Origin of the sequence: Halobacterium noricense (assembly GCF_021233435.1) — an archaeon.
Lineage (GTDB): Archaea > Halobacteriota > Halobacteria > Halobacteriales > Halobacteriaceae > Halobacterium > Halobacterium noricense.
Window position 1 is genome coordinate 2,103,851 of the sequence record NZ_CP089468.1, and the last position, 220,404, is coordinate 2,324,254.

Genomic DNA, 220,404 nt, shown 5'->3' on the forward strand with positions numbered 1-220,404 from the left:
ACGGCCATCACAGCGGGATGTTGCCGTGTTTCTTGTCGGGCGACTCCTCGCGCTTGCTCGCCAGCATCTCCAGGTCCTGAATCAGGCGTGGGCGCGTCTCCGTCGGCTCGATGACGGCGTCGAGGTAGCCGCGGTCCGCAGCCGTATACGGATTGGCGAACTCCTCGCGGTACTCGTCGATGAGCTGGTCGCGGAGCTCGTCGGGGTTCTCGGCGTCGTCGAGCTCCTCGCGGTAGAGGACGTTCACCGCGCCCTTCGGCCCCATCACGGCGATTTCGGCGGTCGGCCACGCGTAGTTGACGTCCGCGCCGAGGTGCTTGGAGGCCATCACGTCGTACGCGCCGCCGTAGGCCTTCCGCGTGATGACCGTCAGCAGCGGGACGCTGGCCTCCGAGTACGCGTAGAGGAGTTTCGCGCCGTGGCGGATGATGCCGTTGTGCTCCTGGTCGGTCCCGGGCATGAAGCCGGGGACGTCCACGAACGTGACGATGGGGACGTTGAACGAGTCACAGAACCGGACGAACCGGCTGGCCTTCTCGGAGGCCTCGATGTCGAGGGTGCCCGCGCTCACGCGGGGCTGGTTGGCGACCACGCCGACGGAGCGGCCGTCGAGGCGCGCGAACCCGACGACCATGTTCTTCGCGTAGTTCTCCTGGACCTCGAAGAAGGAGTTCTCGTCGACGACGCTCCCGATGACGTCGGTCATGTCGTAGGGCTTGCGGGGTTCGTCGGGGACGATGGTTTCGAGGGCGTCGTCGCGGCGCTCGGGGTCGTCGTAGGGCTCGACCCTGGGTGGGTCCTCGACGTTGTTCTGGGGGAGATAGGAGAGCAGGCGCTTGATGTTGTCGAGAGCTTCCTCCTCGCTGTCGCAGGCGAAGTGCGCGACGCCGGACTCCGAGGAGTGGGTGGTCGCGCCGCCGAGTTCCTCGAAGCCGACCTGTTCGCCGGTGACCGTCTCGATGACGTCGGGGCCGGTGATGAACATGTGGCTGGTGTCTTTCACCATGAAGATGAAGTCCGTAATCGCGGGACTGTAGACCGCGCCGCCCGCGCACGGCCCCATGATGGCCGAAATCTGGGGGACGACACCCGACGCCTTCTCGTTTCGCGTGAAGATTTCCGCGAACCCGCCGAGGGCGTCGACGCCCTCCTGGATGCGAGCGCCCGCGGAGTCGTTGAGCCCGATGACGGGCGCGCCGACCTCCACGGCCTTGTCCATGACCTTCGTGACCTTCTCGGCGAACACCTCGCCGAGGCTGCCGCCGAAGACGGTGAAGTCGTGGGCGAACACGAAGACGGTGCGGCCGTTCACCTCGCCGTAGCCCGTGACCACGCCGTCCCCGGGGAGCTGTTTCTCCTCCATCCCGAAGTTGTGGCTGCGGTGGGTGCGCAGCTGGTCGAACTCGTTGAACGTGCCGTCGTCGAGGAAGTAGTCGATGCGCTCCCGGGCGGTCATCTTCCCCTTCTCGTGTTGGGACTCGATTCGGTCCTCGCCGCCGCCGAGGAGTGCGCGCTCGGTCTTCTCGCGCAGTTCCTCGATGCGCTCTTCCATCGTCATCTGATTGTGCCTTCGTTTCCCCACCGGCGGCAAAAGGATTCCGAGACGACCGCAACCCGAAACGGCGGCGCTAGCTCACAGAACCGAGCGGGAACGCCGCAGCCCGAGGAACGACGCGGCGGCGACTGCCGCGGTGACCACCAGGAACACGCGCGTCTGGTCGAAGGTGACCCCGAGCAGCGAGAGCGGGCCGACAGCGACACCGAGCGCGCCCGCGAGCCCGGAGACGAACGTGAAGATGAGGAACACGGGGATGACGACGCCGACCGCGTACAGCCACGGTGTCGCCAGCGACCGCGTGAGCGACCCAGCGCCGCGCTGGAGTTCGTCGACGGCGTCCGTGCCGAGCACCCAGCCCGCGAACAGCAGGAAGCCGACGAGCCCGCCGGTCAACAGGAGGTCGACGACCGGGCCGGCGACCACGCCGAATATCTCGGCGTCGAGCGCGCAGATACTCCCGGTGACGGCGAACAGGCCGGCGAGCCCGGCGACGGCGCGACGCCGCGAGACGCCGTACTCGTCGACGAGGAACGAGACCGGAATCTCTAGCATCGAGATCGAGGAGGAGAGCGCGGCCAGCAGCACGACGCCGAAGAACACGACGCCGACGACCTGTCCGTAAGGAAGCGCGGCGAACGCGCCCGCGAGGCTGACGAACAGCGCGCCCGGGCCACCGCCGCCCGCGCCGGCACCGAGCGCGAACAGGATGGGGAAGACGACGACGCCCGCGAGCACGCCGACGACCGTGTTGAGCACGGCGATGGCGGTGCCGTCGGTGACCAGCGAGCGGTCCTCGCCGATGTAGGAGGCGTACGTCAGCATCGTCCCGGCACCCAGCGAGAGCGTGAACAGCGCCTGGCCGGCGGCCTGCGGGAGGATGTCGAAGAAGTTCGCGCGCAGGAAGGCGACGTCCGGCGAGAGGAAGAAGGCGACGCCTTCGGCCGCGCCGTCGAGGGTGACGCCCCACGCCGCGAGCGCGACGAGCAACACGACGATGGCGGGCATCATCAGTTTCGTCGCCTTCTCGATGCCCCGTCGGACGCCGCGGAGCACGACGAGCGCGGTGATACCGAGGAAAAGAAGGTGGAACGCCACAGCTTCGACCCCGTAGCTGATTGCGCCGAAGTGCGCGCCGGGATCGGCGAAGTACGCGCCCGTGAAGCTCTCCGCGAAGTAGCGCAGAATCCACCCGCCGACGACGCTGTAGAACGAGAGGAGGACGACGCCGGTGACGACGAAGACGTGCCCGAACGCAGACCAGTACTTCGAGTCGGAGAGTTCGGAGAGCGCGCCGACGGGGTTGCGCCGGGAGCGGCGGCCGATGACGAACTCCGCGAGCAACCCGGGGACGCCGACGAGCAGGACGATGCCGAGGTAGACGAGGAGGAACGCCGCGCCGCCGTTCTCGCTGGTCATCCACGGGAACCGCCAGAGGTTCCCGAGCCCCACGGCCGACCCGACGGCCGCGAGGATGAACCCGATTCGTGTCTGCCAGGACTCGCGTGTCATTAGGTACGCCGTAGCAACCCCCCGCATTTGAGGGTTGCGACTGACGAACCGCCAAACCGTAGAAAACACCGCGGAAAGACGCTAAAAAACCGTTATAGAACTATGGGTCCGCGCCAAAACCGCCACGGCGGTGACGGTTCCTAGAGGCTCGGAATCGGCGGCGCGGCGTAGATGTCCGTGACGCCCAGATAGAGGGTCACGAACACGCCCACGAGCACGTACGTCCGAATCGACCAGAGCCACGCGGTGGCGAACGTCTCGCCGCCGCTGGTCCCCTTCTTGATTTCGTCGACAGCTTCGGGGCCGTACACCCAGCCCACGAAGATGACGCCGAGCAGTACCGACAGCGGGAGCAACACGCTGTACGCGAGCGTGTCGAACCAGCCGAGCCACGCGGTGTTCCACGCGGAGAGTGTGCCGAGGACGAACAGGCCGCCGGCGAACGCGAACGCGGTTCCGGGGCGGCTGTAGCCGTAGTTGTCCACGACGTAGGAGGTGACGACCTCCAGCAGACTGATTGCCGAGGAGAGCGCGGCGATGAGCACGACAAGGAAGAACACCGCGCCGAGCGCCTGCCCCGCGGCGCCGAGGTCGGCGAACACCTGCGCGACGGCGACGAACAGCGCGCCGGGGCCGCCGCCGGCCGCGGCGTCCGGCACGCCGCCGAACTGCACGAACAGCAGCGGGATGACGACGAGGCCGGCGAGCAGGCCGACCGCGGTGTTCAGCACGACGACGAGGCTGCCGTCCGCGGGGAGGCTGTCGTCGTCACCGAGATAGGACGCGTACGTAATCATCGCGCCCATCCCCAGGGACAGCGAGAAGAACGCCTGGCTCACCGCGAACGGGACGACGCTGCCGAGGTTGTTCGCGAGGTAGTCGAAGTCCGGGGAGAGGTAGTAGCTGTACGCCGCCGCGGAGCCGTCGAGGGTGAACGCGTAGACGGCGAGCGCGACGAGCATGACGACGATGGACGGCACCATCAGCTTCGTCGCCTTCTCGATGCCGTCCTCGACGCCGAACGCGACGATGCCCGCGGTGATGGCCATGAAGACGGCGTGGAAGGCGATGGCCTCCCAACCCGCGGAGACGGACGCGAAGTAGCCGGCGGCGTCACCGAAGTACGCGCCGGTTGCGCTCCCGAAGACGTACCGGATAACCCAGCCACCGACGACGCTGTAGTAGGAGAGAATCCACAGGCCCGTGAGCAGGCCGATTGCGCCCACGACCGTCCACGCGGGGTGTTTCAGTCGGTCGAACGCTTCGACGGCGTTGATGTTCGCGCGCCGCCCGACGACGAACTCCCCGAGGATGGCGGGGAGCCCGATGAGCAGGGCGGCGAGCAGGTAGACGAAGACGAACGCCGCGCCGCCGTTCGTCCCCGTCTTGAACGGGAACTGCCAGATGTTTCCGAGGCCGACCGCCGACCCGACGGCCGCGAGGATGAAGCCGAGTCTCGTGGCCCAGGTTTCTCGTTCTGTCATGGTGTACCACGCCGTATCCGCGCCGCCAGTTAAAAAGCGTACGGTTTGCGAGCGAAGCCCACGCCACAGCCCCGCGAACGAGCGTCAGGCCTCGTGGGTGGCCGCGCGGTACGTCAGGTCGGCCATCGCGACGAAGAGGAGCGTGCCCGCGACGAACGCCAGCGAGTGCAGCGGCGGCATCGAGAGCCCTTCCGCGGCGACGACGCTCCCCGGGACGACCCACTGCCCGACGACGTAGAACCACTGGACGAGCGAGCGCTCCCGACCTTGCAGGTCGTAGTGGTCGACGGCGAACCCGACGACGACCGCGAGGATGGAGAGCACGCCGAGGTGGGCGTGCGCGCCGACCATCCACCCCGGAAGGTTCGGCCCGCCGGGCATGACGAGGTAGGCGTTCTGCATCCCGTACAGCATCTGGACTGCGAGGCCGAGGAATCCCGACGTCTTCAGCACGCGTGTCATGAGCGTTGCATTTCAGGTAAGACAGATTAACGTTTCTATCCGTTGTCACTGGTGGCACAGAACGGCCGCGAGCGCGGCGCGCCAGTTCGAGCGGAAGATTTCACGTACGCGCGCTGGTTCGCCCGTCGCTCCCACGCCCGCAATCGCGGTCGTGTCGTCCGGCTGCTCGTTTTCTCTGTCCCAACGTCGGGACTAACGCAGCCCCCCGAAACCGTACGACTACAGCAGGGTCGAATCGCCTCTGCGACCCGACCGCCCGAAAGCGGCAGGGGTGAGTGAGAAGGGTTGGCTTTATGCGAGCCCGCGACAGCCTTTCGAGTGCAAAATGAAGCTCCACGAGTATCAGGCGAAGCAGGTCTTCGCCGAGGCGGGCATCCCGACTCCCGGGTCGACGCTCGCCACGTCCGTCGACGAGGTCGTCGAGGCCGCGAGTGACCTCGGCTACCCCGTCGCGGTGAAGGCCCAGGTACACGTCGGCGGCCGCGGCAAGGCCGGCGGCATCAAGCTCGCCGAGAACGAAACCGAAGCCCGCGAGGCCGCCGAGTCCATCCTCGGCATGGACCTCAAGGGGTACACGGTCGACAAAGTTCTCGTCGAGGAAGCGGTCGACTTCACGAACGAACTGTACGTCGGCGTCACCATGGACCGCGGCGAGGGCAAGCCCGTCGTGATGGTCTCCGAGAAGGGTGGCGTCAACATCGAGGAAGTCGCGGAGGAAGACCCCGAGGCCATCGCCCGGGAGCACGTCGACCCCGCGTTCGGCCTCCATCCCTTCCAGGCACGGAAGGTCGTCTACGACGCCGGTATCCCCCGCGAGGTCGCGGGCGACGTCGCGTCCATCCTGACGACCCTCTACGAACTCTACGAGGACCGCGACGGCAGCGACGTCGAGGTCAACCCCCTGATGGTCACCAGCGACGACGAAGTCATCGCGGCCGACGCCGTGATGAACATCGACGAGGACGCGCTGTTCCGGCAGCCGGAACTCGCGGAGATGGAGGACGAGGCCGCCGAGGACGAACTCGAAGCCAAGGCCAACGAGTACGGCTTCGACTACGTGCGCCTCGACGGCAACGTCGGCATCATCGGCAACGGCGCCGGGCTCGTGATGACGACGCTGGACCTCGTGGACTACTACGGCGGCGAGCCCGCGAACTTCCTGGACATCGGCGGCGGCGCGAAAGCCGAACGCGTCGCGAACGCCCTCGACATGGTGTTCAGCGACGAGAACGTCGACAGCGTCGTGTTCAACATCTTCGGCGGCATCACGCGCGGCGACGAGGTCGCGAAGGGCATCAACACCGCGCTCGAACAGTTCGACGAGATTCCCAAGCGCGTCGTGGTGCGCCTCGCCGGCACGAACGCCGAGGAGGGCCGCGAGATTCTCAACGACGAGCTGGTGACCGTCGAGGAAACGCTCGAAGGCGCCGTGCAGCGCGCCGTCGAATACGCTGACACGGAGGCAGGACAATGAGCATTCTAGTCGACGACGACACCCGCGTCGTGGTACAGGGCATCACCGGCGGGGAAGGGAAGTTCCACGCCGAACAGATGATTGACTACGGCACGAACGTCGTCGCGGGCGCGGTGCCGGGCAAGGGCGGCCAGGAGGTCGCCGGCGTCCCGGTGTACGACACTGTCCACGACGCCGTCGACGAGGAGAACGCCGACGCCTCGGTCATCTTCGTGCCGCCGGCGTTCGCCGCGGACGCCATCTTCGAGGCGCTGGATACGGACCTCGACCTCGCCGTCGCCATCACCGAAGGCATCCCCACGCAGGACATGGCGAAGGTGAACAAGCGCCTGCAGGAGACCGACACCCGCCTGCAGGGGCCGAACTGCCCGGGCATCATCACGCCCGGCGAGGCGAAACTCGGCATCCTCCCCGGGAACATCTTCTCGGAGGGGAAGGTCGGGCTCGTCTCCCGCTCCGGCACGCTGACCTACCAGGTCGTGGACTCGCTCACCCAGCGCGGCATCGGCCAGACCACCGCCATCGGCATCGGGGGCGACCCCATCATCGGGACGGACTTCATCGACGCCCTCGAACTGTTCGAGGCCGACGAGGAGACCGAAGCGGTCGTGATGTGTGGCGAAATCGGCGGCGAGGACGAGGAGGAGGCCGCCGAGTACATCGCGCAGAACATGGACACGCCGGTCGCCGGCTTCATCGCGGGCCGCACCGCGCCGCCGGGCAAGCGCATGGGCCACGCGGGTGCCATCGTCTCCGGCAGCGGCACCGGCACCGCCGAGTCCAAAATCAACGCGCTCAACGAGGCGGGCGTCCCCGTCGGCGACACCCCCGAGGAAGTTGCGGACGACATCGAAGACCTGCTGTAGTCGGCACGCGCCGCTCTTCTTTCGGAGACGGACCGAGGGAGCAGCCGAGAGCGGTGGCTGTGCGGTGAGAAACGTGAGGACGGAGCGCCGGTCGCTGCGCGCTCGGACACCCCTGGCCGAGCCACGCCACCGGCGTGTGAACGCACACCACGCTGGTGGTTAGGTCCGACGGCCGCGGCCAGCAGTTCTGGTTCTCCACAGCGTCGCAGCAGCTCGTAAACCGTCGTTAATTCGGTTTAACCGTCCTAAAACGGCGACCACGGTATCCCCGGTTTATACTCTAGCCGATTGACTGGTCGGACACGATGACCACCACCGCCCCCGACTCGCACCTCCGGGAGTTCTGCCAGGACTGCGACCGAGCGACCCGCCACGCGGTCCGCATCGAGCTCCGCGTGGAGAACCACGCCGTGGACAACCCCGGCTGCTCGCGGGAGCCCTACCGCGTGAGCCGGTGTCTGGTCTGCGACGCCACCGACGCGCGCCGCATGAGCGACGCCTGACGCCAGCGAAACGCCTACGTGTCGGCGTGCGGACGACTGAGTGAATGGAGACCACCCACCGCGTCCACGTCGGCGATGCCCGCGACCTCCCGCTCGCCGACGACTCCGTGGACCTCGTGGTCACGTCGCCGCCGTATCCGATGATAGAGATGTGGGACGACGTCTTCGCCGCCCTCGACCCCGCCGTCGGCGACGCGCTCGACGCCGGCGACGGCGACCGCGCCCACGACCTGATGCTCTCCGTGCTCGACGACGCGTGGGCGGAACTCGCGCGCGTGCTCGCCCCGGGCGGCATCGCCGTCGTCAACGTCGGCGACGCCACGCGCAACCTCGGCCGGTTCCGCGTCTACGACAACCACGCGCGCGTCACCGACGCCTTCCAGTCGCTGGGCTTCGACCCGCTCCCGGGCGTGCTCTGGCGCAAACCCGCCAACTCCGCCGCGAAGTTCATGGGCAGCGGGATGGTGCCGCCGAACGCGTACGTCACGCTCGAACGCGAGCACGTCCTCGTCTTCCGGAACGGCCAGCGCCGCGAGTTCGAGCCGCGCGCCGACCGCCGCTACGAGGCCGCCTACTTCTGGGAGGAGCGCAACCGCTGGTTCTCGGACGTCTGGGACGACCTCAACGGCGAACACCAGACGCTCGCCGACCCCGAGTTGCGCGAGCGCTCGGCGGCGTTCCCGCTGGAACTCCCCTACCGCCTCGTGAACATGTACTCCGTCTACGGCGACACCATCCTCGACCCGTTCTGGGGGACCGGCACCACGAGCCTCGCCGCTGCAATCGCCGGTCGTCACTCCGTCGGCGTCGAACGCGACGACGGCCTCGCCGACGCCTTCGACGACCGCATCCGCGACGCTCCCGCGCTCTCTCGGGAGTTCGCCGCCAGCCGCCTCGACGACCACCGCGCGTTCGTCGACGCCTCGGGCGACGACTTCGAGTACGCCGCCGACCACTACGACACGCGCGTCCGAACGAAACAAGAGCAAGCGATTCGCCTCTACGGAGTCACGGACGTCGAACCGACGCTCGACGGCTGGGAAGCGACGCACGAACCGTACGAGGGGTAGATTGGGCGGGGGAGCACGCATTTCGCTCGTCGAAGTAGTCCGCGTGGATTTGAATCGCCACTAGAAGCTCGGTTCGCTCACCAGCCTGCTCGGGGACAGTATCTTGTAAGACTGGGTTGCCCAGGTCGCTTGGACGCCCCAAACACCCACTTATGTCGGGTCGGCTACAGCGTCGCCTGAAACGAGTCCGCCCACTGCTTCGGTACCGGAAGGTTCGACAGAACTCGTGACTGCAGCCGATAGTAGCCGTTATTTGCTCTCTGGCAGTTCGCTTTCATCCACATGCGTGCGTCTGCCGAATTCAAGTGCTCGACGAGCTCGTTTACCGAGACGCCGTCCTTCGGCACAGCGTAGTACACCGAGTGTTTCGGCACGACTGTGCCTCGCTCTTCTATCCAGAAATTCGGTTCCTGGACGAGGTCACGGAACACGATTTTCGGTTGCAGAATGTCTTCCATCGGGGGAGTTTCGTGCCACGCGTACCACGTCTTCCCGCTTTTGACACACGAGCGGTCCTCCAGTCGTTCACGGTGATCTTCGAGCCACGAGAAGAACTCGCCCAGCTCTTCCTCATCAGCGAGCGTTCCGTCATCCCTGTACGGGCACAAAAACACGCTATCCGTGTACGGTCCGTCGAACTCCCGTAACTGACTCCCGCTCACCGTGGGACGGACCCACTTCTCCTCGATTTGTTCCGGAACCTGATCGGCTTTCGTCACGAACACGTTGTCCGCTCCAGTCGCTAACCCGGGGCTAATCCGCTCAGTGACGTCACTCAGCGTCGCGCCGGTTTGCATGTCTTGCAGGTCGGCATTTCTGATTTGGCTCGCCCAACTACTCCCGTCGCTGGGCAGAACAGCCGTGTGAGACGTCCCGTCTCGAAGTGTCACTCGCGTCTCACGCGAGTCCGCGTTGTTTCCTGCACGCCGAACTGTGGTGATGCACGGAAATGTCACGAGATCCGTAAACGCATCTTCGTCGATGTGGTGTATTTCCTCGACGTACACGTCACCGGTCATCAATAGCCGACGGAGTGGTTCGGCCGTATCGACGTACTCGAACTTCTCCGGCGTCACGAACGATAGCGTTCCGTCCGGTGCGAGTGACTCTCGTGACCGTTCAAAAAAGAGCAAGTACAGGTCGAAGCGCCCGACTGCCGTGCGGAACTTGGACTTGTACCGTTCTTTTTCCTCCTCAGATAGGCCTTCTATCGGGACGTACGGCGGATTCCCGACGATGTACGTAAACGGCCCGTAATCACGCATCTCGTCGGCGAGATAGTCCTGCTGCTCAAACTCGACGTGACGCAAACCACGAGCACGTGCCTTTTCGAGGTGTTCTGGGTTCGTTTCGACGCCCAATCCTTCCGGGTACGTCCAGCCTTCCGCATCGCATACGCGTTCGACCGCAGCAGCGAACGGCGCACTCCCACAGCCAGGGTACAGGATACGTGCGTCGCTCGTCGGCGGGACGTCTCGGAACAACCGCCTGACTATTTGCTCGGCCAAATCATCGGGCGTAGGGACATGCCCTTTCATTCAGTACCCCGGATTATCGCTCCGTAGTACTTGTACGTACGTAAACTCACTCACTCGCTCCATCCCCGTCCGTGTCGAGGTCTCGTTGAATATCGATGTGCCCGCGGACGTGCGATGCGAGAGACCGAGCGAAACGTCTGAATTTGAGTTCCTCGTTTGGCTCCCAGTACTCGCCGTTCATTCCCCGTTCCTCGTCACTCAAGACGAATGCGGCGTCGTTGACCACTCGTTGTCGAACCATCCGCTTACAGAATAGTTCCATTCTATCGACGTACGTCGCGTCTTCGAACTCGTCGTCGACAGAGAAGTTCACCTCCCGCACGTCTGGTACGTTTCTCGACTCCTCGTTGTCAGCCATGAGCATCAAATACCCAATAAATGGCTGTGGTGACGGTTCAAACACGCCGTCTTCGTACGCCTGGATGAGGTCGGTGAAGCTCCCGATCCCTTCCTCGACTCTATTGTTCAGATTGTTTCCGAAACTGGAAGCTTGGCTTTTGTACTCAACGACTGCGAGTAACTCGCCGTCGTGTACGACTGCGGTATCCCACCCCTTTTCGTGTCGATAGTAGCCCGGGAGCGTCGCGTAGTAATCGTGTTTCACCGAGGACTCCGGCACACCTGCCTCGATTAGGATGTCCTGGACGAGACCGGCGAATGAATCCATCTGCTTCCCGCCGAGGACTTCCGCGCGTTTCCCGCGTGTCGAGTCTTCCGAGTCGCGTTGGTCTTCGGCCTGCCCCGACCGAGTTTCCCAGTACCACTGCACCGCATCGCCAACTTCGGACTCGAAGTCGTCTATCATGCTTGGCACTGACTAGGGAAACACTGTATGCATGCCGATTCAGAGTGATAATCGGAAATCTTAGCATCCAAGCTAGTAGTTGTTATACTCACACTCCTTGGAGCGGGAGGCGGATCCAGCGACGAATAGGACCCCTGTTCGACGGATATCCTGGGTGATGTCCTTCTGCTTGGAGGTCACCGTTCACGACGCGGAGGCAGTACAGTTAGATGTCGACCGTTCGAATCCACGCCTCGCCACTGCGCGTTTTCGCTTCACTTCGTTCCGCGAAAATGCTCATGGGTCGGGGCGGATTCGAACCGCCGACCTGCTCCGTGTGAAGGAGCCGTCATAACCGGACTAGACCACCGACCCGCGCACCAGTTAGTACCCGTAGGCCGCCATTAAGGCTTGCGTTTAGTCGACGCGCGAAGCGATGCACCGAACCACGTCCCGATGCCCGCCACCGATAGATTTTAGTCGTTTTGGGCAAACCTAAAACTCGTGCGGCGGACGCCGCCGGCCGTCCGTCCGCGTCTGTCCCAGCCTGTCACCCGTCGGCACCAACCGCGTCCCACACGGGACGAAGGCATCATCTCGTCCGCGCGCCGTCAGTACGACGGCGACTCCTCGCGGACACCCGCTTGTAGGTTCGCCAGCCGCGCGAACACGAAGAGGGCGTCGGAGAGCCGGTTCAGGTACGCGATTGCGGTCTCGTTGACTTCCTCCTCGTGGTCGGCGAGCGCGACCGCGCGGCGCTCGGCGCGCCGGCAGACTGCTCGCGCGTGGTGGAGGCTCGCGCCCGACTCGTCGCCGCCCGGTAGAATGAACGACTCCAGCGGCTCCAGTTGTTCCTCGCAGGCGTCGATCCACACCTCGACCTGGTCCACGTGCTCCTCCGTGACGACCGGGGCGCCCTCCTCGGGTTCGGGGTTGGCGAGGTCGGCCTGCACGACGTGGAGGTGGTTTTGCGCGGCCTCCAGGTACTCGTCGAGTTCGTCGACGCCGGTCGGGCGCACCGTCCCGAGCAAGGCGTTCACCTCGTCGACGGTGCCGTACGCTTCGATGCGCGGGCTGGTCTTCGACACCCGCGTCATGTCCCGGAGGTCCGTCTTCCCGGTGTCGCCGCGGCGCGTGTAGATTTTCATGCGAGGGTGCGTTCGACGTACGTCAGGATGTTCTCGCTCTCGGCCATCGTCACGCCGTGGTCGTCGTCCACGAGCACGGGGACGCCGCGCTGCCCGCTCACGCGCTTGACCTCGTTGCGCTCGGAGTGCATCGCGTCCACCCACACCGTCTCGTAGTCGACGCCCGCGTCGTCGAGCGCGTCCGCGGCCTTCTCGCAGTACGGGCAGCCGTCCAGTTCGTAGAGTGTCAGACCCATACCGTCCCTTGGCGGGGCGGCGGCAAAGTAGTTGGTCCCGAACCGTTTTGCCCCCGCACTCCGTCGCCTCGGGCGTGCCATCGAACCGCTTCGAGACGACGTTCGCCGTCGGCGAAGTCGTCGCCGCGGAACCGTTCCCGGAAGCCCGCAAACCCGAACTCGCGAAACTCGAAGTCGACCTCGGAGACGAGGTCGTCCAGTCGGCCGCCCAGACCGGCTACAACTACGACCCCGACGGCCTCGTCGGTCGGCAGGTGTTGTGTGCGACGAACCTCGGCACCGTCAACATCGCGGGCTACGAGTCGGAAGTGCTCACCGTCGGCGTCCCGGACGAAGACGGCAACCCCGTGCTCGTCGGCCCGGACGAGGACGTGCCGCCGGGCGGCGAACTCTACTAGTCACTGGTCGCCGGCTTCGACGACCTCGTAGCCGACGTTGCGCTCGCGCAACGGGTCGGTGTGCTCGGAGAGCCGGTCGGTCGTCGCCACGAGCAGCACGGACAGTCCCTTGCTGGCGGCCTCCGGGACGGCCTCGGCAGTCCCGAAGCGGATGTCGGGTTCGACGCCAGCGTCCCGCACGGCGACGAGTGCTTCGACGCCCGCAGCGGCGACGCGGTCGTGTTCCGCGAGCCGGTCTTCGACGACGTCCTCGGCGAGCGCGCGACTCCCACCCTCTCGAACAGTAGGAACCGAGAGCACGGTGACCTCGCCGGGCTGGTAGTCGAGCATCCCCTCGAACTCCGCGGCACCCACGTCCTGACCGGGTTCGGCCGACGTGACCGCGACGGCTGTGGCGCTGCCGACGTCGCCGGGCGTGGCGTGCATCACGCCGTCCTGCATCGCGAGCGTGACGCGCTGGCCCTCCTGAATTTCGGCGGTTGCGATGGCGGTGTCGACCTCGACCTCCTCGATGACGTTCTCGGAGACGTACTCCACGAACGACCGGAGGTCGTCGGTCTGGGAGATGAGCCAGTCGACGCCCTCCTTGGTGACCTCGTAGCGGCCGCGGCCGTGCTTGCGCACGTGGCCGTCCTCCACGAGGTCGCCGAGGTAGTCGCTGACCGCTTGCGCGGTGACGCCGATGGCTTCCGCGATTTCGCGCTGGCTGACCGCGGGCTGGCGTTCGGCGATTTCGACGAGTATCTGGTAGCGTGTGGCGTTGCGCTTGCTCCGGAGAACCCCCAGCTCCCCGACGGTGCTCGAATCGCTCATTACCGCTACCTGACGCGTCCCTAATTCAAGTATCTTTGTGCAAACTGCGTCCACGGTTGCGCTACTGGCCGTTTCGCCGGCCGTAACAAAAGTAAACTTTTCCTAATTCAACCAAAATTGTTTTAGGCGCTACTGCTGTTGTGTTCGGTGATGGCTCAGACCCGACTCCCCCACGACGCCAAAGCCGGACCGACCAAATCTGAGGTGCGAGCGGTCCTCCGGGCCAAGCTCGCGCTCGGCCCCGACGACCACTTCGCCGAAGTCGGCTCCTGCACGGGCGCAGTCACGGCGGACGCCGCCCGCGACGCCGGCCGCGTCACCGCCGTCGAGCGCAAGCGCGAGCGCGTCGAGACCACCGAACGGAACCTCGCGGCGAACGACCTCTCGGACGCCGTCGACGTCCGCCACGCCGAAGCCCCCGACGGACTCCCCGAAGCCGCCGACGCGCTGTTCCTCGGCGGTAGCCGGAACTACGAGGCCGTCCTCGACTACGCCGTCGACGCGGGCGTCGACCGCGTCGTGATGAACGTCTCCCGGCTGGAGGTCGCGGGCGCTGCCACCGAGGCGTTCCGCGAGCGCGACCTCCTGGAGGAGGTCGTCCAGTTTCAGGTGAGCCACGGCTACGAGCTCGCAGGCGCGACCTCCTTCGACTCCCAGAACCCCGTCTACATGCTCGTCGGGAGCGCCAGCGACACGGCGGCAGACGCGGAGGGCGACCGATGACCCTCTACGGCGTCGGCCTCGGCCCCGGCGAAGCCGACCTCGTGACCGTGCGCGGGAAGCGCGTGCTCGAAACCGCGGATGTCGTCTACTCACCCGGCCGGCTCTCGCGGACGGTCGCCACTGAACACGTCCCCGAGTCGCGCATCGGCGACCTCGACTTCCCGATGACGCGGGACCCACAGGAACTCCGCGACGCGTGGCGGGACGCCGCCGCAGAGGTCGCGCCCTGCGCCCGCGACGGGAACGCCGCGTTCGTGACGCTCGGCGACCCGAACGTCTACTCGACGTTCGGCCACCTCCGCCGCACGCTCGACGCCTTCCACCCCGACGTGGACGTGGACGTCGTCCCGGGCGTCAGCGCGGTCACCGCGTTCGCCACCGCGCTCGGCATCGAAATCGACGCGGGCGCGGGGCTCGCGCTCCGCGAGGCCGCGCAGGGAAAATCCCCGACTGGCCCGGATCGGATGGTCCTGTTCAAGGTCACGGACGCGCCCGCGACCCACGACGGCCTCGTGGACGCTGGCTACGACGTCACGTACGGCCGCCGGCTGTTCATGGAGCAGGGCGACGAGCGCGTGACGAGCGACCCCACCGAACTCGACGAGCGGGACTACTACACGCTCGCGTACGCCGAACGCGCGGACTTACAGAAGGACCGCCCGACGGCCTTCGAGGACGTTCGCGACGGCGCGGACGGTCCTAATGGAGTGGTCGGTGGTGACTGACGCGACCGACCCGCAGGCTGCCATCGACGCCGCCAGCGAGCAGCGCGAACGCGGCCGCGACCCCCGCGTCTACGAGCACACCGCCGGCGACGTGCAAGAGGGCATCCCGTTCATCGGCGCCGGCCCCGGCGACCCCGGCCTGCTCACGGTGACCGGGAAGGAGCTCGTCGAGGACGCGGACCTCGTCGTGCACGCCGGCTCGCTCGTGAACAGCGAACTCCTGGACGAGTACTGCGCCGACGCCGAGACCGTCTCCTCCGTGGGGAAGGACCTCGAAGAGCTGATTCCGCTGATGCGGGACGCCCACGAGGACGGCCGGACCGCCGTCCGCCTGCACAGCGGCGACCCCGCCATCTACGGCGCGGCCTTAGAGCAGATGGACGCCCTCGAACAGGAAGGCGTCCCGACCTACATCGTCCCCGGCGTCACGTCGGCGTTCGCCGCATCGGCGACGCTGCGCACGCAACTCACGCTGAACGGCACCGCGAACCACGTCGCGTTCACGCGCCCGCAGGGCCGCACGCTCGACCCCGAGGACGACCACGTCTCCGAGTTCGTCGAGATGGGCGACGTGACGACCTGCATCTACCTCGGCACCCACGCCATCCCGGACGTGATGGACCGGCTCCGCGACGACGGTCACGACCCCGACACCCCCGTCACTGTCGTCTACCACGCGTCGTGGCCGGACGAAGACGTCATCGAGGGTACCGTCGAAACCATCGGCGAGAAGGTCGAGAATGCTGGCTACCGTGCGTCCGCGCTCGTCGTCATCGGCGACGCTGGCGCGGGCGCGAACTACGACCGCTCGTACCTCTACGGCGACTGGGCGAACCGCAGCGGCAGCGAGAGCGAGGCGGACGACTAACCATGAGCACCGACAGCAACGACAGCGACGGTTCTGGAGCGCACTGTTCGACGCCCGACTCCGACGGCGAGGTCGCCGAAGACATCGCCATCGTGGCGTTCGAGCGGAAGATGAGCACTGCGGAGGAAATCGTGGCGGGCATCGGCGACCGCTACGACTCCATCGAGATTCTGGAGTACCACGGCGACGTGTTCGCCGAGCACTGGGGCGAGTACGACTGCTTCGTCGGCCTGATGGCCTCCGGCATCGCGATGCGCAAGACCGCGGGGCTGCTCGACGACAAGTGGGACGACCCAGCGGTCGTCGTGGTCGACGAGGAACTGACGTGGGCGATTCCCCTCACGGGCGGCCACCACGGCGCGAACCAGGTCGCCGACGACCTCGCGTCGATGGGCGCGGTGCCGGCCGTGACCACGGCCAGCGAGGCCGCGGGCAAGCAGGGCGTCGAGGAGCGCGCGCGAGCCCTCGACGCGCACGTCGTCAACGGCGACTCCACAGTCGCGACGAACCTCGCGGTCCTCGACGAGAATCTCGGCCCAGTCGCGCGCCTCGACGGCCCCGCGGCCGTGCTCGCTGACGACGACGTCACCGTCCTCAAGCGCAACAGTAATGACGGCGTCGTCCTCGGGACAGGCAGCGTCTCCGGCGCGAAGAAACAGCAGTTCCTCGACGCGTGGGCGGCCAGCCTCGAACCCACGGACTACGACCTCGACGACGTGGAGTTCGTCGCCACGGGCATTCGAAAAGCGGACGAAGACGGACTGCTCGCCGCCGCGGAGGAACTCGACGTGGGCGTCGTTTCCTTCGAGAAGGAGACCCTCGAAGACCACGAGGGTCCGACGCCCTCCCGGTCGAAGGAACTCATCGGCTGGCCCGGCATCGCAGAGGCGTCCGCAATCGCGGGCGGCCGCGACCACGACCTGCTCGTCGAGAAGGAGCGCTACGACGAGGCGGTAACGGTGGCGGTCGGCAAATGAGCGGCGAGGCCGAGCGCAACGAGGCCGCGGAATCAGCGAGTAGCGAGGGACAGGGTCCCTCGGACCGTTCGAGCGGGCGGAGCCCGCGAGAAGACGGGGAGGAACGACCCGCGAGCAGCGACGCCGCCACTGCTACCGACACCAGCGACTACGGCACGCTGTACGTCGTCGGCATCGGCCCCGGCCTCCCCGGCGGGATGACTCAGCGCGCGAAGGACGTGGTTCGGACGGCGGACTGCGTGGTCGCGTCGAACCTCTACCAGGAGTTCCTGCGGCGCGACGGCACGCTCCCGCCAGAGGACGCCGGCGAGCGTCCCGAGCAGGAAATCGTGCGTTCGACGATGGGGCGGCAGGTCGAACTCGCGCGCGAGGCGTTCGAGCGCGTCCGCGACGGCGAGGACGTCGCGCACGTCTCCGGCGGCGACCCGAACGTCTACGGGAAGTCAGATTTGGTCTACCTGATGGCCGAGGAGGACGAAGCATACGACGTCCCTATCGAAATCGTGCCGGGCGTGACGGCGGCGCTGGGCGGCGCGGCGAACCTCGGCGCGCCGCTGTCGAACGACTTCTGCACCATCTCCCTCTCGGAGAAGTGGCGCGGCTGGGAGGAAATCGAGGAGAAACTCCGCGCGGCCGCCATCAGCGGGTTCGTCGTCGTTCTCTACAACTGCTGGCGGGATTACGAGCGCGCCGTCCAGGTACTCCGCGAGGAGCGCGCGGACGACGTGCCCGTCGCCATCATCAACGACGCGGGGCGGGGCGACGCCGGCCGGAACACCGAGGGCGAGACGCACACCGTGACGACGCTCGGGGAGGTCGCCGACCACGACGAGAAGGTCGGCGGCATGGGCACCTCGGTTCTCGTCGGGAACCACGAGACGGAGGTATGGACCAACGACCACCGCGAACACCTCGTCACCCCGCGCGGCGGGCGTGACGTCGAGGACTTCTGATGAGCACTGACGACACCACCACCGAGACCGACGCATCGACTTCCAACTGTGGCGCGAGCACGACGGAGACGTCCAGCGAGTCGAAGTGCGGCGCGTCCAGCAGCACCGACTCGTCCTCGTCGTGTGGCGCGTCCGAGAGCACCGAGGAGAAGGTCGGCTCGACTGTCGACGACTTCGACGCCGACCCCGGCAAACTCACCGCAGTGGGCCTCGGCCCCGGTCAGCCCGAGGGGATGACCGAGCGCGCGAAGGCCGCGCTCGGGGACGCCGAGCACATCGTCGGGTACACGACGTACATCGACCTCGTCCCGGACGACATCACCGACGACGCGGAGGCCATCTACGACACGCCGATGTGCGGCGAAGTCTCCCGCACGGAGGAGGCCATCGACCGCGCGCTCGCGGGCAACGACGTCGCCATCGTCGGGAGCGGCGACCCGAACGTCTACGCGCTGGCGGGGCTGGCACTCGAAATCGTGGAGTCGAAGGGCGCGACCGCGTCGACGCTGGACTTCGAGGTCGTACCGGGCGTCCCCGCGGCGCAGTCCTGTGGGGCGCGGCTCGGCGCACCCCTCGTGAACGACTCCGTGAGCGTCTCGCTGTCCGACCACCTGACACCGATGCCGGAAATCGAGTCGCGGCTGCACGCCGTCGCCGGCGAGAAGTTCACCATCTCCATCTACAACCCGTGGAGCCGCAAGCGCCGCGAGAACTTCCAGAAGGCCTGCGAGATTCTGCTCGCGCACCGCGACGCGGACACTCCCGTGGGTATCGTCCACGGAGCGGGCCGCGAGGACGAGGAAGTCGAACTCACGACGCTGGGCGAGCTGGAGTCGTACGGAGAGACCGACCTCGTGGACATGACCACGACCGTCGTCGTCGGCAACGAGGACACGTACGTCTTCGACGACCGGATGGTCACCCCGCGCGGCTACGAGACGAAGTACGACTACTGATGTACCGAGTGACAATCGACCGCGACGCCTGCGACGGCGTGTTCGCGTGCCTGACGCGGGACCCGCGGTTCGTCGAGGACGCCGACGGCATCGCCACGCTTGACCCTGACGCGGACCCCGCGCCGCCCGACGACAGCGACGACGGCACCATCGAGCGAGACGACGACACAGTAGTCGGAACGTTCGACGACGAGCGCGTCGCCGACGCGGAGGACGCCGCGGCGGCGTGCCCGTTCGACGCCATCACCGTCGAAGACGTGGAGGGCGAGCCGTGAGTACCGACGAGTCCGACGTGGCCGTGCCGGCGTCCGCGCTCGCCGCGCACCCCGAGACCGCGTACTTCTGGGGGTACGTCGCGGGCGCGGGCGAACTCGGCGACGCCTGCGTGACCGTCGAGACGAGTGACGAGGCCGTCGCCGACAAGCTCGCGGCAATCGCGGGCGGCGAGCGCACCGGCCATCGCGTGGACGAACGCGAGTACGCCCACGACACGTCGATTACGCGCCGCGAGGACGAGTACACGGTGCAGGTGTTCGGCGGGCTCGCGGCCCGCGCGGCCGCCGCGTTCGGCCTGCCCATCTCGGGCGACGCGGGCGGCTACCGGCTGGACGCGCTCGCCGACCACGACCGCCAGCTCCTCCGCGGGCTCGTGGAAGCCTGCGGCACGGTCTGCTTCAAGTCCTCGTCGGGCACCGTGGGACTCTCGTTCGTCCACGACGACCGCGCGCTCCTCGACACCGTTCAGTCGCTCCTCGACGACGCGCCCGTGGACGCGCCGTACGGCGAAGTGGCCGACGCCTCCTCGGGCTACTACTTCAGCGTCGAGGACGACGCCGTCCCCGAACTCGGCGCGTGGCTGTACGAGGGCAGCGAGGCGTCTGGGCTGTTCGCGCCGTCGCGCTGCCGGAAGCTCCGGCGGAGCCTCGAACAGGCCGAGAACGTCGACGTCTCGCTGGAGGTGGGGCCGTGAGCCGCACCGACGAGGCGACGGCCAGCCTGAACGACGAGGCCGTCCTGCTGGTCGGCCACGGCTCGCGCCGCGAGGAGTCCAACGAGCAAGTGCGCACGCTCGCTGCGGACCTCGAAGCGCGGCTGGGCGTGCCCGTGGACGCGGGGTTCCTCGAACTCGCGGAGCCGTCGATTGCGGACGCCATCGACGCGCTCGCGCCCGCCGTCTCCAGCATCTCCGTGGTCCACCTGTCGCTGTTCGCTGCCAGCCACGTCAAGAACGACGTTCCCGCGGCGCTCCGGCAGGCACGCGCCGACCACCCCGACGTGGCCTTCGACAACGGCTCGCACCTCGGCGTCCACCCGGCCATCGTCGACCTGCTGGACGACCGCGCGGCCAGCGTCGAGGCCGACCTCGGTGTCGACCGGGCGAGCGACGACGTGGCTGTCGTGCTGTGCGCTCGCGGGTCTAGCGACCCGGACGCGAACGCCGACGTTCACAAACTCGCGCGCCTACTCTACGAGGGGCGGGAGTTCTCCCGCGTGGACGCGACGTTCATCGGTGTCACGGAGCCGACGCTCGCCGACACGCTCCACGACGTCGCCAAGCACCGCCCGGACGCCGTGGTCGTCCTGCCCTACATGCTCGGCGACGGCGTGCTCACCGGCCGCATCCGGGACGGCACGGCCGATTTTGACGCCGAATACCCCTACGTCGAGGCGGCCTGTGGCGACCCACTTGGCACGGACCCCCGGCTGCTGGACGTGCTCGGCGACCGCTGGCAGGAAGCCCGCACGGGCAGCGTCGAGATGTCCTGTGACACCTGCAAGTACAAGGTCGAATTGGACGGCTACGAGGAGGACGTCGGCGGCGCGAAGGCGATGCTGCGCGCGCTCGACCACCGCGAAGCCCACGCCGACCGCGAGAACGTCGCCGACGACCCCCACGCCCACGACGCGCCGGACAAGCACGTCGCCGTCTGCACGAACCAGACGTGCGCGGCGGACGGCGCGCCGGCGGTCCTCGAACGCCTCCGGCAGGCCGCCCGGGACGCCGACGGCGGGAGCGTGCGCGTTACGCGCTCGTCGTGTCTCGGCCAGTGCGGTGACGGCCCGAACGTCGCCGTCTACCCGGACGGCGTCTGGTACCAGCGCGTCGCCCCCGACGACGCCGACCGCATCGTCACCTCGCACCTCGACCGCGAGCGCGTCGTCGCCGACCTCGACGCCCAACTGCTATGACTTGCCACGAACTCGAAGCCCTACGACTCGGCCTCATGAACGTCCTCGGTACCGACGACCGGAGCGCCCGCGAGCACGCCGAGAAGGAACTAGAGGGACACCTCGACGGCCCCATCGAGGGGCTGGCCAACGCCGACTCGCTGTCGGCGCTCCAGCGCCACCTCGACGCCGCGCTCGTCGACCTCGAAGAGCAGGTCGCCGCGACCGACGAGGACGACCAAGAGTACGACTACCTCCGCGGCCGCCTCGTCGCGGTGCGGGACGCCGAGCGCTCGCTGGCGCGCCTCGCCGACCACGGCGACTCGCTGCTCGCGGACCTCGGCGAGACCCACCACTCGCTGCACGACGCGTTCCCCGCAGAAGACTAATTCCTTCTTTTCAGGCCAGTAACTGCACAGCGAATGCGAGCACGACGACGCTCGCGCAGAGTTCGACCGCAGCGTGGGCGTGCTGGCCGCGCTCGCGCGCTGCCGTGAACACGCCGCCGAGGCCGGTGCCGACGCCGACCATCGTGACGGTGAGCGCGACGGCGTAGACGCCGACGCTGGCGGCTGTCGCGGGGAGCCCGGCGGTCGGCAGGACGGCGGAGACGAGCGCGAGCATGCTCACCGGCGGCGACAGCGCAAACAGCGAACCCACGACACCCGTACGGAGGTAGTCGCGGCGGGTCTCGTGGCTGTGACTGTGGAGGTGGGCGTGCGCCCGTGCCAGGACGCGGCCGACCAGATTCGAGGCGTCCTCGGGCGACGGCCGCGCGGAGCGTCCGCGGAGCCGGCGCGCGCCGGTGACGGCGAGCAGCGCGGCGACGGCGACGAGAATCCCGCCCGCGACCAGCGTCCCGAACTCGTCGACGACCGCGGGCACGGTGCTGGCGGCGGTGCCGAGCAGCGTGAGCACGGCGACCCACGCGACCACGACGAGGACGTGCCCGACGGCGAAACTCCCGCCGACGAACGCGGCGTGCGTCCACCGGTCCGTGTCGCTGGTGAGCGCGGAGATGCCGGCCGCGTGGTCGGGTTCGAGCGCGTGCGTCACGCCCAGCACGGCCGCCGCGCCGAGCACGCCGAGGCCGGCACCAGCGCCGAGGCCGGCCATCAGCGCTCACCCCCCGCAGTGCGGACGGCCCCGTCGATTCGCTCGGGCGTCAGCGCGTCCAAGGGCACGCGCTCGCCGCCAGCAGCCCGTACCACGTCGTCCACGAGGCTCACGCGACCGCCGTCCCCGGCGTCCACGACGAGCACTTCCGCGCCGCGGTCGGCAAACGCGCTCGCGGCCTTCCGGGTGTCCGCGGTCGGCGCGTCCGTGCCGGCGTTCGCCCGGCCGTCCGTGACGACGACTACGACCGCGGCGTCCGGGTTCGCACGCGCCAGCACGTCGTCGGCGGCGCGCAAGCCCGCGGGCAGCGGCGTGCGGTCGCCGGTCGGCAGCGACTTGAGGTGGCGCGCCGCCAGCGTCACGCTGTCCGTCGGCGGCAGGACGACGTTCGCGTCCTCGCCTGCAAACGTCACGACGGCGACCTCGTCGCGGCGCTCGTAGGCGTCCCACAGCACGTCCAACGCGACGCCCTTCGCGGCGCGCATCGGCCCGCGCATCGACGCGCTGGCGTCCACCGCGAACACGACGAGCGCGGACGCCGACCCCGCTCGCACGGACTGCCGGAGGTCCCGCCGTTCGACCCCCTCCGCGCCGCGCGCCGCGGCCGCTCGCACCGACGCCGCGGCGTCCACGCTATTCGTCCCGGACGCCCGCTCGGTGCGCACGCGCGGCCCACGACCGTCCGTGCTCGGTGTCGCGGTCGCCCCGCCAGTTCCGGCGGGTCGCTCCGCGCTCGCTGCCGCCGTCTCCGGCGCGGCACCCGCACCCGGCTCGGCCGTCTCCGAGCGCGACTGCCCGGGAACGAGCGGCGCGGCGTCCTCGGTGTCGTCGCCCTCGCTGCCCGATTCGTTCTCGGCCTGTTCGGCCTCGCCGACGTTCCCGTCGCCTTCGTGCTCGTCTCCCGAGCCGCTGGAGTCGGGGTTTGACGGGGACTCGTCGCCGTACTCGTCGTCCGGCTCGGGGTCCGCTCCCGAGTCGTCGCCCGTGTCGGCATTTGATTCCTCGCTCTCTCCGTCGTGCTCCGCGTCGTCCGTTCCGTCCTCGAAGTGGTCGTCAACGACGTCCTCGGGGTCGGGCGCGTCCTCGAACGGCCGGGACTGGAGGCGGTGCGGGAGCGCGAACTCCGCGGCGCGCTGGACGTCGGCCTCCGTGACCGTTGGTCGGCCCTCGAGCGCGGCGAACGTGCGCGCGGCGCGAGCGATGGCGACGTCGGCGCGGTGGCCGTCGACGCCCGCGTCCCGGCAGAGTTCGGAAATCTCCCGGACGAGCGATTCCGGGAGGTCCACTTCGGAGAGCATGTCGCGCGCACCGAGCAGGCGCTCGCGGACCTGGTCGGTCTCCTCGCCGTAGTCGCCGTCGAAGCCGTCGAGCGCGCGCGAGACGATTGCCGCGCGGTCGTCGAGGTCGTCGCTGCCCGCGACGCGCACCTGGAGCGCGAAGCGGTCGCGGAACTGCGGGCGGAGCTCGCCCTCCTCGGGGTTCATCGTCCCGATCAGGGTGAACGCCGCGGGGTGGGTGACGCTGACGCCGTCGCGTTCGACGCGGTTGACGCCGGCGGCGGCGGCGTCGAGGAGGACGTCGACGAGGTGGTCGTCGAGGAGGTTCACTTCGTCGACGTAGAGGACGCCGCGGTTCGCCCGCGCGAGTAAACCAGGGTTGAACTCGGCGTCGCCGTCGAGCGCGTCCGGCACGGACAGCGATCCGATGACGCGGTCGCGGGACGCGCCGAGCGGGAGCGTCACGAACGGGACTGGTCGCGTCTCGACGGGTGGGTCGTCTCGTGCCCGGCAGTCCGCGCACTGGCACTTCGGGTCGTCGGGCGGGCAGCCGTAGGGACAGTCGGCGACGGCGCGCTGGTCGGGGAGGAGGTCGGTGAGCGCCCGCGCCGCCGTGGACTTCGCGGTGCCCTTCTCGCCAGCCGCGAGGAGGCCGTCGAGGGCGTCGTTGGCGGCGACCGCGAGGAGCGCGTCCTTGAGGTCGCGCTGGCCGACGACGGCCGGGAACGGCACCGCGGCACGGCTCGCCTGCGACAGCTTTTTGCCGCTTCCTAATTCAACCATAGTTGTAATACCACAACGGAGGTTTAATAGACTTATGCCTAAGATTGCACTCTACACCGCGACCGAGAACGAACTCGGCTCCATCCAGGCGGCCGCCGAGCGCGTCGAGGCTGACCTCCTCGCGCGCTCGGAGAGCGACCTCGACGACGACACCGACGTCGAGGCGTTCGCCGACGCCGCCGCGGACGCCGACGCCGCCGTGTTCTGGCTACACGGTGCCGAGGACAGCATGCCCGGCTACGACCGCGCGACCCGACGGCTCGCCGACGAGGGCGTCCCGCTCGTCGTCAACTCCACGGGCGACGCCTACGCCCTCGAGGATACCACCGTCGCCGCGGAAGACCGCGACGCCGTCTACGAGTACCTCGACCGGGGTGGCACGGCGAACGTCGCCAACTGCCTGCGCTACCTCGTCGACCATTACTCGCCCGCCGACCGCGCGTACGACGACCCCGTCGCGCTCCCCACGGAGGGCGTCTACCACCCCGACTACCCGGGCGTCGCGTACGACGAACTCCGCGCGACCTTCGACCCCGACGCGCCGACCGTCGCGGTCTGGTTCTACGAGTCCCACTGGACCCACGAGAACACCCGCTACGTCGACAGCGTCGTCCGGGCGTTAGAGGCGCAGGGTGCGAACGCGCTCCCCATCTTCTGTAATCCAGCGACGGACAGCGACGAGCAGGAGGACGCCGAGTGGGTGACCGACGAGTGGCTCCTGGAAGACGGTGAGCCCGTCGTCGACGCCGTGCTCTCGTCGTTCATGTTCTCGCTGTCGATGGACGAGCGCGGCCGCTCGGCCGACGACGAGGGCGACTCCGCGGAGGACGTCTTCCTCGACCGCCTCGGCGTCCCGGTGCTCCAGACCGTCACGACGATGCGCTCGCGGTCCCGGTACGAGTCCGCGGACACGGGCGTGATGGGGTTCGAACTCGCGCTCTCGGTCGCGCTCCCGGAGTTCGACGGCAACGTCATCACGCACCCGATTTCGGGGAAGGAGCGCACCGACGACGACGCGGGCATCGGCACCGCGCCGAAACAGCACTTCCCCATCGAGGACCGCGTCGACCACGCCGCCAGCCTCGCGGTGAACTGGGCGCGCCTCCGCCACCTCGACAACGACGAGAAGCACGTCGCCGTCGTGCTCCACAACTACCCGCCCAGCGACGACGGCATCGGCACCGCGTTCGGCCTCGACACGCCCGAGAGCACGGTCAATCTGCTCGACGAACTGGACGCACGCGGGTACGAATTAGGTAGCGAGGCGCTTCGCGCCTCGAAACAGTCGAGCGGGGAGCACAGCGACCCGCGAGACGGAGCGAGCCCACCGGAGGGACAGGCGCTCATCGAGCAGTTGACGAGCCAGCTCACGCTGGACGACCGCTGGGTCGCGCCAGAGGACGTCGCCGAACGGAGCGTCGACGTGGTGTCGACTGACGAGTACGCGGACTGGTGGGCGGACGCGGACCCGGAATTCCGCGAGAACGTGGTCGAAGAGTGGGGCGAGCCGCCCGAGCGCCCGTTCGCGATTCCGGGCGTCGAGTACGGGAACGTGCTCGTGACCGTCCAGCCGCCCCGCGGGTTCAGCATGGACCCACAGAAGGTCTACCACGACAGCGACCTCCAGCCGCCACACGACTACTACGCGTTCTACGCGTGGCTCCGCGAGGACTTCGACGCGGACGCGGTCGTCCACCTCGGCACGCACGGCAGTCTGGAGTGGCTGCCCGGGAAGACCGTCGGCCTCGATTCGGCGAGTGCGCCGGACGCGCTGCTCGGCGACCTGCCGAACGTCTACCCGTACATCGTCAACAACCCCGGCGAGGGCACGCAGGCCAAGCGCCGGTCGTACGCCGCGGTCGTGGACTACCTCACGCCCGTGATGCGCAACGCGGGCACGTACGACGAACTCGCGGAACTCGAAGAACTGGCGTCGCGCTACCGAGAAGCCGGCACTGGCTCGGGCGCCGACAGCGAGGCCCACCTCGCCGAGCGCATCCGCGAGCACGTCGACGACCTCGACCTCGCGGTCGAACTCGGGATCGCGGGCGAGATTTCGGAGAAAGCCGACGTGAGAGGTCCCGAGGAAGCCGGCACGTCGCTCGCAGAAGGCGACGTATCGGGTGACGACGTAGACATCGAGGAACTGGTCGAGCGCGTCCACGAGTACGTGACGGACGTGAAGACGACCCAGATTCGACTGGGGCTCCACACGATGGGTGAACCCCCGGAAGGCGACCGCCTCGTGGAGTACCTCGTGGCGCTCACGCGCCTCGAGAACCCGGGCGCGCCGTCGCTGCGCGAGAGCGTCGCGGGCGTGCTCGGCGTGGACTACGAGACGATGCTGGACTCCCCGGGCGCGTACAGTGAGGAATTGGGGATGACGTACGCCGAGGCCGCCGACGAGGTGTACGAGACGAGCGTCGACCTCGTGGAGACACTCGCCGCCGAGAACTTCGACGTGCCCGCGTCGAACGTCGAAGCAGGCCCCGAAGACGAGGTGAACATGAATCTGCTCGTGGTCGACAGGGAGGCGTCGGAGACGCCTCTTGCAGCCGGCGAAGCCGGCGACGTCGACACGCTCGGCGACGCCCGCGCGAAGTCCGGCGCACACGACGACCTCCGTGACGTTCTCGCATTCATCTGCGAGGAGGCCGCGCCGCGGGTGTTTGGCGCGGAGACCGAGATTCCCCAGACTGCGGACGCGCTGAACGGCGAGTACGTCGAACCGGGCGGGAGCGGCGCGCCGACGCGCGGCGGCGTCGACCTGCTGCCGACGGGCCGGAACTTCTACACGCTGGACCCGCGGAAGGTGCCCGCGAAGACCGCCTGGGACGTGGGGAAGGAAGTCGCAGACGGCATCGCCCAGCGCCACAGAGAAGAGAGTGCGGCGCGAAGCGCCGTGGACCAGTCGAGCGGGGAGCACAGCGACCCGCGAGACGAGGGCGAGTACCCCGATGAGGTCGGGGTCGTCGCGTGGGGGACGCCGACCGTGCGGACGCGTGGGGAGACTATCGCGCAGGTGCTCGGCCTGATGGGCGTCCGGCCGGTGTGGACCGACGCCGGGCGCGTGGACAGCGTGGAGCCGATTCCGCTGGACGAACTCGGCCGCCCCAGAATCGACGTGACGACGCGCGTCTCCGGGCTGTTCCGGGACGCGTTCCCGCAGGCGGCGGGCGTGATTCACGACGCCGTCGACGCTGTCGTCGCCCTCGACGAGTCCCACGACCAGAACTACGTGAAAAAGCACGTCGAGGCGGACGCCGCGGAACTCGAAGCTGAGGGCGTCGAGAACCCCGAGGAGGCAGCCAAGCATCGCGTGTTCACGACGCGCCCGGGCGGCTACGGCGCGGGCACGAACAAGGCCGTCGACGAGGGCGAGTGGGAGGACCGCTCGGACCTCGCGGACGTCTACGTCCAGTGGGGCGGCTACGCGATGGGGTCGCGGGGCCGCGTCTCGGAAGCCCACGACGCCTTCGAGCGCCGCCTCGGGAACGTCGACGCCACCGCGAAAATCGAGGACACGATGGAGCAAGACGAGTTCGACTCCTCGGACTGGTACGCGTTCCACGGTGGGTTCATCACGGCCGTCGCGGAGGAGTCCGGCGAGGAGCCCGCCTCCTACGTGGGGGACTCCAGCGACCCGGACAACGTGGACGTCTACACGAACGAGGAGAAGGTCCGGAAGGCGATGCGCGCCCGCGTGCTCAACCCCGAGTGGCTGGACTCGATGGAGGAGCACGGCTACAAGGGCGGGGGCGACCTCTCGTCGACGGTCGACGTGACGCTCGGCTGGGACGCCACCACGGGCGTCGTCTCCGACCGCCTCTGGGAAGACGTCGCCGAGCAGTACGCCTTCGACGAGGACCGACAGGAATGGCTGCGGGACGTGAACCCGTGGGCGCTGGACTCCATCACGGACACGCTGCTGGAAGCCATCGAGCGCGGGCTCTGGGACGCCGACGACGAGACGGCCGAGCGCCTGCGCGACCTGAACCTCCAGGTGGAGGGCGACCTCGAAGCGAAAGCCAGCGACTCCCCCGCCGCGACTCAGGAGGTGTCCTCGGATGACGACTGACGGCGACTTCGAGTCGTACGCGGACCTCGGCGCGACCACTGAGAACGCGATGGACATCGCGGAGACGAGCATGGACCGCGTGCGCGAGCTCGTCCCCGACGAGACGCTCGCGGACCGCGTGCGGCAGAAGTCCGTACACGCGACCGGCGACCCCGAGTTCCAGCACCTCGTGCGGTTCACGGGCAGCGACGACTCCGAGCCCGTCCGCGCCGGTGCCCGCGCGGTGCTCGACGAGGCACCCATCGTGACGGACATCACGATGGTGAAAGCAGGAATTACGGGCCGCGGCCACGACTGCGCGGTGCACAAGGCCATCGGGAACGGTGCCGAGTTGGCGGCCGAGACCGGGATGACCCGCACGGCCGCCTCCGTGCTCGAACTCGACAGGGAGGGCGTCTACGACGGCGCGATAGCCGTGGTCGGGAACGCGCCGACCGCGGCGCTCGCGCTCGCGGACTGCATCGCGGACGGCACCCGGCCCGCGGTCGTCGTCGCGACGCCCGTCGGCTTCGTGAAGGCCGCGGAGAGCCGCCAGCGCCTCCGCGAAGTCGCGGGCGAGCACGGCGTGCCCGCCATCACGAACGTCGGGCGGCGCGGCGGCAGCGGGCTCGCCGCCGGGCTGACGAACGAACTGGTCCACGTCGCCAGTGACGCCCGTGACGGCGACCTCGACCTCGAACAGTGAGCGACGACTACGACCTCGATTCGGAGCCGGACCCGGCGGCGTTCGCGGCCAGCGAGCCGGAATCAGCCAAGGAGAACGGAGCCGTCGTGCACGCCGTCGGCGTCGGCCCCGGGAACCCCGAGTTCCTGACGCCACGCGGCGAGCGTGCGATACGAGACGCGGACGTCGTCGTTGGATTCGAGACGGTCGTGGAGTTCGTCGCGGACCACACGGAGGCCGACCTGCTGACGTGTGGCTACCGCGACGAGGGCGAGACGCTGGCGGCGTTCGCGGAGCGCGTCGCGGCCGGCGAGCGCGGGACCGCGGTGCTGATGGGCGACCCGAACCACTCGGGCTACCAGTTCCTCGGGAAGGTCGGGTGCGCGGTGGAGCCACCCGTGCGAGTGGTTCCGGGCATCTCGTCGCTCCAGGTGGCAGCGAGTCGGGCGCGCACGCCGATGGAGGACACCGAATTCGTCACGCTCCACAAGAGCGGCGACCTCGCGCCCGACCTCGCACGGCTCCGCGAAGCCGTGGGCGAGCGCCACCTGCTCGTGCTGCCGCGGCCGTTCGACCTGATGCCCGGGGACGTCGCCGCGGACCTACTGGACGCGGGCGCAAGTCCCGACTTGCGGGCGCTCGTACTCGAACGACTCACGCACGACGACGAGACGATTACGCGGACGACGCTCGGCGACCTCGCCGAGCACGCCGGCGAGGAGACGCCGTTCTCTGATTTGTCGGTGCTGGCCGTCCGGCGGGCGTAGCCGTCAGTCTCGGCCGGCAATCGCTTCGAGCGCGGCGAGCAGCCGCCACGCGAAGTAGCCGACGCCGACCACGAGCGCGGGGAGCAAGCCGAGCAGCGGCTGGTGGGCGATTAGCACCGAGTACGCGAACACGGCCACGAGGAAGGCGACGATGACGACGGTCCACGAGCGCGGGAGGGATGGGGGCGAGTAGTCGGACACACGCCGAGTACCACGAGAAGCGACATAGTAGTTGCCGCAAGGAACACGAACGAATCTCGGACAGTACGTAATTCGAGCGCGAACCGACCGCTACCGGCCGTCGCCGTCGGCGGCGAATGCGGCGGCGTCGGCGGTCAGCGACGCCTCGAACGTCGTGCCGGCGTCGTGGCTGGCGAGCACGCGTTGTTGGGCGAGTTGGGCTTCGACGGCGTCCGTCAAGCGCGGGTGAGCACCGAGCGGGTCGGCGTACGCGAGGCCGCCGCGGTCGAGTTCGAGGCGGTCGGGGATGTCGCGGTCGGTGGCGTCGCCGCCGGCGACGAACAGCGGGACGGCGACGGCGTGGTCGGCGTCGAGGTTGTAGCGCAGGCACTCCGCGGCGGGGTTCTGGACGAGGTAGCTGGTGGCGACGTCGTCGTAGTCGCCGTTCGCGCGCAGGCGGGCGGCGTGGTACTCCGCGACCTGTCGGTGGTAGGGCCGGGAGCTCGCGCCGAGCGCGACGAGACCGACCGCGTCCGGGGTGCCGTCGGCAGCGTCGACAGCACGGTCGCGGAGCGCGTCGGTGACCACGGGACTGCGACAGACCGGTTCGCAGTAGTGGACGGCCGCGTCGAGGCGGTCGAGCGCGGAGGGGACGCCGACGGTCGTTTCGCGGCCGTGCGCGGCCGTCATCGGGACGGCGAACGCGCGGTCGGCGTCGACGGCCGCGAGCTGGTCGCGGAGGTCCCGCCGCGGCTCGTGGCGGAAGTAGCAGGCGTGGACCGCGTCCGCGACGCCGCGGTCGCGCAGGCGGCTGGCGTGGGTGGCGAGCGTTTCGCGGGCGTGGGGCGTGTCCCGGCCGAGCAGGACGAGAGCGTCGCGTGTCATGGTAATAAAGTTGGATTGTCCTAATCCAACTCGGGTTGCATAACGTCGTGGGCGCGCCCCCCTAATAGCTTGCGCTGGCCGTCCCGAACGAAGCCCTCGCTGACGAACCCGACCGCCGAATTAAAGTTCGCTTGTGTTCTCTCGGGGAACGTGACTGACACGCCCGAGACGCTGTTCGCGCTCGTGGCCGGTGCCACCGAGACGGCGACCATCGACGGCATCAGCGCCGCCGGCGCGGACCCCACACTGATGGCGCACACGCCCAGCGCGGACGGCGAAATTCTCGCGTACGGCCGGCCCGTGCGAGCACCGGTCGTCCCCGTCAGCCCCTCCGGCTGCCCGACGCCCGCGGTCGTCACGCGCGCCGTCCGCGAGCGCGTGGACTTCGAGAGCATCGTTGTCGACGCCGGCCTCGCGGAACCGACTGGCGCGCCCACCGTCGACGTCGGTGCGGCGCGCGGTGGCGACGCACGCGACCCCGAACCCGTCCCCGACGCTGGCTCGATATTCGCGGACGCGCGGCGCTTCGGCGGTGACCTCCCCACGGAACGCCTCGCGCTCGCGGAGACGATTCCCGGCGGCACCACCACCGCGATGGGCGTCCTCGCCGCGCTCGGCGAACGCCGCGCGGTCTCTTCGTCGCTCCCCGAGAACCCCCTCGAACTCAAACGCGAGGTTGTCGACGCGGGCCTCGATGCCAGCGGCCTCGCCCGCGGCGACCTCGCCGGCCAGCCCACGGAGGCCGTCCGGCAGATGGGCGACCCCGTGCTCGCCGCCGTCGCCGGCCTCGCGGTCGGCGCGCTCGAAGCCGACACCGAGGTCGTGCTCGCGGGCGGCACCCAACTCGCCACCGCGGGCGCGCTCGTCCGGCACGCCGGCCTCACGGCCGACCTCGAACTCGCGACCACGTCGTTCGTCGCAAGCGACGACTCCGCGGACGTCCGCGCGCTCGCCGCCGACAACGACCTCGCGCTCACCGTCACCGACCCCGGCTTCGAGCGACGCGACGGCCACCCCGCGATGGCCGCGTACCTCGCCGGCGAAGCCAAAGAGGGCGTCGGGATGGGCGGCGCGCTCGCACTCGCCGACGAGGCGGGTGTCGGAATGGACTCGATTCGGGACGCAATCGCGGCGGTCTACGACCGCGTCACTGAGCGGGAGGCCGCGCCGTGAGGGGCGTCGTCCTCGGCGGCACGGCCTCCGGCGTCGGGAAGACCGTCGCGACGCTGGCGACCCTGCGCGCGCTCGAAACCGCGCGCTACGACCCGCAGCCAGCGAAGGCGGGTCCAGACTTCATCGACCCGAGCCACCACGAGCCAGTCGCGGGCAAGCCCTCGCGCTCGCTGGACCCGTGGCTCTCCGGCGACGAGGGCGTGCGCCGGAACTACTACCGCGGCGACGGCGGCGTCTGCGTCGTCGAGGGGATGATGGGGCTGTACGACGGCAGCGTCGCCAGTACCGCGAACGTCGCCGAGGTCCTCGACCTCCCGGTCGTGTTGGTCGTGGACGCGAGCGCGGGGATGCAGAGCGTCGGCGCGACCGCGCTCGGCTTCCGCGAGTACGCTGCCGAAGCCGGCTACGACGTGGACGTGGTCGGCGTGCTCGCCCAGCGCGCGCACGGCGGCCGCCACGCCGAGGGCATCCGGGACGCGCTCCCAGAGGACCTCGCGTACCTCGGCCGCATTCCGCCGACGGAGAACCTGGACATCCCGGACCGCCACCTCGGCCTCCACATGGGCGACGAAGCGCCCGTCGAGCTGAAGGCCGTCGACGCGGCCGCCGAACACGTCGATGCCGAACAGATTGCCGAACTCGCGCGCGAACCGCCGCGACCCGAGCCCGCGGAGTCGAAGCCCGCGACCGGCAAGCGCGTCGCCGTTGCGTCCGACGCAGCGTTCTGTTTCGAGTACCCGGCGACCCGGGAGCGCCTGCGCGAGCGCGCCGACGTGGTGCCGTTCTCGCCGGTCGCGGGCGACGACCTGCCCGAGTGCGACGGCGTCTACCTACCCGGCGGCTACCCAGAACTCCACGCGAACGCGCTCGCAGACTCGCCCGCGCTCGACGCGCTCTCTGAACGGGCGGCGGACGGCCTGCCCGTGCTCGGCGAGTGCGGCGGCCTGATGGCGCTCGCGGAGTCGCTGACGACGACGGACGGCGAGACGTACGGGATGGCGGGCGTGCTCCCCGCGGACGTGACGATGCAGGAGCGCTACCAGGCGCTCGACCACGTGGAACTGCGGGCTCGCGGCGACGCGCTCACCGCGAGCGCGGGCGAGACGCTACGTGGTCACGAGTTCCACTACTCCGAAGCAGCAGTTGCGAGTGACGCGCGGTTCGCGTTCGACGTCGAGCGCGGGACGGGCATCACCGACGAGCGGGACGGACTGACCGAGTATCAGACGCTGGGCACGTACGCGCACGTCCACGCCGACAGCGGCGCGTTCGACGCATTCATCGAGAACCTATGACCGACGAACCAGATGCGACCGACGAGCAGGCCGACCAGCACGCCCGAACACCCGGTAAGGGGCGGACGCCGACCGCGCGCGACATCACGCCGAGCGCGCCCGAGGAGTTCGGCCTCGTGCAGGTCTGGTGGGGCGACGGCAAGGGCAAGACCACCGCGGCGCTCGGGATGGGGTTCCGGGCGGCCGGCCACGGTCACCGCGTCCACCTCCTCCAGTTCATGAAGGGCGGCACCGCCAGCGTCGAGGACGTCCGCGGCGAGTACAACGCCATCGCCGAGATGCCGGGGTTCACGTACGAGAACTCCGGGCACTACGGCTGGCACGGCTTCCTCGACGGCAGCGACGACGACGAACACGGCGCTCGCGCACGAGGCGGGCTCGCTCGCGCCCGCGAACTCGTCGACGCCGCCCGCGACGCCGACGGCGAACTCCCGCTCGACGCGCCGGCCGACGATGGCGTCCACATGCTGATTCTGGACGAACTCCTGTACGCCGCGAACCGCGGACTCGTCGACCCCGAGGACGTGGTTTCGCTCGTCGAGGACAAACCCGCGAACCTCGAACTCGTGCTCACGGGCGGGCACGACGAACCCGCGTACGCCACCGAGCGCGCGGACCTCGTGACCGAAGTCCGCAAGCAGACCCACCCAATCGACGCGGGCCAGCGCGCCCGCAAGGGCACCGAGTACTGATGGCCGACTGCCGCACGCTGCTCGTCGCGGGGACGGCCTCCCACGTCGGCAAGAGCACCGTCGCCGCCGGGCTCTGCCGCCACCTCGCCGACGCGGGCGTGTCGGTCGCACCGTTCAAGGCCCAGAACATGAGCAACAACGCGCGCGCCGTCCCCGCTTCGGAGGGCACACCCGAGGCCGCGTGGGGCGAAATCGGCGTCTCGCAGTACGTGCAGGCGCGAGCCGCTCGCGTTCCCGCAAACACTGACCACAACCCTGTCCTCCTGAAGCCGCGCGGGGACGCCGAGAGCCAGCTCGTCCTCGACGGGCAAGCCGTCGGCCACTACGCCGCCGGCGACTACTACGACGAGCACTGGGACGAGGCCCGGGAGACCGCAGAAGCAGCCCACGAACGTCTCGCTGCTGAGCACGACATCATCGTCGCGGAGGGCGCGGGCAGCATCGCGGAGGTCAATCTCCACGACCGCGACCTCGCGAACGTCGAAACCGCGCGGTTCGCGGACCGCGTCGCGCCGCAGGCGCGACGAAATGGCCGAGCGGCGGAGCCGGGAGGCGCGGACGTGCTCGTCGTCGTGGACATCGAGCGCGGCGGCGCGTTCGCCAGCCTCTACGGCACGCTCGAACTGCTCCCCGAGGACGTCCGCGAGCGCGTCGTCGGCGCAGTCATCACGAAGTTCCGCGGCGACCCAGCGCTCCTCGACGCTGGCATCGAAGAAATCGAGGAACGGACCGGCGTCCCAATCTTGGGCGTGCTCCCGTACGACGACCCCGGGCTCCCCGAGGAAGACAGTCTCTCGCTCCCCGACAGCGACGAGCGCGCACTGTTGGGTGACGACGAGATTCTCGACGAACACGCCGTCACGGTTGCGGTCCCGCGGCTGCCCCGCATCTCGAACTTCACGGACCTCGAACCGCTCGCGCGCGTCCCCGGCGTCCGCGTCGCGTACGTGCCGTCCGAAACCGGGCTCGACGACGCGGACGCGGTCGTGCTCCCGGGCACGAAGAACACCGTCGACGACCTCCGCGACCTCCGCACAGCCGGGTTCGGCGACGCGCTCGCGCGCTTCGACGGTCCCGTCGTCGGGCTCTGTGGCGGCTACCAGTTGCTCGGCGAGCGCATCGTGAACGCCGGCGTCGAGTCCACCGACGACCTCGATGCTGTCGAGGGGTTCGGGCTGCTCCCCGTCGAGACGACGTTCCGCGAGGACAAGCGCGTGGAAGCAGTCACCCACGAACTGGACGGCGCGGGCCCGCTCGCGGGCGCGACGGGCGAGGTGTCGGGCTACGAGATTCATATGGGCCGGACCGAGGTCCCCGAGTCGCTGCCGAATCCGGTCGGGGCGACGAGCGCCGCGACCGAGCGCGTGCTCGGCACCTACCTCCACGGGCTCTTCAAGAACGAAAACGCGCGAGAGGCGTTCGTAGACGCGGTCTACGAACACGCGGGCCGGGAGCGCCCGGACGCAGCCAGCGACCAGCAGTCGCCGTACGACGCGGCCGCCGACCTCGTGCGGGAGCACGTCGACCTCGACGCGCTGGACCTCCCGCCGTAGTGCCCACCGAGCAATTCAAGTCCACTTGCAGTAAGTAAAGCACAGTGCCAACGACGTTCGACCGCTTCGGGACGCTGATCGCCGCCGAGCGCCCCGACGAAACGCTGCCCGGTTCGATTCCGTCGGAACTGGAGGGCGTAGCGTGGCGCTGACTGCAGTTGCAGCAGTCGCGCTCGCGTTCGTGCTCGAAGTCGTGCTGGCGGAGCCACCCGCGAGCGTCCACCCCGTCGCGTGGCTCGGGCGCACAGTCGCGCCATTCGACCGCGAGTGGGCGCACCCCAAAGTTGTCGGCGCGCTCGTCGCCCTCGTCATCCCGCTGGTGGCCGCCGCTCTCGTCGCCTCGTTGGTCGCGTTGGCGGGGCGCGTCGACCGGCTTCTCGCCGCCGCCATCGCCGGACTCGCGCTGTTCACGACGACCAGTCTGCGGATGCTGCTGGGGGAAGCCCGTGCGGTCGTCGCGGCCACCGATGGCGACCTCGACGCCGCGCGCGAACGCCTCGAGTCGCTGGCCGGGCGGGACGCGAGCGACCTCTCCGCGGGCGAGGTGCGGAGCGCGGCTGTCGAGAGCGCCGCGGAGAATCTCGCGGACGGCCTCGTCGCGCCGCTGCTCGCGTTCGCGGTCGGTGCACTCGTCTCGCTGCCGGTCGCGGCGGGCGCGGCGGCGTGGGTGAAAGGCGTGAACACGCTCGACTCGATGCTCGGCTACCGCTCGAAGCCCGTCGGGACCGCGAGCGCGCGCCTCGACGACGCCGTGATGTGGCTGCCCGCGCGCCTGAGCGCGGTGCTCGTCGCGGTTGCTGGACTGGACCTGAGTGCGCTGACTCGCGCCAGCGAGCACGCCGACGCGCCGCCGTCGCCGAACTCCGGGTGGCCGATGGCGACGCTCGCCGCGGTGCTCGGCGTCCGCCTCGCGAAGCCGGGCGTCTACGACCTGCCGCTCGGCGAAGAGTTCCCGACTGTCGCGGAGAGCGAGCGCGGCGTCCGCGTCGTCGGCGTCGCTGGCGCGCTCTCGTACGCGCTCGCCGCGGGGGTGGTTGCGTGGTCGTGACCGCGCTCCGCGGCGCGCTCGGATTCCTGACGCGGCTCCGCGTCGGCCACAGCGAGCACGCGTGGGCGGCGTTCCGCGAATCTCCGTGGGCGTTCCCGCTGGCCGGCTACGTTGTCGGCGCGTTGCTCGCGGTCCCGTTCGTGTTCGACGTGCTCCCGGCAGGAACCGTCGCGTTCGCGTACCTGGCCGCAATCTTCGTCGTCACGGGCATCAACCACCTCGACGGCGTCGCGGACGTCGGCGACGCGCTCGTCGTCCACGGCGACAGCGGGGAGCGCACGCGCGTACTCAAGGACACGAAAGTCGGCGTCGGGGCAGTCGCAGCGGTCGCGGTCGCAGTCGCCGCGCTCACGCTCGGCGCGCTCGGCGTTGCGGAGCTGCCGACCCGCGCGGCGATTGCGGTCGTCGTCGCCGCGGAAGTCGGCGCGAAACTCGGGATGGCGACGGTGGCCTGTCTCGGCACCGCCGCGCACGAGGGGCTGGGCTCGCAGTTCACGGAACGCGCGAGCCGCCGCGACTTGCTCTCCGTCGTCCTCGTCGCCGTTCCTGCCGCCGTACTCTCGTGGCCGACGCCGGCAGCGGCGGCCACGCTCGTTGGCGCTTCCCTCGCCGGATTGCTCGTACTCTGGCGACTCCAAGGACTACTCGGCGGCGTGAACGGCGACGTCTTCGGCGCGGTCAACGAGGTCGGCCGCGTCGTCGGCCTCCATCTGGGGGTGGTCGCGTGGACGCTCTGCTGATGTGCGGCGGTCGCGGGACGCGCCTCGATAGCGACGTCGAGAAGCCGCTGTTCGTGATTTCGGGCCGGCCGATGGTCGACTACGTCCGCGACGCGCTCGCCGAGAGCCGGGTCGAAACCACGCACGCCGTCGTCTCACCGCACGCGCCGGAGACACGCGCGCATCTCCGCGGTGAGCTTCCAGTTATCGAGACGGCAGGCGAGGGCTACGTCGCGGACTTGACCACCGCACTCGACGCCGTGGAGACGCCCGTGTTGACCGTCGCCGCGGACCTCCCACTGTTGGACGGCGATGTCGTGAACACCGTACTGGATGCCGCGGACGGCTCGACGAGCGTGCGCGTCCCGTCCGCGCTGAAGGACGCGCTCGGCGCGAGCACTGACGAAGAAGGCGAGTGGGTTCCGACGGGCGTGAACGTCGTCGCGGATGACGAGGATTCGGTGTTCCGGAGCGACGACACACGGCTCGCTGTGAACGTGAACCGCCGGTCGGACGCCGCGCTCGCCGAGCGCCTGCTCGCGCCGCGAACCGACGCACCGAAACCCGGTAGGGGCGTGGAGGGAGACGATGGACCCTGACGCCGTCCGCGACGCCAGCCGCGTGCCACACGGCGGCAGCGACGACCCGGACGTGCTGGACTTCTCCGCGAACGTGAACCCCCGGATGCCGCCGGGCGTGCGCGAGGTGTACGAGGCCGCGCTCGACGACGCCGCCCGCTACCCGAACGACGGCTATCCGGAGTTCCGGGCGGCTGCGGCGGAGTACGTCGACTGTACCGCCGAGCGCGTCGTCCCGACGCCGGGCGGGCTCGCGGGTATCCGGCTCGCCATCGAGACGCGCGTCGAACCCGGCGATAGCGTGCTCGTCCCGTACCCGAGCTTCGGCGAGTACGCGCGCGAAGTCGAACTCCAGGGTGCCGACCCCGCGTTCGTTCCGCACGACGAACTCCTCGACGCGGACCCCAACGAGCACGCGATGGCCGTCGTCTGCAACCCGAACAATCCCACGGGTGACCGCTACGACGTCGACGCACTCCGCGAGTTCGCACGGCGATGCCGAGAATCCGACACGGAACTGCTCGTCGACGAGGCGTTCCTCGGCTTCACCGAAGCAGCGTCGCTGGCTGGGACGCCGGGCGTCGTCGTCGCGCGCTCGCTCACCAAACTGTTCGGGCTGCCCGGCATCCGCGCGGGCTTCCTCGTGGCGTCCGGTCATCGACTGGACGACCTCCAGACGGCGCGGCGGGCGTGGAACCTCGGCACGCCCGCCGCAGCCGTCGGCGCACACGCGATGCGCCAGCACGAGTTCGTGTTCGAGACCCGCGAGCGCGTCGCCAGCGAGCGTCAGCGAATGTCACAAGAGCTCGCCGATGGCTTCACTGTCCACGATTCGGACGCGCCGTTCCTGCTGCTGGGTGTCGGTGGCCGCGACGTGGACGACCTCCTGGTCGAGACTGAAGCGCGCGGCGTCGCAATCCGGGACGCCACGACGTTCAGCGGGCTCGACAGCCACGTGCGCGTGGCTGTCTGCACCCCCGAGGAGAACGACCGCCTGCTGGCGGTGCTCGGCGATGTTTGACGCGTCGGAGCGGGACGGCGTGCTCGCGCTCGAACGCGAGCGAACACGCTGGCTCTCCACCGGCTGGGACGGCGGGCTCGTCGACGCCGACCGCGCGTTCAACGTCACCGTCCCCGAAGGCTGGAATCCCGACGACCTCGACGCGTACGTCGATGGGCGGCTCGCGGACGCGGGATTCTCCCGGACCAGCGACGACCCGGTGTTGCTCACGGGCGTCGCGCAGCGCCACGCTCGCGGCGCGCGGTGTGGTCCCGTCGAAGCCGTCGCGACTGTCGGCGTCTCGAACCCGGCGGCGCTCCCGATGGAGCCCGCGGGCGGGACGCTCCCCGAGGAGCCCGAAGTCGTCGCCGGGACGGTGAACGTGTTCGTCGGAACGACGCGCGCGCTCGACGACGCCGCGCTCGCGAACCTCGTCGCCGTCGCCGCCGAAGCGAAGACTGCTACGCTTCTCGATACAGTCGGCTTCCCAGGGACCACGACGGACGCGGTCATCGCGGCCTGCGACCCGACGGGCGATAGTGCGGCGTTCTCCGGGAGTGCCACGCGCGTCGGTGCCGCGGCGCGCGCTTGCGTCCGGGACGCAGTGCGCGCGAGCTACACCAGCCGATACGGCGACGACGAGCCACCGAAATCCGTCGCTGACGCCAGACACGGCGTGCAGACGGACGTCCGGGGCGACGTGTTCGTTCCCGACGATCAGTAGTTTCGTATCTCAGTATAGAGTTTATGAGTTCGATTCGTGGCGTCTCGGTCCCGGAAACCAGTACGTTGAATGGGGTGGCTCGCCGAACGCCGAGTATGGCTCGCGAACTCGACCACGAGTGTCCGAACTGCGGCGAGGAACAGACGTTCTACCGCGCCGCGGCGACCCAGATCCACCTCGGGCAGAAGACGAAGTGGAACTGTCCCGACTGCGGGTACGGGTTCATCCGAATCGACGGCGACATCGACTCCTCGGCCAGCGCCTGACGAGCACCACCGCTTCTAGAGCCCGCTTCTCGACCCGCGAACCCGAGGGTATCACCCGGAGATACCGGTTCGATTCTCCCGTCGTTCGCGTTCCGCATCGTTCTCTTCACGCGCAGGCAGGTGTGACCGGGATCGCTGAGTGAAGCGAGCGCTGCAATCGCCGACCGGCTCGGGCTGCTACGGCGGTCGAAGTCACATCGAGATAGAGTTTACAGTAGGCGATGGAACAGTAACCCCCGCTACCAGCGCGAAGTGCTATTACCCTGCTGTGACGGCCACACGCCGTCAGAACGGGCGACAAGAGTTGAGAGAGGAGAAGTAGGTCAGGAACTCGAGCTGACCGTCGCAGTACCTGCACTCGAGAGCGACTTCGCCCTCCTCGACATGTTTGAACCACTTTGCGGCCTCGTTCTCCGAGACACCCTGTGCCGTGAGGGAGAGGGAATGACCTGTGGGACGGGCGCCGGTGGAGGCGACCACACTGAGGCCTGGTTTAGCGAAGGCTTCCTGGAGAGGTTGCCGTAGCACGGAAGAAGTCGCGCGTGGTGTCCCGGTTCGACGAGCGAAAGGCAGTCGTACCAGGGTCGGATTGTATGGTTCTTGTAGACTGCTTACCGCAGTAACCCTGCTACAAACACCAATACAGGGTGGAACGTGGGCACTCTCCTGGTCCCTATGGTGGGCTTATCTCCCTAATCCGCCCACAGACCCCAAACCGTTATCCACCCACCGCACGACAGTCAGCACAAATGACCGAGGACGTGAAACTCAACGTCGCCGTCCCCGAACACCAGCGTAACGTCTACGACGAGGAGGCCGAACAGATGGGGTTCGCCAGCCGGTCCGCCTACGTCCGAGCGATGGTCAACGCTGGACGGCGGAATTTCGGCCTCGACCCCCAGGGTCCAGGCGGCGAAGACGCCACTCTAGCGGACGTCATCGAGCAGCGTATCGTCACCATCATCGACGACGCCGACGGTGCCAGTCGCGACGCCGTCGTCGAAGAGATCACCGGCGACATCGAGCAGACGGTCACGGATTGCCTCGCTCGCCTCAACGACGCCGGGAAGATCGACTACGACATCCAGCAGGACGGTCTCGTCGTCCGCACGGAGAGTGACTGACCGTGGCCCAGCGCGACACCGCGACTGACTACGACCACGGACCCGTGCAGACGTTCCTCGACGAGATGGAGCTGTACGGCCGGTCTACCAGCACCATCGGGGACTACCGGACGACGCTCCGGCAGCTCCGTGCGTTCCTCACTGCCCACGACACGCCCATCGAGGACGCGACTCGGGGGGACTGCCTCCAGTGGATTCAGTCCCTGCGCGAGGACGACTACGCTCCGGGGTCGATTCGCACGAAGGCCGTCCACGTCAACCGCTTCTACGGGTACATGGTACAGACGGGCGAGTTCGACGAGAATCCGATGGTCGTCGTGATGGAGGAGATGAGCGAACGCGGCGACTCGTCACCGACTCGGCGGCGCATCGCCGTCGAAGAGATGAGGGAGTTCGTCGGCTCGATTCGGAATCCGCTGCACCGCGCCATCGTGCTGGTGCTGGCGAAGACCGGCATCCGCGTCGGGGAGCTGTGCAACCTCGATTTACGAGACGTCAACCTCGCTCACCCCGCGATAGCGGAGTACTACGGCAGCCGGCCGCGAGCAGCCATCAGCGACCGCGAAAACACCCTGTTCGTGACGAGCGACATTAACGTCGACGATACTGTGAACGGCGAGGAGCGCACGGAAGGAAACAAGCGCCACCGCGACACGCGCATCCCCGTCGACGCCGAAGTGGAGCGCGCGATCGTGGAGTGGCTGGCAATCCGTCCGGACGTGGAATCGGCGGCAGAGCCGCTGTTCGTGAACGTTTCCGAGAGCTACGGCGAGCGGCTGACGAGCGAGATGGTGCGGGCGTACGTCACCGGCTTAGCACGGGAGAACGGCTGGTACACGACGGGAGCGGGCGTCGAGGAGAACGTCACGCCGCACTACTTTCGACACTTTTTCACGACAGAGATGCGCCAACGGACGGACGACGGCTACCTCGTGAAGTACCTTCGCGGCGACGTTGGCGACGTGATGGACCGGTACACCCACAACTGGCAGCAGCTGGTCGCCGAGCCCTACACTCAGTCCGTGTACCACCTGACCACTCGTCGGAGACGCAGCTCGTAAACTTCATATCGCTATATCAAAATCCGTCGGTCGGCGGCCGTTTCTGGGAGGAGCCAAACACCTAACTATCCGCCCGTCGTCCCCGAACGTGTATGGCAGAGACCAGTGGTCGTTTTTGCCGACGGTAACGACGCACCGACACCCGACCGGGACAGCTTAGCCGACCTGCCGCCGAGCGCGAAACTCGTGTTCAAGGTTCTGGAGTACGACTCGCCGCTCACGCAGGCGGAGTTGCGCGACCGGACGCGGCTCTCGAAGCGCACGACGCGCCACGGGCTCTCGCTGCTGAAAGAGGCCGACCTCGTCGAGGAGCGCGTCTACATCCCGGACGCGAGAAAACGCATCTACGAGCCGCGGGTGGTCGACTAGCGCTCGGACAGCGGTGTGAAGCCGTCGACGGGAATCACCGAGTAGTCCACCGTGATCGTGTCCTTCGTGGCGCGCACGCGCCCCACGAACTCCGAGATTTCGTCGAGTTTACCTTCGAGGATGAACAGCTCCATGCAGTAGTGGTCGCCGACGTGGTTGTGGACGTTGCTCGTCACGAGGCCCTCGTACTCGTGGCGGAGGTTCATCATGCGCTCCTCGACGGTGGAGTTCTCGTAGCTGAACAGGACGGTGACGACGCCGATGAGCGGGCGGTCCTCCAGTTGTTTGTCCTCGAACTCGCCGAGGAGGTTGCGCGCGGCCTCCCGGACGACCTCGCTGCGGCCGGTGTAGCCGTGGTCCTCGGAGAACTCGTCGAGTCGTTCGAGGAGTTCGTCGGGCATCGAAACGCTGACGACGGTCATGTATTAATCGAGGCGGGTTCGAGTAATAAGGATTGGCTAAATATGCGCGCTCAGAAGACCCGGGTTAGTCGAGGTCGCGCCACGATAGCCGCGGGTTCCGGGCGGCGCTCGTCTGGTCGATGCGCCGAGCCGTAGTCCGGTTGGGCGCGCTCTCGAGCGTCTCCGTATCGTCGGCAGCGACAGCGTTGAACGCGTCGGCGAGGTCGTCGAGGTTGTCCATCGTCTCGACCTCCGTGGGTTCGGTCATCAGCGCTTCGTCGACGAGTTCGGGCCAGTTCGTCGTCGGCGGGTGGACGCCGTAGTCGAGCATGCGCTTGGCGACATCGGCGGCGTCCTGGTCGCCAGCGCTCGCGACGAACTCGTGGTGGAACGGGCCGAGGGGGACGTCGTAGTCCACCTGCTCGGCGAGGTAGTTGGCGTTCAGTACGGCTTTCGCGGATGCGTCGCTGAGGCCGTCGTCGCCGAGGCGGTCGATGTACGCGAACGCCTTAATCAGGACGAGCCAGTTCCCGGCGAAGCCGTGGACCTTCCCGACGGAGTGCGCGGGCGTGTAGCGCTCGTACTTCCCGCCCTCAGTTTGTCGGATATGCGGTTCGGGGAGGAATTCGGCGACCTCCTCGGTGACGCCGACCGGTCCTGCGCCCGGGCCACCGCCGCCGTGGGGCGTCGCGAACGTCTTGTGGACGTTGAAGTGCATGATGTCGAAGCCCATATCGCCGGGGCGAGCGCGGCCGAGCAGGGCGTTGAGATTCGCGCCGTCGTAGTAGAGCAGGCCGCCCGCGTCGTGGACCATGTCCGCGATTCGCTCGATGTCGCGCTCGAAGAGCCCGAGCGTGTTCGGGTTCGTGAGCATCAGTGCGGCCGTGTTCTCGCCGAGCGCGGCGTCGAGGGCGTCGAGGTCGACGCGGCCGTCGTCGCCCGAGGGGAGTTCGACGACGTCGTAGCCGCCCAGCGCCGCCGAGGCGAAGTTCGTGCCGTGCGCGGAGTCCGGAATGAGCACTTCGTCGCGGTGGCCATCGTCGTTGGCCTCGTGGTAGGCGTCCGCGAGCAGGATGCCCGCGAACTCGCCCGCAGCGCCCGCGGGCGGCTGGAGCGTGACGGCGTCCATGCCGCCGATGCGCCCGAGGTAGTCCTGGAGGTCGTACTGGAGTTCGAGCGTTCCCTGGACGCTCTCGGCGGAGCGGTCCGGATGGACGCTCGCGGCGTCGAGCGCGGCGACGTCCTCCGTGAACCGGGGGTTGTACTTCATCGTGCACGAGCCCAGCGGGTACGGGCCGGAATCGACGCCGTAGTTTTGCTGGCTGAGCCGGACGTAGTGGCGCGCGAGCTCGGGTTCGGCGAGGCTCGGCAGTTCGAGTTCGTCCCGCGTCAGCTCGTCGGGCAGCGACGACTCGACTTCCGTGGTCGTCTCGTCTTTCTCGGCGAGCAGCGGCTCGTACTGGTCGTCGGCGGCCTGCTCGTAGGCGGCCTGGTCGTAATGCTCCATCAGTGGGTCACCTCCTCGACCGCGGCGACGAGGCGGTCGACGGCGTGCTCGTTGGCGTCCGTGACGCAGACCTGCAGCCGGTGGTCACCGACGGCGTGGACGGCGAACCCGTCTGCTTCGAGGTCGCTGGCGATGGCGGGCGCGGGCTGGTCGGTGTGCGCGAGGAACTCCCGGAAGTGGTGGCGGTCGTGGACGGGCGCGCGGACGCCCGTGATGTCGTCGATGTCGGCCGCGAGGTCGCGCGGCAGTTCGACCATGCGCTCGGCGAGGTTCACGAGCCCCTCGGAGCCCAGCGACGCGGCGTGGATGGCGGCACGGAGCGCGACCCACGCCTGATTCGTGCAGATGTTCGATGTCGCGCGCTCCTTGCGGATGTGCTGTTCGCGCGTCTGGAGCGTGAGCGTGTACGCGCGATTGTCGTCCGCATCTTCACTTGCGCCGACGAGTCGCCCCGGGACCTGCCGGAGGAAGTCCTCGCGGCACGCGAACACGCCCAGGCCCATCCCGTAGCTCGTGGGGAGGCCGAGGACGCTGGCGTCGCCGACGACGACGTCCGCGCCGACGTCGACGGGCCGCTGGAGGAGCGAGAGCGCGACCGGGTCGGAGCCGAGGCAGAACAGCGCGTCGTGGTCGTCCGCGAGGTCGCCGACAGCGTCGAGGTGCTCCTCGACCGCGCCGGTCGTCGTGGGGTTCTCCGCGTACACCATCACGACGTCGTCGGCGATGGCGTCGGCGAGCGCGTCGGTGTCGACGTTCCCGGCGTCAGTGCCGTAGCGTTCGACGACGACCTCCGCGCCGTTCGTGTAGTTTTCGAGGACGCTGACGTGGCCGTTGCGGACGTACTCGGGGACGAGCACACGGTCGCCGTCCGCGGCGCGCACGCGCTTGGCGAGCAGTGCGGCCTCCGCGAGCGCGGTCGCCTCGTCGTACATCGAACAGTTCGCGACGCCCAGCCCCGTGAGTTCGACGAGCATCGACTGGTACTCGAAGAGCGCTTGCAGGAACCCCTGCGTGACTTCGGGCTGGTACTGCGTGTACGAGGTCAAAAACTCCGAGCGCTGGGCGAGGTGGTCGACCAGCGACGGCACGTAGTGCTCGTAGTGGCCGCGCCCGAGGAACTCCGTCAAGTCGTCGTTGCGCCGCAGACGCTTTTTCGCCTCCACGACGGCTTCCTGCTCGGACTTGGCGTCGATGCCGAACTCGTCGTCGAAGCGCACCGAGTCGGGGATGTCGAACAGGGCTTCGACGTCGTCGACGCCGACGGCGTCCAGCATCGCTTCGGTCTCGGCGTCCGTGTGTGGCGCGTACGGGCTGCCGCTCTCACGCCCGCTCATAGTCGTCCTCCCGGCGACGGACTGCCATCGAATCCAGACATACGCGGGAGTTGCGCAGCGGCCACCAAGATACCCCCGGTTCCGGAACACCACCGACCGGAAAAGTATGCACGGATGTGGTGCGATAGGCGATAAAGAGCGTCTAAATAGTCACGAATAGGGTGGTCGAGCGGCAAGCGTTGCGAGCCTCAATCCTCGCGAAGCACCTCCGCGATGGCTTCGAGGTCCGCCTTCCGGAACGCTCCACCCGCGCTCTCGGGGTCCGCCTCGTCGGCAAGCCCGACGCGCGCCCGGATTTCCGCGCGCATCACGGACTTCGACGGGAGACTCCCCTTCTTGACGTCGTACCCCAGCGCCCCGCAGATGGCCGCCAGCGCCTCCTTGGTGAAGCCGGTAGACTCGACGCGCGTGTACCGCCCGACGGACTCTCGAATCTCGTTGCGCAGGTCGTCGACAGTCGGTGCCATTCGCGAACAGTCGCGCCGGCACGACAAGAACGTTCGGCACGAAACAGCGAGCATCCGTGACCCGAGCGGCGCGAGGCGCGAGGTACGAGCGCCTCGGCCTGCGCGAACGGGGAGCGTAGCGACCCGTGAGCGGGTCGAAGACCCCGGAAGGGTCGCGGTTCACCGAGCGCGAATCGCTCGGGCCGACGAACCCCCGATAGGGGGTGAGGACGGCTTTTAGCGTAGCTTTTGCCAGCGAGAGAGCGAAGCGAACGAGCGCAGCAAAAGGTACCTATGCGATTTGCTCGGCGTACTCGTCGGCGTCCAGCAGGCCGTCGAGCGCCGATTCGTCGAAGTCGAGTTCGACGAGCCAGCCGTCGCCGAAGGGGTCGTCGTTGACGAGTTCGGGCTGGTCTTCGAGGGCGTCGTTGACGTCCGTGACTTCACCCGAGACGGGCGCGTAGATGTCCGAGACGGCTTTGATGGATTCGACGACGCCGAGTTCGTCGTTCCGCTGGAGGTCGTTGCCGACGGCGGGGAGTTCGACGAAGACGACGTCGCCGAGTTCGTCCTGCGCGAAGTCCGAGATGCCGACGCGGCCGGTGTCGGGGTCTATCCATTCGTGCGAGTCGAGGTAGTACAGGTCTTGGGGCACGTCGAAGCTCATGAGTCGATGAAAGGTGTGGGGGTGATGGTTGCTCGTTTGCCGGTGCCGCGGACGACGACCTCGACGCTCGTGCCGTCGTCGGCGTAGTCGGTGTCGACGTAGCCAAGGCCGATGGGCTCGTCGAGTGTCGGGCTCATCGTCCCGCTCGTGACTTCGCCGACAGCGTCGCCGTCCTTCTGGATGTCGTAGCCGTGGCGGGGGACGCCGCGCTCCTCCAGGACGAAGCCGACGAACTCCTCGTCGACGCCAGCCTCTTTCTGGGCGGCGAGGCGGTCGCGACCGACGAACTCGGTGTCGAGGTTGACGACGAAGCCGATGCCAGCCTCGTAGGGCGTGCGCGGGTTCCCCTCGTGGTGGAAGTCCTGTCCGGAGAGTAGGAGGCCGACCTCCAGCCGGAGCGTGTCGCGCGCACCGAGCCCGCAGGGCTGGCAGTCGTTGGCGAACGCGTCCCAGACCGCGCCCGCGCCGTCCGCCGGGAACACGAGTTCGAAGCCGTCCTCGCCCGTGTAGCCGGTGTTGGCGACCCAGCACTCGACGCCCGCGACGTCGGCGTACTCCGCCTCGAAGCGCCCGAGGTCGAGCACCGAGTCGCCGGCGCGCGCCGCGACGAGTTCGGGGGCGTCGGGGCCTTGCACGGCGACCATGCCGTACTCGCCGGTGACGTTGTCGACAGTCGCCGTGAGGTCGTGGTCGTCGCGGTAGTCGGCCCACCGCTCGTACATCTGCTCGTCGTGGCCGGCGTTCGGCACGAACAGGTACTCGGCGTCGTTGCCCTCGGGAAGCCGGTAGACGACGGTGTCGTCGAGCACGACGCCCTCGTCGTCCGTAATCGCCGAATACTGGGCGTTGCCGGGGTCGAGCGCGGCGACGTCGTTGGTCGTGAGCCGTTGCATCAACCGCTCGGCGTCCGGACCGCCGACTTCGATTTCGCCCATATGGGAGACGTCGAAGACGCCGGCCGACTCCCGGACAGCGGCGTGCTCGGTCCGGATGGAGTCGAACTCGACGGGCATCTCCCACCCGCCGAACTCCGTGAACTGCGCGCCGCGGTCGTCGTGGCGACCGTACAGCGGCGGCATTCGGAGTGCCATACTCGTGGCGTCGGCGGCCGGCAAGTAATGTTTTCGTATCCCGGTTAGGCGGGTTCGACGACGATGTCGCCGTCGCGCTTCTTGAAGACGACGAGGTCTCCCTCCTCGACGTCCTCGCCCTGTTCGGCGAACTCCTCGCGGACGGCCTTGATGAGACTGATGCGCCAGCGGTCGGTGACTTTCGTGGTGCCGAGGATGCGGTCGTCGCTCATGGTGGAATCGTCGGCATCGGCACCATTATGCCCTCGTAGCTATTCCGACGATATAGTCACAAATGACTTCGTCGCTGCCGGTGGCGCTCGCCGGTCCGCCCGCCGAGCGCCCGCAACCGAGGGTAACTGTCGCTCACCGTCGCGGCTGCGTGAACACCGGCGACGGGCGTCCGTTTCGATTCGTCGTCCGGTACGTCGTAGACGGCCGGACGAAACTGGTCGTGGACGCCTCGACGGCCGCAGCCGCGGCGCGACGCGGTGCAGCGGTCGTTCGCGCGCACCGGCCGCGTGCCGTCTGGCTGGTAGACGAAACTACCGGGAGCGGGCGCTTTGGGTTCGTCGCGGACGCGTGGCGGATGCTCGCGCGGGCGGCCGACAACGTACGGGCGGCATTCGTCGAGTGGACCGCGAGCGCCGATGGCGTCGGCGCGTGAAACTCACGCGACGTGCGTGCTCTCGCAGGCCGCACACGTCAGCGTCGTCGACCACGACGGCTCGCGGGCGCTCCCGTCAGCGAGGAGGACCGCGCACTCGACGGACAACACGAATCGCGCGTCGTTACCGCAGTTCTGACAGACTACCACATTATCAGCCGGCTGGTGGGTTCTCGACGCCGGCGCGCGGGGTTGGCTCGCTCCCGCACTTGAACGTTCGCGGGCGCTCGCGTGCCGCCTTCCGGCACGCTCTTGTCGGGCCGCCCCCGAACGCGGGTATGCAGCGACTCAGTAGCCTGCTGGACGGGGACGGCGACGCAGCCGTCGCCCTGTTCGTGGACGGGCCGAACGTCCTCCGCGAGGAGTTCGACGTGGACTTGGACGACGTCCGGGAGACGGCAGAAGCCGCCGGCCGGCTGGCCGTGACGCGGCTGTACGTCGACGAGCACGCGACGCCCGAACTGATGCAGGCCGCGGAGGCCCGCGGCTACGACATCCGCGTGACCAGCGGGGACGTGGACGTGAAGCTCGCGGTGGACGCGACCGAACTCGTCGTCGGGGGCAGCGTGGACGTGCTCGCGGTCGCCTCGCGCGACACGGATTTCAAGCCCGTGCTGGAGACCGCGGGGCGGCGCGGCATCCGCACGCTCGCCATCGCACCCGGCGAGCACGGGCGGTCGGACGCGCTCCGGAACGCCGCCGACGACGCGGTCGTGCTCGGCGAGTAGACGAACAGCTTTTCGAGGGCGACGCGCCAACCACGGGCCATGACCGACCTCGGGACGCCCGTACTGGACGACCACCTCCACCTCGACGCCGACAACCGCGGCATCGACGCCGTCGAGGACTTCGTTCACCTCGGCGGAACACACCTGCTCGTCGTGAACAAGCCGTCGTGGCACCACGGTATCGAAGCCGACGAGGGCGCGGACTTCCGGCCTGTCTTCGAGGAGACCATCGACCTCGTCGAGCGAGCCAGCGAGGCCCTGCCGGGCCGGGCGTGGCCCGTGCTCGGCGTCCACCCCGGCCTGATTTCGCGATTGGTTGACGACCGCGGCTTCGCGCCCGAGGAAGCGGGCGAACTGATGCGCGCGGGCATCGACGTCGCGGCGGAGTACGCCAGCGACGGCCACGCGGTCGCACTGAAGTCCGGTCGCCCGCATTACGACGTCAGCGACACAGTGTGGGAGGCCTCGAACGAGGTTATCCGCCACGCCTGCAGGCGCGCCGCCGAGACCGGGGTCGCGCTCCAGCTCCACACCGAAGCGACCGAGGACCTTACGGACGTCGCGGAGTGGGCCGAGGCCGCCGGCCTGCCGCCCGAGCGCGTGGTGAAACACTACGCGGGCGGCGAACTCGACGGCGTCACGAAGAGCGTGATGTGCGACAAAGAGTACCTGGAGACCGCCGTGGAGGTCGGCGAACCGTTCCTGATGGAGACGGATTTCGTGGACGACGCCGACCGCCGGGGCGCAGTAATGGGTCCGAAGACGGTGCCGCGGCGCGTCCGCCGGCTCCAAGAACAGGGCCACGACGACGCCGTCCGGCTCGCGCACGTCGAGACCCCCGAAGCCGTCTACGGCATCGACACTCGCGGGACGCTCGACGAGTAGCACGGAAGCGGTGGGCTCAGGCTGTCACGGACCGTGCGGACGCGTGACTCGCCGCTCCGGTGAAGGAAAGGCCTTTGTCTCGGGCGGCCGGCGTACGGAGTATGAGTGCCCCCGAGGAGGAGTTCTACTCCGAGGAACGCTGGCAGAACTGGCTCGACCGGCTGCGCGACGAGGACATCGACCCGGAGGACGAGGACTCCGCGCGCCTCCTGTTGAACCTCCAGGACGACGTCGCCATCGCGGTCGCGAAAATCCTGAAGGCGTACGACAACGACGCCATCGACGACGAGGAAGCCCTCGAAGAGCTCACCGACATCCGCGAGGTCGTGCTCTCCGAGCCCGACTTCGAGGACGAGGACAAGCTCATGCTCGTCGACGGCGTCCAGACGAGCCTCGTCTGCGTGTTCTACAGCGCCGAGCAGTATATCGCCGACGGCGTCGCCGACGAGACTGACGTCACCGGCTACGTCCAGGCCGCCGTCGAAGCCGAACAGGAAGAGGACCTCGACCGCGCGCTCGGCCTGAGCGCCTGCGCCGGCACGCGCGTCATCGACGGCGACGACCTCGATATGGGCGTCCTCGACGACGTCGAGTACGGCCTCGTCACGGAGTGGGTCAACGGCCTCGACAGCCTCCAGAGCGCGCTCTCGGACCCGGAAGTCATCGAAGACGACGACTGACGACCGCGAGCCAGCCTGCCGCAGGCTACTGTTGGCGACGCCGCAGTAGGCGTCGCGTTTATGCCGCTGCCCGCACGAGTCCACACAACCGTGCGTTTCAGGGACGACAACAGGGCTGTCACGGTCCAGATCGGGGCCGTGTTGCTCTTCGCCACGCTCATCATCGCGCTCTCGCTCTACCAGGCGACAGTCGTCCCCTCGCAGAACGCCGACGTCGAGTACAAGCACAGCCAGACCGTCCAGAACCAGCTGACGGACGTGCGGAACGGACTCCTCCGTTCGGCCGCGACCGGCAACGCACAGCCGGTCTCGGTCACGCTCGGCACCCAGTACCCCTCCCGGGTCTTCCTGATGAACCCGCCGCCAGCGACGGGAACGCTACGGACGGGGAGTTACGACAATAACACGATTCGCGTTTCGAACGTCGACGCGACCAACGAGGAGACCAAAGACTTCCTGGACGGGTCGTGGAACGCGTCCACGAAGTACCTCGAATACGAGCCGAACTACCACGAGTACGACAACGCGCCGGACCTGCTGTACGAATCCTCGATACTTTCGAACTTCTACCCGAACACGAACAACGGTACCGCGATTCCGCTCACCGACCAGGTGGTCGTGGACAACGAGACGCGGACCATCACGCTCGTCACCCTCAACGGCTCGCTGAGCACGACGCGCGCGAGTTCGGTGACCGTGAGCCCGGAAACGCTGAGCGCGCCCTACCAGCGCGTGCAGGTGACGAACAACACCAGCGGTCCGGTGAAGGTCTCCGTGCCGACGCGGCTCTCGGCGAGCCGATTAGAGGACCGAACTGACCTCGGCAGTCATCCCGGCGTCATTAACGTCGTTAATGTGGCTGACGAGGACCGCGTGGTCGTCCAAGTGAACTGGACGGGTCAGTTTATACTCCAGACCGCGCGCGTCGGCGTCGGGAGCGGGACAGAGAATCCACCGGCACATTACCTCACGCTCGTGGAAAACCGCGGCGACCGCGTGACTGTCGAGGCACGAGACCAGTTCAACAACGCGGAGAGCGGCGTGACCGTCAGCGTGAACGGCACGAACCCGTTCTACGAGTCGAGCAAGCAGACCGACGAGAATGGGCAGGCGACCTTCGTGGTCGAGGACAACGGGCGGACTGACGCCACGCTGGAGATTCTGGACGGCGGCGAAGCGCGCGAGCGCGTCGTCCAGCAGACTGGAGGCGGAGGCGGAGGCGGTGGCGGGGGCGGTGGCGGTGGCGGCAGTTCACTGCCGCCGAACACGGTGGCGTTCGACGACGTCGACGGGGACGGAAACTACGAGCCGAGCGACGGCGAACAGTCCTACCGCACGTCTGAGTTCGCCCAACAGGACCTCCCGGGAGTCAACCTCGTCGTGCGCAGAAATGCGGAAGCGTCCTCGTTCGACACGTCGGCGGACCGGATAACCGTCGAATCGGGCGTCAGCTTGGAATCGACGAACGGGCCGGTGACGCTTCGGTCGACATCCGGACCTACGAGCGTCCAAGGAGTCATCGACTCGACGGCGGTGGACGGGAGAGCGATAACTCTGACGGGCCAGAGTGTAGACGCGACGAGCGGAGAACTCTACGCGTCGGGCCCAATCAGCCTCGAGTCTAACACCGGCGACGTTGCCCTGCAGAACGCCCGCCTCGATACGTCTGCGGTGGACGGACAACAGGTCACCATCACGGCGGCGGCCGCCATCGACGTCACCGGTGCGACCGTCCGCTCGACGGACTCGCTGTCGATGACCGCGCAGGGCGGGGAGCTCGTCGCTAGCTCCGCGTCCCTCGACGCGAGCCTCGTGGACGGGATGGACATCTCACTAGAGTCGAACGGCAACATGCGGGTGGACTCCGCCACGCTCCGAATCGGATCCGGCGGCTCCATGAGTGGGGACTTGAATCAGGATGGACGGACGATATTCGTCGACCAAGCGAGGTTCCTCCAAGAGGGCACCGGGACGACCTTCGACTACAGTCCCGACGGAGTGACGAAGGACGGGACGGTGGCCGAGGGGACCGCTCAGTGACACCACAGCTGTTCGACAGCCGTCGAAAACAACCATCGACAAACCCATATGACCGTTTCGCGTAGACGAGGGCATGACTAGCGTCGGCATCGACGCCATCGAAGTGCGAACGGGGCGGCTGAAACTCGACCTCGCGGAGACGTTCGCGCCCGAGCAGGGCGACGACCCCGAGAAGTACACGAAGGGACTGGGCCTGTTCTCGTCGTCGTTCCCGGACGCCTACGAGGACATCGTGACGATGGGTGCGAACGCCGCGCATCGGCTGATGGAGCGCAAGGGCCTCGAACCCGAGGACGTCGGGCGCATCGACGTCGCGACGGAGTCGTCGTTCGACAACTCGAAGCCGGTGTCGACGTACATCGCCGGCTGTCTCGAACAGGTCTACGACGGTGACTTCCACCACGCGAACAAGGGCGAGCGGAAGTTCGCGTGCATCGCGGGCACGCAGAGCCTCGACGACGCGGTGAACTGGATTCTCGCGGGGCGGAACCGCGGGCGCGGCGCGCTCGTCATCGCGACCGACACCGCGCTGTACGCGCGGGACTCCTCCGGCGAGGCGACGCAGGGCGCTGGCGCGGTCGCCATGTACATCACCGAGGACCCGGACCTCGTGGAACTCTCCACGGAGCAGGGATACGGCTCCGCGGACGAGACGGACTTCCTGAAGCCGAACCAGCAGTTCCCGAGCGTGGACGGCAAGCGCTCGGTGCAGGTGTACCTCGCGCGGATGCGCGAAGCGCTGGAGGACTTCGAGCGCGCCGCGGGCGACACCCACCCCGACGACTACGCGTTCATCCCGTTCCACACGCCGTTCCCCGGAATGGTGCGGAAGGCCGCGGTGCTGGGCTACCGGCACATGATTCGCGGGACGGACGTCGAGGACGCGCTCGCCGACGACATCGGCCGGCAGCCGCGCCGCGACGACTTCGACTCCCCCGAGGCGTTCGAGGAGGCCACCCGAGGGTACGTCGACGACCTCAAAGAGACCGACGCGTACCGCGAGTGGTACGGCGAGGCCATCGAGCCCACCCTCGACATCTCCAGTCAGGTCGGGAACTGGTACACGGGCTCGGTCCACATCGCGCGCGTCGGCGCGCTCAAGCGCGCAGCCGAGCAGGGCCGCGACCTCGCCGCGGAGAAGCTCCTCGTGGCGTCGTACGGCTCCGGCGCGCAGGCCGAGATTCACGAGGAGACCGTCCAGCCCGGCTTCGAGGACGAAGTCGCGGCGCTGAACGTCGACGAGCAGGTCGAGCGCCGCTACGACCTCTCCTTTGCGGAGTACGAGCAGATTCACGACCGGCACAACCACGAGAAGTCCGTCGAGCTGGAGCCGTTCACGCGGCCCGACAGCGAGTTCGTCTTCGACGGCTGGGGCCCGATGAACGAGCGCCAGTACACGTACGTCGAGTAGGTAGCGGTCTTCGAGCGCGAGCGCGGACTTTACGCGTGTTCGCGGAGCGCGGCGAGCATCTCCTCGATGTCCATCTCCGTGACCGCCAGCGAGTAGCCGTCGCGCTGGGCGAGCGCGGGCGCGTGCTCCCAGAGGTCGTCCGTGGAGAGGCCGTGGAGGAGCACGGCGTTCGGCGTGGGGTTGACGACGCGCAGCGCGACCAGCGGGCTCTCGCCGCGTGAGACGTTCGTAAAGGAAAGCACGCGGCTCGTGGACTGGCCGTAGAGCCGGTAGAACTCGTCGGCGCGCAGCCGGCGGATGGCTTCGATGGAGTCGATGACGGTGTGGCCGGTGACGGTGTCGCGGTCGCCCTCGACGACTTCGGTGGCGTCGACGGCGTCGTACAGTTCGCCGGCGGGGAGCGCGGTCGGGTACTCCTGGAGGTCGAGGACGACGTCGCTGTCGAAGCCCGCCGAGAGCACGCGGCCGTACTGGCGGATGTGGTCGCCGCCGCGGCGCTCGTCGATGTCCAGCAGCGCCTCGACGACGCGCGTGACGAGCGCGATGCCGGGGCTGGAGCGCCGGCCGCTCTCGTAGTCGGAGACGACAGACGACGAAACGTCGAGCTCGTCTGCGAGGGCGGTCTGGGAGACGTCGAAATCCGTGCGCCACTTCCGGAGCGTGGCTCCAGGGTCGTCGCTGAGCGTGATGTCGCCGGCGATGCGCTCGGCGAGGTCCGCGCGCGGGTCGTCAGTCATGGCCGAAATTCGGGTGTCGCCGGCAAAAAGTCTGCCGGAGAACTTCGACACGTGCCGAAGAGAAAGACCCATTCTCACGTGAGACAGTGACACACGTATACCTTCGACGGTCGTCCACGTGGCGTTCGGCGCGCTGGTCGTATGGGACACGCGCCGCGCGGAGTCGTGGCTCCACGCGAAGTTCGGCCGCGACGGCCCGCACGTCGCGGTCGTGGGCGTCGTCGCGCTCCTGTTCGGCGGCATCCTCCCGGACCTGATGACGAGCGGCGTGAACCTCTTCTTCCCGCTGCACGACCGCTTCTACACGTTCGCGGGGTCGCTGGAACTCTCCAGCACGGAGGGCGTCGTCCAGACGTTCGTCGACCTCGAACGCGGCAGCGACCCCGCGAACGCCGAGCGCGTGTTCCCCGTCGTCTCCTCGGGCTTCCAGTTGGTCGTCGTGCTCACCGCGATTGCGGGCGTCGTCGGGCGGTTCCGGGAGGCCAAACGCTAACGCCGCGACGGTTCAAGCAGAGGTATGGTCAGGTCGTACACGGACGCGGACAGCGACGCCCTCTGGGCGCTGAAGCGCGGGTTCGAGACGGGACTCGGCGAAGGGACGGGCGACGAGGCCAAGCAGGCCGCCTACGAGGCGAAACTCGACGAGGCGTACCGCCGCGACTGGCTGGACTGGGTCGAGCGCTGCGTCCGCGAGAACGAGCGCTGCGTGCAAGTCGTCGAGGACGAGGACCGGCTCGCGGGCTACGTCTTCGTGCTCCCGGCGTCGATGGCGTTCGTCTGGGACGCCGCCGTCCTCAACGAGATTTACGTTGCACCCGAGTTCCGCGGGACGGGCGTCGCGGACGACCTGATGGACGCCGCGCTCGCCGTCGCGCGCGAGCAGTCGCTGCCGCTGGACCGGATGGTGTTAGACGTGGACCGGCAGAACGAGCGCGCGAAGGCGTTCTACGAGCGCTACGGCTTCGAGCACTGGGGCGAGCTGGTCGCCCGGGACCTCTAGGTCGACGTGACGGCACCGAGTGCGCCGCCGATACCGCCGAAGACCGCGGGGTGGACGACGCCGGCGAGCAGCACACCGAGCGCGTACTCGGGATGAATCGCGCTCCCACCCGCGGCGTACTCGAAGACGAACAGGCCGACGACCGCGAGCACGACGTAGCCGAGGACGACGCGAGCGCCGATTTGTGCGCCGCCGGACGCGTCGGTCGCGTTCGCGCGGCGTGCGAGCACGAAGCCAGCGAGCGCGACGACGACCGCGGGTACGAGGTACAGCAGCATCGGCGCGCTCCCGTCCGCGATGAGGTTCCGGGTGGCCTGCCCGCTGCCGAGCGACGGGACGGTGAAGGAGACGCCGTGGGCGTTGTAGAACAGCCAGCCGACGGCCTTCCACGTCGGAATCGGGTCGCCGCCGAGGAGTTCCACGACGGCGTTGTAGCCTTCGAGTCGTTCCTGAACGGACGACCCCTGCCAGAGGTACGTGAGGAGGTAGCCGAGCACGTAGGCGACGGCACCCGCGGCAGCACCGATGCCGAGGTCGGTGCTGCGGGAGTTACTGGGGACTCGTTCGGACATGGTTGTGATGCTCGCCGTGGAGTAAAAAGGCTTTGTGGCGACTGAACCACCTCGAATTCCCGAGCGGCGCGCAGCGTCGCCGAGAGGTGAGCGACGCCCGGTTACGGGTTCAGGCCCGAGAGCCCGGCGCGAACGAACACGAGCACGGGGATGATTTCGAGGCGGCCGACCCACATGTTGAGCGTGAACATCGCTTCCGCGAGCGGCGACATCGTCGGCCCCGTGATGCCCGAGGAGAGCCCGACGTTGCCCTGCGCGCTAGCGACCTCGAAGAGCGCGTCGGCGTACCCGAACTCCGGCCCGACGAGGTTCACGAGGACGATGCTGGTGGCGGCGAGCACGAGCAGCCACAGCAGCGAGACGATGGCCGCCTCGCTGAACTCGCGTTCCATCGACTCGCGGTCGAGCGTCCGGTCGCCGATACGGGCGGTGACGACGGCGTTCTTCGGCAGGAACACGCGGGAGAACTGCCAGATAATGCCGCGGGCAATCGTGTATCCGCGGATGATCTTGATGCCGCCGACGGTCGACCCGGCTGCGCCGCCGAGGACCATCGCGCCGACGACCATCACTTTCGCGCCGGCCAGCCAGCGGCCGATGGGCGCGGACTGGAACCCGGTACAGCTCAGCGCGCTCACCCACTGGAACGTGGAGTCGCGGACGGCGTCCAGTTGCGCCGCGTCGAGCGACGGCACGGAGAACGGGATAAACGACTGCGTCGCGAACGCACCCGACGTGGACGGAACGGACAGCACGTTCTGCGCGGAGAGGACGGCGACCCCGAGCGTCAGCAGGACGAACAGCCAGCGTGTCTGGAGGTCCGAGACGAGTTCGCTGACCTTCCGGTCCCGGAGCACGACGTAGTGGACCGGGAACGCGATGGCCCCGATAATCATAATCGGGAGGAGGACCATCTCGACGAGCGGCGAGTTGTAGGTCGCAATCGAGTTGTCCGTCACGGAGAACCCGCCGGTCGTGAGCCCCGTCATCGCGTGGTTGAGCGCCTGCCACGCGACCGCCCAGAGCTCCAGCGACTGGGCGTACTCGCTGTCGCTGTAGCGAATCGCGCCGAACAGCAGGACGAACGACAGCACGGTGTAGCCGACGACGAGCTTCCAGACCGTGCGGACGGTGGAGACGACGCTCGGGTGGATCTTCTCCTCGCGGGCCTCGCTCTGGTAGAGCGCGTAACTCCCGCTGCCGGGCCGGGAGAGAATCGAGACGGTGAGGACGATGACGCCGACGCCGCCGACCCACTGGATGAACGATCGCCACCACTGAATCGCCCGCGGGAGCGACGGCTCGTGAATCGCCATCGTGAGGCCGCTGCCCGTCCACCCGCTCATGCTCTCGAAGAACGCGTGCAGGGGGTCACGGAAGTACGCGAGACTGGACAGCGTCGTCGTGCCGGCGACGCCGATCGGCTCCCACGTGCTCGTGTCGGTGGCCGCCGGGACGAACGCCTCCATGGCGGCCGGCGGCGTCAGCCACGCCGTCAGGAAGAACGGGAGCGCGCCGAACGCTGCGACCATCAGCCACCCGCCGGCGGCGATGACCATCCCGTGTTTCATCTTCGGGTTCGGCGCGTCCGCGAACGCGCGGTTCGCCGCGCCGCCGACGGCGGCCGTCACGCCCCCCGCGAGGAAGATTGCGAGGGCGGCGTAGTACTCCCGGAATCCGAGCGCGACGAGCGACGTAATCGCCATCAGGCCGGCCTCCATCAACACCAGCGACCCGACGTCGCGGGCGATGATTCGCAGGTCCGTCGGGAGCACGCCGCCGTTCTTCCGGGACATGCTACGAGTGGTCTTCCGTGTGGCCGAAGACGTCGGTTACCTCGGGCGTCGCGCCCTTGCTGGAGTAGACCGTGAGGAGGTCGCCGGCCTCGATGCGGGTGTTCCCGCGGGGCGTTATCGGTTCGCCCTCGCCGTCGCGCTCGATGGCGACGACGAGCAACTCGCCTTCGAGCAGCCCCGCCTCGTCGGCCTCCCGCAGCGTCTTCCCCGTGATCGGGGCGTCCCGTTCGACGGTAATCTCGAACACCTCGGCCTCCTCGCCGATGCGCATGAAGTCGACGATGGACGGCCGCTTGACCGCCCGATAGAGGTACTCCGCGATGAGGTGCTGGGGGTTCTGCATCGTGTTCACGCCGATCTGGCGGAACAGGTTCATGTGCTCGGGGTCGTGGACGACGGAGACGACGTCCGGGACCTCCAGTTCCTGCGCAAGCAGACACACCATCACGTTCGTAGCGTCCTGGTCGGTCGTCGAAATCAGGGCGTCCGCGCGGTCCGCGCCGGCGTCCTCCAGGGTCTCCTTCGACGTCGCGTCGTCGTTGATGACCAGACAGTCGTACTCGCCCGAAATCCGCTCCGCGCGCTCCTCGTCGCGCTCGATGACCACGACCTCGTTGCCACCGTTCGTGGCAATCTCGGTGAGGGGGTCGCCGATGTCACCCGCGCCGACGATGACGATGTACATTAGCGACACGCTTCAGGGCCGACAACTGAAAGGCTGTCGCTCTATCTGACAATCCGGCATACACGCCTCGGCAGCGGTTACGCACTCTCTGGACGGTGCGAGGGCGTGAAAATCCGTCGAGTGCCGTGGTCCGACTTCGGGCGACGCGTCGCGGAGACAGTGGGGCTCGCGGGTCGCTTCGCTCGCGGCTCACGATGTTCGCCGCTCGGCATTCCGCGCTCTCCTCCGTCGAGCGCGCGCTCCCCGCTCGTGGTAACGTGGCTTCCCTTCGGTCAGCCACGCGCTCCGCAACCACTAAACGCGGCTCGCGCCTTCTTCCGGTAATGACCGACTGGACGGAGAAGTACCGCCCGTCGTCGCTGTCGGAGGTCCGCGGGAACAACAAGGCCCGCGACGCGCTCCGGGAGTGGGCGGACACGTGGGAGGACCACCGGGAGGCCGTCATCCTCTACGGGAGTCCGGGCGTCGGCAAGACGTCGGCAGCGCACGCGCTGGCGGCCGACGAGGGCTGGGACGTCGTGGAGTTGAACGCGTCCGACCAGCGAACCGCCTCGGTCGTCGAGCGCGTCGCCGGCGAGGCCGCGAAGTCCGGGACGCTGGCGGGCGGGACGGGGGGCCGCAAGCTCGTCGTGATGGACGAGGCGGACAACCTCCACGGGAACGTCGACCGCGGCGGCTCTGCGGCCATCACGGACCTCGTGAAGGAGTCCACGCAGCCCATCGTGCTCATCGCCAACGAGTACTACGACATGAGCAACACGCTGCGGAACGCCTGTCAGGACATCGAGTTCCGGGACGTCTCCAAGCGCTCCATCGTCCCCGTGCTCCGGGACATCTGCCGGCGCGAGGGCATCGACTACGACGAGGAGGCCCTAGAAGCCATCGCCGAACAGAACTCCGGGGACCTGCGGTCGGCGGTCAACGACCTGCAGGCGCTCGCGGAGACCGGGGAGACGCTCACCACCGACGACGTGGTGATGGGCGAGCGCGACCGCACCGAGGGCATCTTCGACTTCCTCGACGACCTCATCAAACAGCTCGGCGCGCAGGACGCGCTGGAAGCCGCCTACGACGTCGACGAGACGCCCGACGACCTCATCAACTGGGTCGAGGACAACGTGCCCAAGGACTACTACGGGGACGAGCTCGCGGACGCCTACGAGTTCCTCTCGAACGCGGACGTCTGGCTGGGGCGGGTGCGTGCGACGCAGAACTACTCCTACTGGCGGTACGCGACGGACAACATCGCGGCGGGCGTCGCGGCGTCGCGCCAGCACGACCACGGCGGGTGGACGCGCTACGGGCCGCCGTCGTACTGGCGGAAACTCGGGTCTTCGCGGGCGACCCGGAACAAGCGCGACTACGTCGCGCGCAAGGTCGCGGAGGTCAGCGGCTGCAGCATGTCGACGGCGCGCCGCAAAACCGTGCCGTTCCTCGCGACGATGACCCACCACTGCAAGAACCGGGAGTTGACGGTGGCGATGACGGCGGCGTACGACCTCGACGCCGAGCACGTCTCGTTCGTCACGGGCTCCGGGGAGACGACGAACAAGGTCCAGTCCATCGTCGAGGACGCCGAACAACTACGGTCGGAGCGCGCCGTCGAGCACTCCGGCGGGGCTTTCGAGGGCGAGGCGAGCTTCGACGAAGCGGACGAGTCCAGCGAGGAAGCAGCGGCAGACGAGGAAGCCGAGTACGAAGATGAGGACGAGCAGGACGAGGCGGAGAGCGACGACGACCAGGCGGGCCTGGACGACTTCTTCTGACTACTCCGTGGGGGAGCGTCCGCCCGCGGAGCCGCCGACGCCCGGAATCGCGACGCGCTTGCGGACCCACTCCATGGTGGTCGTCGCGGACAGCACGAGCAGGACGTAGACGACCGCCGCGAGCAGGAAGAGGTCGAGGAACCGGTAGTTCTCGTAGGCGGCGGTCTCGGCGGCGTGGTAGAGTTCGCTCACCGTGATGAACGACGCCAGCGAGGAGTACTTCGTGAGGTAGACGAGTTCGTTGGTCCACGACGGAATGGCGAACCGCAACGCCTGCGGGAGGACGACGTGGCGAATCCCCCGGAACTGGGAGAGGCCGATGGCGCGCGCGGCCGTCAACTGGCCGGGGTCGACGCCCTCGATGGACCCCCGGATGTACTCGGCCTGGTAGGCGGCGCTGTTGATGGTGAAGCCGACGACGGCGACCCACACGGCTTGCGCGGGGACGATGCCGCTGCCGACCAGCGGGACGGCGGCAATCCACCGCGAGAGCGGGAGCGCGTAGTACAGCACGAACAGCTGCGCGAGCAGCGGCGTCCCGCGGATGAGTTCGATGAACGCCAGCGCGACCCAGTGGGTGACGCGGCCGTAGACGCGGGCGGCCGCCAGCGGCACCGCCAGCACCAGCCCGAACACGATGCCGAGCGTCGTGAGCACGACGGTGAGCCACGCCCCCGCGGCGAGGTCCGGGAGGTAGACCATCGCGAACGAGACGGAGTCGAGCGCGCTCGCGACCCAGCCGACCGGCACGCCGAGGAGGCCCAGTCGGGCCGCAGTATCGCCGAGCGCGGTCGCGGCGTCGGCGACGGGCTGCGGGTCGAAGAACGGCTGGCCGGCGTCGACGAACACGCCGCCGAACCAGTCGTTGAGCAGGCGCGCACCGAACCACAACCAGAAGGCCGCGAGAATCCCGTCCCGGACGAGTCGCTGCGTGCTCCGGCTCATTGGCCGCCGTGGAGTTGGGTGAGGCGGCTGAGGAACGCCGCGGTGCGGTCCTTCTCGGGGTTCTCGAAGAGCTGTTCGGGCGGCCCCTGTTCGACGAGCTTGCCGCCGTCGAGGAACAACACGTCGGTCGCGGCCTGCTTGGCGAAGCCCATCTCGTGGGTGACCACGAGCATCGTCATCCCCTCCTCGGCGAGGTCGCGCATCACGGACAACACCTCGCCGATGAGTTCGGGGTCGAGCGCGGACGTCGGCTCGTCGAACAGCATCAGCTTGGGGTCCATCGCGAGCGCGCGGGCGATGCCGACGCGCTGCTGCTGCCCGCCCGACAGCTCGGCGGGGTAGGAGTTGGCTTGCTCGCGGAGCCCGACCTGTTCGAGCTGCCACGCGGCCTTCTCGACGGCCCGCCGGTCGCCGTAGTCGAGGACGTGCTTGAGGCCGAGCGTAACGTTTTCGAGGGCGGTGAGGTGCGCGAACAGGTTGAAGTCCTGGAACACCATCCCGACCTGTCGGCGCAGGTCGTCGGCGTCCATGTCGTAAATGGAGTCGCCGTCGAGGCGGATATCGCCCTCGTCGATGTCCGTGAGGCGGTTGACACAGCGGAGCATCGTCGACTTCCCGGAGCCGGAGGGGCCGACGAGCACCTTGACGTCTTGGCGCTCCATATCGAAGGAGATGCCTTCGAGGACGCGTTCCTCACCGTAGCTCTGGTAGACGTCGTCGACGTCGAGTAGTGGGTCAGACATTAGTGGTTACCTCCGGGAATCGCGACGCTGCTGTGGAGCACCTCGATGCCGCGGTTGACGGTGAACGTCAACACGAAGTAGATGAGCGACGCCGCCAGGAACACTTCGAGGGCGGCGGTCGTCTGGATGGAGAAGAGGTCGTAACTGCGCTTCAACAGCTCCGCGACGCCGATGGCGTACGCGATGCTGGTGTCCTTGAGGACGATGGTGAACTCGTTTTGGAAGCCGGGCACCGAGCGCCGCAGCGCCTGCGGCAACACGACGTGCCGGATGGCGTCGAGCTTCGAGAGCCCGACGGCGCGCGCGGCTTCCATCTGCCCGCCCTCGACGCTCTCGATGGCGCCGCGGAAGATTTGGCTCTGGTAGGCGGCCGAGCGCACGCCGAGCGCGAGCGTCGCCGCGAGGAATGCCGGCGAGATGCCGCCCGCGAAGTACGTCAGCGAGATGATGACGAGGATTGGCGTGCCACGGATGGCGACACCGAGCGGACGGACGACGCCCTTCGAGTACGTGCCGCCGTAGGCTTCGACGACGCCCGCGGGGAGGCCGAGCAGGAAGCCCAGCACCATGCTGAAGAACGTCAACTGGACGGCCAGTATCGTCCCGTCGACGAAGAACTGCCGCTGCCGCCAGACGAACTCCCAGTCGCCGAGTTCGGCTTGCAGTACGAGTTGCGTCGGGTCCATCGGCGTTATTCGCTAGCGAACCACTTTGCGGTGAGGTCTGCGTACGTGCCGTTGTCCCGGACGGTCTGCAGGCCCTCGTTGAGTGCGCTCTGGAGGCCGCTGTCGCCCTGGGGGACGCCGAAGCCGTACTGCTCGCCGGTTTCGATGGTGAACGAGACGACGACGTCGCGGTTCGAGACGAACGTCTCCGCGACGGGCGTGTCCACGATGACGGCGTCCGTGTTGCCGTTCGTGAGGTCCTCGACGGCTAGCACGTAGTTCTCGTAGGTGTTGGCCTGCGAGCTACTGATGGTGCCGTTCTCGACGAGAGAGTCCATCTGGGATTTGCCGGTGGTCCCGGACTGCGCGCCGACGGGGTGGTCGGCGAGGTCGGACTTGCTGGACGGGCGGAAGCTCCCGCCTTCGCGGACGAGCACCGCCTGGTTGGCGTCGTAGTAGGGGTCCGTGAAGTCGATGTTCTGGTCGCGCTCGTCGTTGATGGTCATCGCCGCCGCGATGACGTCGATGTTGCCGTTCTGGAGTGCAGTGGTGAGCTGGGTGAACTCCAGGTCTTCCCACTCGCCGAGTTCGTACTCCGTCTGTTCGACGACCGCCGACAGGAGGTCGACGTCGAAGCCCACGAGGTCGCCGGACTCGTTGACGAACTCGAATGGCGGGAAGCCCGACGCCGTGCCGGGGGTGATGGTGTTCGAGTCGCCGTTGCCGCCGGTGAGCTGCGAACAGCCCGCCAGCGACAGTGCGACGCCGGTACCGCCGACGCTCTTCAGGAACGTCCGCCGATTGAATTCAGACATACCAAACCGATGCACGGGGAGGGACTTAAATACAACCGAACCTGCACGACGTCGGCTACGGGGAGGCGGTAGCGCTCGCGCCGGTGGAGCGCACGGCGACGACGAACAGCGCGGCGACGAGCACGGTGAGCGCGTAGTAGATGAGGTGGACGGTCGGGGAGAACTGCACGACGCCGGTCCCGATGAGAATCTGGACGGTGACGGCGGCAATCGTGGCGACCATCGCCTGCGCGGCGCGGCGGTTGTCGCGGCGGCGCGCCCACACGAGCGCGGCGAGCGCGGCGGTGAACACGAGCAGTTCGAGCGCGTGGTGGATCAGTTGGACGCGCGTTCCGTACACCGCGAAGACGGTGTTCCGGGAGAACACCAGCGCGACCGGGAGCACCGCGAGGCCGGCCAGTGAGGCGGTTCGGACGCGCCCGAGGCCGTCGCCGACGAGTTCGCGCATCCGGAGCGTCGTGTAGCCGAGCGTCCCGAAGATGGCGAGCGCGGCGAGGTGGTGGACGGCCTGCGTGATGGGCATGTACCCCCACGGAACGAGGCCGCTGAACGTCACGGTCGTGCCGCCGAGAATCACCTGAATCGGCAGGAGGACCACGGCGAGCACGCCGCCGATTTTGACGTCGCGCTGGTCGAAGTCGCGCCACGCGACGGCACCGGTGCCGAGGATGAAGAAGCCGACGACCATCGCGAACCCGCGGTGGAACTGCTCGACGAAGTCGTGAATCTGGAGGCCCAGCGGGAGGAGTTGGCCGTTGCAGTCGGGCCACTGGAGCCCGCAGGTCGCGCCCGACCCGGAGACGGCGGTGTACTCGCCGACGAGGATGAGCGCGAACGTCAGCACAGTCGTCACGGCCGCGAGCTGGTAGGAGCGGCGGTCCATGGCTCGGATTTTTGGACGAGTGTACGTAGGCGTGTCGTATTGGGCGTGAGCGTGGTCGACCGCAGGGAGACCACGTTATAGCGAGCGGGGAGCGTAGCGACCCGCGAGCAGCGTGGTTCGGAGCGAGCGTGGTCGACCGCAGGGAGACCACGTTATAGCGAGCGGGGAGCGTAGCGACCCGCGAGCAGCGTGGTTCGGAGCGAGCGTGGTCGACCGCAGGGAGACCACGTTATAGCGAGCGGGGAGCGTAGCGACCCGCGAGCAGCGTGGTTCGGAGCGAGCGTGGTCGACCGCAGGGAGACCACGTTATAGCGAGCGGGGAGCGTAGCGACCCGCGAGCAGCGTGGTTCGGAGCGAGCGTGGTCGACCGCAGGGAGACCACGTTATAGCGAGCGGGGAGCGTAGCGACCCGCGAGCAGCGTGGTTCGGAGCGAGCGTGGTCGACCGCAGGGAGACCACGTTATAGCGAGCGGGGAGCGTAGCGACCCGCGAGCAGCGTGGTTCGGAGCGAGCGTGGTCGACCGCAGGGAGACCACGTTATAGCGAGCGGGGAGCGTAGCGACCCGCGAGCAGCGTGGTTCGGAGCGAGCGTGGTCGACCGCAGGGAGACCACGTTATAGCGAGCGGCGTGGCGCGAAACGTTATTTCGAGAGGACTGCGTCCCTGGAAGCCGACTCGTTTCGACGCGTGACGTAACAACATTCGACGCGTTGGGATAGGTTTTTGGCCGTCGGCGCGGCAGACAACGACATGGGATTAGACGAGGACTCTCTGGACTACCACGCCAGCGACCCGCCCGGGAAGATCGAGATTTCGACGACGAAGCCGACGAACACGCAGCGGGACCTCTCGCTGGCGTACTCGCCGGGCGTCGCGGCGCCGTGCCGACACATCGACGAGGACCCCGAGGACGCGTTCAAGTACACCGCGAAGGGGAACATGGTCGGCGTCGTGTCGAACGGCTCCGCGGTGCTCGGGCTCGGCGACATCGGCGCGCAGGCCTCGAAGCCCGTCATGGAGGGGAAGGGCGTGCTATTCAAGCGCTTCGCCGACATCGACGTCTTCGACGTCGAACTCGACCAGGAGAGCGCCGACGACATCATCGAGTCGGTGGCGGCGATGGAGCCGACGTTCGGCGGCATCAACCTCGAGGACATCAAAGCGCCGGAGTGCTTCGAAATCGAGACGCGGCTCCGCGAGGAGATGGACATCCCCGTCTTCCACGACGACCAGCACGGCACCGCCATCATCTCCGGCGCGGCGCTGCTGAACGCCGCGGAAATCGCGGACAAGGACCTCGAAGGCCTCGACGTCGTCTTCTCCGGGGCGGGCGCGTCGGCCATCGCCTCGGCGAAGTTCTACGTCTCGCTGGGCGTCCAGCGCGAGAACATCACGATGTGTGACTCCTCGGGCATCATCACCGAGGACCGCGACGTCAACGAGTTCAAGCAGGAGTTCGCCAGCCCCGGCGAGGGCGGCGACCTCGCGGACGCCATGGAGGGCGCGGACGTGTTCGTCGGCCTCTCCGTCGGCGGCATCGTCAGCCAGGAGATGGTCCAGTCGATGGCGGACAACCCCATCGTGTTCGCGATGGCGAACCCGGACCCCGAAATCGGCTACGAGGACGCCAAGGCCGCCCGCGACGACACAGTCATCATGGCGACCGGGCGCTCGGACTACCCGAACCAGGTGAACAACGTCCTCGGGTTCCCGTTCATCTTCCGCGGCGCGCTCGACGTCCGCGCGACGGACATCAACGAGGAGATGAAGGTCGCGTGCGCGGAAGCGCTCGCGGACCTCGCGAAACAGGACGTGCCCGACGCCGTCGTGAAGGCGTACGGCGACCAGCCGCTCCAGTTCGGCTCCGAGTACATCATCCCGAAGCCGCTGGACCCGCGCGTGCTCTTCGAGGTCGCGCCCACTATCGCGGAGGCCGCCATCGACTCCGGGGTCGCGCGCCGCGACCTCGACTTAGCGGAGTACCGCGAGGAACTGGAAGCCCGCCTCGGGAAGAGCCGGGAGATGATGCGCATCGTCCTCAACAAGGCCAAGAGCGACCCCAAGCGCGTCGCGCTCGGCGAGGGCGACGACGAGAAGATGATTCGCGCGGCCTACCAGATGGCCGAGGAGGGCATCGCCGAACCCGTGCTCATCGGCGACCGCGACACCATCAACGGCGTCGTCTCCGGGCTCGGCCTGGACTTCGACCCCGAAATCGTCGACCCCGACGAGGGCAGCCACGAGGCGTACGCCGAACGCCTCTACGAACTCCGCCAGCGCAAGGGCATCACGCGCAGCGAGGCCGAATCGCTCGTGAAGCGCGACCCGAACTACCTCGGGTCGACGATGGTCGAAGCCGGGGACGCTGACGCGCTCCTCACCGGCCTCACCCACCACTACCCGAGCGCGCTCCGCCCGCCGCTGCAGGTCGTCGGCACCGCGCCGGACGCCGACTACGTCGCCGGCGTCTACATGCTGACGTTCAAGAACCGCGTCATCTTCTGCGCGGACACCACGGTCAACCAGGACCCCGAGGCGGACGTGCTCGCAGAGGTCGCGGAACACACCGCCGAACTCGCGCGCCGGTTCAACGTCGACCCGCGCGTGGCGATGCTGTCGTACTCGAACTTCGGCAGCGTCGACAACGAAGGCACGCGCAAGCCCCGCGAGGCCGCGCGCATGCTCCGCGAGGACGGCGACGTCGAGTTCCCCGTCGACGGCGAGATGCAGGCCGACAGCGCGGTCGTCGAGGACATCCTCGAAGGCACCTACGAGTTCTCCGAACTGAACGACCCCGCGAACGTGCTCATCTTCCCGAACCTCGAAGCCGGGAACATCGGCTACAAGCTCCTCCAGCGCCTCGGCGGCGCGGACGCCATCGGCCCGATGCTGGTCGGGATGGACGAGCCCGTCCACGTCCTCCAGCGGGGCGACGAAGTCAAGGACATCGTGAACCTCGCGGCCGTCGCCGTGGTGGACGCCCAGCAGGAAGACTAAACGCTAGCGTGCTCGGCGGAGCGAAGTGAGCACTCGGGCCGACGACTGAACGGAGTCGTTCGAGAGAGCGAAGCTCTCTCGTGATGACGAGAGGCGCCAGCGGCGTCTCTCGAACCACGCAGCGAAGTGAAGGAGGAGTGCTTTTTCCGCAAGTTTTGCGAGCCGAGCGGGACCGGAGGTCCCGCTGTAAACGGGCGCGCAGCGCCCGTGAGCAGATGAGGCGCGCGGAGCGCGCGCCACGCAGCGCAAAAAGTGCGTTAGTCGCTGGCCCGGCGGTCGCTGCGCGAGGGTGGCGGCACCTGCGAGTCGCCGGTGTCGCGCTCGGGGAGCAGACAGCGCGCGGGCTCGTCGTTGACGTGGCCGTACTGCTCGGGTTCGTTCGCGAGCACGTGCGCGGGGTTGGTGTTGCTGTCCAACTGGGCGGCCCGCACCTCCTCGAAGCCGACGACGCGCGCACGGATGCCACGCCAGTGGTGGTCGGCGGTCGCGGGCGGTGAGAACTCCTTGATGGGGCGGTAGTCGTGGGCGCGCGCCGCGAGCGCCGCGGTGTTGACGTCGCCCGCGAGGTCGTTGTGGTCGACCAGCACGCCGATGCGCGCGTCCCGCGGCGCGCGCGCCGCGAGCACATCCAGCCCGAGGTGGAGCGCGCGGTACTCGGCGACGTTGTTGTTCGGGGCTTCGTCCGGCACCGCGAAGCGGGCGACCCGCTCGCCGTCCCGCGTTTCGACGATGACGCCGAGCCCGCTGCCGTCGCGCGAGTACGAACCGTCGGTCGCGACGTAGAAGTCCCGCCGGTGGGACTGTGGGGGGTGCGCGATGTGCGGCGTCGGCGAGTCGTCGAACAGGTCTCGGAGTTTCGACCGGCCCACGATGGCCATACGCTACGTAGCGAGCGCCACAACTTAAGCGGTCCGCCGGTCGACATCGCGGGCTGGCGTGCCCCCGAGGGGATCTGTCGTGGCAGGGTAGCCACGCCGCGTTTTGTTCACTGTATTGAACAGTTCATTCATGCCTACCGTACGCCGAGTCGCTACCAAACACTCATTCGTGTAGATTCAGAAACACTACTTATGGCAAAAGCTAACGGGACGGTCGAAGGGGGTGATTCCGACGACACGTTCCGACGGGCGACGGAGGCGGTCAAACGCCGGGCCGGCGACGCCCTCCGCATCGTCTTCCGGTACGAGCCCGACTCCGTGGACGTCCGGTACGTCGACGACTGCCGCCTCGACGAAGACCTGCTGCCGCGCCTCCAGCGCCTCCAGGAGCGCGCGCTCGAACTCGGCGACGCCACGGCGAGCACCGAAATCGACGCCCACGGAGAGGTCGAGACCGTTCTCGCCGTCCACGAGGACGCCGTCGTCCTCTACTTGCTCGTCGCGCCCGACGAGGGACTGGTCGCTGTCCACGGCCGAACGGGGGAGCCGCTGGGCGGCGACCTGCTCTGACCGCACCGCATCCAAAGCGATAGGTGGCGTGGTTGCGAGGACTCCCGTATGCAGGCACGCGACCTGATGACCGAAGCCGTCGAGACCGTCCACGAGGACGACGCGGTCAGCGACGTCCTCCAGCAGCTCGCTCGACGCGACTTCACGGGGTTCCCCGTCGTGGACGACGACGACCGGCTCGTCGGCGTCGTCACCCAGCGCGACTTCGTGGAGCTGTTCCAGCCCAAAGACCACACCGTCTGGATTCCCATCGGGCTGCCGCCGTTCCTCGAGACGCTCGACTACGGCATCGACCTCTCGTGGAACGAACTGGAGACCGAACTGGACCTCGCGAAGAACGCCGGCAAGCCGGTCAAGAAGATCATGACGCCGGACGTGCTCACGGTCGGCCCCGACGCCGACGTCGACGACGTGCTCGCCATCCTCGCGGCGGACGAGCGCGACGTCAACCGCGTCCCCGTCGTCGAGGACGACGTCGTGGTCGGTATCGTCACCCGGCAGGACGTGCTGCGCGCGCTCCACGACGAGCGCAACCAGTAGCCGGCGGCGGCAAAACGGGTACGGCTCCGAAAGCGTAAACGTCGCGCCGCTCGGAGAGTCGACGTGACCAACTACCGGAACGCCGGACTGTTTCTCGCGCTCGCAGCGGCCTGGGGGTCGGCGTTCGTCGCCATCAAGGCGGGCCTCGACGCCGGCTTCGAGCCCGTGCTGTTCGCGGCCGTCCGCTACGACGTCGCGGGCGTGCTGATGCTCGCGTACGCGGCGTACGCCGCCGACGACTGGCTCCCACAGTCGCGCGCGGACTGGACCGTCGTCGGCATCGCCGCCGTCTTCCTCATCGCCGCCTACCACGCCTTCCTCTTCGTCGGCGAACAACAGACCACGAGCGCCGTCGCCGCCGTCGTCGTCAGCCTCAGTCCCGTGCTCACGACCGGGTTCGCGCGGGCGTTCCTCCCCTCGGAACGCCTCTCGCTCGGCGGCATCGTCGGCCTGCTGCTCGGACTGGTCGGCGTCGCCGTGCTCTCGAACCCCGACCCGTCGAACCTCCTCGGCGGGAGCACCGTCGGCGTCCTCCTCGTGTTCGCGGCGTCGACGTGCTTCGCGCTCGGGAGCGTGCTCACCCAGCGCGTCGACGACGACCTCGACGTCGAGACGATGGAGGCGTGGGCGATGCTGCTCGGTGCGCTCCTCATGCACGTCGCCAGCCTCGCGCGCGGCGAGACGCAGACGATTCCGCGGAACACGGACGCGCTGTTCGCCATCGCGTACCTCTCGCTGGTCGCCAGCGCCGCCGGGTTCCTCGTCTACTTCGAGCTGCTGGAGCGGCTCGGCCCCATCGAAATCAACCTCGTGAGCTACGTCGCGCCCGTCTTCGCCGCGGTCGTCGGCCTGCTCGTGCTCGCCGAGCCGATTACCCCGCACACGGTCGCCGGCTTCGCCGTCATCTTCGCGGGCTTCTGCCTGCTGAAGCGGCGCGCGCTCGCGGCCGAACTGCGGAGCTTCCGCGCCGCGTGGGGGTAGCTACTTCGCGCGGGCGATGCGGTCGAACTGGTCGGCACTCAGCGTGAGGTCCGCGGCAGCGAGGTTCTCGCGGAGCTGGTCGGGCGTGCGAGCGCCCGTAATCGGCGCGACGACCTGCTCGTGGTGGAGCAGCCACGCCAGCGACACCTGTGCGGGGGTCGCACCGACTTCGTCGGCGACGGCCTCGACTTCTTCGAGCGCGTCGAAATTCTCCGCCGTGAGGTACGAGTCCACGAACTGCTGGTCGGTCGCGCCCCGCGTCCCCTCGGGTGGTGCCTCGCCGCGCGTGTACTTCCCCGTGAGGAAGCCGCCGGCCAGCGGCGACCACGGCACGACGCCGAGGTCGTAGTCCCGGCACATGTCGAGGTAGGTCGCCTCGATTTCGCGGTTGACGGCGTTGTACCGCGGCTGGACGACCGTGAACGGCTCGTACCCCTCCCGGCGTGCGATTTCGTTGGCCTTGGCGACCTTCCACGCGTTCGGCCCGAACGTGGACGCGCCGAGATAGTGGACTTTGCCGTCGCGGACGAACTCGTCGAGCGTGCGCATGAACTCGCGGGCGGGCGTCCGGTCGTCCCAGCGGTGGATGTAGAGGACGTCCAGGTAGTCGGTGTCGAGGCGGTCGAGAATCGCGTCGACGTTGTTCCGGAGGTGTTTGCGGTTGAGTCCGCGCCCGTTTGGCCCCTCGCGGGTGGGCCAGTAGATTTTGGAGGCGACGACGTACTCGTCGCGGTCGCGGCCGGCGAGCCACTCGCCGATGTGCTGTTCGGCGCGGCCGCTGCCGTACATGTCTGCGGTGTCGACGAAACGGCCGCCGGCGTCGGCGTACGCGTCGAGAAGTTCGTGTGCGCGTTCGCGGCCGACTTCGACCTCGCCGGCGTCGTTCTCGCGGCCGAACCGCCACGTCCCGAACGCGACCTCGGAGACGCGGAGGCCGGTGCGGCCGAGCGAAACAGCGTCGAGACCCATGTGGGGACCGAGATTGGGGGCGGTGTTAAGCGGCGCGTCTTCGAGCCGTTAGCTCGTGTTGTGGCGGTGACCGAGCACGAGCGCGACGACGTGGAGGGCGACCATCGCGGCGAGCGCGGTCTGTTGGGCCGTCGTGTCGGGACCAGCGAGCACGAGCGGCGTGTACAGGAACGGGAGAGCGACCGCCGCCCAGAAGCCAGCGACCTCGAAGGGCTTCAGGAGGGTGGCGGACGCGGGCGTGTTCACGGCGTCCGATGCGACCTCGGCCAGTGCGGAGCGGGAGGGGGCAGACATTGGGTCTCACCTCGTCTACTCCACCCTACTGGCGCCGACCCCATATAGGGGGTCGACCGTTGCCCGGATTTCAGTACGTTTCACCGCGAGTCGGGCCGATTTCGGGACGTTTTACGACGGTCTTAGAATCGTCGAAACATTTTATGATTCGTTCTAAGAGTGTTTCGTGAAATCGGTGATTCGGCCGGCCACAACCGTATTGGCGGCGATTCGGCGGCTCCCGAGTCCTCCCGAGAACTCCGGAGTCGTCACTCGAGATTCGGAGGCGTCGCTCGACCGTTGGAGTGGTAGAAAGTGCCCGGGGAGGGTTTTGAACCCTCGATCTCCGCATGTCCCAGGTTCGAGGCTCGGCGGGCCTCGCGGACATGCTGAGCATCCACGTGGCGAGTGGGATGCCGCACCGAAGCTCGGAACCCTATGAGTGCGGCGCTATGACCAGCTAAGCCACCCGGGCTCGACTCCGGCTAGGGGGAGGTCGCTCTTGAAGGTTCTCATCTCAATCGACGCACCCGCCGGGTTTAAGCCGAGGCGGTTGCTTCGGGCGTACATGAACGTACCTGCGCTCGTCCAGTCCTCGCTCGGGGACGAGGACGTCGCCGCGCACGTGCCGCTGAAGGGGGAGGACGCGGTGTTCGTCACGCCGACGCGGACGCTCGTCTACACGGCCGACGGCCTGCTGAGCGACGAGAGCGTCGACGAGTTCCCGCACGACGCCGAGGGCATCGAGGTCAGCGAGGGCCGCCGGAAGGCGAAGGTCACGCTGGACTACGGGCTGGACGGCGAGGAGTCGTTCTCGGTGCCGTCGGGGAAACTCGACGACGTCCTGCACCCGATTATCGCGGGCGTGCTGAACGCCGCCGACGTCACTCAGCCCGGGGAGACGGTCAAGCGCACGTACCGGTTCAGCGAACTCACGCTCGTCGCGACCAGCGACCGCGTCGTGAAACACGTCGGCGCGGCCGTCTGGGGCCCCGACTACGAGCAAATCGGCTACGACTCGGTGACGGGCATCGACGCCGAGGAGGGCAACGTCTCCAGCCAGCTCGTCCTCGAAACGACCGCGCGAACCCAGCGCATCAAGGCACCCAACGAGCAGTTCCGGGACGTCCGCGAGACCGTCGAGGAGGCCGTCTACGCGTTCCACGACGCGGCCAACGCTGCGGAGTTCGAGCGCATGAACGTCGACGAGGACGCGGGCGCAGCCACCGAGGAAGTCTCGTTCGACAGCGGCGTCGAGCCAATCGACACGAGCGGTGTCGGCGAGGACGACGAGGCAGCCGCCGACGAAGCCGAGCCGAGCGCGGAAGCGAGCGCCGCGGGCGCAGGTGCGGAAGCGGGTGACGCGGCGAGCGCGACCGGCGAACCCGCCGAGCGCGCGGACGTGAACGACGACGAGTTCGCGTCCAGCGGCTTCCAGACGGCCGCGTCGAAGGTCGAGCCGCCGGTCGACCCGGAGGAATTGAACGCCGAACTGGACGACCTCGAAGACACCGTCGAGGAACTGGCCGACGCGCTCGCCGAACAGCGTGAGCTCGCCGAACGCCAGCGCGAAGCGCTCGACGCCCAGCAGACCGTCATCGAGGCCCAGCGCGACCGCCTCGCGGCGCTGCGCGACCTCGTCGACGAGGAGTAGCTACTCGCGGCCGGTGACCTTGCGGATGCACGACGAGCCGAACGCGCCCAGTTCGCCGTGCTCGAAGTTGATGAAGTAGCCCGTCTCGATGGACGCGCCGCAGCGCCGACACGAGAACTCATCCTCTTTCGTGACGACGTCGGACTGGAAGGAGACGTAGCTGCCGCCCTGTGGCTGGACCTCGCCGCCCTCGCGTTCGACGACGCCGCGGCGCTCGGCTTCGTCCAGAATCCGCCGAGTGGTCCGCGGGTGCGTGGTGACGGTTTCGAGGCGGTCGATGGAGTCGGCGACGGACAGCGACTCGAATTCGAGGTTCGCGAGCAGCTCCACCCCGAGTTCGACCGGGTCCTCGACGTTCCCGGCGTCGCCGTCGGTCATGTGTCGTGGTGGGGCGAGCGCGCGCTTAACGCTTACGCGACGCGCGAAGGGACAACGCTAAACCCGCCGCTCGGGTAGCAGGCGGCGATGAAACGGTACGCGGCCGGCGTCGCGCTCACGGCGGTGCTCGTGCTCGCCGTCGTGGCGCGGCCGGCTGACGCGCTCGGCGCGCTCCGGGCGGCGCTCGCCAGCCCGTGGTTCCCCGTGCTGCTGGTCGGCCTCTACGCGGTCCGCCCGCTGTTGGGCTGGCCCATCAGCGTGCTGTCCGCGCTCGTGGGCTTCCAGTACGGACTCGTCGTGGGCGTGCCGGTCGCGCTCGCGGGCGCGGTCGTCACGAGCCTCCCGGCGTACGCCGCGGGCCGCTACGCGCCCGCAGACGGCCGGCTGTTCGGCCGGTTCTCGGACGGCAGCCAGCGCTTCTTCGCCGCCACGGGCGACGTCCGCGGCCTCGTCGCCGCGCGGTTCGCCCCCACACCAGCAGAACCGGTTTCGGCCGCGGCGGGCGCAGGCAACGTCAGCCTCCGCTCGTTCACGGCCGGCACGCTCGTCGGTGAACTCCCGTGGGTCGTCGCAACCGTTGCGTTCGGGAGCGGCCTCGACGCGTTCACGATGGCCGCGACCGACGTGAATCCGGTCGTCGTCGCGGGCGGCGTGCTCGCGGCGGCCGTGCTGTTGAGCCCGGTCGCGTATCGCGCGTGGCAACAGCGCGCGTAGTCAGAATTTGAAGGGGTCTGCGCAGTCCGCAATTACGCCGTGCTGCGGGCAGACGTACTTGCAGTGGCGCTTGAACATCGCCGCGTCGCACATCGGACAGCGGCTGCCGCCGCGGCCCGCGCCCGTCGACTGCTCGCTCATACCCGTGGCTGCGTGCGCGACGAGCATAGGCGTGTCCCTCGCGGGCCCTCAGTCCGCGGCGTCGTCGGCGAGTTCGAGGATGTTCCGCCGGCCGACGCGCAGCTTTTGAACGTCGTCGTCCTCGACCATCCGAGAAACGACGCGACTGGTCTTCGACGGCGACCAGTCCAGTTCTTCGGCGACGGCGGCTTGTTCGACGCGGCCACCGCGGTCTGCGAGGAGTTCGCGGACGCGCTCCTCGTCGGTGACCGGCCCGCTCGTGGCCCCGGTGGAAGCGCGTGCGGCTACCGCCGCCGCACTGACTTCGCTAGAGTCGCCGCCTGTCTTGCCTCGCCTGCGGCGATACACGACGACTCCGGCGACCGCGACGACGACAAAGCCCGCGGCGACAGCGAGCCACGGGAACGCGCTCCCGCCGGATTCGGCTCGCGTCGTCGTGGTCGGCGCGGTCTCGGCGGCGGTGTACTCGACGTCGGGGCGTTCGTCGCCGAAGTCCAGTTGCCCGGTCCACCGGAGCGTGCCGTTCTCGAGGGCGTCGGGCTCGGGGGTCACGTTCGCGACGCGGTACTCGGGCGGCGTCGTCAGTTCGAGGAGGTCGTCCGCCGAGAGGTAGTAGCCGCCCTGGAACACGTCGCCGACCGCGACGCTGTCGCCGTTCGTGGCCGCGAACCCGCGCCACGTGAACTCGTAGGTGACGACGCCCCAGCGCCGCGGCAGCTCCTGAATGCTGGTGGACGCCGAGAAGTTCGTCGCCGTCATCTCGCGGCCGGTGGCGTTCGCCGCGCGCTCGACGACCTCCCGGATGCGGTCGCGGTACGGGTCGAGGAACTGCGAGGTGTTCTCCCGGAACCGCTGCTGGAACGCCTCGTAGTCGCTGACGGCCCGGTCGGAGTTCAGCCGCGTCCGCACGGCGACAGTCCACGTCGCGGACCCGTCGGCGGCCACGTCGATTGACGTGACGGTGTTGTCGACTTCCGGCTGGACGCTGGTCGCGTCTTGGGTGCCCGAAGCGCCGCCGACAGCCGGCGCCGCTGCGGCGACCAGAACGGCGACCACGAGCCAGCGCGCGTAACGGCTCCCTTGCATGGTCGTTGGGCGTGGATTGGGAGGCCCCGGGGAAAAGACGTGCGACCGTTGCACGGCTCCGCCGCGGAAACGAGTGCAAGCGGCTGCAAGCGTCCGTGAACGCGCGGAAGTCGATGCGACGGTCTGCCGGATTTATGGCCGAACGGGGCCAAGGCCCAGCCACATGACTCGGACGCGAACCGTCGTCACCGTGCTGGTAGCTGCCGCGTTGCTCGTCGGGACCGCCGCACCAGCGGCAGCCGGCGCGCTCCCCGGCACCGACAGCACGCAGTCGGTAACAGGTACGGTCGACGACACCGGCGCACAGGAGAACAACACCACGCAGAACGGCTCCGTCGACGTCGCCGTCGGCCAGCAGCTGTCGACGGTGGTCTCGGTGACCAGCGACGAGGTGGAGACGGAGGTCGAGGACACCGCCTTCGAGGTGTCCTTCGAGCGCGCCAACGAGAGCGAGCGCGCCGAAGCCGTCGCTCAGCGCGTCGCGGAACTCCGCGAGCGCGCCGGCCAAATCCGGGCGGACTACCGGGACGCCACGGCGGCCTACGAGAGTGGGAACCTCACGAAATCCGCGTACGGCCAGCGGCTCGCGACGCTGAACGCGCGCGCCGACAGCGTCCTGCACAGCCTCTCGGCGGTCCGGGAGCGCGCGACGAACGTTTCCGAGCTGGAGCTGCGCGCCGAGGGCGTGGCGAACAGCACGCTCGAAAACGCCACTGAACCCCTCTCGGCGGTCGCTGGCGCGGGCCCGTCAGCGCTGCTCCAGCGGTACCTCGGCGCGAGCGAGGGCGAAGTCGAACTGGAGACGGCCGACGGGCTCAGCATCGAGGCCGAGAGCGAGAGCGGCGAGCGCTCCCGCGAACTCCAGCGTCCGCAGGACGACAACAACTCGATCACGGTGACTCAGTCGGCGGCGCTGGAAACCGCGCGGGGCGCGCTGTCGACGCCCGAGAACGGGTCGTGGCGCCTGCGGTCGGCGAGCGTCCACGACGACGACGGCTACTACAACTTCGAATTCGCGCTCGCGGGAACGAACAGCACCGGTGAGGCGGAGGTCCGCGTCGACGGCTCCAGCGGCGACGTGTTCCGCCTCGAAGCGGCAGTCGAGGCATCCGAGCGCGACAACGACGAAGACGACCGCGAGACGGACGAACGCGAGGGCGACGAACTCGCGCTCGTGGTTGCCGGCGGAACGCCCGCGGCGAACGAGACGATAACCGTGCGGGCGCTGTCGAACGGCGACCCCGCGGCGAACGCCACGGTGGCGTTGAACGGCGACGTCGTCGGCACGACGGCCGCCGACGGAACGCTGTCGGTGACGCTGCCGGCGTCCGGCGAGGCCGAACTGACCGCAACCCGCGGCGACAGCGAGGGCGAGCTCGGCTTCGAGTTCGGCGACGAGGACGACGAAGTGTACCGCGCGCTCGCCGTCGACGCGTCGGTCGGCGACAACACGACCACCGTCTCGGTGACCTACGACGGTGACAGCGTCGCCGGTGCGTCCGTGTACGCGAACGGCGAGCGCGTCGGACAGACGGGCAGTGACGGCACGGTGACGTTCCGGACGCCCGGCGGCGACGAACTCGAACTCGAGGTCGTGAAAGGGGAGTTCGAAGCCGAACTCTCGTACGAACTTCGGGACGGGACCCTCGTTCAGACGGAGGGACCCCACGAGGGCGACGGTGACAAAGCCGACGGCGAACGCGAGAACGAGAGTGGGGAAGACGAGGGTGACGAGGAAGCCGCGGACGACGAAGCGGAAAACGAGACCGAGGACGGCAGCGACGAACCCGAGGAAACAGAAGCTGAGGGGACGGAAACCGAGGACGAGGAAAGCGGCGACGCGACGGACAGCGACGACGAAACCGAGACCGAAGCGACTGAAACCGAAGACGGCGACGGCGGGGACGACACCGAAACTGAAGCGACTGAAACCGAAGACGGCGACGACGACTAAGTAGCGGCGTCGTCCGAGCCGACTGGTTTTTCACCGCCTCCGTCGAGTGCCCGCGTTCGTGCTCCCGAAAGTGACGTCGTGACCGCGCCGTAGGCGTGGCTCCGGGGACAACGCGTCGAATGAGAGAAAGAGAAAGACCGCAGTGGCGGTAGTCGGTTAGTGGTTCGGAATCAGCACTCGCTCCAGCCACAGGATTCGCAGGTTTTGCAGCCTTCGCTGTAGTACAGCGTCATCGAGCCACAGTCGGGGCATTCGGGGCTCTCGCCCGCGTCGATGAGCGACTGCGTGGCGTCGTCCTGCTGTTGGCCGTCGCCGCCAGCGCCGGAGGGGCCCTGCGGGCCGCCGACAGGGGGCTCGGAGGCAGCGCCGCCGTCAGTCTCGGGCGTGGTGGCGTCGTCGGTCACTTCGCCGAGGCGCTGCTGCTGGGGGTAGGCGGCGCGGTCGACGTCGCCGTCGAGGTAGCGCCGCAGCGCGGTGCCGAACGCGTCCGGGATGGAGTTGACCTGTGCGCCCTTGTCCCACGCGACCTTCGGCGAGCGGATGCCCTGGAGCTTGTCCGCGATTTCCTCGGGGTCGACGCCCGACCGCAGGGCCACGGAGATGGTCTTCGCGAGCGCTTCGGTGAACGAGCCCGTGAAGCCACCGGAGTTTCCGGTGTTGGCGAACAGCTCGAACGGCCGCTCCTGCTCGGGGTCCTCGTTGATGGTGACGTAGAGCTTCCCGTAGCCCGTGTCGATGCGCTGGGTGACGCCGTGGAGGAGGTCGGGGCGAGCCTGCTTCTCGGCGAACTCGCCGTCGAAGGCGTCCTCCTCGCCCGCGAAGATGTCGCGGAGGTCCTCGCCGAACGCGGCCTGAACGTCCTCGTTGTCGAGGAAGCCCTCGATGCCGCCGAACGTCTCCTGGATGGTCTCGACGATGGCCTCGGCGGCCTCGTCCTCGTCCATCTGGGAGAACTCGGTGTTGTCCGCGCGCGTCGTCAGCACCTGCTTGCTGCGGGTGCCGTCGCGGTAGACGGTGACGCCCTTCCCGCCGTTGTCGTAGATGTAGCGGTAAACCTCGTCCATGTCCTCGACCGAGGCGTCGTTCGGGAAGTTACACGTCTTCGAGATGGCGGAGTCGACGCCCTGCTGGCAGGCCGTCTGGACCGCCGCGTGGTCCTTCCCGGAGAGGTCGGAGGTCACGACGAACAGTTCGCCGATGGGGTCCGGAACCGTCTTCAGCCCTTCGACGCCGTCGAACTCGTTGTTCGACATCTGCTCCTGGGCTTCCTTCTTGACGGCCTCGACGTCGATGTCGTTGGCCTCCAGCGTGCGGAGGAAGTAGTCGTCGAACTCCACGAGCATCTCGTCGCCCTGCACGTCGTCGCTGACGTTCTTGTAGTAGGCGACGTTGTAGATGGGCTCACAGCCGCCCGTGGTGTTCCCGACCATCGAGGTCGTGCCGGTCGGCGCGATGGTCGTCGTGTTGTGGTTGCGAATCGGGAAGCCGTCCGCCCAGTCCGCGGGGTCCTCGCCCGTGTGGTGCTCGAACCACTCGGGGTAGTCGGTCGGGTTCGCGTACTTGGACTTGTCCCACTCGTCGAAGCTCCCGCGCTCCGTGGCGAGGTCGTGGGACGCTGCCTTCGACCCGTGGTCGATGTGGCGCATGACCTGCCGGGCGATCTCGTTGCCCTCCTCGCTGCCGTACTTCACGCCGAGCTGGATGTACAGCTGCGCGAGACCCATGACGCCGAGGCCGACCTTCCGCATCTCGGCGACCTTCTCTTCGATCTCCTCGACGGGGAAGTCCGACATGGTGACGACGTTCTCCAGGAAGCGCGTCCCCATCTCGATGCGGTGGTCGAACTCCTCGTTGTCGAGCGCGTCCTCGAGGAAGCGGTCGACACCCGCTTCGAGGGTGTCGAAGTCGTGTTCCTCGCTCCAGACGCGCCAGTCGGGGGCGTCCTGAGCGGCGAGCGTCGAGAGGTTGATGTGGCCGAGGTTACACGCCTCGTACTCCTCGAGGGGCTGTTCGCCGCAGGGGTTCGTCGCGAGGATGCGGTGGTCGGGGTGTTCCTCGACGTCGAAGGAGTGCTGCTTGTTGACGCGTTCGAGGTAGATGACGCCGGGTTCGCCGTTCTCGTGGGCACCCTCGACGATGCGTTCCCAGACCAGTTCCGCGGGCAGCGTGAGCTCCTCGCCGGGCGTGACGTACTCGCCGAGCCCGTACCGGGCGTACATCTCCTTGGTTTCCTCGGTGGCGATGTGGGGTTCCTCGGTGCGCGGGTTCGTGAACGTGTACTCCTCGCCCGCTTCGAGGGCCTCCATGAAGCCGTCCGTGACGCCCACGGAGATGTTGAAGTTCGAGAGGTGGCCCTCCACGGCGTTGCGGAGGTGTTCGGGGACGCGGCCGTCCTCGTCGATGAGTTCGCGGGCCTCTTCGAGGGCTTCCGAGAACTCCGTGTACGTGTAGTCGTCGGGGTCGTTGAGTTTGAGCGTCTGCGCGAGGCTGACGTCCTTGTTCTTCGCGTGGATGAACTCGATGACGTCCGGGTGGCTGATGCGCATCACGGCCATCTGTGCGCCGCGGCGCGCGCCGCCCTGTGCGATGGTCTCGCACATCTGATCGAACGTCTCCATGAACGTCAGCGGGCCGGAGGCGATGCCGCCGGTGGAGCCGACGGTGTCGCCGTACGGCCGGAGCTTCCAGAACGCGTACCCCATGCCGCCGCCGGACTGGAAGACTTCCGCGGCTTCCTTGGCGGTCTGGTGGATGTCGGTGATGTCGTCGTCCGGGGAGTCGACGAAGCACGCCGAGAGCTGCTGGAGCTCGTCGCCGGCGTTCATCAGCGTCGGCGAGTTCGGCATGAACGAGAGGTCCTCCATCAGGTTCTGGAACTCGTCACGCTGGGCTTCGACGTGGCTTCGCACGTCGTCGTCGAGTTCGGGGACGACCGTGTCGTACGCGAATTTGTTGACGTTGCTCTCGGTGAGCTCGACCTCGGCGTCGTCCTCGGGGGAGATGTCGTCGTCGACGGCTTCGCCGTCTGCCTGAGGCGTCTTCGACGCCTCTCTGCCGAAGACCTCAGTGGTGAGTTCGTCGCGGCGCGGGTGGTCGGGCTTGAGCTGGTCGGGCGTGACCGTCACCGGCTCGTCGCTCTCGTAGACGACTTCCGCGAGCGCGATGTTCTTCGCGACGCGCTCGAAGAGGTCCTCCTGTTCTTCGACGTGTTCGCCGTCGGCGTTCTTGCGGAGGTAGCGCGCCGGCAGGATGTTGTGGTAGGCGTTCGCGGTGAGGCGCTCTTCGAGCGAGTCGCCGGTGGTCCGCTTGATGGGCAGGTCGACTTCGTCCGCGGAGACGTTCGGCGTGCTCATTGACACTCACTCCTCAGTACAGTCCGTGTGGTGGGTTGTTGGTGTATCATGTATGGTCTACTTCCGGGTGTCGATGGGGACGACAAGGTACCGGGCACGGGAGGTTAGTAGTTGCGTTTCCGGCCCCCCGTGCTGGCGGTCCCCAAAGCGGCCCGAGTCTGCGTGGCTGAACCGTTGGGCTGGGACCGATATAATGGTACCCAAAGCGCGGTGAAAGTGGCCGACTGTGCCCGACTGAAACCACCGACGTGACCCGGGTTTCAGTTTCGGCCGTCCAGTGGAACCGAAGGGGGCACGCGAGTCCGGCCCGACTGCCCCCTCGCTTAAGTCGGTGGTCTGCGTGGACCCGAGCATGCTCGCTGCACTCGCGCTCGCGCTCGGCGGCCTGACGTCCTCCCCGCTGGGCACGCTGCTGGTCGCGCTCGTCGCCATCACAGTCATCGTCCTGGTCGGTCGCTTCGTGCTCAGCGTCGCGTGGAAACTGCTCGTCGTCGCGACGGTGCTGGTCGGCGCGGCGTGGGTCGTGACGACGCTGCTGTAACTAGACGGACGCGAGGAAATTCTCCACGAGGTCGTGACCGGCAGCCGTGAGCACGCTCTCCGGGTGGAACTGCACGCACGTAATCGGGTGCTCGCGGTGACGGACGGCCATCGCGAGTTCGGTGCCGTCGTGGTCGGTGCGCGCCGAGACCTCGAAGCAGTCCGGAATCTCGCCGCAGGCCAGCGAGTGGTAGCGCGCCGCCGGGAAGCCCTGGTCGATGCCGTCGAAGACGCCGCAACCGTCGTGCTCGACGGGACTGGTCTTCCCGTGCATCGGCTCGGGCGCACGGTCGACCGTCCCGCCGTACTCGTAGACCGCGGCCTCCATCCCGAGACAGACGCCGAGCGTCGGCACCGCCGGACTGACCTCGCGGAGCACGGGCGCGGTGACGCCGACGTCGCGCTCGTTCTTCGGGTGGCCCGGGCCGGGACTGATGACGATTGCGTCCGGGTCCACGTCGCGCACGTCCTCGATGCTCGCGGTGTTCTTCAGGACCGTCGTCTCGGGACGCTCGCCGTCGACGCGCTGCTCGGAGACGTACTCCACGAGGTTGTACGTGAACGAGTCGAAGTTGTCCACGAAGAGGACGTTCATCTCTCCACCTCCGGCGTCTCCGGCTTCTCCTCGGCGTCTTCGCGGATGCGCTCGACGGCCGCGAGCACGCCATCCATCTTCGCCTCCGTCTCGTCGAACTCCGCCGCGGGGTCGCTGTCCGCGACGATGCCCGCGCCGGCGCGCACGCGGAGGGTGTCCTGCTCGCCAGTATGACCGATTGTCGCAGACCGAATCGTGATGGCGAACTCGGCATCGCCGTTCCACGAGAAGTAGCCGACGCCGCCGCCGTAGATACCGCGCGGCGACGCTTCGAGCGCGTGGATGTGCTCCATCGCGCGCACCTTCGGCGCGCCCGACAGCGTGCCGGCGGGGAAGGACGCGCGGGTCGCGTCGAAGGCGTCTTGGTCGTTCTGGAGCGTGCCGGTCACGGTGGACTCGATGTGCTGGACGTGGCTGTACTTGAGCACGCGCATGAACTCGGGGACGCGCACGCTCCCGGGTTCGCTGACGCGGCGCACGTCGTTGCGCGCGAGGTCCACCAGCATCGTGTGCTCGGCGCGCTCCTTCTCGTCGGCGAGCATCTCGCCGGCGAGCCGCCGGTCCTCGACGGGACTCGACCCCCGGGGGCAGGTGCCCGCGATTGGGTTGTTGAGCACCGTGTCGTCGTGGACGGCGACCAGCGTCTCGGGGCTCGCGCCGACGACCGTGCGGTCGTCGTGCGAGAGCAAGAACATGTACGGCGAGGGGTTGACGTCGCGCAGTGCGGCGTAGAGGCCCCGCGGGTCGACGTCGCCGTCGAGTTCGCGCGTGCGGGAGACGACCGCCTGGTACACTTCGCCGTCCAGGACTGCTTCCTTCGCTTTCGCGACGCTGTCCTCGTACTCGTCGCGGGCACCGGCGCGCTCGTCGGTGACGCGGAAGCCACCGAACTCGGGCTCGTCCGCGTCCGCGAGTTCGCGCTGCACGCGCTCGGCTTCGGCAACCAGGGCGTCGTAGACCGCGTCGGGGTCGTCCTCCTCGCTCACGAGCGGCGTGAACACCAGCGAGACGGTGTCGGTCGCGCGGTCGAAGACGAGCGTGCGCGTCGTCAGCACGAACTCGGCGTCGGGCAGCGGCGTGTTCGGCCGCTCGACGCCGACTTCCTCCAACCAGAGGTCGTAGACGGCGTCGTACGCGAGGAAGCCGACGAGCCCGCCGTCGAGCAACTGGCGGTCCTCGTCGGGGAACCCGCGGCGCTCGACGTCCGGGAGCGTGCCGCGGAGCTGGTCGAGCACGTCGCCGTCGCCGGCGTCCAGGAACTCCGTCACGCGGTCGTCGCAGAGCGCCTGCACCTCCGTCCCGTCGGGGTGGGCGGTGACGACGGCAGCGGGGTCGTAGCCGACGAACGAGTAGCGCGCGTGGCGGTCCTCGGTCGCGTCTGACGGCCGGAACGCGCCGTCCGGGTCGCTCGCGGACGTCTTCTCGGCGCTCTCCAGCAGGAAGCCGTACTCTCCTTCCGTGAGCGTGGCGTACGCGGACAGCGGCGAGATGCCGACGTCGAGGCTGGCGGCGACGCGGACGACGGCAGGACCGTCGGCCGCGAGGTCCGCGAACTCGCCGCGGGTGATGTCCAATCGTGCAGAGGTCTCGTCGGCGTCGGTCACGCTTCCACCTCCCGGTGTTCGGTCGCGTTCGCGACGAACCGCCGGACTGCGTCGTGGTCCTTCTCGCCGCCCGTGCGCTCGACGCCGGAGGCGACGTCGACCGCGAACGGCTCGACGGTCGCGGCGGCTTCGGCGACGTTTTCGGGCGTGAGCCCGCCCGCGAGCACGACCGGCGAGTCCACGCTGTCGGCGAACTCGCGGGTCGCGTCCCAGTCGTGCGTGCGGCCGGTGCCGCCCGCGCCCGCTTCGTCCACGGAGTCCACGAGCAGCGCGTCGGCGACGTCGTCGTAGCGCGCGCCCTCGGGGTCGGCGGCGTCGACGGTCTTCAGCACGGCTGCCGCGGGCGTGTTCGCCGCGACGTACGCGACGTCACTCACGGGACCGTCGCCGTGGAGTTGGACCGCGTCCGGATTCACGCGCTCGACGAGCTCGACGGCGCGTTCCGGGGATTCGGGCATCGTCACGAGCACCGTGGTCACGAACGGCGGCGTGGCGGCGACGAGGTCGGCGGCGCGCTCGACGCTCACCTCGCGGGGCGTGTCCACGGGTACGTCGACGATGAACCCGAGCGCGTCCGCGCCGGCGTCGACGGCCGCGCGGCGGTCGCCGTCGTTCGTGAGCCCGCAGATTTTCGCGCGCGTCATCGCGTCGCCATCGAGGGGCCGCGGAGCGTCTCCAGCGTCTCTCCGGCGGCGCCCGAGTCGATGGCTTCGGCGGCGCGCTCCGCGCCTTCTTTCAGCGAGTCAGCCTCGCCGGCGACGTGGATGGCCGCGCCCGCGTTCGCGAGGATGATGTCGCGCTTCGGCCCGGTGACGTCGCCGGTGACGATACCGCGGAGGTCGCGGGCGTTCTCCTCGGGGGTCCCGCCGGAGACCGCTTCGATGGGAGCCCCGTCCAGCCCGAAGTCCGCGGGCGTGACCGTGTACTCCTCGATGTCGCCGTCGTCGAGTTCGGCGACGACGGACTCGCCGTGGAGCGCGAACTCGTCGAGGCCGTCGCCGTGCACGACGAGCGCGTGGTCGACGCCCATGTGCGAGAGCGCGCGAGCGAGCACGGGCACGAGGTCGGGGTCGTAGACACCCACGACCTGCGCGTCCGCGCCCGCCGGGTTCGTGAGGGGGCCGAGCACGTTGAAGATGGTGCGGATGCCGAGCTCGCGGCGCGGCCCGATGACTGCCTTCATCGCGGGGTGGAACGCGGGCGCGTGCATGTAGCCGATGCCGTGGTCCTCGATGGTCTCCTCGACCGCCTCCGGGCTGGCGTCGAGGTCGACGCCCACCTCGTCGAGCACGTCCGAACTCCCCGACGACGAGGAGACGGAGTAGTTGCCGTGTTTCGCGACGGGGACGCCGGCACCGCTGACGACGACCGTCGACGTCGTCGAGACGTTGATGGTGTCGTAGTCGTCGCCGCCCGTCCCACACGTGTCGACGAGCGGTTCGCGGTCCGGGTCGATGGTGTGGGCGGCGTCGCGCATCCCCTGCGCGAACCCCGCGATTTCGGTCTCGGTCTCGCCTTTCGCGCGGAGCGCGGCGAGCAGCGCGCCGATTTCCGCGTCTGTCGCGTCCTCGAACAGTCGGGTGACGGCGTCACGCGCTTCGTCGAGGGAGAGGTCCTCGCCGGCGGTGACGCGCTCGATGTATTCCTCCATTATGGACACCAGTGTACTTCTTCGCGTTATAGTGTACAACTTTGTACAGCGACTTAACTCTGCCGGGGCACACACCCCCACGCGGGTGCCGATTCGAAACCTTCAACTATACCCCCGGACTACGCTGGAATGCGTTCGAAGACCGCCGCGGGTTGGTGGTCTAGTCAGGCTATGACACCTCCTTGACATGGAGGAGGTCGGCGGTTCAAATCCGCCCCAACCCACTACACTCCCTCCGGTCGTGTTAACCGCACGACGGCGGGAACTTTTCCACAACTTTCGGCGCTGAGAACGAGGTATATCGCTCTCAATTCATTCCGCTTCGCAACGCCCCACTACGATGTCCGGTGATTAGGACCTAATTTACAGAATAGCCCTGTTCGGTTGTAAATCTATGGGAGATCCATAACGACGAGAAGGCGCTAGCCGATAGTAGCCCAGTTAGAACAATAATCAATCAGGGGCGGCGTAGAATATGTGTAAGTCACTCAGAAAATTTTGGAGTTTCAGTAGGGTTTCCGGACTGCCGCAATTTTATGATTGGGCGATTATTAGCGTATTACTAGTGTATATATCCAAAAGGATGCCACCAGCCGGATGGTTGCATATCTGAAAAATTGATATGCTTTGAGGGCGGTGTGAGCGGACTTTTTTCAAAAATATGCAGCAAACCCCTTTTGTCCTATTAAATCTTCTTGAGGAGTCTATAAGAGAGGTTAAAATCGATTTTGGTACCATAACAGTCGTCCCATTCGACAAGAAGGGGCGCTCCCGACGTCCCTTTGAATGACTGTATAGGATAGATCTTATGGGATAGACCTTTTAGGATGTCTCAAACTCCGTTTCAATACTGCGGTCACTTCTCGTCGTTAAGGAGTGCTGTAACCAAGTAATTAAACTTCGTTTCAGTAAGAGTTACAATCTAAATGGGGTACTACTGAGGACAATAGTATGTATACAATATATGCTTTGGTAAGAGTTAACACACAGATTAGATAGTTTGAGAAGACAGAATTAAACTATATACAGATATAACTGACTGAATGTAAAAACTGCTGAGCACGGAGTATTCTACTGTAGAACATCAAGGCGCTCCTCGTACTCCTCCTTAGAGATCTCTCCCTCCGCATATTGTTGGCGAAGTGTTTCAATAGCCGAGTTGTCTTTTCCGTTTTCCGCCACATGGTTTGTTTGGTTGTTCCGTAATCGGTTAATTTCCTCCCGTAATTCCTTAAACTCCTCATTATGCAGGAAGTTGAATCCGACTGTGTTTTCGTCATCAAACTGTTCAAAGAATCCGTCTCCACTTTCTTCATGCCCGCTTTCACCGAACTTTATGTGTCCGCCGGAAAAATAAGTGGCCTCCTCAAGGTTAATCCCTGAAATTTCGTTTAGCGGAATAGTTTTAGATGGTGGTTTATGGAAGGGGATGTATTGGCTCAAGAACCATTCATTTGTTATTTTAATTCGGTCTTTGTATAGTGTAACCTGAGCCCCCGCGCCTTTTGCAAACTGAATCTCTTCACTCATTTGTAATTAAACTGGTCTAGTATAATATATTTAAATTTGGTGGTGTTATACACCAATCATTACTACCTAAGGTGCCTACACGTTCTCAAGATATTCTCGTCGCACCTCCGCTTTCTCCTCTTCTGTACGGGAGTCATAGTGCTGTTCCAGCACTTTCCGACTTACATTCATTCGCTCAGAAACCACATCTTTGGGGACGTCTGAGTTTAGGTGTTCAGTTATCGCACTCCGCCGGATCGGATGGGGACTAACAGAAGAGGGGCATTCATAGGATTTCTTAACGCGTTTGCGGGCACTACAGTCCGCTAATTCTTTTTCGTGAGGACATTCACCCGTATACTGACAAGGCTCCGTTAAGTGTTCCGTGTAAAGCCGGAGTGTTTGTGTAGTTGCCCGCCCTTGCCGAGTCGGAAATAGGGGCTTCCTGTCGTACTCGTCTGTCTTATCCAAGCGATTGTGTTTGATATAGTCGGAAAGAGCGCCCTTCAGTCCATCCTGAGAAACGTAGACTGCGCGCTCTCCCTCTTCTCCATTCTTCAACGGTGTACCTTCTTCGGGGCGGTGGCGGACGTGTAGAAGATGTTTGTCGGGCTTCCAGTCATCGACGTCTAATGCACGAATAGACCCAATTCGCATTCCGGAATGATACAGTAGGTAGAAGAGAACGTGATTCCGTGAGGCGTAGTCAAACTGCTGGTAGTATTCTAAGATAGCATTAACTCGTTCCGGGGCGATTGTAGCGTCTCGCACGGGGTTTTCCGGTCGTGGTATATCGAGTTTGTCCGCCAGTCCATCTTCTACAAGTTCCCGTTGTTCACACCACCGGAGCAAAGCCCGGATTGACATTAGGTTGTTATACAGGGTTTGCTCGTTAATTTCAAAATTCTCCCTCCTCCATGTCTTATACTGGTTTACAACGTACCCGTTCAGATCCCCGATATCCTCAATCTCAATTTCTTCAGTCCATTCAACAAACGAGCGGAGGTGGTACTTCTGGTTGACAAGGGTACTTTCCCGAACCTCGTGTTTTCGTTCGTTCTGGAATTGGTCAATAACTGTCTGCGGCGATTCGGTGAATTTCGTCATGGTTGGGTTTGATTGAGCCCGAACCACCGGCATCGATGGACTGCCTGTGTTGTGGAGGAGTCGGCGGTTCAAATCCGCCCCAACCCACTTCTCAGCGAACTAAACCGGCCAGCGACGGCTCTGTCGCTGGCCGTGTGCCGATGTAAGTGGCGTTGGCGGATTTGAACCACGGAAGTCGCGCACGGCGAACGCAGTGAGCGAGCACGTCTTCCGGAGGTCCACAATCCGCCCCAATTCGCTCTTGCCCCTCAATTCACGCCGACGAGCTACAGAAGATTTTCGAGGAGACCTGCCTTGACTAACAACAACTGTCGCCGCCGGGACGCCACGAGCACGCGTCGCCGGTCGTGAGACCGTTCTCGTCGATGTACGACGACAGACACGCGTAGTTGCAGAAGTACGTCGGGGAGCCACAGTCGTCGTCACAGTCGCGAACACAGATTGGGTCGTGGTCGAAGATGCGCGACCCACAGTACGCACACGTCTCGTCGGAGTCGGGCGTCGCGACAGTCGTGGACATACCGGAACTAGACGGCGCGCCACCGAAAGCGTTTCGCAGACCAGCGGTTCGGTCGCAGGACGTCGAATCCACGACTTCGGGTAAGCCTCTTGTTCCCTGCCGGCGATTGCAGCGGTATCGATGTACCTCGTCACCTTCCGCCTCGATCCCGGAGCGTACGACGACGAGTTCCACGAACTCAACGACCGGATACAGGCAGCCGCCGAAGACACGGACGGGTATCGCGGCAAGCGCACGTGGAACGACCCGGAGAACGACGAGGTGCTCGTCGTTTACTACTGGGAGTCGCTCGACGCCCTCGATTCGTTCGGCGCCGTCGACGACCACAAACGAGCGAAACAGCGATGGACGGAGTGGTACGACGCCTACGAAGTCACCGTCACGGAAGTGCTAGATAGGTACGGCAGCGGATTCGGCGACGACGCAGACCCGCCCGCGTAGTTTAATCGTCGCCGGCCGGCCGACGAGGAAACGGATATGAGTCTACCGCCCCAAGAGAATGGTAATGAGCGACGCAGACGGAATCGTCGAGGCAAACGACACCCGCGAGGAGATCATGGAGGCGACGTTCCGGGCACTCAGCGAGCACGGGTACAAGGACCTCCGGGTGCGGGACATCGGCGAGGAGATGGAGCTGTCGCGGCAGGTCATCCACTACCACTTCGACGGGAAGTACGACCTGCTGTCGTCGTTCCTGGCGTACATCATCGACCAGTACGAGGGCAGCGTCGAGGTCGCCGAGGACATGGACCCGCGGTCGGAGTTGGACGCGCGCATCGACCAGTGTCTGTTCGGGCCGGAGTTCGAGGAGTTCACGCACTGGGACCGCATGAAAGTGTACCACGAACTGTACGCGCACGCGCAGAACGACGACGAGCACCGCGAACTCTTCGAGGAGCACTACGCGCGGCTGCGCGGCAGCGTCGTGGCCGTCATCGAGGACGGCATCGAGCAGGGGGTCTTCCGCGAGGTGAACGCCGAACGGATGGGCCAACTCGTCACGGACGTCATTCACGCGGCCCGCGAGCGCCGCATCTCCCTCGGGCACGACGACGCGCCCGAGGAGGCGCGCGCGGCCATCGACGAGTTCGTGCTGGACTCGCTCGAACGCGGCGACTAATCCGCCGACGGCCGCTGCTTCTCTATCGAGCGCCGCGTCCACGAGTGGGACACCCGTCGCTGGGCACTCGCACGAAAAATATCGGGTGAGAATCGGGGCGCGTTACAGTTCGGGGACGTCCGACGGCATGTCGAAGTCGTGGTAGTACTCGCCCTTCTCCTTCGAGAGGATGTCGAGGACGGCGGCCGCGCCGTCACCGACGGCGATGGCGGCCTGCCACTTCGTGTCGCGGCCCATCGCGCCGGTCGCGTAGACGCCGTCGACGGACGTCCGCATGTCGACGTTCACGTCGACGACCTCCTCGTCGGTGAACTCGCAGCCGAGGTCTTCCGCGAGGTCGCGGTTGCCACCGGTCGCGAGCACGACGTAGTCGGCCTCGTACTCGCCGTCCACCGTCGTGAGGACGAAACCATCGCCGGATTGCTCGACGGCGGTGACTTCCTCGTCCTCGTGGAGGTCGGCCCCGCGGGCCTTCGCCTGCTTCTGCGCGATTTCGACGAAGGTCATCCCGTCGATGGAGCGGACGCCCGGGTAGTTGAAGAGGTGGGCCTTGTGCATCCACGTCTCGTCGGTGTCGAAGACGACGGTGTCGAGGTCGTTCTTCGCGGCGAACTGTGCTGCGGACAGGCCGGCGGGACCGCCGCCGACGACTGCTACGTCTACCATGGGCGTGCATGCGTGCTCTCAGAGGAAGTAGTTTACCATCCAGTAAAATCCGGCAAGGGCTGCCGAGTCACCGAACGCGACCCACAGCGACGACGCTACCGCCGTTCAGAGCACAAACGGGCCGCGCTGCTGAATCGGCTCGTCGTGTGGTTGGCCGGCGACGGCGACCACGCGGAGGTCGGACTCGTCGCGGAGTTCGACCGCGGTCTCGTCCGTGACCGTGAAGACGTCGCCCTCGCCGAACTCGCTCCCATCCACGGTCCCCGTGCCGGAGACGCCGTAGACGAAGCCCGTCCAGCCCTCGGGAATCGTCCACTCCCACGCGTCCGACACGCGGACATCCAGATACTCCATCGGCGTGTGGAGAGAGAGCGGCGACCCGTCGCCGACGACCGTCGTCACCGTCGCACCCTCGTGCTCCTCGGTGGGCAGGTCGGCCTGCGTGGCGTCGACGTAGTCGGGGTCTGCGTCCTTCTTCGCGCGCGGGAGGTTCACCCAGAGCTGGAGCCCGTTGCAGCCGCGGCCGCCGGCGGGGAACTCGGAGTGGCGGATGCCGCTCCCGGTCGTGATGCGCATCGCGTCGCCCTCCTCGGCGACGTTGCTGACGCCCAGCGAGTCCTCGTGGTCCATCCCGCCGTCCACCATGTAGGAGACGATTTCGAAGCCGCGGTGGGGGTGCATCGGGAACCCCTGGTCGGGGTCGATGTAGAACCGCTCGAAGAGGACGAACGGGTCGAGGTGCTCGGGGTGGTGGCTCGTCGGGAACGCGCGATTCGAGTTTACGCCCGTCCCGTGTCGGACTCGTTCGCCGGGAACGGGACCATCTGGTAGCTGCTGGCCGTCGTTGGCGTTCATGCCTCCCCTTGTTTACCAAGCAGTAAAACAGGTCCGGTGGGAGCATCGTTCACCCCCTCCGCGCGGACCTGTTCGCTGGCTGTGAATCGGCGGACGTCATTCCACCACCGCCGCTTCGAGCAGTTCCAGCGGGTGGCGGACGTCGTAGCCCGTGCCGTGCTCCATCTGCATCGCGCAGGTCGGGCACTCCGTCATCCCGGTCTCGCCGTCGGCGGCTTCCATGTGGTCGAACATCTCGTCGCCGATTTTCATGGAGGTCTCGTACTTCTCGGCCTTCCAGCCGTACGTCCCGGAGATGCCCGAGCAGGAGTCGCCGACGTCCTCGACGCCCACGCCGTCCAAGTCGCCGAACAGTTCGACCGCCTGCCGGTCCAGACCCTGATTGCGGGCGTGGCAGGGCGCGTGGTACGCGAACTCCGCGGCGAGGTCGTCGCCGACGTCGGCGTCGGCGAGTTCGCCGTCGAGGTCCTCGTGGATGCGGAGGTACTCCACGGACTCGAAGGTGTTCGCGGCGACGTCGTCGATGCCGTCGATGTCGAACAGCTCGGGGTACTCCTGACGAATCGCCATCGAACACGACGTACAGGAGGCGATGGCGTCGTAGCCCTCGTCGACGAGGTCGGCGAACGAGGAGACGTTGACTTCGGCGTCGCGGCGCGCGTCCTCGAGCATGCCGTTGGCGAACATTGGCGTGCCCGAGCAGCCCTGCTCCGGGACGACGATTTCGTAGCCGAAGTGCTCGTAGACGCGCACGAGCGCCTTCGCCACCTCGGGGGTGTTGTACTCGGCGTAGCAGCCGTGGAAGTACGCGACCTGCTTGTCGGCGTCGAACGGTTCGCCGCGGCGCTCGCGGGCCTCGCGGGCGCGTTCTTTCGAGCCGGCAGCCCCGCCCTGCGCGGCCCACCACTCCGTGAACGTCTCCGTCGCGAAGTCGGGGAACTCGCGCTCGCCGGTGACGCCGAGCAGTTTCTCGCCGAGCCAGCGCGCCGGCCCGAAGTTCGCCGCGGCGTTCGCGAGCCGCGGTACTTTGCTCGCGAGCCACGCGGACTTCCGGTAGTTCGCAAGCAAGCGGTTCCGGACGTACTCCACGGAGAGTGTGCTCATCTCCTCGCTGACGTACTCGCCGCGCGCGGTGTTGTGCATCTGGGAGAGCCCCACGCCAGACGGACACGCGTTGTCGCAGCGCATGCAGTTCGAGCAGTCCATCACCGAATCGTCGATTGGGTCGTCGTCCCGGCGTTTGAGTCGCCACTGCTCGGGCCCCTGGAACTTCGGGCCGGGGAAGTCGTCGTCGACCTCCGCGACCGGACAGTTGGTGTCGCAGGTCGAGCACTTGTAACAGGAGTCCGCGCCCGGGCGCAGGTCGAAGTCGTCGCTGTCGTCGAAGACGTCGACGGGCTCGAACTCCTCGCCGGTGTTCGGTGCCACTGGGTCGAAGTCGGTGGATTGGCTGTCACTCATCGTGTCTCCTCCGCGGCGCGCCGGCCGGCCGCGTAGCCCGTCGCAATCGAGACGCCGCCGCCGGACTTCTCGGCGGCGAAGTCGTAGCCGCCGAGCACGCTCCCGGCGGCTCGCAGGTTCTCGAACTCGGTGCTCCCGTCTGCGGCCTCGGGCCGCAGGCTGTCGTCGGCCGCGACGCCGAATTGCGCGAACTGGTGGTCGCCGAACACGTCGTCCGCGAACCAGTCGTAGCGGTCGGCGGCATGGGCAACGTGGCACTCAAAAATCGGCTCGGAGACGCCCTCGCGGTCGGACTCGACGCCTTTCCCGACGAGGCCGCCGGTCGCGAGCACGTACTGGTCGGCGGCGTTCGGGATGCGCGCGCCGTTCTTCTCGACGTACACCTGCTCGATTCGGTCGCCGCCGTCGTAGTCGACGACCGGGTTCCCCGTCTCGATGCTGACGCCCGCTTCGTCGAGGGCGTCGAACAGCGCGTCCTCCAGTCGGAGCCCCGGCAGCGAGGGCGGCCCCATCGGCACCTCGAAGACGGCCACGCCGAGTTCGTCGGCGAGCGCGTCGCGGACGGCCGCCGCGTCGTCGTCGCCGAGAATCGCCGGGAAGCCGACGCGCTCCTCGCCGTCGAGTTCGGTCTTCACGCGGTCCGCGAGCGCTTCCCTGACTTGCCGGTCGTGGCCGTCGACGGTCACCGTGCCGTTCGTGTCGAGGAGTTTCGCGTACCGGGTGAGTTTCGCGTCCGCGCGGAGGTCGCCCGGGAACCGAATCGTCGCGCCGCGCACGTCGAACGGCACGCCGGCGGCGTCGAGGTGCGCAGCCGCCTGCGGCGCGTCGAAGTCGACCATCGCCTCGAAGCCGACGAGGAGGGTGTCGCGGTCGTCGCTGGCGACGCCGGCGCTCGCGCCCGCGGGGTAGCGCGCGGTCGGCTTGACGGTGCCGCCGTGAGTCGGCAGCAGCGCGTTCGCGTCCGTGTGGTCGCCCCGGTAGTGGGGCGCAGCGTCGTCGAACAGCGCCAGCGCTTCGCGGACCGTCTCCACGCCGACAGTCTGGTACGGGTGTGATTCTGGGAGGTCCGGTATCGCGTCGAAGGGGTCGACGAGCGGGCCGTCTCCGTCGGGCGTGTAGCCGAGCACGTCCACGAGCCCCGAGGCGTGCCGGAGCGTGCTCTGCTTGTAGGAGACCAGCCGGGTGTCAGCGCCCGCTCGTGCCGCGGCGAGCGCGCTCGTCAGGCCCGCGAGCCCCCCGCCGACGACGAGGACGTCGGACTCAATCGCCACGGTTGCCTCCGTCCGTTCGGGCCGCCTCGGAGCCGCCGTCGAAGGCGGCGAAGTCCACGTCGTCGCCGTCCGCGGGGTCGTTATCGCGGTTCTGCGTGGTCGCGTGCAGCGCGTAGTTCAGCATCGCCTGCGAGAGCTGCTCGCCCCAGAGTGCGTGGCGCTGGCCCTTCCAGCGCTCCTGTAGGAGGTCGTCCCACGCTCGTCTAGCCGTCGCTTCGTCGTAGCCGCCGTCGCCGTGGAGTTCGCTGGCCATGCGGTGCGCGCAGAAGCCGCCCTGGCAGTTCCCCATCGACGCCCGCGTGCGGATGCGGACGGCGTTGAGGTCCGACCCTGATTGCCCGATGGCGTCCTGGAGTTCGGCGCGCGTGACGCCCTCGCACTCGCAGACGACCGGGTTCGGCTCCTCGGTGGCGAGCACGTCGTCTGCGCGCGACCCGAGGCGTTCGACGCTGCGCCGGCCGATTGGCGAGCGCAGGCCGAACTCGTCCATGTAGTCGCGGAGCACGGAGAACTCCTCGCTGCCTGGGAGGGGGACGTCCGCAGTCCGGCATTCGGCGTCGACGCCGAACCGCTCGCAGACGTGGTCGGCGACCGACTCCGCCATCATGCGGTAGGTCGTGAACTTCCCGCCGACGACCGTCGTCATCCCGGGGAGGTCGTCGCGGTCGGCGTGGTCCAGCAGGAAGAAGTCCCGCGTGATGTCCGTCGGATCGTCACTGGCCACGTCCGGCGGCTCGTAGAGCGGGCGCACGCCCCAGAACGAGCGAATCGTCCGCGCTTCGTCGAGCATCGGCACGAGCTCGGCGAGCGTATCGATCAGCTCGTCGACTTCCCACTGCTCCTCGGGGTAGTCCTCGGGGTCGTCGACCTCCACGTCGGTCGTGCCGAGGATGGCCGTCGTCTCGTGCGGGACGACGATGTCGGCGTCGCCCTTCGGCCGGCAGCGGTTGACGACGGTGTCGATCTGCCGGACGTTCGTGACGGTCATCACGCCCTTCGAGGGCCGGACCGCGATATCCACGCCCGCCATGTCGCCGATGCGGCTCGCCCACGCGCCCGTCGCGTTGACCACGTGGTCAGCGAGGATCTCCTCGGTACCGCCCTCCCGGCCGTGGACGTGCTTGCCGGGGCCGGAGGCGTGTTCGACTTCGAGGCCGACGACCTCGTCGTCCTCGACGAGCAAGTCGGTGACCGTGGAGTGCGTCTCGACGCGCGCGCCGTGTTCCTGCGCGCTGGCGGCGTTCGCCACCACTAGCCGGAACGGGTCGACCGCGCCGTCCGGCACGACAATCGCCTTCTCGACGTCCTTCGCCAGGTGGGGCTCCATCTCGCGAGCCTCCTCGCCGGAGATGACGTCCGCGGGGATGTCGCAGGCCTCGCAGCCGCGGAGTTTCTCCTGGAAGTAGTCCTCGGAGTCCTCGGGGCGCTTGACGAAGAGGCCGCCGGTCTCCTCGACGCAGTGGCTCGCGATGTCCCGGAGCACGCGGTTCTCCGCGATGCACTCCCGCGCGCTCGCCTGGTCGGCGACGGCGTACCGGCCGCCGCTGTGGAGGAGGCCGTGCATCCGGCCGGTCGTGCCGTGCGTGAGGTTGCCCTGTTCGACGAGCGTCACGTCGAGGCCCCGCATCGCCAGGTCGCGAGCGATGCCGGTGCCCGTCGACCCGCCGCCGACGACGGCGATGTGTGGTACCGATGCCATCTGTGCTCGGGTTCGACACCCACACACTTTATTTTATCGTGGAATCCGACTCCACAGTAAATTTGAGTGCGTTCGGGTCGGTTCGCGGTGGGTGAACGCGCATCCACGGGCGCAGATTCCCGAATACTGCCGAACCCGGAACCGAGGACGAGTCGGGGAGACGCCGCTCGCGGCCGCGCGAAGCATCTTTATCCCGACTCCGAGACCTACAGCAACATTTATTATAGTCCGTTCTTATTTACTGTCAGAGCGGCGAAGTCGGTAAACTAATCGGCTGCCACACGGAGCACACCAACCCATGCCAGACACGTACGTCGGCTCGATAGACCAGGGGACGACCGGGACCCGCTTCATGGTCTTCGACCACAGCGGGCAGGTCGTCGCGAACGCCTACGAACAACACGAACAGCACTACCCCGAACCCGGCTGGGTCGAACACGACCCCGTCGAAATCTGGGAGAACACGAAGGCGGTCGTAACCGAAGGCCTCGACGCCGCCGGCCTCGACGCCTCGCAGTTGGAGGGGCTCGGCATCACGAACCAGCGCGAGACCACCGTCGTGTGGGACGCCGCCAGCGGCAAACCCATCCACAACGCGCTCGTCTGGCAGGACCGCCGCACGACCGACCGCGTCGAGGAGCTCGAAGCGAACGGCACCGTCGAGGAAATCCGGGCGAAGACCGGCCTCGAAGCCGACGCGTACTTCTCCGCGACGAAAACCGAGTGGATTCTGGACAACGCCGAACCGCTGAAGCTCCAGACCTCCCGCACCCAGAACCTCCGCGACCGCGCTCGCGAGGGCGAACTCCTGATGGGCACTATCGACGCGTGGCTCATCTACAATCTGACCGGGAACCACATCACGGACGTCTCGAACGCCTCCCGGACGATGCTGTACAACATCCGGGACCTGGAGTGGGACGACGACCTGCTCGACGAGTTCGACGTCCCCGCCGAAATGCTGCCCGAGGTCCGGCCGTCCTCCGACGAGGACCTCTACGGGCACACCGACCCGGACGGCTTCCTCGGGGCCGAGGTTCCCGTCGCGGGCGCGCTCGGCGACCAGCAGGCCGCGCTGTTCGGACAGACGTGCTTCGACGAGGGTGACGCCAAGAACACCTACGGCACCGGCTCGTTCTACCTCATGAACACCGGCAACGAGGCCGTCGAGTCCGACCACGGCCTCCTCACCACCATCGGCTTCCAGCGCTCTGGCGAACCCGTCCAGTACGCGCTGGAGGGCTCCATCTTCGTCACGGGGGCCGCCATCGAGTGGCTCGAAGACGTGGACCTCATCAACAACGCCGCCCAGACCGCGGAGCTCGCGCGCTCCGCCGAGTCGACCGACGGCGTCTACATGGTCCCGGCGTTCACGGGCCTCGGCGCGCCCCACTGGGACGGGCGTGCTCGCGGGACCATCGTCGGGATGACCCGCGGCACGGAGAAGAGACACATCGTTCGCGCGACCCTCGAGTCCATCGCCTACCAGACCCGCGACATCGCAGAGGCGATGGAGGCCGACTCCGGCGTCGAGACCACGTCGCTGCGCGTGGACGGCGGCGCGGTGAAGAACAACTTCCTCTGCCAGCTCCAGTCGGACATCATCCAGACCAACATCGTCCGGCCGGAGGTCGACGAGACCACCGCGCTCGGGTCGGCGTACGCCGCCGGCCTCGCGGTCGGCTACTGGGACGACGTCGACGAACTGCGCTCGAACTGGCAGGTCGACCGGCAGTTCGAGCCCGAGATGGAGGAAGCGAAAGCCGACAAGATGTACGGCCGGTGGGACGACGCCGTCGACCGCTCGCTGGACTGGGCCCAGGAGGACTAACTCGTGTACGGGATTCTCCAACTGCCGGTCGTCGGCATGGAAGTCGAGCCGTTCGCCGTCCTCCTGATCACCGCGCTGGCGGGCGGCGCGTTCGGCGCGGGTAGCAGGCTCGCGGGAGCGGTCGACGAGCGCGTGTTCTACTCGCCCGCGCGGCACTCACGTCGACCCCGCCGCGATAGCCATCGCCGTCGTGATGTTAGTCCTCGGCATCCTCTACCTGCTGGGCGTCGTCCCGAACGCGGGGTACCTCGGCCTCTAAACCGCACCAACCCCGGTCCTTTTTACTGCGTGGTTGGTCCTGTGGATAACGAACACTTCCCTACGCCATGGACATCGACGCGCGAATAAAGCGGCGACAACGCCGGGACGAAGGCCCCCGCCTCGTGCAGGACTACGAGGCGCTGGCACCGGTCACGCACCTCGACGAGCCGTCGGATCGCGGTCCCGTGCTCGAACGGCTGCTGGACCACCTCGACCCAGTGTTCGACAGCCGCCTGCCGCCGAACGCGTACGTCCACGGCCCGTGCGGATCGGGAAAGACCGCGGTCGTCACCGCGCTGTTCGGCCACCTCGAACGACTGTCCACGCAGACGCAGTCCGTTATCTACACGAGCACGCGCGCGGGGTCGCCAACCACGCCGGGGTTCGTCTACGTCGACGCCCGCGAGACGAACAGCGAGTTCGCGTTCTACCACCACGTGCTGGACGCGCTCGTCGACGAGCGCGTCCCCGAGCACGGCATCGGCACCGAGGAGATACGCGACCGCCTCCACGAGCGCGTCGGACAGTCGCGGGGCGGCGTCGTCGTCGGTGTCGACCACGTCGGCGCGCCGGACAGCACCGACGCCGACCGCCTCGTCGAGCTGTTCGCGGGGCTGCCGAGCAACGCGAGTTGGCTCGCAATCGGCCGCAAACCCCCGGCTGAGACGGCGCTCGCGGAGTACACCGCGACGACGATTCGGGTTGAGCCCTATCGACGCCAAGTGCTCGTGGACGTGTTGATGACGCGCGCGTCGGAGGGGCTCGCCCAGCAGGCGCTCACGCACGAACTCGCGCGCCGCATCGCGGACTGGGCCGACGGGAACGCCCACGACGCGCTCGCTGCGCTGTTCGTCGCAACCGACCGCGCGAACCGCGCCGACCACGACCGGCTCACGCCCGCGGACGTCGACGCGGCGATAGCGGAGGTGCCCGAGCCGTCGGCCTCGCTGGGGCGCGTGCTCGCGCTCCCCGAGAACAAGCAGCTCGTGCTCCGGGAGCTGGTCGACCTCGACGCCGACGACCGCGACTCCGTGACCGCGACGACGGACGCAATCAGCGCCGCCGTCGACCTCTCGGCGGGGACGGTCAAGCGTTACCTCTACGAGCTGGCCGAGAGCGGCGTCGTTGAGCGCGTGCAAGCCGAACAGCGCGCGGGAAAGGGACGACCGCCGAGCCGCGTGGAACTGCGGTTCCCGCCGACCGCGTTCCGCCGGCTGTACGACCTCCGGCAGTAGCCCACACGATGACAGAACCTATCGAACCCGGCGACCGCGTGCGCCTCGCGTACGTCGGCCGCTTCGAGAACGGGAGCGTGTTCGCGACCTCGGACCCCGAGGTCGCCGCCGAACACGGATTACTGGAGGCACAGGGCAAGGAACGCGGGGAGTTCGAGCCGCTGTCGTTCACCGTCGGCCGCGGAGACGTCATCGAGGGAATCGACGACGCGGTCGTCGGGATGAGCGCCAACGAGGAAGCCGAAGTGACGGTCCCGCCGGAGGCGGCGTACGGCGAGCACGACCCGGAGCGCGTGCGCGAGTACGACCCCGGGACGTTCGAGGGGATGGTCGGGCAATCGCCGGCGGTCGGGCTCCACGTCGAAGCGGAGAACGGCCTCCACGGGGACGTGACCGTCGTCACCGACGAGCACGTCGCGGTGGACTTCAACCACGAACTCGCGGGGAAGACGCTGGTTTTCGACGTGCGCGTGCTCGCCGTCGACTGAGTACTCGACCGCGCGACGCTCGCTTTCCGACTGTTTATCGTGCTCGCGGGCGGTCTACTGGTATGGGCATCGAGGCGGCCGGGACCGTCCTGAAAGTCAGCCACCAGCACGGCACGGACACGACGAGCTCGTTCGATGTCGAGCGGCTGCCCGCGGTAGACGCGGCGGCGTACGGCGCGGTCTACGAATCCCGGAGCGTCGACCTCGACGCACCGCCCGCGGACGCGAACGTGACAGTCACAGTGCAGAGCGCCGCGGGCTCGTACTCGGTGCCGTGCCGCATCGTCCGCGAGCTGCGCCGCGTCGACCCCTGGGACCGCGACGTCTGCGTTCGCATCCCGCGGGACAGCAACACGCCGTTCGACGACGCGCGGTTCCGTACGATTCTCGAAGCCGGCACCGATTGACGAGCCCAATCAGTCCAGTGCTGCCCCGCAGTCCGGGCACTCCTCGTCGACGACGGTCACCTGCGCGTCGCAGTGCGGACAGAACTCCAGCCAGCACGCGCGGTCTCCCATGTGCTCGCGTACCACGGCCACGGCCTTTAGTCCTGCTCGTGGATGGTCTCGTGGAACGCGACGACGAGCGCGGGCACGACGACCATGAAGATGTGCTCCTCGACGGGGATGCCGAGGACGTCCACGCCGGTGCGGAGTTGGATGGCGAACACGCCGATGGTGAGGGTGTACCAGTCCCAAATGTAGGCGATTGGGTAGAGCGCGGCGACGGTGACGCCGGCGCGGCGGAGCGCGTCCGCGCGGTAGAGGAAAACGAACGCAAGCACGCCGAACGCGACCTCCGACGCGAGGTACGTGTACGTGCCGAAGACGGCACCGATGTCCGGAATGCTCACAAGTAACACGGGTCACAGTATGTGCTCCAGTGGCAAAACTCTGGGAGGGAGTCCGGGGTTCTGGAAGCCGCAACAAAGTTGAAGGCGCTGGTCCGCGACGTTCCACTCGAACGCCCATGGATATCTCTGACATCGCTACGAACGACTACATCGAAGTCGAAGCCGAACAACGGTTGGGGAAGGCTCGCTCTATCTTCGAGGGGGAGAACCCGAAAGGCATCATCGTCACCGAAGCCGGCCAGTACGAGGGCGTGCTCACGGAGCGCAAGCTACTCGGTTCGCACATCGAAGACGACACGCGCATCGCCGGGCTCACGATGCCCGCGCCGAAAATCGACCGAACCGAGGACATCCGCGACACCGCGCGCATGCTCGTCGAGGGTGGCACGAAAATCGCACCCGTCTTCGAGGCCGGCGACCTCTGGGGCATCGTCACTGAGGACGCCATCCTCGAAGCCGTTCTCGACAGCCTCGACGCGCTCACGGTCGGCCAAATCTTCAGCGAGAACGTCGTCACCATCGAGGAGGACGACAACATGGGCACCGTCATCAACCGCCTCCGCGAGCACGGCATCTCGCGGCTGCCGGTCGCCGACGAGGACGGCTTCCTCACCGGCGTCGTCACCGTCCACGACGTCGTCGACTTCGTGGTCCGGGACATCTCCAAGACCACGCGCGGCGACCGCAGCGGCGAAGTCGAACGCATGCTCGACCTCCCGGTCTACGACGTGATGTCCAGCCCCGTCGAGACGGTCTCCGTCGAGGACTCCGTCCAGGACGCGGTCGAGACGATGCTCGACAACGACTACTCCGGCCTCGTCGTCACGCCCGCCGACGACGACCGCGTCGTCGGCGGCGTGCTCACCAAGACGGACGTGCTACGCGCGCTCTCCTACACCGAGGAGGACCGCATGGACGTCCAGATTACGAACATCGAACTGCTGGACGCGCTCTCCCGCCAGGAGATTCAGGAGCGCATCGAGGAGGTCGCGAACAAGTACAGCGACATGAACGTCCACCACGCGCACGTGCGCCTCCACAAGCACAAGGAGAAGCTCCGCGGCACCCCGCTCATCATGTGCCAGCTCCGCCTCCGAACCAACAAGGGGCAGATGGCGGGCACCGGCGAGGGTTACGGCGCGGACAACGCCTTCTACATGGCGCTCGACCTCCTCGAGCGCAACGTCCTCGAACACAAGGGCGTCGAGCGCGACGAGGAGTACAAGGGCCAGCTCCTCCGCAAACTCAACCAACTGTAGACTACGGCCGACACGCCGCTCTCGCTCCCGTTCTCGCTTCTCGTTGGACGTCGCGTAGCCGACCGGAGTGCTATGTAGACCTATTAGAACAATTTTACTCGGCGTGCCCCGACCCTCGATTCGAGACACCATGCCACAGTCCGAGTCAGGCGCGGGGCGCGCCGGCGACGTGCACGAGGAGTACGTGTTGGGCGTTCGAATTCTGGAAACGAACGGCGACGGGGTACAGTATCGTTTCGACGCGCCCGACCACGCGACCGTCGAATTCGAGGACGCCGCTGCCGCGGAGTTGTACGCCGACGTCTACTTCGACGTGAACGGGTTCGTCGAGGACGGCACCGGCGAGCGCGGCGTGCCGCCCGCGGTGGTGCAGGGCGGCACGGACACGCTCGCGGCGTACCTGGTCGCGCAGTCCGGGATGAACGTCAACTGGGTCGCGTCGTTCTGCGGGCGGAAGCCGGGACAAGTCGAGCAGTACCTCTCGGCAGTCCAGTCGCGGGCAGCGGAAATCCGGCACGGCGTGTCCGAGCGCGACGTGGCGCAGTAGGCCGCGGTGGTCGGGTCGTCACGGAGAGGAAGTGGGGTCCAAGGAGGTTCGTCCGGGTTCGTACTGCTACGTACCCGTTCTTCGTTTATGACCCGTATATATCGAAATTATAAGCGCTTTTTCAGTCGTTTACCGACTCACTCGACGCCGCATGGTAGACATCAATCGACGAACGTTACTGAAGTCGTCAGTGGCGGCGGCGCTGGGCGCGAGCATCGTGGGGACAGCAACGGCGGACGACGGGAACACGGCGGGCGCGCCGATGGTGGACGGCGACCTCAAGCGGTTCGCGACGACGGCGTTCGGCGCGGAAGTGACGGGGCCGTTCGTCGTCGGGAACGGGACGCTCATCTTCAGCCTGCAGCACCCGCTCGACCCCGACGAGGCGGCGGAGACACCGGCCGTGGTGAACGACGAGCGGTTCCAGGACGGCGGCATCGGCTACGTCAGGGGCTTCCAGTTCGAGGACGGTGCGGACAACGAGGAGTTCACCGAGCTGTCGACGCCGACGACCGCCGACGAGCAGGGGCGCGTGCGGACGGCGGGCGGGGAGTATCGGCTGCTAGCGCGGGAGAAACAGCCCATAGCCGGCGGCGATGAACGGCTCGGCGTCCCGAAGACGCCCGATGGGACGCCCGTCGACGAACTCTCGGGGTCGCAGTACTCCCAGTTCGGGAACGACCCCGACATGAACCAGTTCGTCGCGACGCCGGACGGCGAGTACGACGGCTACCTGTTCACGAACTTCGAGCAGACGCCGGGCACGCTCACGCGGATTCCGCTCGACGTCGCCGACGACGGGAGCCTCGCGGCGGACCTCGACGCCAGCACGAACCTCGCAAACACGGACAACTACCGGGCGGTCGGGGGCACGAAAATCAACTGCTACGGCGACCTGAGTCCGTGGGGGACGCCGCTCTCGGCGGAGGAAGAGTACGCCCATCCGCGCGTGTCGCTGTCCGCGACGGTCAGCGACATGGTCGAGAATGGGGGCGTGGGCCGGCGCGGCGGCGCGGCGTTCTGGAATCGCCCGAACCCCACCGGGATTTCGGGGCTGGTCGGCGAGTACTACGACACCGGCTGGTACCCGCAGGGGACGTTCGGGCTCGCCGGCACCGAACTGCTGGCGTACTACCTCGGTGCCGAGCGCCGCGACCAGACCGCCGACGGGAACGGACCCGCCCCGATTGGCGGGCGCTACCCGAACCGCTACGACTACGGCTACATCGTGGACTTCCGGAATCCGGACGCCGACGACCCCGCCGACGTCGAACCGGTGAAGTACTACGTGATGGGGCGGGCCGCGTGGGAGGCTCCCGACATCCAGCGCGACCAGCGGACGGCGTACCTCACCTCGGACGGGTCGAACAAGGGCATCTACAAGTTCGTCGCGGACCGCCCGATTCCGAGCTACCGCGACCCGATGGACGTCGCGGGGACGCTGTACGCGCCGCTGGTCACGAACAAGGCGGCCGCACGGGACAAACCGCCTGCGGAGGTGTCGCTGGACATCGAGTGGCTGGAACTCGGGCACGCGACCAACCGCGAGGTCGAGTCGTGGATTGCCGACTACGAGTACGTGACGCAGGTCGACTACCTCGAAACCCACGCCGAGACAGACTGGCGGGAGGACTTCGGGGCGGCGCTCGAAGAGGCCGACCGCGCGGTCGTCGAGAACGGCAACCGCGACTACATCACCGACGAGGAGATTCTGGAGTGGGCCCGACAGTACGAGGCCCGCGGCCCGAGCGAGGTCGACGAGGACCTGCGGCGGGTGCCGTTCCTCGAAACGCGGGCGGCCGCCAAGGAACTCGGCGCGACCATCGAGTTCCGGAAGGCCGAGGGCATCGACAGCGTCGACGACGCGACCCCCGGTGACTACGTCTACGTCGGGCTCTCGGAGGTCAACGACGGGTTCGTCGACGACGAGGGCAAGGTTCGGACCCAGCGCGTGGACGGCGGAATGGTCTACCGCGCCGAGCTGGAGTCCGACTACAACATCTCGACGCTGGAGCCGGTGCTCGTGGGGCCGGACGCCACGGACGCCAGCGACGTCGCGGACGACTCGCTGCTGAACGTCGACAACGTTTGGGTGATGGACGACGGGCGCGTGCTCTGCTGCGAGGACGCCGACCAGTTCAGCCGCTCGTACCCCAACGACTGCATGTACGTCTTCGACCCTGCCGACCGGCAGTCGGGCGGTGACGACAATCCCGGCCGCGGACGCGGGAACGACGAGTCGAACCCGGGCCGGGGCCGCGGTCCGGACGGCGACCGCGAGGACGAAGACGAGAACGAAGAAGACGACGAGTGAGGCACCTTCGGGCGAGCGTCGCCGCGCCCGCCCGCGCTGTTCTTATCGCTGTTCGACGCCCTCGATGCCGGTGTCGGTGATTTTGAAGCGCGTATGCTCGCCCTCGGGCTTCGAGCGGTGTTTTTCGAGAGTGGCGCGGCGGTTGCCGCCGCGGAACCGGTCGACGCGCATCACGACGCCCGTCCAGTGGTTGAGCGTGTGGCCGCCGAGCGGGCGGACGCGGTCGCTGTCGCTGTCGACGTCCGTGAACACCTGGTTCGTGACGACGACCGCGAGGTCGTGTTTGCGCGCCAGCGAGAGCAGGTGCGTAATCTGGTCGGCGACCCGGCGGAGCGCGTCGCCGCCGTCGTCGGCGTCGCGTTCGAGGCGGTAGAAGCCCGTCGCGGAGTCGAGAATGATGAGGTCCGCGCGCTCCGCGAAGTCCGCGGCGTCCCGGACGGCTTCGGCCTGCTCCTCGAAGTCGTGGGCGTCGGAGAGAATAATGCGACTGGAAGCGTCCTCGGGGTCGTCGGCGCGCGCGGTCAGCAGTTGGTCGAAGCGCTCGACGGAGAGCCCCTCGGTGTCGATGTAGACCGCCGTGCCGCCGTCGGCAGCGACCTCGACGGCGGTCGAGAGCGCGACGTTCGTCTTGCCCGCGCCCGGGGGCCCGTAGACCTGCGTGACGGTGCCGCGTTCGACGCCCCCGCCGAGCAGGTCGTCGAGGCCGGCACAGCCCGTCGAGATGTGGGTGTCGTCGCTCACTACCGCTCAGTTGGTCGCTCCCGGGCAAAAGACCCCCGGTGTGTCGGCTGTGCGAGGACACGGCGCGGGCAAGCGTTTTGCTGTCGGCGGCCGCACGTGCGGTCGTGATAGTCGTCGCGACGACGGACTTCGAAGTGTACCACGAGGTCGTCGAGGAGCTGCGGGACCGCGACGTGGCGTTCACGACGGTCGAGCCCGGCGAGCCGCTGCCCGAGACGACGGCCGTCGTCATCACGGCCGGCGAGGATATCGAGGCGGCGGCTCCGGTCGTAGTCGCGGACGCCGAGCGCGCGCGACAGACCATCGAGGAGGCGCTCGTCTACCTGCGGGGCGGCGAGGGCCGGACCGTCGTCGGCGTCGACCCGGGGACGCGCCCCGGTATCGCGGTGTTGCGCGGCGGGATGGTCGTTTCCGCATTTCAAGTGCCAATCGAGCGGGCGGCCGAAGTGGTGAGCGAGGAGGTCGCCGAGGAGGACGACGCCGTGGTGCGCGTGGGGGACGGCGCGCGGTTGGAGGGTGCGCGCATCATCGACGGCCTCGACGAGGTGCGCGTGGAACTCGTCGACGAGACGGGAACGACGCCGTTCCTCGGGCCGGGCGCACGCGGCATGGGCGACGTGCTCGCGGCGGCGAACATCGCGCTGATGGCGGGCGAGGAAATCGAGGGCCGGACCATCGAGCCCACGGAGGGCGAAATTCAGGTCATCAAGAGCCGGTCGCGGGAGGAAAGCGAGCAGAACCGGACCATCACGGAGGAACTCGCGCGGAAGGTCGCGCGCGGCGAACTCACACTCGACGAAGCGCTGGAGGCGCACCGCGAGGAGTGACCAGGGGCACGCGGAGTGGCGTATTCGAGTGACGGGGTCGCGGCAGAACGGGCAGGAGACAGCACGCCTTTCTGCCCTCGCGTGTTAGTAGTTGACAGCCACGGTGGGGTGTGGCGGAAAGTACTTCCGTTACGACGCCGGATTCGCACACATCCGCCGTAGCCTCCAATCATGAACGAAGTCCAACTTGAGGTGGCGAAAGCCTACCCGAACGACTCGGGCAGGGGTATCGCTCGCCTCGACCCCGACACGCTCCTGCACCTGAAGCTCAGTCCGGGAGACATCATCGAGATCGAGGGTGCCGAGACGACCGCCGCGAAGGTCTGGCGCGCCGACCGGCAGGACTGGAACACCGACACCATCCGCATCGACGGGTTCACCCGGCAGAACGCCGACGTCGGCATCGGCGAACGCGTCAAAATCCGCAAAGCCGACGCCCAGAAGGCCGACCGGCTCGTGCTCGCACCGCCGGAGGACGCCAGCGTCCAGTTCGGCAGCGACGCCGCCGGCATGGTGAAACGCCAGATTCTCAAGCGCCCCGTCGTCTCACGGGACATCGTGCCGGTGATGTCGAGCACGAACCACCCGTTCATGCGCTCGCCGGGGCAGGCCATCCCGCTCATCGCCGTCGAAACCGAGCCGGAGGGCGTCTGCCTCATCACGGAGGACACGGACGTCGAACTCCGCGAGGAGCCCATCAGCGGCTTCGAGCGCACGGGCGGCGGCATCACCTACGAGGACATCGGCGGCCTCGAAAGCGAGATTCAGCGCGTCCGGGAGATGGTCGAACTCCCGATGAAACACCCCCAGATCTTCCAGAAGCTCGGCATCGAGCCGCCCCAGGGGGTGTTGCTGCACGGGCCGCCGGGCACCGGGAAGACGCTGCTCGCGAAGGCCGTCGCCAACGAGACGTCGGCGAGTTTCTTCTCCATCGCCGGCCCGGAGATCATCTCCAAGTACTACGGGGAAAGCGAACAACAGCTCCGGGAAATCTTCGAGGACGCCAAGGAGGACTCGCCCTCGATCATCTTCATCGACGAACTCGACTCCATCGCGCCCAAGCGCGAGGACGTCACGGGCGAAGTCGAGCGCCGCGTCGTCGCCCAACTGCTGACGATGATGGACGGTCTCGAAGGCCGCGGCCAAGTCATCGTCATCGCCGCGACCAACCGCGTCGACGCCGTCGACCCCGCGCTCCGCCGCCCGGGCCGCTTCGACCGCGAAATCGAAATCGGCGTCCCCGACGAGGTCGGCCGCGAGGAGATTCTGAAGATTCACACCCGCGGCATGCCCCTCAGCGACGACGTGAATCTCTCGTCGTTCGCCGACGACACGCACGGCTTCGTCGGCGCCGACATCGAGAGCCTCACCAAGGAAGCCGCGATGCGCGCACTCCGGCGCTACCTCCCCGAAATCGACCTCGACGAGGAGGACATCCCGCCGAGCCTCATCGACCGCATGATCGTCAAGCGCGACGACTTCAAGGGCGCGCTCAACGAGGTCGAACCCTCCGCGATGCGGGAGGTCCTCGTCGAACTCCCGAAGCTCTCGTGGGACGACGTCGGCGGCCTCAAGGACGCCAAGGAGGACATCAAGGAAGCCGTCGAGTGGCCGCTCAACCAACCCGAGAAGTTCACCCGCATGGGCATCGACCCGCCCGCCGGCGTGCTGCTGTACGGCCCGCCGGGCACCGGGAAGACGCTGATGGCGAAAGCCGTCGCCAACGAGACTAATGCCAACTTCATCAGCGTCCGCGGCCCGCAACTGCTCTCGAAGTGGGTCGGCGAGTCCGAGAAAGCCATCCGGCAGACGTTCCGGAAGGCCCGCCAGGTCTCCCCCACGGTCATCTTCTTCGACGAGCTCGACAGCCTCGCGCCAGGCCGCGGGCAGGAAGTCGGGAACAACGTCTCCGAGCGCGTCGTCAACCAACTGCTGACGGAGCTGGACGGCCTCGAAGAGATGGAGGAAGTGATGGTCATCGCCGCGACCAACCGCCCCGACATCATCGACCCCGCGCTCATCCGCTCGGGGCGCTTCGACCGCCTCGTCCAAGTCGGCCAACCGAACGTCGAAGGCCGCGAGCAGATTCTGAAGATTCACACGCAGGATATCCCGCTCGCGCCCGACGTCAGCCTCCGCGAACTCGCGGAAGTCACTGACGGCTACGTCGGCAGCGACCTCGCGAACATCACCCGCGAAGCCGCCATCGAGGCGCTCCGCGAGGACGAGGACGCCGAAGAAGTCGAGATGCGGCACTTCCGCCGCGGCATGGAGGACGTCCGCCCCACCGTCACGGAAGACCTCATGGACTACTACGACCGCGTCGAAGAACAGTTCAAAGGCAGTCAGAACCCCGAAACCCGCCGCGAGAGCGGCGGTCATATCGGATTCCAATAGGGCCTTTTTATTGCGAGCGGTGGCCTGCGGCCACCGCTCGATAAAAAGCTACGCTAAAAATCGCGGCGGCCGCCAGTCGCGGCGCTCCGCGCCGCGGTAGTTGGCCGCCGCGACCGCTCGCTCACTTCGTTCGCTCGCGGTGTCCTCACGAACGGAGTGAGTGAGGGCTCGGCAAGCTCTGCTTGCCGGTGAAACGCGCGGCTTCGCCGCGCGTATGCTCGACTCGTACAGCTACCGCGCCGTCCCGGCTCGGCGCTACGCTACGTGGCTGATTCGCTGGTAGACGCGACCGAGTTCTTCCCTGACGACCTGTCGTTCGAGCACCGCGACGCCGGTGACGACGACGAGGAAGCCGACGGCAGTCGAGGGGGTGACTCCTTCCCCGAACAGAATCCACGCCGTGATGGCGGCGAAGATGGGGACGGCGTACGCGACGAGGTTCGTCCGGACCGGGCCGATTCTCCGGATGAGGATGAAGAAGATGGGGTAGGCGACGGCCGTCGAGAGCACGCCGAGCACCAGCACCGCGTAGAGGATTGGCGTCGTGACGACGGCGTCGGCCGCCGACTCGCCGATGCCGACGCTCACCACGTGGAGGAGCGCAGCGCCGAGTGCCATCGCCCACGCAGTCAGCGGGATGCTGTCGAGGGTGGCGTCCACGCGCCGCAGAAGCACGCTCCCGAGCGCGACCGCCGCCGCCGCGGCGAGCACGGATAGCTGGCCGATGGTCGACCCGGACGTCAGCGTCTCCGGTGATGGCTGGACGATGATGGCGACGCCGACCAAGCCGACTGCGATGCCGACGAGGCTGACCGCGTCGAGGCGTTGGTCGAGGAGGACGAACGCGAACGCGGGCGCGAGAATCGGGTTCAGGCCGTACATCACGGAGGCGGCAGCCGGCGTTATCGCCTGCTGGCCGAGGAAGAGGAAACCGTTGTTCCCCGCAATAAGCGCGACCGCGCCGACGGTGATGCCGGCGTAGTCGGCACGACTCTGCGGGACCCACGTGCCGTAGCGCCACGCGACGAACACCAGGAGGAGGGGAACGGCGACGTCGAACCGGAGCGCGGCGAAGAACACCGGCGGGAGCGCGCTCAGCCCGGTCTTGATGGCGACGAACGAGAACCCCCACAGCACCGCGAGCAGGACGAAAAGCCCCGCGTGCAGGTAGCGAGCGTCGTTCATGGCGACGGAGAGCGTGCGGCAGACATTCGAGTGTGGTCGTGGTACGGCGCGAGCGAGGATAAGTTCGGCTGAACCGGAACGACGGCACACAGCGGCCGCCGGAACGGTCGCGTTCAGCAGGCGCTGACGAGCGCGAGAAGACGGAGAGAGAAGTCGGGCGTTACTCGACGAGGACCGCGTTGACCTGGCCGTCCTGGCCGGGGCGCGAAGTGACGCGGGCGCGGCCGGCGTCCGTCTCGATGATGGCGCCCTTCGTGATGATGCTCCGGCGGGCGTAGTTCGGGTTCGCGCCGTTTTCGACGACGTCCTCGATGGTGGCGCGGACGGCGCCGTCGTCGGTGGCGACGTTGGCGACGTTCGTGGAGAGCGCGCGGACCTTCTCGTTGTCGCCGCGTGCGTCGACGGTTCGGAAGCGCTGTTCGCCGACGGTCGTCTCCGTGGGCGAGCGGCCCGTCTTGGACTTCTTCTTCTTGCTCTGGGGACGGAGTCGCGCGCCGGTCTTCGAGCGCTTGGAGCGGCCTTGGTATTGCATACCCGGGAAGTGGCGCAGGACGTACTTGAAAGGCTCGGTTGGACGGGAATAGCGGGTTTTACCGGCGTCGCCGCCGTCGCGGTTCCCATGAGCCTCCGGGTCGCGGTCGCCGCGCCGTTCAAGCAGAAGGGCAAGCGCAGGATACCTGAACAGGCGTTCGTGGTGGCGCTGTCGCTGGACCGCGACTGGATGAGTCCCGACCAGGCCAAGCGCCTGCTGGACGTCGCGACCGGCGAGGGCCTCGTCGAGCGCGCGGACGGCGAACTCGTCGCGGACTTCGACCCCGAGAGCGTGGAGATTCCGGACGACTTCACGCCCGAGGCGTCGCTGTTCCAGGAGCGGTCGGCGTTCGAGCGCGCGCTCGACGCCGTGGTCGACGCCGGCCACGACCGACAAGAGACGGTCGCCGCGGTGAACCAGCTCCAGCAGGAGCTCGGGGTCACGGCTGACGCGGCGGCGGTCGTGTACGCGCGCCGGCAGGGCGTCGACGTGGACGGTGCGGCGGCGAAAGCACGCAGCGAACTGGAGGGCTAAGATGGTCGAAAACACCGAGACAGACGGCAAACGATTGGCGGAACTGTTGTCGAGTGAAGTGACCGGCCACGAGAACGCGCCGTACGACGCGCTCGCGGTGACGAACGCGGACTCGGACGTGGAGCCGACGACGGACGGCGCGCGCGCCTACGACGTCGAACGCGACGGCGAGCGGCTGGCGAGGGTCTACGTACAGCCCGACCGAGCGCGAGTGGAGCTGTACGACGGTCTCGAAGCCGCCGAACGGAAGGCCGAGGACGGCGACCTGCGCGCGCGGCCGGTCGGCGGGCAGCCGCCGCGGCTGCTCGTGTTCGTGACCACGGGCGCGGAAGTCAAGCGCGCGCTGGACGTGCTCGGCGCGGCGGCCGACGCGTCATCCCGGTGATCGCGTAATCGAGCGTGGACGACGGAAAGCGAATTGCTTTTGCTGGTCTGCCGGGACGGCGACGTATGAGCTTCTTCGACGACCTCGCGGCGCGCATCGAGGACGCCGACACCGTGGTCAGTGTCGGCCTCGACCCGGACCTCGACCGACTCCCCGAGGAGGTGCGCGACCACGACTTGCCGCGGTGGGCGTTCAACCGCCGCATCATCGACGCGACCCACGAGCACGCGGCCGTCTTCAAGCCGAACGCGGCGTTCTACGAGGACGCGGACGGCTGGCGCGCGCTCCGCGAGACGGTGGCGTACGCCCACGGGAAGGACGTGCCCGTGCTGCTGGACGCCAAGCGCGCGGACATCGGGAATACGGCCCGCCAGTACGCCGACGTGCTGGAGTACGCGGACGCCATCACGGTCAACCCCTATCTCGGCGAGGACGCGCTCCAGCCGTTCCTCTCCCAGGAGGAGGCGGGCGTGTTCGTGCTCTGCCGGACGTCGAATCCGGGCGGGATGGACTTCCAGCACCTCGAACTTGCGGCGTACGACCGCCGGCTCTACGAGCACGTCGCCGAGCGCGCCGCCGGCTGGAACGACGAGTACGACAACATCGGGCTCGTCGTCGGCGCGACCGCGCCCGAAGAGTTAGAAGAACTGCGCGACCGCGTGCCCGAACTCCCGTTCCTCGTGCCGGGCGTGGGCGCGCAGGGCGGCGACGCGGAGGCCGCGGTCCAGTACGGGCTGAACGACGAGGGCGTCGGCCTCGTGAACTCCACGCGTGGCATCATCTTCGCCGGCGAGGACTCCCCTGAATGGGCGCGTGCTGCGAGTGAGGCCGCGCGCCGGCTGAAGAACCGCCTGAACGAGCACCGGTAGGGTTAGCTCGGGCCCGGCCCAGAACCTCCCCGTACCTCGGCGGCGCACTCCGTGCAGTAGCCGGTCGAGGGGTCGTAGTGGGCCTGGCAGACGAGCGCACCACACCGGTCGCAACTGAACTGTGCTTGCTCGCTCTCGCAAATCTGACAGAGGCCGGTGACGCTCATGTCGTCGCGTTCGACGCCGACCCCCAAGAGTGTGGGCCAACAGCCTTTACGTGCGCGCGACGAACTGGCGCGTAACCGTGAGGACCGACGCGAGCATCGTCTGGGGGCTGGCGGGCACGTTCGGCGTCCTCGGCGTCGTGTTCGGGATTCTGGGCGTCGTCTACAGCCCGGTCGCGCTCGGCGTCGCGGTGCCGTTCGCGCTCGCTGGGGGCGTGTTCTACCTGCACGCGTCGGGCCGACTCGCGGAGTCGGCGTTCCGCAAGCGCCGCGTCTCCCGCGAGCAGTACGAACGCGAGCAGCGCCAGCAATCCCGCCAGCAGCAGGGTCGGGCGAGCGGGCGCAGCCGCGAACGCAACCGGGGGCGTGCGGGGGCCGGGCGGACGAGCCAGCGTCAGACCGCGGGCGGCGCAGCGGCGACCGGGCCGCGCCGCGAGGACTACCGCGTGCTCGGCGTCGAACCCGGCGCGAGCGCCGAGGCGGTGAGGGCGGCGTACCGCGAGAAGGCGCGGGAACTCCACCCCGACCGGGGCGGCGACGAGGCCGAGTTCGCGCGCGTCAACGAGGCCTACGAACGGCTGAAAGACGACTAATCGGCGTCTCCGTACGTCTCCGGACCGCTACCCGGGGAAGGCTTTTATTCGCTTCTCCCCAACCCGCTGGCATGGGCCGTGACCGTGCCCGCCTGGTTCGCGCGCTCGACCGCGGCGAACAGGAGGGCGGCAGCGTCGAGTTCAAGGAACGGTTCAGCCGCGACGTGCACCTCGCCGACGGCCGCATGGAGAGTCTCGCCGCGCAGCTCCGGCACCGCGTGCTCTCCGGCGACGGCGAGGCAGAGTACGTCCTCGGCGTCACCGACGACGGCGGCCTCGCGGGGGTGCCCCCGGAGACGTTCTCCGAGACGATGGACGTGCTGAGCCTGCTCGCCGAGGAGGCCGGCGCGCATATTGCGGACGTCCAGACGTGGAGCGTCGACAGCGTTCGCGACGACGACGGCGACGCCGAGGAAGGCATCGTCGGCGTCGCAGTCGTCCGGGACGGCGCGTCGCTGGCACCCGACGACGACCACATCATCGTCGGGACGGCGGGCCACGTCGACCACGGGAAGTCCACGCTCGTCGGCAGCCTCGTCACCGGCGACCCCGACGACGGCGACGGCGACACGCGCGGCTTCCTCGACGTGCAGCCCCACGAGGTCGAGCGCGGGCTGTCAGCGGACCTCTCCTACGGCGTCTACGGCTTCGACGAGGACGGGCCGATGCGCGTGCGCAACCCCCACCGAAAGGACGAGCGCGCGGCCGTCGTGGAGAACGCCGACCGCGTGGTGTCGTTCGTGGACACCGTCGGCCACGAGCCGTGGCTCTCGACCACGATTCGGGGCTTGGTCGGGCAGAAGCTCGACTACGGGCTGTTGACCGTCGCCGCCGACGACGGGCCGACCGACACGACCCGCGAACACATCGGCGTGCTGCTGGCGACCGACTTGCCGACCATCGTCGCCGTCACGAAGACCGACCTCGTGGACGACGACCGCGTCGCGGAGGTCGAACGCGAGGTCGAGCGCCTGCTCCGGAACGCGGGCCGCACGCCCCTCCCCGTGGAGCGCCACGGCGTCGACGCCGCCATCGACGAAATCGGGGACAACGTCGTCCCCATCGTGCGCACGAGCGCGGTGACGATGGAGGGCCTGGACGTCCTCGACGAGTGCTTCGGGCGGCTCCCGAAGACGACGGCCGTGAGCGGGCCGTTCCGGATGTACATCGACCGCTCGTACGAGGTGACGGGCGTCGGCGCGGTCGCCTCCGGCACCGTGAAGTCCGGCACCGTGGAGGCGGGCGACGAACTCCTGCTGGGGCCGTTCCCGAACGGCGACTTCCGCGAGGTGGAGGTGCGGTCCATCGAGATGCACTACCACCGCGTGGACCAGGCACAGGCCGGCCGCATCGTCGGCATCGCCCTGAAGGGCGTCAGTGAGGCGGCCGTCGAGCGCGGGATGGTCCTGCTGCCGGCGGACGCCAAGCCCAGCCCGGTCAAGGAGTTCGAGGCCGAGGTGATGGTGTTGAACCACCCCACGCGAATCGACGCGGGCTACGAGCCCGTCGTCCACCTCGAAACCATCGGGGAGGCCGCGCGCTTCGAGCCCACGAACGGCCAGTTGCTCCCGGGCGACACGGGCGAGACGAGCGTCCGGTTCAAGTTCCGGCCGTACCTCGTCGAGGAGGGCCAGCGGTTCGTCTTCCGCGAGGGCGCGAGCAAGGGTGTCGGCACGGTGACCAGTGTCTCCGACTAACGGAACGTTCTCGGTGCCGGGTTTCGAAGCGCGTGTATGGTCAGCCGCCGCACCCTCGAATTTCTCGTCGGCGTCGTCGCAGCCGCCACCGTCACCGGCGGCCTGTCGCTGTACGTGGCGACGCCGTACGCGCTCGCGGTCGGGCTGGCGGCGGGGACGCCGTCGCTGGTCCGGACGAGCGCGCGCCTCGACCTCGACGCCTACGACGCCGCGACGTCCAGCACCGAGCAGGTCGTGGACGGCACGGTCGCCGCCGGGTCGACGCTCGTCGTCGGCCTCGCCGCGGCGTCCCTCGCACTCTCGAACGGCTACGACGGCCCGGTAGCGGCCGCCGCCGTCGCGGCGCTGGGCGTGCTCGCCGGGCAGGTCGCGTTCTACGCACGCAGCCGCGAGTTCACCGAGTAATCAGTCCGCGCGGTATTCTCCATCAGCGCGCTCGGCGAGGCCCAGCAGGACGGCCCAGTCGAGGCGGCGCTCGACGCGTTCGGTCCAGAAGCCCTCCCAGTCCTGTCGTTTCGTGCGCTCCCAGCGCGGCACGCGCTCGCGGACGGCCTCGAAGACTGCGTCCGCTGGCTGGGGGGCGTCGCCGAGCGCGTCGAGGATTTCAGGCGCAAGGAAGACGTTCTCGGGGAAGTTGTCGGCGAGTTCTTCGTGGTCGGGGTCGTCGCGCGACTGCGCGTATCCGAGGTCCGTCTCCTCGACGGCACCGAGCGCAGTCAGGAAGACGAGCCACGCGGACGCCTCCCCGCGGTCGTGGACGTCCGCGCGTTCGACGAGCCGCCGACAGCAGTCGTCCTCGGACTCGGGAACCAGCGGCACCGCGTCGCGGACCTCGCGGACGCGGGCCAGCGACGCCGGCGCGGGCGGGACGGGTTTGCGCTGCATACCGGTGGCTGGGGCGTGGACGGCCTTGAGTTCGGCGACGTCGCGCTGAGAGCCGGCGGGGGTCGCTGCCGACACCGTGTTTTTTGATTGTTCACACCTAACATAGGGATAGCACAGCCGGGAGCTGCACGCGCCGGAGTGCCGCATCTGGCCCCCAACAAATGGTCGACAGCACCCAGATATCGACGAGCAAGGCGATACAGCAGCGGACGGGCAAGACGTTCCACCTGGCGACGCGTCTCCTCCCCGAGCGCGTGCGTCACGCGACGTACGTCCTGTACGCATTCTTCCGCGTCGCCGACGACGTCGTGGACACGACCGCGGACCGCGACCCGGCCACCCAGCGCACGGAGCTAGAGGCGATTCGGGCGGCGGCGCTCGGCGAGGACGCCAACTCGGAGTTCCCCGACGCGGAGACGGCGGACGTGTTGGCGGCGTTCGCCGAACTCGCCGAGCGCTACGACGTCCCCGACGAGGACGTGGACACGTTCGTGGACGCGATGCTGACGGACCTCGAACAGACGCGCTACGACACCCACGAGGACCTGGCGGCGTACATGCGAGGTTCCGCAGTCGCTGTCGGGAACATGATGGTCGCCATCATGGAGGTCGAGGACCCGGAGGCGGCGACTCCGCACGCGGCGGCGCTCGCGGAGGCGTTCCAGTTGAGCAACTTCCTGCGGGACGTCCGCGAGGACGTCGACGACTACGACCGCGTCTACCTCCCCGGGGAGACGCGGCGCGAGCACGGCGTCACCGTCGAGCAGTTGCGCCGCGGCGAGGTGACGGCGGGCTTCCGAGACGCGATGCGCGCGGAGTTGGCGCGCACGGAGACGAAGTACCGGGAGGGCGTCGCGGGCATCAAGTACCTGCCCGAGGACTGCCAATTCGCGGTGTTGCTGTCGGCGGTGCTGTACGCCGACCACCACCGCGAGATTCGGCGCCGGAACTACGACGTGCTCACGGAGACGCCGAGCCTCTCGACGACGCGGAAGCTCTGGCTGCTGGCGAAGACGCGGGCGCTGTGGGCGTTCTACGAGGACCCCGAGTACGTGTTCTACCGCGTGAGTTGTATCGCGTCGTCGAGCGACCACCGGCGCGGTCACGGCGACCCCCACCCCGCGCCGTAGTTACCGCGCGGGGTTCCGCCGGAGCACGCTGAAGTCGAAGCGGTCGGTCTCGACGAGTGCAACGCCGAGCAGCCCCGCCGCCAGCGCGGGGACGAGTTGGCCGAACGCGAGGTTCACCGCGCCCCACAGCAGCACGAAGCTCACGAGGTCGTCGAGGAAGAACGGGCACTGCGTGAGGCGGTCGCGGAGCGCGGCGCGGTCGAACCCCCAGTCGAGGACGGCGACGGAGACGGTCGCGGAGAGCACCCAGCCGAGGTAGTTCGACAGCGGGACGCCGTAGTACGCGCCGGCGGCGTCGTACGCCCAGAAGCCGAGCGCGACCGCGCCGGGGTCGAGGACGACGTCCATCCAGACGACGACCGCCGCGACTGCGGGCAGGCGGACGACCGCGCGGCGGGTGTGGCGTCCGAACAGCAACAGCACGAGGAGGTAGCTGTTGACGACCAGCGGCAGGAAGAACACCGGGAGGCCGAGCGGGACGCTGCCGGCGAGCATCGGTCCGAGGTCGATTAGGTACTCGAAGTGCCCGTACGGCCAGCCGATGGCGACGCCGACGAACTCGATGGCGAAAGCGTACGCGACGAGCGCGAGCACCGCGACTGCGGCCTTGCGGTCGACGAGCGGGAGCAGGCCCGCAATCAGGGGGAGGCGCATCACGGCGACGCCCGCGAGCACGAGGTAGGGGTTGAACGCCAGCTGCTCGGGGAGCCACCCCCACGCCGAGGCGAGCAGGAGGGCGGCCCCGACGACGGGGAACACGACGGCGATTTCGAAGCGGTGGCCGGCGACGAGTTCGTCGAGGCGGCGCTCGACGAGAGCGCGCGCGGAGGCCTCAGACACGGGTGAGCCTCCAGAGCGCGCCGAGGGTGAGCGCGGCGCCGACGACCGTGTTCACGATTGGGAACCACCAGTACGCGCGGTCGACCGCGACATCGGCGGCGACGATGCCGGCGACGAGGACGGGATACGCGAACAGGACCGCGCCGAGCCGCCAATCCACGGCGGCGAAGACGGCGGCGGACACGAGCCAGCACGCCGCGCAGTAGGCGTACGTGCGGCGCTCACCGAGTGCCGTGGCGGTAGTCGTAATGTTGGCTTCGCGGTCGGGCTCGATGTCCGGAATCGCGGAGAACGTGTGCATCCCCATCGCCCACAGCCAGCCGCCAGCGACTGCGAGCAGCGGGGGCTGGTAGCCCGCGACGGCGGCGTACGCGGCAGCGCCGGGGAGCACGTAGAGGCCGTTCGAGAGGGAATCCAGCAGCGGCGTCGTCTTGAAGCGCAGCGGCGGCGCGCTGTACTCCACGGAGAGGAGCGCCCACGCGACGAGCCACGGGGACGCGCCCGCCGGCAGGACGGCTGCGACCGGGACGAGCAGCAGTCCCGAGGCGACGACGATCGCCGAGACGGCGCGACCTCCCCTGAATCGCGCTTCCTTCTCGTCCTTTTTCGGGTTCAGTTCGTCGACGTCGCGGTCGAAGGCGTCGTTGACGCCGTAGAGGAAGACGTTCGCGGGGACGAGGAAGTACGCGAACAGCGCGACCGCCGGCAGCGAGAACAGGTCGGGGACGGTCTCGGCGGCGTACGCGATGCCGACGACGACGGGGCCGGCGAGGTAGAACCAGAACCGCGGCCGGGAGAGGACGAGGAGGTAACGCAGCATTACGCGTCTTCGAGGACGTAGTCGGCGGTGATTTCGCCGCTGATGAGGCACATCGGCACGCCGATGCCGGGCGTGGTGAACGCACCCGTGAAGTAGAGGCCGTCGAGGGCCGTCGAGCGGTGGGGTGGCCGGAGCAGCGACGTCTGGCGGAGCGTGTGCGCGAGGCCGAGCGCGGTGCCCTGGTAACTGTTGTAGCGGTCGGCGAACTCGGAGACGGAGAAGCGCTCCTCGACGACGATGCGGTCCCGGAGGTCTACGCCCGTGTTCTGTGCGACGTCGTCGAGCACGAGGTCGCGGTACTCGTCGCGGACCTCCGGGGTGTCGTCGAGGCCGGGCGCGACGGGGACGAGCGCGAACAGGTTGCTGTGGCCGTCGGGTGCGACCGCGTCGTCGGTCTTCGAGGGGACGCAGAGGTAGTACGCGGGGTCGTCGGGCCACGCGGGGTCGTCGAAAATCTGGCCGAAGTGCTCCTCCCAGTCGGAGGGGAGCACGAGCGTGTGGTGGGCGAGCGGGTCGACGTCGCCCTCCACGCCGAGGTAGAGGAGGAAGGCCGACGGCGCGTACGTCCGAGACTCCCAGTAGTCGGCGTCGTACTGGCGTTTCTCCGGCGGGAGGAGTTCCTGCTCGGTGTGGGCGTAGTCGGCGTCCGAGACCACGACGTCCGCGAGCACGTCCGTCTCGCCGCTGGTCTCGACCTTGAAGCCGCCGCGGTAGCCGTGAATCTTCGTGACGGGGTGGTCCGTGCGGAACTCTACACCCAACTCCTCGGCGAGTTCGGCGACGCCGTCCGCGACCCCGGACATGCCGCCCTCGGGGTAGTAGACGCCGAGGTTGAAGTCCACGTGACTCATCAGGTTGTACAACGCTGGCGTCGTGTTCGGCGCGCCGCCGAGGAACACCAGCGTGTACTGCAGTATCTGCTGGAGCTTCGGGTGGTCGAAGTAGTTCTCGACGTGGTCCTGCATCGACCCGAGTAGGGTGAGGCCGCGGGCGTGCTCCGCGAGGTCGGGGTCGAGCCAATCCCGGATTCGGGGGCGGTCCTCGTAGACGAAGTGCTCCATTCCCACCTCGTAGTTCTCCCTCGCTTGCGCGAGGTAGTCGTCGAGCCGCTCGCCCGCGCCGGGCTCGTAGGCGTCGAACACCTCCTTGACTTGCTCGCGGTCGGGCGTCACGTCGACGACGTCGCCGTCCGCGTTCACGTCGAGCCCGGGTGCATCCCGGCCCGGGCGACGGCCGGCGTTGTCCTTGAAGAAGATGCGGTAGTGGGGGTCGAGGCGTTCCAGCGAGTAGTAATCCGAGGGGTCCCTGTCGAAATCCGCGAAAAACCGCTCGAAGACGTCGGGCATCAGGTACCACGACGGCCCCACGTCGAAGGTGAAGCCGTCCCGTTCGAGCGCGCTCGCACGCCCGCCGACCTGTTCGTTCTTCTCGACGACGGTGACGTCCGCGCCCGCGTCCGCGAGGTAACAAGCCGTCGAGAGGCCGCCGAAGCCCGCGCCGATTACGGCGACCGACTGACCCGACAGGGCATTCATGCACGCAACGTTAGTCGCGCACAAGATAAAACGACGCCCTCCGGCGGCTACGGCTGCAACGAGCGAGTTACGCGACGTCGAAGCCCTCGGCGAGCAGGTCCTCGTGGACGTCGCCGAGCGCGTACGTCGGGCCGCCCGTGACGTCGATGGTGACCTGCGCGGGGCCGAAGACGCCCTCGTCGACGGCGCTGGCGTCCCAGTCGGCGTCCGCGAAGATGTCCGCGAACGGCTTTCCGTAGCGGTCCGCGGCGGAGGATGGCACCGCCTCGAACTCGTCGAAGTCCTCGGTGACGGTGAGGTGGACGCGGCCGCCGTACGCGAGCGCGTCGTTCGTGCGGCCGATGGCGGCTTCCTCGTCGCCCGCGACGGGCGCGACGGGCGCGCTGCCGGAGGCGGTGAGGACGTTCGTCGGGTCGTAGCCGAGTTCGAACAGCCGGAACAGCGCGAGTTCGGCGGCGCGCGACGCGGCGGTGACGCTGCCGGCGACGCTCGCAGTGCGGTACGCAGGCAGGTAGACGCTCTCCGCGTTCACGTCCGCGAGTTCCGCGACCTGCTCGGCAGCAGACTCGGTGGGGAACGCGTCGCCCTCCAGCGCGAGCACTGCGAACTCGAAGGCGTCGACGTAGTCGATGGCCTCGTACTCGCCCTCGCGGGCGACCAGCGCGCGGGCGGGCCCGCTGCCGAGCCCTTCGTAGTCGTCGACGGTGAGCTCCCAGCCCGCCTTCTGCGCGCCCAGCAGGGCGACGGCGGGGCGGTCGCAGGCGAGTTCGACGTGCGGGAACGTCGCGTCCGCGACGTCGTCGACGCGCGTCTGCACGGTCGCCAAGCCCGCGGTCTGGAGTTCCGCCAGCAGCAGGCCGGCTTCGAGGCCCCCGCGGTGCTCGACGCCGAAGTCGATGACCGTCGCGCCGTTGTCCAACTCGAACGCGCCGATGTCCAACTCCTCGGTGAATTCGAGGGCTTCGTCGGCGAGCTCCAGCGCCATCCGGTTGAGACTGTCCATGCCGCCGGATTCGTCGCCCCGACACAAGAGGTTTCTCAGTCCACGCGCGGTCAGCGGTCCGACCGCGCCTCGTGGCCGAGTTCGCGCTCGACGGCGTCGACCTTCTCGCGGGCGGTCTGGTCGCTCGTGCGCTTGTCGTCGATTTTCAGGAACGTGCTCACGCGGTCGCCCTCGACGGCCTTGTGGGCTGCGCCGACCGCGTCCAGGAGCGTGTCGACGTCTTCGGCTTCGATGACCGTCCCCATCGGGTTCGTCTCGTAGGTGACGTCGAAGTCGTCGAGCGCGGCGACGGCGTCGGCGACGTCGCTCGCCATGCTCTGTTCGGTGACCGGTGCGACGCTGAGGAGTGCGATGACTGTCACGGCCGGTACTGCGTCGGGCTGGTACTTAGCGGCAGCGACGCGATCAGTCCTCGGCGGCGTCGGCCGCCGCGTTTCCGGCGGTGTCGGGCGATTCGTACTCCGCGCTCACGGGCGGGACGACCAACCAGAGGACGAACGACGCGACGAGGAAGATGGCGCCGAGGATGGCGACGGACGTGATAGTCGTGAACATCCCCGCGAGGATGCCGCTGCCGACGCGGAACGGGATGCCCGCGACCTGCCGGAGCATGTTCACCGACGACAGCAGCGTGGCGCGGCCGACGGACTGCACCTGGTCGTTGATGTAGCGGTTCTGGATGGGGCCCATCAGCGCGCCGCCGCCCTTCATAACGAAGAACATCGGGAACGCGAGTACCGCCCACATTCCGGCGAACACGTAGGAGACAGCGATAAACGCGGGAATCAGCATCATCGCCTTGCGGACGCCCAGGAGTTCCTCGACGTCGCTGGCGTAGTCGCTGACGACCGCGGAGACGAGCGTGAACGCCGAGTACAGCAGCCCGAGGATGACGCCCTCGGTAAGCCCCCACGACTCCAGCGTCGGGCCGAACGACGCACGCAACGACTCCTGAGCGATGGGCTGAATCCACATGTCCATCGTGAGGATGGCCCCCGCGAACAGCGCGAGGTAGACGACGAACCACCGGAGGTCGGGCGCGCGCAACTGGTCGCGGATGACCGGGAGCGCGTCCACGATGGTGAGTTCCTCGTCCTCGTCGTCGTCCAGTTCGTCCTCGTCGACGCCGTCGTCGTACATCCGGTTCTTCGGGAGGCGGAGCACGAAGACGAGGCTGAGCGCCGCGGCAGCGACGCCCGCGTAGAACGGGTAGAACCGGTCGATAGAGTAGAGCACGCCGCCGACGGGGATGGTGAGGACCTGCACCCAGCGCGAGAGCGCGCGCGAGCGCCCGGAGACGTGCGTGTACTTGTCTTCGACGTCGTGCTCTTTGAGCGTGTCGTAGAGCCACGCGCTCCCGCTGCCGGAGAGGAACGTCCCGCCGAACGACAACATCACGAACGTGAACGTGAACCCGACGAAGTCGGTCGCCACGAGGTAGCTGGCGTTCGAGACGAGCATCAGGAACCCACCGACGGCGAGGCTGTTCCGCCGGCCGATGCGATCGCCGACGTAGCCGGTGGGAATCTCGCCGGCGACGACCACCACGGACTGGACGGTCGCGATGAGCCCGATTTGGGGGAGCGAGAGCCCGTTGAACAGGAGGAACAGCGTGTAGACGGGGTAGTGGAAGTTCGGCCGCGCGGTCGCCCGGTAGAGGTAGTACCGGCGGACGACCGCGGCCTTCGACAGGCGGCTCATAGGGGACAGCCGACTGTTATCCTAATCAGACATATAACCACCGAGACTGTGGTTATCAATCCCGAACTGCCTCGGGGAAACGGCCCACTGACCCGGGAACTGGCACTTCCACCGTTCCCGGAGCGCGGATTCCGTGATCTGAATTACAGTCCAGTCTTTGATACGTTCGCCGCGGAGCACCGGCGACGCGGAACCAGCGTTGAAGTGGCTACCGCGAGTAGGGCCGCGTATGCCCGGTCGTGACAGCCGCTTCCCGCTCGTCGCCGCGCTCGCGTGCGTCCTCGGCATCGTCGGCTACGTCGTCTTCGGCTGGCGGTTCGGGGACGGTACCACCGACTCCATCACGTTCGCCGTTGCGCTCGTCGCCGTCGCGTTCGCGGTCGCCGCCACCGTCCGCGACAGACGGTAATCTGCCACAATCTTCTTTCCGGCCACGGCCGACGACCCACGCATGGTACACCAGTTCAGCTGCCGAGACACCGGTCACGACTGCGACTTCTTCCTCGAATCGGGCGACATCGACGAGCTCGTCCACCACGTCCAGGACCACGCCGAACGGAAACACGACCGCGAACTCTCCCGCGCAGACGTCGAAGACCACGTCACCGAAGTGCAGGGATAGGCGGAGACGAGTGTAAGGTCGACAGCGAGGAGTACGACTGCGACCGTCGGCTCCATCACTCTCGAAGACGACTTCGGACGGTTCTAATTCTCAGTATCTTTATCCGGTTGCCAGAATGAGATGCACGAAATGACGCTTCGGGAGGAGTTATCGGAGTATGCGGAACGCTCCTCGGGTCTCATCGAGGACTCGCCGCAGATGGACGAGGAGAACACCAAGCGGAAACTCATCGAGCCGCTAATCGACCTTCTCGGATGGGACATTCTCTCCTCGGCTGTCGAACTGGAGTATTCTGTACAGATGGGGGCAACGACGAAGCGGGTGGATTACGCGCTCAAAATGGACGGAACTCCAGTCGTATTCGTTGAGGCGAAAGGATGCGATACGCCGCTCGGACAGAGTCACGAGGAGCAACTCAAGAGCTACATGCGGCAGGTCGGGGTCGATTGGGGACTTCTCTCGAACGGACGGGAGTTCAAGATATTCCGCCATCACGTTTCGAGCAACAGAGTCAACCTGATTTCGCTCTCGGAGTTCGTCATCGAGGAGGTTCCGGACAACGAACACCCTCTCAAAGCCCTCTCACGTGAGTCCATCGACTCCGGTGAATCCCGACAGATTGCGGAGAAAATCGAGGCAGTACAGAACGCAGTCAAATCGCTTCGAGGGAACAAGGAAGAACTCGCGGAGGATGTGACGGGAGTAGTGTCGGGCGTTGCCGGGAATGCGGTGTCACAGCAAGTCGAGGACGAGGCGAAGAGTTTCGTCGACGACCTGATTGCGACGTTGGAGGAACAAGCACATCGGACAGAAGTAACTCGTAAGCCGGCTGGTGGTAGTGAGGAGTCCGGAGACGAAGAGTACGTAGTTCGGCTCACTCGGAACGGCGGAGAGGTTCATCGAGTCGTCGCGGATGTACAGTCCGAAGCGATGGCTGCGCTCGTCAACTATCTAATTGGGGAAGAGGAACTACTGGACGAGATCGCGATTCCATACCTCCCGGGCACTGGCCAAGGGAGTCGTGCGCTCCTCAACGACAAGCCCGAGCATCCGAATGGGTCGGATATGAGGGCCCAACAGCGGGTGTCAGGTGGCTACTATCTGCTCACGAACCTGAGTGCGGAGGACAAGAAGCGGTACGTCTCTGAACTGCCGGAGAAGGTCGGGCTGGAGTGCGAATTCTCCGGCGGCTGGTGATTTAGAACGAAGGTTCAGCCATATCTATCGAAGAAGCGGAGTTCGGTTTCCGGCGATAAAGCGACTGTCACACCGGTATCTGACGCTATTGAACGAATCTAATAGCGGCCGGCGTTGAATCGAAGCTATTCAGACAGTCTCGATTTTCCACTCATCTTCTTCTCTGTAGAGTCGATACTTTTGCTCACGTTGTCTATCCGGGGGTAGATTAGCGTCTTCACAGTCGATTAGTAACCCGGCAACAAAATCTTCGTACTTCGTCACCGAGTCCTCTGTCGGGTGTTCAACCGGATTAAGTTTCTCGCGGAACCCCTCCTGCTTATGGATTTTGTGGTGGCAACCCATACACACCCCTAACACGATTTCAACAGGAAAGAGGCCGAACCGTGCAGCATAGCTGACGTGATGTTCCAGCAATTCCTTCACTTCGCCACAGATTGGGCACGTTCTCTCGATCGCATCTTCGCCCATCGACGAATGAGTAACTTCGTTCTTGGCGTGGTGGTCTGCCCACTGTCCCTCTGTCATACCGTTCGGCATATCACGGGCCATACCGACAGGGTAGGAAAACAAACGTATAATATTTCCCCCTATAAAATTATATTCTCGGTGTTATTGGCAATAGTAGTCCTACTATAACCATCAATTGTAGGGGGAGTTGTAATGGGTGTTGAACCTGTACTGTTATTACCGCTAAAGTCACTTTTCTCGTAAATTTCCTATCGATTCTTTTTCATCGTACAGGAGGAAGCGCGGGCGGGCAGAGTACCATGAGCACCTCGATGGTTTCCTGCGCGACGAGAGGGAAGTCGAAGTCTTCACTCTGGGCTTCTCCATCGAAGTTCATGTGCAGACCTCCTCGCGCGTATTTTCGGTTCCTACTCGGTCGAAAGGATTGAGTGGAATCGGGATTTTCATAGTCGTCGCTTGTTGTTTGTAGCGACGACGAAAACCGGGCGGAGAGCCGCGTTAGCGGCTGAAGTGCGCTGGCTGGGATTTGAACCCAGGTTGTGACCATGGCAAGGTCACGTGATACCACTACACTACCAGCGCGCGTGCCTTCGTTCGCATTCGAACGAACGGCGGGGTCACATATAAATCCGTTCTTTGCGACCGACCGTGAGAGGCACCGACAGGCTGCCGCCCGCGTGGGGTTCGCGGGTCGCGTGCGCGTAGTGAAATATAGTACGTCGCCGACGCGGCCGAGAGTGAGAACGTCTCGCATACGATTCGGGCGGTAGACGGGCGTGAAACGGTCACACAGGGTGGAAGGGGAAACGCCACCCTTTTACAGGAGGGGTCGGTATCTACGCTACAGTCTCGTGACGAGACACGGACGCGACACGGCATGACACGCAGCGTACTCGTGCCGTCGTCCATCGTCCGGGAAGCCGAGGACAAACGCGAGGCAACTCGCAAGCTCGGTTACGTCGCCCGCGCGGCGGCGGTGTTCCGGATGGACCGGCTCGTCGTCTTCCCCGACGAAGACGGCGAACGGCACTGGGGCGGCGGGTTCGTCGAAACGGTGTTGCGGTACGCCGCAACGCCACCGTACCTCCGAAAGGAGGCCTTCGACACGCGCGACGAACTGGAGTACGCCGGTGTCCTGCCGCCGCTCCGTCTCTCGTCATGGACCGGCTCAGACTCGAGCGGGTCTGGGTCGTTACGACAGGGAATCGTGACCCAGGTCGGATCTGAAGGGCGCGTTCGGGTCAATTGCGGCATGCAACACCCAATCTCGCTCCAGACGCCTCCCGGTATGGAGGTCGAGGAGGGAGAGCGCGTGACCATCAGGGTCTCTTCGCGACGACCGGTCCGTGCGAAGCTGGTCGACGAACCCCTCCCGGGGTTCTCGGTCGAACGCACGGGCCTCGGTGACGCTCTCGACCGACCCGACGCGGGCGTTCGCATCGCCACCTCTCGCCACGGGACGCCGCTTGCCGCGGCCTCCCTGGAGGGGTACGTCGAACGCGCCGCCCGGGACGGACTGACTGTCGCCTTCGGTGCACCCAAGCGCGGGCTTCCGCCCATGCTTGGGCTGGAGCCGGACGAAGTCGGCTCCGAACGAGCGAGCGGGGAACGCAGTGACCCGCGAGTCGCCGAAGACGAGGTCAGCGAGGCGGTCGCCGACCCATCTACCGACGCACCCGCGCGATTCGACGCCTGGCTCAACACCATCCCGTCGCAAGGCAGCGAGGTTGTGCGAACTGAAGAAGCGATGTTCGCCTCCCTCGGCTGTCTGACGCTCACGGAGTGATACGATGCCACAGCCAAACCGACCACGCAAAGGCTCGATGGGGTTCAGTCCCCGCAAGCGCGCGGAGAGTGAAGTACCGCGCTTCAACTCGTGGCCCGAAGACGACGGCCAAGTTGGCCTCCAGGGCTTCGCTGGCTACAAAGCCGGCATGACCCACGTCGTCCTCGTCGACGACAAGGCGAACGCGCCGACGGAGGGCATGGAGACGACCGTGCCCGTCACCGTCGTCGAAACGCCGCCCATGCGGGCGGCGGCCGTCCGCCTCTACGAGGACACGCCGTACGGCAAGAAGCCGCTAACGGAAGTCTGGGCCGACGACACCCACGAGTCTCTCGACCGCGCGCTCTCCGTCCCGGAAACGGACGGAGAGACAGACGAATTGACCGAAGCGCTCGAAGCCGAAGACATCGCCGACGTCCGTGTGGTTACCCACACGGTGCCCGGCGAGCTTTCGAGCATGCCGAAGAAACAGCCCGACATCATGGAGACGCGCGTCGGCGGCGGCTCCCTCCAGGAGCGCGTCGATTTCGCTGCGGACCTCCTCGAAGACGGCGGCGCACACGAGTTCGGCGACGTCTTCCGTGCCGGCGAGTTCACCGACGTCGCCGGCGTCACGAAGGGCAAAGGGACCCAGGGGCCCGTCAAGCGCTGGGGCGTGCAGAAGCGGAAAGGCAAGCACGCCCGTCAGGGCTGGCGGCGCCGCATCGGGAACCTCGGACCGTGGAACCCCTCCCGGGTTCGCTCGACGGTCCCCCAGCTCGGGCAGACAGGCTACCACCAGCGCACCGAACTCAACAAGCGCGTCATCGACATCGGTGACGGCGACGACGAGGCCGTGAGCGCGGCCGGCGGCTTCCCGAACTACGGCGAAGTCGACGGCAACTACACGCTCGTCAAGGGCTCGGTGCCCGGTCCGGAGCAGCGCCTCGTGCGATTCCGCCCGGCCGTCCGGCCGAGCGAGTCGCCGCGCCTCGACCCCGAGGTGCGCTACGTGAGCACCGAATCTAACCAAGGATAACTATGCAGGCAACTGTACGCGACCTGAACGGCGACGACGCCGGGACGCTCGACCTGCCGGACGTGTTCTCGGAACCCGTCCGACCAGACCTCGTCAAGCGTGCCGTCCTCGCCGCTCAGGCCAACCGAACCCAGAAGCACGGCTCCGACGAGTACGCGGGCCTGCGCACTTCCGCCGAGTCCCACGGTAGCGGACGCGGCATGGCTCACATCCCGAAGACGGAGGGTCGTGGCGCGCGCGTCCCGCAGACCGTCGGCGGTCGCAAAGCGCACCCGCCGAAAGCCGAGAAAGACCCGGGTCTCGACGTCAACGACAAGGAGCGGAAGGCGGCCGTCCGGAGCGCCATCGCGGCGACCACGGACGCCGACGCCGTCGCCGAGCGCGGCCACGCGTTCGACGCCGACACCGAACTCCCGCTCGTCGTCAGCGACGACTTCGAGGACCTCGTGAAGACCCAGGACGTCGTGGAGTTCCTGGAATCGGTCGGCGTCCACGCGGACGTCGAGCGCGCCGACGACGGACGCAACGTCCGCGCCGGCCAGGGGACGCTCCGCGGCCGGAAGTACCAGGAGCCCTCGTCGCTTTTGGTCGTGACCTCCAGCGAGACCGGGCCGTCGAAGGCGGCACGGAACCTCGCGGGCGTCGACATCGCGACGGGCCGCGAAGTCAACGCCGAGGACCTCGCGCCGGGTGCCGAGCCCGGCCGGCTAACCGTCTGGACGGAGAGCGCCGTCGAGGAGGTGGCCGACCGATGAGCGGCATCATCGACTACCCCATCGTGACCGAGAAGGCGATGGACGAGATGGACTTCCAGAACAAGCTCCAGTTCGTCGTCGACATCGACGCCGCCAAACCCGAGATTCGCGACGCCATCGAAGCGCAGTACGACGTGACAGTCACGAACGTGAACACGCAGATCACGCCGGAAGCCAACAAGAAGGCGACCGTCACGCTGTCCGACGAGGACGACGCACAGGACGTCGCCTCCCGCATCGGGGTGTTCTGAACATGGGACGAAGAATTCAAGGCCAACGACGCGGCCGCGGTAGTTCGACGTTCCGCGCGCCGTCCCACCGGTACAAGGCAGAGCTCTCGCACCGCAAGACCGAGGAGACCGACGTGCTGGCCGGCGAGGTCGTCGACATCGAACACGACCCCGCCCGCAGCGCGCCGGTCGCGAACGTCGAGTTCGAGGACGGCGACCAGCGCCTCGTGCTCGCCAGCGAGGGCGTCGCCGTCGGCGACACCCTCGAAGTCGGCATTTCGGCGTCCATCGAGGAGGGCAACACGCTGCCGCTCGGGGAGATTCCCGAGGGCGTGCCCATCTGTAACGTCGAGAGTCAGCCGGGCGACGGCGGCAAGTTCGCTCGCGCGAGCGGGGTCAACGCCGACCTCGTCACGCACGAGCGCGACGCCGCGGTCGTGCAGCTGCCCAGCGGCGAAGTCAAGCGGCTCTCGCCGGACTGCCGCGCCACCATCGGCGTCGTCGCCGGTGGCGGTCGCACGGACAAGCCGTTCGTGAAGGCAGGCAACAAACACCACAAGATGAAGACCCGCGGCGGCAAGTGGCCCATCGTCCGTGGTGTTGCGATGAACGCCGTCGACCACCCGTTCGGTGGCGGCGGCCGCCAGCACCCCGGCCGACCGAAGAGCGTTTCGCGTAACGCGCCGCCGGGCCGGAAAGTCGGCGACATCGCCTCCAAGCGCACTGGCCGCGGAGGCAACAAGTAACCATGAGTACGGAATACCGAACCGGCCGCGAGGGTGAGTTCACCTACCGCGGCTACGACCTCGACGAACTCCAGGGGATGAGCCTGGACGAAGTCGCGGAACTGCTCCCCGCACGCCAGCGGCGAACCATCACCCGTGGGCTGTCCGACGACCACCAGAAGGTGCTCGAGGAAGCCCGCGAATCGGAGCCCGAGGAGACGGCAAACGACCCCATCCGGACGCACCTGCGCGACATGCCGGTGCTGCCGGAGTTCGTCGGGCTGACGTTCGCGGTGTACACCGGACAGGAGTTCGAACGCGTCGAGATTCAGCCCGAGATGATCGGGCACTACCTCGGCGAGTTCCAGCTCACACGAAACTCGGTCGAACACGGGCAGGCGGGCATCGGCGCGACCCGCTCCTCGAAGTTCGTGCCGCTCAAGTAAACTATGGGAATCAGCTACAGCGTGGACACCGACCCGGACGCCACCGCGAAAGCGATGCTCCGGGAGCGGCCCATCAGCCTGAAGCACAGCAAAGCCATCGCCCGCGAAGTCAAGGGCAAGACGGTCGCCGAGGCACGCGAGTACCTCGACGCCGTCATCAACGAGGAGCAGTCCGTGCCGTTCAAGCAGCACAACAGCGGCGTCGGTCACCGGAACGACATCGAAGGCTGGGACGCCGGACGGTACCCGGAGAAGGCCTCGAAGGACTTCCTGAAGCTCCTCGAAAACGTGGCGAACAACGCCGACCAGCAGGGCTTCGACGCCGACCAGATGGTCATCGAACACGTCGCCCCGCACAAGGTCGACGAGAGCCGCGGCCGCAAGCCCCGCGCGATGGGGAAGGCGGACCCGTGGAACACGACCCTCTGTGACGTCGAACTCGTGGTCGTCGAACCCGACGTTGAGGAGGTGAGCGCGTAATGGCCGACGAGATGGAGTTCATCGAGCAGGGCCTCCAGCGCTCCCAAATCGACGAGTTCTTCGCCGAAGAGCTGGCGCGCGCCGGCTACGGCGGCATGGAACTCGCCCCGACCCCGATGGGCATGCAGATCGTCCTCAAGGCCGAGAAGCCCGGGATGGTCATCGGCAAGGGCGGGAAGAACATCCGGAAGATCACCACCCAGCTCGAGGAGCGATTCGACCTGGAGGACCCGCAGATCGACGTGCAGGAGGTCGACGAACCCGACCTGAACGCACAGATCGTCGCGGACCGCCTCGCGAACGCGCTCGAACGCGGCTGGTACTTCCGGAAGGCCGGACACACGACCATCGACCGCATCATGGAAGCCGGCGCACTCGGCGCCGAAATCGTCCTGAGCGGGAAGGTCACCGGCAACCGTGGCCGCGTCGAGAAGTTCAACCGCGGCTACATCAAGCACAACGGCGAGCCCGCCGAGGAAATCGTCGACCACGGCAAAGGCGTCGCCGTGATGAAGCTCGGCACCATCGGCGTGAGTGTCAAAATCATCCCGCCGGAAGCGAAGCTCCCCGACGACTTCGAGATCCACGAGGACGCCGACATCGAGGACCTCATCGTCGAGGAAGAGGAAGCCAGCGAGGAGCTCGAAGAGCTGCTCGAAGGCGAAGACGAGGAAGTCGAGGCCGGCGGTCCCGAGGGCGAGGTGCCCGCGGACGCGGCCGAGACCGACGCGGCCGACGAGGCCGCCGTCGAGGAGATCGTCGAAGAGGACATCGAGGTCGAGGAGGGCGCCTCCGAGACCTCGCCGCCGGACACGGACGCGGACGTCGAGGAGGACCTCGACGAACTCGCCGCCGACGTGGAAGCCGAGGCCGAGGACGTCGACACCGAGGACTTCGACGAGCTGGAGTCCGACGCGGAGGAGACCGCCGAAGAACTCCTCGAAGAGATGGAGTCCGAAGAAGAGTCCGAGGAGGGTGAGGAATAATGGCGATTCTCCACACCGAAGAGATTCGGGACATGACCCCCGCGGAACGCGAAGCAGAGCTCGAAGACATCGAGACGGAGCTGCTGAACGCCAAGGCCGTCAAGGCCGCTGGCGGTGCCCCGGACAACCCGGGCCGCATCGGCGAACTCCGTCGTACCGTCGCGCGAATCAAGACGATTCAGCGCGAGGAAGGGGACGTGCAAACGTCCGAATCCGCGAACGGCGGAAGCCGCGAGCGAGGCGACCTCGAAGCAGCAGCGGAAACGGAGAGCGAATAAGATGCAAGTGACGCCCGAGACACTGCCACGGCACGAACTCGTCGGCCTGCACGCGCGGGTCGTCGAGTCGACGGACCCGTCGCGGGTCGGCATCGAGGGCGAGGTCGTCCGCGAGACGATGCGGACACTCGTCATCGACAGCGAGGAGCCACGCTCCTCGGACAGCGACTCGGGCGTCAAACAGGTCCCCAAGCGGGGGGCGAAATTCGAGTTCCGACTCACAGATGAAGCTGCGGCGTCCGCGAAGGACGCCGGGACCGCGTCTCAACCTGCAGGTGGCGAGAGCCAAACCACTGGCGAGGGCGCGGCCTACGTTACGGTGGATGGGGTCGAGTTGCTCTCACGACCCGCTACACGCTCCGAAACCGGAGTTGATTCGAAATGGCGATAGGACTGAACGTAACAGAACCGGAAGGCACGTGCTCCCACGAGGACTGCCCGTTCCACGGAAATCTTTCCGTGCGCGGCCAGGTCATCGAGGGTGAAGTGGCTTCCACCGACATGGACAAGACCATCGTCGTCGAGCGCGAATACGACGTATTCGTGCCGAAGTACGACCGCTACATGAAGCGGCGGTCGCGCGTCCCGGCACACCAGCCGGACTGCCTCGACGTTGAGGTTGGCGACACGGTCAGTATCGCAGAAACCCGACCGCTCTCGAAGACCAAATCCCACGTAGTCGTCGAATGCGTGGCTTCCGACGAAGCCACGGTCGACGGAGGTGACGCCTGATGGAAGCCATCAAGGCAGACGTCACGCAGGGTCTGGAGAAGGGCTCGCTCATCAACTGCGCCGACAACACTGGCGCACGCGAGCTCAAAATCACGAGCGTCAAGGGATACCAAGGAACCAAGAACCGCCACCCGAAGGCCGGGCTGGGCGACACCATCACCGTTTCGGTGACCAAGGGGACGCCGGAGATGCGTCGCCAGGTCCTCGAAGCGGTCATCGTGCGCCAGCGCAAGCCCATCCGACGGCCGGACGGCACGCGCGTGAAGTTCGAGGACAACGCCGCGGTCATCATCGACGACCTCGGTGAGCCTCGCGGGACCGAAATCAAGGGTCCGATTTCGCGCGAAGTGGCGGAACGGTACGGTACCATCGCGAGTACCGCCACGATGATTGTATAGACATGAGCAAACAACCACACAAACAGCGAAACCGCACGGAGCGCGCGCCGCTTCACGAGCGACACAAGCAGGTGCACGCGACGCTGTCCGACGACCTCCGCGAGGAGTACGACCAGCGACGCGTTCGCGTCAACGTCGGCGACACCGTCGAAGTGATGCGCGGCGACGACGCCGGCGAGACCGGAGAGGTCGTCGACGTCGACCTGCGCGACGAGACCGTCAGGGTCGAGGACGTCACCGTGGAGAAGGCCGACGGCGAGGAGCTGCCCAAGCCCCTCGACGCCAGCAACCTCCGCGTCACCGAACTCGACCTCGAAGACGACGTGCGCGCCGCGCGGCTCGAAGGTGACAACGAATGACGAACCACCAGAAGCGACTCTCGGTACCGAAATCCTGGCCGGTCGAGCGGAAGACGGCGAAGTTCACCGCGAAGGCTGGGGCTGGTCCGCACGGCGAGTCGGGCGTACCGCTCGTCGTCGTGCTTCGGGACGTCCTGGGCTACGTCGACGACACCAGCGAAGCGCAGTACGCCATCAACACCGACGGCGTGCTCGTCAACGGTGGCTCGGTCGGCGACGTCAACCGCCCCATCGGGATGTTCGACATCCTGGCGTTCCCCGAGCGCGACGAACACTACCGGGTCTTCCCCGACGAAGGGGGCCGACTCGGGCTGACGCCCATCGACGCGGACGCGGCGGACAGCAAGCTCAGCAAGGTCGAGGACAAGACCACCGTCTCCGGCGGGCGAACCCAGCTGAACCTCCACGACGGCACGAACCTGCTCGTCGAGGAGGACGTCTACAGCGGGGACGACTCCATCGTCGTGGACAACGAGTCCAGCGACGTCGTCGCCCACTTCGAGTACGGCGAGGGCGCGCTGGTCACCGCAGTCGCGGGCCAGCACGCCGGCGACATCGGCCGCATCGACGAGATTTCGGTGCAGCCGGGTAGCGCCGACAACACCGTCTACGTGGAGACCGCCGACGGGAGCTTCGAGACGGTCGAACAGTACGTCGTCGTCATCGACGAGCAGTTCGTCGAGGACGACGCCGACCTCCCGGGTGATGGCGAATGAGCGAGACTGAAGCCGACTTCCACGAGATGCGCGAGCCGCGCATCGAGAAGGTCGTCGCCCACATGGGCGTCGGCCAGGGTGGTGTCGACCTCCAGAACGCCGAAGGCATCCTCGAGGAGATTACGGGCCAGCAGACGGTCCGGACCACCGCCAAGCGCACCGAGCCCGAGTTCGGTATCCGCGAGGGCGACCCGATCGGCGCGAAGGTCACGCTCCGCGGCGAGGACGCGTACGACTTCCTCGACCGGGCGCTCCCGAACGTCGACCTGGCCGAGCGCCAGTTCGACGACACGGGGAACGTGAGCTTCGGCATCGAAGAGCACACCGACTTCCCGAGTCAGGAGTACGACCCCGACATCGGTATCTACGGCCTCGACGTGACCGTGAACCTCGTGCGCCCGGGTTACCGGGTCGCGAAGCGCGACCAGGTCAGCCGCCAGATTCCGTCGAACCACCGACTCAACCCCGAGGACGCAGTCGCGTTCCTCGAAGCGAACTTCGACGTGGAGGTCAACGAATGAGCGAGAGCGAACAAGCAGAAGAAACGGGCCAGACACACGAGTGTCGGCGCTGTGGCCGCGAACAGGGCCTCGTCGGCAAGTACGACATCTGGCTCTGTCGACAGTGCTTCCGGGAGATTGCCCGTTCGATGGGCTTCAAGAAGTACAGCTAACAATGACGGCAAACGACCCCCTGTCCGACGCGGTCTCCGGCATCGACAACGCCGAGAGCGTCGGGCACCTCACGCACACAGTAGAGCCCGCCTCCAACATGGTCGGCTCCGTCCTCGAGGTCTTCTACGACCGCGGGTACATCGACGGCTTCGAGTTCGTCGACGACGGGAAGGCCGGCAAGTTCGAGGTCGAACTGAAAGGTGCCATCAACGAGTGTGGCCCCGTGAACCCACGGTACTCCGTGGCAGCCGACGGGTACGAGAAGTGGGAGAAGCGCTACCTCCCCGCCCGTGACTACGGCGCGCTCGTCGTCACGACGAGCCACGGCATCATGAGTCACTACGAGGCCCGCGAGAAGGGCATCGGTGGCCAAGTGATCGCGTACGTATACTAATCATGGCACGAGTCGAAATCGAAATTCCGGACGACGTGACGGCGGAGGTCGACCACCTCGACCTCACCGTCGAAGGCCCCGAAGGGTCCGTGTCGCGCCGCCTCTGGTATCCGGACGTCAGCGTCTCCGTCGAGGACGACGCCGTCGTCGTGACCAGCGACGTCGACGACGCGAAGACGCTCTCGACGGTCGGTACCTTCGAGAGCCACGTGGAGAACATGTTCCACGGCGTCACCGAGGGCTGGGAGTACCAGCTCGAAGTGCACTACTCTCACTTCCCGATGCAGGTGGAAGTCGAGGGCGGCGAAGTCGTCATCCAGAACTTCCTCGGCGAGAAGGCTCCGCGACGGACGCCCGTTCGCGGCGACACCGAGGTTTCTGTCGATGGCGAGGAAGTGACGCTCAACGGCCCGAGTATCGAGGACGTCGGCCAGACTGCGGCCGACATCGAACAGCTCACGCGCGTCACCGACAAGGACACGCGCGTGTTCCAGGACGGCGTGTACATCGTCGAGAAACCCACGAAGGGAGGTGCCTGATAGATGGCAGAAGAGAACAACGACACGCCAGAGACGCTGGAAGACATCTCGGGCGTCGGCCCCTCGAAGGCGGAAGCGCTCCGCGAGGCCGGCTACGACACCGTCGAGGACATGCGGGCAGCGAGCCAGAGCGAACTCGCGGACGTCTCCGGCATCGGCAACGCGCTCGCCGCGCGTATCAAAGCCGACGTCGGCGGTCTCGAAGTCGAAGCGGAGACCGAAGCCGAAGTCGAGGAAGCCGCACCCGAGGAAGCGGAAGCCGAGGAGGAAGTGGAGACGGAGCTCCGTCCCCGCGGCCTCACCGAGAAGACGCCGGAGCTCAGCGACGACGAGCAGCGCTTGTTGAACAAGCGCCGTCGCGAGGGCAAGCCGCAGTTCAACCGGCAGGACTACCACAAGAAGAAGCGGACCCCGAAGTCGTGGCGCCGCCCGAAGGGCACGCTGTCCAAGCAGCGCCGCGGCGTGAAGGGCAAGGGTGACACCGTCGAGGCTGGCTTCCGGACGCCGGAAGCGATTCGCGGCAAGCACCCCAGCGGTTTCGAGGAAGTCCGCGTGCACAACACGGACGACCTCGACGGCATCGACCCGGACACGGAGGCAGCCCGCATCGCCTCGAAAGTTGGCGCACGCAAGCGCGAACGCATCGAGGAGCAGGCCGAAGAAGCGGACATCCGCGTCCTGAATCCGACCTACGTCGAAGTGGAGGTTGACCAATGAGCGACCTGAGCGCACAGAAGCGACTCGCGGCCGACGTCCTCGACGTCGGGAAGAACCGCGTCTGGTTCGACCCCGAGGCGCAGGCCGAAATCGCGGACGCGATCACCCGAGAGGACATCCGCGAGCTCGTCGACGAAGGGACGATTTCGGCAGAGGAAAAGCACGGAAATTCGCGCGGTCGCGCACGCGAGCGCGACGAGAAGAAGGCCTACGGACACCAGAAGGGTCCCGGCTCCCGCAAAGGGAAGTCGGGCGCTCGTGAGAACGAGAAGCAGTCGTACATGGGCCGGATTCGCGCGCAGCGGCGGACGCTCCGGGAACTCCGCGACGAAGGGACGATTACCCAGAGTCAGTACCGGAAGCTGTACAACATGGCCAACGGTGGCGAGTTCGACAGCGTCCGACGCCTCCAGAAATACGTCGAAGAACACTACGGTGATAGCTAATGGCGACAGGACCACGATATAAGGTACCGATGCGGCGCCGCCGCGAGGTCCGGACCGACTACCATCAGAGGTTGCGCCTCCTGAAGTCAGGGAAACCTCGGCTCGTTGCTCGGAAGAGCAACAAGCACGTCACGGCGCAGCTGGTCGCGACCGGCCCCGACGGCGACGAAACGATCGCGAGCGCACACTCCAGCGACCTCGAAGAGTACGGCTGGGAGGCTCCCACGGGGAACCTGCCGGCAGCGTACCTGACGGGGCTGCTCGCCGGAGTGCGCGCACAGGACACTGACGCGGACGAGGGCGTGCTCGACATCGGCCTCAACACCGCGACCCAGGGTTCGAAGGTGTTCGCAATTCAGGAGGGCGCAATCGACGCCGGCCTGGACGTTCCGCACAACGACACAGTCTTCGCGGACTGGTCGCGGACGCGCGGCGAACACGTCGCGGAGTACGCTGAGTCTCTCGACGAGCCGCTGTACAGCGGCGAGTTCGACGCAACGGAGCTTCCCGAGCACTTCGACGAAGTGCGGGAGGCCATCTTGGAGGACAACGAATGAGCTACAACGACACCTGGGAACCGAAGACACGCCTGGGTCGCCTCGTCAAGGACGGCGACATCGACTCGATGTCCGACGCCCTCGACAGCGGACTCCCGCTCAAGGAGCCGGAGATCGTCGACAACCTGCTGCCGGGACTCGACGACGAAGTGCTGGACATCAACATGGTCCAGCGCATGACCGACTCCGGTCGACGCGTGAAGTTCCGCTGCGTTGTCGTCGTCGGCAACCGCGACGGCTACGTCGGCTACGCGGAGGGCCGCGACGACCAGGTCGGCGGCGCCATCCAGAAGGCGATCGAGGTCGCGAAACTGAACATCATCGACGTCTCCCGCGGCTGTGGGTCCTGGGAGTGTGGCTGTGGGCGCGCCCACACCGTCGCACTCAAGACGACCGGGCAGGCCGGGAGCGTCGAGGTCGAACTGATTCCCGCGCCGCGTGGCCTCGGCCTCGCGGGCGGCGAGACCGTGCGCCACGTCCTCGACCTCGCAGGTATCGATGACGTGTGGACGCGCTCCTCGGGGAAGACCCGGACGACCGTGAACTTCGCGAAGGCGACGTTCAACGCGCTCCGGAAGACCGCGGAAGCCCGCGTCCCTCAGCACGCCCACGAGCAGCGTGAGGTGATCGAGTGATGCAGGCAGTCGTCCAACTGCGCGGCGAGGTCAACATCAGCGAGGACGTCGTCGACACGTTCGAGATGCTGAACATCCACAGCGTCAACCACTGCGCGCTCGTCCCCGAGACGGACGCGTACGAAGGGATGGTCGCGAAGGTCAACGACTTCGTCGCGTTCGGCGAACCGAGCCGCGAAGTGCTCACCGACCTCATCGAAGCCCGCGGCGAGCCCGAGACGGGCTCCGCGGACATCGACGACGAGTGGGTCGCCGAGAACACCGAGTACGACGACGTCGCCGACTTCGTGGGCGCGCTCCTCGACGAGGAGACGACGCTCCGCGACGCCGGCCTGGCACCCGCGCTCCGTCTGCACCCGCCGCGTGGCGGCCACGACGGCATCAAGAAGCCGGTCAGTGACGGCGGCCAGCTCGGCAAACACACCACCGAGGAGATCGACGACCTCCTCACCGACATGCACTAACTATGACGAGCAAGAAACGACGACAGCGCGGCTCCCGCACGCACGGCGGCGGTACACACAAGAACCGGCGCGGTGCCGGGAACCGCGGTGGCCGCGGCCGGGCGGGTCGCAAGAAGCACGAGCAACACAACTACGAGGACGTCGGCAAGTCCGGCTTCAAGCGCCCGGAGAAGACCGACCGTGACGTCCGCGAGGTCTCCGTCCAGAAGCTGGACGAGGACATCGCGCTGCTCGCCGCAGACGAGGTCGCCGAGGAGACGGAGTTCGGCTACCGCGTCGACGCCCGCGACGTCGCCGAGGACGGCTGGGAGGCCGACGTGGTGAAAGTACTCGGTGGCGGACAGGTCCACGAACAGCTCGAAGTGACGGCGGACGCGTTCTCCGCGGGTGCCGTCGAACTCATCGAGAGCGAGGGCGGCGACGCCGTCGTCTCCGAGCGCGGTACCGAGGACAGCGAGGAGTAACCCATGGGATGGAAGGAGACTGCCGCACCGGTCCTCACGCGGATGCCCGCAGTCCAGCGTCCGGAAGGACACGTGCCGTTCCGCCGCAAGATGTACTGGACGGCCGGCGTGCTCGTCCTGTACTTCTTCCTGACGAACGTCACGCTCTGGGGGCTGGACACCGGCACGAGCCAGGACCTCTTCGGTCAGTTCCGGAGCCTGCTCGCCGGTGGCCAGGGTACAGTGCTCCAGCTCGGCATCGGTCCTATCGTCACGGGGAGCATCGTTCTCCAGCTGCTCGGCGGGGCGAACCTGCTGGGGCTGGACACGAACGACCCCCGGGACCAGGCGATCTATCAGGGCCTCCAGAAGCTGCTGGTGGTCGTGATGGTGTTCCTGACGGGCATCCCGATGGTGTTCTTCGGGAACTTCCTGCAGCCCAGCAGCGCGCTCGCGCAGACGCTCGGCGTCGGTTCGCTGGGCGTACAGGTGCTGTTGTTCGCCCAGATTGCCGCCGGTGGCATTCTCCTGTTGTTCATGGACGAGGTCATCTCGAAGTGGGGCGTCGGCTCCGGTATCGGCCTGTTCATCGTGGCAGGCGTGAGCCAGAGCCTCGTCGGCGGGTTCGTCTTCTGGGAGGGACAGTTCCCGAACCAGGGACTCATCCCGAACTGGATCTCGCTGGCGCTGGGTAACGTCTCGAACATCCCGCCGCTGCTCTCGGTCGACGGGTTGTCGTTCCTGCTCATCCAGGGCGGCGTCCTCGGGCTGTTCACGACGCTGCTCATCTACGTCACCGTCGTGTACGCCGAGAGCGTTCGCGTCGAGATTCCGTTGAGCCACGCACGCGTGAAGGGCGCGCGCGGTCGGTTCCCCGTGAAGCTCATCTACGCGAGCGTCCTGCCGATGATTCTCGTTCGTGCGCTGCAGGCGAACATCCAGTTCGTCGGCCAGATTCTGAACTCGACGACGAACCTCCCGGCCTGGCTGGGTGTCTACTCCGACGGCACCGCCATCGGCGGGCTGTTCTACTACCTCTCGCCGGTGTACAACCGCGAGAGCTGGATGTGGTGGCTGGGCGGGACGCCCGCGTCCATCGAGCCGTGGCAGATCATGATCCGCATCGGGGTCGACCTGACGTTCATGATCGTCGGCGGTGCCGTCTTCGCCATCTTCTGGGTGGAGACGACGGACATGGGGCCGAAGGCCACCGCGAAACAGATTCAGAATTCGGGGATGCAGATTCCCGGATTCCGGAAGAACCTCGGGGTCATCGAGAAGGTCCTCGAACGGTACATCCCGCAGGTGACCGTGCTCGGCGGCGCGCTCGTCGGGCTGCTGGCGGTGCTGGCGAACATGCTCGGCACCATCGGCAACGTCACCGGGACGGGCCTGCTGCTGACGATATCCATCACGTACAAGCTCTACGAGGAAATCGCCGAAGAGCAGATGATGGAGATGCACCCGATGATGCGGGACATGTTCGGCGGCGGCGACTAACCTCGCGCCGAATATTGGTGGAGCGGCCACCGCTACTCGCATCGACCGCGACGCAACGACCGCACTTTTGTTTGCGTACTTCGCTGGACAGCGGCAGCGACGAACCGAAAAGAGCCTGCGGCGGCGTCAGTAGACGAGTTCCGGGTCGCTCTCGACGGCGTACAGCGTGCGCGCCGCGACGTTGACGGCGTGGTCGCCGACGCGTTCGACGTCCCGAATCGTCAACAGCAGCCGGGAGACGTCGTCCATCAGCGCTTCGGTCTGCCAGGGGTCGTCGCCGCCTTCGCGTTCGATGAGGTCGCGGACGACGCGCTCGCTGGCGGCCTGGCAGAGCGCGTCGACGTCGTCGTCGCGCTCGGCGATGTCGTAGCAGGCGTCGGTGTTACTGTCGGCGTACGCGTCGAGGGCGTCCGCGACGAGGTCGCGGGCGTCCCGGCCGACGTCGACGACGTCCACGTCTACACGGCGGGCGTCGTCGGCGGCGAGCGCGTACCGGCCGAGATTCGTCGCGAGGTCGCCGACGCGTTCGAGGTCGGTGAGAATCTTGAACGACGCGGCGACGAACCGGAGGTCGCCGGCGACGGGCTGCTGGAGCGCGAACAGGTCGATGCACTCGCTCTCCAGGGCGAGGTAGCGCTCGTTGACTTCGTCGTCGCCGTGGATGACGGCCCGCGCGAGGTCGTCGTCGCCGTGTTCGAGCGCGTCGAGGCCGTCGTCGAGGCGACCCAACACGAGGTCACCCATCTCGGAGACGCTGGCGCGCAGGTCGTCGAGGGACTGCTGGAACTCCTCGCGTGGCAAAGTAATCACCCGAACTTGCCGGTGATGTAGTCCTCGACGCGCTGGCTCTCGGGGTCCTCGAAGATTTGGTCGGTGTCGCCGTACTCCACGAGCTCCCCGCCCGTGAGGAAGACCGCGGTCTGGTCGCTGATGCGGGCGGCCTGCTGCATGTTGTGCGTGACGACGACGACCGTGTAGTCCTCGGCGAGTTCCTCGATGAGGTCCTCGATTTTCGCGGTCGCAATCGGGTCGAGGGCCGAAGCGGGTTCGTCCATCAGGATGACGTCCGGGTCGACGGCGAGACAGCGCGCGATGCAGAGGCGCTGTTGCTGCCCGCCCGAGAGCCCGAGAGCGTTGTCGTCGAGGCGGTCTTTCACCTCGTCCCACAGCGCCGCGCGCTCGAGCGCGCGCTCGACGAGCGCCTGCTCGTCCTCGCGGTCGTCGCGGCCGAGCAGGCGCGCGAGCAAGCCGGTGTCGAGGTCGCCGTGCTTGCGGGGGCCGTAGGAGATGTTGTCCCGGATGGACTTCGGGAACGGGTTGGGCTCCTGGAACACCATGCCGATGCGCTTGCGGAGTTCCACGAGGTTGACGCCGTCGGTGTAAATCTCCTCGCCGTCGAGTTTCACGGAGCCCTCGATGCGGGCGCTCTTCACGCGGTCGTTCATGCGGTTCAGACACCGCAGGAACGTCGACTTCCCGCAGCCGGAGGGTCCGATGAGCGCGGTGACGCTCTCCTCGGGGACGTTCAGGGAGACACCCTGGAGGGCTTGCTCGTCGCCGTAGTAGACGTCGAGGTCCTCGACGGCGAGTTTGGCGTCGCCGTCGAATTCGTACTCGGTCCACTCCTCGCGGACCTGCTCGTCGCTCTCGCCGGTGGTAGTCAGTTGCTGTGCGGGCTCGCTGGGTTCGTGGACTGCTTCGGTGTTACTCATGGTGTAGCTTCCTCCGGAAGTAGAGGCGGCTGCCGATGCCGATGGCGTAGAGGCCGAGGACGACGAGCAACAGGACGAGCGCGGTCCCCCAGCCGAACTCGGTGTTGGTGAAAATCTCCTTGGGGAACACGCCCGCAGTAATCGTCGAGTACAGCTGGTAGGGGAGCGCGCTTGCGGGCGACAGCAGCGCTTCGTTGGTGACGAACGGCGGCTGGGTGCTGAACTGGAAGCTCCCGAGGACGTTCGGGTAGCTGCTGGGGTACGGCGACCCGCCGAACACCAACAGCAGCGGCGCGGTTTCGCCGGCGATGCGACCGACGCCGAGGATGACGCCGGTGATGGTGCCGGGCATCGCGGCCGGGAGCACGACGCTGCGGATGGTCTCCCACTTCGTCACGCCGAGCGCGGCGCTGGCGTTGCGGTGCTCGTCGGGCACCGCGAGGATGGCTTCGCGGCTCGTGATGAGCACGAGCGGCAACAGCATGAACCCGAGCACGAGCTGGCCGACGAAGATGGAGTTCCCGCCGCTGATGCGCGGGACGAGGAACGCCAGCCCGAACAGCCCGAACACGATGCTCGGGGTGCTCCAGAGGCCGTTGGTCGCCACTTCGACGACCTGCGTGAACCGGCCGCGTTCGGCGTACTCGGTGAGGAAGACGGCGGCCCCGATGCCGAGTGGGACGGCGAACAGGACCGCGCCGAACACGAGCCACAGCGTCCCCATGACGGCAGGGAGGACGCCGGGCACCTCGACGAAGAGGCCGCCGGTCTGGTTCAGCAGGAACGGGAACTCCGCCCACGGCACGCTGCCGACGAACGGGAGCGTGAGGTGGCCGCCCGTCAGGCTCGTGCCCGTGAGCATAGTTTCGAGGCCGTTCTTGACGATGAACGCGACGAGGAGCGCGAGCACGCCGAGCATGGCGAAGACGACCGAGCCGACGAGGTAGTACGCGCCCGCCTGGCGGCCCTCCGCGCCGAAGCCGTCCCTTGCTTTCGCGGCGCTCCACGCGCTCAGCAGCGCGCCGAAGACGACGAGCAGCGGCACGAGTTCGCTCCCGGGGAACACGGCCGACGACCACGACGGCGACCACGTCCAGCCGGCGTTGATGCCGCCGACGGCGACGTAGCCGCCGAACAACACGAGAATTGCGGCGACGGGGAGCGTCGAGCCGACGTCCTCGCGGGGGAGCACCGACACGAGGAGACCGACGATGCCGAACGCGGCGGCGACGGGGAGCCACACCGCGAGCGCGTTCCCGAGTAGTCGCGTAGCGACGAGGCCGCCGACGACCGCCCAGAGCAGGCCGAAGACGAAGCCGACCGGGAGGCCGGCGGTCGACGACGGCGTGCTCTCGAAGTATTCGAGGCGGGAGCCGACGCCGACGACAGTGAGACCGACGCCAGCCGCGACGAGGGCGACGCCGAGGAGCTTCAGGACGTGGACGCCGGCGATGGGGGCCGTTTCGTCGACCCACTGGAAGAGGACCAGCCACGACGCGAGAAACGCCAGCGCGGACACGGCGAGCACGCCGCGGGAGACGAGCGTGCTCGTCCCCGAGTCACCGGCGACGAGGTGGTTGCGCCGAACGTTGCTCATCAGCGCTCACCTCCGAGCTTCTGGTGCATCCGCCACTCGACGTACTGGGAGCCGACGCTCAACAGCATCACCATCACGAACAGCACGATGCCGCCGGCGAACAGCGCGCTCATGTGGAGGCCGCTGGCGTTCCCGCCCTCGAAGGCGATGACGGTCGTGAGCGTCTCGCCGTAGTTCGAGAACACGTCGAACACCGGCGACGGGAACCCCTTCGTGTGCGTGAGCATCACGGTCGCGGCCATCGTCTCGCCCATCGCGCGGCCGACGCCGAGCAGGACGCCCGCCGAGACGCCGGACAGCCCCGCGGGGATGGTGACGCTCTTGGTGGTCTGCCACGGCGTCGACCCCATCGCGAGCGCGCCGCTCTTGATGGACTCGGGGACGGCGTTCAGCGCGTCCTCCGCGACGGTGACGACCGTCGGGAGCGCCATGACGCCAATCATCAGACCGGCCGCGAAGTACGTCCCGATGGTCGGCGTCCGGAACTCCGCGTAGAAGTACTGGTTGAGGATGGTGAGCCCGATGAACCCGTACGTAATCGAGGGGATGCCGGCCATCAGCTCGATGCCGGGTTTGACCACTTCGCGGACGCGCCGGGGCGCGATTTCGCTGACGAACACCGCGCCCGCGATGCCGACCGGGGCGGCGACGAGCGTCGCGATGACCGTCGTCACGGCGGTCCCGACCATCATCGGCGTCAGCGAGTAGACGCCGCCCTGGTTGGACGTCCACAGCGGTTGTTCGACGCGCATGAGGACGTCGAGGCCCATGTGCGCGACGATGGGTTCGGACCGAATCAGGAGGAACGCGACGATGAGCGAGAGTATCGACACCGTCACGACGGTCGTCAGAAACGTCAACGCCTTCGCGGCCTCGGCCTGGTAGCGATACCAGCCGACGCCCATCACGACGAGGAAGGCGAGAACGGGGACGACGGTCCACGCCGAGCCGGCGAGGAACGACAGGAACGTCGCGAGCAGGGACGCGAAGACGAGCACGTGCATCACGATAGCGCCGTCCTGCGTCCGGGACCGGTAGTTGTGCGCCCACTGCCTGGTCGCTTCGACGCGCCGGGTCACGAACGCGTGGAGCCGCGTCGGCAACTTCCGCGTCCGCCCGAGTAACTGAGTCATGTGGAATAAATCGTGTGTCGAGAAGACCGCGAACGCGGCGGTCGGGGGCTTACTCGTAGTTCGACGGCGCGACCTTCTCCCGCTGGGTCTGGAGGCGGTCGTCGGGCAGCTGGAAGTAGTTGTTCGACTCGACGAACGTCTCCTGGCCGAAGTCGCTCAGCAGGAAGTTGATAAACGCGGCTTCCTTCCGGGAGGTGTCCTGCCACGTGTACGCGTGGAGGTCGCGGGACAGCGGGTAGTCCTGCGCGCCGAGGTTCTCGCCGTAGGAGTACGTGGTGCCGTCGATGACGAGGTCGAGCGGCGGCGTGCCGCCGTCGGGCTCGACGAACGCCAGCGCGATGTAGGAGATGGCGTTGTCGGCCTGCGTAATCGCCTGCTGGAGCTGCTGGTTCTGGCCGAACCGCTGGTCGGGGCTGATGGCGGCGTTCGGGTCACCGAAGACGTTCGCGCGGAACGCGGTGTCGGTCCCGGAGCCCTCAGCGCGGCCGAGCGCGAGGATGTCGCGGTCCGGGCCGCCGAGCTCCGACCAGTTCGTAATCTCCTGGCGGTAGATGGAGCGGAGTTCCTCGATGGTAATCTCGGTGACACCGGCGTCTTTGATTTCGTTGCTGACGACGATGGGCTGGCCGTCGACGCCGACCACGTGGTCGACGAAGTTGTTCAGCGTCTCCTCGGAGGGGTTGCTGCCGGCGAGTTCCGCCTGCGCGGAGGCGCTGGAGTCGCCGATGTCGACGCGGCCCTCCATGACGCCCTCGATGCCGGTGCCGGAGTGGCTGAGCGCGACGGTTGCGCGGAACGGCGGGTTCGAGCGTTCGCCGGTGGGCTCGTAGCCGTACTGGCTGGCGAAGTAGTCGGCGAGCCGCATGTCGGTGCCGTACTCGTCGGCCCACTCGGTCGGCCAGTAGTCTCCGTCGCCGGCTTCGGGGTTGGAGTTCCAGTAGCTCGCGCCGGTGTTCGTGATGGGGAACACCGTCGAGGAGCCGTCCGCGGTCAGCACGCTGGTGTCCATCTCGTTGGACTGCTCGCCGGCGGTCGTCTCCTGGTCGCTGCTCGGGTCGGCAGTGGTCGGCTCGCTGGTGTCGCCGTCGCCGTCGCCCCCACTCGAACAGCCTGCGACCGTTGCGACGCCTGCTGCGCCGGCAGTCGCGATGAATTTCCGCCGCGATACGAGGTCGGACAGACGCGTCGAATCCTGCGCCATCACGTGAACGGAAGACATTCCACTATATGAACTATAATATGAGTGATATATACGGCTGTGAGGTCGGCGTAGCCGTCTGTTTGTGAAAGTCTCCCACCGAGCGCTATATAGCCGTCCGGACGGAATCCAAACGCCTATATTTGTTTAGGCCAGCCTAAATTCCATGAGCGAGAAACGTGAGCCGTTCACGCGACGACAGTACCTCAGGGGAGCGAGCGCAACGGCTGCCGCCGGCCTTCTCGCGGGATGCACCGACTCGGGGGACAGTAACGGCGACGGTAACGGAGGCAACGGCACGACCGCGAACACCGGGACGACGAACCCCACGACGACCGACTCCTCGCTGACGGCGTCCCTCGCGCCGGTCGGCGACGTCACGTTCGACGGGCCGCCGGAGAGCGCGTTCGTCCTGTTCCCGCAGTACGCCGACATGGCCGTCGCGCTCGGGCACGGCGACGCCGTCAACTCCATCTACGTCCCGGAGATGTCGGGGACGACGATGAACCACTACTACGAGCGCCTCGACGGCGTCTCCTTCGACTGGGAAGGGCTTCCGGACCCCTTCGGAAACGGCATCCAGGAGGAGCAGCTGTACAACCTCGACAGCGACGTCCACTTCCTCGACCCCGCGTACCTCGTCACGCAGGACAACTGGTCGGTCGGGGACGCCGAGGACATCGCGGAGAGCGTCGGGCCGTGGTTCGGGAACTTCTACAGCGGCACCCACGACCAGCCGCCCGAGCAGTACCGCGACGACTACGAGTACTACACGCTCTGGGAGCTGTTCGGCCGCGTCGCCGACGTCTTCGGGGAGCGCGAGCGGTTCGAGGCGCTCCGCGAGATCCACGACGACCTCGTCGCGACCATCGAGGCCGACCTCCCGCCCGCGGAGGAGCGCCCGACCGCCGTCCGCGTGACCTACTCGCAGGGCACCTTCTACACGTACCACCTCAACAAGCCCGGCTACTGGCTGGCGGATACCCGTCCACTGGGGGCCCACGACGCGTTCGCCGACCAGGACTGGTCGAGCCTCTGGGGGTCGGTCGGCTACGAGACGATGCTCGACGCCGACCCCGACGTCGTCCTCCACCTCTGGGGCGCGACGCCGAACTACGACATGGCGTCGGTCCGCGAGCAACTCCGGAACAGCGACGCCGGCGGGACGCTGTCGGCCGTCGAGAACGACCGCGTCTACGCCTCCGGGATGCGCTACCAGGGCCCGCTGATGAACCTCTTCCAACTGGAGATGACCGCCAAACAGCTCTATCCCGACGTCTTCGGCGAGTGGCCCGACTACCAGGACGGCGACCACTACCCCGAGATTCCGGCCGACGAACAGCTGTTCGACCGCGAGCGCGTCGCCAGCATCGTCACCGACGGCGCTTGACCGCGCGGGGCGCGTTCCGGGATTCCAGCGGGACGTGCAGTTGTGCGAGCACGCGCGCGGTGCCGACGCGGTAGCTGAGGTAGGCGAACACGACGGTGACGGCGGCGACGACGCCGAGGACCATCAGGAGACGGCGGTCCAGACTCATATTCGAGAGTGGGTCCGGGGGCCACAAACGGCTGTCGGCGGCCGGAACCTCGCACCCCCGACGACGCGCGTGCGGCGCGTACGACGACGCTGGCCGTTCCGAAGCGCTATTGACGCAGGGGATTCACCTACCGGGCATGTACGAAGGGGTGGCGAACTGATGCGCATCCTCGTCGTCGGCGCTGGCGAGGTCGGGTCGAGTATCGCCAGCAGCCTCTCTGACGCCCACGAAGTCGTGGTCGTGGACGTCGACCCGGAGCGCGTCGAATCGCTGACCTACTCCGAGGACGTGCTCGCGGTCACTGGGGACGGCACTGACCTCGACGTCCTCAGGGAAGCCGAGGTCGGGAAGGCCGACGTCGTCATCGCGAGCACGGACGACGACGAGACGAACCTCGCGACGTGCGCGACGGTTGGCACCATCAGTGACGCGTTCACCATCGCGCGCGTGGAGGACACGAACTACCTCGACACGTGGCGCGAACACCACGGCGCGTTCGGCGTGGATTTCATGGTGTGTACGGACCTGCTGGCGGCGGAAGCCATCGTCCGCGTCGTGGGCCTACCGACCGCGCGCGACGTCGACCCGTTCGCCGGCGGGTCGATTCAGATGGCGGAGTTCGAGGTGCCCGAGGACAGCCCGATAGCCGGGGAGACGGTCGCGGAAGCCGACCGCTTCGACGAACTGACGTTCGTCGCCGTCATCCCGGAGGGAGCCGACCACGCCAGCGTCCCGCGCGGAGATACCGTCATCGAGGGGAACGCCCGCGTGGTCGTCGTCGGGCGGCCGGCCAGCGTCCGCGAGTTCGCGCGCGTCATCGACCCCGCCAGCGTGGCCAGCAAGGTCGACGACGTCGTCATCGTCGGCGGGTCGACGACCGGCCAGCTCACTGCCGAGTCGCTCGTCGAGCGCGGCGTTTCGGTGCGCATCATCGAGTTCGACGAGGACCGCGCCCGCGAACTCGCGGAGTTGCTGCCGTCCGTGACGGTGTACTCCCACGACGCCACCGACCCCGAGTTCCTCTCCCGAGAGCACATCCAGGACGCGGACGTGGTCATCGCGACGGTCGGCAGCGACGAGCGCAGCCTGCTGGCGGCGCTGCTCGCGAAACGCGAGGGTGCCGAGCGCACCATCGCGGTCGTCGAGCAGGCGCGCTACGTCGACCTCTTCGAGACGGTTGGCGTGGACGTCGCGGTCAACCCCCGCCGGGTGACCGCCGAGGAGATTACGCGGTTCACCCGGGAGCGCCGCGCGGAGAACGTCGCCATCATCGAACCCGGCGGTGCCGAGGTCGTCGAGGTCGAAGTTGACGAGGACAGCGTACTCGCGGGTCGCTCCATCCAGAACGTGATGGCGGACCTGCCCGGTGGCGTGGTCGTCGGCGCCATCACGCGCGGCGGGGAGTACGTGACCCCGCGCGGGAGCACGGTCGTCGAAGCCGGCGACCACGTCGTCGCGTTCGTCCAGGCCGACGCCCTCGAAGCGGTAACGTCGAAACTATGACCGCGGGACGGCACGAACGATGAATCTGCGCGTCGACTGGCGGGCCAGCCTCGCGCTCGTCGGCACAGTGGTGAAGTGGCTGACGGTGCCGTTGCTGGCGCCGCTGGCGGTCGCGCTCTACTACGGCGACGGCGGGCTGGCGGCGTTCGTCGCGACCATCGTCGTCGCGTTCGCTGCGGGGACGGCGCTGGAGACTGTCGGCGACCCGACCGACCTCGGCGCCCGCGAGGGGTTCCTGATGGTTGCGGCGACGTGGCTCGCGGCGAGCATCGTCGGCGCGCTGCCGTACCTGTTCGCGGCCCACGGCGTCCCGGGCGTCGCGGCGGCGTCCGCACCCGGATCCACGCTCGGCAACCCCGTGAACGCGCTGTTCGAGACGATGAGCGGGTTCACCACCACGGGGGCGACGGTGATGGGCGACATCTCCTTCGACACCCACTCCCACGCCGTGTTGCTGTGGCGACAGCTCACCCAGTGGCTCGGCGGCATGGGTATCGTCGTGCTCGCGGTCGCCATCCTCCCCGAACTCTCCGTGGGTGGCGCGCAGTTGATGGACGCCGAAGCGCCCGGTCCGAGCATCGAGAAGCTCACGCCCCGCATCGCGGAGACCGCGCGGGCGCTGTGGCTGGCGTACGCCGGCATCACCCTCCTCGAAATCGTGTTGCTGTACGGCCTCCACCGCACCGGCTACGCGCCCAACATGGGGCTGTACAACGCCGTCGCGCACGGTTTCACGACGATGGCGACCGGCGGGTTCAGCCCGGAGGCGCGCTCCATCGAGGCGTTCTCCGGCGTCGTCCAGTGGGTCATCGTGCCGTTCATGTTCGCGGCGGGGACGAACTTCGCGCTCATCTGGCAGGCGCTGACCGGCGACACGGAGGCGCTGTTCGGCGACTCGGAGTTCCGCTTCTACCTCGGCGTCGTCGGCACCGTCACCGCGCTGCTGGCCGGCCTCCTGTTCACGGGACCGGTGCTCGGCGTCCGGGACGCCGTCGGCCCCGTCGCCGGCAACCTCGAAGCGTCGCTGCGCCACGCCGCCTTCCAGGCCACGTCCATCGTCACCACCACCGGGTACGCGAGCATGGACTTCGCGGAGTGGGGCAACGCCAGCCAGTACGTGCTGTTCGTCGCCATCTTCCTCGGCGGGAGCGCGGGCAGCACGGGCGGCGCAGTGAAGATGGTGCGCTGGCTGGTCATCCTCAAGAGCCTCAAACGCGAACTGTTCGTGACCATCCACCCCGAAGCCGTCAAACCCGTCCGGCTGGGGGGGCGCGCGCTCGACGAGAAGGCGGTTCGGGGCATCTACGCGTTCACCGCGGTGTACTTCGCACTGTTCGTCGCCGGCACCGTCTTCGTCGCCATCGACGTCACGCGCATCGAACAGTCGCTGACCGCGCTGGAAGTGATGAGTTCGGTCGCGGCGACCCTCGGGAACGTCGGTCCCGGGTTCGGGCTCGTCGGCCCGATGGGGTTCTACGAGTTCCTCCCCGAGACGACGAAACTCGCGATGGTCGTGCTGATGTGGATTGGGCGGCTCGAAGTGCTGCCCGTGCTCGTGTTGCTGACGCGGGCGTACTGGAAGTCCTGACGGCCCCTATTGGGGCCGCCCCCGGCGTGGCGCTCAGAGTTCGACGGCCCACAGTCGGAAGTCCGCGGGGAGGTCGTAGACGGTCTGGAAGACGGCGTCGACGAACTGGCCGACGCGGTCGTCGTCGGCGCGCGCCTCGATGCGGACGTTCGTTCCGGGGTCCTCCTCGGCGGTGTCCGCGGCGACGGTCTCGCGCTCGGCGATAGTGAACGCGCCGAAGCGGGAGACGACCGTCGCCAGCCGGTCGAGTTCCTCGTCGGTGCAGTCGAGGTTGAGCGTGCCGTCGGCGAACTGCACCCACGGCGGCAAAAGCTCGGGGTCGCCGCTGCGGTCCTCGTCGGCTTCCAGCGTGCAGAACGCGCTGTCGCGCTCGCGGTGGGCGGCGATGGCGTCCGCGACGAGTTCGATGCGGCCGGCGTCCGTGTCGGCGTCGAATCTGGTCATAGGTGGGGTTGGCGGCCCGCCCACAAAGCAGGTCGGGTGTGCGCGCCAGTTCGGCCGGAAACAACACCTCCTTAATCGAGGCCCGGAAACGGGACGATATGAGTAACCCGCGAATCCTGATTCTGGGCGCTCCGGGCGCCGGCAAGGGCACACAGAGCCGCCGACTCACTGAGGAGTTCGGCGTCGAGCACGTCACCACCGGGGACGCGCTCCGCGAGAACAAAGGGATGGACATCAGCCACCTCGACCTGGAGTACGACACGCCCGGCGAGTACATGGACGCCGGCGAACTCGTTCCCGACGAGGTCGTCAACGAAATCGTCAAGACCGCGCTGGAGGACGCCGACGGCTTCGTCCTCGACGGTTACCCCCGTAACGAGAGCCAGACGGAGTACCTCGACTCCATCACGGACCTCGACGTCGTGCTCTATCTCGACGTCGACGAGGACGAACTCGTGCGCCGGCTGACCGGCCGCCGCGTCTGCGAGGACTGCGGCGCGACCTACCACGTCGACTTCAACCCGCCCGAGGAGGAGGGCGTCTGCGACGAGTGCGGCGGCGACCTCTACCAGCGCGAGGACGACACCGAGGAGACCGCGCGCGAGCGCATCGAAGTCTACGAGGAGAACACCGCGCCCGTCGTCGAGTACTTCCGCGACCAGGGCGTGCTCGAAGAAATCGACGGCGAGCAGTCCCCGAACGAAGTCTGGGAGGACGTCAAAGCCGCCGTCGAAGCGCACGCGAACTGACGGACGGACCGCCGACAGCGATTTTCTCGCCGACCGGCGCTCGTCAGTAGCGGGTTCCGTAAGAGGTTCAAGCGGCCACCGCAAAGAACAGCCAAGAAGATGTCTCGAACCGCGGAGAAAGTCCGCTCGCTGGTCCGCGAGGACCCCGAACTGGCCGACGTGCTCGAAGACCTCCTCGACCACGAGGGTGAGATTCGCTGGCGGGACGTCAAAGGCGACGTCTCCAGCGGCCAGTGGGGACGCCTACTGGAGAAAGACGTTCTCGTGGAGTCCGGCGAGGGCTTCGAGTTCGCGGACCCAGACGGCGTCCGCGAGGGACTCGAACCCGAGGAGGAACTCGACGAGAGCCCGGAATCCTCGTCGTGGTCGAAGTGGGACAAACTCGCGGCGGTCGGGTCGTTCGCCGCGATTCTCGGTTACAACTTCCAGCCGATTCAGAACACCATCGGCGGAGCCGTCGAAGTCGTGCTCGGGCCGCTGGACGCGATGCTCCCGTTCTACGTCGTCGTGATGGCGCTGGCCGTCCTCACGGGCCTGTACTCCACGCTCCTGCAGGCGAACCTGACGGACATGAGCAAGATGTCCAAGTATCAGGAGCGCGCCCAGCAGCTCCAGGACAAGATGTCCGAGGCCAAGGAGCGCGGCGACGAAGCCGAAATCGAGCGCCTCCGCGAGGAGCAGATGGAAGCGTTCGGCGACCAGGCCGGCATGCTCAAAGAGCAGTTCCGCCCGATGGCGTGGATTATGCTCCTGACCATCCCGGCGTTCCTCTGGATGTACTGGAAGCTCGGCACCGGCCAAGTCACCGGCGAGGAAGTCCAGATGGTCCTCCCGCTGATGGGCGAGGTCAACTTCAACACGGGCCGCGCGCTCGTGTTCCCCGTCTGGATTATCTGGTACATGGTCTGCTCGTTCAGCTTCTCGAACGTCATCCGGAAGGCGCTGAACATCCAGACGACGCCCACATAGACGCACTTTTTGCGCTGCGTGGGGCGCGCTCCGCGCCCCCACTCGGCAAAAACTTGCGGAAAAAGCACTCTTCGCTCCCGTCGCGCCCTTCGGGCGCGGTGGTCGCTCGTCGGCCCGCGAGCCGAAGGCTCGCGGTGAATCGCGCGGCGAAGCCGCGCGAATGCCCTGTTTTCTGCGCGAAACCGCCACACGCCGGGTTCAGGTTCAAAACCTCTTTGTCCGCGCCGCCCCCAGCACGGATATGTTAGTCACGATCTCCGGCCCGCCGGGGAGCGGGAAGAGCACGGTGGCGTCCGCGCTCGCCGACCATCTCGACTACGACCACATCTCCGGTGGCGACATCTTCCGTGAGCTCGCCGACGACCGCGGGCTCACCCTCGAAGAGTTCAACGAACTCGCCGAGGAGGACCCCCAAATAGACAAGGACCTCGACCGACAGCTCCGCGAGACCGCGCGCGAGCGCGACGAAGTCGTGCTCGAATCCCGGCTCTCGGGCTGGATGGCCGGCGAGTACGCCGACATCAAGATCTGGCTGGACGCGCCGCTGAGCGTGCGCGCGCGCCGCATCGCCGAGCGCGAGGAGAAGACACCCGCAACTGCGCGCGCCGAGACCGAGAAGCGCGAGGACTCCGAGAGCGCGCGGTACGCCGACTACTACGGCATCGACTTCGACGACCTCACTATCTACGACCTCTCGGTGAACACCGCGCGGTGGGGGCCGGACGCCGTCACGGACATCGTCCTGTACGCCGTGGACAACTACGAGCCGTCCAACGACGAGGGGCCCGCGCCAATCGAGAACGTCAACTACGAGTTCTGACGATGCTACGAGACGCCCCCGCGGACCGCGACCCGGACGACGTCTTCGAATTCGGCGTCGTCAACCTCGACAAGCCGCCGGGGCCGTCGGCCCACCAGGTGTCGGCGTGGATTCGGGACATGGTCGGCGTCGAGAAGGCCGCGCACGCGGGCACGCTCGACCCGAAGGTCACGGGCTGTCTGCCCGTCCTGACGGGTGCGGCGACCCGGCTCGCGCCCGCGCTACTCGAAGGCCCCAAGGAGTACGTCGCCGTGCTGGAACTGCATGCAGAGCCGCCCGCGAACCTCCACAGCGTAATCGAGGAGTTCGAGGGGCCGACCTACCAGAAGCCGCCGCGGAAGTCCGCAGTCGCGCGCCGCCTGCGCGTGCGCGAGATTCACGACCTCGACGTGCTCGAAGTGAAAGAGCGGCAGGCGCTGTTGCGCATCCGCTGTGAGTCCGGGACGTACATCCGGAAGCTCTGCCACGACCTCGGGCGCGCGCTCGGCACCGGCGCGCACATGGGCGACCTCCGCCGCGCCGCCACCACGCCGTTCGACGACACCACGCTGTCGACGCTGCACGACCTCTCGGACGCGCTCGCGTGGCTGCGCGACGAGGACGACACCAGCCCGCCGAGCGGCGACCCCGAAGCCGCGCTCCGGGACGTGCTCGTGCCCGCCGAACGCGCGCTCGAACACATCCCGTCGGTGACCATCGCGCCCTCCGCCGCCGAGCAGGTCGCCGAAGGCGCGCCGGTCTACGCGCCCGGCGTCATCAGTGCGGAGGACGCCGAGCGGAACCAGTTCGTCGCGTGCTACACGCCCAACGGCGCTGCGGTCTGCCTCGGTCGCTTCGTCGGCGACCCCGACGCCGACGCCGGCACCGTGGTCGAACTCGAACGCGTGCTCGTGTAACGCGATTCCGAAACGAAGGCCTTAATGCCGGACGCCGCTTCGGTCGATACGTGGGACCGTGGGGTAGCGGTATCCTCGGCGGATGGGGTCCGTCGGACCTGAGTTCGAATCTCGGCGGTCCCACTTCACTTTCGCCCGGAATCCAATTCCGGGCCTACTGACTCAACGTTCTAGAGGCGTCTCTGTGTTCAGTTCGGCTCGCGGGGCTGGTGGTTCTTCACGTTCCCTCTGCTCGTTGTGTGGTTACGAGTTCGGCTGTGGCGAGTCTTGTCATGGTCGTATCGACTGCCCCTCCTCGGAGAACCTCACGGGGCGTTCAGTTCCCCGTTCGAAGTAGTAAGTACACCACTCCAATACACTCCTCACACTCCAACACAGCCGAAAGAGACGTTTCTCCCGCCGCTAATCTTGCTTTCGGCTCGCTATTCGGTTAGTATGGCCAAAGTAGAGTTCCTCTCCATCTCTCCACGAACCACCCCATCTTCATAGTCGACGTTCTGGAACTTGACATTCTTCGGGTTTTCAACCCCCTTCCCTATCGTAGGGAACTCGTTAATTGCTGTTCTTGGTACATACTCCAATATTTGTCCAAAGGGTATATCCCGATATGTATTTCCAAGAACATCCTTGTACTCGACTACGACAATCCACGTTATGGGGTCGCCCGGGTTAACCCCCGGGAGGTCAAACCTCTGAAAGCTCCTATGTGTCTCCCCCGTCGGTAGATATTGGAAATGCGATCCACCGACGAAGAAATCACCTTCCTGTGAGTTTAATGAATCAGATGGCTGTTCCAACCCCTTACTTAGGCGTCTAGCAGAATCGGACAAATCAGCTCGTCTCGCCATCTCTCTGACTTTCTCTATCCTCTCCTCAACTGGAGTCTGTATTTGAATTTCAGTATCTATGACAATCTCGGCTCTAATATTGAGCGCTCTTCCTTGACCGTAATTGTATGCTTCAAACTTGGGCGCTTCGTGCGAAAATCCATCCTGTTCCCCGAAGACTTCCTGCACTTCAGTTACGACGATTTCGCGCTTACCATAGGATAACATCGGCATATAATCGGCCTCCATAATCCTTTCTTGACGCTCCAGAACTTCTTTCTGCTGCCTATAAAGCAACACTAACAGGGCTGATAGAATGACGGAGAAGGACCCGCTTAACGCGGATATGGCTTGATTCCCGAAGAGCCAGCCACCGATAGCAAAGATTGAGACTAACCCTATCGTTGCGATCAACAGCCAAAATAGTCGTGAATCAAATTCGTCTTCGGGCATATCTTTGTGTTATCGGATTGCCTGAAATAGATGGCTGACATTAGTGCGTCTTTCCAATCGATAGGCTGTAGCGATTCCAAAAACCAACGAACTATTCTCCTGCGACCCCAGCTCGCAGGGTTGCGCGTCGAGAGAATCGTTTCCCCAAATTTGCACGCGAATCCACGAAGATCGTGTGTATATGTTTCGACGGTCGTCCTAATATAACCCCGAACTTGCCGAAGTCCTGGGTTCGTCGAGAAGAATTAATTGTTTGACGGGTCGATTGTCGCCCAATAGATAATCGGTACGGAAATCACCACGAAGAGAAGGAGTCCGGATGCGAAAATAACGACATTAACCTGCGCTCCGAGCAGGTCAACCTTCTCGGTTAGCGATTGCATGATGGCATTAACTATCAGTGTAAGTGGAATTGCGGGCGTAGTGAACTGCAAAACGGTGAATAGCAGGATGCCGACAGGAGAAATCCCTCCCGCAAATGTGTTTATTAGAGAGTTAATGGGCTTCGACTGCGCGATTAGTGAATCATGAGCTAACGCGAAAGAGATAGCTATGAGAACTAAGCTGTATGTGAGTGAGCTTAGCATATTCTGATAAACCCAGTAGACAAAGAACGCGATAAAAATCCCAAAGAACAGGCTATTAACGGGTTTTTGTGACTTGGTTAGCGACTTACCAAAGTAGTGCCCCGTTGACGATCCGATAAAAAGGGAAGCAAGCACCGCGGAATAGTTTTTCAGTAGACTCGCAGAAGCGGCCTCTGACTGGATATACTGGGCGCTGGCAATTAGCGCTCCGACTAGGGTAATCCCAGCAATTACTGATTGCCAGTGAAAGATTGACGCCATCCGTCTCAACAAACTATCCCCTGTCGAATTCCCCGAGCTGTCCGACATTCTAACAGACTCATCTCAACTATAGAGTATAAGATTACTCCTAGAGAACCACAGTCCCTCGGGTTCTGATTAACTGTGGCAGCATTTTCTATATTACTGCACCAATACTCACCTTCGCTTGCTCCGTTCCTTGATGCGTTCCACCGGCGTACCACCGAACCGTAGGACGATTCACTGCTTAATGATGCCTGTGTGCGAGCACCTGGACACTCCAACCGCGAACCCGGTACGCCGTGAAGAAATACACACCTCCCTGCTACTGTAGATTCTCGTAGTACTCTTGACCACCCTAACTATTTAGGCCCAGTTGGAATGCGTGACGCGACAGTATTCGTGTGATACCGACGATGGCGAGCGAGGCACCACACAGCGCCGGTCGGACGGAGTCGTGCGAGAACTGTCGCGGGAAGACGCCACATAGCGTCACGATAGACCTCCGCGTGGAGAGCACGCCGGAGGCGGACGCGGCGTTCGCTCGCCAGCCGTATCGCGTGTCGGCGTGCCGCGAGTGCGGAACGGAGTCCGTTCGGGCGATGGACGAGGACTGAGGCACCACTCACTGGGCGTGTGAGCGGGTTCTGGTGGAAGATTCAGCGTTCTGACGCGTAGCACGTGGTATGATATGACCTGGCGTGGTAGCGCGGAGTATGCCCGTGACGTTCCGGGTGGTGTTGCGCTCGACGGAGACCCAGCCGTCCCAGCAGACCCAGGAGAGCGTGCTGCCGGCGATGTCCCAGCAGTTCGGGCAGCGGGTCTCGATTAGCGCGGCCGACCTCGCGCCCGACGACCGGCTGGGGGCGGCGACCATCGGTACGGTCGACACCGACGCGGCGGCGGCGCTCCGGGACGTCTACGAGTACGTGGAGCCCCACCGGCTGGTGAAGGTCGGTGCGATTCGGACGAACGACGACAGCCGCGTCGCCGTGCGGAAAGCCCACGAGGTCGACCGGGAGGCCGTCGAGCGCCACGAGCGCGCGACCGTGCTCGGGGAGGTGCACGGCGACCTCCTCGTGCGCGTTCGTCGCGGCGACGAGTGAGTCCTCACGAGCCGGTGGCTACGCGAGTGTCAGACTGTCCCGCGACGAACGCGCCGCTGTTCGGCGTCGGTCACAAAAATCGGAAAGTGTAGTTCTACGAAGGAACGCCGGGATTACAGCCGGGTGAGGTTCGTCGCGCGCGGGCCCTTGTCGGCCTGCTCGATGTCGAACTCGACTTCCTGTCCTTCTTCGAGGTCCGGGCCGCCGACGTCCTCCATGTGGAAGAAAACGTCCTCGTCCGCGTCCTCAGATTCGATGAAACCGTAACCGCCCGTGTCGTTGAAGAAATCAACCGTACCGGTTGCCATTGCAACTACAGGTAGGCCGGATGCACGGATAACCTTTCCGAGACCGGTCGTGGCACGGGTGGCTGTGCCATGGACCGATTTGCGGGCCGGCCAGCGGAGCCGGGAACCGACGGAGGGCTGCGTGAAGAACGTGAAAAGGCGTCGAACACGGGAGGATTTAAGCGTGGCCCACGTGAGGACCACCGATGAGACTCTCGACCGGCGTCGCCGGGCTCGACAGCCTCCTCGACGGCGGGCTCCCGGCGCGCCGCCTGTACACGCTGAGCGGGCCGCCGGGCAGCGGGAAGACCACGCTCGCCGCCCAGTACGTCACGGAGGGCGTGAAGAACGGCGAGGACGTGCTGTACGTGACGATGCACGAGACGCGCAACGAACTCGTCGACGACATGGCGAACTACGAGTTCGGCTTCTCGCGGGCGGCCAACGCCGAGAACTTCGAGTTCCTGAACCTCACGCGGGAGCGCTCGCGGCGCTCGCTCACCCAGTACGGTCGCGAGTCCGGGCTCTCCTCGCGGCTCGCGTCGATGATTCGCCAGGAGGACTACGACCGCGTCGTCGTCGACTCCACGATGCTGCTGGCGCACTTCGCCGACGACGCCGACGCGGAGGTCACGCACTTCGCCACCGGGCTCAAGCAGACCGACGCCACCGTCCTGCTCGTCTCGGAGATGACCGACCCGACGGCGTACGCCGAGGAGCACTACCTCGCCCACGGCGTCATCTTCCTCCACAACTTCCTGGAGGGCGGCGGGATGACCCGCGGCGTCCAGCTGGTGAAGATGCGCGGCACGAACATCGACTGCGACATCCGGGACATCTCCTTTACGGGGTCGGGGCTGCAGGTCGACCCCGGCCGGAAGGTCCGCCCCGAGTGATGTACGACGAATCCTTCTCCCGCGACTGGGACGGCGAGGAACTGGACCGCGAGGAAGCCGTCTGGCGGGCGTACGCGCTGGGCGTCGCCGCGGCGCTGGGCGACCGGAACCCACAGGAGTACCGCCAGCTCGTCGCCGCGGCGGGCCGGTCGCTCGTGGAGATGGCCTACGACGAGGGGAAGAGTTCGGCGGCGGATCTGGACAGCCAACTGGCCTCGGGGGAGAGCGACGTCGACCCCTCGGAGTTCCCGTCCCGCGAGCGCGCGGTCTGGTCGAAGCTAATCACGTACAAGGGAGAGGAGGGCGGCGACGTCGAGACGAGTAGCGAGGGCGGCGACCGCATGGACCTTCCGGAGCTACTGGACCGAATCGACATCGACACGCTCCCCAGAAAAGACCTCGACCGGCTGCGACTCCCGGAGTTTCTCTCGCGAAAGTAGTTACTCGCGCTTCGCCGCGGGGTTGGTGACGGCGCCGTGAGCGGCGGAGCCGAACTGGGCGCCGTACTTCCGGAGCACGCCGGAGTCGTAGCGCGGCTCCGGCTCCGCCCAGTCCTCGCGCCGAGCCGCCATCTCGTCGTCGTCGACCGCCACGGAGAGTTCGCGGTTCGGCACGTCGACGGTCACCTCGTCGCCGTCCTCCACGAGCGCGATGGGGCCGCCAGACGCGGCTTCGGGCGCGACGTGGCCGACCATCGGCCCGCGGGTCGCCCCGGAGAAGCGGCCGTCGGTGAGCAGCGCCACGTCGTCCTCGTGGCCCTGGCCGACGACGGCGGCGGTGACGCCGAGCATCTCGCGCATCCCGGGCCCGCCGCGCGGCCCCTCGTTCCGGATGACGATGACGTCGCCGGATTCGATGTGGCCCTCCTGGACGTACGCCATCGCGTCCTCCTCGGACTCGAAGACGCGGGCGGGACCCGTGTGCTGGGTCTCGTCCTTCCCGGTGACCTTGAGGACCGCGCCGTCGGGCGCGAGGTTCCCCGTGAGCACCGTGATTGCGCCCGTCTCGTGGAACGGGTCGTCGACGGGCTTGAGGAAGTCGACGTCCTCCTCGACGCTGCCTGCTCGCGGCTCGTCGCCGCTCGCTGATTCCGACGTGGGTTGCACGTCGCCGTCCACGCCGAGGTGGTCGAGTTCCTCTTCGATGGTGCGCCCGGTGACGGTGAGCGCGTCGCCGTGGATGAGGCCCGCGTCGAGCAGGCGCTTGAGGACGACGGGGACGCCGCCGACCTCGTGGAGGTCGTTCATCACGCGCGAGCCGCCGGGCTGGAGGTTCGCAACCTTGGGCGTGCGGTCGCTGATGGTGTTGAAGTCCTCGATGTCGAGGTCGACGCCCGCTTCCGCGGCGAGCGCGAGCAGGTGGAGAACGGCGTTCGTGGAGCCGCCGAGCGCGACCTGAATCGCGATGGCGTTCTCGAAGCTCTCCCGCGTGAGGATGTCGGAGGGACGGCGGTCCTCGCGGACGCACTCCGCGGCGAGTTCGCCGGCGCGCTCGGCGACGTCGTAGCGCTCGTCGCTCTCCGCGGGCGGGCTAGCCGAGCCCAGCGGTGCGAGGCCGAGCGCCTCCGAGATGGAGGCCATCGTGTTCGCGGTGAACATCCCGCCGCAGGCACCCGCGCCGGGGCAGGCGTGGCGCTCCATCTCCTCGAGTTCGTCCTCGCTCATGTCGCCCGAGGCGACCGCGCCGACGCCCTCGAAGACGTTCTGCACCGTAATCTCGCGGCCGTCGTGCTCGCCGGGCATGATGGAGCCGCCGTAGAGGAACACCGACGGGACGTCGGTGCGAATCGCGGCCATCATCATCCCGGGGAGGTTCTTGTCGCAGCCCGCGACGGTCACCAAGGCGTCCATGCGCTCGCCGAACGCCACGAGTTCCACGGAGTCCGCGATGACCTCGCGGGAGATGAGCGACGCGCGCATCCCCTCGGTCCCCATCGAGATGGCGTCCGAGATGGTGATGGTGCCGAACTCGATGGGCATACCGTCGCCGCCTTCGACGCCGTCGACCGCGGAGTCGGCGACGTCGTCGAGGTGAACGTTACACGGCGTGATGTCGGCTGCGGGGTTCGCAACGCCGACCATCGGCGAGGAGAAGTCGGCGTCGTCGTAGCCCATCGCGCGGAACATCGCGCGGTGGGGCGCGCGCTCGACGCCTTCGGTGACGTCGGCGCTCGGGAGGTCTGTGTCCTTCTGCTTGCTCATACCTAGTGGGTAGCCCGTCCGTGGGTTAAAGTCCGCCGACTGGACAGATGTTGCCGGTGGTCTGCGGCAAGGCGATGATGTTCGTCGATGGAGCCACACCGGCGAAGGTTTTTCTGTGATACAGGTGTACTACAGGGTATGAGTGCGGACACGGAATCCGGCGACGACCGGATGCAGAAAATCAACGTGCGAGTGCCCGAAGCGCTCGTGGAGAGAATCGACGAAGAGTTCGAGCAGCGCGGCTACTCCAGTCGGTCGGAGGCCATCCGCGACGCGCTCCGGGACTGGGTGGACCCGAACGTGACTATCTCCGAGGAGTTCCTCGACGACCTCGCGGAGAGTCGCGAGCAGGCAGAACGTGGTGAGACGGTGTCGGCGGAAGAGGCGCGCGAACGGCTCGACCTCGATGACTGACGTCGAATACACCGAGCAGGCGCTCGAGCATCTACAGAACCTCGACCCGCAGGTGGCCGACCGCGTGATGAACAAGGTCGATGAAGCGACCGAGTAGACCGAGAAACGCCTCGGCCCGCTCCCCGGATTTCCCTACTACAAGCTCCGTGCCGGCGACTACCGAGCGATAATCAGATGGGACCGCGAAAACGACGTCCTCCGCGTCGAAGCAGTCGGCCATCGACGGAACGTCTACGACAGACACCTGCCGCCCTGACTACCGCCGCGCTCGGGTACCGGGAAGGTTTGCCAGCGGCAGAACCACCAACATCGCCGGTCACGAACCAACTGCTATGCCAACCCGGGTCGAGAGCGGCGGCCGGCTCCACTTCGGCTTCCTGAACCTCTCGCTGTCCCACGACCGGCTCTACGGCAGCCTCGGCGTCGCGCTCGATCAGCCGCGGGTGGTCGTCGAAGCCGAGCGCGCGGACGGAGTTCGATGCGACCACGAGCGAGCGCGCGAGCACGTCGAGCGCGCCTGCGAGGTGCTCGGCGTGCCGGGCGCCGACCTCACCATCCGCGAGGAACTGCCGCCGCACGTGGGGCTCGGCTCCGGAACACAACTCGCGCTGGCGGTGCTCGAAGCGGTCGCGCGAGCCCATGGCGACGAGGTCGACGTCCGCGACCTCGCGCCGGAGTTGGGACGGGGTGGGCGGAGCGGCGTCGGCGTCGGGACGTTCGGGGGCGGTGGGTTCGTGCTCGACGCCGGCCACCCGACCTGGCTGTTCACGACGGAAGCACCCGCACGCGGCGAGTGGACAGTCCCGCCGGTCGCGGCCCGTCACCGGATTCCCGACGACTGGCGGTTCCTGCTCGTGCTGCCGGACACCGAACCCGGCAAAGCCGGCAGCGAGGAGGATGTGAGCATGCGGTCGGCCGTGGAGGCCGCCGACCCCGGGCTCGCAGACCGCATCTCCGGTGTGGTGACGCGGCGCGTGCTTCCAGCGCTGGCAAGCGAGGACGTGGCGGCGTTCGGCGCGGCGGTCGCGGAGGTCGGGCGGCTGAACGGCGCGTGGTACGCCGACGAGCAGGGCGGCGTCTACCGGCCGCCCGTCGGCGGCATCGTCGACGCGCTCTCCGGGAACCCCGCAGTCTCGGGCGTCGGACAGTCGTCGTGGGGACCAGCGGTGTACGGCGTCACGGACGCGGCTCGCGCCGACGCCGCGCTGGCGGCCGGCCATAATGCGCTGGACGCGGCTGGCGTCGACGGCGACGTGCGCGTGGTCGCGCCCCGCAACGAGGGCGCGCGCGTCACAGAGACGGGGCAGGGAAAAGCGTAAACGCCGCCCGCGCGACTCGCACGTATGGCGACGATTCCGTTCGGCATCTCGCGGCTGGACGGCCGCATCGGGGGTGGCGCACCCGAGGGGAGTGTCGTGTTGCTGTCGGGGGAGGCGAGCGCTGGCGCTCGCGAGTTCGTCTACACGAGCGCCGTCCTCAACGGCCTCCAGGCCGCCGACCCGGAGCTCTTCGAGTTACACTACGGCGACCTCCACGGCTCGGCGGTGCCGCCCGAGGACATCCACTACGTCTCCTTCACGGCCGACGAGGCCGAACTCCGCCGGGAGATTTCGTTCACGATGGACGAGGAAATCGTCGACGCGGGCCTCGACGCGGTGACCTTCGCGGACTTCTCGCCGGAGTACTTCCAGTTGAGCCCCGTCCCCCGGGAGTGGTACGCGAGCGAACACCGTTCGATTACGGACCTCGGGCAGAGTGACAGCGACCGCCGGGACGTCCTCGAAGCGTTCGCGGACTACCTCGACGAGCACGCCAGCGGCAGCCTCGTGGTCGTGGACTCGCTGACCGACCTCATCGGCGCGCGCAAGCGGGACATGGCGTTCAGCGACGTCGTGATGACGCTGAAGGGGCTGCGGAAGGCCGCGCGCGGCTGGGACGGCCTGCTCCTGTTGCACTTGACGCGGGACGCGGTCACCGAGGAGGAGTTCGGGAGCCTGATGACGTCCGTGGACGGCACCGTGCAGTTCCGGTGGGAGAGCGGCGGGAACGAGCGCGTGCGCACGATGTTCGTCCGGGAGTTCCGGGGCGTGCTCGGGCGCTTGGAGGCAGAGGACATCGTGCAGTTCGAGACCGAGATTCACGACGCGGGCTTCGACGTCACGGACGTCCGGAAGATTCGGTAACGCGGGCGAACGAGTGAACTACCCCACCTTATTCACTCACCGCTTGCGCGGTTCACTCCTTGACGGTGGGGCTTCCTGTTTCAACGACGCACTTTGCATCCACGACGGTGGACGACCCACCAGTCGTGGACGTAGGGAGTGCAGTCTCCGCAGGCGTCACTTCGGCGTGTCCCAAACCTAACTCCGAAAGACCGCGTTGTAGCACGTTGTACGCGGCGTTCTCGTCACGGTCAGTCTCGAACCCGCACGTCGGGCAGGAATGCTCGCGCACCCACACCTCCTTCTCCACCTTGACGCCACACTCGGCGCACTCCTGTGTCGTCCCTTCAGGTTCGACTTTCACGAAGTGCGTGCCATCTCGTTCGTACTTGTATTCGAGGAAGTCCATGAACGTCCGCCACGACGCCGACGCTCGGTTTCGACTGTTCGACGAGAGTTGCATCATCCCGTGAACATCGAGGTCTTCGACGGCTACAAGGTCGTACTCCCGAGCGTAGTAGTTTGAGAGTTTGTGCAGGAAGTCGCGGCGCTTCCGTACGATGCGAGCGTAGATGCGGGCCACGCGACGACGTTGGTCGTGCCAGTTCTGCGAGCCTTCCTGTTTGCAGCTCAACGCTCGTTGCTCGCGTTCGAGACGCTCGTACTCAGCGTCGAGGGCGAGACTGCCGACCATCGTGCTGTCGGTGTCGTGGGCGTACTTGATGATGCCCACGTCGATGCCAACCATATCCTCGCGGGAAATCTCATCCAGAGCGGGTTTTTCGGGTGAGCCGTCTTCGGTTTCGATGCCGAAGACCGCGTACCACTCACCCGTTTTCTCTTGCTTGACCGTGACCTGTTTCACTCGGGCGTCGTCGGGGATGTCGCGGTGGAGGTGTATCGGCATCTCACCAATCTTGGAAAGAGAAATGACGGCCTGGTCACTCGTGTTCTTGAGTTCGAAACCAGACTGGTTGTAGGTGAGGCTCCGATATTCGCGCGGTGGTTTCCACTTGAGCATCCCGACCTTGTGCCCGTTGTCTTTCTTGTCTTTGAGGCGGTCGAGGTTGTCACTGACACGGCGGGCGACCATCTGCAACACTTTCGAGTACACGTCGTTCAACTCGTCCCACCAGTCTTTCAGGTCGGGCAGCATGTTCTGCATCGCCGTGTAGGAGAGGTACTCGTCGGTGTTGCGGAGTTCGTACAGAAAGTGGTTGTAGAGTTGCCTACAGGTATCGATGTGTCGTTCTAACTCGGCTTCGACAGCCTCGCTCGGCTCGATTCGATACCTGTAGTTGTAGTTCATCGTGTTACTCGTCTTGGTCGTCGGGGTCGGTGACGCGGATGACCTTCACGTCTGCGCCGCGCCAGTCTTTGGGAACGGTGACGTGGGCACTCCCGCCGAACTCCTTCGCCTCACGGTCGATGATTTCTTCGCCGTCCAGTTCGAATGTGCCCATACACGAATATATATTCAGTATATATTTAGTCTTTTCGTTGGATGGGGTCCGCTGTGACGGCTGTATCCCCGCCCTACTGTGCTACACGACCTACAGCCTGCGTTGCTCCTTGAGATGGGGACTTACCTGTAAGAGTTAAGACAGCAGAGTGCCAATTCGGGGTGAATGGCCGACAGATCGTCGGAGGCAGTCGAGACGACACTGGAAGGCCCCGTGGCGTCGTGGCTGTCGGAGCGCGCCGACGGCCTCGGCGTGCCCACCGAGGTGTTTCTCGAACGAGTTCTGGCGGCGTACCGCGAGGCCGACGAGCAGACAGACGTGGTCACCAGCGACGACCTCGACGACCGCTTGGCTTCCGTCGAGGACGACCTGCGCGCGGACGTCGAGGCCGTGGACAGCGAGTTCGACGAGAAGATTCAGGACGTCCGCGAGCGCGTCATCCAGGTCAAGCGCGACGCCGACGCGAAGGCACCGAAAGACCACGACCACCCCGCCCTCTCCTCGAAGGCGGAGGAGGCGGTGAACGCCGCACGGGACGCCCAGGCCGAGGTCGCGGAGGTCTCCGAAGCGGCGCGGCGGCTCCGCGGGCGCGTGGACGCGGGCTTCGACAACTTCGAGGAGGTGCTGACGTACCTCCGCGACGAGACCCAGGCCCTCGACCGGAAGACGACGACGCTGGCGACGGCGGTCGTGTCGATGCGCGATTCGGTGGCGTCGCTGGCGGCCGCGGAGGCGCGCCGGGAGCGCGCCGAGCGGCTCAAGCGGGAGGCGAACGTCGCGGGCGTCCGCGAGGCCGAGTGCGGGGAGTGCGGCGAGCAAGTCTCGGTTGCGCTGTTGACGACCCCGGAGTGTCCGTTCTGCGCGGCGACCATCGAGGAAGTGAAGGCGAACCCGGGCTGGTTCGGCGCGCACGTCCTCGTGACGGGGTCGGCGCCCGCACTGCCGACCGACGAGAGCGTGCTCGACGACGAGTCGTGGCTCGGCACGGACGGCGAGACGCTGGAAGCGATGGCTTCCGGCGACGACGGCGAAGCGGACGACGGACCGAAGGTCGTCGACCCGGAGCCGGTCGATGACGACGAACTTGCGGACACCTTCGAGGTTTTCGAGAGTGCCGGTGTTCCGAACGACGAAGCCGAGGGTGGACGCGATGAGTGACGGCGACAACGAGCACGACGAGGAGCACGAGCCGCTGGCGGACCTCCGCGAGGACGTCGAACGGAGCCGCGAAGCCGAAACTGACGACGAATTCGAGGAGCTGTTCACGGACGTCGACGTCGACAACGTCGACGAGGAGGCGGTCTGGGCGGAGCTCTCGGAGTCCGCCGACGAGCCGGTCGCGGACGCGGTGGGCGTCGCGGAGGCGTCGGGCGTCGAAGCCGAAACCGCCGAAGAGGTCGACCGGGACGTGCGCGTCGTCGAGAAGCGACTCTGTCAGGGCTGCGAGCACTTCTCGGACCCGCCGGAGACGGCGTGCACGCACGAGGGGACGACCATCGAGGCGGAGGTGGACACCGACCACTTCCGCGTCGTGAACTGTCCGGTGGTCGCGGCCCGCGAGGAGAACGAGGCGAGTGATTTTTCCGGAGACGAGCCCTAGCTCGGGACATGCAGTTCTGCGACGAGTGCGGGTCGATGATGCACAAGCAGGACGACGAACGGGTGTGTTCCGGGTGTGGGCACACCGAGCCCGCCGGCGACAGCGGCGAGTTCGTCACGACCGCCGCTCAGGACACCAGCGACGTCATCGAGACGAGCGAGGAGGCCAACTTCGAGGGGAAACCCACGGCCGAGGAAATCTGCCCGGATTGTGGCCACGACGAGGCGTGGTACACCATCAAGCAGACCGGTGCCGCCGACGAGCCGCCGACGCGCTTCTTCAAGTGCAAGGAGTGCGGGAGCCGGTGGCGCGAGTACGCCTGATTACTGCAGCAGCAGCCACGCGGTTGCGACCGCGATGCCGCCGAGCGCAGTGGACGCGACGGCGTGGACGCGGAGCCGGTCGAGGACGCCGTGGTCGTGGTCGTCGAGGCCGCGGGTGGCGGCGGCGTGGACTTCGCTGCCGGTCTCGCACTCGGGGAGGAAGTCCATCGCGACGTGGAGGAAGATGCCGGCGGCGAACCCGAAGATGACGGCGCGGACGGTGGCGTCCGTCGGGAACGAGAGGATGGTGACCGCGAGCGCGGCGATGCCGACGCCGGCCGACGGGAGCAGCAGCATCATCGGGGAGCGGCCCTGCGCGGTGAGCCGGCGCGCGGCGGCGTAGCCCGCGGGGCCTTTGTGGGAGACGATGGCGAGCCCGAGCAGCGGGCCGAGGTCGGGCATCGCGGTGTAGACGATGCCGATGATGGAGCCGGCGGTCAGCGAGTGCGCGGCGAGTTCCGCCGAGGTTCGGTCCAGCGGGAGGTCACGGTGCGTGACGAGGTGGCCGACGGTGTGCGCGCCGAAGCCGACGAGGATGCCCGCGGCGATGCCGAAGCCGCCGGACTTGGGCGCGTAGCCGATGGCCTGCGGGACGAGAAACGCGGCGGAGCTGGCGACCATCGCGCCGCTGGCGAGGCCGTACCCCCAGACGAGGCCTGTTGGGTGTTCGGTGCTGGCGCGCGCGCCGATTGCGGCGGCGCCGGCCATCGCGGCGAACGCGACCCACGCGATGCCGAGGAGTTTCCGCGCCTCGCCCGTGCTGAAGACGTAGGCGGACAGCGCGAGGAACGCGACGAGACTGACGGCACCGAGGCGCGAGGTGCGCGCCCGGACCGTCGCGACGGACTGCGTGACAGACATTCAGTTATTAAATTATCGCGGAGAGTTAATACTGTGTCGGTTGGCCGGCACGCCGAAGGCCCCAGGTTGCGTAGTGCGAGTATGGACGTCGTCTCGATGGAGTGGCGGGACGTGTTGGTCGCGAGTTGGCCGGTCGACCCCGAAGTCGTCGCCAGACGACTGCCCGACGGTGTCGAGGTGGATGCGTTCGACGGCCGCGCGTGGCTGTCCGCGGTCCCGTTCGTGATGAAAGACGTCCGGCCGTTCGGCATCCCCGCGTCCGTCGGCCGGACGTTCGGCGAACTGAACCTCCGCACGTACGTCACCGGCGACGCCGGCCCCGGCATCTACTTCTTCAACCTCGACGCCAACGACCGGCTCGGCGTCGCGCTCGCGCGCACCCTCTTCCGGCTGCCGTACTACCACGCGAAGATGAACGTCACCCACGAAGACGGCGCAGTCGAGTTCCAGAGCCACCGCACGCACTCGGGCGTCCCGGACCTGGAGTTCGACGCGACCTACGAGCCCGTCGGCGAGCCCGCGGCAGCCAGTCCGGGCACGCTCGAAGCGTTCCTGCTGGAGCGCTACCGCTTCTACGCGGCCGGCCGCTCGCGGGTGTTCTGCGGCGAAGTCAGCCACGACCCGTGGCGGCTCGCGCACGCCGACGCGACGTTCCGCCGGAACGACCTCTTCGCCGCGAACGGCTTCGAACAGCCCGAATCAGTCCCGCACCTCCTCTACAGCCCGGGCGTCGACGTCACCGCCGAGCGCGTGCGCGTCGTCTGAGCACGCGCGCCCTACAAGCCGAGGTCGTCGGCGTGCGCGTCGAGGAAGTCGGCGACCGTGGTGTCGTGGAACTCCACGTGGTAGTCCACCTGCACGATTGGCGCGTCCACGTCGACGTAGTCCGACAGCGAGTGCGGCGTCCCCGCGACGACGACCTCCGGATCGACGTTCCGGATGGTGGCTTCGAGGTCCGCAATCTGCTCATCGGTGTACCCCATCGCGGGCAGCAGGCGGTCGAGGTGGTCGTACTTCTCCAGGGTGTCCGCGATGGAGCCGACGGCTTCCTCGCGCGGGTCGAGGCGCGTGGCGTCGTAGCGCTCCGCGGCGACCGTGCCGGCGCCGTAGTCGGTGCCGCCGTGCGTGAGCGACGGTCCATCTTCGACCACGAGCGCGTCCTTCCCGTGGACAGCGTCGGGGTCGTCGACGGTCACGACGGAGTCCGCGTGGAGAATCTCGGCGTCCGGGTTCACGTCGCGGACGTTCTCCACGACAGTCCGAATCTGGTCGTCGCTGGCGCTATTCTCCTTGTTCACGACGACGACGTCCGCGTCCCGGACGTTCGCCTCCCCGGGGTGGGAGGTCAGTTCGTCGCCCGCGCGCAGCGGGTCCGCGAGCACGACGTGGAGGTCCGGGCGGACGAACGGGAGTTCGTTGTTCCCGCCGTCCCACACGATGACGTCGGCTTCGGCGCTCGCGCGCTCGACGATTGCCGCGTAGTCCACGCCCGCGTAGACGACGTGCCCGCGCTCGACGTGTTGCTCGTACTCTTCGCGTTCCTCGATAGTGAGGTCCGCGAGGTCGGATTCGTCGGCGAAGCGCTCGACGCGCTTCTCGGTGAGGTCGCCGTACGGCATCGGCTCGCGGACGACCGCGACGTCGTAGCCACGGGATTCGAGTTCGGCCGTGAGCGCTCGCGACACCTGGCTCTTCCCGCAGCCTGTGCGCACCGCGTCCACCGCGAGTACGGGCACGTCGGCGTCGAGTTGCATCTCGTCGGGGCCGACGACGCGGAAGTCCGCGCCGGCCGCCAGCGCCCGCGAGGCGACGTGCATCACCTTCTCGTGGGAGACGTCGGAGTACGAGAAGACGACCTCGTCGGCGGCGTACTCGTCGACGACGGCTTCGAGTTCGGACTCGGGGACGATGGGGATGCCGTCGGGGTGGTCCGGGCCCGCGAGTTCCGCGGGGAAGGTGGCGTGGTGGTCGCCCGTCTCGCCGAGGTTCTGGCTGGGCGCGGCGGTGAACGCGACGACGCGGTGGTCGCGGCTGTCGCGAAAGACGGTCAGGAAGTCGTGGAAGTCGCGGCCGAGGGCACCCACGATGACGACTCGTCGCATACTGTGGCGTCGCCACGCCATCACCGTAAGCCTACCCGCCACTACCCGAGGAGGAAGGTCGGGACGTAGAGCACGAGACACGCCAACGACCCGGTGCGGCCGACGGGCCGGCGCGTGTAGACGACCGCGAGCACGAGCGCGCTGGCGACAATCATGTATCCGACGGAGGTGAGGACGGCGTCGACGCCGGTGACGTGGACGCCCGCGAGCGCAGCGCCGACGCCCAGCGAGAACAGCGGGTCCGTGATGTTCGAGCCGAGCAGCGTCCCCACCGCGATGCCGGTGCGGTCGCGGCGGACGGCGACCAGCGCCACCGCGATTTCGGGCGCGGTCGTCCCCAGCCCCGTGACGAGGCCGACGAGGTAGCTCGGGACGCCGACGCGGACCGCGAGGCGCTGGCCGCCCGTCACGAGGAGGTGGCCGCCGACGACCACCAGCGCGACGCCCAGCAAGACGTAGCCCGCGGCGCGCTGGAGCGTCAGCTCCGACTCGGCGACGCGCTCGGCGTAGTCCTCGTGTTCGGCGAGCACCGCGAGGAAGCCGAGATAGGCCAGCACCATGAGCGCGCCCTGGGTGCGCGTGATGGTTCCGGACTGGAGCGCGACCGCCATCACTGCCATCGCGGCGAGCATCCCGCCGCCGTAGACGCGGGTCTTCTGCCGGGAGACCGACAGCGGCGCGGCCAGCGAGAGGATGCCCACGCCGAGTGTAATCTGGGAGGTCGCGGAGCCGACGATGTGGCCGACCACGAAATCGCCGGAGCCGTACGCCGCGGCGTACAGCGACGTCGCGATTTCGGGCACCGAACTCCCGACGGCGACGACGGTGACGCCGACGAAGAACGTGGAGACGCCGGCGTGGCGCGCGAGTTCGCTCGCGCCGTCGACCACGCGGTCGCCGCCGTAGACGAGCGTCGTGACGCCCGCCAGCAGCGTGAGCAGTGACGCGAACACGCTACCGAGCGCGGGCTACGAGGTGTGGTTCGGACACGCGACTACGCATCGGTCGGGCGGAGACGCCGTAGCGGGAAAACAGCCGGGCCGGTCAGCCCGTCAGCACCGCGCCGGTGAGGTCGCCGAGCGGCCGCGTGACGTCGAAGGCGGGCGTCTGGACGTGAATCGGCGTGTCCGCAGTGACGTCGTAGAACTTGAGGTGGAGGTTGAACGTGCCGTCGTCGGCGATGGGCGCGGCCTCCTGCTGGCCGGACGCCTCGTGGGTCGCCCACGCGTACTTCCCGGCGTACTGGGGGTCGACCTCGCCGTCGACGAATGCCTCCTGAGGTGCGCTGAAGTCGGTACCGCGCATCGGGTCGCCGCCCTCGTACCACGGGCCGAACCCCTCGTCGATGACGAAGACGTTCGAGAAGCCGGCCTGCTGGAGCGCGGACGCCCGAATCGAGGAGAGGTGGTGCGGGCAGCCACAGTAACAGACGATGCGGTCGTCCTTCGACCAGCCGCCGATGCTGCCACCCTCCGAGCCGCGCTGGGCGGGGCTGCTCACGGCACCGTAGATGTGCGCGCGCTCGTACTGCTGGAGGCCGCGGGCGTCCACGAAGCGGGCGGCCGCGCGCTGGTGCCAGTAGCGCGCCACCTCGATGGGCGCGAGCCCGACGGTCTCGCCGTTCGTGGTCGTCGTGGGGAACGACGACGGGTCGACGCTGCGCTCGTCGGGGTTGCCGTACTCGGGCGGGTAGCCGTCGGCCGGGTCCTCGTCGGCCGGCAGCGAGGTGTTCGCGTGGAACTCCGCGTCGAGGTTGCCGACGTGATTCACCGACGAGGAGGAGCCCAGCAGCCCGAGACAGCCCGAGACCGCGGCCAGCGAGCCCGTGGCACTGGCGGCGAGGAACGCGCGACGGTTCATACCCGTATCTGTGGGCGTCACCGAAGTAAGGGCTGTCGCTGTCCGCACCGGTCGCCCGTTCGCCGCGGCCGCCGACGACACGTTCGGCTCGCCAACGTTCGCAGTCGCGCCTAGAGGCGTTCCAGTTCCTCGACCGTCCGCTCACTGTCGTCGGCGTCACCCGTGTTCGTCGTGCCCGCCGGTTCGAAGAGCACGACTTTCGTCTCCTCGTGGGCGACCGGCCGGTGTTCGACGCTCGCGGGTGCGACCGTCAGATCGCCTGGGCCGAGGTGAACCGCATCCTCGTGGTCGTCCTCACGGTACTCGATAGTGAGGTCGCCGTCGACGACGTAGAACAGTTCGTCGGCGTTCTCGTGGGCGTGCCAGACGAACTCGCCGTCGAGCCGCGCGACCTTGACCTGCTGGTCGTTCAGTTCCGCGAGCACGCGGGGCTCCCACGGCTCCTCGAACGACGCGAACGCTTCGGCGAGCGAACGAGCCTCCATGGGTGAGCCTCGGAGTCGTGGGGCGAAAGGTCTTCGACGCCGGCAGACGTGTGCGAGCGCGTCACAGACCACAGCGGGGACGCAACCCGTTTGTACGGCGGTCCACTGTATCAATTAATGAGTTATCGGATTGGGCTCGTGGGCAAGCCCTCTGTGGGGAAGTCCACGTTCTTCAACGCGGCGACGATGAACGACGTGCCGGAGGGCGCGTACCCGTTCACGACGATAGACCCGGCGGTCGGCGAAGCCTACGTGCGCGTGGACTGCGCGGCACCCGAGTTCGGCGAGACGTGCACGCCCTCGACGGGCTACTGCGAGGACGGCACGCGGTTCGTCCCGACGAAGCTCGTGGACGTCGCGGGGCTCATCCCCGGCGCTCACGAGGGCGCTGGCCTCGGCAACCAGTTCCTCACGGACCTCAACGAGGCGGACGTGCTCGTCCACGTCGTCGACTTCTCCGGAACGACGGACATGGAGGGCGAAGCCACCGAGGGCCACGACCCCCGGAAGGACATCGATTTCCTCGAAGACGAACTCGACCAGTGGTACCTCGACATCCTGGAGAAGGGCATCGAGCGCTTCGAGGGCCAGCATGCCGGCGAAACCGCCCTCGAAGTCGAACTCGCCGAGCAGATGAGCGCGTTCCGTACCACCGACGAGGAGATAAAGCAGGTCATCCTCGCGCTGGGCCTCGAACTCGACCCCGTAACGTGGGACGACGACGACCGGATGGAACTCGCGCGCGAGATTCGCAAGCGCACGAAGCCGATGGTCGTCGCCGCGAACAAGATGGACACGCCCGAAGCGCAGGCGAACTGGGCGACCATCACCGACGACCCCGACTACGACCACCTGACGTTCGTGCCGACGAGCGCGCACGCCGAGAAGGCGCTCAAGCAGGCCAGCGAGGGCGGCGTCGTCGACTACCGTCCCGGTAGCGACGACTTCGAGATTACGGGCGACGTCGGCGACGAGCAGGCCGCCGGCCTCGAATCCATCCGCGAGTTCCTGAGCGAGTTCGGCGGGACGGGCGTCCAGCAAGCCCTCGAAGCCGCGCTGTTCGACGAACTCGGCGTCGTCCCCGTCTTCCCGGGTTCGGCGAACGGACTCGGGACGACCGACGGCCGCGTGCTCCCGGACGTCTTCCTGCTCCCCGAGGGCGCGACCGCCGAACAGTTCGCGTACCACGTCCACAGCGACGTCGGCGACGGCTTCCTGCACGCCAAGGACTGCCGCGTGAACCGCCAGATTGCCGCCGACCACGAGCTCGACGCGCGCGACGTCGTCGAAATCATCACCACGAACTGAGTGCTCGCCCGGGTCCGACACGTTGAGGGGCCCGAGCGCTCTCGGTCCGGCCATGTCGCCGTGGCTGGTGTTGCTCGTCGCCGGACTGTTCGAGACTATCTGGGCAATCGGACTCGCGTACACTGACGGGTTCACGGAGCCGCTGCCGTCGGTCGCGACGCTGGCCGCGATGGGCGTCTCCGTCTACCTCCTATCGCGGGCCGTCCAACAGATTCCAGTCGGGACGGCGTACGCCGTCTGGACGGGTATCGGCGCGGTCGCGACTGCGATTCTCGGCGTCTACCTCTTCGACGAGCCGGTGTCGGCGCTTCGCGTTGGCTGCATCGCGCTCGTCGTCGTCGGCATCGCCGGCCTCCAAATCACGAGCAGCGGCCACGCCTAGAGCACGACGCCCGAGCGCAGGACCGCGATGAGCACCGTCAACACCGGGACGCCGAGCAGCGTCGTGACGAGCACGCACGTCGAGACGTACTCGGGAACGGAGACGCCCTCCGACCGCGTGCCGGCGGCGAATTCGCCGACGAGGATGACGGGCGTGACCGCCGCGGGCATCGCGGCTTCGAGGACGAACACGCGCGCGACCGTCACGTCTCCGAACGGTATCACGAGCGCGACGGCGAGCGCGACCAACGGTGCGACGCCGAGTTTGAGCGCCGTGGCGGGCGCCGTCCGGGAGACTGCCGCGCCCGTGTCGGTGCGCGCGAGCTGGATGCCGAGCACGAGCAACATCACGGGAATCGAGGCGTCGCCGACCAGCTTGAGGGACTCCATGCCCGCATTACTGGCTGGCGGGACGACGCCGAGCGCGCGCACCGCGAGCGCGGCGACGACGGCGTAGACGAGCGGCAGGCGGAACACCCGCCGGAGGCCGACCAGCCCCGCGGAGCCGCCGCTCCGGGACGCCGCATAGACGCCGAGCGTGTACATCAGCACGGACTGCACGGAGAGGAACACGACCGCGGTCTGTCGGCCGACGTCGCCGAACGCGAAGTCCGAGACGGGGATGCCGAGGTTGCCGGCGTTCGAGAACATGGCGACGAGCACGAGCGCGCTCAGAATGGGTTCGCGCTCGCCGAGCAGGCGGCCCGTCGCTTCCGCGACGCCCCACATCGCGACGGTGAACGTGACGATGCCGACCGTCAGCCACTGGAGCGTGGCGGCGGCCAGCTCCGTGACCGCGAGGCTGTGGAAGACGAGCGCGGGCGCGAGCACGTAGACGACCGCGGTGTTCAGCGGCTGCGGGTCGATATCCTTCAGCGTCGCGAGCACGTAGCCGACGGCCGCGATAGCGACGATGGGACCGACAGCGCCGAGGAAGATGCCAGCGAAGTCGACCATCAGTAGCGCGCTGCCGAGCGGTGCGAGCAGTTGCCGAGCGAGGCGGCGCGGCGTGAGTCCGGGAGCACGGTCTTGTTTCGATGCTCGCAGCTAGGACCTTTCTGTATTTCGACACCGGAACGGGACGGCTGTCCGTCGCGTGAGGTGTGCTACCACTACTTCCCGTTGATTTAAACGTCTCGGACGGCTACACTAGGTGTGAGCGAAGAATCTGGGCGCCGCAACCTGCGGATGCCCGACGAAGACGAACTTTTCGCCGTCGTGACCGAACACAACGGCGGAAATCACGTGCGTGTGCGGTGCGAAGACGGCGAGAACCGGATGGGGCGAATCCCCGGCCGCATGAAGTACCGGACCTGGATCAACGAGGGCGACGTCGTCCTCGTCGAACCGTGGGACTGGCAGGACGAGAAGGCCAACATCGAGTGGCGCTACGACGAGCAGGACGCCGACCAGCTCCGCGAAGAAGGCCACATCAACTGATTCGTCGGCCGCCGAACGCGGCGTAGTTTCGCAGTCTTTTCCCGTATTTCGACGCCGTAGCGACGCTGCTGACTTACTCGTCGTCGGTCAGCGATACCGTGAGCACGGGCACGTCCGCGGAGGCCACGACCTCCCGAGAGACGCTGCCGAGCATCGAGTTCTCGAAGTCGCCGCGCCGCGTCCCCATCACGACGAGGTCGGCGTCAGCGTCGGCGGCGTAGGCGAGAATCTCCTCGCCGGGGTTGCCGCGGCGCAGTTCCGTCTCGACGGTGACGCCCTCGGACTCGAAGGTCTGTTTCGCGTCGCTGAGCGCGCCCCGGCCCTCCGCGCGGAGCTGTTCGACGGCTTCGCTCTGCATCGCGTCGTCGAGCGTGAGGAACGCGCGGTCGTCGACCACGTAGAGCACGTGGACGGTCGCGTCGCGGCGCGCGGCGATATCCGCGGCGTGTGCGAACACCTTCGGCGAGGCGTCGCCGCCGTCAGTCGGGACCAGAATCCGGTCGTACATGCTCGCCGGTAGCACCGACGGCGTAATAGGCGGCCGGATTTCGGTCGGGTGCGCAGAACCGCGACGACGCCGTCGCTGTGTGTCGTAGGTCCGAAAGAAACGTAGTGTCTGTGTCGCCGTGAGGCGACGGAAAGAGCCGAATTAGAGCCGGACGACGTTCGTCGCGCGCGGACCCTTCTCAGCCTCTTCGATGTCGAATTCGATCTCGGTGCCCTCGGTGAGGTCCTCGCCGCCGACGTCCTCCATGTGGAAGAAAACGTCCTCGTCCGCGTCCTCAGTCTCGATGAAACCGTAGCCGCCCGTGTCGTTGAAGAAGTCAACCGTACCTTCTGCCATTACACCCATACGAAGGCCGGGTACACGGTTAAGGGTTGGCATCCAGCCGTCGATGCGACGAAGACCCGCAACACGCACACACACAGCGGGCGCGCGGCTACGGTTCGGACGGCCACCCGATTTTTGCCGGCTTGGACCACACGTCCGATAATGGCGACACACCACATTCCGAAGGGCGTGAGCCTCGACACGCTCCGGGAGATTATCGCCGGCTGGGACGCCGTCGGCGCGGCGGCGGAACCGAAGTACACCACGGCCGTGGAGGACGCCACGGACATCAGCGACGCGGTCGGCCGACAGACGCGGTTCCTCGAAGACGTCGGCGTACTCACCGAGGAGGGACAGAAGCACCGGCTGACGGACCGCGGGCAAGCCCTGGCGGGCGCGCTCGCGGTGGACGACGACGAGCGAGCCAGCGGCCGCGCCCGCGAACTGCTGGCGGACTGGCCGGTGACCGAGGAACTCCGCGGGCTCGTCCGTGGGAATCCCAGCACCGAGGACGAGCTCGTGCCGCTCGTGGCTGCAATCACGGGCCACGACTCCGAGGCGAGTCGCGTCCGGAGCGGCATCACCACCCTGCTAGAGCTGTACGACTGGGCGCGCCTGCTGGACCGCGACGAGGACGGGCGGTACCGTCTCCCCGAAGGCGAACGCCCGCCGAGCGGCGAAGCAGCAGGGACGGCGGCAGGCGAACACGAGACAGAGGCCGACGCGGCAGTCGGACGCGTCGCCGCGGCGGCCGAGTCCGCCGCCGAGACCGCCGAGGCCGTCGAGGAGACGGTCGAGACCACGGCCGAGCAGGCGGAGACGGCGAGGGAGGCAGCCGAAGCCGCCGCGGCGGAAACCCACGAGGCGGCCAAGCGCGCGGAAGCGGCGAGTGAGTCCGTCGAAGAGGCCGCCGTCGCGGTCGAGGAAGCCGCTACAGACGTCGAATCGGCCGCGGAGCGGGCCCGCGAGCGCGTCGAGTCGGTGGCCGAAGCGGCCGAGACCGTCGAAACGACCGTCGGCGAAGCCGTCGAAGCCGCCGAGGACATCACCGAGACTGGCGGGGGAGCCACTGAGACGGGCGAGACAGCGGCAACAGTGGAAGCCACTGTCGAACCGGCTGCGGAGGCCGCCGCTGAAGCAGAAGAAACAGTCGAGTCCGCCGTCGAGCCGGTCGCGGAAGCCGCGGAAACAGAGGCCGAAGCCGTCGAGTCGGGCGCGGAGCCGGTGGGCGAAGAACTGGAATCCGCCGTCGAACCCGCGACCGAGGGAGTCGAGGCTTCGGAGTCGGCGGTCGAGGAGGTCGCCGAGGAGCCGGCGACGACGGCCGAATCGGTCGTCGAGTCGGTGCAGGACGTCACGCGCGAGGCGAGTCGGGGCATCAGCCCGGGAGCCGACACCGAAGTCGGAGACGAAGGTGAAGCCGCGGAAGCCGCCGAAGCAACAGAGGGAGCCGCCAGCGCGTCGCTCCCGCCGGAAGTCGAGTTGGAGTTGGATGACGGCACGAACGTCCACATCGCGGTCGGCGACGACGGCGGCATTCAAATTTCCGTCGACGGCGACGTCGGCCTGGAGGACTTGAGCGTCGGCGGCGACGTCGACGTCGAGGGAGCCGCGGACGGCGGGCCCGACGACCTCCAGCCCGACGGCGGCGAGCCCGAGCCGGACGTCGACATCTCCGAGGAGGGCGGGACGGTGACCATCGAAATCGGCGCCGAACCCGGAATCACGATTTCGGTCGGCGGCGGGGAAGCCGACGAAGCAGCGGAGGCCGCCGAAGCGGCCGCCGAGGCAGCGGTAACAGCCGAAGACGAGGCTGAGGAGGTCGCCGAAGAGGGTGAAGAAGCCGCTGAAGAGGTGGAAGAGGCGGCCGAGTCGGCCGAAGAGGCGGCGGAATCCGCGGAAGCGGCCGCGGAAATCGAGGGGACGGCCGTCTCCGGGGAGGCTATCGAGGCGGTCGTGGATGCGGCGGACGTCTCGGACGTCGGGGCGCTCGTAGACGAAATCGAGACCGCCGCCGCGGCAACGGCGGAATCGAACGGCGACGGTGGCGAGTCGGGCGACGGCGAGCACGCGCTCTCGTTGGAAGTGGACTTGGACGCCGACCCCGAGGACCTCGAAGTGCTCGTGGGAAGCATCCGGCGCGGGCTGACCGGCGAGAGCGCGGGAGACGAGTAGCGGTCAGAACAGGCGGTCGGTGGCGACTGCGGCCCCGTCGACGAGCGCTTCGAGCTTCTTCCACGCGATTTCGGGGTGGACCATCGCGAGGCCGGCCTGCGTGTCGAAGCCGCAGTCGGGCGCGGCGACGATGCGCGTGGGGTCGCCGACAGCGTCGGCGACGCGCTCGATGCGGTCGGCGACGACGTCGGGGTGTTCGACGACGTTCGTCTTCACGTCGACGACACCCGGCAGCAGGTCCCAGCCGTCGGGCAGGGGGTGTTCCGCGAAGACCCGGTACTCGTGCTCGTGGCGGGGATTAGCTTCCTCGATGGAGAGCCCGCCGACGTCGAGTTCGTAGAGTTCCGGGAACACGTCCACGAGCGGCGTGTCGCGGTGGTGGGGGCCTTCGTAGCTCCCCCAGCAGGTGTGGACACGAATCTGATCGTCGGGGATGTTTCGGGTGGCTTCGTTGAGCGCGGCGACGTGCAGGCGGACGATGGGCTTGAGTTTCTCGACGGGGCGGTCGCCGAAGCCGCGGTGCCCGGTCGTCAGCAGGTCCGGGGCGTCGAGGTGGAGAATTGCGCCGGTGTCGGCGATAGCCTCGTACTCCTCGCGGAGGGCGTCGCCGACGGCGTGGACGAACTCCTCGTGGGAGTCGTAGTGCTCGTTAACGAGCGTCGCGGCGGCGACGCCGGGGGAGGCGGCGGTCAGGAACGTCCCCTCGAAGTCGGCGTCGACGGCGTCGAGCGCGTCGGCGAACGTCTCGATTTCCTCGTCGACCGCCGCTGTTCCGTCGTACTCGACCGGGCCGGTGACCGACGGCTGCTTCGTGAGGTCGATGGTCTCGGTGTCGAAGGCGTCGCTGGCGTACTCCGGGAAATCCGCGAGGTCGTCCCACAGCGGGGCGTCGCGCTCGCCGCCGATGCCGGAGAGGCGGTTGGCGACGTACCAGTTGAACGAGACGCGCGGTTGCTCGCCGTTGTTCACGACGTCGAGGCCGACGTCGGCCTGCTTCCGGACGACGGACTCGGTGGCGTCCTGGACGGTCTGGTGCCACTGGTCGGGGTCGACGTTTTCGCCGTCCTGGCGGCGTTGGAGGAGGTCGAGGAGTTCGGGGTCGCGGGGGAGACTGCCGATGTGCGTCGTGGAGATGTGGTCGTCGCTCATTCGTTGTCAGTGCAGAAGCCGACGACGGGGATATGACTTGTGGTAGTATCTCAATTCAAAATATTCCCATAGGTTATCTCGTTCGGGTGGGGAACGACGTCCCGGCACGGACCGAGCAATCACCGAACGGGTCAAACGTCCTTTCTCCCGGCCGCCTGAACGACCGGTACAGTGATTCCGCCGACGCTCCCGTTCGACTGCGGGCTGGCGGCACCACCCGCGGTCTGCTCGCTGGCGCTGCTCTCGACGATACTCTGGGGGCTGACCCCGGTGGTCGTGAAGTACGCGCTCTCGCGCGGTGGCACACCGCTCCAGGCGGCGGTCGTCATCGTCTCCGTCGACGCCGCCGTACTCTGGGTGGTGACCGCGGTGCTCCACGGTCCCGCCGCCGTGTTGCAGTTCTCCGCGCGTGCCGTCGGGCTATTCGCGCTCGCCGGCGCGATGGGGACGGCGGTAGGCCGGCTGGTCGTCTACAGCGGCATCGACCGCCTCGGAGACGCCATCAACACCGCCGGCGTGAGCACGCGCCCGCTGTTCGCGGTGGTCATCGGTGTCGTCGCACTCGGCGAGCGCGTCGGCCACCTGACACTCGTCGGTGCCGCCGTGCTGACAGCCGGTCTCGTCGTCCTCTCGCTGTCGAAGGGTGGTGACGTCAGGGGGTGGTGACGTCGGGGGATGGCAACAGCGCGACCTGCTGTTCACCGCGCTCGAACACCCCGCCGGCCGGCTCGTCGTCTTCGAGCCCGCGCTCCAGCGCCCGCTCGAACACCTCGGACTCGGGGAGGTCACGAGCCTCCGCGATTTCGCGAACCCGGTCGGAGATTTCGGCGGCCATACGGTCTGATGCCACTGGGCTTGTAAGATCACGCTCCCGGCCACATGATCGGATCAGGAATGCATCGGTACTGTGCATATCGTGAGAGTGTCCTGTTCGCACATGTCTTTTTCCAGTAGTTCTATTGGAGTTGAATTGTAACTGGCCTGTAACTGATGAGACGGCGGAATTTCCTTCGGGCCGGGGTCGCTGTAGGCTTGACAGCGACGCTGGCGGGCTGTTCAGATAACTCAGGTGACGGTACTGAAACAGGTACGCCAACCGGCACAGCAACTGATACCACCACAGAGACAGATTCGTCGGAAGACGAAACAACAACTGAAGAGGAAACAGAGGACGACCCAGAAGTCGACAGACCGGCCAACTACCGCTGGGATATGAGTTCATGGGTGAACACGGAGCTTAGAGATGGACTTGGTCAGTACGTCGAAGGAAATGTTAACCGGGTGCTTCCAAGCCACCCTGCCTTCGAATACAGTACAGAACAACCGGAAGATGATCACCCGGTCGACTTCGTAGGTCTCAAACTATACAGAGAAGCACAATTCGATGTAATGTCTGAAAACCCTAATACAGGGCCAATGGAACAAGTCGTAGAATCTTTTGTTGACGATTCATTGTACGAAAGCGCTAAGAATAATCGGTTTGTTAATCATGATGTTGATGCTCCGACCAGTTATGACAGTGAAGCATGGTTGAACGCGGAAACAGTTGAAGACTCTCTCGATTTAGGTCATGACCTGGTAGTATCTATTGCCAAAGCAGCAGAAAGACTCTCCACGGACGAAATGGCAGCAATAACGCGAGAGGCGTACAAAAGACATCATGACTTTGATGTGCTTGCTTGGGAAGTACCGATGCAAGGTGGATCGCTTAAATCAGGGATGATGTATTCGCCTGACGATGATAAAGTTAGATCATTCAATATCCAAGGGCCTTGGCTAGGAGAGGAATCAAGACAACTTCACACCGAGATACAAGACTGGAACGTCATCAACAATCCAAACGACGCCGGACGCAATCCAACCGACCTACATCACCCACTACGATTCCACACTGATGAATGGAATCGAGGATTTGTTGGAGGAGGCGGCTTTGAAGATGCTAAAAATGCAGCTATGTCGATGATCTATGGTATAGGAGCAGATAATTACTTAGATTTCAACTATGAGGCAGTTGGCATAGTTAACAGGATTGTAATGACTACGGGGGCGACTGAGCAGTTGACCCGGACACTGCTTGATTACAATAAGTCGGGTGTTGACGCTGAGTTCGATGATATCTGGCAGCTTTCCAGTTTCGCAGCCGGAAAACACATCGATGACCCCTCACTGAATGGTGTGATTGATACTGTAGAGTCAGGTGGTGAAGACTATGATGAGTACTTCGGTGGTGGATTCGCATTCTACGAAGTAGACAACGAAGACATTATTGACGAGGTCAAAGCTGATCAAGCCGGGGATTACGACAACTTCGGTCAGGTCTACGACGAACTTGAAGCGGCTTAAGCCGCTAACCCTTTCTTCTTAGTTATCAATATATCATGAAGCCTGACTAGTCTATAAAGTCTAAGTTACCGTAATCAAAGCTATCACATGCTCTTATACTTGATCCATCAGTAAAGTACGGATTATCAGGCACACAATCTAACCTGTAATCCGAATCAGGAGCAGTATCATACCGAGTATAACCCGCCTCATCCTGCCAGATCTTCGAGAAAGTCCTCAGAGCTCATTTCGTCATGTAATCAGTTGCAACAGAAATACCGCTTCCAGTAGAAAGAATTCCCACCACCAAACATACATAATGGATTTTTTATATACACTTCCCAACAGGTGAGATCGAGAAGGAACTCGACGAGCTGAAAGACGCCGAATTGCTGGAGCAGTCGTCACTGCCCGAACGGAGTATTGGTTTAACATTTGCCATCGAAAGCTTTAGTAAACGGACGTATGTGTAGCTTTCCGCCTATGCTTGGCACCAAAGGTGTGGCCTCGGCACTCATAGGGCTCGTCGTCCCGCGGGAGCCACCCCGGGTCGGCCCGGTGGCGTCGTCATCGGCCGCGTAGACGTACTGGAGCCACGGACAAGAGGATTCCGAGAGCGCTCATTCGCTGCGGAGGACGTCGAGGCGGTCAGACGCCATCCGGCATCGCGTGGTTGGCGTCGTCGGCGAGGTTACGGAGGCGGTCGCGGTGTGTCGCGTCGAACTGGGCCTGGCATCGGGCGACCCACGACTCGGGCGTGTCGCCATGCTGTCGGTCCGTGTCGTCCGAGGCGGGCGTGGCCTGTCCCGCCGTCCCGGCAGGTGTTGCGTCGGTCCGCGCGTCGGTGGTCGGGTTCGATTCGGTCGTGCGTTGGGGGTGTGTGCTCACGTCTAGCGTGTGTGGAGAGTCGGTCTGAGGGCTGTACGGCCGGGAAGGAGTTACTCGCGTACAGATACGACCGACATGACGTGTCCGCTACTGCGACGAGAAATGTGATAAAAGTTCCTGTGTTATCCTGCTGCTCGACGAGAGCGACGCGAGTCGGCCGGAAGACGACCGGCTAACGAGTGACGAATCCGGCGGGTGAACGAGAAACGAAGAACGAATCGAGCGACCGGTCAGTCGTCGGCGGTGGCGCTCGCAGCGGCGTCGTCCTGTTCGGCGTCCGTGGCGTCCTCATCGGCCCGCGGGAAGTTCTCGATGGTGGCGTCGCGGAACGCGTCCTCGTCGAACCCGTGGTCGTCGTCGAAGAACGCCATCAGCTGCTCGGTGTCCCGCATCGCGTTCTTCAGGCACGTCGACGCGCCCGGGGACGGCGTGATGTTGAAGATGATGCCGTCGCCCGTAATCTTGGCCTCGCCCATGTCGAGGGACTTCGCCTCGGTGTCGACAATCTGGGGGCGGACGCCGCCGTAGCCTTTCGCGCGCTCGATGTCGTCGAGGGTCGCGCTCGGCACGACCTTCTGGACTTCCGGGAGGAACGTGCGCTTCCCGACTTCGGGGACGTCGTAGACGAGGTTGCGGACGACGTACGGGAAGAGGATGCGGTCGGCGAGAATGTTCCCGTAGCTCAGGAACGAGTCGACGTTCAGGCCGAACACGTCGAAGAAGTCGCCGATGGTGTCGAGTTCGCCGCGTTCGAGCGTCGGCACGAGCTTCGCGGTCGGCCCGAAGCGCGTGATGGAGTCGTCGTGGACGTCGGCGTCGCCGTGAACGGCGGCGAACGGGAGCTTCTTCATCTGGAGGGTGTACACTTTCCCGTTGAGGAAGTCCTCCGCGAGGAAGAAACTGCCCGCGACCGGGAGCAGGCTCTTGTTCTCGCCGTAGCCCATCTCCTTGGCAATCTGGAGGCTGTGCGAGCCCGCGGCGACGACGGCGACGTCGGACTCGAACCAGCCGGCGTCCGTCTCCACGAGGAACTCGTCGCCGGCGTCGTTGATCTCCTCGACTTCGGTGCCGGTGAAGACGTCGACGCCGTCCACTTCTTTGGCTTCGTCGACGAACGACTGGGCGGTCATCCCGTAGTCGACGACGTAGCCGTCGGGCGTCTGGAGCGCGAGCATCTCCTTGTCGGGGTCGCGGCCCTCGACGACCTTCGGTTCGAGTTCCGCGATCTCCTCGCGGTCGATGTCCCGGAGCTTCGGGTAGAGGTCGCCGAACCCTTCGTCGTGGTAGCGGGATTCGAGCTGCTCGACTTCCTCCTCGCCGACTGCCAGCACCATCTTCGAGCGCTTGCTGTGCATCTCGCGGTCGGGGTCCTCGTCTTCGAGGTAGCCCGCGAGCAGCTCCGCACCCTCCTTGACTTCCTCGGCTTTTTCGAGCGTGTAGTTGGTCTCGATGTCGCCGAAGTGCAGTGTCTGGGAGTTGTTCGTGCGGTGGGAGTTGACGCTCGCGATTTCGTCCTCTTTCTCCACCAGCGCGATGTTCTCGATGTCCGTGAACTTCGCGGCCGTGTACAGCAGCGAAGCTCCGCTGATACCCCCGCCGACGATGAGTAAGTCGTATTCGTCTCTCATGCTTGAGTGGCTCCCGCGCGGTAGTCCGTACAGTAACCTGGGTGGCGATTCGGCTACTTAACTCTCCCTTTCCATGCACGACAGTATGTATTGCTACCCTTCGGAAAACACCACCATCAGGCCCCAGCAGCGTATTTTTCGCTTGAAGGACGGCACGTGACGAAGGGTAGTTTCGTCAGTTGTCGTCCGTGGTGAGCGTGTCGGTAGTGGCCCGGTCGCGTACACTAGTCACTTCGACAGGACTGCGTGCTCAGAGGCCGGTCGGGTGGTCGACGAACGTCGTCTCCACGCCCCAGTCACCGGCGACTGACTGGAGCGCGCGCACGCCCAGCGTCTCCGTGGCGTAGTGGCCCGCGAGGAACACCGAAATGCCGGCCTCCCGAGCCTCGTGGTAGAGCTTCTGCTTGCCCTCGCCGGTGACGAAGGCGTCCATGCCATCGGCCTCGGCCTCCCGAATCCAGTCCGCGCCGCTGCCGGTCATCACCGCAATTTCGTCGAGCGTGTCCGGCCCGAAGTCCAGCACCTGCACGCCGCCCTCGGGGTCGAGTTCGTCGTCGAGCGTCGCCGCGAGTTCGTCCGCCGTGAAGCCCGTCGGCGCGGTGCCGCGCGACCCGAGGTGTTCGCCGGCGTGCGCGCCGAACGGCGCGCGGTTCTCCAAGCCGAGCTGGTCGGCGAGCTGTGCGGCGTTCCCGAGTTCCGGGTGGCCGTCCAGCGGGAGGTGCGCGGCGTACAGCGCGCAGTCGCCGTCCAGCAGCGCCCGCACGCGGTCGTGCTCGCGGCCCGTCACCGCGTCGATGCCGCCCCAAACGATGCCGTGGTGGACGACGAGCAGGTCCGCGCCCCACTCGACGGCCTCGTCGATGGTCGCGGTCGCGGCGTCCACCGCGAACGCTACTTGCTCGATTTCGGCGTCGTCGGGGCCGACCTGGAGGCCGTTCGTGGCAGCGTCCTCGTAGTCGTCGACGCGCAGTCGCTGGTTGTACTTCGCGACGATGTCCGAGAGGTCCATGTGCAAAAGCGTGGGCTCCGGGGACTTTACTGTCGCGGCGGAGACCGCGTGCTACGCGTCGGCGTGCGCGTGGACGAACTCGCGGACGAGTTTCGCGGCGAGCGTGGCGGCCTGTCCGTCGTCGCGGTCGTTGACTTCCACGACGTCGAAGCCCACCGACTGCGGGGCGAGCTCGCGGACGAGGTCCCGCATCGTCGCGGAGTCGAGACCGAACGGCTCCGGCGTGCCCGTTCCGGGTGCGTACGCGGGGTCGGCGGCGTCGATGTCCACCGAGAGGTAGACCGAGCCGTCGACGTCGGGCATCCAGTCGGCCGCGTCCTCGGGAGCGTCAGCGACCGAGGGCTCGGCAGAATACATTCTGGCGGCGTCCTCGGGCGTGACAACGGTGAGGTCGCCCTCGGTGGCGCGCTCCCACTCGGTCTCGTTGCCCGAGCGCGCGCCCACGACGACCGCTTCGTCGGCGACGTCGAGCGCGTGGCGGGTGACCGTCGAGTGACTGAGCGGGTCGCCGTCGAGTTCCTCACGGAGGTCGAGGTGGGCGTCCAGCGCGACGAACACGTCGGGGTCGGCGGCACGCACGCCCGCCACCGAGACGGTGTGTTCGCCGCCGAGTAGCACGGGGACGGCGTCCGCCCAGTGGACGTCTGTCAGGACGCCTTCGAGGTAGTCGAGGTACGCCGCGGTGTCGTGCCACGCGTGGACGTCGCCGTGGTCGGCGACGTGGAGCTCGGAGAAGTGTGTCCCCGTCGTGGGGTGGAAGTCCTCGAACGTGCGAGCGAACTTCCTGATTCGGTCCGGGCCGAACCGCGCGCCCGGACGGAACGACGTGGAGGTGTCCAGCGGCGCGCCCACGGCGACGTAGTCCGCGTCGGCGAACGGTGCGTCCGCGGACTCGTCGACGGGGCTCGCGCCGGGGAACATTCGTTACTGGAGGATTTTGCGCTTGTCCTCGAACTCGAGGAACTCGATGTTGTCGTCCGCGGAGAGGTCCAGGTCCGCGGGAATCTGCATCGTCACGGTCTCGTAGGTGTCGAGGTCCATGACCTGCGCGACCGTCTCGGACTCGATGGAGACGACCTGGCCCTGCTTTCGCTCGATGATGGGAATCCAGACCTTCGCGTCGACGGGCTGGCTGAAGCTGCGCTTCTTCCCGTCGAAGACGCCCTCGGCCTCGACGCGGGCCTTCGCGCTCCCGTGCTTCCCGGGCTTGGCGGTACTGTAGGCGTTGATCTGACACGGCGTGTCCTCGATCATCACGTAGTTGCCTTCCTGCAGTTCCCGGACTTCTGTCTGCTCTTTCGCCATACGCCCGGATTCACGCCTGCCGTGTATAAACTGTTTGGAACGCGTTCTGGCCGGGAGAGGCCCCGACACTCGCGGAGACGGGGTGTATGCGGGACGCGAGTCGTCCCCACTCAGAGCACGTCGTCGACGCGCGCCAGCCCGTTGCGGAGCTCGTCGGTCGGCAGCCCGAAGCCGAGTCGGAAGTAGTCGTCGTAGGACTCGCCGCCCGTCGAGAAGCAGTCCCCGGGCGCGAGCACGACGCCGGCGTCCTCAACGACCGTGCGGCAGAACGCTCGCGACCCTTCGAATCCGTCGGGCACGCGCAGGAAGACGTTACAGCCGACGGGGTCGGGCCAGTCGAGGCCGTGGCCGCGCGCCCACTCCGCCGTAATCTCGTGGTTCTCCCGGACGTGTGCCAGCGCCTCCGAGCGCAGCGCTTCCTCCTCGCCGTCGAGCACCTGCCGGGCGACGTGCTGGCCGAACTTCGACGGCGAAATCGTCGTGTAGTCCTTCCAGCGCTCCGCGGCCGCCACGACCTCCGCAGGCCCGACGAGCCAGCCGAACCGGAGACCCGCGAGTCCGTACGCCTTCGAGAGGCTGCCCGTGCTGATGCCGTACTCGCCCATGCTGGCGACCGGCGGGACTGGGTCCTCGGCGAGCAGCCGGTACACCTCGTCGCCGAGCAGGTAGGCGTCGTTGGCCGCGGCGACGTCGTAGAGCGCGCGCATCGCGTCCTCGGGGTGTTTGCGGCCGGTCGGGTTGTTGGGGTTGTTCACGACCACTAACTTTGTCTCGGGCCGCATCGCGTCCTCGACCGCGACCACGTCCAGCGTCCAGTCGGGTTCGTCCAGCGACACTTTCGTCACGTCGCAGATGGAGTCGGGGACGGCGTGGAGGCTCTGGTACGTCGGCGTGACGACGACCGCGTGGTCGCCGGGCGAGAGTATCGACTGGAACGCGAGGAAGTTCGCCTCCTGCGTGCCGACGGTACAGAGCACCTCGTCGGCGCTCCGGCTGTAGTCGGTGGCAATCGTCTCGCGGACGTCGGGCGCGCCGGCCGTCGGAATCACGTAGTCGAGGTCGCCGGGGTCGGTGTCGAAGCGGTCCGCCGGGAGGCTTCGGACGCCGCTCTCCGCGAGCATCACGTCCGCCTCGTGCTCGTACTCCGCAAACCACCGCTCCAACTCGAAGGGGTCGACGTCCATAGCCGGCGTTCGCGCGGCAGCGTAAAAACACGGCCGGCAGCGGCAGCCCGTCAGTCCTCCCGGCGCTCACCGAGGTTCTGGCGCGTGAACTGCGGGGTCGCCAGGGTCCCGCGGCGCTTCCGAAACGACCGGTAGAGACCGATGCCGACCAAAGCCGTGAACGCGGCCATGACGCCGGCTGCGACGAGGTCAGCCTCCACGTAGAGGAGTGCGGTCGTCGGCACGCTCGTGGCGAACACGAGGCCGAGCACGACCCGGTGCGCCAGCCGGTCGACGACGCCGTCGCTGTCTTCGAGGTCCGCGCGCACGTGGAAGTCCTCGCGCTCCACGCGGTCGAGCGCGGACTCCAGTTTCGGCGGGATTCTGACCGCCGACTGCGCGGAGCGCTGGAACTGGTCGGCGGTCTCCTCGGCGAACTGCCGCACCGACTCCTCGCGGTAGCCCTCCTCGGCGAGGTAGTCCGTCGCCACCGAGATGAAGTCGAACTCGGGGTCGAGGGTGACACAGACGCCCTCGACGACCGTCGCGACCCGCAACACGAGCGCGAGATTCGACGGGAGGCGCAGCGGGAACTCGTAGATGGTGTCCTCGACCTGGCCGACAATCTGCTGGACGCGGTACGTCTCGATGTCCTCCCCGCGGGCGTCCTGAATCGCGAGCTCCATCACGTTCGCCATCGTCGCACGGTCGGCCTCCGGGGAGAGCGTCCCCATCTCGATGAGCGCGTCCAGGATGGCGTCGATGTCCTGATTCGCGACCGCGACGTAGAAGTCCACGATTTTCCGCTGGATGAACTCGTCGACGCGCCCGCTCATCCCGAAGTCGTAGAACACCACGGAGCCGTCGTCGCGGACCGCCAGATTCCCCGGGTGGGGGTCGGCGTGGAAGACGCCGTCCTCGATTATCATCTGGAGGTACGCGCGCTCGACGGTCTCGGCGACCTGTGAGCGGTCGATGCCCCGGCGGTCGAGTTCCGGAACGTTCGAGATTTTCGTGCCCGGGACGTACTCCATCGTGAGCACGCGGCTGCTGGAGTGGGGTTCGTAAACCGCCGGAATCACGATGTCGGGTTCGTCGGCGAAGTTGCCGCGAATCTCCGTGAGCATCTCCGCCTCGCGGGCGTAGTCCATCTCCTCGCGGATGGTCTTCGCGAACTCGTCGGCGAGGTTCTGGAGGCTGAACGCCCGCGACTCCCCGACGAACCGTGCGACGACGGGCAGCGTCCACCGAATCACGCGGAGGTCCGCCTCCACGAGTTCCTCGATGTCCGGCCGTCGCACCTTCACCGCGACCTCGTCGCCGTCCACCTTCGCGGTGTACACCTGGCCGAGGCTCGCGCCGCTGATGGCGTCCGTGTCGAAGTCGTCGAAATGCTCGTCGACAGGGCCGAGTTCGTCTTCGAGGACGACGCGCGCGTCCGCCCAGTCCGCGGGCGGCACGCGGTCCTGGAGGTCCGCCAACACCTCCACGTATTCGGGTGGGAGCACGTCCGGCCGCGTCGACAACAACTGCCCGAGTTTGATGAACGTCGGCCCGAGCGTCAACAGCGAGTCCAGCAGCCGGCGAGCGCGCGCCACCCGCATCTCCGTCGTGACGCGGCGCTGCCCGCCGAACAACACGAACCGCCGGCGGTCGCGCACGTACCCCCACACGAGCGGGAAGAACTGCCAGACCACGACGGCGAACCGCCGGTACGCCCGGAGCAGCGCCACCCGTCTACCCCTCGATGGGCACGCTGTGGCTGTCGGTGCCGCGCTTCGGCAGCCGAACGTCGAGCACGCCGTCTTCGACGCTCGCGGACGCACCCTCGTCGGTGGCGTCCGGCGGCAGCGGGAGCTCCAGTTCGAGGAACAGCGACCGCCCCTCGCTGCGGTAGTCGAACTCGGCGGGCACGTCCTTCTCGCGGCGCGCGTCCACCGCGAGCATGCGACCCTCCACGCGGACGTCCACGGTGTCGCCGGTCGCCCCCGGCACGTCGACGACGAACGCGTACGCGTCGTCACTCTCTAAAACGTCGACGAACACGGAATCGGGCAGGCTCCCTAGCGCTTCGCGCAAACGGGGCATGCTCGGGCGTTGGGTCGGCGCAGCGTTAAACCCGGTGGTCGTCGGCGGGAACGACCGCGAAAACGGAGCAGACCGTCCGCGGTGGACGGGCGCGCTCGCGGCGGGGGACGACCGCGAGCGCGCGGAAACCGGCTGTGCTTCGACACACCGGATGGCGTCCTGACAGACTCTGACGTGGACCACGCCGGTGGGGGGAATCGCGTGGCCCGACCGCGTCGCCGGCGGCGAGAGGGGGATGTGGGGGAGTGCGGCCGGCGACGCACCGTGACGCTCAGTGTGCCCTGACCGGCGGCGAACGTCCGCCGCCACTCGACTCGTACACCGCCGGGGTATTCAACGATGCAGTCGCTCGCCCCGGATTAGCGACGGTTAAGCCGAATTAAGTGGGGTTTTCCGGCTGTTGGGTGGGTTGGTGGGATGGTTCGGTTGTTGGGGTGGGTGCGCTAGGGTGTTCGCGGGTCGGTCGCGTCTGTCGTGGTGGTCGTCGCTCACGATAACGTGGCTTCCCTGCGGTCCGCCGCGCTGCTCGCGGGTCGCTCAGAGTGCTCGCGGTTCCCGATGGTCGCCGCTCTCCATTCCGCGCTCTCCTCCGCCGAGCACGCGCGCCCACGCTGCTCACGGCTCACTTCGTTCGCCGCTCGCAATAACGTGGGCTCGCTTCGCTCGCCCAAACTGCTCACGCATCGCTGCGCTCCGCGTTCGCATTAACGCGGCGCGCCGGCGGCGCGCCGCGCAGCCTTTACCCCTACCCCAACCCAACAGACGCTCATGACCGAACACGACCGGCACGACGCCGGCTTCAAGGAACGAACACGCGTCGAGGCCGCGCGCGAGCGGCTCCTCGACCGGGTCGCGGTCCACGACCGCACCGAGCGCGTCGCGCTCGAAGACGCGGACGGGCGGACGGTCGCGACCGCCGTCACCGCCGAGCGGGACGTTCCGCACTACCGGCGCGCGGCGATGGACGGGTTCGCGGTGCGCGCCGAGGACACGTTCGGCGCGAGCGACCGGTCGCCGGCCATCCTCCGCGAAGACGAGGCCAAGCGCGTGCACACGGGAAGCGCGGTCCCGGAGTGGGCGGACGCGGTCGTGATGATCGAGCAGACCGACACCGCCGACGGCGAAGTCGAAGTGTTCTCCGCGGTCGGCGAGGGCGAGAACGTCGCGCCCGTCGGCGAGGACGTCGAAGCGGGCGACCGGCTCTACGAGCCCGGCCACCGCCTCCGGCCCTCCGACCTCGGGCTGTTGAAGTCCGTCGGCCTGCGGAATGTCGAAGTGTACGAGCGCCCGGACGTCGCCGTCGTCCCGACCGGCGAGGAACTCGTGCAGGACGACCCCGAACCCGGCGAGGTCGTGGAGACGAACGGGCTCACGGTCTCGCGGCTCGTGAAGCGCTGGGGTGCGAGCGCGCGCTACGAGGACGTCGTGACCGACGACGAGACGGCGCTCGCGGACGCCATCGAGGCGAACGTCGACGCGGACGTCATCGTGACCACCGGCGGGTCCTCGGTCGGCGAGCGCGACCTCATCCCGGAAGTCGTCGACGACCTCGGCGAAGTGTTCGTCCACGGGGTCGCGCTGCGGCCCGGCCACCCGGTCGCGCTCGGCGAGGTCGCGGGGACGCCGGTCGTGATGCTCCCCGGCTACCCCGTCGCCTGCATCGTGAACGCCGTGCAGTTCCTGCGGCCCGCGGTGAAGCGCGTCGGCGGAATGCCGCTGGACGACCTGCCGAGCGTGCAGGCGCGGCTGGACGGGAAGATTCGCTCCGAGCCGGGCGTGCGGACGTTCGCACGGGTTCGTCTCCGAGAAGCCGACGGCGAGCGCGTCGCGGAGCCGGTGAGCGCGAGCGGGAGCGGCGTGCTCTCCAGCGTCGCGCTCGCGGACGGCTGGGTCGTCGTGCCCGAGCAGACGGAGGGCATCGACGCCGGCGAGACAGTCGCCGTCCAGAACTGGGAGGCGCACCGATGAGCGACCGCAAACAGTTCCGTGACCTCGCCAGCCCCGAGGAAGCACGCGAAGTCATCGCCGGCCTCGACCTTTCGCCGGGCGTCGAGCGCGTGGACTTGGACGACGCGGACGGCCGCGTGCTCGCGGACCGCATCGACGCCCGCCTCGACGTGCCGGGGTTCGACCGCGCGAAAGTCGACGGCTACGCGCTCCGGGCGGCGGACACGTTCGGCGCGAGCGAGACCGACCCCGTCGAAGTGGAGTGCGTCGGCGACATCCACGCGGGCAGCGAACCCGACGTCAGCGTCGACGAAGGGACGTGCGCGGAGATTTCGACTGGCGCGCCCGTCCCGCCCGGCGCGGACGCGGTCGTGATGGTCGAACGTACTGCGCGCGACGGAGACACAGTCACAGTCAGAACATCGCTCGCGCCCGGCGACGGCGTGATGGTCGCGGGCGCGGACGTGGCGGCGGGCGACCGCGTGCTTGGCCCGGGAACGCTTCTGACGTCCCGGGAAATCGGGCTGCTCGCGGCGCTCGGCGTTGAGAGCCTGTCGGTGCGCGCGAAGCCGCGCGTCGGCATCGTCTCCACGGGCGACGAACTCGTCCGGCCGGGCGGCGAGGTGAGCCACCGCGCGGGCCAGATTTACGACGTGAACAGCTACTCGATTGCCGCCGCGGTGCGGGACGCGGGCGGCGAGCCCGTGCTCTACCCGCACGCGGGCGACGACTACGAGGAACTGGAGCGCGTGCTCCGCGACGCCGCCGACGACTGCGACCTCGTGCTCTCCTCGGGGTCGACCTCCGCGAGCGCGGTCGACGTCGTCTACCAGGTCGTCGAGGAGCGCGGCGAACTCCGCCTGCACGGCGTCAGCGTCAAACCCGGGAAGCCGATGCTCGTCGGCGAGATGGGTGGGTCCGCGTACGTCGGCCTCCCCGGCTACCCAGTGTCTGCACTCACCATCTTCCGGACGTTCGTCGCGCCGAAGATTCGAGCTGCCGCTGGGCTCCCCGAGCCGCGCTCGGCGACCGTGGAGGGGCAGATGGCGGTGCGCGAGCGCTACAGCGAAGGGCGCACGCGCCTGATGCCCGCGGGCCTCGTGGAGTCCGGGGACGGCGAAACGCTCGTCTACCCCGTGGACAAGGGCTCGGGCGCGACCACGAGCCTCGTGGAGGCCGACGGCACCGTGACTGTCGATGCGGACACGGAGTACCTCGACGAGGGCGAAACCGTCGAAGTCGAGTTGTTCTCGCCGGACGTCCGCCCGCCGTCGGTGTTCGCCGTCGGCGAGCGCGACCCCGGGTTCGACCGCGTGCTCGACCGCCTCTCGAACCCGCGGTTCCTCGGGCTGGGCTCCCGCGAGGGCGCGAGACGCCTCCGGAACGGCGTGCCGGACGTCGCCGTAACGACCGATGGACGGGGCGAGGGCGCTGCGCCGGAGGGGCAGCGAGATGGAGGCGGCGATAGCGAGGCGCGACGCGCCTCGGACCATTCGAGCGGGCAAAGCCCGCGAGAAGAAGCCGCCGGAGTGCGTGAGGAACTCGCGTCGTGGACGCGCAAATGGGGACTCGTCGTCCCCGCGGGCAACCCGCTCGCCGTCTCCGGCATCGCGGACCTCCTGGACGCGGACGTGACGCTGTCGAACCGCACCGGCGCGAGCGGGCTCCGCGACGCGCTCGACGACGCGCTCGCGGCGTTGGCCGACGAGCGCGACAGCGACCGCCGCACGCTCGCCGAGGACATCGACGGCTACGAGCGCGAGACGAAAGGCACGGAGAGCCCCGCACGAGCGGTGCTTGAGGGCGACGCGGACGCCGGGCTCGCGTTGCGCGCGACGGCGGACCGCCTCGGCCTCGAATTCGTGCCGGTCGGCGAGCAGACGGTGCGTGCGCTGGCGAACCCCGAGCGCGTCGAGAAAGCGGGCGTGCGGGAACTTGCGGACGTCCTCGACGATTTGGAATCCGTGTTCGCTGACCTCGCGGGCTACGCGGCTTAGTCCGCGCTCCGGGGCGCGAGGAAGAGGTCGTCGAAGGACTCGACGCGGTGGTCGCCGAGCACGCAGTGCCCGCGCTTGTGCGGGTCGTGGCGCTCGACGTGGACGCCGTCGAGGCCAGCGTTGCGGGCGGCCCCAACGTCGCTCTCGGCGTCGCCGACGTAGACGCCGTCGTGGTCCGGGCCAGCGTCGAGGTCGCTGAGTGCGAGCTCGATGGGGCGCGGGTCGGGCTTCCAGCCGGTGTCGTCGTCACAGCAGACCACGACGTCGAACCAGTCGCCGATGTCGAGGCTGTCCATCACGGGCTCGGTGAGGAACTCCGCACAGTGCGTGACGACGCCGACCGGGCCGTCGAGGTCCGCGACCTGTGCGGCGTCGTCGTAGAGGTACGTCGCCTCCGCACGTGCCACCGGATCCTCGACGTCGTGGAATGCATCCCAGAACGCCGACGGCTCGAACCCCCACTCGCGGAGTTGGGCGTCCCGCGACCCGCCCAATCCGTGCCACAGCACTTCCGCCTGGTAGTCCGAGAACTCGTGGCCGACCCGGTCGCCGACGCGGTCGAACACCTCTCTGGTGTACGACCACTCGGTGTCCACGAGCGTGCCGTCGAGGTCGAACAGCCAGACGTCGTAGTCGGCGGGCTGCATCAGACCAGAGCGTAGGGGATTCGCCGCCAAGTGTTTTGCCCCGGTGGTCAGTCCTCGACTTCCACCGAACTGCCGAGGTACTTGTTGAGCACCTCGGGTGTGCTGTCGGCCTTGAACAGGTCGAGGTGCGCGCTAATCTCCGCTTTGAGTGCGTCGTAGTACTCGCGGTCGGTTTCGAGCGCGCGGTACTCCACGGAGTCGACGGGGATGCCGAGCGCGTCCTTCGTCAACTCCCGGAAGTGGTCGTGGTCGCCGATGTCGCCACGCCAGAGGTCGTCCCGAAAGAATAGCCAGCCGGGCTCGCCGGGGTCGGCGGCGATGCGCTCCATGCGCGTCTCGAAGACCTGGGGGTCGACGCGCACCTCGTAGTCGGGGTCGAGGCGGAACCGCACCGCGAACACGTACTGCGCGTCCATCCTACCGGAGGTCGTTGCAGAGCTCCGCGAGCTCGATGTCCTGCGTCGTGATGCCGCCCGCCTCGTGGCTCGTGAACCGCACCTCGACCTCCTCGTAGCGAATCCGAATCTCGGGGTGGTGGAACTGCTCCTCGGCGAGTTCGCCGACCTCGGAGGCGAACGCCACGCCCTTCAGGTAGTCGTCGAACTCGTAGATGCGCACGATTTCGTCGCCGTCGCGCTCCCAGCCCTCGGGGAGCCGTTCCTCGACTTGGTCGTCGGAGAGGAGTTCTGCCATGGTCGTGGCGTCGCACGCCAGTCACATAATCGTACCCGCCGACAACCAGGCAGCACTCGTTACAGTGACTGGCTGATAATCTCGAAGATGTCCACAGCTTTGTACTCGCGGTAGCGCTGTTTCCCGGTCGTTTCTTCGAGCACTCCGTTCGCTTCGAGTTCTCGAATCGCATTCCGTGCCGTCTGGTCGGTCACTTGCAGGAGGTCAGCGACATCGTTGGCGGTCACGTACGGTTTCCGGAATAGACGCATGGCGAGTCGGTCGGTAGCAGTTTTTTCGTGTCCATACTCACGTTCGTAGGTTCGCCGAAGGTCACGAAGCTTCTCGGTACGTTCGACGGCGTCAGCAGCCTGTTGACGAATTCCATCGAGGAAGAATTCCAACCACGGAACCCATGCGCCTTCCTCGCTAACTGCGCGCATCTTCCGAACGTACTCCAGTTTGTGTTCGTTGAAGTACGCACTCGGATAGAGATACGGTTCGACGAGATATCCGTCCTTGATGAGTTGTAGTGTGACGAGGAGACGACCGAGGCGACCGTTTCCGTCCCCGAATGGATGAATCGTTTCGAACTGATAGTGGACGATGCCGAGGTCGACGAGGTCTCGGTACGTACCACCCGTCGCGAGGTATCCCGTGAGGTTCTCCATCAACTCGGGCACCTGCTCGTGGGTTGGCGGATAGAATGGCTCCTCTTCGGGGGTGGGTGCAGGGATATGCATGGGTTTCTCTCGGAACGTTCCCGAGTGGTCAGCGTTGTCACGGACCCCGTCGAGTAGAATTGCGTGGAGATCTTTCAGCAGTTCGAGCGTGATTGCGCCCGTATCAGCCACTTCTGCAGCGCCCTTTCGAATCGCTTTCTCGTAGTTCAGGGCTTCCTGAACATCTTTAGTCGTAGTTCGGTCACCATCGATCTCTGCCGGACGAAACATCTCCTCGATGTCGATGTCTGCGCCCTCGATGAGAACGGACTCGACTGCTTCCCGACGAACCATCGTCGTATAGATGACGGGGCTCGTATCCGTCTCCTCGCCGATCCCTTCGAGGCGTCCGAGTTGATACACTGTATCTTGAAGCGTATCCTGAAAGTCCCCCGTCCGCGGGATGCCGATGTCGGGCGGGAGCTTGTTTGGGATGTAGTTGGGGTGTTTCCCGTAGAATTTGTACTCGCCGGGGGCGGAGTCCGGGAGGTGGCGTGTCGGCATTATGGTTACACCCCTAATAGGACGGGTTAATACAAAAATCCACCCTAGAATTTTGGTTAAAACAGTCGGGAATGGATAGACATATATTCTACGTCAGGTGAGGGTAGCCCGCTAACCAAATTTCGAGTCATGCAACTACCATGAGTACCCTAGCCAGGAAAGCGGTCGACATGCACGGGTAGGGGACACCAGTTGTGTGGCTACGCAGCCTCAGTGGAGCATCCAGCGGTCAGTCCTCGGACTCGGCGGGCGTCGCCTCGCCGGCGGGCGCGTCGAACGGCATCCCGTCCTCGAAGTCCGGGTCGAACAGCTCCAGCGCGGTCGCAATGGTCGACCAGTCGTCCTCCTCGGCGGCGTCTCGCAGGCTCTTCGTCGGTGCCGCCAGGAGTTGGCTGACCAGCGCGTCCGCCATCGATTCGAGGACTTCGCGTTCCTCCTCGGAGACCTCGCCCTCCGCGGCCTCCAGTTTCGAGACCGCCGTCGAAACTTCGCGGGCCTGCAGGCGGTCGGCGCTCTCGTACATGCGCGCGATGACCTCGTCGGCGCGCTTGCGCTTGTACTGGGCGAGCAGGCGCTGGAACTCCGCTTCCAGCATCGCCTCGACCTCGCGGGCGGCGTCCTCGCGCTGCTCGCGCGTGGACTCCCTGACCGCGTGGAGGTCGTCGAGGTCGTGGACGGACACCGCGTCGAGAGCAGACGCGGCCGGCGCGACGTCCCGCGGCTGCGCGAGGTCCACGACCACTGTCTCGCCGGCGTCGGCGAGTTCGGCTTCGTCGAGCACGTGGTCGGGGCTGCTGGTCGCGGTGACGACGACGTCCGCAGCCTCGGCGTACTCGGCAGCGTCGTCCAGCGACGTGGTGTCGGTGTCGGCGTCGACCGCTTCGGCGACGCGGTCCGCGCGGGCGGTCGTCCGGTTGGCGACGACGACGCGGTCGACGCCCGAACTCGCGAACGCCTTCGCCGCGAGCGCGCCCATCTCGCCGGCCCCGACGACGAGCGCAGTCGTGCCGTCGACGTCCACCTCGTCCTCGACGAGGCGGACGGCCGCGCTCCCCAGCGACGTGACGCCCTCGTTGATTGCGGTCTCGGTGCGCGCACGCTCGCCGACGTGGATGGCCTTCGTCACCGCCTGCCGGAGCACGTGCCCGATTGCACCGGCGTCCTGAGCGGTGTCGTATGCGTCGCGCACCTGCCCGAGAATCTGGTCCTCGCCCACCACGAGGGATTCGAGGCCGGCGGCGACCCGGAGGAGGTGACGCAGACTCTCCTCGTGCCCCATCGCGACCGCGCCCTCGGCGGCCGGGTCGAAGCCGGCGACGGCGAGCGCGCGGCGGCCGTCCCGCGGTTCGTCCGCGACGACGTACGCTTCCGAGCGGTGGCACGTCTGAATCACGAACGCTTCCTCGACGGCGGGCTCGACGAGCAGCGCGTCGAGGGCGTCCGCTTCGCTGTCCGCACTCGCGGCCTCCAACTCCGAGAGGGAGGCCGACTCGTGGGAGACGCGCACGCCTGAGACGACACCTGTGTTTCCGTTCACGTGGACCACTCTGAGTTTCCCACGACGTCGGCGACGACGTCGTCGGCTGTTTGCCGGGCGTTTGTCCCACCAGTACGTAAAGCCTTCCAAACCGGCCCCGACCGAACCACCGCCCGGACCGCGTTCCGGCGGGTTTCGGGGTCGACGTCTGCGGCTTGCAACTCCGTTCGGAGGTCAGCCGTCAACTCGGCTATCGCGCCCGCGCCGGCGAGTTCGTTCTCCAGTTGCTCGCGGAGGTACTTCGAGAGCGCGGGGCTCGCGCCGCCCGTCGCGACGGCGACCGCTACCGGGTCGTCACGAACCGTCGCGGGGACGACGACGCTGTCGGCGTCCCTGCCGCCGGATTCGTCCGCGCGGTTCACGAGCGCGCCGGCGTCCCGCGCCGCGGCCACGAACGCGTCGTTCACGTCGCCGTCGTCGGTCGCCGCCACCACGAGCGCCGGGTTCGTTCGCGCCACCCAGTCGGCGGCGTCTTCGGGTGCCGGCATGGTCTGCACGCGCTCGGCGTCACCGAAGTCCGCGTCCGCGAAGTCGGGACTCAACACGAGCACGTCCGCCTCGCGGGCGAACTTCCGGGCCTTCCGCGCGCCGACCGGGCCGCCGCCGACGACGAGCACGGTCTCGTCCGCGAAGTCGTGGAACAGCGGAATCACGCTATCGGCCTCCGGACTCGTCCGTCGCCGCTCATGCAGTGTTCGCGTCCGCGCGCTCGGCGAGCCGGATGCCCGTCTTCTTCAGGATGCGCGTCGAGAACAGCGTGTCCCAGTCGTCGTCGCCGACGTCCCAGTAGTCGGCAATCACGTCCCGGACTTGCTCGATGCGCTGCTGGCTCTCGTCCTCGCTACGCCCGTGAGTCATCGCGAAGAAGTTGTACTCCCAGACGCCGTCGTGGCGCGGGCGCTCGTAGCAGTGCGTCACGAAGTCCAGACTCGCCACGGCGGGCCCGACCTCCTCGACGAGGTCGTCGGGCACGTCCCAGACGGTCATCCCGTTCTCCGTGTACCCAAGCGAGTAGTGGTTCGGGATGACGCCGACGCGCCGGACCTTCCCCTCCTCGTTGAACCGCCGCAGCGTCTCCACGACCCAGTCGGTCTCCTGGCCGATTTCTTCGGCGACAGCCTGGTACGGCGTCTCCGCGATCGGGAGGCCGTCCTGGACTTCCAGCACGAGGTCGCGTTCCGCCGGCGTGAGCGTGTCGCGGTCGGTCGGGTCCGGCGTCGGCCCGAGGTGCGAGAGGTCCACGTCGCCGTCCGAAATCGGGCCGTCCACGAGGAACTTCGCCTCCACGCGGAACTCCTGTTGCTTCGGGAGGTTGTACGTCGGCTGGCCGGTCTCCTCCTCGATATCCGCCAACACGTCCGCGACGCGCTCGTCGTCGGCGACCGACACGACGAACCACATGTTCAGGTGTGGGTGTTCGCGCTCGTAGTTGTGCGCGACCTCCCGGTAGCTGTTGACCGCCTCTGCAATCTCCTCGAAGTCGGCCTCGGGTGCGTGCATCGCGACCAGCGACGCGTTCCCGCCGATTTCCTCGGCGTTGATGAGCGCGCCGAACCGCGTCAGCACGTCCTCGTCGTCGAGGCGGCGGACGCGGTCGAGCAGGCCCGCCGGGTCGACGTCCACGCCCCGCGACCGGAGCGCGTGCGCCGCCGGCTCGAAGGGCCGGTGCACGACCGGGAACCCCCCCTGAAACGCGTTCAGTACCGCGCGGTCCCGGTCGTCGAGGTCCGCGATATCCATAGCCAGAACTGAGGGGGCGCGAACCATAAACGACCCGACTCACGCCGCGGCCTGGGAATCGTCGAGAGGCGGTACAGCCCGTGAGTCGGCAACGAACAGAATCAGTACGGGCGGCTCGCAGCCGTCCCGGAGTTAGCTGTCGAAGCCGTCCTCGGTGATGCCGACCACGCGTTCGACGCCGTCGAGGGCGCGAATGTCGTCGATGACGGCGTCGTGCTCGCCGGTCGCTTCCCAGTACAGCACGAGGTCGAACGTGCCCTCGCGGAGCAGCTGCTGGCACTCCCAGACGAAGTCGTCGCCGTCGAGGGTGAGCCCCTGATGTTGGTTCACACCGAACTCGTCGCTGTCGTTGCCCGAATAGACGTACGTGTCGCCGACGTCGGCGTGCTCGGCGACCGCGCTACCGGCGTCGAGGGTGAGCTGGTGGAGCAGGCTCTCCGCGCTGGAGTCGTAGGTGGTGTGGACGATCGCGCCCGCGAGCTCGATGTCGCCGGGCTGCAGGAGTTCGACCGTCTCCCGGTAGAGGTCCTCGTTGACCGTCTCGCTCATGGCTGAGACGACACACCTGCGGGCCATACGTGTGGCGGTTCGCCGCCGCAGCCCTCGTTCGCGCGCGAGCAGAAGGCTGATACGTGCGACCGTCGTCAACTCGCGTGATGCGAGACTGGCTCCGTTCGGTCCTGAACGCCGGCTACGAGCGCGTCCTCCGCCACGAGGTCGACGGCGCGCCCGCGCACGTCGCCGTCATCCAGGACGGCAATCGGCGCTACGCCCGCGAACGGGGCAAGGACGCCACCGAGGGCCACAGCGAGGGCGCCGAGACCACCGAGAACGTCCTCGACTGGTGCGCCGAACTCGGTGTCGAGGAACTCACGCTGTACGCGTTCTCCACGGAGAACTTCGACCGCCCTGACGAAGAACGCCAACACCTCTTCGACCTCCTGACGGAGAAATTCCGGGAGTTCGCGGACGCCGACCGCGTCCACGACCAGGGCGTCCGGATTCGCGCCATCGGCGAGACCGACATGCTCCCCGAGCGCGTGCGGGACGCCATCGAGTACGCCGACCGCCGCACTGCGGGCTACGACGACTTCACGCTGAACATCGCGGTCGCGTACGGCGGCCGCGCGGAACTGCTGGGCGCCGCACGCGGCGTCGCCGAGGCGGTCGCCGACGGCGACCTCGACCCCGGGGACGTGGACGTCGCGGAAATCGAGGACCGTCTAGAGACGAGTCCGGTCCGCGACGTCGACCTTATCGTGCGCACGGGCGGCGACGAGCGCACGTCGAACTTCCTCCCGTGGCACGCCAACGGCAGCGAGGCCGCCGCGTTCTTCTGCACGCCGTACTGGCCGGAGTTCTCGAAGACGGACTTCCTGCGCGCCGTCCGCACGTACGAATCTCGGGAGGCGTCGTGGCGGCGGACGCGAGCCGAGCGCGCACTCGCGCTCGTTCGCGCGCTCGGCAGCGAAGTCGGGGAAGCGCGACGCATCCTCGACCGCCTCCGCGACCAGCTCCCCGACCCGCCCGAGGACGTCGAGGCGGACGGGCAGTCCGCGGACTGAGCTTACTCCTCCCGTCCGCCGTCCGGAGCCGTGTCGTCCGTGCCACCAGTCGCACGCTCGGCACGGAGGTCTGCCGCGATACGGCGCTCCACCTCCTCGGCAGAGTCCACGAACTCGGTCTCTAGGTCGTCGGAGAGCATCTCTCGTGGCGTCTCGCAGGGGTCTCCGTCAGACATCGTGATTCCTCTCGAATCGGGCTACGTACCTCGCCACATTAGTCCTTGTGTGCCGAATCGCGGTCGAGAGCGCGTCTTCGGCCGAGTACACCGGCGGGAACTCCGTTACGACGTTGGCCGAACAGCCGGAAATCGGAGATTTCCGTGCTTCGGTCTAGCGACCGAACCGCCGCTGCCGGTTCTCGTAGTCCAGCACCGCGCGCAGGTAGTCGCGCTTGCGGAAGTCCCGCCAGTTGACGTCCGTGAAGTAGAGTTCCGAGTAGACGGACTGCCAAATCATGAAATCGGAGAGGCGCTCGGCGCCGGTCTTGATGACGAGGTCGGGCTCCTCGGGAAAGACGAGTTCGGACTCGACGACGTCCTCGTCGACGTCCTCGGGGTCCATCTCGCCGCTGTCGACGGCTTCCGCGACGTTCCGGACGGCGGTCGCGAACTCCTGTTTGCCGCCGTGGCCGACGCTCACCTGAATCGGGGCGTCCGCGCGCTGGTCGTCGTCCGGCCCGCGAGCGGCGACTTCTCGGGGGGCGGAGACGCGCGCGAGTTCGCGTTCGAGCGTCGGGACGGCGGCCTCGTCGAGGACGCTCACGTAGACGGTGACGCGGTCGGCACCGTAGTCGAACGCCCACCCGAAGAAGTCCGCAAGCGTGTCGTACGCGCCGGCTTCGAGGAGGTCGCGCTCCGTGATGACGAGCGCGACGTGGTCGGGCGCGTCGGCGTCGTGGCGACGCACGCGGAGCGCGAGGTAGCGGTCGTAGAGGCCCACACCGTCGCATCCGCCGTCGCGGCCCAAAACCTTGCGGGTCTGTGGGCGTGGCGACCCTTTTCCCGGCGGGTAGCGGGTGTCGCGGTTCCCGGTTCGGGGAAGTTAAGTACGGTCCCGGGTAACCCACGACGGACGTGAACTGGAGTCTCCGGCGCGCCGCGGCGTTCGCGCTCGTGGCGTCGCTCTCGCTGCTCGCGCCGTTGCTCGGCCGGGCAGCGGCCGCCCCGTTCGTGCTCGTCGCCGCGGCAGCCGCCGTCGTCCCCGAGGGCTGGCTATTCGAGGTGTTCTCGACGCCGCGCGACCGCCGCGAGGGACGGCTGTGGACGCTCGTCGGCTTCTCGCTCGCAGCCGCCGGTCTCGGCCTGCTCGTGCCGCTGTTCGAGGTGCCGGTGGGCGTGTTCGTCGCGAGCGTGCTCGTCGTCGGCTACGGCGACCTCGGGCGACGGCTCGTACTCGCTGCCCGGGAGAGCCGCGCGATCTCGATGGTCGGCTTCGTCGTGCTGGGCGCGCTCGCTGCGCTGGCCGGACAGGGCGTCGTCGCGGCGCTCGCCGGCCAGCCGGTCGTCACCCCGACGCACGTGTTCCTCGCGGCGAGCGGCGCGCTCGCCGCCGGGATTCTGCGGTCGGTGTTTATCGGCCGTGACGACCCGGTCGTGCTCGTGACGGTCGCGCTCCTCCTGTGGCTGTTCGCCGTACTCGCACCGTTCGCCGACGTCTCGGCGGCGACCGCGTGGGAGCGCGTCGTCGTCGCGCTCGTCGTCACCTCCGCGTTCGGCTACGTCTCCTACGCGCTGGACGCGACGTCGGTCGCCGGGATGCTGACGGGCGTGCTCCTCGGCCTGTTGGCGGTCGTGCTCGGCGACTACGGCTGGTTCGTGGTGCTCATCGCGTTCTTCGCCATCGGCAGCCTCACGACGAAGTTCCGCTACGACCAGAAGCTCGAACGCGGCGTCGCCGAGGACAACGAGGGTGCTCGCGGCACCGGGAACGTGCTCGGAAACTCCGCGGCCGCGCTAGTCGCGCTCCTGTTGTACGCCGCGCACGCCCACGTGCCGCTGTCGGACCTCGCGTACCAGTTCGCCTACGCGGGTGCCGTCGCCACCGCGCTGGCGGACACGCTCTCCAGCGAGGTCGGCGGGCTCTTCGATACGCCGCGGCTCGTGACGACGTTCGAACGCGTCGAACCCGGGACCGACGGCGCGGTGACGTGGCAGGGCGAACTCGCGGGGCTCGCAGGCGCGGGCCTCATCGCCGCCATCTGCGTCGCCGTCTTCGGGTTCGGGCTCGTCGGCGCTGGCGTCGTCGTCACCGCAGGGTTCGTCGGGATGACTGCGGACAGCGTCGCCGGCGCGGTCATCGAGGGCGACGTCGTGGGGAACCAGGGTGTGAACTTCCTCGCGACGCTCTCCGGTGGCATCGCTGGCGGCGCCCTCGCGCTGCTGGTCGGTCTCGCCTAATTACTGCAGAATCAGTAGTCGTCGGCGGTGTGGACGCGCACGCCGGCGGGCTGTTTGACGAACTCGCCAGCGCTGGTGCCGACGAGCTTCGCGACGCCGCGCTGGGCGGCGACGTCGAGGAGCCGCTGCGTGACGGGGCCGTCGAGCACGACGACCCGCGGGACGGTCGTCGCGGCATCGAGCGTCTCCATCGCCTCGTCGGCGTCGGCTTCCACGAGGACGTCGAGGTCGTCATCCAGCAACCGGACGGTCCCGGAGCCGACGACCTCGTCGACGTGGTCGCCGACGGTCTTCGAGACGGGTTCGGGTGGCTCCGCGGCGGACTCGGGTTCGGTCTGCACCGTGCTCGCCGTCGACGAGGCCGAGGCGGGCGCGGGCGTCGCGCTGCCGTCGGTTGCCGCGGTCGCCTCGTCGGGCGTGACGGATTCGACGGCGGCCGCCGGTGTTCCGCCGACGACGTCGTCGTTGGGCGTCGCGTTCGCGACTGTGGGCTCGTCCTGTTGCGTCTCCTCGGACTCGTCCGCATCGCCCTCGGGGGCGCTCACCAGCGTCGCGGAGTCAGCGGGGGTCTTCTCGCGGAGCGCGACGTCGACGGCTTCCCGAGAGAGGTCTTCGACGGATTCCCCGTCGGGCGGCCGCGCGACGTAGTCGAGGTCGGCGACCTGCCGGAGTTCCCGGAGGATGAGGTCGCCGCCGCGGTCGGCGTCGAGGAACGCGGTCGCGGTGCGCTCGCGCGTGAGGTCGGCGACGGCGTCGGGGACATTCGTCCCCTCCACGGCGATGGCGTTCTTGATGCCGTACTGGAGGAGGTTAACGACGTCAGCGCGGCCCTCCACGACGAGGACGGCGTCGCTGGTGGCGACGTGTGGGCCCGCGGGCAGGCCCTCGTACTCGGTGACGTCCTCGACGCGGACGCTCTCGCGGACCTCGCGGAGAATGTCCTCGGAGTCGATAGCGCCCTCGTCGAACGCCGACGCGAGGAGCTCCTTCGCACGGTCGACGATTTCCCGGCGCTTGGCGGCGCGCACGTCCTCGATGCGCTCGACTTCGACCTGCGCGCGACACGGACCGATGCGCTCGACGGCCTCCAGGGCCGCCGCGAGCGTCGCCGTCTCGACGCGGTCGAGACTCGACGCGATGGTGATGGTACCGAAGGACTGGCCGCCCTCGCTGTCGACGGAGACGTCGATGCGGCCGAGTTTCGCGGAGTCCTGCAGGTCACGGATGTCGAGGTCGTCGCCCAGCAGGCCCTCGGTCTGCCCGAAGGCGGCACCGACTACGTCGGTGCGCTCGACGACCCCGTCGGCGACGAAGTCCGCGTGGATGAGGTACTTCGCGGTGTCCTCCATCAGTATTGTGCTCTCTTAGAAGTATGGCGGCGTGCGGGAAATAGCTGTCGCGACGGCGACCAACGCCCGCTGTCCGTCGGCGAATGACTGGGTTTCGACGACGGAGGTGGCCCGTTCGGCCGGGCGAACCGCCCTCGTCGAGAGTATGACGAGACACGTGCACTGATAGGAGAAAAATTTTCTATGGAATGATGTTCAGAGGGTTTTAGCAACATTTAACCCGGATAGGTAGACACATAGCAGTAACATGCCCGCACGTTCGGCACTCGGTTGGGGAACCGTCTTCGTCGTCCTCGTCGCACTCGCCATTCCGTGGTTCCTGTGGAACGACGCCTCGATGGTCGCCGGGCTGCCCGTCTGGGTGTGGTGGCACGTCGGCTGGATGGTCGTCACCGCGGCGGCGTTCGCCGCGTTCGCGCGCCGCGACTGGGGGACGTTCGCGGGGGTGGCGAAATGAGCGCACTGCTCGAAATCAGCATCGTCGTGGCGTACATGCTGGTCGCGCTCGCGGTCGGCGCGGTCGCGTACCGCGTCACCGACCGCACCGCCGAGGACTACTACCTCGCGGGCCGCGGGCTCGGCACCGGCGTGTTGCTGTTCACGACGTTCGCCACCCTCCTCTCGGCGTTCACGTTCTTCGGCGGCCCGAACACCGCGTTCTCCGCGGGGCCGGAGTGGATTCTCGTGATGGGGCTGATGGACGGCGTCCTCTTCGGCCTCCTGTGGTACCTGCTGGGCTACCGCCAGTGGCTGCTCGGCCGCGCGCACGGCTACGTCACGCTCGGCGAGATGCTCGGCGACCGCTTCGGCTCGAAGACCCTCCGGGGGCTGGTCGCGGGCGTCAGCATCTTCTGGCTGTTCCCGTACGTGATGCTCCAGCAGGTCGGTGCCGGCACCGCGCTCGAAGCGCTCACGAACGGGACGGTTCCGTACTGGGCGGGCGCGGGCTTCATCACGCTGTTCATGATTGCGTACGTCGTACTCTCGGGGATGCGCGGCGTCGCGTGGACGGACACCCTGCAGGGCGTGTTCATGCTGTCGATGGTGTGGCTGGCGTTCGCGTGGATTGCGAGCGCGCTCGCCGCCGAACCCGGTGGCATCGGCGCCGCGATGCCGACGGAGTTCCGCGCGCTCGGCGGCGGCGTCTACTCGCCGCAGTGGATGCTCTCCCAGGCCGTCGGCATCGCGTTCGGCGTGACGATGTTCCCGCAGGTGAACCAGCGCTTCTTCGTCGGGAAGTCCGAGAAAGTGCTCAAGCGCACGTTCGCGCTGTGGCCCGTGCTGGTCGTGCTCCTGTTCGTCCCGGCGTTCCTGCTCGGGTCGTGGGCCCAGGGCGTCGGCCTCGCGATGCCCGACGGCGGGAACATCCTCCCGGTGCTGCTCGCCGAATACACGCCGAGCTGGTTCGCCGCGCTCGTCGTCGCTGGTGCGCTCGCCGCGATGATGAGTTCCTCGGACTCGATGCTGCTCTCGGGGGCGTCGTACTTCACGCGCGACCTCTACCGGCCGTTCGTGAACGCCGACGCCAGCGAGGGCTACGAGAACAAGCTGGGGCGAATCGGCGTCGTGGTCTTCGCGTCGGCGACGTTCGTCGCGAGCCTGTTCACGCCCGGCACGCTCGTCTCCATCGGGGAGACCGCGTTCGGCGGATTCGCCCAGCTCGCGCTCCCGGTCGGCGTCGCGCTCTACTGGCGCAACACGACCCGCTCGGGGATGCTCGCGGGCATCGGCGGTAGCCAGTTGTTCTACCTCGTGACGGTGTTCGGCCCAACGGTGTACGTCGCCGGCGTCCCCGTGTTCGCGGACGCCTACTGGGGCTGGCTCCCTTCGGTCGTCGGCATGGCTATCGGGCTCGTGCTCACGGTCGGTGTCTCCGCGGTGACCGCGCAGGCCACCAGCGAGGACACGAGCGTCTACTTCGAAGCGGCGGACTGACTACCAGTCCGCGAGGCGCTCGGCGACCCACTCGCGGTGCTCGCGAAAGCGTCGCTCGCCCGCCTCGGTCAGCAGGAGGCGGTCGTGGACGCCGTCGCGCTCGCGCTCGACGAATCCCGCGTCTTCGAGCTTGTTGACCGCGCCGTTGAACCGCTTCGGCCGGATGCGCTCGTCGTTCTTCCGCTCGATTGCGCGCTTGACCGACTGCTGGGTGGGGTCGCCCTCGCTGGCGACGACCACGCAGACGTCGCGGCGCAGCCCCGACGACAACCACTTGCTCATGGCCGCGTGTTGGCGCGAGCCGAAGAAACCGCTGACGGTCGCCCAACGAGCGCGCTATCGGGAGTCGAGGCCGCCGAGCAGGTAGCCGCCGAACGCGAGCACCCACGCCAGCCCGAGGTACGCGACCCAGCGCTCTAACCCACCAATTCCGAGCGGCGTCCCGCCGCCCAGCGACACGAACGCGACGAACGCGACCAACTCCGCGACGCCGAGCACGATGGAGACGTACCGCAGCGGTCCACGAACAGTCGCTGCGCCCGCGAGCGCGCTGAGGCCGAGGCCGGCGAACGCGACGGTCGCGGCGACGAAGTGAGGGGCACCAGTCTGAGACGGAAACACGCCGACCCCAACGACGCCGACGCCCGCGACCGCGAAGATGCCCGGGAACAGCGGTCGGTCGTATACTTCGCGGAGCGCGAACGTGGCGAACACTACCAGCAGGCCAGCGACGACCATCGTCGCGTTGAACACCGCCTGCGACGCCGGCGGCGCGCCCGCCGCGCCGAGCGCGCTTATCGTCTGGTCGGCCGCACTGTATCCGGGGTAGAACACTTCCGCGGTGACGAAGCCCAGCACCGTGAGCACGCCGCCACCGACGAGTGCCGTGCCAGCGACGGCGCGAGCGCGACCGGATTCCATGCTCGTCGCATCGGCGTCGTCCGGGAAGTAAGTACACCCCGCCGTGGACGTGCCTGCGGAGGCCGCCACGGTAGCCTTTTCAGCGGGATTCCCCAAGACTCGTGCATGCAGACGCACGTCGTCCCGGTCGGCTTCGACTACGACCGGCTCATCGCGCCGCTCGTGCGCGAACAGCTCTCCGTCGACCGCGTCGTCCTCCTGGAGGGTGCGGTCGGCAGCGAGGCGAACGTCGAGTACAGCCAGCGCATCTCCCAGAAACTCGAAGACGACTTCCGGAACCTCCTCGGTGCCGAGACCGAGCGCGTCTCCGTCGTGGACGTCTACGACTACGACGCCGCCTTCGAGCAGGCGTTCGACCTCATCGAGGACGAACTCGACGCCGACCCCGAGGGCGAAGTCTGGGTGAACATCGCGTCGATGCCCCGCACCGTCTCGTTCGCGTTCGCCATCGCCGCCCACTCCATCATGGTCGAGCGCCCCGAGGACCGTGAACGCATCCACACCTACTACACCGCCCCCGAGAAGTACCTCGAAACCGAACTCGCGGAGGAACTGCGCGCGAGCGCGGACCTCCTCGAAGCCGTCGCGGACGGCGACGTCGACGAGAGCGACGTCCGCGACCAACTCGACGACGCCCGCGACCTGCTCGCGGAGTTCGACGAACGCGGCACCACCATCGGCGCGAAGGAAATCGACGGCAGCCACGTCGTCGAACTCCCCGTGGCCTCCTTCTCGAACGTCAAACCCTTCGAGGAGCTCATCCTGTTCACGCTCGGCGAACACGGCGAGTTCGACTCCGTCAGCGACCTCGCGAAGACCCTCGCCGCCGAACTCAACGAGGAGTACACCGACAGCTTCCGGTCGAAAGTCACCTACACCGTCGACAAACTCGGCCCCGGCGGCAAGGGCTATGTTGAACGTGAGGAACACGGGAAGTCGTATCGGACGCGGCTCTCGCGCATCGGCGAACTCTGGGTTCGCGCTCACCAAAACGACGACTAGGTCGAACGGTGCGTCTGGTTGAGCACGCTGCTAACTGCTTCTTCGCTACTCACTGAAAGCCCTCGGCCCGCTCGCGGTCGTTCGCTCGCCGCGCGCTTCGTTCGCTGCGCTCACTGCAGTGCTTACGTCGCGAGACGACCAGGCAAGCGCGAGCGCGCCTCGCCCTTTCGATCCGCCGGAAATCGGAGATTTCCGAGGGCTCGGGAGAGCTGTGCTCTCCCGGCGACCGCCAGGCTACCGGCGACTCGGCTGCTACAGTCCGAATCCAGTGTGGTCCTCTGGCGGGGCAATCGGGCTCTTCGGTGGTTCTTCGGGGAGTTCGGGGTCGTTGTAGGCGCCGGGCGCGACGTCGTTCGGGCCGGCGGGGTAGAAGAGGCCGGCGAGTTCCTGAATCTGGCCGCGGCCGACCGAGAGTTCGAACTGGCCGCCGCCGTAGAGCGCAACGTCGTGCTCGAACGCCCAGTCGAGCGTCTCGAAGAGGGATTCGAGCGTGCCGAACCGGGAGGGTTTGACGTTCAGCCAGCGCACGTCGAACGGCGTGTCGAGCACGTCGTCGAGGCCGTGAATCGGGGCATCCCACGCGACGCGGTCGGCGTGGTCGGCGACGACCTCGCGCGTGGCGTCCGTGACCGCGGGGTCCTCGACGGTGGCGTCGGGGAACGTCTCGAAGACGCGCTCGTAGAGGTCGGGGTCCGGGGCTTGGTCGACGTCGGTGCCCTCGTAGTGGCCCTTCAGGTCGAGCACGCGGACGGCGGCGGTGTCGGCGAGGTACTCGAACGTCTCGTCGGGCCACTCGCCCGTCGGGTCGAGTTTGAGTTCGGCGTCCGGGTAGCGGTCGAACAGCGCCGCCACGCGCGACGTGTCGCCTTCGGGGAGGCGGCTGCTGACGACGAATCGAACCGGGTCGAGCGTCCGATCGAGGCGGTCGGCGAGCGTCTCGCCCGCCTGCCGGAGCGCGAGGTCGAGCGCGGCGGCCTCGAATCCCCAGCGACGGTAGTGCTGGAAGGCCTCGCGTGCCGGGTCGTCGACGGGCCAGAGGTCGGTCTCGTCGAGGACTGTGGAGAACTCCGCGAGTGTGTACTCGCCCGCGAGGTCGAACGCTTCGCCCTCGGGTGTTTCCGTCTCGTGTTTCTGGAGCGCGTCGTGGTGGACGGCTTCGTAGGTGACGTCCTCGCCGCGGCCGGTCTCGCCGGCCCCGGAGAGCGAGACAACCGTAGTGGCGCGCGTGAACGCGGGCGTCTCGCGCTCCACGCGGTCGAGGGTGACGGCCTCGACTGTCAGGGGGAGGTCGGCAATCGCGTCGTACATGGCCGGACAGACGACGGCGAGCGGGAAAAAGCCGGCAGGAACTCAGTCCGCGAGCCGGGCTTCGAGTGTCTTCACGCGCGTGGCGAGCGCGAGGAACGTCGCGAGGAGCGTGAGCGCGACCGCGGCGGCCGCGGCGAGGTCGTGGGCGGGAATCGCGTGGCCGAGTCCCGCGACGACCTCCGCGCGCAGGAGCGTGTGGTGGGGGCCGCCCGCGACGGTGACGAAGTAGTCTACGACGTCGTTGAAGCCGTGCCACGCCGCGGCGACGGCAACCGCGCCCACGGAGAACTTGGCGTAGCGGTGAATCACGAACGCCTCGACGGCCATCCCGAGGTGGCTGAGGACGAGGAACCAGTACATGATCCACCAGAGGTCGCCCTGGCCGTTCACGACGAGCTGGACGAACGGCGTCCACAGCCCGAGTTTGATGCAGCCGAAGAAGGCTAGCGCGTGCAGCCAGTCGGCGTCGACGTCGAGCTTGTACGCGGCCAGCGACAGCCCGATGAACAGCGTCGCGACGGGGCTGTCCGGGACGACCGGCCACGCCAGCATCGGCGTGGCTTCGAACTGGACGCGGTAGTACCAGAACCCGAACGCGGTGCCCGCGAGGTTGATAGCGACGATGACCCACGCCAGCCGAAGCGCGACGTCCTCCAGCCAGCCGGGCAGCGGCGCGAGATACCACGGGAGGTCCGACCGGGACGGCAGCGACATGTCCGGGGCGTCGCGGGACCGCCGCATAGCTCTGACGGAAACCGGACCCGGCTACCGGCCGAACAGCCGTTCGAGGATGCTGCGGTCGGTCGCGCGCTCCGCGAGAATCATCGACGTGTCGACGTCCTGGACGATGTCGTAGTGGAGGGCGTTCTGGGCGAGGCGCGCGAGCAAGCCCTGGGAGGTCGCGCCAATCAACAGCAGCGTGTGGTCGCCGCACCCGTTGGCGATGGCGGACTCGACGTCGCCGGAGTCGTCGACGCGGAACGTCGCGTCTTCGAGGCCGTGGTCGGCCGCCCAGTCGGCGAGGAACTGTTCGCCGGCCTCGTGGTCGTCGGGGCTGTCGACGACCCGGAGGAGCGTGACCTCCGAGCCGGCAGTCTGGCGGAGGATTCGTGCGACCTCCGCGTTCAGGTCGGCGTGGGGGTTGTCCGCGACCGGGAGCAGGATGCGCGAGGCGTCGAGCCCGCGGTCCCTGAACACGAGAACGTCCGAGGGGAGTCGGTTCGTGAGTTCGTCAAGCGGGCGTTCGGCGCGGCCGTTCGACCAGAGGCGGTCGTCGCCCCACCCCATCACCATGAGGTCGGCGCGCTTGCGCTTCGCGACGTCGAAGAGTTCCTCGAACGAGCGGTGCGAGACCACGGTCGACGTCTCGCAGGGGACGTCGTAGCCCGCCGCGCGCTCGCGGATGTCGGCCATCAGTTCGTCGGAGTCCTCGACGATGCGCTCGTGCTGGTCGACTCGGTAGCCCCGCGGCGTGCGGTCGGGCATCTGGACGATGTGGACGACGTGGACGCTCGCGCCGGGCTTCCGACTGGCGAGCGTGCACGCGAGGTCCACGAGGTTGGTCTCCGTGCGGGGGTTCGATATCGGGACGACGATGCGGTACTCGTCGGCTTCCGCGAGCGCTTCCTCGCTGGTGTGGTCGATGAGGGGAACGTACGACCGGCCGACGAACCCGCCGAACAGCCACTCGCGGATGGAGAGCTGGCGGTCGGAGCCCTCGAAGCGCGCGGACGCGAGCCGGTGTTCGGTCGTCTGGAAGTAGTTGACTACGGTGACGAGCACAACGCCGCCGATGGTGTTCCCGAGCAACACGGGGAGCACGAACTCCCAGAGGCCCGTCGTGACGGACAGCGACCCCTGGAAGACCAGGTACGTCATCTCCGTGAACGAGACGACGGAGTGGTAGAGGCCGCCGAGCGGAATTGCGAGGAACGCGATGTAGACGACGACCATCCGGGAGATGGTGTCGCGGGCGGCGTACTCCACCCAGACGACGCCGGCGACGACGAGGCCAGCGAACGCGGCCTTCGAGAAGAGGCTCCACCACGGCGTCGAGACGCCCTTCTCGCCGAGGTACACCGCGACTTCGGCGGCCTCCGGGGAGATGACGCCGCCGAACGCGAGCGCGGCCGCGCCGAGCGCGCCGCCGAGGAAGTTCCCCGCGAGCACGACCGACCAGTTGCGCAACAGCGCGGGAATGCTGGCGAGGCGTTCCAGCGTCAGCGCGACCGGCGGGAGCGTGTTCTCGGTGTAGAGCTGGTAGCCGCCGATGATGATGTAGATGAAGCCAAGCGGGTACAGCAGCGCGCTCAGGATGGGGTCGCCGTCCGTCGTCGCGGTCAGCGAGACGTACAGCATGAACGTAATCGTAATCGCGAAGCCGGCCGCGAGCGCGCTGAAGAACAGTTCGCGGCTGCCCGAGGTGATTTCCTCGTCGGCGGCCGCGATGATGCGCTGGAAGATTTCGTTCGACGTGAAGCGGTCGCGGACGACCGAGCCGACCGCGGGCGCGCCGCTGCGCGAGCGCTCGATCGCCTCGCGGACCGACTCCTCGGGGTCGGGTGCGTCCGGCGACGCCAGGTCCACGTCCGTGTCCCCCTCCGGGGGGTGCTGGGCGTCGGGCGCGGGTGGCGCGTCCGAATCGTCTCCGTCAGCCATTACCGGGGCGTCGGCGGGGTCGCCCTAATCGTTTGCCATCGCAGCGGCCGCCACGGACCGAGCCCGCGGCGGGCGTTCCGCAACCAACCCAATTAAGCGGCGGCGCACGCAACACCCTCGTATGGCTACCGAGACCGACCTGGAGGACTTGCGGCGCGGCAGCGACCTCGTGAAACGCGGGTTCGCGAAGATGCAGAAGGGCGGCGTCATCATGGACGTGGTGAACGCCGAGCAGGCGAAAATCGCCGAGGAAGCCGGCGCAGTCGCCGTGATGTCCCTGGAAGCGGTGCCGGCGGACATCCGCAAGCGCGGTGGCGTCGCGCGGATGGCCGACCCCGCCGACGTCCAGGAGATTATCGACGCGGTCTCCATCCCGGTGATGGGGAAGTCCCGCATCGGCCACACGAAGGAGGCCGAGATTCTGGAGGCCGTCGGCGTGGACATGATCGACGAGTCCGAGGTGCTGACGCCCGCCGACGACAAGTACCACATCGACAAGCGCGAGTTCACGTCGCCGTTCGTCTGCGGCGCGCGCAACCTCGGCGAGGCGCTCCGGCGCATCGACGAGGGCGCGGCGATGATTCGCACGAAGGGCGAGGCCGGCACCGGCGACGTGAACCAGGCCGTCCACCACCAGCGCACCATCAAGAGCGCCATCCGCGAACTCGAAGGGCTGACCTACGAGGAGCGCGAGCACTACGCCCGCGACATCGAGGCGCCCGCGGAACTCGTCCACGAGACCGCCGAGATGGGGCGGCTCCCGGTCGTGAACTTCGCGGCGGGCGGCATCGCGACGCCCGCGGACGCCGCCTTGATGATGCACCACGAGTGCGACGGCATCTTCGTGGGTTCGGGCATCTTCGGCGCAGAGGACCCCGAGTCGATGGGCCGCGCCATCGTCGACGCCGTGAACAACTGGGACGACCCGCAGCGCCTCGCCGAGATTTCGGCGAACATCGGTTCCGGCATGAAGGGCGAGGCGAACGTCGATCTCCCCGAAGAAGAGAAGTTGCAGGGCCGCGGGAACTGACGGCGTCGCCGCTCAGCGTTTTGGGTTCTTCTCATTTCTCTCTCGGCGGCCGACAGCGACAGCAATCCATCAACCGCAGGGTGGGACTGAAAGGGGCGGCTGGCTTCGGGAAGCACGGCGACGTAAGCACTACAGCGACCGAACGAAGTGAGGGAGCGAAGCGCACAGCGAGCCGCGCGACCGAAGCCAGCCGGGGCTTTCGAGAAAGCGTCGTTCGCTGGTGTCGCTGCAGTGCCGTCGACGAAGCCTAGAAGCCGCCGTAGCGGATGTACACCATCGTGGCGACGACGGCGAGCTGGAAGACGCCCTGGATGCCGCCGAGTTTGGCGTTGCGCATGCCGATGTCGGCGATGACCTGGGTGTCGGGGTGCTCGGAGGTCATCTGCTGGTACATCCGGACTTCGCCGGGCATCAGCACGCCGAACCCGAGCACGTTGAGGACGGCGACGATGGCGAGCGCGACGACGAAGACGGGTTCGGTCCACCCGAAATCCGGGAGGGTAGTGGCGAGGAACGCGAGGGAGCCGACGAGGACGACGCCGAACCACGCCTGCCAGCGCCAGTCGCCGAACGCGTCGAACTCCCAGCCGACGAGCAGCAGCGTCGGGACGAGCGCGACGAACGTGAAGATGGCGAGCCAGGCGTAGGCGTGCGAGAAGAGCCCGGGCAGGCGGAGCGCGAGCGTGATGCCGCCGGCGATGGTCACGGCCGACAGCGACGGGAGGAGGAACGACGTCTTCGGGGTGAGTCGCTGGAAGACGCTCGCGCGCTGTTCGACGTCGAGGCCGCCGAGGACGGGGCCGAGCACGAGCGCGATGAAGACGTCGATGCCGGTCCAGAGGATGCCGGCCATGACGTGGACGTACGTGTGATGGACGACGTTTGCGAACGTCGTTGCGTAGACGAGCGCGAATAGCGGGATGCCGACGACGGCGACGGCGAACGCCGGGTTCGCGCGCTCGGCGAGCCCGCGAATGGTGCCGCGGATGCTCATCTGACCACCGCAGGGGTGCCGCAAGTCCGGAGTCGATGCGTTCTGGGTGTGGCCTGTCGGTGTTGCACACTGACCACGTTTCAATCACGTATCATAATCGTTACGCAGGCCGCGAAGGGGTGTGGTGAGCGCGCGCACGCCGCGGCCCCTCCACGAATGTCCGGTTTCCACCCCCGAAGCAGGGGGCGACTCGGACGTTCGGACATTCAGGCGTATGTAGTGGGTAATGTACCTAATATCACCTTTGACGTACTGCAGTCGTGCGGTTCTCGTGTTTTCGGCGGAACGATGATGCAGAATTCTCGCGGGCAAGTATCTGTCGAGGGAAAACACGTAAATAGTCGGGGCTCCGCGAGACTGGTACGATGTCTCACAACGAGGCGCCCGGTGCAAGTCCGGGGGAACGAGTTCTTCCAGGGCACGTTAGCCCAGCGTAACGAATTCGAGACGGTACGAATCTTCGACACCACGCTGCGTGACGGCGAGCAGACGCCACGGACCTCATTCAGCTACGACGACAAGCGCGCCATAGCGGCCGCGCTCGACGACGCGAACGTCGACGTCATCGAGGCCGGGTTCCCGGCCAACAGCGAGCAGGAGGCCGAGGCGGTCGCCGACATCGCGGCTTCGACAGAGGCTACCACGTGCGGGCTGGCCCGCGTCGTGGAGTCCGACGTCGAAGCAGCCGTGGATGCGGGCGTGGACATGATCCACGTCTTCGCGTCCACGAGCGACGTGCAGATCGAAGACTCGATGCATAGCACGCGCGAGGACGTCGTCGCACGCTCGGTCGCGGCCGTCGAGCAGGCCGCCGCGGCCGACGTCGAAGTGATGTTCTCGCCGATGGACGCCACGCGCACGGACCCCCAGTTCCTCGCCGAAATCGTCGAAGCGGTCGACGACGTCGGCGTCGACTGGATCAACATCCCGGACACCTGCGGCGTCGGGACGCCCAAGCGGTTCGGCGAGCTCGTCGAGTACGTCGGCCAGCACACCGACGCACACATCGACGTGCACACGCACGACGACTTCGGGCTGGCCACCGCGAACGCCCTGACGGGCGTGGAGTACGGTGCCCACCAGATGCAGGTGTCGGTGAACGGTATCGGCGAACGCGCCGGCAACGCCGCCTTCGAGGAAGTCGTGATGGCCGCCGAGAGCCTCTACGGGGCGGACACCGGCATCGACACGACCGCCATCACGGAGCTCTCGAAGCTGGTCTCCGAGCGGTCGTCGGTCCCGGTCCCGGTGAACAAGCCCGTGGTCGGCGCGCACGCGTTCGCCCACGAGTCGGGCATCCACGCCGCTGGCGTCATCGAGAACAGCGAGACGTTCGAGCCGGGTGTGATGACCCCCCAGATGGTGGGGGCCGAACGCGAAGTCGTGCTCGGGAAGCACACGGGCACACACGCCGTCCGCGACCACCTCGAAGACGCCGGGTACGACCCGACCGACGAGGAGGTACGCGAGGTCACGAAGAAGGTGAAAGCTCACGCCGGCGATGACGAAGTCGTCACCGACGCTGTCCTCCGCGCGTTCGCGGGTGAGGTCGGTATCGAACGCGCCACGGAGGAGGTGACGGCGTAATGCCGTCCGGCAGGTATTGCGCCCCCAGCAACGGCTTTATCACCCGGGCCCGCTTATCGGAGCACGATGCTGCCGCAGGCCGCACACACGGGTCTTCTCGCGGGCAGCGGTGCGATTGTCGGTATCGTAGGGGCGTAAGCTCCCCTACTACCACTTCTCCACGAACCCACCGGATTCACCGACAACCGACAGCCACCGCAGCATCCGCCATGACACAGTCCACACAGAACGCGACACCGCAGGAGGGGTATCGATGACAGACCACGGCGCAGTGACCGAACCCGGCGACGCCGACGACGCGACCGCCGACGAGCCGGCCGAGGACGGAGAGCCGACCGAATCCACGGCACAGACGGGCGCGGAGTCCGTCATCGCGTCGCTGGAGACGGCGGGCGTCGAGACGGTGTTCGGCGTGCAGGGCGGGGCCATCATGCCCGTCTACGACGCGCTCTACGACTCCGAGCTCGACCACGTCACGATGGCCCACGAACAGGCCGCCGCGCACGCGGCCGACGCCTACGGTGCCGTCAGCGGCGACCCCGGCATCTGTATGGCGACGTCCGGGCCGGGCGCGACGAACCTCGTGACGGGGCTCGCAGACGCGGACATGGACTCCGAGCCCGTCGTCGCACTCACCGGGCAGGTGCCGACCGACCTCGTCGGAAACGACGCGTTCCAGGAGACGGACACGGTCGGCGTCACGACCCCCATCACGAAGTCGAACTACTTCGCGTCCAGCCCCGACACGGTCGGCGAGGACGTGAGCACGGCGTTCGCGCTCGCCAACCACGGCCGACAGGGGCCGACGGTCGTCGACCTGCCGAAGGACGTCACGACCGGCGAGACCGACGTCGACCCCGTCGAGCCCGCGGTGCCGGACACCGTCGACGTGCAGACGCACGCCGACGACGAGGGCGTCGCGGCCGCCGCGCAGACCATCGTGGACGCCGACGAGCCCGTGATTCTGGCGGGCGGCGGCGTCGTCAAAGGTGACGCCACCGAGGAGCTGTACGCGTTCGCGACCGAGCACGAGATTCCCGTCGTGACGACGATGCCGGGCATCGGCGCGTTCCCCGAGAACCACGACCTCGCCATGGAGATGGCGGGGATGCACGGCACCGGCTACGCGAACATGGCCGTCACGCTGACCGACTGCCTGCTGGCGGTCGGCACGCGCTTCGACGACCGCCTCACGGGCGGCGTCGACTCGTTCGCGCCGGACGCGGAGGTCGTCCACGTCGACATCGACCCCGCCGAGATTTCGAAGAACATCGAAGCCGACCACCCACTGATCGGCGACGCCGGCACCGTCCTCGACCAGTTGGACGAGGCGATGCCGGGCTCGCCCGAGACCGGCGAGTGGGTCGAGCAGTGCCGCGAGTGGCAACAGGAGTACCGCCTCGACTACGCGGCACCCGAGGACGAGCCGCTGAAACCCCAGTACGTCGTCGAGGCCGTCGACGAGGCGACCGCCGACGACACCGTCGTCACGACCGGCGTCGGCCAGCACCAGATGTGGGCCTGCCAGTTCTGGACGTACACGGAGCCGCGGACGTGGGTGTCCTCCCACGGCCTCGGCGCGATGGGGTACGGGCTGCCGTCGGCCATCGGCGCGCGCGTCGCCGCTGACGACGACCAGTCCGTCGTCTGCTTCGACGGCGACGGCTCGTTCCTGATGACGTGTCAGGAACTCATCGTCGCGGTGCGCGAGCAGATGGACATCACCGTCTTCGTGTTGAACAACGAGGCCATCGGGATGGTCCGCCAGTGGCAGGACGCGTTCTTCGAAGGCCGCCGGATGGCCTCGGAGTACCCGTGGGTGCCGAAGTTCGACACGTTCGCGGAGGCGTTCGGTGCGGACGGCTTCCGCATCGAGGGGTACGACGACGCCCCCGACGTCATCGAGGAAGCGCTCGCCACCGACGGTCCCGCCGTGGTCGACGTCTACATCGACCCGACCGAGGACGTCTACCCGATGGTTCCCTCGGGCGGCGACAACGGCCAGTTCGCGCTCTCGGAGGAGCACCTATGAGTGAACGAAACACCGAACGAGACGGACTGCCGGGACCAGCGCCCGAAGACCGCCGTCGGCCGAAGGGACGGCGGAGCTCACAGGGCATCCGCATCGACCCCGAAGCGGAGGCCGAGCACCCACCGCGGCGCACCGTCATCTCCGCGCTCGTCGAACACGAGCCGGGCGTGCTCGCGCGCGTCTCCGGGCTGTTCAGCCGGCGGCAGTTCAACATCGAATCGCTGACCGTCGCGGACACCCAGAACGACGACTGGGCGCGCATCACAGTCGTCGTCGAGGAGCCCGACCCCGGCATCGACCAGGTCGAGAAGCAGTTAGAGAAGGTCGTCCCGGTTATCCACGTCCGCGAACTCGAAACCGACGCGGTGACCCGCGAGCTCGTGGTGGTGAAAGTCGACGCCGACCGCCCCCACGAGGTCCACGCCATCACGGAGATGTACAACGGGAAGACTCTCGACGCCGGCCCGCGGACGATTACCGTCGAGTTGACCGGCGACGAACAGAAGATAAACGACGCCATCGACGCCTACCGGCAGTTCGGCATCCGGGAGATCGCCCGGACCGGGCAGACGGCGCTGGCGCGTGGCGAGACCAAGACAGCAGTCGTTCCAGACCACCTCAAATGACAGCAGAAGACGCAGACTTCACGCAGCCAGTGTACCACGAATCGGACGTCGACCGCCGCTACGTCGACGACAAGACCGTCGCCGTACTCGGGTACGGCAGCCAGGGCCACGCGCACGCCCAGAACCTGGACGACAGCGGGGTCGACGTCGTCGTCGGCCTCCGCGAGGACTCGTCGTCGCGGTCCGCGGCGAAAGCCGACGGCCTGCGCGTCGAGACCCCGAAGCAGGCCGCACGCGAGGCGGACGTCGTCTCCGTGCTCGTCCCCGACACCGTGCAGCCGTCCGTGTTCGAGGCCATCGAGCCGGAACTGGACGCCGGCGACACGCTCCAGTTCGCGCACGGGTTCAACATCCACTACGGCCAGATCGAACCGCCGGAGGACGTCGACGTGACGATGATTGCACCGAAGTCCCCCGGCCACCTCGTGCGTCGGAACTACGAAGCTGGCCAGGGCACCCCGGCGCTGCTGGCCGTCTACCAGGACGCCACGGGCGACGCCCAGCAGGAGGCGCTGGCGTACGCCGACGGCATCGGCTGCGCTCGCGCGGGCGTCGTGGAGACGACGTTCCGCGAGGAGACCGAGACCGACCTGTTCGGCGAGCAGGCCGTCCTCTGTGGCGGCGTCACGAGCCTCGTCAAGACCGGTTACGAGACGCTCGTGGACGCCGGCTACAGCCCCGAGATGGCGTACTTCGAAGTGCTGAACGAGCTCAAACTCATCGTGGACCTGATGTACGAGGGCGGGAACTCCGAGATGTGGGATTCGGTTTCGGACACTGCGGAGTTCGGCGGCCTCACGCGCGGCGACGAAATCATCGACGAGCACGTCCGCGAGAACATGGAGGACGCCCTCGAAGCGGTCCAGAACGGCGAGTTCGCTCGCGAGTGGATCGCGGAGAACCAGGCGGGCCGGCCGTCGTACCGCCAGCGCCGGCAGGCCGAGCAGAACCACGAAATCGAGGCGGTCGGCGAACGCCTCCGCGAACTGTTCTCGTGGGCCGACGACGAAGCCGACATCGGGCAGGAGCCGGAGGTGTCCGCGGATGACTGAGCAGACGCTCGCGGACGTCAGCCAGCGCAACCCCGAGGCGCCCGACGGCGTCGGCTCGGTGTTCCGACGTGGCCCCGTGGTTGCCGCAGACGGAGGGAAGCGCGCGGCCGAAGAACAGACGATGAAAGACGTCGACCAGACGCCGCCGGCCGAGGACGCGGGTGCCAACCCCGTCTGGGAGCGCGGCGGCGA

The 220,404-nt window shown here is 67.3% G+C and carries 243 protein-coding genes, 5 tRNA genes and 2 pseudogenes (2 of these 250 only partly in view); 135 read left to right on the forward strand and 115 right to left on the reverse strand.

Annotated features, from left to right (window positions below):
* The 5 genes from LT974_RS11160 to LT974_RS11180 all read right to left on the reverse strand — a co-directional run.
* A protein-coding gene (locus tag LT974_RS11160) for an acc operon protein (protein ID WP_232587728.1) crosses the window boundary here: on the reverse strand, window positions 1–8 show its start. Its footprint begins 253 nt before the window's first position; 8 of the gene's 261 nt are visible here — the first part of the coding sequence; the start codon lies at window positions 6–8; its stop codon lies off the left edge, out of view.
* Window positions 8–1,552, reverse strand: a complete 1,545-nt coding sequence (locus LT974_RS11165; protein WP_408611721.1) for an acyl-CoA carboxylase subunit beta — start codon at window positions 1,550–1,552, stop codon at window positions 8–10. The genes LT974_RS11160 and LT974_RS11165 overlap by 1 nt, the downstream gene beginning before the upstream one ends.
* A gap of 81 nt (window positions 1,553–1,633) precedes the next feature.
* On the reverse strand, window positions 1,634–3,067 hold the full coding sequence (locus LT974_RS11170; protein ID WP_232587730.1) for a sodium-dependent transporter: 1,434 nt from the start codon (window positions 3,065–3,067) through the stop codon (window positions 1,634–1,636).
* A 140-nt stretch (window positions 3,068–3,207) separates the two neighbouring features.
* Window positions 3,208–4,551, reverse strand: a complete 1,344-nt coding sequence (locus tag LT974_RS11175; protein ID WP_232587731.1) for a sodium-dependent transporter — start codon at window positions 4,549–4,551, stop codon at window positions 3,208–3,210.
* Between the two features lie 84 nt (window positions 4,552–4,635).
* A complete protein-coding gene (locus LT974_RS11180) occupies window positions 4,636–5,013 on the reverse strand; it encodes a hypothetical protein (protein WP_232587732.1) in 378 nt (125 codons plus the stop codon).
* 325 nt (window positions 5,014–5,338) lie between these two features.
* Between LT974_RS11180 and sucC the strand changes: the two genes are divergently transcribed.
* From sucC to LT974_RS11200, 4 genes are all read left to right on the forward strand, one after another.
* Complete coding sequence (gene sucC / locus LT974_RS11185; protein ID WP_232587733.1) at window positions 5,339–6,487, forward strand: ADP-forming succinate--CoA ligase subunit beta; 1,149 nt, start codon at window positions 5,339–5,341, stop codon at window positions 6,485–6,487.
* Complete coding sequence (gene sucD / locus LT974_RS11190; RefSeq protein WP_232587734.1) at window positions 6,484–7,353, forward strand: succinate--CoA ligase subunit alpha; 870 nt, start codon at window positions 6,484–6,486, stop codon at window positions 7,351–7,353. Before sucC ends, sucD begins: the two co-directional genes overlap by 4 nt.
* A gap of 305 nt (window positions 7,354–7,658) precedes the next feature.
* Window positions 7,659–7,856 carry a DUF7835 family putative zinc beta-ribbon protein gene (locus LT974_RS11195; protein ID WP_232587735.1) on the forward strand — a complete coding sequence of 66 codons (198 nt, stop codon included), beginning with the start codon at window positions 7,659–7,661 and terminating at the stop codon, window positions 7,854–7,856.
* Window positions 7,857–7,900: 44 nt separating this feature from the next.
* A complete protein-coding gene (locus LT974_RS11200; RefSeq protein WP_232587736.1) occupies window positions 7,901–8,926 on the forward strand; it encodes a DNA-methyltransferase in 1,026 nt (341 codons plus the stop codon).
* A gap of 164 nt (window positions 8,927–9,090) precedes the next feature.
* Here LT974_RS11200 and LT974_RS11205 read toward each other — a convergent pair whose 3' ends face one another.
* The 5 genes from LT974_RS11205 to LT974_RS11225 form a co-directional block, all read right to left on the reverse strand.
* Entirely contained in the window at window positions 9,091–10,464 is a 1,374-nt protein-coding gene (locus LT974_RS11205) for an Eco57I restriction-modification methylase domain-containing protein (protein WP_232587737.1), read from the reverse strand.
* 46 nt (window positions 10,465–10,510) lie between these two features.
* A complete protein-coding gene (locus tag LT974_RS11210; protein ID WP_269785388.1) occupies window positions 10,511–11,269 on the reverse strand; it encodes a PaeR7I family type II restriction endonuclease in 759 nt (252 codons plus the stop codon).
* Window positions 11,270–11,548: 279 nt separating this feature from the next.
* Window positions 11,549–11,623: transfer RNA gene (locus LT974_RS11215), tRNA-Val, on the reverse strand.
* 236 nt (window positions 11,624–11,859) lie between these two features.
* Entirely contained in the window at window positions 11,860–12,396 is a 537-nt protein-coding gene (locus LT974_RS11220) for a cob(I)yrinic acid a,c-diamide adenosyltransferase (RefSeq protein WP_232587739.1), read from the reverse strand.
* Window positions 12,393–12,632: a glutaredoxin family protein gene (locus LT974_RS11225; RefSeq protein WP_058983768.1), complete on the reverse strand. Its 240-nt coding sequence runs from the start codon at window positions 12,630–12,632 to the stop codon at window positions 12,393–12,395. The genes LT974_RS11220 and LT974_RS11225 overlap by 4 nt, the downstream gene beginning before the upstream one ends.
* 74 nt (window positions 12,633–12,706) lie before the next feature.
* Between LT974_RS11225 and LT974_RS11230 the strand changes: the two genes are divergently transcribed.
* Window positions 12,707–13,030 carry a tRNA-binding protein gene (locus LT974_RS11230; protein WP_232587740.1) on the forward strand — a complete coding sequence of 108 codons (324 nt, stop codon included), beginning with the start codon at window positions 12,707–12,709 and terminating at the stop codon, window positions 13,028–13,030.
* Here the strand turns inward: LT974_RS11230 and LT974_RS11235 are convergent, their stop codons facing one another.
* On the reverse strand, window positions 13,031–13,843 hold the full coding sequence (locus LT974_RS11235) for a DUF7839 domain-containing protein (RefSeq protein ID WP_232587741.1): 813 nt from the start codon (window positions 13,841–13,843) through the stop codon (window positions 13,031–13,033).
* 150 nt (window positions 13,844–13,993) lie between these two features.
* Between LT974_RS11235 and cbiT the strand changes: the two genes are divergently transcribed.
* From cbiT to LT974_RS11285, 10 genes are read left to right on the forward strand one after another with little or no spacing between them, the layout of a single operon-like run.
* On the forward strand, window positions 13,994–14,566 hold the full coding sequence (cbiT, locus tag LT974_RS11240) for a precorrin-6Y C5,15-methyltransferase (decarboxylating) subunit CbiT (protein ID WP_232587742.1): 573 nt from the start codon (window positions 13,994–13,996) through the stop codon (window positions 14,564–14,566).
* Window positions 14,563–15,291, forward strand: a complete 729-nt coding sequence (locus LT974_RS11245; protein ID WP_232587743.1) for a cobalt-factor II C(20)-methyltransferase — start codon at window positions 14,563–14,565, stop codon at window positions 15,289–15,291. Before cbiT ends, LT974_RS11245 begins: the two co-directional genes overlap by 4 nt.
* The gene (locus tag LT974_RS11250) at window positions 15,269–16,159 is read left to right on the forward strand and encodes a cobalt-precorrin-4/precorrin-4 C(11)-methyltransferase (protein WP_232587744.1); all 891 of its coding nucleotides are present in this window, start codon (window positions 15,269–15,271) and stop codon (window positions 16,157–16,159) included. The genes LT974_RS11245 and LT974_RS11250 overlap by 23 nt, the downstream gene beginning before the upstream one ends.
* Before the next feature lie 2 nt (window positions 16,160–16,161).
* The gene (gene cbiG, locus LT974_RS11255) at window positions 16,162–17,136 is read left to right on the forward strand and encodes a cobalt-precorrin 5A hydrolase (RefSeq protein WP_232587745.1); all 975 of its coding nucleotides are present in this window, start codon (window positions 16,162–16,164) and stop codon (window positions 17,134–17,136) included.
* Complete coding sequence (locus LT974_RS11260) at window positions 17,133–18,089, forward strand: precorrin-3B C(17)-methyltransferase (RefSeq protein ID WP_232587746.1); 957 nt, start codon at window positions 17,133–17,135, stop codon at window positions 18,087–18,089. The genes cbiG and LT974_RS11260 overlap by 4 nt, the downstream gene beginning before the upstream one ends.
* Entirely contained in the window at window positions 18,089–19,045 is a 957-nt protein-coding gene (gene cobJ / locus LT974_RS11265) for a precorrin-3B C(17)-methyltransferase (RefSeq protein ID WP_232587747.1), read from the forward strand. The genes LT974_RS11260 and cobJ overlap by 1 nt, the downstream gene beginning before the upstream one ends.
* Window positions 19,045–19,320 (forward strand): ferredoxin, encoded by a 276-nt coding sequence (locus tag LT974_RS11270; protein ID WP_232587748.1) that lies wholly within the window; start codon window positions 19,045–19,047, stop codon window positions 19,318–19,320. Before cobJ ends, LT974_RS11270 begins: the two co-directional genes overlap by 1 nt.
* Window positions 19,317–20,015, forward strand: a complete 699-nt coding sequence (locus LT974_RS11275) for a cobalamin biosynthesis protein (RefSeq protein ID WP_232587749.1) — start codon at window positions 19,317–19,319, stop codon at window positions 20,013–20,015. The genes LT974_RS11270 and LT974_RS11275 overlap by 4 nt, the downstream gene beginning before the upstream one ends.
* The gene (locus tag LT974_RS11280; RefSeq protein WP_232587750.1) at window positions 20,012–21,235 is read left to right on the forward strand and encodes a CbiX/SirB N-terminal domain-containing protein; all 1,224 of its coding nucleotides are present in this window, start codon (window positions 20,012–20,014) and stop codon (window positions 21,233–21,235) included. The genes LT974_RS11275 and LT974_RS11280 overlap by 4 nt, the downstream gene beginning before the upstream one ends.
* A complete protein-coding gene (locus LT974_RS11285) occupies window positions 21,232–21,603 on the forward strand; it encodes a DUF3209 family protein (RefSeq protein ID WP_232587751.1) in 372 nt (123 codons plus the stop codon). Before LT974_RS11280 ends, LT974_RS11285 begins: the two co-directional genes overlap by 4 nt.
* Window positions 21,604–21,613: 10 nt before the next feature.
* On the opposite strand, the gene LT974_RS11290 is transcribed toward LT974_RS11285, so the two are convergent.
* Together LT974_RS11290 and LT974_RS11295 are read right to left on the reverse strand one after the other, a co-directional pair.
* Entirely contained in the window at window positions 21,614–22,330 is a 717-nt protein-coding gene (locus tag LT974_RS11290) for a HoxN/HupN/NixA family nickel/cobalt transporter (protein WP_232587752.1), read from the reverse strand.
* Complete coding sequence (locus LT974_RS11295) at window positions 22,330–24,390, reverse strand: VWA domain-containing protein (protein WP_232587753.1); 2,061 nt, start codon at window positions 24,388–24,390, stop codon at window positions 22,330–22,332. The genes LT974_RS11290 and LT974_RS11295 overlap by 1 nt, the downstream gene beginning before the upstream one ends.
* Window positions 24,391–24,424: 34 nt before the next feature.
* On the opposite strand from LT974_RS11295, the gene cobN reads away from it, so the two are divergent.
* From cobN to LT974_RS11310, 3 genes are read left to right on the forward strand one after another with little or no spacing between them, the layout of a single operon-like run.
* Window positions 24,425–28,468, forward strand: coding sequence for a cobaltochelatase subunit CobN (gene cobN / locus LT974_RS11300; protein ID WP_232587754.1), 4,044 nt, complete (start codon window positions 24,425–24,427; stop codon window positions 28,466–28,468).
* Window positions 28,458–29,153, forward strand: coding sequence for a precorrin-8X methylmutase (locus LT974_RS11305; protein ID WP_232587755.1), 696 nt, complete (start codon window positions 28,458–28,460; stop codon window positions 29,151–29,153). Before cobN ends, LT974_RS11305 begins: the two co-directional genes overlap by 11 nt.
* Entirely contained in the window at window positions 29,150–29,899 is a 750-nt protein-coding gene (locus tag LT974_RS11310; RefSeq protein ID WP_232587756.1) for a cobalt-precorrin-7 (C(5))-methyltransferase, read from the forward strand. Before LT974_RS11305 ends, LT974_RS11310 begins: the two co-directional genes overlap by 4 nt.
* A gap of 3 nt (window positions 29,900–29,902) precedes the next feature.
* Here the strand turns inward: LT974_RS11310 and LT974_RS11315 are convergent, their stop codons facing one another.
* Window positions 29,903–30,100: a hypothetical protein gene (locus LT974_RS11315; protein ID WP_232587757.1), complete on the reverse strand. Its 198-nt coding sequence runs from the start codon at window positions 30,098–30,100 to the stop codon at window positions 29,903–29,905.
* Between the two features lie 90 nt (window positions 30,101–30,190).
* Window positions 30,191–30,964: a sirohydrochlorin chelatase gene (locus tag LT974_RS11320; RefSeq protein WP_232587758.1), complete on the reverse strand. Its 774-nt coding sequence runs from the start codon at window positions 30,962–30,964 to the stop codon at window positions 30,191–30,193.
* 150 nt (window positions 30,965–31,114) lie between these two features.
* On the opposite strand from LT974_RS11320, the gene LT974_RS11325 reads away from it, so the two are divergent.
* The 13 genes from LT974_RS11325 to LT974_RS11385 all read left to right on the forward strand — a co-directional run bounded on the left by LT974_RS11325 (window position 31,115) and on the right by LT974_RS11385 (window position 42,566).
* A complete protein-coding gene (locus LT974_RS11325; RefSeq protein ID WP_232587759.1) occupies window positions 31,115–32,137 on the forward strand; it encodes a nicotinate-nucleotide--dimethylbenzimidazole phosphoribosyltransferase in 1,023 nt (340 codons plus the stop codon).
* Complete coding sequence (locus LT974_RS11330) at window positions 32,134–33,432, forward strand: cobyrinic acid a,c-diamide synthase (protein WP_232587760.1); 1,299 nt, start codon at window positions 32,134–32,136, stop codon at window positions 33,430–33,432. The genes LT974_RS11325 and LT974_RS11330 overlap by 4 nt, the downstream gene beginning before the upstream one ends.
* Window positions 33,429–34,124, forward strand: coding sequence for a cob(I)yrinic acid a,c-diamide adenosyltransferase (locus tag LT974_RS11335; RefSeq protein ID WP_232587761.1), 696 nt, complete (start codon window positions 33,429–33,431; stop codon window positions 34,122–34,124). Before LT974_RS11330 ends, LT974_RS11335 begins: the two co-directional genes overlap by 4 nt.
* Entirely contained in the window at window positions 34,124–35,677 is a 1,554-nt protein-coding gene (locus tag LT974_RS11340; protein ID WP_232587762.1) for a cobyric acid synthase, read from the forward strand. The genes LT974_RS11335 and LT974_RS11340 overlap by 1 nt, the downstream gene beginning before the upstream one ends.
* A gap of 142 nt (window positions 35,678–35,819) precedes the next feature.
* Window positions 35,820–36,725: an adenosylcobinamide-phosphate synthase CbiB gene (cbiB, locus tag LT974_RS11345; protein WP_232587763.1), complete on the forward strand. Its 906-nt coding sequence runs from the start codon at window positions 35,820–35,822 to the stop codon at window positions 36,723–36,725.
* Window positions 36,716–37,465 (forward strand): adenosylcobinamide-GDP ribazoletransferase, encoded by a 750-nt coding sequence (gene cobS / locus LT974_RS11350; RefSeq protein ID WP_232587764.1) that lies wholly within the window; start codon window positions 36,716–36,718, stop codon window positions 37,463–37,465. The genes cbiB and cobS overlap by 10 nt, the downstream gene beginning before the upstream one ends.
* On the forward strand, window positions 37,465–38,043 hold the full coding sequence (locus LT974_RS11355) for an NTP transferase domain-containing protein (protein ID WP_232590254.1): 579 nt from the start codon (window positions 37,465–37,467) through the stop codon (window positions 38,041–38,043). Before cobS ends, LT974_RS11355 begins: the two co-directional genes overlap by 1 nt.
* The gene (gene cobD, locus LT974_RS11360) at window positions 38,033–39,043 is read left to right on the forward strand and encodes a threonine-phosphate decarboxylase CobD (protein WP_232587765.1); all 1,011 of its coding nucleotides are present in this window, start codon (window positions 38,033–38,035) and stop codon (window positions 39,041–39,043) included. Before LT974_RS11355 ends, cobD begins: the two co-directional genes overlap by 11 nt.
* Entirely contained in the window at window positions 39,036–39,746 is a 711-nt protein-coding gene (locus tag LT974_RS11365; RefSeq protein WP_232587766.1) for an adenosylcobinamide amidohydrolase, read from the forward strand. The genes cobD and LT974_RS11365 overlap by 8 nt, the downstream gene beginning before the upstream one ends.
* Window positions 39,747–39,841: 95 nt before the next feature.
* Window positions 39,842–40,012 (forward strand): DUF7838 family putative zinc beta-ribbon protein, encoded by a 171-nt coding sequence (locus LT974_RS11370; protein WP_232587767.1) that lies wholly within the window; start codon window positions 39,842–39,844, stop codon window positions 40,010–40,012.
* 749 nt (window positions 40,013–40,761) lie between these two features.
* The gene (locus LT974_RS11375; protein WP_232587768.1) at window positions 40,762–41,136 is read left to right on the forward strand and encodes a DUF5805 domain-containing protein; all 375 of its coding nucleotides are present in this window, start codon (window positions 40,762–40,764) and stop codon (window positions 41,134–41,136) included.
* 2 nt (window positions 41,137–41,138) lie between these two features.
* Entirely contained in the window at window positions 41,139–42,197 is a 1,059-nt protein-coding gene (locus LT974_RS11380) for a tyrosine-type recombinase/integrase (protein WP_232587769.1), read from the forward strand.
* A 105-nt stretch (window positions 42,198–42,302) separates the two neighbouring features.
* Window positions 42,303–42,566, forward strand: a complete 264-nt coding sequence (locus tag LT974_RS11385; RefSeq protein WP_232587770.1) for a MarR family transcriptional regulator — start codon at window positions 42,303–42,305, stop codon at window positions 42,564–42,566.
* Here the strand turns inward: LT974_RS11385 and LT974_RS11390 are convergent.
* From LT974_RS11390 to LT974_RS11420, 7 genes are all read right to left on the reverse strand, one after another.
* On the reverse strand, window positions 42,563–42,988 hold the full coding sequence (locus LT974_RS11390) for a CopG family ribbon-helix-helix protein (protein ID WP_230889157.1): 426 nt from the start codon (window positions 42,986–42,988) through the stop codon (window positions 42,563–42,565). The genes LT974_RS11385 and LT974_RS11390 overlap by 4 nt on opposite strands.
* Before the next feature lie 64 nt (window positions 42,989–43,052).
* Complete coding sequence (gene gcvPB, locus LT974_RS11395; protein ID WP_232587771.1) at window positions 43,053–44,474, reverse strand: aminomethyl-transferring glycine dehydrogenase subunit GcvPB; 1,422 nt, start codon at window positions 44,472–44,474, stop codon at window positions 43,053–43,055.
* A complete protein-coding gene (gcvPA, locus tag LT974_RS11400) occupies window positions 44,474–45,808 on the reverse strand; it encodes an aminomethyl-transferring glycine dehydrogenase subunit GcvPA (protein WP_232587772.1) in 1,335 nt (444 codons plus the stop codon). Before gcvPA ends, gcvPB begins: the two co-directional genes overlap by 1 nt.
* A gap of 188 nt (window positions 45,809–45,996) precedes the next feature.
* Window positions 45,997–46,275, reverse strand: a complete 279-nt coding sequence (locus LT974_RS11405) for a hypothetical protein (RefSeq protein WP_232587773.1) — start codon at window positions 46,273–46,275, stop codon at window positions 45,997–45,999.
* 271 nt (window positions 46,276–46,546) lie between these two features.
* Window positions 46,547–46,921, reverse strand: coding sequence for a glycine cleavage system protein GcvH (gene gcvH / locus LT974_RS11410; protein WP_232587774.1), 375 nt, complete (start codon window positions 46,919–46,921; stop codon window positions 46,547–46,549).
* Window positions 46,918–48,012, reverse strand: coding sequence for a glycine cleavage system aminomethyltransferase GcvT (gcvT, locus tag LT974_RS11415; RefSeq protein ID WP_232587775.1), 1,095 nt, complete (start codon window positions 48,010–48,012; stop codon window positions 46,918–46,920). The genes gcvH and gcvT overlap by 4 nt, the downstream gene beginning before the upstream one ends.
* 44 nt (window positions 48,013–48,056) lie before the next feature.
* Window positions 48,057–48,224 carry a hypothetical protein gene (locus tag LT974_RS11420; protein WP_232587776.1) on the reverse strand — a complete coding sequence of 56 codons (168 nt, stop codon included), beginning with the start codon at window positions 48,222–48,224 and terminating at the stop codon, window positions 48,057–48,059.
* A 62-nt stretch (window positions 48,225–48,286) separates the two neighbouring features.
* Between LT974_RS11420 and LT974_RS11425 the strand changes: the two genes are divergently transcribed.
* The gene (locus LT974_RS11425; RefSeq protein WP_232587777.1) at window positions 48,287–48,658 is read left to right on the forward strand and encodes a hypothetical protein; all 372 of its coding nucleotides are present in this window, start codon (window positions 48,287–48,289) and stop codon (window positions 48,656–48,658) included.
* A gap of 3 nt (window positions 48,659–48,661) precedes the next feature.
* Here LT974_RS11425 and LT974_RS11430 read toward each other — a convergent pair whose 3' ends face one another.
* A complete protein-coding gene (locus LT974_RS11430) occupies window positions 48,662–48,808 on the reverse strand; it encodes a hypothetical protein (protein WP_232587778.1) in 147 nt (48 codons plus the stop codon).
* Between the two features lie 128 nt (window positions 48,809–48,936).
* Between LT974_RS11430 and LT974_RS11435 the strand changes: the two genes are divergently transcribed.
* The 5 genes from LT974_RS11435 to hmgB all read left to right on the forward strand — a co-directional run bounded on the left by LT974_RS11435 (window position 48,937) and on the right by hmgB (window position 54,402).
* The gene (locus tag LT974_RS11435) at window positions 48,937–49,386 is read left to right on the forward strand and encodes an NYN domain-containing protein (protein ID WP_232587779.1); all 450 of its coding nucleotides are present in this window, start codon (window positions 48,937–48,939) and stop codon (window positions 49,384–49,386) included.
* A gap of 39 nt (window positions 49,387–49,425) precedes the next feature.
* On the forward strand, window positions 49,426–50,271 hold the full coding sequence (locus tag LT974_RS11440; protein WP_232587780.1) for a TatD family hydrolase: 846 nt from the start codon (window positions 49,426–49,428) through the stop codon (window positions 50,269–50,271).
* A 101-nt stretch (window positions 50,272–50,372) separates the two neighbouring features.
* A complete protein-coding gene (locus tag LT974_RS11445) occupies window positions 50,373–50,951 on the forward strand; it encodes a DUF2150 family protein (protein ID WP_232587781.1) in 579 nt (192 codons plus the stop codon).
* Between the two features lie 90 nt (window positions 50,952–51,041).
* Window positions 51,042–52,991, forward strand: coding sequence for a hypothetical protein (locus LT974_RS11450; protein ID WP_232587782.1), 1,950 nt, complete (start codon window positions 51,042–51,044; stop codon window positions 52,989–52,991).
* A gap of 73 nt (window positions 52,992–53,064) precedes the next feature.
* Window positions 53,065–54,402, forward strand: coding sequence for a hydroxymethylglutaryl-CoA synthase (gene hmgB, locus LT974_RS11455; protein WP_232587783.1), 1,338 nt, complete (start codon window positions 53,065–53,067; stop codon window positions 54,400–54,402).
* Between the two features lie 29 nt (window positions 54,403–54,431).
* On the opposite strand, the gene LT974_RS11460 is transcribed toward hmgB, so the two are convergent.
* Entirely contained in the window at window positions 54,432–55,139 is a 708-nt protein-coding gene (locus LT974_RS11460; protein WP_232587784.1) for a helix-turn-helix domain-containing protein, read from the reverse strand.
* 118 nt (window positions 55,140–55,257) lie between these two features.
* Here LT974_RS11460 and LT974_RS11465 point away from each other — a divergent pair, with 118 nt between their 5' ends.
* Entirely contained in the window at window positions 55,258–55,632 is a 375-nt protein-coding gene (locus tag LT974_RS11465) for a hypothetical protein (protein ID WP_232587785.1), read from the forward strand.
* A gap of 24 nt (window positions 55,633–55,656) precedes the next feature.
* Entirely contained in the window at window positions 55,657–56,139 is a 483-nt protein-coding gene (locus tag LT974_RS11470) for a GNAT family N-acetyltransferase (RefSeq protein ID WP_232587786.1), read from the forward strand.
* Here the strand turns inward: LT974_RS11470 and LT974_RS11475 are convergent.
* From LT974_RS11475 to LT974_RS11485, 3 genes are all read right to left on the reverse strand, one after another.
* Window positions 56,136–56,711 carry a transporter gene (locus LT974_RS11475; RefSeq protein WP_232587787.1) on the reverse strand — a complete coding sequence of 192 codons (576 nt, stop codon included), beginning with the start codon at window positions 56,709–56,711 and terminating at the stop codon, window positions 56,136–56,138. The two genes, LT974_RS11470 and LT974_RS11475, sit on opposite strands and share 4 nt — an antisense overlap.
* 101 nt (window positions 56,712–56,812) lie before the next feature.
* Window positions 56,813–58,507, reverse strand: a complete 1,695-nt coding sequence (locus LT974_RS11480; protein ID WP_232587788.1) for a potassium transporter TrkG — start codon at window positions 58,505–58,507, stop codon at window positions 56,813–56,815.
* A gap of 1 nt (window position 58,508) precedes the next feature.
* On the reverse strand, window positions 58,509–59,192 hold the full coding sequence (locus tag LT974_RS11485; RefSeq protein ID WP_232587789.1) for a potassium channel family protein: 684 nt from the start codon (window positions 59,190–59,192) through the stop codon (window positions 58,509–58,511).
* A gap of 323 nt (window positions 59,193–59,515) precedes the next feature.
* Here LT974_RS11485 and LT974_RS11490 point away from each other — a divergent pair, with 323 nt between their 5' ends.
* Window positions 59,516–60,958, forward strand: a complete 1,443-nt coding sequence (locus LT974_RS11490; protein ID WP_232587790.1) for a replication factor C large subunit — start codon at window positions 59,516–59,518, stop codon at window positions 60,956–60,958.
* On the opposite strand, the gene LT974_RS11495 is transcribed toward LT974_RS11490, so the two are convergent.
* From LT974_RS11495 to LT974_RS11515, 5 genes are read right to left on the reverse strand one after another with little or no spacing between them, the layout of a single operon-like run.
* Entirely contained in the window at window positions 60,959–61,903 is a 945-nt protein-coding gene (locus LT974_RS11495; RefSeq protein WP_232587791.1) for an amino acid ABC transporter permease, read from the reverse strand.
* The gene (locus LT974_RS11500) at window positions 61,900–62,646 is read right to left on the reverse strand and encodes an amino acid ABC transporter ATP-binding protein (protein ID WP_232587792.1); all 747 of its coding nucleotides are present in this window, start codon (window positions 62,644–62,646) and stop codon (window positions 61,900–61,902) included. Before LT974_RS11500 ends, LT974_RS11495 begins: the two co-directional genes overlap by 4 nt.
* A complete protein-coding gene (locus LT974_RS11505) occupies window positions 62,646–63,332 on the reverse strand; it encodes an amino acid ABC transporter permease (RefSeq protein WP_232587793.1) in 687 nt (228 codons plus the stop codon). The genes LT974_RS11500 and LT974_RS11505 overlap by 1 nt, the downstream gene beginning before the upstream one ends.
* 5 nt (window positions 63,333–63,337) lie before the next feature.
* On the reverse strand, window positions 63,338–64,126 hold the full coding sequence (locus tag LT974_RS11510) for a transporter substrate-binding domain-containing protein (protein WP_232587794.1): 789 nt from the start codon (window positions 64,124–64,126) through the stop codon (window positions 63,338–63,340).
* Between the two features lie 55 nt (window positions 64,127–64,181).
* Window positions 64,182–65,009 (reverse strand): COX15/CtaA family protein, encoded by an 828-nt coding sequence (locus tag LT974_RS11515; protein ID WP_232587795.1) that lies wholly within the window; start codon window positions 65,007–65,009, stop codon window positions 64,182–64,184.
* Between the two features lie 750 nt (window positions 65,010–65,759).
* Between LT974_RS11515 and LT974_RS11520 the strand changes: the two genes are divergently transcribed.
* On the forward strand, window positions 65,760–68,006 hold the full coding sequence (locus LT974_RS11520; protein WP_232587796.1) for an NADP-dependent malic enzyme: 2,247 nt from the start codon (window positions 65,760–65,762) through the stop codon (window positions 68,004–68,006).
* 257 nt (window positions 68,007–68,263) lie between these two features.
* On the opposite strand, the gene LT974_RS11525 is transcribed toward LT974_RS11520, so the two are convergent.
* Window positions 68,264–68,884, reverse strand: a complete 621-nt coding sequence (locus LT974_RS11525) for a ribonuclease H (RefSeq protein ID WP_232587797.1) — start codon at window positions 68,882–68,884, stop codon at window positions 68,264–68,266.
* A 192-nt stretch (window positions 68,885–69,076) separates the two neighbouring features.
* On the opposite strand from LT974_RS11525, the gene LT974_RS11530 reads away from it, so the two are divergent.
* The 3 genes from LT974_RS11530 (at window position 69,077) to LT974_RS11540 (ending at window position 70,975) form a co-directional block, all read left to right on the forward strand.
* The gene (locus LT974_RS11530) at window positions 69,077–69,454 is read left to right on the forward strand and encodes a hypothetical protein (protein WP_232587798.1); all 378 of its coding nucleotides are present in this window, start codon (window positions 69,077–69,079) and stop codon (window positions 69,452–69,454) included.
* A 48-nt stretch (window positions 69,455–69,502) separates the two neighbouring features.
* Complete coding sequence (locus tag LT974_RS11535) at window positions 69,503–69,994, forward strand: CBS domain-containing protein (protein WP_232587799.1); 492 nt, start codon at window positions 69,503–69,505, stop codon at window positions 69,992–69,994.
* Window positions 69,995–70,057: 63 nt separating this feature from the next.
* Window positions 70,058–70,975: a DMT family transporter gene (locus LT974_RS11540; protein WP_232587800.1), complete on the forward strand. Its 918-nt coding sequence runs from the start codon at window positions 70,058–70,060 to the stop codon at window positions 70,973–70,975.
* Here the strand turns inward: LT974_RS11540 and LT974_RS11545 are convergent, their stop codons facing one another.
* The 3 genes from LT974_RS11545 to LT974_RS11555 all read right to left on the reverse strand — a co-directional run bounded on the left by LT974_RS11545 (window position 70,976) and on the right by LT974_RS11555 (window position 72,692).
* A complete protein-coding gene (locus tag LT974_RS11545; RefSeq protein ID WP_232587801.1) occupies window positions 70,976–71,944 on the reverse strand; it encodes an aldo/keto reductase in 969 nt (322 codons plus the stop codon).
* 48 nt (window positions 71,945–71,992) lie between these two features.
* The gene (locus LT974_RS11550) at window positions 71,993–72,238 is read right to left on the reverse strand and encodes a hypothetical protein (RefSeq protein ID WP_059057359.1); all 246 of its coding nucleotides are present in this window, start codon (window positions 72,236–72,238) and stop codon (window positions 71,993–71,995) included.
* 295 nt (window positions 72,239–72,533) lie between these two features.
* Window positions 72,534–72,692: transfer RNA gene (locus tag LT974_RS11555), tRNA-Met, on the reverse strand.
* 93 nt (window positions 72,693–72,785) lie between these two features.
* Between LT974_RS11555 and LT974_RS11560 the strand changes: the two genes are divergently transcribed.
* Entirely contained in the window at window positions 72,786–73,871 is a 1,086-nt protein-coding gene (locus tag LT974_RS11560; protein ID WP_232587802.1) for a DUF7115 domain-containing protein, read from the forward strand.
* Here LT974_RS11560 and LT974_RS11565 read toward each other — a convergent pair whose 3' ends face one another.
* A complete protein-coding gene (locus LT974_RS11565) occupies window positions 73,872–74,249 on the reverse strand; it encodes a DUF5830 family protein (protein ID WP_232587803.1) in 378 nt (125 codons plus the stop codon).
* An 87-nt stretch (window positions 74,250–74,336) separates the two neighbouring features.
* Between LT974_RS11565 and LT974_RS11570 the strand changes: the two genes are divergently transcribed.
* Window positions 74,337–74,963: a TVP38/TMEM64 family protein gene (locus LT974_RS11570; RefSeq protein ID WP_232587804.1), complete on the forward strand. Its 627-nt coding sequence runs from the start codon at window positions 74,337–74,339 to the stop codon at window positions 74,961–74,963.
* Here LT974_RS11570 and LT974_RS11575 read toward each other — a convergent pair whose 3' ends face one another.
* Both LT974_RS11575 and LT974_RS11580 read right to left on the reverse strand, forming a co-directional pair.
* Entirely contained in the window at window positions 74,964–75,104 is a 141-nt protein-coding gene (locus LT974_RS11575) for an HVO_2523 family zinc finger protein (RefSeq protein WP_232587805.1), read from the reverse strand.
* A gap of 48 nt (window positions 75,105–75,152) precedes the next feature.
* A complete protein-coding gene (locus LT974_RS11580; protein WP_232587806.1) occupies window positions 75,153–76,190 on the reverse strand; it encodes a helix-turn-helix transcriptional regulator in 1,038 nt (345 codons plus the stop codon).
* A 163-nt stretch (window positions 76,191–76,353) separates the two neighbouring features.
* Here LT974_RS11580 and LT974_RS11585 point away from each other — a divergent pair, with 163 nt between their 5' ends.
* Window positions 76,354–78,144 (forward strand): DUF7096 domain-containing protein, encoded by a 1,791-nt coding sequence (locus LT974_RS11585; protein WP_232587807.1) that lies wholly within the window; start codon window positions 76,354–76,356, stop codon window positions 78,142–78,144.
* Between the two features lie 170 nt (window positions 78,145–78,314).
* On the opposite strand, the gene LT974_RS11590 is transcribed toward LT974_RS11585, so the two are convergent.
* A complete protein-coding gene (locus LT974_RS11590; protein WP_232587808.1) occupies window positions 78,315–81,497 on the reverse strand; it encodes an adenosylcobalamin-dependent ribonucleoside-diphosphate reductase in 3,183 nt (1,060 codons plus the stop codon).
* A gap of 352 nt (window positions 81,498–81,849) precedes the next feature.
* On the opposite strand from LT974_RS11590, the gene LT974_RS11595 reads away from it, so the two are divergent.
* Window positions 81,850–82,038, forward strand: coding sequence for a hypothetical protein (locus tag LT974_RS11595; protein ID WP_232587809.1), 189 nt, complete (start codon window positions 81,850–81,852; stop codon window positions 82,036–82,038).
* Here LT974_RS11595 and trpG read toward each other — a convergent pair whose 3' ends face one another.
* Genes trpG through trpD form a run of 4 tightly spaced genes read right to left on the reverse strand, consistent with a single transcriptional unit; the run spans window position 82,039 to window position 85,887 of the window.
* Window positions 82,039–82,632 (reverse strand): anthranilate synthase component II, encoded by a 594-nt coding sequence (gene trpG, locus LT974_RS11600; RefSeq protein WP_232587810.1) that lies wholly within the window; start codon window positions 82,630–82,632, stop codon window positions 82,039–82,041. It lies immediately after the preceding gene.
* Window positions 82,629–84,206, reverse strand: coding sequence for an anthranilate synthase component I (gene trpE, locus LT974_RS11605; protein WP_232590255.1), 1,578 nt, complete (start codon window positions 84,204–84,206; stop codon window positions 82,629–82,631). Before trpE ends, trpG begins: the two co-directional genes overlap by 4 nt.
* Window positions 84,207–84,232: 26 nt before the next feature.
* A complete protein-coding gene (locus tag LT974_RS11610; RefSeq protein WP_232587811.1) occupies window positions 84,233–84,880 on the reverse strand; it encodes a phosphoribosylanthranilate isomerase in 648 nt (215 codons plus the stop codon).
* Window positions 84,877–85,887, reverse strand: coding sequence for an anthranilate phosphoribosyltransferase (gene trpD / locus LT974_RS11615; RefSeq protein WP_232587812.1), 1,011 nt, complete (start codon window positions 85,885–85,887; stop codon window positions 84,877–84,879). Before trpD ends, LT974_RS11610 begins: the two co-directional genes overlap by 4 nt.
* A gap of 149 nt (window positions 85,888–86,036) precedes the next feature.
* On the opposite strand from trpD, the gene LT974_RS11620 reads away from it, so the two are divergent.
* Window positions 86,037–86,111: transfer RNA gene (locus LT974_RS11620), tRNA-Val, on the forward strand.
* Between the two features lie 847 nt (window positions 86,112–86,958).
* Here the strand turns inward: LT974_RS11620 and LT974_RS11625 are convergent.
* From LT974_RS11625 to LT974_RS11635, 3 genes are all read right to left on the reverse strand, one after another.
* On the reverse strand, window positions 86,959–87,417 hold the full coding sequence (locus LT974_RS11625; protein ID WP_232587813.1) for an SHOCT domain-containing protein: 459 nt from the start codon (window positions 87,415–87,417) through the stop codon (window positions 86,959–86,961).
* A 75-nt stretch (window positions 87,418–87,492) separates the two neighbouring features.
* Window positions 87,493–88,503, reverse strand: coding sequence for a tyrosine-type recombinase/integrase (locus LT974_RS11630; protein ID WP_232587814.1), 1,011 nt, complete (start codon window positions 88,501–88,503; stop codon window positions 87,493–87,495).
* A gap of 298 nt (window positions 88,504–88,801) precedes the next feature.
* A complete protein-coding gene (locus LT974_RS11635; protein ID WP_232587815.1) occupies window positions 88,802–89,023 on the reverse strand; it encodes a hypothetical protein in 222 nt (73 codons plus the stop codon).
* 120 nt (window positions 89,024–89,143) lie between these two features.
* Between LT974_RS11635 and LT974_RS11640 the strand changes: the two genes are divergently transcribed.
* Window positions 89,144–89,464: an antibiotic biosynthesis monooxygenase family protein gene (locus LT974_RS11640; RefSeq protein ID WP_232587816.1), complete on the forward strand. Its 321-nt coding sequence runs from the start codon at window positions 89,144–89,146 to the stop codon at window positions 89,462–89,464.
* A gap of 64 nt (window positions 89,465–89,528) precedes the next feature.
* A complete protein-coding gene (locus tag LT974_RS11645; protein ID WP_232587817.1) occupies window positions 89,529–90,143 on the forward strand; it encodes a TetR/AcrR family transcriptional regulator in 615 nt (204 codons plus the stop codon).
* Between the two features lie 102 nt (window positions 90,144–90,245).
* On the opposite strand, the gene LT974_RS11650 is transcribed toward LT974_RS11645, so the two are convergent.
* From LT974_RS11650 to glpA, 5 genes are all read right to left on the reverse strand, one after another.
* Window positions 90,246–90,809, reverse strand: a complete 564-nt coding sequence (locus LT974_RS11650) for an NAD(P)/FAD-dependent oxidoreductase (protein WP_232587818.1) — start codon at window positions 90,807–90,809, stop codon at window positions 90,246–90,248.
* Window positions 90,810–90,914: 105 nt separating this feature from the next.
* Window positions 90,915–91,664 carry a pirin family protein gene (locus LT974_RS11655; protein ID WP_232587819.1) on the reverse strand — a complete coding sequence of 250 codons (750 nt, stop codon included), beginning with the start codon at window positions 91,662–91,664 and terminating at the stop codon, window positions 90,915–90,917.
* Window positions 91,665–91,760: 96 nt separating this feature from the next.
* A complete protein-coding gene (locus LT974_RS11660; protein WP_232587820.1) occupies window positions 91,761–93,125 on the reverse strand; it encodes an anaerobic glycerol-3-phosphate dehydrogenase subunit C in 1,365 nt (454 codons plus the stop codon).
* Window positions 93,122–94,396, reverse strand: coding sequence for a glycerol-3-phosphate dehydrogenase subunit GlpB (gene glpB, locus LT974_RS11665; protein WP_232587821.1), 1,275 nt, complete (start codon window positions 94,394–94,396; stop codon window positions 93,122–93,124). Before glpB ends, LT974_RS11660 begins: the two co-directional genes overlap by 4 nt.
* Complete coding sequence (gene glpA, locus LT974_RS11670) at window positions 94,386–96,095, reverse strand: anaerobic glycerol-3-phosphate dehydrogenase subunit GlpA (RefSeq protein WP_232587822.1); 1,710 nt, start codon at window positions 96,093–96,095, stop codon at window positions 94,386–94,388. Before glpA ends, glpB begins: the two co-directional genes overlap by 11 nt.
* Window positions 96,096–96,393: 298 nt before the next feature.
* On the opposite strand from glpA, the gene glpK reads away from it, so the two are divergent.
* From glpK to LT974_RS11690, 4 genes are all read left to right on the forward strand, one after another.
* A complete protein-coding gene (gene glpK / locus LT974_RS11675) occupies window positions 96,394–97,926 on the forward strand; it encodes a glycerol kinase GlpK (protein WP_232587823.1) in 1,533 nt (510 codons plus the stop codon).
* Between the two features lie 326 nt (window positions 97,927–98,252).
* Window positions 98,253–99,422 carry a Cdc6/Cdc18 family protein gene (locus LT974_RS11680; RefSeq protein ID WP_232587824.1) on the forward strand — a complete coding sequence of 390 codons (1,170 nt, stop codon included), beginning with the start codon at window positions 98,253–98,255 and terminating at the stop codon, window positions 99,420–99,422.
* 8 nt (window positions 99,423–99,430) lie between these two features.
* Entirely contained in the window at window positions 99,431–99,910 is a 480-nt protein-coding gene (locus LT974_RS11685; protein ID WP_232587825.1) for an FKBP-type peptidyl-prolyl cis-trans isomerase, read from the forward strand.
* A 62-nt stretch (window positions 99,911–99,972) separates the two neighbouring features.
* The gene (locus LT974_RS11690; RefSeq protein ID WP_232587826.1) at window positions 99,973–100,317 is read left to right on the forward strand and encodes a hypothetical protein; all 345 of its coding nucleotides are present in this window, start codon (window positions 99,973–99,975) and stop codon (window positions 100,315–100,317) included.
* A gap of 9 nt (window positions 100,318–100,326) precedes the next feature.
* On the opposite strand, the gene LT974_RS17835 is transcribed toward LT974_RS11690, so the two are convergent.
* Together LT974_RS17835 and LT974_RS11695 are read right to left on the reverse strand one after the other, a co-directional pair.
* A complete protein-coding gene (locus LT974_RS17835) occupies window positions 100,327–100,428 on the reverse strand; it encodes a zinc-ribbon domain-containing protein (RefSeq protein ID WP_330166348.1) in 102 nt (33 codons plus the stop codon).
* Window positions 100,429–100,454: 26 nt separating this feature from the next.
* Entirely contained in the window at window positions 100,455–100,772 is a 318-nt protein-coding gene (locus LT974_RS11695) for a lycopene cyclase domain-containing protein (protein WP_408611685.1), read from the reverse strand.
* 107 nt (window positions 100,773–100,879) lie between these two features.
* On the opposite strand from LT974_RS11695, the gene LT974_RS11700 reads away from it, so the two are divergent.
* The 3 genes from LT974_RS11700 to LT974_RS11710 all read left to right on the forward strand — a co-directional run bounded on the left by LT974_RS11700 (window position 100,880) and on the right by LT974_RS11710 (window position 104,883).
* On the forward strand, window positions 100,880–102,022 hold the full coding sequence (locus tag LT974_RS11700) for a CBS domain-containing protein (protein WP_232587827.1): 1,143 nt from the start codon (window positions 100,880–100,882) through the stop codon (window positions 102,020–102,022).
* A gap of 130 nt (window positions 102,023–102,152) precedes the next feature.
* A complete protein-coding gene (locus LT974_RS11705; protein ID WP_232587828.1) occupies window positions 102,153–102,569 on the forward strand; it encodes a hypothetical protein in 417 nt (138 codons plus the stop codon).
* Window positions 102,570–102,720: 151 nt separating this feature from the next.
* On the forward strand, window positions 102,721–104,883 hold the full coding sequence (locus tag LT974_RS11710; RefSeq protein WP_232587829.1) for an alkaline phosphatase PhoX: 2,163 nt from the start codon (window positions 102,721–102,723) through the stop codon (window positions 104,881–104,883).
* A gap of 42 nt (window positions 104,884–104,925) precedes the next feature.
* Here LT974_RS11710 and radB read toward each other — a convergent pair whose 3' ends face one another.
* Window positions 104,926–105,624, reverse strand: coding sequence for a DNA repair and recombination protein RadB (radB, locus tag LT974_RS11715; RefSeq protein WP_232587830.1), 699 nt, complete (start codon window positions 105,622–105,624; stop codon window positions 104,926–104,928).
* Window positions 105,625–105,728: 104 nt separating this feature from the next.
* Between radB and LT974_RS11720 the strand changes: the two genes are divergently transcribed.
* Window positions 105,729–106,451, forward strand: a complete 723-nt coding sequence (locus LT974_RS11720; RefSeq protein ID WP_232587831.1) for a hypothetical protein — start codon at window positions 105,729–105,731, stop codon at window positions 106,449–106,451.
* Between the two features lie 171 nt (window positions 106,452–106,622).
* Window positions 106,623–108,848: a CDC48 family AAA ATPase gene (locus LT974_RS11725; RefSeq protein WP_232587832.1), complete on the forward strand. Its 2,226-nt coding sequence runs from the start codon at window positions 106,623–106,625 to the stop codon at window positions 108,846–108,848.
* A 255-nt stretch (window positions 108,849–109,103) separates the two neighbouring features.
* On the opposite strand, the gene LT974_RS11730 is transcribed toward LT974_RS11725, so the two are convergent.
* Window positions 109,104–110,033: a DMT family transporter gene (locus tag LT974_RS11730; RefSeq protein WP_232587833.1), complete on the reverse strand. Its 930-nt coding sequence runs from the start codon at window positions 110,031–110,033 to the stop codon at window positions 109,104–109,106.
* A 160-nt stretch (window positions 110,034–110,193) separates the two neighbouring features.
* Window positions 110,194–110,565, reverse strand: a complete 372-nt coding sequence (locus LT974_RS11735; RefSeq protein WP_232587834.1) for a 30S ribosomal protein S8e — start codon at window positions 110,563–110,565, stop codon at window positions 110,194–110,196.
* An 87-nt stretch (window positions 110,566–110,652) separates the two neighbouring features.
* Here LT974_RS11735 and LT974_RS11740 point away from each other — a divergent pair, with 87 nt between their 5' ends.
* The 3 genes from LT974_RS11740 to pyrF all read left to right on the forward strand — a co-directional run bounded on the left by LT974_RS11740 (window position 110,653) and on the right by pyrF (window position 112,353).
* Window positions 110,653–111,099 carry a DUF2240 family protein gene (locus LT974_RS11740; protein ID WP_232587835.1) on the forward strand — a complete coding sequence of 149 codons (447 nt, stop codon included), beginning with the start codon at window positions 110,653–110,655 and terminating at the stop codon, window positions 111,097–111,099.
* A gap of 1 nt (window position 111,100) precedes the next feature.
* A complete protein-coding gene (locus LT974_RS11745) occupies window positions 111,101–111,484 on the forward strand; it encodes a hypothetical protein (protein ID WP_232587836.1) in 384 nt (127 codons plus the stop codon).
* A 65-nt stretch (window positions 111,485–111,549) separates the two neighbouring features.
* Complete coding sequence (gene pyrF, locus LT974_RS11750) at window positions 111,550–112,353, forward strand: orotidine-5'-phosphate decarboxylase (protein WP_232587837.1); 804 nt, start codon at window positions 111,550–111,552, stop codon at window positions 112,351–112,353.
* 2 nt (window positions 112,354–112,355) lie between these two features.
* On the opposite strand, the gene LT974_RS11755 is transcribed toward pyrF, so the two are convergent.
* Window positions 112,356–112,520: a hypothetical protein gene (locus tag LT974_RS11755; protein ID WP_232587838.1), complete on the reverse strand. Its 165-nt coding sequence runs from the start codon at window positions 112,518–112,520 to the stop codon at window positions 112,356–112,358.
* 77 nt (window positions 112,521–112,597) lie between these two features.
* Here LT974_RS11755 and LT974_RS11760 point away from each other — a divergent pair, with 77 nt between their 5' ends.
* The 3 genes from LT974_RS11760 to LT974_RS11770 all read left to right on the forward strand — a co-directional run bounded on the left by LT974_RS11760 (window position 112,598) and on the right by LT974_RS11770 (window position 115,212).
* Window positions 112,598–113,110, forward strand: coding sequence for a J domain-containing protein (locus LT974_RS11760; protein WP_232587839.1), 513 nt, complete (start codon window positions 112,598–112,600; stop codon window positions 113,108–113,110).
* Window positions 113,111–113,181: 71 nt separating this feature from the next.
* Window positions 113,182–114,807, forward strand: a complete 1,626-nt coding sequence (locus LT974_RS11765) for a GTPBP1 family GTP-binding protein (protein ID WP_232587840.1) — start codon at window positions 113,182–113,184, stop codon at window positions 114,805–114,807.
* 36 nt (window positions 114,808–114,843) lie between these two features.
* The gene (locus tag LT974_RS11770) at window positions 114,844–115,212 is read left to right on the forward strand and encodes a hypothetical protein (RefSeq protein ID WP_232587841.1); all 369 of its coding nucleotides are present in this window, start codon (window positions 114,844–114,846) and stop codon (window positions 115,210–115,212) included.
* Here LT974_RS11770 and LT974_RS11775 read toward each other — a convergent pair whose 3' ends face one another.
* Complete coding sequence (locus LT974_RS11775) at window positions 115,213–115,767, reverse strand: hypothetical protein (RefSeq protein ID WP_232587842.1); 555 nt, start codon at window positions 115,765–115,767, stop codon at window positions 115,213–115,215.
* An 86-nt stretch (window positions 115,768–115,853) separates the two neighbouring features.
* Here LT974_RS11775 and LT974_RS11780 point away from each other — a divergent pair, with 86 nt between their 5' ends.
* Entirely contained in the window at window positions 115,854–116,822 is a 969-nt protein-coding gene (locus LT974_RS11780; protein ID WP_232587843.1) for a phytoene/squalene synthase family protein, read from the forward strand.
* On the opposite strand, the gene cruF is transcribed toward LT974_RS11780, so the two are convergent.
* The 6 genes from cruF to LT974_RS11810 form a co-directional block, all read right to left on the reverse strand.
* Complete coding sequence (gene cruF, locus LT974_RS11785) at window positions 116,823–117,662, reverse strand: bisanhydrobacterioruberin hydratase (RefSeq protein ID WP_232587844.1); 840 nt, start codon at window positions 117,660–117,662, stop codon at window positions 116,823–116,825.
* The gene (locus tag LT974_RS11790; RefSeq protein ID WP_232587845.1) at window positions 117,655–118,482 is read right to left on the reverse strand and encodes a prenyltransferase; all 828 of its coding nucleotides are present in this window, start codon (window positions 118,480–118,482) and stop codon (window positions 117,655–117,657) included. The genes cruF and LT974_RS11790 overlap by 8 nt, the downstream gene beginning before the upstream one ends.
* Window positions 118,482–120,017: a phytoene desaturase family protein gene (locus LT974_RS11795; RefSeq protein WP_232587846.1), complete on the reverse strand. Its 1,536-nt coding sequence runs from the start codon at window positions 120,015–120,017 to the stop codon at window positions 118,482–118,484. The genes LT974_RS11790 and LT974_RS11795 overlap by 1 nt, the downstream gene beginning before the upstream one ends.
* A 67-nt stretch (window positions 120,018–120,084) precedes the next feature.
* Window positions 120,085–121,020 (reverse strand): methenyltetrahydromethanopterin cyclohydrolase, encoded by a 936-nt coding sequence (gene mch / locus LT974_RS11800; RefSeq protein WP_232587847.1) that lies wholly within the window; start codon window positions 121,018–121,020, stop codon window positions 120,085–120,087.
* Between the two features lie 50 nt (window positions 121,021–121,070).
* Window positions 121,071–121,382 (reverse strand): MTH1187 family thiamine-binding protein, encoded by a 312-nt coding sequence (locus tag LT974_RS11805; protein WP_232587848.1) that lies wholly within the window; start codon window positions 121,380–121,382, stop codon window positions 121,071–121,073.
* Window positions 121,383–121,425: 43 nt separating this feature from the next.
* Window positions 121,426–122,721, reverse strand: a complete 1,296-nt coding sequence (locus LT974_RS11810; protein WP_232587849.1) for an MFS transporter — start codon at window positions 122,719–122,721, stop codon at window positions 121,426–121,428.
* A gap of 229 nt (window positions 122,722–122,950) precedes the next feature.
* On the opposite strand from LT974_RS11810, the gene LT974_RS11815 reads away from it, so the two are divergent.
* The 3 genes from LT974_RS11815 to LT974_RS11825 all read left to right on the forward strand — a co-directional run bounded on the left by LT974_RS11815 (window position 122,951) and on the right by LT974_RS11825 (window position 124,540).
* Window positions 122,951–123,130, forward strand: a complete 180-nt coding sequence (locus LT974_RS11815) for a hypothetical protein (protein ID WP_232587850.1) — start codon at window positions 122,951–122,953, stop codon at window positions 123,128–123,130.
* A gap of 42 nt (window positions 123,131–123,172) precedes the next feature.
* Complete coding sequence (locus tag LT974_RS11820) at window positions 123,173–123,343, forward strand: DUF1059 domain-containing protein (protein ID WP_232587851.1); 171 nt, start codon at window positions 123,173–123,175, stop codon at window positions 123,341–123,343.
* 129 nt (window positions 123,344–123,472) lie between these two features.
* Window positions 123,473–124,540, forward strand: coding sequence for a type I restriction enzyme HsdR N-terminal domain-containing protein (locus tag LT974_RS11825; protein ID WP_232587852.1), 1,068 nt, complete (start codon window positions 123,473–123,475; stop codon window positions 124,538–124,540).
* 129 nt (window positions 124,541–124,669) lie between these two features.
* Here LT974_RS11825 and LT974_RS11830 read toward each other — a convergent pair whose 3' ends face one another.
* Window positions 124,670–125,092 (reverse strand): hypothetical protein, encoded by a 423-nt coding sequence (locus tag LT974_RS11830; RefSeq protein WP_232587853.1) that lies wholly within the window; start codon window positions 125,090–125,092, stop codon window positions 124,670–124,672.
* A gap of 430 nt (window positions 125,093–125,522) precedes the next feature.
* Window positions 125,523–125,593 (reverse strand) — tRNA-Gly (locus tag LT974_RS11835).
* Window positions 125,594–125,888: 295 nt separating this feature from the next.
* Between LT974_RS11835 and LT974_RS11840 the strand changes: the two genes are divergently transcribed.
* From LT974_RS11840 to secY, 25 genes and pseudogenes are all read left to right on the forward strand, one after another.
* Window positions 125,889–126,797 carry a putative RNA uridine N3 methyltransferase gene (locus LT974_RS11840; protein ID WP_232587854.1) on the forward strand — a complete coding sequence of 303 codons (909 nt, stop codon included), beginning with the start codon at window positions 125,889–125,891 and terminating at the stop codon, window positions 126,795–126,797.
* Window positions 126,798–126,801: 4 nt separating this feature from the next.
* Window positions 126,802–127,815: a 50S ribosomal protein L3 gene (locus LT974_RS11845; protein WP_232587855.1), complete on the forward strand. Its 1,014-nt coding sequence runs from the start codon at window positions 126,802–126,804 to the stop codon at window positions 127,813–127,815.
* 2 nt (window positions 127,816–127,817) lie between these two features.
* Window positions 127,818–128,570, forward strand: coding sequence for a 50S ribosomal protein L4 (rpl4p, locus tag LT974_RS11850; protein ID WP_232587856.1), 753 nt, complete (start codon window positions 127,818–127,820; stop codon window positions 128,568–128,570).
* On the forward strand, window positions 128,567–128,821 hold the full coding sequence (locus LT974_RS11855) for a 50S ribosomal protein L23 (RefSeq protein ID WP_232587857.1): 255 nt from the start codon (window positions 128,567–128,569) through the stop codon (window positions 128,819–128,821). The genes rpl4p and LT974_RS11855 overlap by 4 nt, the downstream gene beginning before the upstream one ends.
* Before the next feature lie 2 nt (window positions 128,822–128,823).
* Window positions 128,824–129,546, forward strand: coding sequence for a 50S ribosomal protein L2 (locus tag LT974_RS11860; RefSeq protein ID WP_232587858.1), 723 nt, complete (start codon window positions 128,824–128,826; stop codon window positions 129,544–129,546).
* A 2-nt stretch (window positions 129,547–129,548) separates the two neighbouring features.
* On the forward strand, window positions 129,549–129,971 hold the full coding sequence (locus LT974_RS11865) for a 30S ribosomal protein S19 (RefSeq protein WP_232587859.1): 423 nt from the start codon (window positions 129,549–129,551) through the stop codon (window positions 129,969–129,971).
* Between the two features lie 3 nt (window positions 129,972–129,974).
* Window positions 129,975–130,451 carry a 50S ribosomal protein L22 gene (locus LT974_RS11870; RefSeq protein WP_232587860.1) on the forward strand — a complete coding sequence of 159 codons (477 nt, stop codon included), beginning with the start codon at window positions 129,975–129,977 and terminating at the stop codon, window positions 130,449–130,451.
* On the forward strand, window positions 130,451–131,437 hold the full coding sequence (locus tag LT974_RS11875) for a 30S ribosomal protein S3 (RefSeq protein WP_232587861.1): 987 nt from the start codon (window positions 130,451–130,453) through the stop codon (window positions 131,435–131,437). The genes LT974_RS11870 and LT974_RS11875 overlap by 1 nt, the downstream gene beginning before the upstream one ends.
* Window positions 131,437–131,649 (forward strand): annotated as a pseudogene (gene rpmC, locus LT974_RS11880) (50S ribosomal protein L29); the annotation flags it as partial. The gene LT974_RS11875 and the pseudogene rpmC, both read left to right, overlap by 1 nt.
* A gap of 67 nt (window positions 131,650–131,716) precedes the next feature.
* Entirely contained in the window at window positions 131,717–132,106 is a 390-nt protein-coding gene (locus LT974_RS11885) for a ribonuclease P protein component 1 (RefSeq protein ID WP_232587862.1), read from the forward strand.
* A complete protein-coding gene (locus LT974_RS11890; protein ID WP_232587863.1) occupies window positions 132,097–132,447 on the forward strand; it encodes a 30S ribosomal protein S17 in 351 nt (116 codons plus the stop codon). The genes LT974_RS11885 and LT974_RS11890 overlap by 10 nt, the downstream gene beginning before the upstream one ends.
* Window positions 132,447–132,845: a 50S ribosomal protein L14 gene (locus tag LT974_RS11895; protein WP_230889553.1), complete on the forward strand. Its 399-nt coding sequence runs from the start codon at window positions 132,447–132,449 to the stop codon at window positions 132,843–132,845. The genes LT974_RS11890 and LT974_RS11895 overlap by 1 nt, the downstream gene beginning before the upstream one ends.
* A gap of 2 nt (window positions 132,846–132,847) precedes the next feature.
* A complete protein-coding gene (gene rplX / locus LT974_RS11900) occupies window positions 132,848–133,204 on the forward strand; it encodes a 50S ribosomal protein L24 (protein WP_232587864.1) in 357 nt (118 codons plus the stop codon).
* Window positions 133,201–133,920, forward strand: a complete 720-nt coding sequence (locus LT974_RS11905; protein WP_232587865.1) for a 30S ribosomal protein S4e — start codon at window positions 133,201–133,203, stop codon at window positions 133,918–133,920. The genes rplX and LT974_RS11905 overlap by 4 nt, the downstream gene beginning before the upstream one ends.
* Window positions 133,917–134,441 carry a 50S ribosomal protein L5 gene (locus tag LT974_RS11910; protein WP_232587866.1) on the forward strand — a complete coding sequence of 175 codons (525 nt, stop codon included), beginning with the start codon at window positions 133,917–133,919 and terminating at the stop codon, window positions 134,439–134,441. Before LT974_RS11905 ends, LT974_RS11910 begins: the two co-directional genes overlap by 4 nt.
* Window positions 134,438–134,593, forward strand: a complete 156-nt coding sequence (locus tag LT974_RS11915; RefSeq protein WP_230889557.1) for a 30S ribosomal protein S14 — start codon at window positions 134,438–134,440, stop codon at window positions 134,591–134,593. The genes LT974_RS11910 and LT974_RS11915 overlap by 4 nt, the downstream gene beginning before the upstream one ends.
* 2 nt (window positions 134,594–134,595) lie before the next feature.
* Entirely contained in the window at window positions 134,596–134,988 is a 393-nt protein-coding gene (locus LT974_RS11920; protein WP_058984019.1) for a 30S ribosomal protein S8, read from the forward strand.
* Window positions 134,989–134,990: 2 nt separating this feature from the next.
* On the forward strand, window positions 134,991–135,527 hold the full coding sequence (locus tag LT974_RS11925; RefSeq protein WP_230893239.1) for a 50S ribosomal protein L6: 537 nt from the start codon (window positions 134,991–134,993) through the stop codon (window positions 135,525–135,527).
* Between the two features lie 3 nt (window positions 135,528–135,530).
* Window positions 135,531–136,244 (forward strand): 50S ribosomal protein L32e, encoded by a 714-nt coding sequence (locus LT974_RS11930; RefSeq protein ID WP_232587867.1) that lies wholly within the window; start codon window positions 135,531–135,533, stop codon window positions 136,242–136,244.
* Window positions 136,241–136,690 (forward strand): 50S ribosomal protein L19e, encoded by a 450-nt coding sequence (locus LT974_RS11935; protein ID WP_232587868.1) that lies wholly within the window; start codon window positions 136,241–136,243, stop codon window positions 136,688–136,690. Before LT974_RS11930 ends, LT974_RS11935 begins: the two co-directional genes overlap by 4 nt.
* Window positions 136,690–137,247: a 50S ribosomal protein L18 gene (locus LT974_RS11940; RefSeq protein ID WP_232587869.1), complete on the forward strand. Its 558-nt coding sequence runs from the start codon at window positions 136,690–136,692 to the stop codon at window positions 137,245–137,247. Before LT974_RS11935 ends, LT974_RS11940 begins: the two co-directional genes overlap by 1 nt.
* Window positions 137,244–137,882: a 30S ribosomal protein S5 gene (locus LT974_RS11945; RefSeq protein ID WP_232587870.1), complete on the forward strand. Its 639-nt coding sequence runs from the start codon at window positions 137,244–137,246 to the stop codon at window positions 137,880–137,882. Before LT974_RS11940 ends, LT974_RS11945 begins: the two co-directional genes overlap by 4 nt.
* Window positions 137,882–138,346, forward strand: coding sequence for a 50S ribosomal protein L30 (gene rpmD / locus LT974_RS11950; RefSeq protein WP_232587871.1), 465 nt, complete (start codon window positions 137,882–137,884; stop codon window positions 138,344–138,346). Before LT974_RS11945 ends, rpmD begins: the two co-directional genes overlap by 1 nt.
* A 2-nt stretch (window positions 138,347–138,348) precedes the next feature.
* Complete coding sequence (locus tag LT974_RS11955) at window positions 138,349–138,810, forward strand: uL15m family ribosomal protein (protein WP_230889565.1); 462 nt, start codon at window positions 138,349–138,351, stop codon at window positions 138,808–138,810.
* 3 nt (window positions 138,811–138,813) lie between these two features.
* Window positions 138,814–140,289, forward strand: a complete 1,476-nt coding sequence (secY, locus tag LT974_RS11960; RefSeq protein WP_232587872.1) for a preprotein translocase subunit SecY — start codon at window positions 138,814–138,816, stop codon at window positions 140,287–140,289.
* Window positions 140,290–140,415: 126 nt separating this feature from the next.
* Here the strand turns inward: secY and phoU are convergent, their stop codons facing one another.
* From phoU to LT974_RS11985, 5 genes are read right to left on the reverse strand one after another with little or no spacing between them, the layout of a single operon-like run.
* A complete protein-coding gene (phoU, locus tag LT974_RS11965) occupies window positions 140,416–141,090 on the reverse strand; it encodes a phosphate signaling complex protein PhoU (RefSeq protein WP_232587873.1) in 675 nt (224 codons plus the stop codon).
* A gap of 5 nt (window positions 141,091–141,095) precedes the next feature.
* Window positions 141,096–142,001 (reverse strand): phosphate ABC transporter ATP-binding protein PstB, encoded by a 906-nt coding sequence (pstB, locus tag LT974_RS11970; RefSeq protein WP_232587874.1) that lies wholly within the window; start codon window positions 141,999–142,001, stop codon window positions 141,096–141,098.
* On the reverse strand, window positions 141,994–143,598 hold the full coding sequence (gene pstA, locus LT974_RS11975) for a phosphate ABC transporter permease PstA (protein WP_232587875.1): 1,605 nt from the start codon (window positions 143,596–143,598) through the stop codon (window positions 141,994–141,996). The genes pstB and pstA overlap by 8 nt, the downstream gene beginning before the upstream one ends.
* Window positions 143,598–144,731, reverse strand: coding sequence for a phosphate ABC transporter permease subunit PstC (pstC, locus tag LT974_RS11980; RefSeq protein WP_232587876.1), 1,134 nt, complete (start codon window positions 144,729–144,731; stop codon window positions 143,598–143,600). Before pstC ends, pstA begins: the two co-directional genes overlap by 1 nt.
* A gap of 49 nt (window positions 144,732–144,780) precedes the next feature.
* The gene (locus LT974_RS11985; protein ID WP_232590257.1) at window positions 144,781–145,932 is read right to left on the reverse strand and encodes a PstS family phosphate ABC transporter substrate-binding protein; all 1,152 of its coding nucleotides are present in this window, start codon (window positions 145,930–145,932) and stop codon (window positions 144,781–144,783) included.
* Between the two features lie 163 nt (window positions 145,933–146,095).
* Between LT974_RS11985 and LT974_RS11990 the strand changes: the two genes are divergently transcribed.
* Window positions 146,096–147,319 carry an ABC transporter substrate-binding protein gene (locus tag LT974_RS11990; RefSeq protein WP_232587877.1) on the forward strand — a complete coding sequence of 408 codons (1,224 nt, stop codon included), beginning with the start codon at window positions 146,096–146,098 and terminating at the stop codon, window positions 147,317–147,319.
* Here LT974_RS11990 and LT974_RS11995 read toward each other — a convergent pair.
* Window positions 147,303–147,467 (reverse strand): hypothetical protein, encoded by a 165-nt coding sequence (locus tag LT974_RS11995; RefSeq protein WP_232587878.1) that lies wholly within the window; start codon window positions 147,465–147,467, stop codon window positions 147,303–147,305. The two genes, LT974_RS11990 and LT974_RS11995, sit on opposite strands and share 17 nt — an antisense overlap.
* 159 nt (window positions 147,468–147,626) lie before the next feature.
* Between LT974_RS11995 and trkA the strand changes: the two genes are divergently transcribed.
* The gene (gene trkA, locus LT974_RS12000) at window positions 147,627–148,970 is read left to right on the forward strand and encodes a Trk system potassium transporter TrkA (RefSeq protein WP_232587879.1); all 1,344 of its coding nucleotides are present in this window, start codon (window positions 147,627–147,629) and stop codon (window positions 148,968–148,970) included.
* A 19-nt stretch (window positions 148,971–148,989) separates the two neighbouring features.
* Window positions 148,990–150,558, forward strand: a complete 1,569-nt coding sequence (locus tag LT974_RS12005) for a TrkH family potassium uptake protein (protein ID WP_232587880.1) — start codon at window positions 148,990–148,992, stop codon at window positions 150,556–150,558.
* A gap of 33 nt (window positions 150,559–150,591) precedes the next feature.
* Here the strand turns inward: LT974_RS12005 and LT974_RS12010 are convergent, their stop codons facing one another.
* Window positions 150,592–151,002: a hypothetical protein gene (locus tag LT974_RS12010; RefSeq protein WP_232587881.1), complete on the reverse strand. Its 411-nt coding sequence runs from the start codon at window positions 151,000–151,002 to the stop codon at window positions 150,592–150,594.
* A 98-nt stretch (window positions 151,003–151,100) separates the two neighbouring features.
* Here LT974_RS12010 and LT974_RS12015 point away from each other — a divergent pair, with 98 nt between their 5' ends.
* The 5 genes from LT974_RS12015 to LT974_RS12035 all read left to right on the forward strand — a co-directional run bounded on the left by LT974_RS12015 (window position 151,101) and on the right by LT974_RS12035 (window position 154,559).
* Complete coding sequence (locus LT974_RS12015) at window positions 151,101–151,751, forward strand: adenylate kinase (protein WP_232587882.1); 651 nt, start codon at window positions 151,101–151,103, stop codon at window positions 151,749–151,751.
* Between the two features lie 99 nt (window positions 151,752–151,850).
* Entirely contained in the window at window positions 151,851–152,720 is an 870-nt protein-coding gene (locus tag LT974_RS12020) for a DUF106 domain-containing protein (protein WP_232587883.1), read from the forward strand.
* Window positions 152,721–152,961: 241 nt separating this feature from the next.
* Window positions 152,962–153,540 carry a (d)CMP kinase gene (gene cmk, locus LT974_RS12025; protein ID WP_232587884.1) on the forward strand — a complete coding sequence of 193 codons (579 nt, stop codon included), beginning with the start codon at window positions 152,962–152,964 and terminating at the stop codon, window positions 153,538–153,540.
* A gap of 2 nt (window positions 153,541–153,542) precedes the next feature.
* The gene (locus tag LT974_RS12030; protein ID WP_232587885.1) at window positions 153,543–154,436 is read left to right on the forward strand and encodes an RNA-guided pseudouridylation complex pseudouridine synthase subunit Cbf5; all 894 of its coding nucleotides are present in this window, start codon (window positions 153,543–153,545) and stop codon (window positions 154,434–154,436) included.
* Window positions 154,437–154,488: 52 nt separating this feature from the next.
* A tRNA-Pro gene (locus tag LT974_RS12035) sits at window positions 154,489–154,559 on the forward strand.
* Window positions 154,560–154,858: 299 nt separating this feature from the next.
* Here the strand turns inward: LT974_RS12035 and LT974_RS12040 are convergent.
* Both LT974_RS12040 and LT974_RS12045 read right to left on the reverse strand, forming a co-directional pair.
* A complete protein-coding gene (locus LT974_RS12040; protein ID WP_232587886.1) occupies window positions 154,859–155,716 on the reverse strand; it encodes a hypothetical protein in 858 nt (285 codons plus the stop codon).
* Window positions 155,717–155,961: 245 nt separating this feature from the next.
* Window positions 155,962–156,612, reverse strand: coding sequence for a hypothetical protein (locus LT974_RS12045; protein ID WP_232587887.1), 651 nt, complete (start codon window positions 156,610–156,612; stop codon window positions 155,962–155,964).
* Window positions 156,613–156,959: 347 nt separating this feature from the next.
* Here LT974_RS12045 and LT974_RS12050 point away from each other — a divergent pair, with 347 nt between their 5' ends.
* Window positions 156,960–157,160, forward strand: coding sequence for a DUF7835 family putative zinc beta-ribbon protein (locus LT974_RS12050; RefSeq protein WP_232587888.1), 201 nt, complete (start codon window positions 156,960–156,962; stop codon window positions 157,158–157,160).
* A 99-nt stretch (window positions 157,161–157,259) separates the two neighbouring features.
* A complete protein-coding gene (locus tag LT974_RS12055; RefSeq protein ID WP_232587889.1) occupies window positions 157,260–157,649 on the forward strand; it encodes a hypothetical protein in 390 nt (129 codons plus the stop codon).
* A 113-nt stretch (window positions 157,650–157,762) separates the two neighbouring features.
* Here LT974_RS12055 and LT974_RS12060 read toward each other — a convergent pair whose 3' ends face one another.
* Window positions 157,763–157,957 carry a cold-shock protein gene (locus LT974_RS12060; protein WP_058983995.1) on the reverse strand — a complete coding sequence of 65 codons (195 nt, stop codon included), beginning with the start codon at window positions 157,955–157,957 and terminating at the stop codon, window positions 157,763–157,765.
* Window positions 157,958–158,142: 185 nt separating this feature from the next.
* Between LT974_RS12060 and LT974_RS12065 the strand changes: the two genes are divergently transcribed.
* Window positions 158,143–158,832: an RAD55 family ATPase gene (locus LT974_RS12065; RefSeq protein ID WP_232587890.1), complete on the forward strand. Its 690-nt coding sequence runs from the start codon at window positions 158,143–158,145 to the stop codon at window positions 158,830–158,832.
* The gene (locus LT974_RS12070) at window positions 158,832–159,272 is read left to right on the forward strand and encodes a hypothetical protein (RefSeq protein ID WP_232587891.1); all 441 of its coding nucleotides are present in this window, start codon (window positions 158,832–158,834) and stop codon (window positions 159,270–159,272) included. Before LT974_RS12065 ends, LT974_RS12070 begins: the two co-directional genes overlap by 1 nt.
* On the opposite strand, the gene ilvD is transcribed toward LT974_RS12070, so the two are convergent.
* Entirely contained in the window at window positions 159,273–161,033 is a 1,761-nt protein-coding gene (gene ilvD / locus LT974_RS12075) for a dihydroxy-acid dehydratase (protein ID WP_232587892.1), read from the reverse strand.
* Between the two features lie 138 nt (window positions 161,034–161,171).
* On the opposite strand from ilvD, the gene LT974_RS12080 reads away from it, so the two are divergent.
* The 4 genes and pseudogenes from LT974_RS12080 (at window position 161,172) to LT974_RS12095 (ending at window position 163,630) form a co-directional block, all read left to right on the forward strand.
* Window positions 161,172–161,447, forward strand: a complete 276-nt coding sequence (locus tag LT974_RS12080) for a ribbon-helix-helix domain-containing protein (protein ID WP_232587893.1) — start codon at window positions 161,172–161,174, stop codon at window positions 161,445–161,447.
* Window positions 161,440–161,703 (forward strand): annotated as a pseudogene (locus tag LT974_RS17970) (type II toxin-antitoxin system RelE family toxin). The gene LT974_RS12080 and the pseudogene LT974_RS17970 overlap by 8 nt, the downstream one beginning before the upstream one ends.
* 76 nt (window positions 161,704–161,779) lie before the next feature.
* Window positions 161,780–162,766 (forward strand): beta-ribofuranosylaminobenzene 5'-phosphate synthase family protein, encoded by a 987-nt coding sequence (locus tag LT974_RS12090; RefSeq protein WP_232587894.1) that lies wholly within the window; start codon window positions 161,780–161,782, stop codon window positions 162,764–162,766.
* Between the two features lie 24 nt (window positions 162,767–162,790).
* Window positions 162,791–163,630: an RAD55 family ATPase gene (locus LT974_RS12095; protein ID WP_232587895.1), complete on the forward strand. Its 840-nt coding sequence runs from the start codon at window positions 162,791–162,793 to the stop codon at window positions 163,628–163,630.
* Between the two features lie 52 nt (window positions 163,631–163,682).
* Here LT974_RS12095 and LT974_RS12100 read toward each other — a convergent pair whose 3' ends face one another.
* Together LT974_RS12100 and LT974_RS12105 are read right to left on the reverse strand one after the other, a co-directional pair.
* Window positions 163,683–164,918 carry an RNA-guided endonuclease InsQ/TnpB family protein gene (locus LT974_RS12100; RefSeq protein WP_232587896.1) on the reverse strand — a complete coding sequence of 412 codons (1,236 nt, stop codon included), beginning with the start codon at window positions 164,916–164,918 and terminating at the stop codon, window positions 163,683–163,685.
* A 4-nt stretch (window positions 164,919–164,922) separates the two neighbouring features.
* The gene (locus LT974_RS12105) at window positions 164,923–165,072 is read right to left on the reverse strand and encodes a DUF2080 family transposase-associated protein (RefSeq protein ID WP_232587897.1); all 150 of its coding nucleotides are present in this window, start codon (window positions 165,070–165,072) and stop codon (window positions 164,923–164,925) included.
* Window positions 165,073–165,237: 165 nt separating this feature from the next.
* Here LT974_RS12105 and LT974_RS12110 point away from each other — a divergent pair, with 165 nt between their 5' ends.
* From LT974_RS12110 to LT974_RS12120, 3 genes are read left to right on the forward strand one after another with little or no spacing between them, the layout of a single operon-like run.
* Complete coding sequence (locus tag LT974_RS12110; RefSeq protein ID WP_232587898.1) at window positions 165,238–166,230, forward strand: hypothetical protein; 993 nt, start codon at window positions 165,238–165,240, stop codon at window positions 166,228–166,230.
* A complete protein-coding gene (locus tag LT974_RS12115) occupies window positions 166,223–166,672 on the forward strand; it encodes a hypothetical protein (protein ID WP_232587899.1) in 450 nt (149 codons plus the stop codon). Before LT974_RS12110 ends, LT974_RS12115 begins: the two co-directional genes overlap by 8 nt.
* A gap of 8 nt (window positions 166,673–166,680) precedes the next feature.
* Window positions 166,681–166,995: a transcription factor S gene (locus LT974_RS12120; protein ID WP_232587900.1), complete on the forward strand. Its 315-nt coding sequence runs from the start codon at window positions 166,681–166,683 to the stop codon at window positions 166,993–166,995.
* Here LT974_RS12120 and LT974_RS12125 read toward each other — a convergent pair whose 3' ends face one another.
* Window positions 166,996–167,856 carry a ZIP family metal transporter gene (locus tag LT974_RS12125; protein WP_232587901.1) on the reverse strand — a complete coding sequence of 287 codons (861 nt, stop codon included), beginning with the start codon at window positions 167,854–167,856 and terminating at the stop codon, window positions 166,996–166,998.
* An 81-nt stretch (window positions 167,857–167,937) separates the two neighbouring features.
* Here LT974_RS12125 and LT974_RS12130 point away from each other — a divergent pair, with 81 nt between their 5' ends.
* On the forward strand, window positions 167,938–168,621 hold the full coding sequence (locus LT974_RS12130; protein ID WP_232587902.1) for a YqjF family protein: 684 nt from the start codon (window positions 167,938–167,940) through the stop codon (window positions 168,619–168,621).
* An 11-nt stretch (window positions 168,622–168,632) separates the two neighbouring features.
* Here LT974_RS12130 and LT974_RS12135 read toward each other — a convergent pair whose 3' ends face one another.
* From LT974_RS12135 to LT974_RS12150, 4 genes are all read right to left on the reverse strand, one after another.
* Window positions 168,633–169,958, reverse strand: coding sequence for a GTPase (locus tag LT974_RS12135; RefSeq protein WP_232587903.1), 1,326 nt, complete (start codon window positions 169,956–169,958; stop codon window positions 168,633–168,635).
* Window positions 169,959–169,999: 41 nt separating this feature from the next.
* On the reverse strand, window positions 170,000–170,911 hold the full coding sequence (locus LT974_RS12140; protein ID WP_232587904.1) for a sodium:calcium antiporter: 912 nt from the start codon (window positions 170,909–170,911) through the stop codon (window positions 170,000–170,002).
* Window positions 170,912–171,002: 91 nt separating this feature from the next.
* On the reverse strand, window positions 171,003–171,818 hold the full coding sequence (locus tag LT974_RS12145; protein ID WP_232587905.1) for a rhodanese-like domain-containing protein: 816 nt from the start codon (window positions 171,816–171,818) through the stop codon (window positions 171,003–171,005).
* A 110-nt stretch (window positions 171,819–171,928) separates the two neighbouring features.
* Complete coding sequence (locus tag LT974_RS12150; protein WP_232587906.1) at window positions 171,929–172,303, reverse strand: cupin domain-containing protein; 375 nt, start codon at window positions 172,301–172,303, stop codon at window positions 171,929–171,931.
* Window positions 172,304–172,420: 117 nt separating this feature from the next.
* Between LT974_RS12150 and LT974_RS12155 the strand changes: the two genes are divergently transcribed.
* Together LT974_RS12155 and LT974_RS12160 are read left to right on the forward strand one after the other, a co-directional pair.
* Window positions 172,421–173,611 (forward strand): redox-regulated ATPase YchF, encoded by a 1,191-nt coding sequence (locus LT974_RS12155; RefSeq protein WP_232587907.1) that lies wholly within the window; start codon window positions 172,421–172,423, stop codon window positions 173,609–173,611.
* A 52-nt stretch (window positions 173,612–173,663) separates the two neighbouring features.
* A complete protein-coding gene (locus tag LT974_RS12160) occupies window positions 173,664–173,993 on the forward strand; it encodes a DMT family transporter (RefSeq protein ID WP_230893305.1) in 330 nt (109 codons plus the stop codon).
* Here the strand turns inward: LT974_RS12160 and LT974_RS12165 are convergent.
* Window positions 173,990–174,949, reverse strand: a complete 960-nt coding sequence (locus tag LT974_RS12165; RefSeq protein ID WP_232587908.1) for an AEC family transporter — start codon at window positions 174,947–174,949, stop codon at window positions 173,990–173,992. The two genes, LT974_RS12160 and LT974_RS12165, sit on opposite strands and share 4 nt — an antisense overlap.
* Window positions 174,950–175,147: 198 nt before the next feature.
* On the opposite strand from LT974_RS12165, the gene eif1A reads away from it, so the two are divergent.
* Window positions 175,148–175,432 carry a translation initiation factor eIF-1A gene (gene eif1A, locus LT974_RS12170; RefSeq protein WP_058983974.1) on the forward strand — a complete coding sequence of 95 codons (285 nt, stop codon included), beginning with the start codon at window positions 175,148–175,150 and terminating at the stop codon, window positions 175,430–175,432.
* Window positions 175,433–175,505: 73 nt separating this feature from the next.
* On the opposite strand, the gene LT974_RS12175 is transcribed toward eif1A, so the two are convergent.
* Window positions 175,506–175,940: a universal stress protein gene (locus LT974_RS12175; RefSeq protein ID WP_232587909.1), complete on the reverse strand. Its 435-nt coding sequence runs from the start codon at window positions 175,938–175,940 to the stop codon at window positions 175,506–175,508.
* Window positions 175,941–176,081: 141 nt separating this feature from the next.
* Window positions 176,082–176,276 carry a cold-shock protein gene (locus LT974_RS12180; RefSeq protein ID WP_058983972.1) on the reverse strand — a complete coding sequence of 65 codons (195 nt, stop codon included), beginning with the start codon at window positions 176,274–176,276 and terminating at the stop codon, window positions 176,082–176,084.
* 150 nt (window positions 176,277–176,426) lie between these two features.
* On the opposite strand from LT974_RS12180, the gene LT974_RS12185 reads away from it, so the two are divergent.
* Window positions 176,427–178,439, forward strand: coding sequence for a hypothetical protein (locus LT974_RS12185; RefSeq protein WP_232587910.1), 2,013 nt, complete (start codon window positions 176,427–176,429; stop codon window positions 178,437–178,439).
* Between the two features lie 3 nt (window positions 178,440–178,442).
* Here the strand turns inward: LT974_RS12185 and LT974_RS12190 are convergent, their stop codons facing one another.
* Window positions 178,443–179,588 carry a cobalamin-independent methionine synthase II family protein gene (locus LT974_RS12190; protein ID WP_232587911.1) on the reverse strand — a complete coding sequence of 382 codons (1,146 nt, stop codon included), beginning with the start codon at window positions 179,586–179,588 and terminating at the stop codon, window positions 178,443–178,445.
* 171 nt (window positions 179,589–179,759) lie between these two features.
* Between LT974_RS12190 and LT974_RS12195 the strand changes: the two genes are divergently transcribed.
* Entirely contained in the window at window positions 179,760–180,254 is a 495-nt protein-coding gene (locus tag LT974_RS12195) for an EamA family transporter (protein ID WP_232587912.1), read from the forward strand.
* Here LT974_RS12195 and LT974_RS12200 read toward each other — a convergent pair.
* Window positions 180,241–180,438, reverse strand: a complete 198-nt coding sequence (locus LT974_RS12200; protein ID WP_232587913.1) for a hypothetical protein — start codon at window positions 180,436–180,438, stop codon at window positions 180,241–180,243. The two genes, LT974_RS12195 and LT974_RS12200, sit on opposite strands and share 14 nt — an antisense overlap.
* A gap of 182 nt (window positions 180,439–180,620) precedes the next feature.
* Between LT974_RS12200 and LT974_RS12205 the strand changes: the two genes are divergently transcribed.
* The gene (locus LT974_RS12205) at window positions 180,621–181,931 is read left to right on the forward strand and encodes a hypothetical protein (protein ID WP_232587914.1); all 1,311 of its coding nucleotides are present in this window, start codon (window positions 180,621–180,623) and stop codon (window positions 181,929–181,931) included.
* 627 nt (window positions 181,932–182,558) lie between these two features.
* Here the strand turns inward: LT974_RS12205 and LT974_RS12210 are convergent.
* The 8 genes from LT974_RS12210 to LT974_RS12245 form a co-directional block, all read right to left on the reverse strand.
* Window positions 182,559–182,798, reverse strand: a complete 240-nt coding sequence (locus LT974_RS12210) for a hypothetical protein (RefSeq protein ID WP_232587915.1) — start codon at window positions 182,796–182,798, stop codon at window positions 182,559–182,561.
* Window positions 182,799–183,028: 230 nt separating this feature from the next.
* Window positions 183,029–184,426, reverse strand: coding sequence for an FAD-dependent oxidoreductase (locus LT974_RS12215; protein WP_232587916.1), 1,398 nt, complete (start codon window positions 184,424–184,426; stop codon window positions 183,029–183,031).
* 250 nt (window positions 184,427–184,676) lie between these two features.
* Complete coding sequence (locus tag LT974_RS12220) at window positions 184,677–185,435, reverse strand: Nif3-like dinuclear metal center hexameric protein (protein WP_232587917.1); 759 nt, start codon at window positions 185,433–185,435, stop codon at window positions 184,677–184,679.
* A 51-nt stretch (window positions 185,436–185,486) separates the two neighbouring features.
* Window positions 185,487–186,356, reverse strand: a complete 870-nt coding sequence (gene speB / locus LT974_RS12225) for an agmatinase (protein WP_232587918.1) — start codon at window positions 186,354–186,356, stop codon at window positions 185,487–185,489.
* Window positions 186,357–186,359: 3 nt separating this feature from the next.
* Complete coding sequence (locus LT974_RS12230; RefSeq protein ID WP_230889205.1) at window positions 186,360–186,740, reverse strand: translation initiation factor IF-5A; 381 nt, start codon at window positions 186,738–186,740, stop codon at window positions 186,360–186,362.
* 110 nt (window positions 186,741–186,850) lie between these two features.
* The gene (locus LT974_RS12235) at window positions 186,851–187,924 is read right to left on the reverse strand and encodes an aminotransferase class I/II-fold pyridoxal phosphate-dependent enzyme (protein ID WP_232587919.1); all 1,074 of its coding nucleotides are present in this window, start codon (window positions 187,922–187,924) and stop codon (window positions 186,851–186,853) included.
* Window positions 187,925–187,974: 50 nt separating this feature from the next.
* The gene (locus LT974_RS12240) at window positions 187,975–189,636 is read right to left on the reverse strand and encodes an ABC1 kinase family protein (protein ID WP_232587920.1); all 1,662 of its coding nucleotides are present in this window, start codon (window positions 189,634–189,636) and stop codon (window positions 187,975–187,977) included.
* Window positions 189,637–189,640: 4 nt separating this feature from the next.
* A complete protein-coding gene (locus tag LT974_RS12245; protein WP_232587921.1) occupies window positions 189,641–189,991 on the reverse strand; it encodes an Hsp20/alpha crystallin family protein in 351 nt (116 codons plus the stop codon).
* Here LT974_RS12245 and LT974_RS12250 point away from each other — a divergent pair.
* The 3 genes from LT974_RS12250 to LT974_RS12260 all read left to right on the forward strand — a co-directional run bounded on the left by LT974_RS12250 (window position 189,990) and on the right by LT974_RS12260 (window position 193,935).
* Complete coding sequence (locus LT974_RS12250) at window positions 189,990–190,154, forward strand: hypothetical protein (RefSeq protein WP_232587922.1); 165 nt, start codon at window positions 189,990–189,992, stop codon at window positions 190,152–190,154. The two genes, LT974_RS12245 and LT974_RS12250, sit on opposite strands and share 2 nt — an antisense overlap.
* Before the next feature lie 605 nt (window positions 190,155–190,759).
* On the forward strand, window positions 190,760–191,959 hold the full coding sequence (locus LT974_RS12255; RefSeq protein ID WP_232587923.1) for a molybdopterin molybdotransferase MoeA: 1,200 nt from the start codon (window positions 190,760–190,762) through the stop codon (window positions 191,957–191,959).
* A complete protein-coding gene (locus LT974_RS12260) occupies window positions 191,956–193,935 on the forward strand; it encodes a molybdopterin biosynthesis protein (protein WP_232587924.1) in 1,980 nt (659 codons plus the stop codon). The genes LT974_RS12255 and LT974_RS12260 overlap by 4 nt, the downstream gene beginning before the upstream one ends.
* Here LT974_RS12260 and LT974_RS12265 read toward each other — a convergent pair.
* The 8 genes from LT974_RS12265 to LT974_RS12300 all read right to left on the reverse strand — a co-directional run bounded on the left by LT974_RS12265 (window position 193,932) and on the right by LT974_RS12300 (window position 200,306).
* Window positions 193,932–194,582 carry an HAD family hydrolase gene (locus tag LT974_RS12265; protein ID WP_232587925.1) on the reverse strand — a complete coding sequence of 217 codons (651 nt, stop codon included), beginning with the start codon at window positions 194,580–194,582 and terminating at the stop codon, window positions 193,932–193,934. The genes LT974_RS12260 and LT974_RS12265 overlap by 4 nt on opposite strands.
* Window positions 194,583–194,629: 47 nt before the next feature.
* Window positions 194,630–194,998 carry an LWR-salt protein gene (gene lwrS / locus LT974_RS12270; RefSeq protein WP_232587926.1) on the reverse strand — a complete coding sequence of 123 codons (369 nt, stop codon included), beginning with the start codon at window positions 194,996–194,998 and terminating at the stop codon, window positions 194,630–194,632.
* A 1-nt stretch (window position 194,999) separates the two neighbouring features.
* The gene (locus LT974_RS12275) at window positions 195,000–195,275 is read right to left on the reverse strand and encodes a 4a-hydroxytetrahydrobiopterin dehydratase (RefSeq protein ID WP_230893324.1); all 276 of its coding nucleotides are present in this window, start codon (window positions 195,273–195,275) and stop codon (window positions 195,000–195,002) included.
* Window positions 195,276–195,334: 59 nt separating this feature from the next.
* Complete coding sequence (locus LT974_RS12280) at window positions 195,335–196,480, reverse strand: Fic family protein (RefSeq protein ID WP_232587927.1); 1,146 nt, start codon at window positions 196,478–196,480, stop codon at window positions 195,335–195,337.
* Between the two features lie 229 nt (window positions 196,481–196,709).
* Window positions 196,710–198,017, reverse strand: coding sequence for a glutamyl-tRNA reductase (gene hemA / locus LT974_RS12285; protein ID WP_232587928.1), 1,308 nt, complete (start codon window positions 198,015–198,017; stop codon window positions 196,710–196,712).
* Window positions 198,014–198,670: a precorrin-2 dehydrogenase/sirohydrochlorin ferrochelatase family protein gene (locus LT974_RS12290; protein WP_232587929.1), complete on the reverse strand. Its 657-nt coding sequence runs from the start codon at window positions 198,668–198,670 to the stop codon at window positions 198,014–198,016. Before LT974_RS12290 ends, hemA begins: the two co-directional genes overlap by 4 nt.
* A gap of 31 nt (window positions 198,671–198,701) precedes the next feature.
* Window positions 198,702–199,757 (reverse strand): siroheme decarboxylase subunit beta, encoded by a 1,056-nt coding sequence (gene ahbB, locus LT974_RS12295; RefSeq protein ID WP_232587930.1) that lies wholly within the window; start codon window positions 199,755–199,757, stop codon window positions 198,702–198,704.
* Between the two features lie 132 nt (window positions 199,758–199,889).
* Window positions 199,890–200,306 carry a DUF5778 family protein gene (locus LT974_RS12300; protein ID WP_232587931.1) on the reverse strand — a complete coding sequence of 139 codons (417 nt, stop codon included), beginning with the start codon at window positions 200,304–200,306 and terminating at the stop codon, window positions 199,890–199,892.
* Window positions 200,307–200,413: 107 nt separating this feature from the next.
* Here LT974_RS12300 and uppS point away from each other — a divergent pair, with 107 nt between their 5' ends.
* On the forward strand, window positions 200,414–201,322 hold the full coding sequence (gene uppS / locus LT974_RS12305) for a polyprenyl diphosphate synthase (protein ID WP_232587932.1): 909 nt from the start codon (window positions 200,414–200,416) through the stop codon (window positions 201,320–201,322).
* Between the two features lie 2 nt (window positions 201,323–201,324).
* Here the strand turns inward: uppS and LT974_RS12310 are convergent, their stop codons facing one another.
* Both LT974_RS12310 and LT974_RS12315 read right to left on the reverse strand, forming a co-directional pair.
* Window positions 201,325–201,498 (reverse strand): hypothetical protein, encoded by a 174-nt coding sequence (locus LT974_RS12310; protein WP_232587933.1) that lies wholly within the window; start codon window positions 201,496–201,498, stop codon window positions 201,325–201,327.
* 154 nt (window positions 201,499–201,652) lie between these two features.
* Window positions 201,653–202,261, reverse strand: coding sequence for an undecaprenyl diphosphate synthase family protein (locus LT974_RS12315; RefSeq protein ID WP_232587934.1), 609 nt, complete (start codon window positions 202,259–202,261; stop codon window positions 201,653–201,655).
* 134 nt (window positions 202,262–202,395) lie between these two features.
* Between LT974_RS12315 and LT974_RS12320 the strand changes: the two genes are divergently transcribed.
* Window positions 202,396–203,718, forward strand: coding sequence for a DUF92 domain-containing protein (locus LT974_RS12320; RefSeq protein ID WP_232587935.1), 1,323 nt, complete (start codon window positions 202,396–202,398; stop codon window positions 203,716–203,718).
* 11 nt (window positions 203,719–203,729) lie between these two features.
* On the opposite strand, the gene dnaG is transcribed toward LT974_RS12320, so the two are convergent.
* The gene (gene dnaG, locus LT974_RS12325; protein ID WP_232587936.1) at window positions 203,730–205,067 is read right to left on the reverse strand and encodes a DNA primase DnaG; all 1,338 of its coding nucleotides are present in this window, start codon (window positions 205,065–205,067) and stop codon (window positions 203,730–203,732) included.
* 247 nt (window positions 205,068–205,314) lie between these two features.
* Between dnaG and LT974_RS12330 the strand changes: the two genes are divergently transcribed.
* Both LT974_RS12330 and LT974_RS12335 read left to right on the forward strand, forming a co-directional pair.
* On the forward strand, window positions 205,315–205,524 hold the full coding sequence (locus LT974_RS12330) for a DUF3311 domain-containing protein (protein WP_232587937.1): 210 nt from the start codon (window positions 205,315–205,317) through the stop codon (window positions 205,522–205,524).
* A complete protein-coding gene (locus LT974_RS12335) occupies window positions 205,521–207,002 on the forward strand; it encodes a sodium:solute symporter family protein (RefSeq protein ID WP_232587938.1) in 1,482 nt (493 codons plus the stop codon). Before LT974_RS12330 ends, LT974_RS12335 begins: the two co-directional genes overlap by 4 nt.
* Here LT974_RS12335 and LT974_RS12340 read toward each other — a convergent pair whose 3' ends face one another.
* Complete coding sequence (locus LT974_RS12340) at window positions 207,003–207,284, reverse strand: PadR family transcriptional regulator (protein ID WP_232587939.1); 282 nt, start codon at window positions 207,282–207,284, stop codon at window positions 207,003–207,005.
* 54 nt (window positions 207,285–207,338) lie between these two features.
* On the reverse strand, window positions 207,339–207,992 hold the full coding sequence (locus LT974_RS12345; protein ID WP_232587940.1) for a DUF998 domain-containing protein: 654 nt from the start codon (window positions 207,990–207,992) through the stop codon (window positions 207,339–207,341).
* Window positions 207,993–208,028: 36 nt separating this feature from the next.
* On the opposite strand from LT974_RS12345, the gene LT974_RS12350 reads away from it, so the two are divergent.
* Window positions 208,029–208,925 (forward strand): HFX_2341 family transcriptional regulator, encoded by an 897-nt coding sequence (locus tag LT974_RS12350; protein WP_230889227.1) that lies wholly within the window; start codon window positions 208,029–208,031, stop codon window positions 208,923–208,925.
* 252 nt (window positions 208,926–209,177) lie between these two features.
* On the opposite strand, the gene LT974_RS12355 is transcribed toward LT974_RS12350, so the two are convergent.
* Genes LT974_RS12355 through LT974_RS12365 form a run of 3 tightly spaced genes read right to left on the reverse strand, consistent with a single transcriptional unit; the run spans window position 209,178 to window position 212,891 of the window.
* On the reverse strand, window positions 209,178–210,233 hold the full coding sequence (locus tag LT974_RS12355; RefSeq protein WP_232587941.1) for a hypothetical protein: 1,056 nt from the start codon (window positions 210,231–210,233) through the stop codon (window positions 209,178–209,180).
* A 42-nt stretch (window positions 210,234–210,275) separates the two neighbouring features.
* Window positions 210,276–210,947: a DUF1405 domain-containing protein gene (locus LT974_RS12360; protein WP_232587942.1), complete on the reverse strand. Its 672-nt coding sequence runs from the start codon at window positions 210,945–210,947 to the stop codon at window positions 210,276–210,278.
* Between the two features lie 51 nt (window positions 210,948–210,998).
* On the reverse strand, window positions 210,999–212,891 hold the full coding sequence (locus LT974_RS12365; protein WP_408611686.1) for a formate/nitrite transporter family protein: 1,893 nt from the start codon (window positions 212,889–212,891) through the stop codon (window positions 210,999–211,001).
* Window positions 212,892–213,012: 121 nt separating this feature from the next.
* Between LT974_RS12365 and pdxS the strand changes: the two genes are divergently transcribed.
* Window positions 213,013–213,921, forward strand: coding sequence for a pyridoxal 5'-phosphate synthase lyase subunit PdxS (pdxS, locus tag LT974_RS12370; RefSeq protein ID WP_232587943.1), 909 nt, complete (start codon window positions 213,013–213,015; stop codon window positions 213,919–213,921).
* 247 nt (window positions 213,922–214,168) lie between these two features.
* Here pdxS and LT974_RS12375 read toward each other — a convergent pair whose 3' ends face one another.
* Window positions 214,169–214,915, reverse strand: a complete 747-nt coding sequence (locus LT974_RS12375; RefSeq protein ID WP_232587944.1) for a hypothetical protein — start codon at window positions 214,913–214,915, stop codon at window positions 214,169–214,171.
* Between the two features lie 387 nt (window positions 214,916–215,302).
* Here LT974_RS12375 and LT974_RS12380 point away from each other — a divergent pair, with 387 nt between their 5' ends.
* The 5 genes from LT974_RS12380 to LT974_RS12400 all read left to right on the forward strand — a co-directional run.
* Window positions 215,303–216,502 (forward strand): LeuA family protein, encoded by a 1,200-nt coding sequence (locus tag LT974_RS12380; RefSeq protein WP_232587945.1) that lies wholly within the window; start codon window positions 215,303–215,305, stop codon window positions 216,500–216,502.
* Between the two features lie 253 nt (window positions 216,503–216,755).
* Entirely contained in the window at window positions 216,756–218,534 is a 1,779-nt protein-coding gene (gene ilvB / locus LT974_RS12385) for a biosynthetic-type acetolactate synthase large subunit (RefSeq protein ID WP_232587946.1), read from the forward strand.
* Window positions 218,531–219,160, forward strand: coding sequence for an acetolactate synthase small subunit (ilvN, locus tag LT974_RS12390; protein ID WP_232587947.1), 630 nt, complete (start codon window positions 218,531–218,533; stop codon window positions 219,158–219,160). The genes ilvB and ilvN overlap by 4 nt, the downstream gene beginning before the upstream one ends.
* Window positions 219,157–220,212 carry a ketol-acid reductoisomerase gene (ilvC, locus tag LT974_RS12395; RefSeq protein WP_232587948.1) on the forward strand — a complete coding sequence of 352 codons (1,056 nt, stop codon included), beginning with the start codon at window positions 219,157–219,159 and terminating at the stop codon, window positions 220,210–220,212. Before ilvN ends, ilvC begins: the two co-directional genes overlap by 4 nt.
* A protein-coding gene (locus LT974_RS12400; RefSeq protein ID WP_232587949.1) for a hypothetical protein crosses the window boundary here: on the forward strand, window positions 220,205–220,404 show its 5' portion. The gene runs 34 nt beyond the window's last position; only the first 200 of its 234 coding nucleotides appear in the window; the start codon lies at window positions 220,205–220,207; the stop codon falls past the right edge of the window. Before ilvC ends, LT974_RS12400 begins: the two co-directional genes overlap by 8 nt.

Coding starts and splice junctions, on each gene's coding strand:
- LT974_RS11485 (WP_232587789.1), bottom strand. CDS start 59,192: ATGTACATCGTCATCGTCGGCGCGGGTGACATCGGCGACCCCCTCACC.
- LT974_RS11225 (WP_058983768.1), bottom strand. CDS start 12,632: ATGGGTCTGACACTCTACGAACTGGACGGCTGCCCGTACTGCGAGAAG.
- ilvN (WP_232587947.1), top strand. CDS start 218,531: ATGAGTGAACGAAACACCGAACGAGACGGACTGCCGGGACCAGCGCCC.
- LT974_RS12355 (WP_232587941.1), bottom strand. CDS start 210,233: ATGTACGACGCGATTGCCGACCTCCCCCTGACAGTCGAGGCCGTCACC.
- LT974_RS12040 (WP_232587886.1), bottom strand. CDS start 155,716: ATGCCCGAAGACGAATTTGATTCACGACTATTTTGGCTGTTGATCGCA.
- LT974_RS11795 (WP_232587846.1), bottom strand. CDS start 120,017: ATGAATGCCCTGTCGGGTCAGTCGGTCGCCGTAATCGGCGCGGGCTTC.
- lwrS (WP_232587926.1), bottom strand. CDS start 194,998: ATGGACGCGCAGTACGTGTTCGCGGTGCGGTTCCGCCTCGACCCCGAC.
- LT974_RS11640 (WP_232587816.1), top strand. CDS start 89,144: ATGTACCTCGTCACCTTCCGCCTCGATCCCGGAGCGTACGACGACGAG.
- LT974_RS11340 (WP_232587762.1), top strand. CDS start 34,124: ATGGCCGACTGCCGCACGCTGCTCGTCGCGGGGACGGCCTCCCACGTC.
- LT974_RS12100 (WP_232587896.1), bottom strand. CDS start 164,918: ATGAACTACAACTACAGGTATCGAATCGAGCCGAGCGAGGCTGTCGAA.
- LT974_RS11735 (WP_232587834.1), bottom strand. CDS start 110,565: ATGCAATACCAAGGCCGCTCCAAGCGCTCGAAGACCGGCGCGCGACTC.
- LT974_RS12260 (WP_232587924.1), top strand. CDS start 191,956: ATGAGCGACCGCAAACAGTTCCGTGACCTCGCCAGCCCCGAGGAAGCA.
- glpK (WP_232587823.1), top strand. CDS start 96,394: ATGCCAGACACGTACGTCGGCTCGATAGACCAGGGGACGACCGGGACC.
- LT974_RS11865 (WP_232587859.1), top strand. CDS start 129,549: ATGAGTACGGAATACCGAACCGGCCGCGAGGGTGAGTTCACCTACCGC.
- rpmD (WP_232587871.1), top strand. CDS start 137,882: ATGCAGGCAGTCGTCCAACTGCGCGGCGAGGTCAACATCAGCGAGGAC.
- LT974_RS12015 (WP_232587882.1), top strand. CDS start 151,101: ATGAGTAACCCGCGAATCCTGATTCTGGGCGCTCCGGGCGCCGGCAAG.
- LT974_RS11790 (WP_232587845.1), bottom strand. CDS start 118,482: ATGCTGCGTTACCTCCTCGTCCTCTCCCGGCCGCGGTTCTGGTTCTAC.
- LT974_RS11205 (WP_232587737.1), bottom strand. CDS start 10,464: ATGAAAGGGCATGTCCCTACGCCCGATGATTTGGCCGAGCAAATAGTC.
- LT974_RS11570 (WP_232587804.1), top strand. CDS start 74,337: ATGAAACGGTACGCGGCCGGCGTCGCGCTCACGGCGGTGCTCGTGCTC.
- pyrF (WP_232587837.1), top strand. CDS start 111,550: ATGAGCTTCTTCGACGACCTCGCGGCGCGCATCGAGGACGCCGACACC.
- LT974_RS12330 (WP_232587937.1), top strand. CDS start 205,315: ATGCCCGCACGTTCGGCACTCGGTTGGGGAACCGTCTTCGTCGTCCTC.
- cobN (WP_232587754.1), top strand. CDS start 24,425: ATGCCTAAGATTGCACTCTACACCGCGACCGAGAACGAACTCGGCTCC.
- LT974_RS12030 (WP_232587885.1), top strand. CDS start 153,543: ATGCTACGAGACGCCCCCGCGGACCGCGACCCGGACGACGTCTTCGAA.
- LT974_RS11930 (WP_232587867.1), top strand. CDS start 135,531: ATGGCAGAAGAGAACAACGACACGCCAGAGACGCTGGAAGACATCTCG.
- gcvPA (WP_232587772.1), bottom strand. CDS start 45,808: ATGAGCGGGCGTGAGAGCGGCAGCCCGTACGCGCCACACACGGACGCC.
- LT974_RS11705 (WP_232587828.1), top strand. CDS start 102,153: ATGCCACAGTCCGAGTCAGGCGCGGGGCGCGCCGGCGACGTGCACGAG.
- LT974_RS11490 (WP_232587790.1), top strand. CDS start 59,516: ATGACCGACTGGACGGAGAAGTACCGCCCGTCGTCGCTGTCGGAGGTC.
- glpA (WP_232587822.1), bottom strand. CDS start 96,095: ATGGCATCGGTACCACACATCGCCGTCGTCGGCGGCGGGTCGACGGGC.
- LT974_RS11200 (WP_232587736.1), top strand. CDS start 7,901: ATGGAGACCACCCACCGCGTCCACGTCGGCGATGCCCGCGACCTCCCG.
- LT974_RS12010 (WP_232587881.1), bottom strand. CDS start 151,002: ATGACCAGATTCGACGCCGACACGGACGCCGGCCGCATCGAACTCGTC.
- LT974_RS11765 (WP_232587840.1), top strand. CDS start 113,182: ATGGGCCGTGACCGTGCCCGCCTGGTTCGCGCGCTCGACCGCGGCGAA.
- LT974_RS12235 (WP_232587919.1), bottom strand. CDS start 187,924: ATGGACGTCGACCCCTTCGAGTTGGAGCGGTGGTTTGCGGAGTACGAG.
- LT974_RS11260 (WP_232587746.1), top strand. CDS start 17,133: ATGAGCGGCGAGGCCGAGCGCAACGAGGCCGCGGAATCAGCGAGTAGC.
- LT974_RS11875 (WP_232587861.1), top strand. CDS start 130,451: ATGGCCGACGAGATGGAGTTCATCGAGCAGGGCCTCCAGCGCTCCCAA.
- LT974_RS11935 (WP_232587868.1), top strand. CDS start 136,241: ATGAGCGACCTGAGCGCACAGAAGCGACTCGCGGCCGACGTCCTCGAC.
- ilvB (WP_232587946.1), top strand. CDS start 216,756: ATGACAGACCACGGCGCAGTGACCGAACCCGGCGACGCCGACGACGCG.
- LT974_RS11235 (WP_232587741.1), bottom strand. CDS start 13,843: ATGAGCGATTCGAGCACCGTCGGGGAGCTGGGGGTTCTCCGGAGCAAG.
- LT974_RS11680 (WP_232587824.1), top strand. CDS start 98,253: ATGGACATCGACGCGCGAATAAAGCGGCGACAACGCCGGGACGAAGGC.
- LT974_RS11390 (WP_230889157.1), bottom strand. CDS start 42,988: ATGACCGTCGTCAGCGTTTCGATGCCCGACGAACTCCTCGAACGACTC.
- LT974_RS12300 (WP_232587931.1), bottom strand. CDS start 200,306: ATGAGCGAGACGGTCAACGAGGACCTCTACCGGGAGACGGTCGAACTC.
- LT974_RS12360 (WP_232587942.1), bottom strand. CDS start 210,947: ATGTCGCTGCCGTCCCGGTCGGACCTCCCGTGGTATCTCGCGCCGCTG.
- LT974_RS12150 (WP_232587906.1), bottom strand. CDS start 172,303: ATGGAGGCTCGTTCGCTCGCCGAAGCGTTCGCGTCGTTCGAGGAGCCG.
- trkA (WP_232587879.1), top strand. CDS start 147,627: ATGCGCATCCTCGTCGTCGGCGCTGGCGAGGTCGGGTCGAGTATCGCC.
- LT974_RS12005 (WP_232587880.1), top strand. CDS start 148,990: ATGAATCTGCGCGTCGACTGGCGGGCCAGCCTCGCGCTCGTCGGCACA.
- LT974_RS11690 (WP_232587826.1), top strand. CDS start 99,973: ATGGGCATCGAGGCGGCCGGGACCGTCCTGAAAGTCAGCCACCAGCAC.
- LT974_RS11195 (WP_232587735.1), top strand. CDS start 7,659: ATGACCACCACCGCCCCCGACTCGCACCTCCGGGAGTTCTGCCAGGAC.
- LT974_RS11515 (WP_232587795.1), bottom strand. CDS start 65,009: ATGGACCGCCGCTCCTACCAGCTCGCGGCCGTGACGACTGTGCTGACG.
- LT974_RS12265 (WP_232587925.1), bottom strand. CDS start 194,582: ATGCAGCCCGCCGACTACGACGTCTGGCTGTTCGACCTCGACGGCACG.
- LT974_RS11845 (WP_232587855.1), top strand. CDS start 126,802: ATGCCACAGCCAAACCGACCACGCAAAGGCTCGATGGGGTTCAGTCCC.
- LT974_RS12120 (WP_232587900.1), top strand. CDS start 166,681: ATGCAGTTCTGCGACGAGTGCGGGTCGATGATGCACAAGCAGGACGAC.
- secY (WP_232587872.1), top strand. CDS start 138,814: ATGGGATGGAAGGAGACTGCCGCACCGGTCCTCACGCGGATGCCCGCA.
- LT974_RS11830 (WP_232587853.1), bottom strand. CDS start 125,092: ATGGCCCGTGATATGCCGAACGGTATGACAGAGGGACAGTGGGCAGAC.
- cbiT (WP_232587742.1), top strand. CDS start 13,994: ATGGCTCAGACCCGACTCCCCCACGACGCCAAAGCCGGACCGACCAAA.
- LT974_RS11855 (WP_232587857.1), top strand. CDS start 128,567: ATGAGCGGCATCATCGACTACCCCATCGTGACCGAGAAGGCGATGGAC.
- LT974_RS11495 (WP_232587791.1), bottom strand. CDS start 61,903: ATGAGCCGGAGCACGCAGCGACTCGTCCGGGACGGGATTCTCGCGGCC.
- LT974_RS12070 (WP_232587891.1), top strand. CDS start 158,832: ATGTACGACGAATCCTTCTCCCGCGACTGGGACGGCGAGGAACTGGAC.
- gcvPB (WP_232587771.1), bottom strand. CDS start 44,474: ATGGAGCATTACGACCAGGCCGCCTACGAGCAGGCCGCCGACGACCAG.
- LT974_RS12215 (WP_232587916.1), bottom strand. CDS start 184,426: ATGAGAGACGAATACGACTTACTCATCGTCGGCGGGGGTATCAGCGGA.
- LT974_RS11650 (WP_232587818.1), bottom strand. CDS start 90,809: ATGGTAGACGTAGCAGTCGTCGGCGGCGGTCCCGCCGGCCTGTCCGCA.
- LT974_RS11910 (WP_232587866.1), top strand. CDS start 133,917: ATGAGCGAGACTGAAGCCGACTTCCACGAGATGCGCGAGCCGCGCATC.
- trpG (WP_232587810.1), bottom strand. CDS start 82,632: ATGAACGTCCTCTTCGTGGACAACTTCGACTCGTTCACGTACAACCTC.
- LT974_RS11575 (WP_232587805.1), bottom strand. CDS start 75,104: ATGAGCGAGCAGTCGACGGGCGCGGGCCGCGGCGGCAGCCGCTGTCCG.
- LT974_RS11270 (WP_232587748.1), top strand. CDS start 19,045: ATGTACCGAGTGACAATCGACCGCGACGCCTGCGACGGCGTGTTCGCG.
- LT974_RS12375 (WP_232587944.1), bottom strand. CDS start 214,915: ATGAGCATCCGCGGCACCATTCGCGGGCTCGCCGAGCGCGCGAACCCG.
- LT974_RS12365 (WP_408611686.1), bottom strand. CDS start 212,891: ATGGCTGACGGAGACGATTCGGACGCGCCACCCGCGCCCGACGCCCAG.
- LT974_RS12160 (WP_230893305.1), top strand. CDS start 173,664: ATGTCGCCGTGGCTGGTGTTGCTCGTCGCCGGACTGTTCGAGACTATC.
- LT974_RS11725 (WP_232587832.1), top strand. CDS start 106,623: ATGAACGAAGTCCAACTTGAGGTGGCGAAAGCCTACCCGAACGACTCG.
- LT974_RS11890 (WP_232587863.1), top strand. CDS start 132,097: ATGGCGATAGGACTGAACGTAACAGAACCGGAAGGCACGTGCTCCCAC.
- LT974_RS12310 (WP_232587933.1), bottom strand. CDS start 201,498: ATGTCTGACGGAGACCCCTGCGAGACGCCACGAGAGATGCTCTCCGAC.
- LT974_RS12340 (WP_232587939.1), bottom strand. CDS start 207,284: ATGAGCAAGTGGTTGTCGTCGGGGCTGCGCCGCGACGTCTGCGTGGTC.
- LT974_RS12135 (WP_232587903.1), bottom strand. CDS start 169,958: ATGCGACGAGTCGTCATCGTGGGTGCCCTCGGCCGCGACTTCCACGAC.
- LT974_RS12105 (WP_232587897.1), bottom strand. CDS start 165,072: ATGGGCACATTCGAACTGGACGGCGAAGAAATCATCGACCGTGAGGCG.
- LT974_RS11460 (WP_232587784.1), bottom strand. CDS start 55,139: ATGACTGACGACCCGCGCGCGGACCTCGCCGAGCGCATCGCCGGCGAC.
- cobJ (WP_232587747.1), top strand. CDS start 18,089: ATGAGCACTGACGACACCACCACCGAGACCGACGCATCGACTTCCAAC.
- LT974_RS12350 (WP_230889227.1), top strand. CDS start 208,029: ATGCAGACGCACGTCGTCCCGGTCGGCTTCGACTACGACCGGCTCATC.
- LT974_RS11335 (WP_232587761.1), top strand. CDS start 33,429: ATGACCGACGAACCAGATGCGACCGACGAGCAGGCCGACCAGCACGCC.
- pstA (WP_232587875.1), bottom strand. CDS start 143,598: ATGAGCAACGTTCGGCGCAACCACCTCGTCGCCGGTGACTCGGGGACG.
- pstC (WP_232587876.1), bottom strand. CDS start 144,731: ATGACTCAGTTACTCGGGCGGACGCGGAAGTTGCCGACGCGGCTCCAC.
- LT974_RS11585 (WP_232587807.1), top strand. CDS start 76,354: ATGACTCGGACGCGAACCGTCGTCACCGTGCTGGTAGCTGCCGCGTTG.
- cobD (WP_232587765.1), top strand. CDS start 38,033: ATGGACCCTGACGCCGTCCGCGACGCCAGCCGCGTGCCACACGGCGGC.
- LT974_RS11915 (WP_230889557.1), top strand. CDS start 134,438: ATGAGCGAGAGCGAACAAGCAGAAGAAACGGGCCAGACACACGAGTGT.
- LT974_RS11420 (WP_232587776.1), bottom strand. CDS start 48,224: ATGAGCGACGACCGCATCCTCGGCACCACGAAAGTCACCGACCGCTGG.
- LT974_RS11740 (WP_232587835.1), top strand. CDS start 110,653: ATGAGCCTCCGGGTCGCGGTCGCCGCGCCGTTCAAGCAGAAGGGCAAG.
- LT974_RS12055 (WP_232587889.1), top strand. CDS start 157,260: ATGCCCGTGACGTTCCGGGTGGTGTTGCGCTCGACGGAGACCCAGCCG.
- LT974_RS11780 (WP_232587843.1), top strand. CDS start 115,854: ATGGTCGACAGCACCCAGATATCGACGAGCAAGGCGATACAGCAGCGG.
- LT974_RS17835 (WP_330166348.1), bottom strand. CDS start 100,428: ATGGGAGACCGCGCGTGCTGGCTGGAGTTCTGTCCGCACTGCGACGCG.
- LT974_RS12045 (WP_232587887.1), bottom strand. CDS start 156,612: ATGTCGGACAGCTCGGGGAATTCGACAGGGGATAGTTTGTTGAGACGG.
- LT974_RS12050 (WP_232587888.1), top strand. CDS start 156,960: ATGGCGAGCGAGGCACCACACAGCGCCGGTCGGACGGAGTCGTGCGAG.
- LT974_RS12255 (WP_232587923.1), top strand. CDS start 190,760: ATGACCGAACACGACCGGCACGACGCCGGCTTCAAGGAACGAACACGC.
- LT974_RS11165 (WP_408611721.1), bottom strand. CDS start 1,552: ATGGAAGAGCGCATCGAGGAACTGCGCGAGAAGACCGAGCGCGCACTC.
- LT974_RS12275 (WP_230893324.1), bottom strand. CDS start 195,275: ATGGCAGAACTCCTCTCCGACGACCAAGTCGAGGAACGGCTCCCCGAG.
- LT974_RS12245 (WP_232587921.1), bottom strand. CDS start 189,991: ATGCCCCGTTTGCGCGAAGCGCTAGGGAGCCTGCCCGATTCCGTGTTC.
- LT974_RS11610 (WP_232587811.1), bottom strand. CDS start 84,880: ATGACGCGCGCGAAAATCTGCGGGCTCACGAACGACGGCGACCGCCGC.
- LT974_RS11245 (WP_232587743.1), top strand. CDS start 14,563: ATGACCCTCTACGGCGTCGGCCTCGGCCCCGGCGAAGCCGACCTCGTG.
- speB (WP_232587918.1), bottom strand. CDS start 186,356: ATGTTCCCCGGCGCGAGCCCCGTCGACGAGTCCGCGGACGCACCGTTC.
- LT974_RS11905 (WP_232587865.1), top strand. CDS start 133,201: ATGACGAACCACCAGAAGCGACTCTCGGTACCGAAATCCTGGCCGGTC.
- LT974_RS11175 (WP_232587731.1), bottom strand. CDS start 4,551: ATGACAGAACGAGAAACCTGGGCCACGAGACTCGGCTTCATCCTCGCG.
- pdxS (WP_232587943.1), top strand. CDS start 213,013: ATGGCTACCGAGACCGACCTGGAGGACTTGCGGCGCGGCAGCGACCTC.
- trpD (WP_232587812.1), bottom strand. CDS start 85,887: ATGGAGGAATACATCGAGCGCGTCACCGCCGGCGAGGACCTCTCCCTC.
- LT974_RS11375 (WP_232587768.1), top strand. CDS start 40,762: ATGACCGAGGACGTGAAACTCAACGTCGCCGTCCCCGAACACCAGCGT.
- LT974_RS11440 (WP_232587780.1), top strand. CDS start 49,426: ATGACCGACCTCGGGACGCCCGTACTGGACGACCACCTCCACCTCGAC.
- uppS (WP_232587932.1), top strand. CDS start 200,414: ATGCGAGACTGGCTCCGTTCGGTCCTGAACGCCGGCTACGAGCGCGTC.
- LT974_RS11565 (WP_232587803.1), bottom strand. CDS start 74,249: ATGACCGACGGCGACGCCGGGAACGTCGAGGACCCGGTCGAACTCGGG.
- LT974_RS11405 (WP_232587773.1), bottom strand. CDS start 46,275: ATGGCACCGACTGTCGACGACCTGCGCAACGAGATTCGAGAGTCCGTC.
- LT974_RS11635 (WP_232587815.1), bottom strand. CDS start 89,023: ATGTCCACGACTGTCGCGACGCCCGACTCCGACGAGACGTGTGCGTAC.
- LT974_RS11730 (WP_232587833.1), bottom strand. CDS start 110,033: ATGAACGACGCTCGCTACCTGCACGCGGGGCTTTTCGTCCTGCTCGCG.
- LT974_RS12155 (WP_232587907.1), top strand. CDS start 172,421: ATGAGTTATCGGATTGGGCTCGTGGGCAAGCCCTCTGTGGGGAAGTCC.
- LT974_RS11955 (WP_230889565.1), top strand. CDS start 138,349: ATGACGAGCAAGAAACGACGACAGCGCGGCTCCCGCACGCACGGCGGC.
- pstB (WP_232587874.1), bottom strand. CDS start 142,001: ATGAGTAACACCGAAGCAGTCCACGAACCCAGCGAGCCCGCACAGCAA.
- LT974_RS11500 (WP_232587792.1), bottom strand. CDS start 62,646: ATGTCTGACCCACTACTCGACGTCGACGACGTCTACCAGAGCTACGGT.
- dnaG (WP_232587936.1), bottom strand. CDS start 205,067: ATGGAGGACACCGCGAAGTACCTCATCCACGCGGACTTCGTCGCCGAC.
- LT974_RS11505 (WP_232587793.1), bottom strand. CDS start 63,332: ATGGACCCGACGCAACTCGTACTGCAAGCCGAACTCGGCGACTGGGAG.
- LT974_RS11820 (WP_232587851.1), top strand. CDS start 123,173: ATGGTACACCAGTTCAGCTGCCGAGACACCGGTCACGACTGCGACTTC.
- LT974_RS11510 (WP_232587794.1), bottom strand. CDS start 64,126: ATGTCTGAATTCAATCGGCGGACGTTCCTGAAGAGCGTCGGCGGTACC.
- LT974_RS11550 (WP_059057359.1), bottom strand. CDS start 72,238: ATGTCTGCCCCCTCCCGCTCCGCACTGGCCGAGGTCGCATCGGACGCC.
- LT974_RS11815 (WP_232587850.1), top strand. CDS start 122,951: ATGCCCGGTCGTGACAGCCGCTTCCCGCTCGTCGCCGCGCTCGCGTGC.
- LT974_RS11250 (WP_232587744.1), top strand. CDS start 15,269: ATGGAGTGGTCGGTGGTGACTGACGCGACCGACCCGCAGGCTGCCATC.
- LT974_RS11840 (WP_232587854.1), top strand. CDS start 125,889: ATGACACGCAGCGTACTCGTGCCGTCGTCCATCGTCCGGGAAGCCGAG.
- LT974_RS11475 (WP_232587787.1), bottom strand. CDS start 56,711: ATGTCCGAACGAGTCCCCAGTAACTCCCGCAGCACCGACCTCGGCATC.
- LT974_RS11860 (WP_232587858.1), top strand. CDS start 128,824: ATGGGACGAAGAATTCAAGGCCAACGACGCGGCCGCGGTAGTTCGACG.
- LT974_RS11945 (WP_232587870.1), top strand. CDS start 137,244: ATGAGCTACAACGACACCTGGGAACCGAAGACACGCCTGGGTCGCCTC.
- LT974_RS11940 (WP_232587869.1), top strand. CDS start 136,690: ATGGCGACAGGACCACGATATAAGGTACCGATGCGGCGCCGCCGCGAG.
- LT974_RS11530 (WP_232587798.1), top strand. CDS start 69,077: ATGGCAAAAGCTAACGGGACGGTCGAAGGGGGTGATTCCGACGACACG.
- LT974_RS11590 (WP_232587808.1), bottom strand. CDS start 81,497: ATGAGCACGCCGAACGTCTCCGCGGACGAAGTCGACCTGCCCATCAAG.
- rpl4p (WP_232587856.1), top strand. CDS start 127,818: ATGCAGGCAACTGTACGCGACCTGAACGGCGACGACGCCGGGACGCTC.
- LT974_RS11870 (WP_232587860.1), top strand. CDS start 129,975: ATGGGAATCAGCTACAGCGTGGACACCGACCCGGACGCCACCGCGAAA.
- LT974_RS11545 (WP_232587801.1), bottom strand. CDS start 71,944: ATGGGTCTCGACGCTGTTTCGCTCGGCCGCACCGGCCTCCGCGTCTCC.
- LT974_RS11285 (WP_232587751.1), top strand. CDS start 21,232: ATGACTTGCCACGAACTCGAAGCCCTACGACTCGGCCTCATGAACGTC.
- hmgB (WP_232587783.1), top strand. CDS start 53,065: ATGACTAGCGTCGGCATCGACGCCATCGAAGTGCGAACGGGGCGGCTG.
- gcvT (WP_232587775.1), bottom strand. CDS start 48,012: ATGGCACTCCGAATGCCGCCGCTGTACGGTCGCCACGACGACCGCGGC.
- LT974_RS11895 (WP_230889553.1), top strand. CDS start 132,447: ATGGAAGCCATCAAGGCAGACGTCACGCAGGGTCTGGAGAAGGGCTCG.
- LT974_RS12065 (WP_232587890.1), top strand. CDS start 158,143: ATGAGACTCTCGACCGGCGTCGCCGGGCTCGACAGCCTCCTCGACGGC.
- LT974_RS11660 (WP_232587820.1), bottom strand. CDS start 93,125: ATGAGTGACAGCCAATCCACCGACTTCGACCCAGTGGCACCGAACACC.
- LT974_RS11630 (WP_232587814.1), bottom strand. CDS start 88,503: ATGACGAAATTCACCGAATCGCCGCAGACAGTTATTGACCAATTCCAG.
- LT974_RS11925 (WP_230893239.1), top strand. CDS start 134,991: ATGGCACGAGTCGAAATCGAAATTCCGGACGACGTGACGGCGGAGGTC.
- cmk (WP_232587884.1), top strand. CDS start 152,962: ATGTTAGTCACGATCTCCGGCCCGCCGGGGAGCGGGAAGAGCACGGTG.
- LT974_RS11210 (WP_269785388.1), bottom strand. CDS start 11,269: ATGATAGACGACTTCGAGTCCGAAGTTGGCGATGCGGTGCAGTGGTAC.
- LT974_RS11445 (WP_232587781.1), top strand. CDS start 50,373: ATGAGTGCCCCCGAGGAGGAGTTCTACTCCGAGGAACGCTGGCAGAAC.
- LT974_RS11710 (WP_232587829.1), top strand. CDS start 102,721: ATGGTAGACATCAATCGACGAACGTTACTGAAGTCGTCAGTGGCGGCG.
- LT974_RS11520 (WP_232587796.1), top strand. CDS start 65,760: ATGGGATTAGACGAGGACTCTCTGGACTACCACGCCAGCGACCCGCCC.
- LT974_RS12190 (WP_232587911.1), bottom strand. CDS start 179,588: ATGAGCGACGACCACATCTCCACGACGCACATCGGCAGTCTCCCCCGC.
- LT974_RS11920 (WP_058984019.1), top strand. CDS start 134,596: ATGACGGCAAACGACCCCCTGTCCGACGCGGTCTCCGGCATCGACAAC.
- LT974_RS12280 (WP_232587927.1), bottom strand. CDS start 196,480: ATGCCGACACGCCACCTCCCGGACTCCGCCCCCGGCGAGTACAAATTC.
- LT974_RS11425 (WP_232587777.1), top strand. CDS start 48,287: ATGACTTCGTCGCTGCCGGTGGCGCTCGCCGGTCCGCCCGCCGAGCGC.
- LT974_RS12145 (WP_232587905.1), bottom strand. CDS start 171,818: ATGAACCGTCGCGCGTTCCTCGCCGCCAGTGCCACGGGCTCGCTGGCC.
- ahbB (WP_232587930.1), bottom strand. CDS start 199,757: ATGGATATCGCGGACCTCGACGACCGGGACCGCGCGGTACTGAACGCG.
- LT974_RS11625 (WP_232587813.1), bottom strand. CDS start 87,417: ATGAGTGAAGAGATTCAGTTTGCAAAAGGCGCGGGGGCTCAGGTTACA.
- LT974_RS11290 (WP_232587752.1), bottom strand. CDS start 22,330: ATGGCCGGCCTCGGCGCTGGTGCCGGCCTCGGCGTGCTCGGCGCGGCG.
- sucD (WP_232587734.1), top strand. CDS start 6,484: ATGAGCATTCTAGTCGACGACGACACCCGCGTCGTGGTACAGGGCATC.
- LT974_RS11435 (WP_232587779.1), top strand. CDS start 48,937: ATGCAGCGACTCAGTAGCCTGCTGGACGGGGACGGCGACGCAGCCGTC.
- LT974_RS12095 (WP_232587895.1), top strand. CDS start 162,791: ATGGCGACGATTCCGTTCGGCATCTCGCGGCTGGACGGCCGCATCGGG.
- cbiG (WP_232587745.1), top strand. CDS start 16,162: ATGAGCACCGACAGCAACGACAGCGACGGTTCTGGAGCGCACTGTTCG.
- LT974_RS12115 (WP_232587899.1), top strand. CDS start 166,223: ATGAGTGACGGCGACAACGAGCACGACGAGGAGCACGAGCCGCTGGCG.
- LT974_RS12090 (WP_232587894.1), top strand. CDS start 161,780: ATGCCAACCCGGGTCGAGAGCGGCGGCCGGCTCCACTTCGGCTTCCTG.
- LT974_RS11645 (WP_232587817.1), top strand. CDS start 89,529: ATGAGCGACGCAGACGGAATCGTCGAGGCAAACGACACCCGCGAGGAG.
- LT974_RS12180 (WP_058983972.1), bottom strand. CDS start 176,276: ATGGCAGAAGGTACGGTTGACTTCTTCAACGACACGGGCGGCTACGGT.
- LT974_RS12060 (WP_058983995.1), bottom strand. CDS start 157,957: ATGGCAACCGGTACGGTTGATTTCTTCAACGACACGGGCGGTTACGGT.
- LT974_RS11480 (WP_232587788.1), bottom strand. CDS start 58,507: ATGTCCCGGAAGAACGGCGGCGTGCTCCCGACGGACCTGCGAATCATC.
- LT974_RS11355 (WP_232590254.1), top strand. CDS start 37,465: ATGTGCGGCGGTCGCGGGACGCGCCTCGATAGCGACGTCGAGAAGCCG.
- LT974_RS12080 (WP_232587893.1), top strand. CDS start 161,172: ATGAGTGCGGACACGGAATCCGGCGACGACCGGATGCAGAAAATCAAC.
- LT974_RS12125 (WP_232587901.1), bottom strand. CDS start 167,856: ATGTCTGTCACGCAGTCCGTCGCGACGGTCCGGGCGCGCACCTCGCGC.
- LT974_RS12110 (WP_232587898.1), top strand. CDS start 165,238: ATGGCCGACAGATCGTCGGAGGCAGTCGAGACGACACTGGAAGGCCCC.
- LT974_RS12185 (WP_232587910.1), top strand. CDS start 176,427: ATGGCGACACACCACATTCCGAAGGGCGTGAGCCTCGACACGCTCCGG.
- LT974_RS11525 (WP_232587797.1), bottom strand. CDS start 68,884: ATGGCCATCGTGGGCCGGTCGAAACTCCGAGACCTGTTCGACGACTCG.
- LT974_RS11810 (WP_232587849.1), bottom strand. CDS start 122,721: ATGAGCCGCCTGTCGAAGGCCGCGGTCGTCCGCCGGTACTACCTCTAC.
- LT974_RS11745 (WP_232587836.1), top strand. CDS start 111,101: ATGGTCGAAAACACCGAGACAGACGGCAAACGATTGGCGGAACTGTTG.
- LT974_RS12175 (WP_232587909.1), bottom strand. CDS start 175,940: ATGTACGACCGGATTCTGGTCCCGACTGACGGCGGCGACGCCTCGCCG.
- ilvC (WP_232587948.1), top strand. CDS start 219,157: ATGACAGCAGAAGACGCAGACTTCACGCAGCCAGTGTACCACGAATCG.
- LT974_RS11535 (WP_232587799.1), top strand. CDS start 69,503: ATGCAGGCACGCGACCTGATGACCGAAGCCGTCGAGACCGTCCACGAG.
- rplX (WP_232587864.1), top strand. CDS start 132,848: ATGAGCAAACAACCACACAAACAGCGAAACCGCACGGAGCGCGCGCCG.
- LT974_RS11305 (WP_232587755.1), top strand. CDS start 28,458: ATGACGACTGACGGCGACTTCGAGTCGTACGCGGACCTCGGCGCGACC.
- LT974_RS11685 (WP_232587825.1), top strand. CDS start 99,431: ATGACAGAACCTATCGAACCCGGCGACCGCGTGCGCCTCGCGTACGTC.
- LT974_RS11700 (WP_232587827.1), top strand. CDS start 100,880: ATGGATATCTCTGACATCGCTACGAACGACTACATCGAAGTCGAAGCC.
- LT974_RS11365 (WP_232587766.1), top strand. CDS start 39,036: ATGTTTGACGCGTCGGAGCGGGACGGCGTGCTCGCGCTCGAACGCGAG.
- LT974_RS11825 (WP_232587852.1), top strand. CDS start 123,473: ATGACGCTTCGGGAGGAGTTATCGGAGTATGCGGAACGCTCCTCGGGT.
- gcvH (WP_232587774.1), bottom strand. CDS start 46,921: ATGAGCTTCGACGTGCCCCAAGACCTGTACTACCTCGACTCGCACGAA.
- LT974_RS11995 (WP_232587878.1), bottom strand. CDS start 147,467: ATGAGTCTGGACCGCCGTCTCCTGATGGTCCTCGGCGTCGTCGCCGCC.
- LT974_RS11180 (WP_232587732.1), bottom strand. CDS start 5,013: ATGACACGCGTGCTGAAGACGTCGGGATTCCTCGGCCTCGCAGTCCAG.
- LT974_RS11220 (WP_232587739.1), bottom strand. CDS start 12,396: ATGAAAATCTACACGCGCCGCGGCGACACCGGGAAGACGGACCTCCGG.
- LT974_RS11985 (WP_232590257.1), bottom strand. CDS start 145,932: ATGGCGCAGGATTCGACGCGTCTGTCCGACCTCGTATCGCGGCGGAAA.
- LT974_RS11885 (WP_232587862.1), top strand. CDS start 131,717: ATGCAAGTGACGCCCGAGACACTGCCACGGCACGAACTCGTCGGCCTG.
- LT974_RS11580 (WP_232587806.1), bottom strand. CDS start 76,190: ATGCAAGGGAGCCGTTACGCGCGCTGGCTCGTGGTCGCCGTTCTGGTC.
- LT974_RS11295 (WP_232587753.1), bottom strand. CDS start 24,390: ATGGTTGAATTAGGAAGCGGCAAAAAGCTGTCGCAGGCGAGCCGTGCC.
- LT974_RS11990 (WP_232587877.1), top strand. CDS start 146,096: ATGAGCGAGAAACGTGAGCCGTTCACGCGACGACAGTACCTCAGGGGA.
- LT974_RS12220 (WP_232587917.1), bottom strand. CDS start 185,435: ATGGACCTCTCGGACATCGTCGCGAAGTACAACCAGCGACTGCGCGTC.
- LT974_RS11560 (WP_232587802.1), top strand. CDS start 72,786: ATGAACGTACCTGCGCTCGTCCAGTCCTCGCTCGGGGACGAGGACGTC.
- LT974_RS12165 (WP_232587908.1), bottom strand. CDS start 174,949: ATGGTCGACTTCGCTGGCATCTTCCTCGGCGCTGTCGGTCCCATCGTC.
- LT974_RS11755 (WP_232587838.1), bottom strand. CDS start 112,520: ATGAGCGTCACCGGCCTCTGTCAGATTTGCGAGAGCGAGCAAGCACAG.
- sucC (WP_232587733.1), top strand. CDS start 5,339: ATGAAGCTCCACGAGTATCAGGCGAAGCAGGTCTTCGCCGAGGCGGGC.
- LT974_RS11370 (WP_232587767.1), top strand. CDS start 39,842: ATGGCTCGCGAACTCGACCACGAGTGTCCGAACTGCGGCGAGGAACAG.
- mch (WP_232587847.1), bottom strand. CDS start 121,020: ATGGACAGTCTCAACCGGATGGCGCTGGAGCTCGCCGACGAAGCCCTC.
- LT974_RS12250 (WP_232587922.1), top strand. CDS start 189,990: ATGCTCGGGCGTTGGGTCGGCGCAGCGTTAAACCCGGTGGTCGTCGGC.
- LT974_RS11470 (WP_232587786.1), top strand. CDS start 55,657: ATGGTCAGGTCGTACACGGACGCGGACAGCGACGCCCTCTGGGCGCTG.
- LT974_RS11655 (WP_232587819.1), bottom strand. CDS start 91,664: ATGAACGCCAACGACGGCCAGCAGCTACCAGATGGTCCCGTTCCCGGC.
- LT974_RS11595 (WP_232587809.1), top strand. CDS start 81,850: ATGCTCGCTGCACTCGCGCTCGCGCTCGGCGGCCTGACGTCCTCCCCG.
- LT974_RS11320 (WP_232587758.1), bottom strand. CDS start 30,964: ATGACACGCGACGCTCTCGTCCTGCTCGGCCGGGACACGCCCCACGCC.
- ilvD (WP_232587892.1), bottom strand. CDS start 161,033: ATGAGCAAGCAGAAGGACACAGACCTCCCGAGCGCCGACGTCACCGAA.
- LT974_RS12230 (WP_230889205.1), bottom strand. CDS start 186,740: ATGGCGAAAGAGCAGACAGAAGTCCGGGAACTGCAGGAAGGCAACTAC.
- LT974_RS12020 (WP_232587883.1), top strand. CDS start 151,851: ATGTCTCGAACCGCGGAGAAAGTCCGCTCGCTGGTCCGCGAGGACCCC.
- LT974_RS11770 (WP_232587841.1), top strand. CDS start 114,844: ATGGTCAGCCGCCGCACCCTCGAATTTCTCGTCGGCGTCGTCGCAGCC.
- LT974_RS11170 (WP_232587730.1), bottom strand. CDS start 3,067: ATGACACGCGAGTCCTGGCAGACACGAATCGGGTTCATCCTCGCGGCC.
- LT974_RS12130 (WP_232587902.1), top strand. CDS start 167,938: ATGGACGTCGTCTCGATGGAGTGGCGGGACGTGTTGGTCGCGAGTTGG.
- LT974_RS12335 (WP_232587938.1), top strand. CDS start 205,521: ATGAGCGCACTGCTCGAAATCAGCATCGTCGTGGCGTACATGCTGGTC.